We start from the raw sequence: 230,686 nt of genomic DNA, 5'->3' as shown, positions 1-230,686 counted from the left end.
CCAGCTGGTGTTTTAAATATAGTCCATGGAAATGGCGCCAGTTGTGGTCAGGCCATAGTCACACATCCACACATCAAGGCGATCAGTTTTACTGGCGGCACGACTACTGGAGCGCACATCGCAAGAACTGCTGCACCCATGTTTAAGAAACTGTCTCTAGAATTAGGCGGTAAGAATCCCAACCTCATCTTTGCCGACTGTGATTATGATAAAATGTTAGACACTACGGTACGATCTTCCTTTGCTAACCAAGGTCAGATATGTCTTTGTGGTAGCCGTATTTTTGTACAACAAGATATTTACGAGCGATTTAAAACAGATTTTGTCAATCGTATTAAGAAATTAACCGTAGGTCATCCAGAGCAATCTAACACCAAAGTTGGTGCTGTGGTAAGTGCTAGCCATAGAGAAAAGATTGAGGAGTATCTCGCTCTAGCAAAAGCAGAACCTAAAAATTACACCATCTTAACTGGCGGAAATCGTGTAACTGTAGCAAATTTTGAGGGCGGCTATTATCTAGAACCTACCGTTATAGAAGTAAGCTCTAACGACTGCAAATTGAACCAAGAAGAAATCTTTGGACCAGTCGTTACCATAATGCCATTTACTGATGAGGCGCACGCACTGGAACTCGCAAACGGCACTAAATATGGACTAAGCGCTACTCTATGGACTAACGACCTATCGCGAACTATGCGCATGACGCAAGAGATAGATGCAGGAATAGTATGGGTAAACACCTGGTTAAATAGAGATTTACGCACACCTTTTGGCGGTGTAAAAGACAGTGGTGTAGGTCGTGAAGGCGGTTTTGAAGCCTTAGATTTCTTTACAGAGCCTAAGAATGTTTGTATTGAGTATTAACATCGAGAATTGATTTAGACCATACCAACACAAATAGTTGGTATGTCAAATCTTAACAACACCTAAAAAACCAAAACTAATCGTAACCAACATGCCAAGTATTTCTCTTGGCATGTTTGGTGGAAATGCACGATGTATGTAACTTGCTTTTATGTACGATAAAATTGAAGGTGATAGATATTACCATATTTTCAATCAAGCAAACGGCATGATTGACATTTTTAAAGAGTCTCGCAATTACCCTTTCTTTATTAATAAGATGGAATACCATCTAACACCGGTTTGTGAGATTCTTGCTTTTTGTTTACTTAAAGATCAATTCCACATCATTCTTAAATCAAAAGAAGAGGCAGAGTCAAAAATCCTTGACGCATTTAACAACCTTCATTCTGAGTATACACAGTCTTATAACAAGGCATATAACCGATCAGGAGATTTGTTTGAAGATTCTTTTAAAAGAAAATTGATTGAATCAAATGAGTTATTAAAAAACACAATTTTACACACTCATCACCTTCCTATAGCTAGCGGCACAGTTAAGCATATCATGAGCTATCCATGGTCCTCTTATAACGAAATTATGGACAACGACATCACTTTTTTAGAACGTGACTTTGTTCTAGAATTGTTTAATGATTCTGCTAACTTTGCAGCAGCACATGAGGCTTTTAAATCAAACCCTTCTTTCATTCCTACTTTTGAGCAACAATAACTACAGCACCATAATCATAGGCGGCGGCGCAGCTGGATTTTTTACAGCAATTAATCTAGCAGAGCAATCTCAAAATCATAAAATTGCAATTTTAGAACGTGGTAAAGATGTACTTCAAAAAGTGCGTATTTCTGGAGGTGGAAGATGTAATGTCACTCACGCACAGTTTGAACCTAAACCACTATCACGCAATTACCCACGTGGCGAGAAGGAATTACTAGGACCATTTCATAGCTTTATGACCGGCGACACCATCGCCTGGTTTGAAGAGCGTGGCGTGGAATTAAAAATTGAAGAAGATGGCCGTATGTTTCCTATTTCTAACTCTTCACAAACTATTATTGATTGTTTCATCTCGCTTGCGCGAAAACATAAAATCGACATACTCACCAGTCAGAATGTAGCCTCTATAGAGAAAACAGAAAACTGGAAATTAAAAACCAAAACAGACACTTTTACAAGTAATAATCTGGTAGTAGCAGCTGGAAGTAGTCCCAAGGTCTGGCAAATGATGAGTAAACTAGACCACACAATTGTCAATGCCGTGCCTTCTCTTTTTACTTTTAATATAGTAGACAAACAGATAACAGAACTTGCAGGTGTTGCTATAGAAGCTAGTGTCACTATACCTAGTTTAAATTTAGAATCTCAAGGACCTTTATTAATTACACATTGGGGATTTTCTGGACCTGCCATTTTAAAAATGAGCGCTTGGGGTGCAAGAAAACTGCATGAAACCGATTATAAATTTGATCTAGTTATCAATTGGTTAAATTATGTATCACATCAAGAGTGTATAGAATCACTTTTTGAAAGAAGAAAAAACTCTAAAAAACAAGTTGGTAACGAGTGGTTATTTGATCTTCCTAAACGATTATGGAAACATCTAGTAAATAGCATATCACTCACAGAAAAAAACTGGGCAGATTGTTCTAACGTTGATCTTGAAAATCTAACCATACTTTTAACAGCAAGCTCTTTTTCTATTAATGGAAAAAGTACTTTTAAAGATGAGTTTGTTACCGCAGGTGGAGTTGACCTAAAAGAAATCAATTTCAAATCTTTCTCTTCTAAGAAACAAGAAAACCTTTATCTCGCTGGTGAAATCTTAAACATAGATGCCATCACAGGTGGTTTTAATTTTCAAAATGCCTGGACTGGTGGCTGGATGATTGCTAGGGCGATAAGTAAATAGATGAAGTTGAATTTCTAATTATTGAAAATTAACTTAATTATTTTAACGAAACTTATCGTAACAGTTAACCTCTTATGATCAGGAATTATAGCTAAAAGCGTTATCAATATTATTGAAAATGATAAAATTAGCATCACTACTAAAACTGATGGAGAAAGATTTGATAATTGATTCATAATAAAATTGAAGTTATAGAGTAATTAAAAGAAAAAATGTAATAACAGTACCGCCATTTCCACTAAAAAACCATACAGTTAATACTCTTAAATTCAGATACTCACTTCTAATTCAATACTACATATTAATTCCTTAATTAAGTAGTGTCATTAAAATAAGTGAAATGACTTATAATGAGATTAGATATATAATTCTTAAAATACCGCAATCGCTTTCGTAGAAATACAAGCAAACAATCATCAAAATACCATCTAGTATCCTGCGATTTTCTTAACTTAGGTGTTCAAATTTTGACACATTGAATAAGAAAACGATATTGATGATTCTCGACGGTTGGGGAATCACACAAGACCCTAAAGTAAGTGCGATAGCACAAGCTAATACTCCTTTTATAGATAGTTTATATTATAAATATCCGCACGCTACATTGCGTACTGATGGTGAACATGTAGGCCTACCAGAAGGGCAAATGGGAAACAGCGAGGTAGGACACATGAATCTAGGTGCTGGACGTATTGTGTATCAAGATCTAGCCAAAATCAATAAAGCGATCAAAGACGACACTCTTAAAGATGAGAAGGTGTTGGTGGATGCTCTCGCTTTCGCGAAAGCGAATTCTAAAAAAGTACATTTCTTAGGTTTATTATCTGACGGTGGTGTTCATGCACATATAGATCATTTAAAGGCATTACTTGATGTAGCGCAAGACATGGACGTAGAAGATGTTTTTATACATGCATTTACTGACGGTCGCGATGTAGATCCTAAAGCAGGTGCTGGTTATGTAAAAGACATTACTAATTATGTAAGCGGTACAAACGCACAACTAGCAACCATCACAGGACGTTATTTTGCTATGGATAGAGACCAGAGATGGGATCGAGTTAAAAAAACTTATGACGTGATTGTTCATGGAATGGGAACACCTACTCACGATCCTGTTGCTGCTATAGAAGAAAATTATAAAAATGATATTACTGACGAGTTTATAGAACCTATAGTAGTTCTTAATGGTACAGAACCTGCTGGACTAGTAGAAGATGGCGATGTGGTTATTTTCTTTAATTATAGAACTGATCGCGGTCGCGAATTAACACAAATGCTCTCTCAAAAAGATTTCCATGAGCAAAACACGCATGCGCTAGATCTTTACTATGTGACTATGACAAAGTATGATGACAGTTACAAGAATGTAAAAATCATCTTTGAGAAGGATAATCTTAAAAACACTTTAGGCCAGGTATTATCTGAGGATGGTAAAACCCAAATACGTATTGCCGAAACTGAAAAATATCCACATGTTACATTTTTCTTTAACGGTGGTCAGGAAGAACCTTTTCATGGAGAAAGCAGATTGATGTGTAATTCTCCTAAAGTAGCTACATACGACCTGCAACCAGAAATGTCTATAGACTGTGTTTCTAGCAGTATTATTCCAGAAATCAACAATCAAGCAGCAGATTTTATATGCCTTAATTTTGCTAATCCGGATATGGTAGGACACACTGGTTCTATGGAGGCAGCGGTAAAAGCATGTGAAGCTGTGGACGATGCAGCAAATAAAGTCATTACTGCGGCTATTGAAAATAATTACACTGTAATAGTTATTGCAGACCATGGTAACTGTGAGGTAATGCTTAATCCTGACGGATCTGTAAATACGGCTCACACGACAAATCCTGTCCCGATTATTATAGTAGATAAAGATATTAAAGAGGTGAAAGATGGAATACTAGGTGACATCGCACCTACCATCTTAAAGTTAATAGGAACACAACAACCGGTAGAAATGACTCAGAATTCCTTAATTTAGTAATATGAAAAAGATACTTATACTACTTGCTGCGGTAACACTTACTGCCTGTGGAACTCAAAAAACGGCTACTACAGCTTCTACTACTAAAACATCTATGGAAAATAAAGTAGACGAAGTGACTAAGGAACTGCCTACTATGGATGCTACAACTTCTTATCTCAAGGATGCGTCTGGAAATTTATCTGGAGAGGTTCAAAAAGATGCGTTTATGCAAGCTCCTTTTGACAAGTGGTTCAACAGTCGTCTAGCAGCATATCAACCAGATCAAGAAAGCATAGATGGTCTTAAGGTTGCTCTAGTAGATATAGAGATAAGAGCTTATATGGGAACCTGGTGTGGAGACTCTAAAAGAGAAGTACCTCAGTTCTATCATATACTAGAGGCTGCTTATTATGATCTTGATAAGGTAACTATGATTGCCGTAGACAGATCAAAATCAAAACCTACAGACCTAGTCTCTGGATATGATGTAAAACGTGTCCCTACTTTTATTTTCTATAGAGACGGAAAAGAAATAGGCCGTTATGTAGAAAGACCTAGAGAGTCGCTAGAAAAAGACATGTTAAAAATAGTTACTGGACAGGAATACAAACACTCTTACGATAACTAATAAAAACATAACAGTAATATCATAAAACGAGGAATTCATATTCCTCGTTTTTTTTATATCTTGAATTTAAATTAAAACTGTTGAATTTACATTTTTCAAATCGTTATGTCCTTAACGCCACATTAATAATTTGCTGGCTAGCAACAGCATTCTTGGGCTTTAATGGTTTTTTTAAATCTCATCAGTTCTTAACGGTTTCTTTATTAGGCATCAAAATAACTGATGTTTTTACATCCCTAATTGCCGCGTCTGTGTTTTTACTTCCGGTGGTTAGTCTATTTATCAATGTTAGAATTGCAAAATGGCTGCTTTTTATAGCCGTGGTGTTATATGTAGCACTTATTTTGTTAGACCTTCATAGACTAACACCATACATGATTGTTTATTTAGGGATATTCACATCGCTCATTTTACTTAAATACGACTCTAGTATTCTATATACTGCATTGCTAATTATAGCTTCAGGAATTTATATTTTTAGTGGTTTGCATAAGTTAAACCCAGGTTTTGTTACCCATATAGCACCTAGATTATGGTTTCATTCCTTACCTATCCATTACACAGAGACTATAGGATATACGTTTTCCATGGTAGAAATACTAAGTGGTTTATTATTGTTGATTCCGTTTACGCGCAAATTTGCCTGCATCGTAATTATAATTATGCATACCATCGTTATTTGGAAATTAGGCCCGTGGAAGCTGGACTGGAATATTATCGTTCTTCCATGGAATATCATGATGGTGATGGTACTGATATATTTGTTTAGAAAAAGCGCTTTTTCGACCTTCAGAATAGGATCTGCAAAATCGATTGTATCCCTACTAGGTATATTCTTCTGGTTACTGCCCGGACTTTCACAAATTACATGGGTTCCAGAAAATCTAAGTATGAAGCTATATTCTGGCACATCAAAAAGTGGTTACCTCGTTATCAATAAAAAAGTAGAGCAATTTGCCAATTATGATCGCATACCTGATCATGAAAAGATGTTAATCAGTTTACAGCGTTATTCTATGGAAGAACGAGGTATCGCGCTACATCCAGAGCTAGTTATTTATGATCAAATACTAGAGAATATAAAAACTAAAATTCCATATACAGACGACATTTATTACATTCACCCAGATACAATAAAAGAAAAATTATGAGCGCCATTAATCTAAAAGAAAAACTGAGTTTATTTAATGATCAGTGGACTCCTAAAATAATAGGTGAGTTAAATGGACAGCACGTAAAGCTAGCAAAACTGCAAGGTGAGTTTGTCTGGCATGACCATATTAATGAAGACGAGTTATTCTATGTTATCAAAGGTCAGTTGATTATAGAACTAAGAGACAACACCATAACCCTTAATGAAGGCGACCTGTATATTGTACCTCGCGGAGTAGAGCACAAACCTATTGCACATGAAGAAGTACACATCATGTTATTTGAACCAGCAGTTATAAAACATACTGGCGACGTACAACATGAAATAACTAAAGAAAAACTAGACTGGATTTAATACTATCAGGCTATAGATAGAAAACTTATCTAACTTCTTAATACTAACAGACTTTCTCTTAACGCAGAAAAACTAGGGGTTTTATCAGCATATTCTTTGCGCAACAAATCCTTTTCTACATCTGTTGCTCCTATTTGTTCTAGCATATTAACCAGATGCATTTTCATGTGTCCTGCCTGTATACCGGTAGTAACAAGAGAATGAAGAGCTGCAAAGTTTTGAGCCAATCCTGCCACAGCAGTTACTTTCATTAAATGCTCTGCACTTGGGTTTTCTAATATCTGCAACGCAAGTTTAGAGAGTGGATGTAAAGAAGTGAGTCCACCTACAGTTCCTAGCGCTAGAGGGAAATCTGCCTCAAAAATAAAGGTATCGTTCTCAACTCTAGCTTTAGTAAGACTGCGGTACTGACCATCTCTCGCTGCATAAGCATGCACACCAGCCTCTACCGCTCTAAAATCATTTCCTGTAGCAATAACCACAGCATCTATACCGTTCATGATTCCTTTATTATGCGTGACAGCACGATAAGGTTCTACCGTTGCGATATCTACCGCTTGTACAAATTTTCTAGCAAATTCTTTTCCCGTTACTCCATTGATAGTCCCTATCTCATCTATTTTACAAGACACAGAAACATTCACCACACATTCTGGCACATAGTTACTCAATATACTCATGATAACCTCTGGTACATCGCTAGAGAATCCATCAAATTGAGATGCTTTTAATCTAAAAGTAGTTGCTAGTTGCTCTAGCGTGGTGTTTATAAAATTGGCTCCCATTGCATCTTTGGTTTCAAAGGTTGCGTGCAATTGGTAATAACCTTTTAGGTTTTTGGTCTTATCGATTAAATCTAGAGAGACTATACCGCCACCACGTTTTTTCATCGAGGCGTTTATTTGTTCTAGAGATTGTAGTAATTCCGCTTTCGCGAAAGCATAAAAAGCATCCATCTCACTGCTCAAACCATGATACATCAAATGTACCTGCCCTACCTTTTTAGTTCCTTTTATCACGGTTTTAAAACCACCACGATCCATCCAAAATTTAGCGGCTTTACTAGCCGCAGCCACCACACTACTCTCCTCTATCGCCATAGGAATAGTGACCAGCTGGCCATCAATCTTAAAGTTAGGAGCCAGCCCAAATGGGAAGTAATAGTTAGTCACCGTATTCTCACTGAAACCGTCGTGTAGATCTTGTAATTTCTGATCTTCATTCCAGTATTGGGTTAGCGTTTCTCTAGCCGTAGCATTATCATTTAAATGATTAGTAACAAGCCAATCTATTTTTTGTGATTTTGAGAGTTTTGAGAATCCGGTAACAGGTTGCATAAAATATAATTGAATGGCAAAGATACAATCGTTATGCATAATTCCCTTATATAGGATAATTGCCCAAACCGTAGCTTTATTGGTGTATTTTTTGTAAAATTGAGGTCACACGTAATTAAAACTAAGGAATGATCAAAAACTGCATGCTTTTATTGGCTTTTATATTTGTAAGTCAAAGCATTACCGCACAGAAAAACATTAGTGTAGAAGATATTTACAGAGGTGAATTTCGCACACAAGGGCTACAGTCTCTAGCGTCTTTAAACAATGGAACAGAATATTTAGTTCTCAACTATAATAGAGATCGTACTCAAACTATAGATAAGTACAGTTATACAACTGGTGAAAAAACTGGAACTCTAGTAAGTAGCTCTGATATTCAATTACCTATACGTGACTATATTTTAAGTAGTGATGAGAAACAAATGATGATTATTTCTGAAAGTTCTCAAATTTTCAGACGTAGTTCTAATGATAAAGTTCATATTCTTAATTTAGAAACTAAAGAGTTGACCTCTTTAAGTGATGATCTAGTTAGAAGTCCTTCTTTTTCTCCTGACGGTAAAAAGGTAGCATATGTTTTTGAAAACAATATTTACTATAAAAATCTAGAAAGCGGCGCTGTTATACAAGCTACTACAGATGGTGTAACAAATAAACTTATTAATGGTGTTACTGACTGGGTTTATGAAGAAGAGTTTGCTATAGTAAAAGCTTATGAGTGGAGTCCTAATAGTGAGCAAATTGCTTTTATATCTTTTGACGAAAGTGCTGTTCCAGAATTCTCTATGGATGTTTATGGTAACGAATTGTACCAAAAACCATATGTTTTTAAATACCCTAAGGCTGGAGAAAAAAATGCTGTAGTTGCTTTACACCAGTTTACACTATCTACTGGAGCAAGAAAAGAAGTTGCACTAGGTCGTAATGAAGAATTTTACATTGCTAGAATAAACTATTCACCTAACGGTAAACTAGCTGCGCAGGTTTTAAATAGACATCAAAATGTGCTAGACTTTTACTATGTAGATGCAAGTGGTAAAGCGAGTATCGCTTTTACTGAAAAGGACACTGCATACGTAGATGTAACTGACGACCTTACTTTCTTAAAAGATGGAAGTTTCTTATGGACTAGTGAAAAGGATAACTGGAGACACATCTATCTTTATGATGCAAATGGTACGGAGAAAAAACAACTAACTAAAGGTAACTGGGATGTTACCTCTTACTACGGTTATGATGCAAAATCAAAACGCATCTATTTTCAAAGTACTGAAGATGGTTCTATAAATAGAGGTATTTACTCTATCTCTTTAAAAGGTAAGAAAAAGAAAAAACTATCTGCTCAAATAGGAACTAACAGTGCTTCTTTTAGTAAAAACTTTACTTACTTTATCAATACTTTTTCTAGCGCTACTACTCCACCGGTGTATACTTTGAACAATGCAAAGGATGGTAAAAAGGTGCGTGAAATTAAAAACAATAATGATCTTACTACAAAGCTTAGTAATTACCAGGTAGCACAAAAGGAGTTCTCTACCATTAATATTAATGGAAACGACTTGAATATGTGGACTATGAAGCCTAAAGACTTTGACCCTAACAAGACGTATCCATTATTCATGACTCAATACAGTGGTCCTGGATCACAATCTGTAGCAAATAGCTGGTATGGAGCAAATGACTTCTGGTACAGTATGCTTGCAAACGAGGGTTACATCGTTGTTTGTGTAGACCCACGTGGTACAGGTTTTAAAGGAGCAGACTTTAAAAAAGTTACTCAAAAAGAATTAGGTAAATATGAAGTAGAAGATCAAATCGCTGCTGCAAAACAACTAGGTTCTATGGATTATGTAGATGCCAGCCGCGTAGGAATATGGGGATGGTCTTATGGTGGCTTTATGAGTTCTAACTGTTTATTAAAAGGTAATGACACTTTTAGTATGGCGATTGCAGTTGCACCAGTGACTAACTGGAGGTTTTACGATTCTATCTATACAGAACGTTACATGACTACACCACAAGAAAACGCAAGTGGTTATGATGATAACAGTCCTATAAACCATGTAGATAAGTTAAAAGGGAAATATCTTTTAGTACACGGTACTGCAGACGATAATGTGCATGTTCAAAACACCATGAGAATGGTAGAAGCACTTGTGCAGGCTGACAAGCAATTTGACTGGGCTATTTATCCAGATAAAAACCACGGTATTTACGGTGGTAACACTAGAATACACTTGTACAACAAGATGACTAATTTTATCAAAGAGAATTTATAATAACAATCAACTCAACTATAAACATAAACTATACATATGGAATTTAAATTCAACGGTTCTGCCGCAAATCAAAAGACCATTCTAGATCACCCAGCTGGTCTATTTGTTCTGTTTTTCACAGAAATGTGGGAACGTTTCTCCTATTACGGGATGAGAGCTTTATTAGTTCTTTTTCTTACCGCATCCTTATTAAATGAAGGTTGGGGATGGGAAAGAGCAGATGCTTTAACACTGTATGGTTTTTATACAGGACTAGTTTATTTGACACCGATTATAGGTGGGTTTTTAGCTGACAAGTTTTTCGGTTTTAGAAAAGCCGTAGTTATAGGTGCTTTAATCATGACTTTAGGGCATGCAGCAATGGCTATAGAAACGGTAAGCTTTACCTATTTAGGTCTTGCTCTATTGATTTTAGGTAACGGTTTATTTAAGCCGAATATCTCTTCTATAGTAGGTAATCTATACAAATCTCAAGGAAAAGAAAAAGATGCAGGTTATACTATATTTTATATGGGTATTAACGCAGGTGCATTCTTAGGTATTCTTTTATGTGGTTACTTAGGAGAGAAATTTGGATGGAATTACGGTTTTGGTCTTGCAGGAATATTTATGTTCTTAGGAATGTTACAATTCTATTTTGTACAAAAGATATTTGGTAGAATAGGATTATCACCACAAGGAACTCAAGATTTTGATGACGCTGTAGAAGACTCATTAGAAGAAACTGAAGATGCGATAGAAGACGTAGTAGAAGAAGCTAAGAAAAACAAAGTATCACGTGATAGAATTATAGTAATAGGTGTACTTGCCTTTTTTACAATTTTCTTCTGGATGGCATTTGAACAAGCTGGTGGATCCATGACCATTTTTGCAGGTGATTATACAGACCGTGTATTAACCGGTGGTGCTGCAAGTGCGTTTACTATCATAAACACAATTCTAGTAATTGTGCCTTTGATTATCGTTACATGGGTACTGGCTATGTTGTGTAAACAAATTATGAAAGACTATCCTCTTTCTAGCATCATGCTTATCGCTAGTTTTATAACCATATGGGCGATTGCTATTTTTGTTATAAAGAACGATTTTGACACTAAATCTTACCAAGTTTCTTATGTAGATGATAACGGAAATTCTAGAGTTACTAAAATTCTTACCACTCAAGATTTTGAAATAGGTTCTCAAACAGGAATTAGTGTAGGTAGCGGACTAGATCTTTACTTTGCTGACGACAAGAAAAACGAATCAAATATTCAAAACGGTAACTACATAGTAAATGCTAAGAATGATTCTATAGGTATGATAAGAAAAGGTGTTATAACTAAATTTGAAGCACGTTCTAAAAAAGGATTATTCTGGAAAGATGCTGAGTATGCTATAGTAGAATACACAGATGCAAAAGGAGTAAAACAATCTACAGATATTTTCTTAGGTGATACTTACTTAAAAGAAGGAGAGTACAATGAACTTAGTGACGAAGAAAAGAAAGAGAACAAACTTATGAAAGTAGGTAATCCTTACAACCTTCTTCTAGCTCAAGGAGTTGGTTTTTCTGACGAAAGCGCTACTAAAGGAACATTAACTAAAATTAATGAGAACGAAGTAGAAATAGGAGCATCATGGTTTGGTATCCTCAACTCTTTCTTCATTATTGCATTTGCACCAGTATTCTCGAGAATATGGGAATCTAAAATGAATCCTTCTGGACCAGTAAAATTTGCCATCGGTTTGATACTTCTAGGAATAGGTTTTGGAGCTCTTGCTTATGGTTCTATGGACATACCACAAGGTGCAAAAACAGCATCAGTAAGTATTTTATGGCTTATTCTAGCTTACTTATTCCATACACTAGGAGAACTATGCGTCTCTCCAGTAGGACTATCTTATGTAAGTAAACTAGCACCAGTTAAATTGATGAGTTTAATGTTCGGTATATGGTTTGTTGCAAACTTTATTGCTAACACTCTTGCAGGGCTTTCAGGTAGTTTCATTGACTCTATTTCTGAGCAATATGGACTATCAACTTTCTTCATGATTTTTACGTTATTACCTATAGGTGCTGGAATAGTCATGTTATTGATCAAACCTATTTTGATCAAAAAAATGCACGGAATCAGATAATAAATTTGTTCCAACATATTTTTAACACAAAACGCACCATAACGGTGCGTTTTTTGCGTTGATAGATTTTGTAACTTTACCTTATGAAATTATTCCCTATCGTATTTCTATTGTTTTCGGCACTTGGTTTTTCTCAAGTAAACTGGATGACCATGAACGAGGCATTAGAAGCTCAGCAAAAAGAACCTCGCAAGATTTTAATGAAGTCCTACACAGACTGGTGTCCTAATTGTAAATGGATGGATAAGTACGCTTTCGCGAAAGCGGACATAGCCACCTACATCAATGAGAATTATTACCCTGTGAAATTTAATGCTGAAGGAACAGAAGTAATCAATTACAAAGGAGCTACTTATGCAAATCCCTTTAAGAAACGTAATGATAGAGCACAACATCAATTTGCAGAGTTTATAAGAATATTTGAATATCCTACCTTAGTTTTCTTTGACGAGAAAGGGACGATTATTAACCCAGTACCAGGTAAATTAGATTCAAAAAAGCTAGAGATTTACATCACTATGCTGTCTGACGAGACATACAGATCTATCAATACAGGTAAAAAATGGAGTGATTACCAGCGTGACTTTAAGTATAAACTACAAGATTAATTAATCTCTACCGCTCCTACTTCATAAGTATTGAGCAATTCTACCTTGTTCTTATCACAGGTGACTTTCCAAGCATCTACTACATTACGGTAGTTAGAGCCGTCTGCTATAATAAGTTTTGGACTTAAATCTAGAATAAGTCTTTCTAGATTAATTTTAGGAGAGTGCGAGAGCAGTATAGTCGCATTCTTAATGTTGGTATTATACAAGCTGTTTTCATCTACAACTATGAGCTGAGCACCTTTATAGCTCATCAAATTTTTAAGAGAATCTAGCACTAATGTTTTACCACGATTATTCTCGATCGCTTTTAATCTCTCTAGACTATTCACAGCCCGTATAGAGTCCATTACATGTAAATCTGTATAGAGCACAGCGTTATTCTTATTACTAATACTTACAGCGCTTCCTGTTGCTTGATGTAACACCAGGAATTGATTCGCTCCAGAGGAGTAAGATTTATAGCCTTTTAAACCAAATAACAGTATTAAGGAAGCCATACATAGGTGTAACATCCAATTAGGTTTTTTGAGATAGAAACGCTCTCTTTTACTTCTTTTAAAATAAGGCAGTAGAAATAGAATCGCACTAAATAATGCTACATAAGACAAAACCGTTTCCCATAAAGAAACATGCACCTCTTTAATGATGAATGCATCCCAAGAACTTATTCTAGCTACGGTTTCTATTATAAATTCTAAAACTGTATTTAAAGAGGCAGTAAGCCATCCAGTAGGGAAATCTATTAATAATAAAAGTATAAGTAATAAGGACGCACCGATGATAAATGGTAGTAATGGCAGCAACATCATATTACCTAGAATAAACAGACCTGGAAACTGATGGAAATAAAACAAACTTATTCCTGCAACACCTATTTGAGCAGCTAGAGTAACTGTAAAGATATTCCATAAGAAATCCTTGACCTTATTGCGCCATGTCCATAACCCTGCAATGACTGGCTGAATTAACACTATAGAAAAGACCGCCATATAGCTTAACTGAAAACCTACCTGAAACAACAATCTAGGATCATACAACAAAAGCACAAATGCACATAATGTAAGACTGTGATAAACTGATCCATTACGTTTAAGATTCATACCGACAGCTACAAAAGAAAACATAGTTACAGCTCGCATAATAGATGGAGACATACCTGTAAGTAATGCAAATGCCCATAATAGTAAAATTAGAACAGTACTCTGTATCCAGCGGCCATACTTTAATCTTAAAAGTCGTCTAGTCAGAAATCTTAAAATCAATAATATGATACCCACGTGTAGGCCACTCAATGCTAGTATATGGATAACGCCTGCATCTCTAAAACTTTTAGTCACCTCTGGGTCTACGTTTTGTCGCTGTCCTAAAACTAATGCCTCTATCATAGCTTTAGGTCTATCTCTCAGACCAGACTCAGCTAATTCGGTTAAAATAGTTTTACGTAATCGTAATAAGAAACTTAAATCTCCTTCTCCACTAGTATAACTTAAAATTCGAGGTTTATCCACGTACACCTGACCATAAACGTCTATAGATTTTAAATAATTCCTGTAATCAAAGTCGCCAGGGTTACGAGCAAATGCAGGTAAATTCACATCGTCATAAACGGTGAGTCGATCACCTACTTTGTACCCCAGACTATCTGATCTTTTAAATAATACAAGAGTATTACCTGAAACTGCTTCTTGATCTAGTGCAATGACCTGAGCATAAAATCGGTCGTTAAATTTATTGGGTGTTAGACGTTGAGATAGCTTTAATTGTAGGACATGATCCTGACCTTGCGTTTGCTTTTGTATAAAATGATTTGTACTTATTTCATTTTGAAAATATAAATGTGCTCCACCTATAAAAAAGAAAAAACTATAAACGGAAAGAGCAAAAACAACCTTGAAACCAAAAGAAAACTTACCTATCACCAATACTGTAATGGCACAAAATACAGCACCACAAATGGCATAAATAAAAAGCGTAGGATCTATTTCTATGAATCTAGCAAATAAGATTCCAGCAATGAGAAACAATAAAATTCTGTAAAAAGGATAGTCTAGCCAGCGCATGACTAAATATAGTTAAACTATTTTTATTCTATCCTACCTGCTCTAAGAAAGGCATTTAGCCAGTATGCTTCATTAAGTGTAGAGGTCATAACGCCACGAGATGTTGTAGAATGTATAAACTCAATTTCTCCAGGCGTCACCCTTGTTATTAAGGCTACATGATTTACCTGACGTTTATTTCTGCCAGTTGCAAAGAATAAAAAATCTCCTTTTCTCACCTCATCGAGGTCCATTTCTTGGGCAGTAGCATACATAGAGCGGCTGGTACGTGGCACCGTTTTACCTGCCTCTTTAAATGCGGTACATATAAGACCACTGCAGTCCATTCCTTTTCTAGTTGTACCACCATAACGGTACTTCACACCTTTATAATCCATCGCATTATCAATTACCTCATCAATAAATGATGTGCTCTCTTCATAAGGTTTTTGATCTGGCTCTTCTGTAAAAGAAAATTCCTTTTCAGGTGTCTTAACAATCATCGTACGCGCCGGTCTCGCAGTAGCAGGTTTTTCCTTTTTAATTGATGTTCTAGCGGCTTCTCTTTTTGTAGTAACCACTTTAGGTTTAGAGCTACCACATGAGGTTAAACCTAAAAACAAAAGAGTTAATAATGAAAATGAAACTATGTGAATAGAACGATTTTTATTTAGGTCTTGCTTTCGCGAAAGCGGAATACTTACATTCATATTACTTCTTAATATCTTTATAGATCAAACTAGCTGTGTTCTCACTCGCACCTATACCACCTAATTTTTTTTCTAACTCATAGTAATCAGCAAAAATGCGATTGCGTTGCGTAGGGTCTAAAATAGCGTCCAGTTCTTGCTTAAGTTTTCTTTTATTAAATTCTCCCTGAATAAGCTCTGTCACCACTGGCTCATCCATAATTAGGTTAACTAGAGAAATGTAATCTAGTTTCACGATTCTTTTTGCAATCTGGTAACTGATGGAACTACCCTTATAACAAACCACTTGTGGCACTTTAAAAAGAGCTGTTTCTAAAGTTGCGGTACCAGAGGTTACTAACGCTGCATGACACAAACTCATTAAATCATAAGTACGATTCATGACTAGGGTTACTGGATAGTTTTTTAAATAGGTACTATAAAAAGACTCGTCCTGACCAGGTGCACCAGCAATGATGAATTGGTAATCTGGATACTGATCTACCATCTCTAACATAACACTAAGCATTTTTTTAATCTCTTGCTTGCGACTACCTGGCAATAACGCGATAAGCGGCCTGTCATCTAGATTATAAGTGGCAAGAAATTTAATATGATCTACAGGCTCTCTTTGAGAAATGGCATCTATTAAAGGATGACCTACAAAGTGAACTGGAAACTGATGTTTCTGCTCATAGAAATCTTTTTCAAAAGGCAGAATCACGTACATCTCATCTACATCATTTTTTATCGCAGTGATGCGACCTTCTTTCCATGCCCATATTTGTGGAGATATATAATAGTGATTGCGGTAACCTTTAAGTTTTGCCCATTTCATAATCCTGAAATTAAATCCAGGATAATCTATATAGATAATAACATCGGGCTTAAACTCTTCAATATCTCTTTTACAGATACCTATGTTTTTAAGTATAGTCTTGAGATTACTCAACACCTCTACAAAACCCATAAAAGCGAGCTCTTTATAATGCTTAACAAGTTTACCGCCTTGAGCCTCCATCAAATCTCCACCCCAAAATTGAAATTGAGCCTCTGGATCTTTCTTCTTAAGCTCTTGCATAAGTAAAGATCCATGAAGATCTCCACTTGCCTCGCCTGCTATTAAATAGTATTTCATAGAATAAAATTAAACATTAAACCTGCAATACCTGCTAACATAGTAGCCATTACAACACCACGCGCCTCATATTCCTGAATTGGCTTTTTAAACTTTCCTATTTTTCCAGTCAAGAAAAAGAAGAATAAAACTAAATTAAAAATCGCACCTAGTACAATTAATTTACCTAAAAAACCTTCTCTATAACCATCTACTAGAGCTTCTTCAAACTCATAAGGTGTTATGAGAATAATATATAAGTAGGTGCCTATAGCGTTTGCTATAAGACCCATAATAAACCCTTTTAATATTCTACTTGCCAAAATCCCATGTATTAAGTTCTCCTATATAATGATGTGCGGTAAGATCATATTGTGTAGGGACTATAGAAATGTAATTATTATCTAGTGCCCACTCGTCTGTATCTTCTCCTTTGTCGTCATTTACAAATTTACCTGTAAGCCAGTAATAATCTTTACCATAAGGATTTGTACGTTTATCAAACTCTTCTACCCAGTAAGCATTTGCCTGACGGCATATCTTGACTCCTTTGATTTCTTCCTTTGTAGCCTTAGGTATGTTTACATTAAAGATAACACCTCTAGCCATTCCTTTTTCTAGTACTTGCTCAATAATTTGTTTTACATAATCTCTAGATTGAGAGAAGTCTGCATCATGATCATAATCACATAGAGAAAACCCTATGGCCGGAATACCTTCTATACCTGCCTCCATAGCAGCACTCATGGTACCACTATAAATCACGTTAATAGCACTATTGCTACCATGGTTAATACCGCTAATACATAAATCTGGTTTGCGATCTAAAATCTCATGGCTAGCCATTTTTACACAATCTACTGGTGTACCACTAGTTGTATATTCTTTATGATCATAGTCATGCTGTAGGAATTCTTTTACATAAAGTGTGTCGTTTATAGTTATTGCGTGTCCCATAGCACTTTGTGGACTATCTGGTGCAACCACTACTACATCGCCTAGTTCTCTAGCAATACTTATTAACGTCCTGATTCCCTTTGCGGTAATACCATCATCATTAGTAACAAGGATGAGTGGTTTCTTTTTATTTTCCATAAGATTTTTAAGGTGGTTAAAATTAAGTAAATTAGCCGAACCATGTGATATTCTTGCCTTACTTTAACCATCTTAAATTGGCATGGTTTTTACATGTGTAGAAAGAGACAAATGAAGATCCTTATGAATTTCCTTAAAAATAATTTTATACTAGCGATACTCACATTACTTGTGGCAACGGCTAGCTGTAGTTTTACTAATAATACTATAGACCCTGGAGACAAAGAAAAAGAGCAATTATTAGTGAATTTAATTTCACACGTCTTGAAAAGAAATCACTTTTCACCAGCAGATCTTACCGATCAATTCTCAAAAGAAATTTTTGACAATTACATCAATGATTTAGATCCTGCAAGGAGATATTTTTTAGAAAGTGATTACAAAGAATTTCAGGCATATGAGTATTTAATCGATGATCAAATACGTGATAGTAAGGTAGATTTATTTAATCTAACCTACGAGCGTCTTTTAAAACGTCAGGAAGAATCAGAAAAGATTTTTGCAGATTTAATAGAAACGCCATTTGACTTTACAGTTGATGAGCGTATGGATACCGATTATGAAAAGGCTCCCTATGCAAAAAACAAAGCCGAATTAAAAGATAGATGGAGAAAGTTACTAAAACTAACAGCTCTAGGTACGTATTATGATAAAGTTGAAGAGCAAAAGGAAGCTCTAGAAGAAGATCCTACATCTGAGCAAAAGAGTCTTGTTGATCTAGAAAAAGAAACAAGAGCAGAGATCAAAAAATCGATGTTAGAGAATTTTGACAATAATGACGATGTACAACGTCTGGACTATTTCTCTTTATTTGTAAATTCTATAACTGCTCATTTTGATCCACATACTAACTATTTCCCACCTCAAAACAAAGATCGTTTTGATACTTCAATGAGTGGTAAGTTAGAAGGAATAGGTGCACGCCTTCAAAAGAAAATGGATTACATAAGTGTAATTGAGATTATCTCTGGTGGACCAGCATGGAAAAGTGAATTGATCGAGGTAGGTGATAAAATTCTTAAAGTAGCACAAGAAAAAGATACTACTGCTACCTCTATAGTAGGTATGAGAATAAGCGATGCAGTAGAACTTATAAAAGGCCCTAAAGGTAGTAAGGTAATCTTAACTCTTAAAAGAGTGGATGGCTCTATAGAGGACATCACGTTAATAAGAGATGTTGTTCAAATAGAAGAAACGTTTGCAAAATCTGTAATAGGAAAAGATGAAGGCTTTAGATTTGGTTTCATTAATCTACCTAAATTCTATTTTGATTTTGACGATCCTAATGGACGTGCATCAGGAAACGATATCGCACAGGAAATTAAAAGATTAAAAACTGAAGGTATGGACGGTCTTATATTAGACCTACGTAATAACGGTGGCGGTTCTTTAAGAGAAGTAGTAGAAATGGCTGGACTTTTTGTAGATGAAGGTCCTGTAGTGCAAGTAGCTTTAAAAGATAAAAGAACAAGAACTCTTAGAGACAGCGATAGTGGTGAGGTTCTTTGGGAAGGCCCGCTAGTGATTATGGTAAACGAGTTTAGCGCAAGTGCAAGTGAAATACTAGCCGCTGCTTTACAAGATTATGAGCGTGCTGTGATAATAGGTAGTAAGCAAACCTTCGGTAAAGGAACAGTTCAAAATTTTGAAGACCTTAACCAGTGGGTACGTAATAATGAATATGGTGATCTAGGTGCTGTAAAATTAACTACTCAAAAATTCTATAGAATTAATGGTGGTAGCACACAACTAGAAGGTGTAAAAAGTGACGTGGTAACTCCAGGTAGATATAGTTATATTGATGTAGGAGAACGTGATGAAGAATTCCCACTTCCTTATGATGAAATCGCCAAAGCAGATTATAATAAATTTACAGGCTATTCTAATCTTGCAGAATCTATTCAAAAGGCACAAGAAAGAATAAATAACAACCCTACATTTAAGCTGATCGATGACAACGCAAAATGGTTGAGCGAGCAACGTGATAACAATGACATTCCGTTAAATTTCACAGAATATAGCGAGCGCCTAGATAGGCTAGAAAAAGAAACAGAGCAATTTGACTCTTTAGCTGATTATAAAAACAACTTAGAATTTGATATGCTAACTTATGAGAAGACACTAACTTTAAATGATAGTGCTCTTAAAGATAAACGTGAAGCATGGATGAAAAATCTTAAGAAAGATGTCTATGTTTCTGAGGCTGTAAATGTTCTTAAAGATTTACGCATGAACAATATTAAAAATGATAACAAGACTAAATGGAGCGTTAAGAATTAATGTCTCATAAATCAACATCATTAAGCTCTATCGCGCTCCAGAAGTTCAAAAAAAACTTCTGGGGCGTTTTGAGTTTTATAGTTATTCTATTTTATGCCATCATCGCATTATTTGCATATGTACTCGCACCAGACGACACGCAGTATGCAAATCAAATGCATATTTCCATCCATTCACAGCCTCCAGGTTTTACGGTAAACCTTCTACAACTTCCATCTGTACAAACAGAATCTAGTTTTTGGGACTGGTGGAATGGTAAAACATCCACCATTGAAGAAATCCCTTATTCAGATCTTGATTTCAAAGATGGTAATTTCTATTACCGTCCTTATGATGTAGATGGCAACCTATTGCCTTTTATAGAAGTGCCTTTAAAGTTAGGAGATAAAATGGATTTGTCTCGCTTTCGCGAAAGCTATACCTCTAAAAAAACATTTCTTCTAGGTACAGATAAATATGGTCGTGACCTTTTGAGCCGTATGATGATAGGGACTAGAGTCAGTATTTCTATAGGATTTGTAACGGTTTTTATTTCCTTATTTATTGGAATATTTTTAGGAGCCGTCGCAGGTTATTATGGTGGCAAAATAGACGCTGCTATCATGTGGTTAATCAATGTTACTTGGTCCATTCCTACACTTCTTATGGTAATTGCTATAAGTATAGCTTTAGGAAAAGGATTTCTCACTGTCTTTATAGCCGTAGGTCTAACGATGTGGGTAGAAGTGGCACGTGTGGTACGTGGTCAGATAATAGTCGCCAAAGAATATCAATACGTTACTGCTGCCAAAGCTTTAGGATTTAACAATTTTAGAATTATAACAAAACATATTCTACCTAATATTATGGCGCCTGTAATCGTGATTAGTGCAGCAAATTTTGCTGCATCCATCCTCATAGAAAGCGGACTTAGCTTTCTAGGTCTAGGCGCACAACCACCTATGCCTAGTTGGGGCAGTATGATTAAAGATCATTATCAATACATAATCCTAGACAAGGCGTATCTTGCAATCGTTCCAGGGATTGCTATCATGACCTTAGTAATGGCTTTTATGCTTTTAGGAAATGCTTTAAGAGATGCACTGGACGTAAAAACTAGTTAGATGAGAAAATACATTTACCCTATTATAATACTGGCATGTGCTGCTGTTTATTACACCTATCAAAATAAAGAAAACGAAGCATATTCTGAAGATAACCTATCGCAAGATGAATTTCTAAATCGTGATGTAGATGGTGATGGTATTAAATCACTAGCATTAAAAGATTTCTTACCTCGTTCTAATAATCAAATTGTAAACCACCATACTTACAGTCTATCTTATAACGAAGAACATGAGCAGGCAGAGTGGACAGCGCATGTTTTAAGAGCAAGCGACATAACTAATAACAATTACAAAAGACCTTACTTTGAGGTAGATGACAAAGTAAAAACCAAGGCTGCTCATTGGCGCAATTATAAAAAAAGTGGTTATGATAAAGGCCACCTCGTTCCTGCTGGAGATAGAAAATCTACTAAAGCTGCTCATGACGAGACTTTTCTTACTTCTAACATAAGTCCACAAGAACATGCCTTTAATGCCGGTATATGGAACACACTAGAGCAAAAGACTAGGTATTATGCAAAGCGCTATGATGAGGTTTATGTGATCACAGGATCTGTCCTAAAAGACGATTTAAAGTCAATAGGTTCTGAAGATGTATCTGTACCAGAACAGTATTATAAAATCCTATATCGCAATGACTCTAATGGTGGTAAAATGGTTGCTTTTTTAATGCCACATGAAAAGACTAATAAATCTATTTATGAATTTATCACTAGTGTAGATAAAATAGAAGAGTTAACAGGAACTGATTTCTTTTATCAACTACCAGATTATATTGAGGATAAGTTAGAGGCTGGAAAGACTTCTAAAGGATGGTAGAAGGTAAAATTACTTTCCTAGTCCGATAAATTCTATATAGTTTAGTTCAGATTTATAGACCTCAAAAAGTTGTTCTTTTGATAGATTGATGATAGAATCCTTTAAAGCTTCTTCAACTATTTTTTCTATCTTTAAGGCTTTCGGCTATGATTAATTTTAAGATCAATATTTTTAATAAGCATACTCTGGTAAATCAATTCTTGTTCAAAGTTTATTGCCCTTTTAATTTGAGACACATCTATCTTTTCAAGATTCAATTCAAGAGTTACCCAACATGCTGCTTCCTCTAAACTGTAATTCAAACTATTTTTACTCTTAGAGCTTATTTCACATATCGATTTTTCTTTACAAGAAACTATCATTAAAAAAATATGGTAATAAAAAACGTTTTCAATTCAAAATTTATCATCATTAATCATTTACCATTTAACCTACTCAAACCTCATTGCCTTAACCGGACTTATTTTACTCACTATAAAAGTAGGGATAATCAAGGCTAGCAAACACACTACAAAGGTTCCTAGATTTAAGGCTATAACATGCCACCACGATATATAAACAGGCATCTCGGTAACATGATACGATTGTGGATCTAGCGTTAACGGGCTGAAAAAGTACTGAATTCCTATCAAACCTAGACCTATGACATTCCCTATCACAAGACCTTTGAAAACTAAATTCATTGCATTGTAAAGAAATATTTTACGCACCGTCCAGTTAGACGCGCCTAGCGACTTTAAAACACCTATCATATTAGTACGGTCTAGAATCAGTACTAATAATGCGGTTATCATGTTGATTATACCTACAATAAGAATAATACCTATAATTCCAAAAATATTACCATCTAACAAAGCGAGCCATTGAAATATAGCAGGTAGCTCTTGTTCTATAGTTTTGGCATTTAATTCTGACGGTGTATTTAACTGTATGTTTCTACCTATTTCATCTAGCTGATCAAAATCATTAATAAAAACTTCAAACTTCCCTACTTGACTCTCATCCCATTTATTGATACGTTGTATGTGTTTAATATCACCTACTATAAATTTAGAGTCATATTCTTCTAGACCGCTATCATAAATCCCAGAAACAGTAAAAAATCTAGCTATAGGCTCCTGACCATTTGCTTTCATAAAATAAGTACTCGCTTGGTCTCCTACATTAAGTTGTAAACGCGCAGCAATATCATCAGAAATTAATACATCAAAAGAAGTGTCCTCCTTATTTAATTCGGGCAACTCACCTTCTATTAGAAAATCTTGAAGATACTGCCAGTTGTAATCTGTACCAACTCCTTTAAGTATGATTCCTTCAAAGTCAGTTGCTGTTCGTATCATACCTCCTTTAGTTGCGATAGCCTGTATATGTGTTACCGCTGGCACATTTGCAAAGTCAGGATAAAAATCTTGTTCTTTTGAGATAGGTTTTACCGTCGTTACAGAATTATTGCGATCATATAACGAAATACTTACATGTCCATTAAAGGCACTTACCTTCTCTTTTATTTTTTTCTGTAGGCCTACACCAGTGGCAATAGCAATAAGCATCACAATAATACCTATGGCAATTGCTGCTATCGCAATTTTTATTATCGGCGCACTTACGCTATTTTTATAACTTGTACTACTTTGTACCCTTTTAGCAATGAAATACTCTAGATTCACTTTTTCTCCTTCTATATTCAAATATACCATAATCGCTATGGTCATAGGAATAACTTCTTGTAATTCTAAGATCAATGGTAATAATACACCTACATCTCCTATTGAAGAAGAAATCATTCTCCAAGATAATCGCAATGAACAGCTTCTAGTAGACGCAAATAACAACGATCCCATACCTGCGGCTTATTTGTTAGGCGATTGGATAGAAAAACTAAAAGGTAAAAGAGTTGCCATAGTAGGTAATCAAACCAGTGTTGTAAAAACGCAAGACACCATTATTTCTAAAGAATGGAAAACTAAAGAAAAACTACGTTACACACATCTTGTAGACACTCTTTTAGCACATGGCATAGACATTAAAAGAGTATTTGCACCAGAGCATGGCTTTAGAGGCACTGCAGACGCTGGCGCGACGATTAAAGACGGTATCGACTCACAAACTGGGCTGCCTATTATTTCTTTATACGGTAAAAATAAAAAGCCTTATAAAAAACAATTAGAAGACGTAGACGTTGTCCTTTTTGACATACAAGACGTAGGCGCACGTTTTTATACTTACATCTCTACGCTACATTATGTCATGGAGGCCTGCGCACAGTACGACAAAAAATTGATTGTTCTAGACAGACCTAATCCTAACGGTCATTATATAGACGGTCCCATTCTTGAGCAAGAGCATCAGAGCTTTGTAGGTATGCATCCTGTTCCCGTCATTCACGGTATGACTATAGGAGAATACGCCCTCATGATTAACGGAGAAAACTGGCTAGAAAATAATCTAGTAGCAAACCTAGAGATCATTGAATGTAAAAACTACACACACGACTCTTCGTATAGCATACCTATAAAACCATCTCCTAACCTACCTAATGACCAGGCTATAAATCTATATCCTAGTCTTTGCTTCTTTGAAGGTACAGATGTAAGTGTAGGCCGTGGTACAGAGATGCAATTTCAAGTTTACGGTTCTCCATCACTGGTAAAATACACAGACTTTGACTTTACACCTACGCCTAATGTAGGTGCCAAAAGACCTAAATTTAACGGGAAGAAATGCTACGGTGTAGATCTTAGAGATTATAAAAAGCTAGATCATTTAAACTTAGAATTTTTGGTAGACGCTTTCGCGAAAGCGCCATCAAAACAAAACTTCTTCAACTCATTTTTTACTAAGCTAGCAGGAACAAAAACATTGCAAGCACAGATCGAGAAAGGCATGACCGCACAAGAAATAACAGCAACCTGGGAGAAAGGACTAGAAGATTATCAAGAAATTAGAAAGAACTATTTACTGTATAAATAAAAAACATCGCTCATAAATAATCATCGTACGGTGGCAATGAATGAATGAATGAATGAATGAATGAATGATAACTAATTAACTCATCTTAGTTTTATTTAGCACGTTTACAACTGAGCAATGGTGAAATATGCTAAGTAATTTGAGCTATAAAATTTAGTATACCAAAAAGCTAAAAGCCTGAATCTTTAAAAGATTCAGGCTTTTATGATAGTATTTAAATACTATCTAGTTGTCTCTGACCATGTATAATAAAATCTCATCTTCTATTTGTGAGACTATCATAAAATTATCACTTACTTGATGAATTCTATATACAATCTTTTCATCACCAGAATTTGAAGTACCTACTAGGTCGTTATTATCATGATTAATTTTAAACTTTTGAGTAGTACCGAATCCACTTACCCCTAGCTCTACCTCTTCACTAGTTTTAAAATGAAGCGTTATCATTAACCCCACCATTTCAAACATCTCTGCACCTTCAGACTCATTAACAACTCTTACTTCTTCTACCTTCCATTTACCTAGAAGCAACTCTTCGTTTATCGTCTCGTTTTTATAGCTGGTTTCTTTTAAATATGTATAAGTTTTTACCGCTGTAACATCGCCTTTTATCAAATAAAAGCGCATATTCCTTAAAGAATAACGAGCTTCTTTTTCAGATAATATCTCTAGAGAACCTTCTTCTAGTTGTAGCGTATTACCTTCTTTAATGTAAGTAGCCTCTGTCTCTTTTCCCATGAACTTATTTACATAAGTACCGTCTTCTTTAAAAACTAATTTATAAGAAGCAAACATGTTTGAAACGGTGCTAATTCGTTTTTCTAGTTCTTCAGCACTCAAGACACCATCATCAATAGCCTCACGATCCACACGGTTAAAACTCCATGTTCCTAAAAAATCTTGCGCTGTACTTAATGTACAGGTCAATAAGATTACTGTAAGAATAAACTGTTTAATCATTTTTAACTATTTTCAAGATTAGGAAATTGCAATCTACTCGTTCAACATCGCCCATAGACGATCTTTTAACTGTGTTAAATTATGCTGTGAAATAGAAGATATAAACATATAAGGCGCTCCATTAAAAGCTCCTTCATTATCTAGCTCTTCTCTCATTTGCTCCATCAACTCTTCGTCCAGCATGTCGGCTTTTGAGATCACTACAAAACGTTCTTTGTCTAGCATCTCTGGGTTGTACTTTCTCAACTCATTTACTAGAATGTCATACTCTGCACTTATATCGTCAGAGTCTGCAGGAACAAGAAATAGTAAGGTAGAGTTACGCTCAATGTGTCTTAAAAAACGGTGACCTATTCCCTTTCCTTCTGCAGCGCCTTCTATAATACCAGGAATATCTGCTATTACAAAAGTTTTATAATCACGGTATTCTACAATACCTAGATTAGGCTTTAAAGTAGTAAACTCGTAGTTAGCTATTTTAGGTTTTGCTGCTGTAAGAACAGAAAGTAATGTAGATTTACCTGCATTAGGAAATCCAACCAGACCTACGTCTGCAAGAATTTTAAGTTCAAAAGTTACATCTAGAGATGTACCATCCATTCCTGTCTGCGCATAACGAGGTGTCTGTCTGGTAGAGGTTTTAAAATGCCAGTTACCACGACCACCTTTTCCACCTTCACAAAGAATAAAATCGGCACCATCTTCTAGAATCTCATGTACCACAAGACCAGTTTCTGTATCTCTAATAACGGTACCTAATGGCAATTCTATTATAATATCCTCACCATCGTACCCAGTTCTACGTTGCTTTGCACCGTTACCACCTTGAGCAGCCTTAAAGTGGCGTTTGTATTTAAAATGATAAAGTGTCCATAGATTTTTATTTCCTCTAAGTATGATATGACCACCACGACCACCATCACCACCATCAGGGCCACCTTTATCTATATATTTTTCCCTGTGTAAGTGAGTACTTCCTTTACCGCCACGGCCAGATTCTACAGTTACCTTTGTATAATCGACAAAATTTCCTTCAGTCATAGTTCTATGTTCAGTTAAACGGTTTTTAAAAAACCATTTTTTGTTCTCAGTTAATAGTTAACTGAGTATTTATAATATTTGAAACCGTTTCCCTAGACCAGAAGGGGATAGTTTCTACTTGTTACTTTTTAAAGTTTATCAAACTCTACACTTAAACGCTCTGTAATAGCATCCATAGATCCTACTCCATCCACGCCGTAATATTTACCTTGCGCTTCATAAAAATCTTTTAACGGTGCAGTTTGCTTGTAATAAACCGAGATACGATCTCTTATCACACCTTCATTAGCATCATCTGGGCGACCGCTGGCTTTACCTCTTTCTAGAAGACGTTCTACTAGAGCTTCATCATCTACTTCTAGAGCAACCATTCCAGCTATCTCTGTATTTTTTTGAGATAATAATTCGTCTAGCGCCGTTGCTTGTGCATCTGTTCTAGGAAAACCATCAAAAATAAAACCTGCAGCATCTGGTGTTTTTTCCACCTCGGCCTTAAGCATCTTAATAGTTACCTCATCCGGCACTAGGTTTCCTTTATCCATAAACGACTTTGCCAGCGTCCCTAATTCAGTACCGTTTTTAATATTGTATCTAAAAACATCTCCTGTAGAAATATGAATTAAACCATATTTGTCTTTTAGACGAGTTGCTTGAGTTCCTTTTCCTGCTCCTGGAGGGCCGAATAAAACGATATTTTTCATGCGTTGAGTTTGTACGTAAAGTTCGGGCAAATTGCGCCCTAAATTATTATAATCCATGCCGTATCCCACGACAAATTTATTTTCTATTTCCTGCCCTATATAATCGATTTTCAACTCTCGATCATACACTTCTGGTTTAAAAAAGAGCGTTGCTATTTTAATCTCTAGAGGATTGTGTTCGGCTAGCTTTCGCGAAAGCTTCTCTACCGTCAGACCACTATCTACTATATCCTCTACGATAACAACTGTCCTACCTGCTAGATCTACATCTAGCTCGTTACCAAACTCTACGACACCAGTAGAACTAGTACCGTCGTAACTTTTTGCACGCAAGAAACTTATCTCACATTCATGATTAAATTTACGAGTCAAGTCGGCAAGGACCATGTAACTACCATTTAATATTCCTAAAAATACGGGCTTTTTATTTGATAAATCTTTGTTGATTTGAGACGCAAGATTATCTACAGCAGCAGCTATTTCTTGTGCGCTCAAAAAGGATTTAAAATAAAGATCGTGGATCTTAATCACTATAGTTCATTTTTTGCAAAGATACTATTTAGTAAGCAGTTGACAGTATCTGTTAGCGGTGGTTATTAGACTGATAAACTAATCGGTTTAAATATATATAATTCTGTTTCTATTTCAAGTTAGGTTTCAATTTAACCACTTATTTTTGAAACATGAAACAGACACAATTCTCTTCAGGTTTTACATTAGGTATTTTAGGCGGTGGACAACTAGGCAAAATGATGCTTTACACTACTAGAAAATGGGACATCAACACTTATGTGATGGATAAGGACGATACGGCACCGGCTTTTCAAGGCTGTGACGTTTATTTTGAAGGAGATATTATGGATTATGAATCTGTAATGGAATTTGGTGAACAGGTAGATGTTCTTACTGTAGAAATAGAAAACGTAAACGTGCAAGCGCTTCAAGATCTAGAAGATAAAGGAATAGCTGTTTCTCCTAGCGCCAAAGTTCTTAATCTTATAAGGAATAAAGCGCGACAAAAATCTTTTTACCTAGATAAAAGCATCGCGACTGCAGCCTTTGAGGTATACTCTCAACCTAATCTAGAACACCAAAGAAATTATCCTTTTATATGGAAAAGTGCTGAAGGTGGTTATGATGGAAAAGGTGTCAAAGTAATACGACAAGCTAGTGACCTAGAAGACTTACCTCAAGTAGAGTGTATTTATGAAGATATGGTCGATTTTGATCTAGAACTAGCTGTAATCGTTGCTCGTAATGCAAACGGAGAGATGAAAACATACCCAGTAGTAGAGATGGAGTTCCATCCTGAGGCAAATCAGGTGGAATATGTCATATGTCCAGCACGTATTAACATGGATATTTCTGACCGTGCGAGAGAACTTGCTTTAGAAGTTTCTGAAGCTTATGAACATGTAGGCTTACTTGCAGTAGAAATGTTTCTTACTAAGTCTGGCGAGCTACTAGTTAATGAAGTAGCACCAAGACCACATAATTCTGGACACCACACTATAGAAGGATCTATTACAGACCAATTTGAGCAACATGTAAGATCCGTTTGCAATTTACCTCTAGGCGCTACAGACAGTACAGTTGCAAGCGTAATGGTAAATCTAGTAGGAGAAGAAGGTCATACTGGTAATGTAATCTACGATGGTATAGAAGATATTCTTGCCATGCCAGGTGTAACACCTCATATCTATGGTAAAAAAGAAACTAGACCATTTAGAAAAATGGGACATGTGACTATAGTCGCAGATGATATAGTCGCTGCTCGTGAACTTGCTGAAGTCGTAAAAGGAAAAATTAGAGTTATTGCGGAGTAGTGAAAATGGTTTATTGAATTTCCACACTTTATGAGAAATTTGATGATACCTTTTCTTGATTTTCACACGTATAAATTCCCACAAAAATAGAAAACGGCTAAATCGTAAGTTCGTTATATAAATCGGTTGTTAGTGATGAAAACCTTTTAGGTTGCCGTTCTAATATTTCATCTAATTTCTAGCTCTTTTTTTATTGGCGAAACCTTACAGATCAAAGTAGGACATGAAATATAGAATACAAAAGAGATTAAATCAATTATCATCAGAATCACTTTTCTTTTTAAATTGCTTCATTTTCCACCTTCCATAAATAGCAAAACCCAGAATAAAAATCACAATCCCAACGTAAACATGCCAGTAGCCTTCCATCGGTCTACCTGGAAGTCTACTGGTTGTTTTATGAGGTGACAACTGTAACAATAACATGGTCAATTTGACAAAATGCATAATTTATAATTGAGTGTCTAAAATTACGTTCTTCACCATCATTTTTTATCAAGATATTTTCTAATAACAAAGCTGTATAACAATCCAATCTCGACTATGGAGTCGATAAGAAGTGCAACTTTCCACATCTCTGGTTTGACACATTCATTACAACAGCCATTATCAGGAAGGTAATGCCATTGCGTTAGTAAATTCATAAATAACGTGAGTTCGACATAATAATATTAGGCTATTTGCTATCGGGAAAAACCTTATAAGTTAAGGTAGCGCTTTGGTTTCCATTTCCCAAAGATTTGAAATTCAACACCTCCAATTAAATATCAAATTGAAACTGGGTAATAATCGTTCCCGACTGCCGCTCGAACTGACATCTAAAAAATCAAAAATCTGATATCGTTAATCTGCAATCGTTGATCGATATTTCTTTAAGGAGTACTAGAACTAACTTCTAAAACTTTACCATTATAAAATTTATTACCAGTTAAGGCAAAGTTCATGATATAAGATGCCATTTCTGTAGCCGTTAATGGTGCTTTATATCCTGGAAAAGCTTCTTCTAGCATCTCAGTTTGTACGGCTCCTAAAGCAAGTGTATTGAATGATGGTCCGGTTTCTTTATATTCTTCTGCTAAGAGCTCAAAAAGGGTGATTACAGCTGCTTTTGCACTAGAGTATGCTGCTAGTCCAGGGAATTTTGCACTTCCTTGAATACCTCCCATAGAACTTATAGCGATTACATGTGAATCGTTGTTCATAGCCGGCATTAAAGCCTGTGTTAATGCTGCTACTCCAAAAACATTTACCGCATAACATTGCTGAAAGTCTTGAGCTGTTAATTGCTCAAAAGGCTTATTAACCAACATACCTGCGTTATGAATAACCACATCTATGCGATCCCATTTTTTCAGAATTTCATTTGCTGCATGATCTATACTAGACTGGTCACTTAAATCTGTTGCGATAGCGAGAACTGTATTACGCTCAAGAGCTTGAATGGAAGCAATCTTTCGCGAAAGTGCTATCACCTCATGTCCAGCATTAGAAAGTAATTGAGTAAGCTCAAAGCCTATACCGCGACTAGTTCCTGTAATTATTATTCTTTTACTCATTTGTTGCTTGTGTTAATTTCAATTTCTTACCATTAACAACATTAAACACACCTGGCATCACCGCATTTACTAACTGCGCCATGTGGTCTGTATTTACCTTTGTTGTGTCGTCTCCTACTTTGTGATAATGATCAAAATTTGTGAAATCAAATGTACTGAAGGTTTGAGAAGGAACATTAAATGCCTCAAAGAATGGATAGTTGTCTGATCTTTTAAATAGATTAAACTTTGCCGCTTGATCTAGTTTACCTGTAACGACACGATTGATATTTGCCTCGTTAAAAACAGCTGCCATATTAGAGCCATCATGCCCTGTTAAATATGCAATGTATGGACGGTTTACCATAGGTGTTCCTGTCATTTCAAAATTAAGCATCGCGACTACATTCACACCTTCTTCCTTCATACGGTTTGCAAGGTGCTTAGAACCTAGAAGTCCTTTTTCTTCAGCTGAGAACAAAGCAAAAACTACGGTTCTTCTATTAAAATCAAGTTCCTTAAAATTAGTCGCTAGAGCAAGAACAGATGCTGTACCGGTTGCGTTATCGTTTGCACCATTTGCTATACTATCTCCAGCAACGGCTTGCAACATACCTATATGATCGTAATGAGCACCTATTACTACCACTTCATCTTTCAATGCTTTATCAGATCCTGGAATCATGGCTAGTACGTTAAAGGCTTTTTTACCTTTTGCATCAAAGTTATCTAAGTAAGACCCTTTATAGGATGCGATACCTAACTCTTGAAAACGTTCTGAAAGATAAGCTGCCGCTTTTTCAATACCTTCTGACCCTGTATCACGACCTTTTAAATCGTCACTAGCAAGGAAAGCCACATCTTGAGCTATTTGAATAGCGTTTGCTTTTGGAAATTTAAGCTCGTTGATCTTCTCAACATTCTCCATAGCCCTTGAGACAGAGTCTATTTTTTTTGAAGAACTACATGATGCTAGAATCGCTGCGGTAGAGAGTAGAAATATTATTTTTTTCATGACTGTTTTTTAGTTGAAGTAAAGATAGTTATTTAGTTAAAGAGTAGAGAGCAGATCTGGATAGTCCTAAAACAATTAATAAGTGTAATTAAAAAAGCCAAATCTTACGATTTGGCTTTTGAATAATAATTTATGAATCTTATGGATTACATGTACATAACAATTGGGTTCTCGATATAAGACTGGAATGTTTGTAAGAATGCAGCACCTGTTGCTCCATCTACAGTTCTATGATCACAAGCAAGTGTAATCTTCATCACATTACCTACTACTATCTGACCGTCTTTTACAACTGGTTTTTGAACAATAGCACCTACAGACATAATAGCACTGTTAGGCTGGTTAATAATAGAAGTAAACTCTGTAATACCGAACATACCAAGGTTAGAAATAGTAAATGTACTTCCTTCCATTTCTTTAGGTTGTAACTTCTTACTACGTGCTTTACCAGCAAGTTCTCTTACCTTACCACCTATTTGTTGCATACTCATCTGGTCTGCAAATGGTAAAACTGGCACAAGAAGACCGTCATCTACAGCAACTGCTACACCTACATGGATGTGCTTTGCGATAACAGTATTTTTATCTGTCCATTGTGTATTCACTTTAGGATGTAATCTTAACGCCATCGCTGCCGCTTTAATTACCATATCGTTAAAGCTAATTTTAGTATCAGGTAATTGATTAATTGCTTTTCTACTAGCGATAGCATTATCCATATCTAGATCGATAGTAAGATAATAATGAGGCGCTGTAAACTTAGACTGACCTAAGCGTTTTGCAATTGTTTTTCTCATTTGAGAATTAGGAACCTCTTCAAAAGTTTCTGTTCCTACAGATACAAAGGAACTACCAGATGATGCAGCTGCAGCACTAGGTGTAAAACTCTCTATATCACTTTTTACAATACGTCCATTTTCTCCAGATCCAGAAACCTGACTTAAGTCGATTCCTTTTTCTTCGGCCATTTTCTTTGCAAGTGGAGATGCAAAAATACGTCCACCGGTTGCAGCAGCGTTAGAAGACTTGTTAGAAGAAGATGCTACAGGAGCGGCTTCTTTTTTAGCCTCTACTTTCTTAGGCTCTGACTTTGGAGCTTCTTTCTTCGGCTCTTCTTTCTTTTCTTCTTTCTTTTCTTCTTTTTTAGGAGCAGCAGTTTTACTTGCACTTATTCCTGAAACATCAGTTCCTGCAGGGCCTATGATAGCTAATAGCGTATCTACCTTTGCAGTTTCTCCTTCTTGAATACCTATCTTAAGAAGTGTACCACTGTTAAAAGATTCAAATTCCATCGTTGCCTTATCGGTTTCGATTTCTGCAAGGATATCACCTTCTTCAACAGAATCTCCTTCTTGTTTTAACCATGACGCTACAGTACCTTCTTCCATAGTATCACTAAGACGTGGCATGTTAACAATAACAACACCATCAGGAATATCAGAACTCGCACTAGCTTCTTCTTGATCATCTGAAGACGCTTCTTCTTTTGAATCAGCATCTGCAGTAGTTTCATCACTAGTTTCAGAACCTGATCCACCTTCTAGCAAACTAGAAATATCTTCACCTTCTTCTCCTATAATACATAGCAATTGATCAACAGGAGCAGTTTCTCCTTCTTGAACACCTATATGTAGTAACGTACCGTTTTGGAATGATTCAAATTCCATGGTAGCTTTATCAGTTTCAATTTCTGCAAGGATATCTCCTTCTTCCACCTTATCACCTACTTTCTTCAACCACGCAGCTACAACACCTTCTTCCATGGTGTCACTTAAACGTGGCATGTTAACTATCTCTGCCATAACTTATGATTTTGCTGGTAAAAATGGATAATCTTCTTGTTCATATACAGCGTCATACATCACACTTTGTTCTGGGAACGGTGACTCTTCTGCAAACTTCTCACATTCTGCAACACGTTCTTTTACACGTTTTGCAACATCTTTAAAGTGATCTTCAGACATGTTGTGATCGCTCATCAATCTATCCTTCACTTGCGTGATAGGATCAATTTTTTGATATTCAGCCACCTCGTCTTTAGTTCTATATTTTTGAGCATCACTCATAGAGTGACCTCTGTAACGATATGTTTTTAATTCTAAGAAAGTTGGTCCACCACCAGAGCGAGCTCTTTCAATTGCTTCAGACATAGCCTCGGCAACTTTTTCTGGATCCATGGCATCTACTGGTCCACAAGGCATTTCATAACCTAGACCTAGTTTCCATATATCTGTATGGTTTGCAGTACGAGCAACACTTGTACCCATAGCATAACCATTATTTTCTACACAAAATACTACTGGTAAATTCCATAACATAGCAAGGTTAAACGCTTCGTGCAAAGAACCCTGACGTGCAGCACCATCACCAAAAAAGGTAAGTGTAACAGCGTTAACACCGTGAAACTTATCACCGAATGCGATACCAGCACCAAGAGGTATTTGCCCTCCTACGATACCGTGACCACCATAGAAACGGTGTTCTTTAGAAAAAATATGCATAGAACCACCTAGTCCTTGAGAAGTACCAGTTGCTTTACCATAAAGCTCTGCCATTACTCTTTTAGGGTCTACACCCATTCCTATAGGTTGTACGTGATTACGGTATGCGGTAATCATTTTATCCTTTGTAAGATCCATTGCGTGTAGTGCTCCTGCAAGAATTGCTTCTTGACCATTGTATAGGTGCAAAAATCCACGAACTTTTTGTTGGATATAAACCTGAGCTAATTTGTCCTCAAACTTTCTCCAGAAAAGCATTTCCTCGTACCAGTTCAGTAAGACGTCTTTAGTGACTTTTTTCATGTAATTATATGTTAAGTGGTCCGCTTTCGCGAAAGCGGAACAAAGATCAAATATAAAGATCCTTTCCTAACTTTTGCTCAAGCTGCAGAACAAAAATAGACGAAAAAAAGGTAAGGAAAAACCTATTTATGGGTTAAAATTGTACGCAATCGTTATAGATAATTCTTATCGAACACGAGCGGCAATAAATCACTCAAGGAATCTGACTTTAAAACCTTGCCAGCAGCTCCCATAAAATATAGCTCTATATCGTTTTCTTGATTATTCTCATACTCAGCTATAGACTGCCTGCATGCGCCACAAGGCGGCACTGGTTTATGAAAAGAATCGTCTTTGGGACTAGCTGTAATAGCCATTTTTAAAACAGCAACACCAGGGTATTGAGATCCTGCCGCAAATATAGCAACACGCTCTGCACACAATCCTGACGGATAAGCAGCATTCTCCTGATTATTACCTGTTATTATCTCACCGTTTTCTAATAACAATGCACAACCTACTGTGAAATTTGAGTAAGGCGCATATGCACGGTGACGTGCCTCTATAGCCAGATCCATAAGTGAATGATCTGGTGCAGCAAGCTCTTCTATATTATCGTATACCTCGAGGGTAGTGTGTAGTTCTAATTTTTTGATAGTCTAGTATTCTGTGTATTCGTCACCGAAGTTAAAAGTAAGTCCAAATCTTAATGTCCCTTCTAGTGGACTATTTACCCTACTTGTAGAAAATAAATAAGATAAGTCAATGTTGATCTGAGAGAATTCAAAACCTGCCCCTAATGAAAGAAACTGTCTAGCTCCCTTATCATCTGCTTCATTAAAATATCCTGCACGTAGAGCAAAAGCATCATTATAGGTATACTCTGCACCTAAAGCCCAAGTAAATTCTCTAAGCTCTTCACTTATACCACCTGGCGCATCACCAAATGATTGAAAAATACCTGAAATAAAAGTTACATCATCATCTTCACCTTCTATGATCTCACCAGTAGTATCGTCTAAAATCGGTGGCGTAGGGACTAAAAGTTTATTCACCTCGGCAGTTACACCTATCTTACTAAAACCATCGTTAAGGATAAAGTCAAATCCACCACCTAAAGCTAAGTTAGTAGGAATAAAATTTTCTTGCCCACCAGCATCATAAGTAATCTTAGGACCAATGTTAGAGATATTAAATCCGGCTCTCCATCTACCATTGAAATCATTATAAGCTTCTTCTTCTGACTGGTAATATCCAGAAACATCTACGGCAAAACTATTTGCCGCACTAGCGTCGCTATCTACTCCTTGAATACGTAAATCAGACCTTAAAAAACGACCTGTTACCGCCATAGCAAACTGCTCACTCAATTTCAAAGAATAAGTACCATCAAGAACAAACTCATTTGGACTTTCTTCTCTACCTGGGTCTGCAGCATCTTGTCGCAGTGTTATAGATCCCAAAGAAAAATATCTTAAACTACCAGCAAAAGCACTTTGCTCATTGATTCTATTTGAATACACTAATTGAGCAATTGCGATATCATCTACTAAATTACCTAAGTAAGGAGTATAAGCTACACCAAATTTATGCTGCCTCGTACTGAAGGCATATTTTGCAGGATTCCATTGTTGCGACCATGCGTCTGGACTAGTAGCTACACCCATATCTCCCATACCAGCAGCTCTAGGATCTCCAGCAATTCTTAAAAAAGGGAGTGCCGTTGTAATTACTCGAGTATCATTATCCTGAGCATTACTTACACTAGGTATTGCAAATGTTACTACTACGAAAAGTAAAAATATTTTCTTCATCAATAAAATTTATGCGGTGACAAATATATGTTAATCAATCTTATTATAAAATCACGAGCTTTTCTACTTTACTCGCAGATTTATTAGTTAACGTAGATTTTACGGTTATCTTATAAATATAAACTCCTTTCCCTAATCGCTGGCCAAAATCATCTCTTCCATCCCAAGTGATTTCTCTAGATGTGAACCCTGTGGTTGTGATGTTTTGATTTTTACTCCAGACTACTTTACCACTTACAGTCATCACTTGTACCTGGACATCTAACGGCTCAAAAGGCCTGTTATGATTGAACCAAAACTCAGTATATGTACTAAAAGGGTTAGGATAATTTAACACTCTAGTTAACTCTACACCATCAGATTCTGACACTACAAACTGAATCTCATTCATAGAACTATTGTTATACGTATCCCATGCGGTAACTTTTAAAGTATGTAGTCCTGGCTCTATATCCCTAAGAGGAAAATATACCTTCCCTTGAGTAAAATCATCTTCATCTGCCTCATAGTAATCATTTAAGATAAATGGATTTGTTTCATCACCGTCTAGAATACCAGTAATGTCATGCCCTATACCACTAGAAGTATTAATTCCATTATCATCACTTAAAAAAGCAAGTAAAAACGGATCACTATCCGTAACACCACCAGAAACAAAATTAGTGTCATTCATAAACAACTCCACCTCAGGACCTAAATCGTCTGCAGGTGCATTGCGATTAATACCACCTATTTGAATATCTTGAGAATATCCATTTTGATCTTCTGGTACGTTATCTCTTTTTGCATAAAAAGAAACTCGTCCAGCACCTACTGGTATCTGTGTATCTCTAGGCATGATAAAATCAAACTCAAATTCTCCGTTTGTAATAGTAGCCTGACCTCTAAAAAGAGCTTCACCTAATTGATCAAAAGGCAAGACTATAATAGGATCACCAGCCACTGCTGTATCTCTGGTATTGTCGTTTGCCAAAGTTTCTCTGCTTATATTTTTATCAAATACAGTCACATAAAGAGTACCGTTATAATCGTTGATACGATTTCCAGGAATCGTTTGCACCTCTCCACCTAAAGAAACACGATCTAAAGCCTGTAACACATCTGTATTTGTCGCAATAGGATTTCCATTAACAGTATTAAGAACTACACGAGGCTGAGGAAAAGCTAATTTTAATGCCGGATCTCCTATAAAAGTAATAACTCTACGAGTGGAAGTAGATTGAAAACTAGGATCTGTTTTTGCTAGTCGTAACGCTTCAGCCATCGAAACTGGCTCAACATTATCATAACCAAAAATGTACTGATCTAATATATTATTAAAACCAGCACCTACATTAACAAAAATCAAACGGTTAGTTGCCACTGAAGCGATAGCTCCACCTTCTGGATTCAGGTAAGTTAACTCACCACCACTAACACGCAACGGATTATCAAATCGTGTAAATTCACATGTTACCGAAATAAACAACGGTAATGTATTAGGATTACGCAAGTTCTGAACAAGCGATTGAGTTATAATAAACTCTCTTGCGAGCCCATCTTCATTTCCATGACCAAAATAATTTATAACCAAAGAACCCTGTTCAAAAGCATCTCTTATATCATTAACAGCATCTGGATATTTAGGTCCACCAGCCGTACTAAATTGCTCATAACTATCTAACAATATTTTATTTACGTTATAATCAGGTCTGTTTAAAAATATCTCATCACCTAGATCATTCACATTTTCTTGCAATATTCTATCAGAAAGAATATCCACATCATCACCTATCAACGCGATATTATTTCTCCATTTATTAAAAGCAGGCTCTGCAGTATAACTGATCACCTTATCCACCATCTCTCTAGCTTCTTGAATATCACTCACTATCATGCGCCCCACAGCTATATCCATGAGATTATTTGCAGCGACTGTCCCCTCACCATTATCCATGAAAGCAAAAAAATCATCTGTACAAAAAGAAGCCGTTAATGAAGTACTCTCTAAAGAAAGATAAGACGGCACGATATTATCTCTTATCCTTAATCTATCCTTATAGTCATAACTCGCATCACCAAATAAATTTACAAACTGCACCCTATTTGCTGGTGAAGATGCATTATCATAAACATACCTCACAAAATTCCTAATAGCACTTAAATCTTGTCTACCCTCAGAAAACTCGTTATAAATCTCTTGCAAAGTCACCACTTTAGTATTGAGATTACTCTCGGTGATATGGTAATTTGCAAGTCTTTGTGCTTCTGACTGTAAAAACTCTGCCGTAATAATTAAATAATCTATATCTCTAAAATTACCTGATCGGTCATTAAAAATAGTCCCTTTTAAATTCTGATTTACAACAGTACTATTCCTTACACTCACCACATTGTAAAAATCTGAAGAGTCAACCGCTAGATACTCTTTAGTTTGCCCACCATTATCAGTAAAAGAAAAAGTAGCGTCTTGCAAATTGTTAGTAACCTTACGTACATTATTAACATCAGTTATATCCCATACCTCACTTATTTGAGATGCATTAGAGAATTGATATTCTACCACACCACTTTGAGACGCAGCATTAGGTACATCAAATCTAAATTGTTCGTTTTTACCGGTTAAACTCTGAGGTATCTCTAAACTTATATAGTCCAAATAACCAGACGCTCCAGGGTTTCCAGAATTATCATAAGACACATTAACAGAAACCATATCAGAACTAATACTAGCATTAGACACTAGTAGAGTTGCCCTAGCCGCAGCGCGTATGTTTTGCCCTGCCACACCACTTAACGAAGAAGTACCAAGAACTACATCATTTAAACTAAAGCTCATACTTGTGTCATTATCTGACACTGCTCCAGTGGCTATTCTCACTACGGCAGGTAAAGTACTTCGTACATTTTCAAACTCAAATTCAAAAACTTGGTCTGGTTCAAAATCAAAACGCTCACCATACCATACACGACCTATAGAGGCTATATTTACAAGATCCACCTCATGGTGTTGCCTAGCATAATAATAATCATAAGTAATAGCCGGTACAGCACTGGGTTGCACAAATGGTAAAATACGCTTACCAATAGCCCCATCTACCGTTAGATAATAAAAAGACTCATCTGTATAAGGATTAATAAAACTATCGTTTTCACTAACGTAATCTGTATTTGTAGCAATTCCGTAAAACAAGATCTCATCTCCATTATCAAACCTACCATCTTCACCACCTGTAACGGTAATAGCAACCTCAGGAGCATCAAATAATTGATCATCACTATTAACTAAAGGCAACGATGTACCTCCCTGACCATAAACCTTAATTCTAGCAGGGTCGATAGAATTAACATCTATACCTAAATTAGATAAGAAAGACCTGCTTATTCTATTTACACCAGTTCTCTCTACCTTAAATCTGTACCAATTTCCAGATGCTAAAATAGAATTACTAAAGCTTGCGTTTTTAACCTGAAATTGCGCCGGCGCATAAGAATAGCTGTAGTTAAAAGAAACTACCTTCTTATACTGATTTCCATCCTTAAAAATTGGTGTTATTTTTAATTGAGCATAGTTACGCTTTCGCGAAAGCGCATTTCTTAAAGAATATTGAAACCCATTAGAAATTTGTGATGGATTTAACTGTCCAAGATCTGTTACTCTTATCGTCTCTGTCTTCAAATTTGTTATTTCAACAGAGAATTCATCAACTTTTTGATTTATTTGAAAACTTTTAATCCAAAATAAATCTCGTCCATCAAAACTATGGTTTTCTCTAAAATACGGAACTTTAATTTGCTGATCACCGATATCAAAGGATTCCAAATCCTTCCAATCAATTACCTCTCGACCACTTTGAGCAAGCGCGCTAGCATTAAGAAGTAAAATTATTAAGTAGAAAAAATGCTTCATCGATACACTAACGGCTGTTAATATGAATTAGTATTTAAAAATATTCACAAAATTTTAAGATAACGCATAATAATCGCAATTCGTCGTCGTTTAATATGCTTGAACGACAAATGTAACGCGAATTATACGAATTAATGCTTTCGTATTAGATTGAAATAATTATATTGCGACTCATTTTTCAAAACAAATTCTTAAAATGAAGAAGTACTTTGCAGTAAAAGCAGTCTTTACTCTCTTCGCCGGAATGGCGATAGTGAGTTGTGGTGGTGGTGGAAACGACTACACATCCACATCTCGTGGAACCGGTTGGGACGTCACCGGTAAAAACGGATTTGAACTTAACACAAAATATAAAGAACAAGATACAGGACCTGGTCTTGTCTTTGTAGAAGGTGGAACATTCACGATGGGTCGTGTTAAAGATGACCCTATGCATGATTGGAACAACACTCCTAATCAACAGCATGTTCAATCTTTTTACATTGATGAAACTGAAGTTACTAATGGTATGTACCTTGAGATGTTAGAATACATCAAAGCTGTCTTCCCACCAGAAGATGAAGAATACCGTAACATTTATAACGGCGCAGTTCCTGATACATTAGTATGGAGAAATCGCTTAGGTTATAATGAAGAAATGACTAAAAACTACTTACGTCACCCAGCTTACCAAAACTACCCTGTAGTAGGTGTAACATGGATACAGTCTGTAGAATATGCTAACTGGAGAACTGATCGTGTAAACGAATTAATTCTTAATGAGCAAGGCTATACGTCTAAAGACGCTCTAGCAAATCAAGAGGCTGGTGCAACATTTAGTACTGAAACTTATTTGAACGCTCCGACTCTAACTTATGGTGGTGACGAAGAAAAGACAAAAGGTGGAAAAAGATCTGAACAATTAGAAAAGCAAAAAACAGCAAAAGCAGCTAAACAAGGTGATGGTACTGGTGAAGCAAGTGGCTTATATGTGACAAGAAAAGATGGTGTTATTTTACCAGGTTATAGACTACCTACTGAAGCTGAGTGGGAATATGCTGCTCTAGGTTTAGGAAGTGTACGTGAGTATAACGCATACCGTGGTAGAAAGAAATACCCTTGGGATGGACAATACACTAGAAGCGGAAAACGCAAAACTCGTGGTGACCACATGGCTAACTTTAAGCAAGGTGATGGTGATTACGGTGGTATAGCTGGATGGAGTGATGATGGTGCAGATATCACAGCTCCTGTTAAGTTTTATGAGCCTAACGATTTTGGTGTTTATGAAATGGCAGGTAATGTTTCTGAATGGGTTGCTGATGTTTATCGTCCTATGGTAGATGACGAGTTTAACGACTTTAACTATTACCGTGGTAACGTTTACACAAGAAACAAAATAGGTGCAGATGGAATGATTGCAATTGTAAGCGCAGACTCTATTCCTTATGACACACTTAGTAATGGTAAAGTTATAGCTCGTGCATTGCCAGGTGAAATCCAACAAGAAGCTATAGATGATAATGAGACTTATCTAAGAACTAACTTTGATAGAAGTGATAACCGTGACTTCCGTGATGGTGATGCTCAATCAACTAAATACTTTGATAAAAAAGATCGTCTTGATGATGAAAATAACAGAATGTACAATTCTCCTAATCACAGTGTAACTGCAGATTCGTTAGGTAACCTAGATCGTCAATACGACAAGGATGCTAACAGAACTTCACTAATCAATAACGAAGTAAGAGTTATTAAAGGTGGATCATGGAGAGATAGAGCATACTGGTTAGATCCAGCGGCTAGAAGATCATACCCACAAGATATGGCTAAAGATGACTTAGGTTTCCGTTGTGCAATGTCTAGAGTAGGTTCTAAAGCAAAGAAAACTAAAAGACCTCGTAACTAATAAATCGAGACCTTTCATATTTACAAAGAAGCCCTTATTTTTAAGGGCTTTTTTAATACCCTAAATTGAAACTAAATGTTAGAACAACTTCATCAAATCTTCTTAAAATCCAACGGAGTGAATACAGACACTCGTAGCATAGAAAAAGATCAATTATTCTTTGCTCTTACAGGAGATAATTTTGATGGCAATCAATATATAGAACAAGCGTTAAACAATGGCGCCATTCATGCAATAAGCAGCGACACTAAATGGTCGACAAACCCCAAAGTAACCGTTGTGAAAAACACCCTTACAACACTACAGGAACTGGCCACCTTTCATAGAAACCAACTTAACATTCCCATTATTGCTCTCACCGGAAGCAACGGCAAAACCACCACTAAGGAACTTATACTATCAGTATTGGCAAATCAATTCAAAGTAAAAGGAACTAAAGGAAACTTAAACAATCACATTGGCGTTCCACTAACACTCCTCTCCTTTGACTCTAGTCTACAAATAGGAATAGTAGAATTGGGCGCAAATCACCCAAAAGAAATCGCTGCATTATGCGATATAGCTCAACCTAATATAGGACTTATAACAAATTATGGAAAAGCCCATCTAGAAGGGTTTGGTAGTATAGAAGGTGTAAAAAATAGTAAAAGCGAACTATATAACTACCTGAAAGAAACCAACGGAAAAGTTATTGTAAGCAAATGGGATCCTGAACAGATAGTTAGAACCGTAGGAATGAATCAATTTTTCACTCCATCGAACACCAGCATTCATTCAAACACTCCTTATATACAATTTATCGCAGAAGGTAATTTAATCAAAACACAATTAACAGGTGTGTACAATTATCACAACGCGCTGTTTGCTTACACAGTAGGGAAACTAATGGAAATGCAAACAGAACAGATTGTTTCAGGCATAGAAAACTACGCTCCCAAAAACAACAGATCTCAAATCATCATAAAGAATAAAACTAAAATCATATTAGACGCCTATAATGCAAACCCAAGTAGCATGAAGGTTGCATTAGAAAATTTAGCCTCCCAAAACTACACTAATAAAATAGCCATTTTAGGCGACATGTTCGAGTTAGGCGCATATGCCGCAGAAGAACATCAAAACATTGCATCTCTTACGCAGAAACTAAAAATAAATGACGTTTATCTAATAGGGGAAAACTTTTTCAAATCAGAAGTCAAATCAGCCATACAATTTGAAGACCTTACTAATTTTCTAGAAAAAACAGACTTAAACACTGACACAGAACAAGTTATATTAATAAAAGGTTCTAGAGGAATGAGTTTAGAAAAAATACTAGAAAGCAAAACACTTAAAAATTAAAAATAATTTGAAAAAAACCTGAAAAAAACTTTTTTCAAGTAAAAAAAGATGTAAGTTTGCAACCGCTTACGAGCAATGGTACCTTAGCTCAGTTGGTAGAGCAAAGGACTGAAAATCCTTGTGTCCCTGGTTCGATTCCTGGAGGTACCACTTAAAAGCCCGATCTCATGATCGGGCTTTTTTATTTTAGAGCAACACCATTCACCCCAAAAAAAATATCACATTATGATTTTAGTAATAGATATAGGTAACACATCCATTAAAATGGCTGTTATGGATCAGGGGAATATTTACAAAGTTTTACGTACCGATAATAAAAGTTTCGAATCGCTTATACAAAAAACAATTAAGCAATATCCAGCCATAGAAGAAGCAGCTATTTGCAACGTAGGTTCTTTTCCAGAGGAATTAATGGAGCTTTTAAGAACAACATTTAAAACAGTATTTGAGGTTAATAACAGCATTAAACTACCCTTTAACAATCATTATCAAAGCTTAACACTGGGTAACGACCGTATTGCCTTGGTCGCTGGAGCACTATCTACAGCATCTAAAAATAACGCCCTACTAGTGATAGACGCTGGTACCTGCGTGACTTATGACTATGTAGATGAAAAAGAAAATTATTTCGGAGGCGCTATATCACCAGGTTTACGATTACGTTATGAATCCCTTCATAATTTTACGGCAAACCTACCGTTATTACATTCAGAACATGTAACAGACATAATAGGAAACACCACGCAAACCTCGATTCACAGTGGGGTTGTTAACGGTCTTAGCCAAGAAATCAAAGGAGTTATCAAGCAATACAAAAAGTCTAATAAAAATTTAGAAGTATTTATAACCGGTGGAGATAGTGAACTATTGATAAAACAACTAAAAAACCGTTTCTTTGCCACGCCTTTTTTGATGCTACATGGCATCCATTATTTATATTTATTTAATAAAAACCTATGATCAGAAGTTTTTTAATCGCGGTAGTGATTTTATTTAGCATGAATAGCTTTGCACAATCGCGTACTTCATCACCTTATTCATTCTTTGGACTGGGACAGCAAACCTTTAAAGGTACCATTGAAAACCGTAGCATGGGAAGCATGTCCACTTATGTAGATAGTATCCACATAAACTTAAGAAACCCTGCCGCCTATGCAAACCTTAGAGTAACCACCTATTCACTAGGTGCTTTGCACTCAAAAACATCTGCATCTACAGAGACAGAAAGCGACTCTTATGACGCGACTTCTATAGAATATGTAAGTATCGGTATACCTGTTGGAAGTAAAGCAGCCTTCGGTTTTGGATTAGTTCCATTTAACTCGGTAGGATATGAAATAGGTAGCGTTACAGAAACTTTATATGCTAACTACACAGGAGAAGGAAGTATTAACCGCGCTTATTTAGGAGCAGGTTATAAATTAACCCCTTCATTAAGTATAGGCGCCGAGTTTAGATACAACTTTGGTGAAGAAACTAACTCCTCAAGTATAGCAACTAGCACGGTTCAATTAGGAACTAATGAAACTAATGAAACTGATTTTAGTGGTGCATCATACAACTTTGGTTTACACTATCAGAAAATGATAACTGATAAATTAGAAATACAAGCAAGTGCAGTTTACAGTCCAGAAAGTAAATTAAATGCAAAAAATGAACGCAACTTATCTGCATTCATTCTTTCTACCGATTTAATTGAGAGCACAGTAAATGTACGTGATGCCGAATTTGACGAACAGGATTTAAAATTACCATCAGAGTTCACATTAGGAGCTACCATAGGTCAACCACGTAAATGGAATATCGGTGCAGAGTACTCTACAAAAGGCAGCAGCGCTTTAACATCTAGAACATTTGCTCCTGCAGGAACTACATTTACAGACGCTGACTCTTTTAGAGCAGGAGGATTTTACATCCCTAACTACAACAGTATCACCAGTTACTGGGATCGCGTAGTATATCGAGGTGGAATACGCTATGAAGAACTAGGCCTTTCAGTTAGTGGAAACGGAATAGATACAGAAGAGATTAACGAGTTTGGCATATCTTTTGGTTTAGGTTTACCAATCGGACGTAGAAACGGTTTCTCAAACGCTAACATAGGATTTGAAATCGGTCAAAGAGGAACCGAAAATGCTGGACTTATTAAAGAAACGTTTTTTAACCTTTCTGTAGGGCTTTCACTCAACGATGTTTGGTTCATCAAAAGAAAATATAACTAAGAATAACACAAACCATTATTATGATACTTAGAAATAACTTATTAATAGCATTAACTGTTTTCAGTTTCGCTTTCGCGAAAGCGCAAGCACCAGACGACTGTAACGTAATGTTGAGCATATTTGCTGAAAACGCAAAATCAAAAAACTATAGTGAGGCTTATAAACAATTAGGACCTTTAGTAGAAAAATGTCCAGATGCAAGTCTTGCGATTTACCAATATGGTGAGCAAATCTTTGAATACCGTCTTAAGAAAAAAGAAGGTGAGCAAAAAGAAAACGTTGACGGTCTATTAGACATGTTAAACACTCAAGTTACTAAGTATGCTGACAAAGTAGATGTAACTAGAAAGAAAATTGAAATAGCTAGAACTATGCAGAAGTACAAAGTAGGTACTACAGAAGAGCAGTTCAACATGCTTAACAATTTATTTAACTCAGACAGAGAAAACTTTACAGACCCTAACGGTATGATGACTTACTTTAGCCTAGCTGAAAAGCAGTTTAAAGCAAATAAATTAAGTCTTCAAGAGCTTTTTAAAATCTACGATGAGTTAACTAGTAATATTGAATCCTTACAAGATGAGAGATCTAAAGTAGTATCTGATCTTTTATCAAAGCAAGAGACTACTGCTCTTACTGATAAAGAAGAAAAGCAAATAGGTTATCAAGAAAAGAACCTTAAAAATTATGGTATCGTAATGCGTAGTGTAAACGGTACGTTAGGTGAACTTGCAGACTGTGATAAATTAATCCCATTGTACGATGCTGAGTTTGAAGCTAACAAAACAAGTAAAGAATGGTTAAGCAACGTACTAGTTAGATTACAGAAAAAAGACTGTACTGATGACCCACTATACATTAAATCTGTAAAAGCATTACACGCTATTAACCCTAGTGCAAAAACTGCTTACGGTCTAGGTAACATCGCTACAAGTACTGACGAGAAATTCAAGTACTGGGATCAAGCTATTGAATTAGGAATCGATAACGATACTAAAGCATACATCTTTTACAAAAAAGGTAACTTATATAAATCAAAAGGACAATTCGGTAGTGCAAGAAGAGCATATCTAGACGCTACAGAATTAAGACCTTCTTTTGGACAGCCTTATTTAAAAATAGCAGACATGGTTGCAAACAGCACAAGTAGCTGTGGAGCAAACCCTCTAGAAAAAAGAGCTATTTACTGGGTTGCTGCTAGATATGCAAGTAAAGCAGGAAGAGTAGACCCATCATTAAAGAGAACTGCTGCTAAGTATGTAGCTAGTTATAATGGTGCTGCACCGAGTAAAGCTGATATATTTGCAAACAGTGCATACAATTCTGGTGACACAATCACTTTTAACTGTTGGATAGGAGAATCTGTAAGAATCCCATAATGAGATCTTACATTCACATATTAAAAATCACGATCACGGCAATAGCCGTGATCTGTTTTTTTGCGTCATGTGATGATAACCTCAAAGAAATCCAGAAAATGGAAATCGCTTCTAACGAACCTATGGGTGAGATAGAAGAAATGTTGTTAAAACATACCGACAGCGGCAAATTAAAACTTACCGTAAAAGGAAAAAAAATGTTAGATTTTTCAAATGATGACTTTCCTTACACAGAATTTCCAGAAGGGATCAAGGTAGAAGTTTACGATTACAGCAATGACAAAACTGAAGTAACCGTAATTACCGCAAATAGCGGCATCATGTATGATGACACAAAACTAGTTGACCTTAAAGGTGACGTTCATATAATTACCTCTGACGGTACTACTTTTACAGGAGATCAATTATATTGGGATCAAACCGCAAAGTGGATTTTTACCAATGAACCATCAGAGACACTTATTGTTGATGGACAAAATAAAGAGAGCGTAGGAAAAATAACAGGAGCAATCTTAGACGCTAGAGAGGATTTGAAAAAGCATTTTACACGCGACCCAGTCGACAACTTTGTAACACAAAATAATAATGAGTAAACTATACCAATACCTAGAATACGTTTATCTAATTTTTGCCTTACTATTTATTGTTTTAGGAATATTTGAATTAGGTAACACTTTAACTCTCGGCCTTATATTAATTGCCATGGGAGCAGCTGCATTATTTAAGTACTTCTTTCAACGACGTTTTCGTCGTAGATTTGAAGAACGTAATAAACAATAATGCTCGTACAGATACTTATTATCGTATTAATGCTATTGCTGAGTGCTTTTTTCTCAGGAATGGAAATTGCCTATGTATCTTCTAACAAGATACACATAGAACTAGAAAAACGTCAAAACGATTTCATAGGTCGCGTATTACGTAACCTTACCGTACAACCATCTAAGTTCATTATCACCATGCTTATAGGTAATAGCATCTCGCTGGTTATTTACGGCTTTGCCATGGAGACTTTAATGAGTGATATTCTAGTAAATGCATATCCACAATATGCGAGCACGCTCAACAACCTTCTTACCCAGACCGTACTCACTACACTTATTATCCTTCTTACTGCAGAGTTTCTACCTAAAGTATTCTTTCAAATATACTCTAACGAGTTACTCAAGTTTTTTGCCATACCAGCTTATATTTTTTATCTTTTATTCTGGCCTGTTTCATGGTTTTGCATCTTAATATCTGACTTTATTCTCAAAGCATTTTTTAAATCAGATGGTGACGCATTGCAACTTACTTTCTCAAAATTAGAATTAGGTAATTACATCACAGAGCAAATGGAGAGCGTCCAGGTGCAAGAAGATATAGATACAGAGATACAAATATTTCAAAACGCTTTAGACTTTGGTGGTCTTAAGGCTAGAGAAGTAATGGTACCTAGAACAGAAATTGTAGCCCTACATCAAGAGACTGATATTAAAGATTTGAACAAGAAGTTTGTAGCATCTGGTTTATCTAAAATATTAATACACGAGGACACCATAGACGACATTACTGGTTATGTACATAGTTTTGACCTTTTTAAATCGCCAGAAAGCATAAAGGACGTTAAACGCAAAGTTGTAAATGTACCAGAAACTATGCTTGCCAAAGATGTTTTAAATCTACTCATAAAACGCCATAAAAGCATCGCTATCGTACTCGATGAATATGGAGGGACGAGCGGCCTAATAACTGTAGAGGATATAATCGAAGAGTTATTTGGAGAGATAGAAGACGAGCACGATTCTGACCAGTTGATAGACTCACAAATAAGCGATACCGAGTACAAGCTAAGCGCCCGTCTAGAGGTAGATCAAATTAATGAAAACTACAAACTAGACTTGCCTGAGAGTGATCAATACGAAACCTTAGGTGGACTTATCGTTAATGAAACTGCCGGAATTCCAGAAGAAGGTGACATCGTAATTATCAATGGGAATACTTATGAGATCTTAGAAAAATCTGACAATAAAATAGACCTCGTACTTCTTACCTTAGGAGAAAAAGAATAATCGCACCACCTTTATTTATCACCATTTTATTAGAACTAAGATAATGGGATGGAAAATAATTCCGCTTTCGCGAAAGCGGAATCCAAACCATTACTTCTACTCTATTCTAATTTATAGATAAAAAGCTCTTTTTAAAACAACATGATACTTTAATTATTAGGCGGAAAACACTATTTTCGCCCCTATCAAAAAATAAACTAACAACAATGGCGATATTAGGTAAAATTAGAAATCAAGGAGTTATTCTGATTTTAGTAATTGCACTGGCTTTATTTGCATTTATTATTCAAGGTGTTCTTACATCAAATGGACAAAAACAAGCTGATGCGATAGGTTATGTAGGAGATACAGAAATTAACCGTGAGAGTTTTGCGAGAAAAGTAGAAAATGCTTCTCAAAATAGAGGTGCAAACTTCTCTCAAGTACAGGCTGTAAATTCTGTATGGGATGCAGAAGTAAGAAATGCAATTCTAGATCAACAAATCAAAGCAACTGGAATAAGAGTAACAGATAAGAAAGTTGCTGACCAAGTAAAGGATGCTTATAGATCAAACCCACAATTTCTTAATGAAGATGGTAGTTTTTCTGAAGCAGAATTCAAAACTTTTGTAGACGGTATCAAAACTACTAATCCTGCAGCATGGAATGATTATGTAGCCGGTACTGCAACTGGTGCAAAACAAGAATTATTCTTTAACCTTTTAAAGTCTGGTCTTATTGCTACAAATGTAGATGGTGAGATGGAATACAGAATGGAGAACGATAACCGTTCTTTTAGTTTTGTAAACATCCCTTACTCAACTATATCTGACAGTGCGGTAGACGTTTCTAAATCTGAAATCGATTCTTACGTAAGTAAACACAAAGAACAATTTAAAGTAGACGCACAACGCGATATAGAATTTGTTCTTTTTGAAGATAAAGCTTCTCAATCAGACAGAGATGCACTTAAAGCAGACTTAAACAAATTGCTAACTACACAAACGTTACGTAACTTGAGTACTAAAGAAGACTATACGGTACCTGCTTTTACAGATGCAACAGACCTTGAAGCATTTGTATCTCAAAATAGTGAACTACCATATAACGACCGTTATGTAATGACTTCTAACCTGTCTGCTAATGCTAAAGCAATTGCAGGTGTTGAAGAAGGTAAAACTTATGGTCCTTATGAAGACGGAGAATATTTAAAATTATCTCTAGTTGAGGATAAGAAAACTATTAACGATAGTGTACAAAACAGACACATTTTAATAGCATATGCTGGTGCACAAAGAGCTGCTGCTAACATTACTCAAACTAAAGAAGAGGCTAAAGCAACTGCAGATAGTATCTTTAATTTAATAGGTCAAAGCAAAACTAGATTTGATTCTAAATTTGAATACTTTAAAGAAAACAAAGAGGTAGCAAACGGACAAGATATAGGATGGGTAGTATACTCTGGTAACGCAAGAAACTTTGCTCCAGGATTTACTAAATTCTTATATGAGAACGAAAATGGTACTGTAGGTATTGCAGAGTCTTCTTTCGGTTACCACATTATTAGAATAGATGATGTTGCTGCTCCTAAGCCAGCCGTTAAAATAGCTACAGTTGCAAAAAAAGTTCTTGCATCTAAGCAAACTGGAAAAGAATTATTTACTAAAACTGTAAAATTCCAGAAGTCTGCAAAAAGCGGTGACTTTACTGCTCTTGCCAAAGAAAATGCAGTTACTACTACACCAGTTAAAAATCTTAAACCTCTAGATGAGACACTGCCAGTGGTAGGTCAAAATAGAAGTATTGTAAAATGGGCGTTTAATGAAGATCGTTCTGTAGGCGACATAGAGCGTTTTGAAACTTCTCAAGGTTATGTAGTTGTAAAACTTAACAAAATGAGTGAAGCAGGAAACATGTCTAGTGAAGAAGCTAGTGCAAAAGTTTCTCCTATCTTAAGAAAAGAGAAGAAAGCAAAAATGATCATGGATAAAATCAAAGCAACTGATGTAGCTGAGATTGCAAAAAACCAAGGTCAAACTTCTAAAATAGCAGGTGCTGTTAACCGTAAAAACCCAACTATTACAGGTGTAGGTGAAGAGCCTCTAGTGGTAGGGACAGCTTTTGGTCTTGCACAAGGAGCAACGTCTAAGCCTATTGCTGGAGAAAACGGTGTCTTTGTAATCAAACTTACATCTATAGAAACTGCTCCAGATTTACAGAACTACTCTGCAAACGCAAATACGCTTGCAACACAGGCTGCAAATCAATCTACTTCTAAGTTAGTTGAAGCTTTAAAGAAATCAGTAGAAATAGAAGATAACAGATCTGTATTCTACTAAGAATTAGATTTTATATACTATTTAAAACGCCACTCTTAAGAGCGGCGTTTTTGTTTTTAATACGTAATTACTTTTAACTTGTAACCTAAGCTTAAACGTCTGGTTTTTTCTGGCGTACCACCTAAAAACCTCATCGGTTCCCATTTACTATTTTCTTTAAAATGCCAGTTTATATAATCTACTAAATCTCCTTTTCTTTTAGTTGTAACACCTATATGCGGTACATTCTCACGATTGTTAATTGGCTTATACATCTTTCCATTAGGACCTATTCGCTCTTTACCAAATCTGGGAATAGATAGTAAAATTCCTTTATCATCACAAGGACCTAAATTGTGCAATCCTATTAATAAACCAGAATGATCTGCCCATACTTGGTCTTTTTCTAGATCCATTTTAAGTTTGCGATTTTCATCTGAAACGATTAACTCCTTGGGTGGTATAGATAACCTACTAAAAGTAGAATCCTGATTCATGTGATAAAAACTAATACGGTATAGGTATTGAAAATCGTTTTTAAGTGTTCTTACTCTCACATTAGTAGAATCTTTTTTATAATCTTCATTTTCTTTTTTCCAATCTCGTCGTTTAGAAATAAAAGGAATAGTTAGCTCCAATAGCTGCATATCTGCATTATCATGATTATTAGGTATAAAAACACCATACTCCACGCCATGATATTGCCAGTGACTATCAAATACACTATTACTTCTTATCGCTTTTTGTTTAAAGGTTTTCACCTTTTTAGGCTCACCTCTTAACACTACCTCTGGTAAATGATAAGTTAGTGGTTTTAAAGAAACAGTAGTATTTTGAATGATAGCAACCTCAGCCGTATAAGGTTTATACCCTAATGCAGCTATTGTTATTTGTTGCACTTCAAATCCATCAGGAATAGTTACTTCTCCTTGTGCATTTGAATACATGCCATTTTTCTCACCAAATCGCACCGGTATATTTACTAGTGCTTCCTTGGTTTCAGAATTAACGATTTTAAAATGAACTTGGGCAACACACAATTGCGCTGCTAGTAACGTAAAGAGAATTAATAGTTTCATAGGCTGTAGTTTTTAAGACAACCAAGAAACGAAAAATCTAGGAATTTAGTACCACATCATCCCATTCATGAATCGTAGCATATCCTTTATTTATAAAATACTGACGCGCTGCAGCATCACCTGTTGCCATGATAAAGTCACCACCCCAACCGCCTAATGATTTAATAGCGCCATTAAAATCTGAAAACAATTGCTCTTTAACAGGCCTCATACCTATCAGGCTCGCTATAATTTCTTCATGCCTAGTCATTGCTCTATTAAATTTAGAAATGTCGTTAGAAGCCTCTAAAAACAACTCTGGCATATTTGATAATTCAAGTCTAAGATCTTCGGTAAGTAAGTCTACATTAAACTGTGCGATAGAATCGCGACTGTTTTGTTTGCGATTGAGGTAAACAAAGAATATTTGATTCTTTATGGAAGGAGTAAAGTCCACTTCTTGAGCAATAGGTTCTCCATCATTATAATTATATACGACAGCACTATTTGCTTGTGCACAGGCAATATCATAACCGCTGCCGCCAAAACACTTAAACTGCAATTGATAAGGGTCACAGCCCAACCATTGAGATATGAGACATATTAAGGTAGAACTGGTTCCCATGCCCGACTCTCTGTCAAAATCTAATTTCATTACCACATCAAAACCTCTCAAAGAGTTATTTGAAGTAAGATGCAAGGCCGTATTTAAAATCTCACTTAATTTAAAAGTGATAGGATTATCACAATTGACACAGTCAGAATAAAGATCATTTACATTAGTCTTTACATGAAACCACAGCTCTCCATCATTATTATAACTGCTCCACGTAATTTCTTGATCATCGCGATAAGTAATCTCTAGATATTGGTTCAGTTTTAAAGGAATAGCCAGTGCAGGAACGTTATCTAAAACAGCATACTCTCCAGTGATTAAAAACTTACCATGAGCTTTAAATTGCTTTTTAACTTTCAAATTACTTTATTTAAATCCTTATTAATTAGTAAACTTTACTGTACTTTGTCGTTCTCTATTCACATGTAGCTGGGTTACATCTGGACGAGAATAATGTCCTACGGCATCAAAATTTTGACGCTCTTCTAGCACTCTGTTATAATCTAACGTCGCATAGATAATTTCTTCTTTACCTATTTGCGGTTCTATAATCCACTCTCCATCCGGTCCAGCAATAGCGCTACCACCATTAGCCAGTACAGCAGGTGCATTATTAAGTAACTCTTCTAAGTGTGGTGTTCCTTCAGGAAAATCTTCCTTAAACATCATACTAGAAACTGATAAAACATAACAACGTCCCTCTCGAGCGATAAATCTAGTAATATCTTTTGTATTATGATCGCTTCCTGGCCAGCAAGCTACATGTAAATTTGTTCCTTGTGCATACATCGCAGCACGTGGCAACGGCATCCAGTTCTCCCAACAGTTTAAACCACTAACTGTAAAGTCCTTTAATTTATGCGTTACCAGGCCATTTCCATCTCCTGGAGACCAGGTTAATCTCTCATCATAGGTAGGTTGTAATTTTCTATGTACACTTTGAATAATTCCATTTTGATCTATGTAAACCATGCTCGCATACAGACTATGCCCACCTCGATCTTCTGGTCGTTCTATTATACCTATATAGATGGATATGTGTTCCGCTTTCGCGAAAGCGCAAATATCATCTAAATCTCCATTTTCTATACTAACTGCATTGAGAGCGTAATGTCTATGCAACTCTTTTACTGCATCCTTATTCCACGCAGCGCCATCCATAAGAGCAAGCCAAAATGGATAACCAGGCAATAAACCTTCTCCAAAAACAACCAGTTCTGCCTTTTCATTAACCGCTTCTTGCAGCGTAGACATAATCTTTTCTAATGTCGCTTTTTTATCCAACCACACTGGTGATATTTGAGCAAGGGCTACTTTTATTTTTGAATTTTTCATTAGGTAAAAATGGTTTGTAATCGTTGTAAAATTGCCGGTAAATCGATCAATAATATCGAGAATACTCCAGCACCAATTATAATTTTGAGAATAAAATGAATCAACAAGTATTCTCTTTTACGTCTAGAAGACCATATCAATGGTAAACATACCAATAAGGCTCCTACTATCAAGGTAAAATAATATTCCATGTAACCTATTTCATAATAAGCTACTAATATGGTGATAGGTACGATAGTAAGAAATGTAAGTAATGTATAAAACTTCTTACTCATTTTTTCACCTAGAACAACTGGTATCGTTCTATAGTTTTGAGCAAGATCTCCTCTTAAATTTTCTAAATCTTTAATTAATTCTCGCATACCAATAATAAGAAAGAGAAAACCACCATGTACTAATATCACTGGATAAAAGTTCTTGTAATACATAAATAATACAAAAAAAGGAGTCACAGCAAGCAATGCTGCCATTAAATTACCTAAAAAGAGAACACGTTTAAGTTTATGAGAATACAACCACATTGCAAAAATGTACAACGCAAAAAATAAACCTGCACGCCATGAAACGATGCAACCTAGAATAAAGGCAATACCATTTACCGTAAAGTAAACCGACCATAAAGTAGACCTGCTTATTTGGTTTTCTAACAAGGTTTTTTGAGGTCTATTAATTAAGTCTTTCTCGCGGTCATAAAAATTGTTGATAATATAACCACCTGCGATAGCAGCACTACTGGCTAGTACAATAAACCATAACTTATAATCTGACAAAATGGATTTTACAGTCAGATTAGGTGCAATAATAAAAATAGCAGCCAGCAATTGTGCAATAGCCACTATAGTCACATTATAAAGTCGCACACTAGAAAACAGACTCAAAGCCTTAACTATAAGTGTTCTAAAACTCTTATCAGCATTTAATTGATATGTCTGCTCCTTATTCACGTAGCTAATTTAACACATCGATCTTACATACTTAAAGTTTTAAGGAATCGTTATACAATCCTATCATAAATTACATTCTAATATATCAACAATAAAAAAGGTGCAGACATATTGCTGCACCTTTAAATTATAGGGTTTAAACAAATTATTCTTTTATAAATACTCGCTCTCCAGCACTATGCGCTGAGAATTCTGGCGCATACATATTTTCTATAGTGGTTATACCATTAGAAAAATTACCTGCGTTATTTGCTCGCACTTCATACTCAAAAACATAAGTTCCTTTTTTCAAATGATCAAAGAAAAAGTGAGTCGCAACATCTTTTGTACTTTGATAATAACCCAATCCATCTTGCCATTTATATTTTGAAATAACATCTACAGGTTCAAAACCACTGGCACGCATATCTTTTAAATGTATAAAATCCATATCATTTGCAGACTTGATCTCTAATCGCACCGTTATTAAATCACCTATTTCTAGCGCGTCTTGAGAAGTGATTTCTTTAAGTTCTTCTCCAGAATTATTACTCACCTTTTTGTACAATCTCTTTTTTATTGATAACGCTCCTTGATCATCTGTTGTGATTTTATCAAGATCTTCAAAATACTGCCAGTATAAACCACCATAACCAGTGACTTCTCCTTTATTCTTCACCTCTACTGTAGCGTGTTTATTTGTGATCTCTTCCTTATTCAACGAGATTTTAAAATAACCTGTTCCAGCTTCTACATTTGTTTTACTCAACTTATCTTCTGGTAGTGGTTTTCCTGCCCAAGTGATTTTATTATTCACCTCAACATCTGTCCATTTACCATTTTGTAGCAGCAGCGCATAGGTAGCATCGGCAGTGGCTTTTGTGGATTTCCATTGTGTGGTTCTTTTCTTTTTCAATAACCATACTTGCAATTCTTCTACTGTTTTTTTGTCTTGTTCGATCTCAGAAAATGCCTCGATCGCTAGTGCTTGTGTTTCTATATCGCTGCTGTACCAGTACCAGGAGTTGGTATTTTCTTTCCAGTACATACCGTTTTCCTTGTTGACTACCGCCGTTTGTCTTAAACCTTCTAAAATTTTCCCAGCCACTTTCTTTTCTCCATTTCTATGCAAGGTGATTGCCATTAATAATTGCGTGTATAAAGGTTGAGAGGCAAATTCTTTTTCCGCTTTCGCGAAAGCTAACTTCTTACCATCTTCTAATACCTTATTCATCTTTTTATCGAGAACCGACGGCTCAAAACTACGTGCATATTGATAATGCCAGTAACTACTACCGAAGTTATATTTCTTTAAATTCTTACTATACTTAAGATAGTCATTGAATCGTTGCACCCATGCACGATCTGTTGCTGCGATGGCATTTTTATACATGCGGTCTGTTTGTGGTCTATCTGCATCATTAACACCTAATTTATTCAAATGACCTATTCCTGCAGCGATATGTCTAGTGATATACTCATTAGTATTCCCACCGCTGAACCATGGAAAACCACCTGAATCACCTTGTTTCTCTTCTAGTTTTGCCAGAGTTTTCTTTTTCTCACGAGCTGTTTTATCTAGGTCAAAGAGCACCGCAAGACGCTGTTGTTTTTGCTCTTCACTTTGTGCGTCTCGCAACCATGGAGTATGAGCAAGAATCACAGATTTCAACTCTTCATTTTGTTCTAACTTACTTTTACTAGAACCGTTTGCAGCCCAACTATCAAAAACCTCTTTTACCTTAGGACTGCTGTTTAAAATATGTGCTGCCATCGCGTTTGCATAATATCTAGAGAATGTTTGCTCTGCACATTCATGCTCATATTCCATTAAATACGGCAGTGATTTTATCGCATACCAGCTAGGATTAGAGGTGTATTCAAATGTCATTTGATGGTTTTCTAGTGTTGTGGAAGTATTATTTTCTAATTTATCCATTACCACTTCTTCTGTCTGTCCAGCACGTACCCAAAGCGATCTAGACTCGGTAACCAGCATTCTATTAGTAAGTACTGGCAGGGTATTTTCTTCTCCATCAGAGAATTTATCTGACTTTGCAATGACACGATAGGTAACCGCTTGTGTACCTACTGGAATAACAAAAGTCCAGTTAACCGATGCGTTACCACCCTTTTCTGCACTGAAATTTTGCAATGCATTTGTGTTTTTCAACTCTTGATCTATAGGTTGCATGGTCAGCGCATTAAATAATTTTAAGGTCGCGATTCCTTCCATTTTTGCGTCACTTAAATTGGCAATCTTAGTTGAGAATCTAATGGTATCTGTTTCTCTTAAGAATCGCGGAGCGTTAGGTATAAGACTCAGCTCTTTTTGAGTCACGACCAGTTTTTCTAGATAAGCGGTTTCTGCTTTTTTATTATGCGCAAAGAGTCTTAATTTCCATTGGGTTAACATCTCTGGAGAAGTGAATGAAAATTTAAGATTACCTTTTTTATCTGTTTTTAATTCTGGTAAGAAAAAAGCGGTTTCTTTTAAATCCTTTCTTATCTGTACATTATTCAACGACATTTCTTGAAGTACTAGATCGTTTGCACTCACACCAGCTTTGGTCGAGATAATAATAACACCATTTGCTCCACGACTGCCATAAATAGCTGTTGCGTTATCTCCTTTTAAAATGGCTGTTTCTTTAATTTGAGAAACGTCTAGACTTTTAAAGAAATCTTCATCCACCGGCACACCATCTACTATTATTAAAGGCTCTGTATTTCCATTAATGGAACTAATTCCTCTCAATTGAATAAGTGCATTTGCTCCTGGCTGGCCAGTAGCTGTTTGCACCGTTAAACCTGCTACCTGGCCTTCTAGTCTTTGTATTACTTTGCCATTACTAAGAGTATCATATGCAATACCGTTTGCCGTAACAATTGAGATTTTACCATCTGGTCCAATAACCCTTTGATAAGTATCACCTCGATAGGTGTTAAAATCATTAATTCCATCTGCAGACTCAGATGTTATAATGATAGAAGAAACGCTAGACATTGATTTTGTAGTAGTTCTATAAGCTGTTACCACCACCGTATCCAGACTAGCATCCATTAATGGACTTATCACATTTTGATTACCTACTAAAATTTCTACTGTATCATAACCGGAATAGGTAAAAACTAAAGTATCCTCTGGAGATGCTTTAATTGTATATAACCCATCAAAATCAGTTGTAGCATTCTCCGCACTACCTTTAACAGAAACTACAGCTCCCAACAAACCTCCATCTGTATCTGTAACGCGACCAGTGATATAACCAGCAATAGGTTTTACTTTCTCATACTTAACTTCTATTCTAGCTTTGTAATTATTGTATTGATTTATATTTCCTGTAAAGGATAATCCAAAATATTTGAATTGGTCAAAATCCAGTTGCGGCATTTGCACCTGTCTATATGGAAGGTACAATCTAGTACTGCTTGTATTTAAGTAATTAACCTGACTATAAAAGCTAGGCTCATAACCACTCTCATAAGTGTTAAAACTAAACCCATCCCAGTTCTTTACTGTAAATTCATCTAGACTTTTATCATACATACTGGCCAGCACCTCGCCATTCATACCATTACCCTTTTGATCTTTTATGGTAAACGACCACTCTTCTTCCATGCCTGGATAGAGTTTATTTCTAAAGGTATTGGTCTCTATATTAAAAACAGTTGCTGCTTTCTGGCTGCCTTGCGCCATAAAATTATTACTTGTGTACTTATTTTCTTTTTGCACAGAATACCTAAATTTAAGTAGGTTCTTATCTGCATTTTTAAGCTTGTATTTTTTAGTTGTTTTTCCTTTGGGTAAAAATATTACTTCGTCCTTTTTAAGTCCTTTAAAGTCATAAGTTATAAGATTCATGTAAACTCCATCCATAGAGGTAAAGTAGTTTACGGTCGCTACATTATCCTTTATCTGCAGGTCGTGTGATATGATCTCTGGATTTACAGGCAGTTGTTTATTTGCCCAAACCTCTACTTTATTAATTTCTTCTACATAATCTACCTCGTTATCTAGACTTTTACTTTTTCCTGTTTCCACAGCTTTAACATAAACTACATAGTTGCCATTATCCCAGTTTTTTGTAATAGGTAATTCTACTGTAGTTAATGAATCTATTGTCATGCGCTTCTTAAAAATAATGGGCGCCGTTTTATAATCTGCAGGTTTTTCACTCTCACGCAATTCTGCATAAGGGAATTTATCTCTATAGGTTTTGTCATCGCTTTGATAGAATTCTGCAGCAGGTAATCCAGATGGTATAATGACATGATCTGGTGTTTTAAGTTGTCTTATCTGTAATTCTACCTGCGCTTCTACCAGTTCTCCATTTAAGTTTTTAACGGCTACTTTAACCTGGTTATCATCTGTAGATAAGGTAGTAGCATTTAAAAGAGATACCTCTATACTTTGTTTACCGACGCGCACACTAGTGCTAGCCGTTCTAGTCTCGCCATTAATGTCTACCACCTCAGCATCTATTCTATAGGTGTAAATAGGGTGGAGATCTTTTGCTACTAGTGTAGAGTCTGCAATGGCTTTAAATTTTATGGCATACTCTCCTTTATTATTAGTTACAAATTCTTCATCTGTTTCTAGATCATCACTATCAACGATTACTTGATCACCAGAATGATATCCAGAATATCTCCACCATGGCAATCTAGCAGATCTTGTTACTTTATAATGTACGTTGGCATCTGTAATGTTGGATCCTAGTAACGCTTTCGCGAAAGCGGTAACCACAACAGAGTCATTCATAGCATAAGATTCTTTTACCTTTTTAAAATCTACTTTAAAACGAGGTCTTTTATATTCTTCTACTTGAAATTTAGTCTCATTATCATAGTCGTCATTAAAATCATAAACATTATCCCAAAAATCAGAATCCTCGTCGCTATCTATTTCTATATAAAACTGACCGGTTAAGGTTTCTTTGGGCAGTGTGAACTCACCATGAAAACTACCATATTCATTAGTAGTTGCTGTTATCTCTTGGATTTCTTCGTCATTTGCATCATATACGGTCAGAAAAAATTCTTCATTAGGAACTACAAAAGAAGTTTTCCCATCATTTGCTACCAATATACTTTTATAATAAACCGTCTGTCCTGGTCTATAAATGGCACGATCTAGATAGGTATACGATTTTACAGTTACTTCGCTCTCTTCTTCTACCTCTTCTTTTTTATCACTTTTTGTGTAATATCTATTGTAATAAAAATACACCTGATTCACAACAATATCGTCTCCAAGAACAGCTTTTAACGTATACCTACTATTTTTACCGTTAGAGTTTTCTAAAACAGCTTTTCCATCTCTATCTGTAATAGCAGTGGTTGTGTAATTAGAATTGAGCTGAGATAGCTCTAGCTTTACATTCTTAAGAGGTTTTCCTGTTTTTTTATCTAGCACCTGGACAGCAATGGTGTTTCCTACACGTTTATTTAAAATAGACATTTGAGAAACGGTCATTAAACTAGCTGCAATATCCTGACTGTTATCACTTTTAGTTTCTATCACTACTAGATAGGTGGCAGCATCTAACCCATCTACATTATATTGATAACTATGATCATAAGTATCCTGCGCAGACTCTAACTTTATGGTTTTAGAAAGAGCCACACGATTTTCTTTTTGCGCTGTTTTTAAAGTGACGCGATACAATGAATCTCTATTACCTTTTAAGCTTAAAAAATCATGCGCCACTTTAATGTAATGGATGGACGCCTCATTTACATTTTTATATTGAATCACGCCACGATGCAATTCATTAGGCATTACCTGATCCTGATGCTGTATTCTTAAACTAGGTGCGTAAATACTAGAAAGTAGCGAACTACATTTAATAGCTCCATAAGAATCTGGAAACTGCTCGATTGCCTTTTTTGAAATCGCAATTGCTAGATCACGATCTGCCTGGCGAGTACTTTTATCTTTATAATTACTCTGCTCATAATGATATTGAGCCAGGTTATACATAACTATTGTACTTACCGCTTTACCTTTATAGGTCGCTAATAACTGTTCATGAATAGATTTGTATACTGGTAATTCCCTATTGGCGTTTAAAAAGCTTTTTTCATAGTCCAGTCGTTCTAATAAAATAGTCACACAAGCACCGTGGTCATTTTTATTCTTATGCAAGGTTTCTAGCGTTGCATAAAGCTGTAACACATCGTATTTAGAAAAAACAGTATCTCCTTTGGGTCTTTTTATTTCTCTTAAAACATCTGTAGAGCGAAAAGCATTTTTATCTGTGATGACATAAGTTTCTTTAGGTCTAGTGATTCCGTAATAACCTGTTTTATAAAAATCAAGTGCCTCTCTAGCTAGTAGATCTAATAAAGTAGGTCGCAATTCTCTACCTAATGGACGTGCATTTAATACAGCGGCAAATTCTGAAACAGGTAGTTTACCTAATGCTTCTTTATCCTTTAAAGCTAGTTTATGATGTGTAGAAATCACATCATAGAATTTTTTAATATCCCAAGTTTCAAAATCATTTTCATCTACCGTTGCGCCAGCAGTGCGGCGCTGTAACTTCCAGCGATTCTGACTCACATAATCATTTAAAAGCTTTGCATAAATGGTGTGATACACATTTTTTTTAGGGAATTTTGCTCGATCTATAAGCCCAGATAACTCTGCTAAAACTAGTTGTTGCCCTTTCTCTTCTTTGATTAAATTAAATTTTGCTCTGAAGAGAAATGTTTTTACTAACTGGTCATCATCCTTTTTACGTTGTGCGTGTTTATAGATGTCGCGCACTATCTTTCTAGCATCTTCTACCCTATTCTCCACCTCTAGTTTCTCGACATTTTCCCACTTTGCAGTGTAATAGTCTTGTGCATATGACTGAAAGTTGCTTCCTAAAACTAACAGTATAAAGATTAAAAAATGTCTCATGGGCTTAGATTTTGACCTAAAGGTACGTGGATATTCAAATAATAGAAACTAAGATTGAGTAAAAGTATCTTTTCATTGAGGGAAACGGCTTTTGGTTTACTTTTTGATATTTTTACCAAATGAAGAAGACATTTATTGCCCTACTCTTTTTAATGAGCACAGTTGCTTATGGTCAGTCCGCTTTCGCGAAAGCGGAACAATTATTCAAAGCTGAGAAATTTGACAAAGCACAAATTGCATTTACCAAATTATATGAACAAGACCATTCTGACCTAGACGTCATAGAACGATTAGGTGATATTGCTAGCCATCAAAATAATTTTGAAAAAGCTATGGGATATTATAAAAAGTTAATAGACAGCAATTCAAAAAGCGCCCGATATAACTTTAAATATGGCGGTGCAATGGGTTTATATGCCAAGAGCTCTTCAAAATTAAAAGCTCTAGGAATGCTAGACGACATTAAAAAACATTTAAAAAAAGCTGCAGAATTAGACCCTAAACATATAGAATCTAGGCATGCCTTATCTCAACTGTACTGTGAGTTGCCTGGAATAGTGGGTGGATCTATAAGTAAAAGCAGATCCTATGCAGACCAATTGATTAAAATATCGCCAGTAGATGGACATCTAGCACATGGTTATATAGATGAATATGAAGAAGAGTATGATGATGCTGTCGTATCTTATCAAAAAGCAGTAGACACTGGCGGTTCTTTACTCACCTATCGCAAACTAGCATCTATTTATCAACATAAATTAAACGACGATAAAAAAGCACTAGAGACACTGAAAAAAGCATCTCTTAAACATATAGACACACAACTTAAAGCAGATATACTTTCTTTAGAATCTAAGATAGAAATGAATGACTAAGTCATATATTTTACTAGCTTTATAAACTTACCAAATACATAAATTATGCGCGTACATTTTATCGCGATAGGCGGCAGTGCCATGCACAATCTAGCTCTAGCTCTACATCATAAAGGCGACCATGTAACAGGAAGCGACGACACTATTTTTGAACCTAGTAAGTCCAGATTAGAAAAACACCATCTACTTCCAGAAGAATTCGGCTGGTTTCCAGAAAAGATAACTACAGATTTAGATGCAGTTATTTTAGGTATGCATGCCAAAGAAGATAATCCTGAGTTATTAAAAGCTCAAGAACTGGGAATAAAAATCTATTCCTACCCAGAGTATTTGTATGAGCAATCTAAAAACAAAACTCGTGTGGTTATAGGCGGTTCTCATGGTAAAACCACCATTACTTCTATGATATTGCACGTGATGCATTATCATGAAAAAGAAGTCGATTATATGGTAGGTGCGCAACTAGAAGGATTTGAAACCATGGTACATCTAACAGACGAGAATGAATTTATGGTCTTAGAAGGTGATGAATATCTTTCTAGCCCTATAGATAGACGTCCTAAATTCCATTTATACCAACCTAATATCGCCTTGATATCTGGAATAGCTTGGGATCATATAAATGTATTTCCTACATGGGAAAATTACCTCAGTCAGTTTGAGCAGTTTGTAGAACTAATGAAAAATGGTAGTATTCTAGTTTATAATGAAGAGGACACAGCTGTTAAGGATATTGCAGAGGCAGCTACAAAGCCTACTAGAAAACATTCTTATACAGTACCCCAGCATCAAATAATCGATGGCACCACCTATTTAGACACTCCAGAAGGTGACATGCCTATAGAAATCTTTGGAGAACATAACTTGAGCAATCTAGCCGGCGCAAAATGGATATGCCAGCACATGGGAATAGATGAAGATGATTTCTATGAAGCGATTGCGACTTTTAAAGGTGCGTCAAAACGATTAGAAAAAGTAGCAGAGAGTAAAACGGCTGTTATTTATAAGGATTTTGCGCATTCACCTAGTAAGGTAGCCGCTACTACAGCAGCAGTTGCTACACAATATAAAGAACGTAAAACCATAGCCTGTCTAGAGTTGCACACATATTCTAGCCTTGATCCAGAATTTTTAGTTCAATATAAAAATGCACTCAACCCAGCAGATGTAGCTGTGGTGTTTTATAGTCCGCATGCGGTAGAGATTAAAAAACTTGCTCCTGTATCCAAAGAGCAAATCTTAGAGGCTTTTGATCGTGATGACTTGATAGTCATGACAGATTCTGCAGCATTCAAAGAATGGCTGTTTAAACAGAACCTAGACCATAGCGCATTGCTATTAATGAGTAGTGGTAATTATGGTGGACTAGATTTTAAAGAACTAGCTGATTTAGTTTAAGGTTCTTTCTTTAAAAGTAAAAAACAAAAAAAATGCGATCCTTTTCAGGATCGCATTTTTTATTTAAGATTATCTCAGATTATTATTTATTGATAATGATCTTTTCTACAGTTGAAGAAGCACCTTGTTGTACTTGTAATAAGTATAAACCGTTAGTAAGATTCTGAACATCTATCGTTTCATCTAAATTACCACTTAAATTCTTAACATCTCTAGTAAAGACTCTTCTACCATTAAGGTCAGAAATAGTTATTACAGCGTCACCACTATTAGTTGCATTTGCAGTACTTACAGTAAATACACCATTAGATGGATTAGGATATACAGCAAAATCAAGTTCTTCAATAGACTCGTTACTTAGAGTTTGTGGCTCTTCACAAAAAGTGATGCTCCATGCATTCAAAGTACCTAAATCTGCAGGTCCACGATCTGCTACACTAAGAGTCCAATCTCCATTAATAGTTTCACCATTAAAGTCTGACAAATTACCTACTGGTTGAATAACCCCTGTATAACCAGATAAACCTGTAGCAACATCACAAGTAAACGGACCTCCATTATCGTCAAAGGTTACTAACAAATCTTCTAAATCACATCCAGAAGGAAAAGCTAACAATACTGTAGTACCTGCAGGAGATGTCAATGTTATAAGTAGATCACCAGAATACTCATGTGTACTTCTTACAAATACAGAAATCTTACCTATGTTAACATTGTTTACTCTATTAATGCTCAAAACGCTCGTAATTCCTGTGGCGTTATCATCAGGTATACTTATAGGAGTAGGCACTGATGCCGTTATGTCTTCACAATCAAATGTGGTAAATGATCTGGTAACAAAAGTTCCTTGCCCGCAATCATTAATAGGCATTACTCTCCAATAATAAGTTAAAGAAGGAAATAATAAAGAAGGGTCAATTCTTAAGGAGGATTGATCTACTAACACATCTAAAACAGGTCTACCAAATGCAGGGTTTACAGCTATTTGAATTTGATATTGTTGTGCGTTAGGCTCATCATCCCAATCTAAAATTGCTGATGTATCGATAGTAGTAGCCTGATCAGCTGGAAAAACTAGGTTTACAGGACTAAAAGTATCGCTCATTATCCTTAACGTTAAATCTATACTTCTTGTTCTAGTCGGAGTCACAGCGTTAACCGTTAGATCATAAGTTCCAACAGGAGCAGCTCCTAAATTACTTAAGTTTAGAGATAAACTTGCATTATTTGTAAAACTAGAATTACTAAAACTAGCAGTTACACCTGAAGGAAGGTTTACAAGGCTAAGAGTTGCTGTTTCATTAAAACTTTGGTCAGCTAAAAACTCAATTGGAAAGCTAGTTATTTGATCATTACAAACTTCAATACTGGGACTAACAGAACTTAAAGCATATATATTATTTAAGCCTGTAACTACGAGACTAAATTTTTGGCTTCCGCCTACTAAGGAACCTTTATGAGTAACTGTTATTGTATACTCACCTGTAGCGTTAGGAACTTCAACTCTTTCAACATTATCTACAACGTTATCACCGGTTGAATTAGAGCTAGCCCCTATTAATTTCCATGGTTCGAAAACGGTACCACTTTGAGAAATTCTAATATCTAAATCATTTATTAATGCTGGTGTTGCATCGTTTGCACCTCCTTGATTAACATTTCCAGCAACATCAGTCCAAGAAATAGAAGCCATTAATTTTGAAATATCATCAGATTTTATAACAAAAGTAAATGTATCTCCATCTTGTAATTCCTCTTCTATGATATTTGATCTCAATTTATCTCCACTAATCACATTGGCAGCTTCCATAGTATTCATCATTCCCCATCCCGTTATTGGGTCAGGACCAGCGATACCTATATCATCTGCAGTATGAAGAGTAATGCCTTTCAACGTAGCAGCTCTCATAAACTTTCCATTAAGATTTTTATAATGTTGCTGTAACAAAAGCATGGACCCTGTTACATTTGGTGCAGACATTGAAGTACCAGAAATAGAATTGTAAGCACTAATTGATGTGTCAAAAGTAGAAAGTAATTGAGTACCATTACCTGTAATATCTGGCTTAACCCTCAAGTCATCTGTTGGACCCTGACTACTACTAGCATTAATAAAAACAGAATTTAATGAACCATCTGTATTAATTACAGCATCTTGAGCGTTTGCAACAACCATTACATTTTTTGCTACTGAGTTAAACGAAAGTTTATCTAAATTCACATTCCCTTCTATTGGAATTCCATTTGAAGTACTATCACCTCCATCGTTTCCTGCAGAGAAAACAGGTAAATAATAAGGTGCATCAAATGCTATTTGATCTACATCTCTAGAATCAGTAATATACTTCCCGAACAAATCATCTCCAATAGAACCTGCATTAACTCCGTAAGAGTGGTTACTTAATAGGGCTCCATTTGAGGCAGCAATCGCCATTTCTGTAAAATCATTACTCCAATCGTTAGTAATAACATTTGCTTGAGGTGCCATACCTTTTGCAGCTGGATTAACTCCTGATGCTACTATAGTACCAGAAACATGTGTGGCATGAAAACTATTCCCATTACCTACTAGCACATTATCTCCTACCTGAGCGCGTCCTACTGACGAATTATTAAACTCATTATGAGTAGTCAACACAGCACCACCATCCCAAACGTAAGCAGTCATATTTTGACCTTCTACATTTAGACCTAGTGACCCACCATTGTGTAATCTATTAGCTCTAGAGCTATTTGCAGCATCTACGTTATGAATAGTATAATAAACCGGAGAGCCATCTTCAGCGATTCTCATTAATTGTTGAAAAGATCCATCTTTTGGGTTTTCAATAATCATAGGTACATTATTAGCCTTTGAATATTCTAAAGCTTTTTCTAGACCAATAGTGTTTTTTTGATCTAATTCATTTATCAACCTATAAAGGCTTTCCTGATTGTTGTTTTTGATAATTTCAGCTTTTTCTTCCTTAGTTTGTGAGAAACACAAAGATGAGACCAATAGAGATGAAGCTAAAAGCAAGTTAATTTTTTTCATAATTTCGGATATAGGTTGCTAAAATATGGAAACATTATCTCTATTTCTGTGATAAAGAGATTTTTATTCTGTGACATTTAAACTATTTAAATGAAATACACAGAAAAATTCGTTAAAACATCGTAATACACACGTGCAGTCACTTACAAAGTTTTAAACTAACATTTAAATATCTAGGAAAAATCTATAAAAAGTTTAAAAACACTTCAATTAACACGCTCTTTAAATACATAAAACATTCTAAAGAATTACTTTTGCATTTTCCCACAAATAACCACACAACATGAGTCAAATCACTGCAAAAAGCGCCCTTATTTCTGTATTTAATAAAGACGGCTTAGGACCTATCGTTAAAAAAATGAACGACTTAGGCATCACCATTTATTCTACTGGAGGAACTGAAAAATTTATTAAAGATCTCGGTATAGAGGTAGTCCCAGTAGAGGATGTAACTTCTTACCCTTCTATATTAGGTGGTCGTGTAAAGACATTACACCCTAAAGTTTTCGGAGGTATTCTTAACAGACGTGATCATGATGGTGATGTTGCTCAGTTAGCAGAATTTGAAATACCGCAAATCGATATCGTAATCGTAGATTTATATCCATTTGAAAAAACCGTAGCAAGCGGTGCAGCACAACAAGATATTATTGAAAAAATAGACATAGGTGGTATTTCTTTAATACGTGCTGGTGCAAAGAACTTTAAAGACACTCTTTGTGTAGGTACTGTAGATGATTATTCAAAACTACTAGAAGTTCTAGAAGCAGGAAATGGTGTTACTGACATCGAACAACGTAAAGAATTTGCAACAAGTTGTTTTAACGTTTCATCTCACTACGACAGTGCGATCTACAATTACTTTTCTGGTGACTCACCTGAAAAAGCATTAAAATTAAGTGAGCAACACGTTATGCCATTGCGTTATGGCGAAAACCCACACCAGCGTGGATGGTTCTATGGGAACTTTGACGAGATGTTTATTAAACATCACGGTAAAGCACTTTCTTACAACAACTTACTAGATGTAGACGCTGCTGTAAATTTAATTAGTGAGTTTGAGAATGACGCACCTACATTTGGTGTATTTAAACATAACAATGCTTGTGGTGTCGCACAACGTGAGACAGTACTTGAGGCATATGTAGATGCACTTGCTGGAGATCCTGTATCGGCATTCGGTGGTGTTTTAATTTCTAATGTTGAGATTGATGCTGCAACGGCTACAGAAATTCACAAATTATTCTGTGAAGTTGTTATTGCTCCATCATTTGCTAGCGATGCACTAGAAATTTTAAAAGGGAAGAAAAATAGAATCATGTTAGAGCTTGTTGATGGTGCGCTTTCGCGAAAGCGAGATACCAACAAACTTGAAGTACGCGCTTCATTAAACGGTTACCTGGTACAAGATCCTAATCTTAAAACAGATCAAAAAGAAGATTTAAAGACAGCAACTACTCTTGCTCCTACCGATGCTCAAATAGAGGATTTACTATTTGCCTCTAAATTATGTAAACATACTAAGTCTAACACTATCGTACTTGCAAAGAACAAACAACTGTGTGCAAGTGGTACAGGACAAACATCACGAGTAGATGCATTAAACCAGGCTATCCATAAAGCACAGTCTTTTAAATTTGACCTAGAAGGTTCTGTTATGGCTAGTGATGCGTTTTTTCCATTCCCAGACTGTGTAGAAATAGCTGATAATGCAGGGATTAACGCAGTGATACAACCAGGCGGATCAATAAAAGACCAACTTTCTATAGATTATTGCAATAAAAATAACATTGCGATGGTTTTCACTGGGACGAGGCATTTTAAACACTAGATTTGTAGTAGCTTTGCAAAGCCCTAATTATTAACGTTTTTCCACTCATCATTTATGGGATTTTTTGATTTTCTTACAGAGGATATTGCCATCGACTTAGGTACGGCAAATACACTTATTGTTCACAACGGTAAAGTAGTTGTAGACAGTCCATCTATAGTAGCAAGAGACAGAACCACAGGTAAAATTATTGCCGTAGGTAAAGAAGCTGCTATGATGCAAGGGAAAACTCATGAAAACATTAAAACAATTAGACCTCTTAAAGACGGTGTAATTGCAGATTTTGATGCGAGTGAAAAAATGATCTCTATGTTTATAAAAGAGATCCCTGCATTGAAAAAGAAGTGGTTTGCCCCTTCTTTACGTATGGTTATTTGTATCCCTTCTGGTATTACAGAGGTGGAGATGAGAGCTGTAAAAGACAGTGCAGAAAGAGTTAATGGTAAAGAAGTTTACTTAATACACGAGCCTATGGCAGCTGCCATAGGTATAGGTGTAGATATCATGCAACCTAAAGGAAACATGATCGTAGATATAGGTGGTGGTACTACTGAAATCGCGGTTATTGCTCTAGGAGGTATTGTATGTGATAAATCGGTGAAAATTGCAGGTGACGTTTTTACTAACGACATCGTTTACTACATGCGTACTCAACATAACCTTTATGTAGGGGAACGCACAGCAGAAAAAATTAAGATACAAATAGGTGCCGCTACTGAAGATCTTGAGGTACCGCCAGAAGAAATGAGCGTTCAAGGACGTGACCTTTTAACTGGTAAACCTAAAGAAGTAAAAATAGGATATAGAGAAATAGCTAAAGCGCTAGATAAATCTATTTTACGCGTGGAAGATGCGGTTATGGAAACACTATCACAAACTCCTCCAGAACTTGCAGCAGATATTTACAACACCGGTATCTACCTAGCTGGTGGTGGCTCTATGTTACGTGGTCTGGACAAACGTTTATCACAAAAAACGGACCTACCTGTTTACATTGCCGAAGATCCTTTAAGAGCCGTAGTACGTGGTACTGGTCTTACTCTTAAGAATCTAGACAAATACAAAAGTGTACTAGCAAATAAGTACTAAAACCTTATTCTTAATATATTGAAGTAATCGCATGCAACAAATTATCAATTTTCTGATCAAGTACAGAAACTTGTTGTTGTATCTATTTTTAATGGTTATCGCACTCAGTTTCACTATACAGAGTCATGATTACCATCGCAATACAGCAATTCACTCTACAGGATACTTAACAGGTAATGTTTTAAGTACAAAAACTGGTATTTATGACTATTTTGATTTAGATGATCAAAATAAAAAACTGAGCACTGAGAATGCTATGTTGAGAATGAAACTGTTAGAGATAAGCGACACCCTATTAGGTGAAGAATCTACCTTTTTATTTACAGATAATATTCCTTATAAAGTATTTCCTGCACGAGTAATGAAAAATGATTTTTATAAATCTGATAATTTTATTACCATAGATATAGGAAGTGATCAAGGTATTGAATCTGACATGGGTGTTATATGCCCTACAGGTATTGTGGGCGTAGTAGATCGCAGTAGTGATCAATTTTCTAGAGTAATTTCTATTTTGAATTCACAAATTTCCTTAAACGCACAGATTAAAGGAACCGCAACTATAGGCTCCTTAAAATGGGATGGTAATAATCCTTATACGATGAGCTTAGAAGACGTTCCAAGACTTGCCAAAGTAAATAAAGGAGACACTATAATTACAGGAAAACAATCCACCACCTTTCCACCTGATATTTTAATAGGTGTTATAAAAGATGCAGAGTTAACTGAAAATGGCTCTAGGTATAAAATAAATGTAGAGCTATTCAATGATATGACTAATCTAGATTATGTCAATGTTATCAAGAATAGAGACAAAGCAGCTTTACAGGTAATAGATACACTAGGCACTAATGAATAGTACTCTTTTAAATAACGTGCTTCGATTTGTAGGATTACTTATTCTGCAAATATTTCTATTGGATCAAATTAATTTTTTGGGCTATATCAACCCTATGGTTTATATATTGTTCATCATTCTATACCCTGTAGATAACAATAGATGGTCTTTTATGTTCATAGCGTTTGCGCTAGGAATCCTTCTAGACACTTTTCAAAATACAGGAGGCGCACATGCTGCGGCTTGTTTAACTCTAGCCTTTGTTAGACCTGTGTTTTTAAAGCTAGTTTATGGAGAAAGTTATTTAATGAAAAATCTTAAAATAATAAGAACCCCTATAGACAGATTATTACTATTATCAGTACTATCGGTTATCACACATCACTTAATTTTCTTTAGTCTAGTAATTTTTAACACTTCTCAAATACTCTACACATTGAAGCTCACGTTGAGCGTGGGTATTGCTACCATACTTATAGCAAGTCTGTTTTTAATAATTTTCAAACCTAAAGTCAAATCATGAAAAAGTTACTGCTTTTTTCTATTGTCACCCTAGTCGGACTGACCTTTATAGGTAGAATGATTTATTTACAAGTCGTGATATCTGAAGAGTTAAAGCTAGAAGCAGAAAACAACTCTGTAAAAACGGTTTATGATTATCCTGAACGTGGTTTTATATATGATCGCAATGGAGAACTAATGGTCGCAAATCAGGTAGCTTATGATGTAATGGTTATTCCCAAAGAAACTGGAGATTTTGATTTAAATAAACTAGCTGGTTTACTTAAAATGGATGAGTCTCGATTAGAAAAAAAATTAAAAACGGCTAGAATCTGGTCTACAAAGCAAGCGAGCGTTATAATACCTCAACTTACTCAAGAAGAATACGCACCCTTACAGGAACAACTTAGAAAATTTCCTGGTTTTTATATTCAAAGACGCTCTTTACGCAAGTATCAAGTAGATCATAGCGCAAGTGTTTTGGGCTATATTAGAGAAGTGAATCAAGGTAAAATTAATGAAGATGACTACTATGTTCAAGGAGATCTTGCCGGAAAAAGTGGCATAGAACTCCAGTATGAAAAAGAGTTAAGAGGTGAAAAAGGATATAAAAAATACACTAGAGATCATTACGGTAGGGCCATAGAATCTTATAAAAATGGATCTAGCGATCTTGCTCCTATTGCTGGAACTGACCTTACGGTTACACTAGATAAAGAACTCCAAGAATACGCTGAAAAATTAATGATTAACAAGCGCGGTGGTATAGTCGCTATAGAACCTAAAACAGGTGAAATATTATCCTTAATCACAGCACCTAATTACGATCCAAGCTTACTCATGGGTCGTGACCGTTCTAAAAACATCAACGCTATACTACGGGACACCGTTAGATTACCAGATGTTAATCGAGTATTACAAGGCCAGTACGCTCCAGGATCTCCTTTTAAAGTCATCAATGCTTTAATAGGCTTACAAGAAGGAGTCACAACACCACAAGAACGTTTTAGATGCAATCATGGTTATGACTATGGAGGTAGAAAAAAAATGGCATGTCATTCTCATGCTAGTCCATTAGCGATGAGTAAAGGTATAGCCGAAAGTTGTAACGCTTACTTTGCTCAAGTGTACAGAAGAATTATTGAAAAAGGAGAAACCTCTTCTCAAGGTATGGATACTTGGCATGATCATGTGACCAGCTTTGGACTAGGTAATTACCTAGGCTATGACTTACCAGTAGGCCAACCAGGTAGAATTCCTGATGGAGAATATTACACATCTAGATATAAATACAAGTGGTATGCTCCTACCACAATTTCAAATGCTATAGGTCAAGGTGAAGTTGCTGTAACACCTATACAACTAGCAAACATGACAGCAGCTATAGCAAATAGAGGATACTTCTACACTCCACACATCATTAAAAAAATGAATGGTGAACCCATAGATAATCCTAAATACACTACAAAAAACTTCACCACCATAGATGCAAAACATTTTGAACCTGTAATAGAAGGAATGAATGAGGTGTATAATTCTGGAACAGCAAAATATGTGAAAATACCAGAAATAGAGATTTGTGGTAAAACTGGTACAGTAGAAAATTTTGCTAAAGTAAACGGAGTTCGTAAACAGCAAACTGACCATTCTGTTTTTATCGCATTTGCTCCTAAAGACGATCCTAAAATTGCCATCGCGGTTTTTATAGAAAATGGATATTGGGGTTCTAGATATGCTGCAAAAATAGCTAGTCTTCTCATTGAAAAACACATAAAAGGAGAAATCACCAGAACAGACCTAGAAGACTATCTTATGTCACATAGTCTAGAATATGAATATGCAAAAAAACTAGGGAAAGAACCTTATAACATCAATGTAGCAGTAGATCAAGGCCTTATTACCGATGAGAAAGAAAGAAAACTACACCAACTAGTAGACAGTCTTAATCTTAAAATATTAAAATAAGATGGGGATAGGTGATAGACCCAAATATGACATAGCAGCCATATTAATATATACTGCATTAGTTTTTATAGGACTTTTTAGCATCTACAGTGCTGCTCCAGTATTAGAATACACCTCGATTACCGACATTAATCAAGTGTATGGAAAACAATTTTTATTTATAGGGGTTTGCGCCTTACTAATCATCATTATTCTAGCCATAGAAGTTAAGTTCTACGAGCAATTTGCAGGACTTATCTATGTAGTTTCCATGCTATCTCTAGCTGGTTTGTATATTTTCGGTAAAGAAGTAAATGGTGCCGTCTCTTGGTATCCTATAGGTTCATTCACCTTTCAGCCTAGTGAGTTTGCAAAGTTTGCAACCGCACTAGCCGTTGCAAAATTTCTGAGTCAGCTCAACGTTTCTCTAAAAAATGTTAGGGATTTTATGATAGTCGCAGGTATTATAGCACTTCCTGCCCTACTCATTGTGCCGCAACCAGACCCTGGTAGTGCATTAATCTACACTGCCTTTTTCTTTGCATTGCATCGTGAAGGTTTGTCCTTATGGTATCTTAGTTTAGGAATTATCGCTTTAGCTTTATTCTTAGCAGCATTAGTGATCAATATATGGTGGATCATTTTAATAATAGTAGTGGTAGTAGCAATTATATATTTGCTTTCGCGAAAGCGGAAACACAACAAACGTCTTCCTAAACCAAGAATATATCTCTATGTAATTGCTACATTCATATGCATTGCTTACACCCTATCAACCAGTTACATTTTTAACAACATACTAGAAGACAGACACAGAAACCGAATTGATATCGTATTGGGTAGAGTACAAGATGATGCTGGTATAGGATATAACATTAATCAGAGCATGATTGCAATAGGAAATGGCGGCTGGGCAGGAAAACCACTAGAAGAAGCCACACAAACTAGAGGTGGCTATGTACCAGAACAACACACAGATTTCGTTTTTAGCGCTATAGGAGAGGTTTCTGGATTATTAGGTACATCGATCACCATTTTATTATTTATGTTCTTAATCTATCGCATAATTATCATGGCAGAGCGTCAGCGCAACCAGTTTGCACGTATTTATGGTTATGGAGTAGCAGGAATATTTTTCCTTCACTTTTTTGTTAACGTAGGTATGGTAATAGGTTTACTACCTACCGTAGGGATTCCATTACCATTTATGAGTTATGGTGGTAGTGGGCTCATGGGCTTCACTATTTTATTATTTATCTTTATAAAATTAGATGCCCATAGAATGAGCTATGATCATTAACTTAACACAAAAACTATCTTTTGAAATACTTAAAAATCCTATTACACCTATGTATTGTTATCGCTCTTACATTGGTTACCCAAGTAGGTGGTATGATTTGGATAGTAGTTTTCGGATACTTTAAATACAGAAAATCACATTGGAATAAGAGAAAACGACTACTTAGTTTCTCGGTAATCTATTTGTTATGCGTGTTTTTCATAGTACCTATTCTAGCACCACTTAATAACAGAAGAGCACTACCAGTATTTAACGATCATATTGCACCTCATAACTTAGGCTATGTCTTATTGTGTCGCAATTATGTGCACAACGACTTGTACTCTTTTATGGAATTTCATTCTGAGAGTTATTATTTAGGTATATCTGGGCAAAAAATGATTTATTTAGATGCTGGTTTCCCTTTTATAGATGGTTTTCCATTATTACCACATTTAAGTCATAATGACGGCCGTAAAATAGACATCGCATTTGCCTATCAAACTAGTAAAGGTGAATCTACAGCATCTAACCCTTCACTACTCGGTTACGGAGTTTTTACCGAACCTTTAAATAAGACAGTTACACAAGCACAAAAATGCAAAGACGCTGGCTACTGGCAGTATGATTATGCTAAGTATTTAGGTTATAATACAGATGAAGATCTAGAAATAGATGGAGGTTTAACAAAATACATGATTATAGACCTGATGAACATGTTACCACCAGAAAAGATTTTTATAGAACCACACTTAATACCTAGACTAGAACTAGATCAAATTAAGCCATACATGAAACGCATCATAAGATACCACGGCTGCCATGCCGTAAGACATGATGATCATATCCATATTCAAATATCAAAATAGGCTTAATCATTACATTCTTAGTTCGTAATTTTACATTTCTAAATTATACCCATGTTTTTCTTACCCAAAGATCTAGATAACTACATCGTCGCACACTCTGAAGACGAGCCACAAATTCTACAAGATCTTGCTAGAGAAACCTATCAAAAAGTATTGCAACCGATCATGCTTTCTGGACCCTATCAAGGCCGCGTTCTAAGTATGATTTCTCATTTAAAAACACCTCAACGTGTTCTTGAGATAGGCACTTTTACCGGTTACTCTGCACTTTGCATTGCCGAGGGTATGCCTAATAATAGCGAGCTTATCACTATAGATATTAATGAAGAACTAGAAGAACTTGCTGCTGGATACTTTGCACGCTTTCGCGAAAGCGGAACCAACAACATAAACATAAATCAAAAAATAGGCGATGCAATAGAAATAATACCGCAACTAGAAGGGACTTTTGATTTAATTTTCATCGATGCAGATAAACCTAATTATGTAAATTACTTTCACCAGATTATGGAAAAGGTACATTCAGGAACCTTAATCATATCGGACAATGTTTTATGGCACGGGAAAGTCGTAGAAAATGTAAATAGCAAGGACAAATCTACCCCTGTACTATTAGAATATAACAAGTTGCTAAAGGAAGACCCAAGACTACAAACTGTGCTTCTATCGGTTAGAGACGGTCTTACTTTAAGTCGCGTATTGTAATCTACTAGCTATCTTAAAAAAGATAAGAGAACACAACCAGCCTAGCAATATACCGACTAGCATTCCTACGGTAATATCTGCCGGATAATGAACACCTACAAAGATTCTAGAAAGCGCAAAGGTTGTGGGCCAGATGTAAAATAGGAAAATCCATTTACTCATTCCTTTTGATCGCAATGCTAGGACAACAAACGTGGTTACCGCAAAACTTACGGCACTATGACCAGACCAGAAACTAAAGTTACCTGGTTTTAATAATATCTGTATACTGTCCATAAGTACAGGCTCATTATTAGGACGTAATCGTTCTACTCCATTCTTAACAAGATTAGTCAGGCTTAAAGTTATAAAAACTACTAGTGGAACAGCTGTCATGGCAATAAAACTGACAGGTTTTTTAAAACTTTTATAAAGTAAAAAAAAGAAGAAAATGTAGAGTAAAAACCAGTTTTCTATGTGAGTAACAAATAACCAAAAGCTTTTAAATTTACCTATAGCAAGTCCATTGATCCATCTAAAAATGTCCTGATCTACCTCTACAATAGATTCCCACATCTAGAACTTGCGTTTAATAGATCCAGAGTCTTCTATTTGATCTTTTACTTGCTCGATCTGTTTAGTGATCTCTTTTACGTCTTTAGTAAAACCGTGCTCGTCTGCACTTTTTGTAATTTCATTTTTAATGTCGTCAGTAGCGTTGCGTACCGTCTTCATAGCCTTACCTAAGCCGCGAGCAATTTCTGGCAACTTATCAGAACCGAAAACCAATATCACTACTAGGCCTACGATCATAAGCTCTGGTGTACTGATAAATAGTGGAATCATTTTCATAGTGCAAATATACGATAGGACTATTTTGAATTACGTTAAGAATTATAGATAATTAAATATCTCAAATGTTGTTGTACTTACTCCTGATTCTGTTTTTACAACTTCTCGAGAGCTAGGAAACTGATCTTCACGCAACGTATAAATAAAAGAGAAAGAGTTTTCTAAAGTAAAACCACTGGATGCTGCGATAAAATTTTCTCTAGTAATAGGCACATATCTAGTGTAGGGTACAAAATCTGGAAAAATAAGTAACCTTAAGACATCATTCATGTCTCTAAAAGGGTTGTTACTAAACTCGTATGTAAGCTCACTATACGCATCTACAGTAAAGCCATTAGCAGCAAGACTATTAATACGATCTACATTAAAATTTGCATTATAAGAGTACCTTAAATCTTCTGTTTGAGTAGAAATACCAGAAACGTCTGTAACCGTGGTGAGAACCCTATTAATTCTGTTTTGGGTATCGGTAAATAACTGCATCTCTACATCATCTCCATTAGAATCTGTAAAGTTTATAAAAACAAAATCTTCATCATAAGTGAAGTTATAAATTAAGGTAGTTGCATCTACTTTAGTAATAGTCTCTAATCTATTATTAGAAGTATACTCGATATTATAAGTAATATTTGTGGTACCGGTAAACAATATTTGACTAATCAATGCATCGTTATTATAAACGATGTCTATGTTATCTGTCACATTATTAAATGTCCCTTGTGCTATTTGTATAGAACTTAATTCCATAAGGTTTGCAATAGGATCTACTATTTCATCCACATCACCTTGCTGGTCTAGTGATGGATCATCACAAGAAATAATTAATAAAGCACAAATAGTTACTAGCTGGAATAATTTCATACCGTAAAGATATTTGTTATTAAACACAAAAAAACCAGATTCATTGTGAATCTGGTTTTTAAAGTTATTATAAGAAGAAATTCTTATTTCTTCATTTGGTCAAACTTGCTTACTTCAGCAGCAGCTGGCCATGTATTGTTAGATGTATCAACATCTGCAGTTTCTAGTTTAGGATCTATTACTATTTTAACGATTTCCTTAGTACTAGCTTTACTTAAACCTACTTCTTTATCATTAAGTCTCCAGATTTCTGCTGGGTGCGTTACTGTTTCAGAAGTACCGTCTGCATAGGTATACTCAATAATGATAGGCATTACTAGACCACCTGGCTTTACTACTTTAATTTCATAGAAAAACTTAGGAGATTTCATAGCTGCTCTTTCACTAGCTGTAAAGTTATCCATTAAGTAAGATTTTAATTCACCTACTACCTCAGAAGGCTCTTGACCTTTAAGAGATTCATTATAATCTTCACTACCTTCTTTTACCATGTAAACCATTTGTGGAATTCTGCTATCATCAATGTTCCTTTGCTTCTGTAAATCTTTCATAGCTTGGTTTTTCTCACTAGAAACATAATACTTATCTACAGATTCAATACCCATATCGTTAAATTGAGTTGTGTAGAACCATCCTCTCCAGAACCAGTCTAGATCCATTGCACTTGCATCTTCCATAGTACGGAAGAAATCTTCTGGCGTTGGGTGCTTAAACATCCATCTTTGAGAATACGTACGGAAAGAATAATCAAACAACTCACGTCCCATTACTGTTTCTCTCAAAATATTAAGTGCAGTACCTGGCTTACCATATGCGTTAGAACCGAACTGGTATGTATTTAAACCTTTACTCATAATAGGAGCAATGTATCGTTGATCACCAGCCATGTAAGGAACAATTTTTGCTGCTGGTCCACGTCTAGATGGATAAGCGTCTAATCCTTCTATAGAAGCTGGGTAATTCTCTCCCATGTCCTGCTCTGCAACGTACTGTACAAAAGTGTTTAAACCTTCGTCCATCCATGTCCACTGACGCTCATCAGAGTTTACGATCATAGGGAAATAGTTGTGACCTACTTCATGAATAATTACTGATATCATACCGAATTTTACACGGTCAGAATAGTTACCATCTGCATCAGGACGTCCATAATTCCAACAGATCATTGGGTATTCCATACCTTGATTCTTTGCATGTACAGAGATTGCTTTGTGGTAAGGGTAGTCAAAAGTCATTCTAGAATAAGACTTTAAAGTCTGTGCAACAGCCTTAGTAGACCATTGTTCCCATAAAGGATTACCTTCTGGTGGGTAGATAGAAACAGCCATGATATCCTTTCCTCCTACTTTTACTGCCATAGCATCTGCTACATAACGACGAGAAGAAGTCCATCCGAAATCACGAACATAATCTGCTTTAAGTTTCCATGTCTTAGTAGATTTAGAACCTGGCATCATAGCAAGCTTTTCAGCTTCTTGTTGCGTTCTAATAACTACTGGGTTTTCAAAAGATTTTTGTGCTTGTTCATAACGTGCAAGTTCAGTTTTAGAATAAACATCTTTACGGTTAGTTAATTTACCAGTTCCGTCTAGCCAGTGGTCAGCAGGTACTGTAATGTTTACTTCAAAAGTACCGAAAGGTAATGCAAACTCATCACGACCATAGAACTGGCTGTTTTGCCATCCTTCTACGTCATTATAAACTGCCATTCTTGGATAGAACTGAGCAATTACATAAGCTCTATGTCCGTCAGGAAATTGCTCATAACCACTACGGCCACGACCTTCTACGTGATTATTAATATTATAATCCCATTCTATATCAAATTCAAACTCTTTACCAGTTTTTAATTTTGATGGTAATTCAACACGCATCATAGTGTTGTTGATCATATACTTTAATGGGTTACCGCTTTTATCAAGAACCTTTAAAATATTGAATCCACCATCAAATGGCTCAGAAAGATACTCACCTGCAAATCCACTAGGTTGCATGAACGGTTGTACACCACCACCTTCTATTAGAGGAGTTTTAGAATCTTTTGCACGCATGTTTTGATCTAACTGTACCCATAAATAATCCAACACATCTGGAGAATTGTTAGTATACGTGATCGTTTCATAACCATAAATATGGTGATTCTCGTCATCTAATCTTATATCCATCTCGTAGTCAGCACGTTGCTGATAATACTGTGGTCCTGGAGCACCACTTGCACTACGGTATTGATTAGGGGTTGAAAATTCCTGATACAACTGTCGGAATTTGTTGATGTTAGCATGTTCTTCAGCCTTAGGCTCTTCTTTTGCTTCTTTCTCTTGTGCAAAAGAACCATAAGAAACAAGCATCATGCTGATAAACAATAGTTTAATAGCTTTCATGTGTTTGATTTAAATTAAGGTTTGCTAAATTAACAATTAAGAATAATTTAAAAAGGATTTAACTAAAACTTCACAGTATCAGTACCCTTATTTTTATCCATTAAAAGCGTGCGACGTTCTCCATTGATTTTTAAATGAACCAGATTCTTCTGTTCTTCAAACAATTCTAGAAAGGCATTAAACTTCATAGATACCTCTTTAGGCTCTTTTAAAGTAGGTATTTCTATGTAAAGCGCTATTTGATCTCCTTCATACTCGGCTCCTAAAAAGTTAATTTTTGAAACTTGATCGTTGATTTTAACCTCTAGCTTTTTATCTAGATAACTTTTAATTAATGGATATAAATCTTGTATAGTAGCATCGTCACCCAGTACTACCGGTGTTTCTATTCTTGAATTCAACACATCTTCTAAATCATCTATAAAAAATCTAGTAATCATTTGTAGACTTTTTGCGCTCTCGCTATAAGTTACATTGGACACTGAAATATAGTATTTGTGTAGATCGTTGTTGTTCTCGCTTTCGCGAAAGCGAGATATCTCTACTTCTTTTTCACTTGTACTATCTAATGAGAAAGAAGAAAGACTTAAACTCAATACTGATAATAACAATACAATTTTGAAATTTTTCATGCGCTATTTTTTATTGCGATAGAAATCTAACTAGATTCATGCCACAATCAAATGTTCTGGGGATTACTTCAAATGTTTAATTAAGTGGCGTTACTTCACCTAGATAAATACCATGAAAACGATCTCCATTTGCATCTATACCATCTATCTCTAGCGCATAACCTGTACGGAAAGGTGAAACACCTACAAAACCAGAAACTAGCTCTACACCTACATTTGTTCTCATAGATGCATCATAATCTGTAAAATAAGTAATTACAGCATCTGCCACCTCTTCTGTATCACCTATTGCATAAGTTCCTGACTGAAACTCTTGTTCTCTATTACCGTATAAATCTAGAGTAATAAGAAAACCTGTGCCGTCTAGCTGTCCATTATCTACAGTAATATTATCATCAACGATAAAGGTTCTTGTGTTAAAAACACCTGCCGTGGTGGTCTCAAGAACCTCACGATTAAATGCATCAAAAACATCAGTTGAATTTAAAGAGTCTAGTCCGTAACAAAATGTGTTAACGGTAATTGATGGTCCGGTAGGCAGGTCGTCATCACTATCACAAGAAGTAGTGGTTATTAAAAATAGAGCTGCGATACCATAAAAGGCATTTCTTAATAGATTATTTTTCATTGCTTTTTTCTTTTACAGAAGGTGAGAATCCTTCTTTTTTTTCAGGGTAATTTTTCTTTTCTTTAAACAAAGTTACTTGATTTGAAAGGAATTGTAATAGATCTAATTCTCTTTCTGGCTCAAACATAGACTCATTAAGACCTTTATCCTTTGCAAAGTGCATAAATTCGTACAAATCTTTTTGTGGGATTTCTAGATAATTCAACAGATACTCTGTGCTGTATTTATTTTTCAAGACGTAAACATCAAATTCCTTTTCCGTTTTCTCTGGTGCAGAACCTGTGTTTAAATTAAGTCCATCTAGAGTACCTAAGATAGCCATGGATGCCAGTCCTCCTATTATATTTATCATATTAAATCGTGGTTGACTTTGTTTAAAAGCTTCGTTGCGTATAGCGTATTCTTCTGGTTGCTTAATTCGGTCAGAAAAAGTATTTTCTATACGATCTACTGCTCTAGTCTTTTGATTATAATCACTTACTTCATTTATTTTAGGATCTACATAAGGAGTTCTTTTTACATCTATTCTCATTAAACCATCGTCTAACACTACCTCATCTAGCTGGTTTACACCTTCATTTAATGAAATGGTTACTTTTTTATTCTCCATAACCTTTGCAGTAATGATCAAAGAAAAAGACTCAAACTGTACTGCTTTAAAAGATATTTTATCTCCTTTTCTAGCATGTAAGAAAAAACCACCTTCTTTGTTACTTATGGTCCCCTCGAGCGATACCTGATTAAAAACAGCTACACCTTCCAGTGGTTCATTAGTAACGCTATTAATAACACCTTGTATCTGTACACGTTCTTTTTGGGCGGTAGCAACACCACACGCAAGAATTAGAAGAAGTAATATATTTTTCATCTGGTAGGTTTATTATTGACTTAAAATAATGTCAAAAAAGATTAATACTAACAAAGAACGTACAATTAACCCTATCATTGCTAGAGTTTAACGATGTTTAACCTAGCAAACGCAATCTATGAGAAACATGATTATCGCAAGCACATCTACCATACACGGTAGTAGTTATCTTGCTTATTTACTACCAGATATACTCAAAGCCTTCAAAATAAACGATATAAAAAACCTTCTTTTTATACCATATGCCAGACCAGGCGGTATTTCTCACGACTCGTATACAGACAAAGTAAGAGAAGCTTTTAAAGACACCGGTGTTACTGTAAAAGGTATTCATGAATATGAAAACACACAGGATGCTATTAAAAATGCACAAGCTATTTTTACCGGCGGTGGTAATACATTTGTGTTAGTAAAAGCACTGCACGACCTTCATCTTATGGAAACATTACGCAAGCAAATTTATGCAGGCACATTTTACATAGGTACAAGTGCTGGCAGTAATATTTGTGGTTTAAATATGAGAAACACTAACGACATGCCTATAGTGATGCCAGCCAGTTTTAAAACAACAGGTGCCATAGGTTATAATATTAACGCACATTATCTAGATCCTGACACAGACTCTACACACATGGGAGAAACTAGAGAAGAACGTATCAAGGAGTTTCATTTTTACAATAATCTACCAGTTGTAGGACTAAGAGAAGGCAGTTATATAAGAGTAACTGATAAAGAAGAGTTGTTATGTGGTCCACACACCGCAAGAGTATTTACTAAAGACAATGAGGCTATAGAAGTAAACAGTGGTTATGATTTTGCCCAACTTTCAAATTGATTAAATTTTATATTTAAAATAATAATGACAACAATACAACATAACGAAAACGATTCAAGAGGCATTTTTTATCTAAAAGAAGACGACAAAACTATAGGAGAATTAACCTATTCTCTACAAGATAATGTAATGACCATAGACCATACCGAAGTAGAGTCTGCGCATGAAGGCAATGGACTAGGCACAAAATTAATCACAGAGAGTTATGAATTTGCCAAAGAAAAAGGGCGCAAAATAAATCCATTATGTCCGTTTGCTGAAGTTCTATTTGACCAGAATGAGAGCTGGAGCGATGTAAGAATATGATTCTAAAACTAGAAACAGAACGATTATACCTACGTCCTTTTAAAAAGGAAGACGCAACATTTCTTTATGAACTTAACAGTGATGAAGAAGTGATGCGTTACACAGGTGATTTTGCCTTTGAAGATATAGAAGCTGCAAAAAAATTTGCCATGGACTATGTATCAAATCCGCAGGGGCAATTTGCTTTATTTAAAATGGGTAGAATGGCAGTTATAAGAAAAGAAGATAATGCATTTTTAGGTTGGTCTGGATTAAAGAAAAATGAAAAAGAAGGATATGTAGACATAGGCTACCGATTTATGAAAAAATATTGGGGAAAAGGCTATGCTACAGAGTCCGGTCTAGAAGTATTAAGGCATGCTTTTCAAGATCATAAAATAGAATATCTCGTTGCTCACGTGCATGAATTAAATTATGGCTCACAAATAGTAGCTCAAAAATTAGGAATGCAGCTCAATCATCGATTTCTTTGGGACGATAGAGAACCTGCTAGATTTTACAAAATTACTGCTAGCAATTATTTTAAAACTTTCAAGTAATTACAAATGATAGAAATATTACCAGTTACTGCAAGAGAAACCTTTCCTGTCAGACAGCCTGTACTTAGAAAAGGAAGACCCATAGAAGACTGTCACTTTTCTGGTGACGATCTAGGCACTACTTTTCATCTAGGTGCTTTTGAAAAAGATAAGATTATAGGCGTAGCCACCTTCCTCATGAATAAGGATGTACATCTAGAAGATATAAAAGATATCAAGTTACACCATTGCTATCAATTAAGAGGTATGGCAGTTCTAGAAGTCGCACAAGGAAAAGGGATAGGTAAGAAAATATTAAAACATGCAGAGCAAATCCTTAAAGAACGCCACATAGAAGTTTTATGGTTTAACGCTAGAGTAAACGCAACGGCTTTTTATGAAAAGATGAATTATCAAATAGTCAGTGAAATATTTGACATTCCTGGTGTAGGAGAGCATTATAAAATGATAAAAAAATTATGATACGACTATTATGTTGCATCTTATTGTTAGCAACCGCAACTACTTCTCAAATAGACCAAAAAAAATTAACCGGCCAGTCTCCTAATCCTAAAAACCTTCTTGAAAAAGAAACCTTAGCAGCTTTTAATCTCATGAAAGCAGCTGCTGCAAAAGATGGCATTAACCTCACTGTTGTTTCTGGTTATAGAAGTTTTACGAGACAGACACAAATCTGGAATCGCAAGTATAAAAAGTATGCAGCACAAGGTATGGAACCAGACGCTATTTTTGACAAAATCGTAGAATACAGTACTGTTCCAGGCACCTCTAGACATCACTGGGGTACCGACATGGACCTAATAGACGCTAACGCAACATATAGTGGTAGTGTTTTAGTACCGTCTAAATTTCATGGAACCGGTCCTTTTTGCAAACTTAAAGACTGGATGGAAAAACACAGCTCAGAGTATGACTTTGAACTGGTTTACACGATGAATGATAACCGCACAGGTTTTAAATATGAGCCGTGGCATTATAGTTATGTTCCGCTTTCGCGAAAGCGATACAACGACTATCTAACTACCATAGATTTAGTCTCTTTTTTAAGATCAGAGAACATCATGGGAATGGATAAGATAAGTGAAGAACGCATTAATCGTTATCTAGAAGAACACATTAAAGGTGTAAACCCTAAATTAAAAGACTGATTTAAGTAAATTAGTAGCTATTAAATCAACCATAATGAAACGCGGAGGAGGAAAAATCAGACTTTTTATAGGGCTTGCGATAGTGGCATTTGCCGTTATAAAATATTGCGGCAGCGCAGAGACTAATGAACATACCGGAGAAAAACAATACATAGATCTTACCGTAAATGAAGAAATTGCTTTGGGACTGCAAGCGGCACCTAGCATGATACAACAACACGGCGGTCTTTATCAAAATCAAGAATATCAAAATATAGTAGATGCTGTAGGGCAAAAACTAGTACAGAGTAGTATAGGAAAAAGCACCGATTATCGATATGAATTTCACCTACTGGCAGACGAGCGTACGATTAACGCATTTGCTTTACCTGGTGGCCAGTGTTTTATCACCTATGCGCTTTATAGTCAGCTAGAAAACGTAGACCAACTTGCTGGAGTGTTGGGACATGAGATAGGTCATGTAGTTGCAAAACACAGCGCCGCTAGAATGAGCCAGCAAGGCCTAGCTCAAGGTGTGATTACAGGTGTAAGTGTAGGAACTGAAGGCGGTGGCCAGGCGGCAGAAGCTATAGCACAAATGATTACTATGAAATATGGTCGTGATGACGAGTTGCAGAGCGATCAATTAGGAGTACAAATGATGCTAGACGCAGGTTTTGATCCTTATGAAATGATAGGCGTTATGGAAATTCTTAAAGCTGCTGGCGGTCCTAATCGCACACCTGAATTTCAAAGCACACATCCTGATCCTGAAAACAGAATCGAGCGCATTAAAGAGGCTATTGAATATTATAAGAGGAGTTAGGAGTTAGGAGTTAGGAGTTAGGAGTTAGGAGTTAGGAAAATTAGAAATTCTAATAAAATACCGCAATAGAAAAAGCGGAATTTATTCCGCTAAATAAAAAGAACGCCGCGAGGCGACAAAATGAATTCCTAGCGACGGAATTCATTCCGTTTATAGAAATAAACAATCATAAGAATAAAATTCATCTTCAAAGAAGTAGAATTTATTACTCTTTAAATAAATAATACAACATGAAATTCTTCAAAATTGTAAAATGGATAGCAATAATAGGTTTCACTTGTTTTACTTTGTTAGCTGCTTACATTTATATATCTGAAACTACTGTTCTACCTTGGGAAAAAGACGAAGTTATTCAGCTTACTTTAGATTGGGGCGGTTTAGATAAATTACCCAAAGGAACTAAGAATTTAGAAATAGAAAAGCACGGAAGCATCTTTACCAGACAGTTTATAATAGGTTTTGAAATTGATAATCCGTTAGAAATTGAAAAATGGATTCAAAATAGCAAACGTTTGAGAGATAATATTCCTAAAAACCAAGGAGATATTAAGATTTACGAAATTTACCCAGGTGAAAAAAAATCGATTGGAGGAAAAGTCAAGATTAAGAATAACAAAATAGAAATTGATATGAGTTGGAGCTAAGTCTATTTTAAAACAATAAAATTCAATTAAACCACCACCTTATGAATATCATGCTAGAAAGCAACATAAAAATACTTTGGAATAATGCTGGTAAGTGGCAGTTTGAGCCCTATCACTATAATCCAGACCGTTACATTAATCCAGAGGCAAATCTATTTGTACACAATACATTTAGAACTCTAGATTTTATTTATGAAAAAGAGGCTCTAATATTAGAATTTCCTGATGGTCGTGTGGTAGATATACTAGAAGAATTCATTTCTAGTCATGGTAAAAATCTAATAATAAGAGATGGAACTATAAACCAATATGAAGGTACTCGAGACATCATTACTTTTTATGATGAGATGGGATCCATGTTCCGTAAAGATCTTAGAAAATCGTGGCATAAATCTAATGTAGGTCGCAATACAGCTGCCTCTATTCTAGCACATGAGTTTATACATGCTTACCACGAGCAATTTGAATATGAGGCATACCGGGCTAGAAAGAATAAGAAATATCCTTTATGGAAGACTAAATTTCCTCACTTCCCTAATGATGAAGAAGTACTGGTTACTACAAATTTAGGTAATCAGGCAATTAGAAAAATAGGAGATGATGAGCGCACGCATTATAAACGCAATTACTATCCTACAATAAGTCCTATAACACTAGAACCTGCCATTCCAGATGGTGATGTCATTGTTTAAAAACCGTTGTTATTTATGAATGAAGAAATTTATATATCAGACTCCTTTGGAGATTTTAATGTTGTCGTAGAAGGAGATGAGCATAGTTTATGGGCCTACGTTTTTGAAAATGTAAACGAAGAATATCAAATTCTCTGTGACGGTTTTATATGCTCTCGCGGCCTTACTGTTCAAAGTAATGAAGATGTAAAGACCTACATAGAAAAAGGCTCTCAACCACCTTTAATGGAAGAGTACGCATCTACAGTCGCTATTCAAGAAAATCTATCACCTACTGATATTAGTATATCTATAAATATGGTGGAGATAGTTGTAGAAGTTAAAAGTGTTCCTTTCTTAAAAATTGATTTTGAACACTTAAAACCATATTCTAAAGCGGTTTCTAAAGATGGCCCTTATGGATTTGCATGGAGAGAAGAGATTTAATGTAAAACCTTAAAATGCTTTTAAACAAAAAACGCTCAACTTTTCAGTTGAGCGTTTTTTTATATATCGTTATTTCTTAAAAAGAATAAACAACTTCTAATTTATAATCTTCAAGTGTTTTTTCTGCTTTTTCTAAGTCTTCTGTAAATCCTAAGATGTAGCCTCCACCACCAGAACCGCAAAGTTTCAAGTAATAATCACCAGTATCCAGACCTTGTTTCCATAAGTCATGAAATTGTGCAGGAATCATAGGTTTAAAATTATCTAATACTACGTGAGATAGTTTTTTTACATTCCCAAAAAGCCCTTTTACATCACCACTTAAGAAATCTTCAACACACATATCTGTGTATTTAACAAACTTATCTTTTAACATAGAACGGAAACCTTCTTGTTTCATATTCTCCATAAAGATGTTAACCATAGGCGCCGTCTCACCTACTATTCCAGAATCTAAAAGAAAAACAGCACCTTTACCTGTCGCAAGTTGCGATGGTATCCCAGCTGGTTCTATATCTTCTTTAGAATTGATAAGAATAGGTAAACTTAAATAAGAATTTAATGGATCTAGTCCAGAACTCTTTCCATGAAAGAAACTTTCTATCTGACCGAAAACGCCTTTTAAAGTCAATAACTTCTCTCTAGTCAGGTTTTCTAAAACTGTAATCTTATCTATAGCATACTTATCATAAACAGCAGCTACTAGCGCACCACTACTTCCTACTCCATACCCTTGTGGTATGCTAGAATCAAAGTACATTCCTGCATTCACATCATTCATAAAACTAGCGATATCAAACTTAGGAAAGCTTTGATCAGTTTCTTGAAGCGATTCAATATGTGTCGCTAGACGTTCTAGATTCTTATTAGATTGGGCAGCCGTATCGGTTAATGCGTCACTTATTTTTAACGCTCCCTTATAAAAGTTATAAGGAATCGAGAGACCTTTTGAGTCTTTAATAATGCCGTATTCTCCAAAGAGTAAAATCTTAGAATAAAATAAAGGTCCTTTCATATGACTAAGTTAGCACTTTTTTGCTCCTGTGCCTATCTGATCACAAATATAATGAGAGTTTTGGCAATATTTAGTCAATTTGTTGTTAATCAACCCATCGACAGCAGTTTTATGCTCGCTAGGATATAACATATGTACGTTTGCGCCTGCATCTAGAGTAAAACACACTGGTATTTGCGTCTCTTTTCTAAAAGCCCAAATCTCTTCGATAATCGACAACGTATTAGGTTTCATGAGTATAAAATAAGGATGAGAAGTCATCATCATCGCATGTAAAGTAAGCGCTTCACTTTCTGTTATTTTAATAAAAGTATCTAGATCGCCATCTTTTAACGCCTTTTTTAATATCGTTAAATTACTTTGTGCTTGCTCAAATCTTGCACTAGCATAAGCATGATCATTCATCAAATCATGACCTACTGTAGAACTTACCACCTTCTCACCTTTGTCTACTAACAATATAGTGTCCTGAAAATCTTGAAAAACAGGATGTAATAAGTCACTCTTATCAATTCCATAAAGATTAGAACTACCATCAGTATCCACATGCTCACCCCATAAAACAGCAGCTCCTTTCAGGCTGCGACAGGCACTACCAGAACCTAGACGTGATAAAAAAGACATTTTATGATAATCTAAAGATGTACCAGTAAGCTCACTTTCAAAATCCATTACACAAGCACTCAACGCGGCCATACTACTCGCACTACTCGCTATCCCAGAACTGTGCGGGAATGTATTATGTGTGTCTATCTCAAAATGATAACTAGTAATCCATGGACAATAGCTAGAAATACGTTCAAAGTACGCCTTGATTTTAGGAGCAAACTCTGGCTTTTCTACACCATCATAACTTATACTAAAACCGTGTGTTCCCTTACTAGCTTTAACACTAGTAATGGTGCGACATGCATCGAGAGTAAAACTTATAGAAGGGTTTGCCGGTAGTTGTACACCATGTTTTCCCCAGTATTTAACTAGTGCAATATTAGAAGGTGCTTGCCATTTTGTAGTAAGCGACTCCTTTAATTCTACTTGATCTGTAAGTTTAAAATTCTCTTCCAATTGTCGATAGTATTTAAGATGCAAAGATAAGTTACCTAGTGCGTTTAGAAGTTATTTGTGGTTCCGCTTTCGCGAAAGCGGAATTATTCCAACAATTTTGTAACAAATTAGGTTCTTTTTTGTCCAATGAGAAAGCGTATTTTTAACCAGCTTAAAATTTAAAGTCAATCCATGCTCATTTATCTAAGAGTTTTAAAAGAAAGTTTCTTTTTTGCCATGAATGCATTGCGCACCAATTTGCTGCGTACTTTTCTCTCGCTTCTAGGTGTGACTATAGGGATATTTTCTATCATAGGTGTTCTCGCAGCTATAGATTCTCTAGAAAATGAAATCACTGACGGCCTAAGTTCCCTTGATATTTCTACTATTTATGTTTTAAATAGATCCTTCGGCCCTACAGAACTGGAGCGTTATGAATATGAAAAATTTCCTAATGTGTCTTATGATGAGTACCAGATGCTACAACGTAGTATGGATGACATAGACGCGATTACTTACACGGTTTTTGCCTCTCCAGAAAACATTAAATATGAAGACAAAACTGCTACCGGTGTAAACATCACTCCAGGTACGGAGTCTTTTTATGACATAGAAAACCTTAAATTAAAGGAAGGGCGTTTCTTTAATGGAGCCGAATCAAATAGTGGTAGTCCTGTGGCTGTAATAGGCAGTGAGGTCGCCTCTAGCCTATTCGGTGATAGCGACCCTATCGGTAAACGTGTTAGGTTATATGGAAATAAATTTACAATAATAGGTGTATTAGAAAAAGAAGGTCAGGGAATTATGGGACCTTCTAAAGATGGTAGTGCTTTTGTACCGGTTAATTTTGTACGTAAAATTTATGGTGACAATAATAAAAACAGAACTGCTGCTCTTATTTTAAAACCTAAAAAAGGAGTCGACCAAGATGAATTTATCGCAACCTTTGAACAGCAACTACGTTCTTACAGAGGTTTAAAACCAGATGAAATTACTAATTTCTTTATCAACCCTTTAAAAGGCTTTGCAGATTTAATAGACACTATAACCGGTACGTTAAAGTTTGTCGGTGGTATAATCGCAGGGTTTTCAGTACTAGTAGGTGGTTTTGGCATTGCAAACATCATGTTTGTAAGTGTTAAAGAACGTACGAATTTGATAGGTATTCAAAAATCACTGGGTGCCAAAAGACGTTTTATCCTTTCTCAATTCTTATTTGAATCTATTATCCTAGCACTTTTTGGCGGACTATTTGGGCTATTGTTTGTCTGGCTGGGTACGCTACTAGCAAATTCCATGGCAGATGATTTTACCTTTGTACTTTCTGCCTACAATATATTATGGGGAACTAGCATTAGTATGATAATAGGGCTTGTTGCCGGAATAATTCCTGCATTCATTGCTTCGAGACTAGATCCTGTAGAGGCTATAAGAACTGGAATGTAGATTCCAAATCTTTACTATTATACAAAAGAAGAATAGGTTTTTACCACATTCATTACCTATTCATATGCTCGTTAAATCGCATGAGAATCACGTGTTAAAAACGATTGATTTTCATGTTTTTATATACGTTAAATATGGCCATTTAAAGACGTAAGAAATAGTCTATTATAATTTGAATTTCATGTTGATATTCAAATAACTAAAAGTCTATCTTTGCAAAAAATTTTTAATACGATGAGTAGAGGTAACGAAGGATCAAAAAGTAAAGGTAGCGGTCGCCGTGATGGCAAAAGCGCTGGTGCTTCAAAAGGTAATGATAGACGTAATGACAGACCATATAGCGATAAAGGAAAATCTTCCTCTCGCGGTAAAGGATCTAACGACCGTCCTACTACTCGCGGTGGTAAAAATCAGGTAGTAGGAACATCTCGTTCTGGAAAACCTGTTACTAAAAAAGAATACATAGATCGCAAAAAAGCAGAGAGCTTTACTAAAAGAAAGACAGACAAAGCTGGTACAAGACTTAATAAGTACATCGCAAATTCTGGCCTTTGCAGCCGTCGTGATGCAGATATTTATATAAAAGCTGGTAGTGTAAGTGTAAACGGTAAACCTGTAGTAGAAATGGGTTATCAGGTAATGCCTGGTGATGAGGTACGTTTTGATGATAGACCTATACAACCATCTAAAAAGGAATACTTTATTCTTAATAAACCTAAAGGATTTAATTCACCTCGTAAAGGAGAACGCTCTAGTAGAACCGTTCTAGACCTTATGGAGAGTGCGAGTCCTAACAGTCTTCACTTTGTAGGTAGACTAGGTAGAGCATCTTTAGGTATTATGTTATTTACTAACGATCTTGAGTTAGCAAACAAACTGAACAATCCTAAACAAAAACTACGTAAAATTTATCAAGTTGCCCTAGACCGCAGTTTTAAGCATGAAGACTTAATGCAATTACGTAACGGTATTCTTATCGATCGTGAACCGATAGAAATTAAAGAAATCAACTACGTAGAAAACGGTAAAAATAACGAGATAGGAATAGAAATACACAGTGGTAAAGACAACATCGTACAACGTGTATTTGAAGCGGTAGGTTATGAAGTTAAAGTTCTCGATCGCGTTGTTTTAGGTGGGCTTACTAAGAAGGATTTACCGCGAGGTCATTACCGTAAACTTAAAGATCAAGAAGTGATCAATTTGAAGATGATCTAATGATTATTTAACACACCGTTAACTTTTACTAATTTACATTTGATCCCTTTTAAGCTCTAGCTTTTAAGGGGTTATTTTTTAATTTATCTGTTAACGACATTGAACACAAAATACATTGACCTCATCAACCAGACTTACTATTTCCCAACGGAAGAGTTTGAACTGAAAGATGACCAACTTCAGTTTCACGGCATTGATCTAATGGCTCTAGTAGAGCAATATGGTGCGCCGTTAAAATTCACATATCTACCTAAGATATCTGATAATATCAACCGTGCAAAGGGTTGGTTTGATTCCGCTTTCGCGAAAGCGGACTACAAAGCAAAATACCACTACTGTTATTGTACAAAAAGCTCGCATTTTAAACATGTACTGGACGAAGCGTTAAGCAACGACATACACATCGAGACCTCGAGTGCCTTTGACATTAATATAGTCAACAAGCTAAAAGCTGAAGGTAAAATTAAGAATGACACTTTTGTTATTTGCAACGGTTTTAAGCGAGAGCAATACATAGAAAACATTGCCGCATTAATAAATTCTGGTCAGAACTGTGTTCCTATCATAGATAACTATGAAGAGTTAACACTTCTTACTGATGCTACCTCAAAGAGGTTTAATGCTGGCATACGTATCGCGAGTGAAGAAGAACCTAAATTTGAATTCTATACCAGTAGACTAGGTATAGGATATAAGAATATTCTAAATTTTTATAAGACTCAAATAGCTACTAATGATCAAGTAGATCTTAAGATGCTGCACTTTTTTATAAACACTGGAATACGTGATAATGCCTATTACTGGAATGAGTTGCATAAATGTCTTAAGGTCTATATAAGTCTCAAGAAAATATGCCCAACTCTGGACAGTTTAAATATAGGTGGTGGTTTTCCTATCAAGAACTCTTTAGTTTTTGATTTTGATTATGAATACATGATCGACGAGATCGTTTCTCAAATTAAACAAGTTTGTGATGAAGCAAAAGTAGACGTACCTCACATTTTTACAGAATTCGGTTCTTTTACCGTAGGAGAAAGCGGTGGAGCTATTTATAAAGTACTGTATCAAAAACAACAAAACGATCGTGAGAAATGGAACATGATCAACAGTTCTTTTATCACCACTTTACCTGACTCGTGGGCTATCAATAAGCGCTTTATTATGCTGTCTCTCAATAGATGGAAAGAAGAATATGAACGTGTACTTTTAGGAGGGCTTACCTGTGATAGTGATGATTATTATAATAGTGAGCAAAATATAAACGCCATCTATTTACCTAAATATCATAAAGATAAACCTCTTTACATAGGTTTCTTTAATACCGGTGCTTATCAAGAAAGCATAGGTGGCTATGGCGGCATACAACACTGCTTAATACCTGCTCCTAAACATATTTTAATCGATCGTGATGAAAATGGCGCTATTAAAACTAGCGTTTTTAAAGAACAACAAACCAGCGAACACATGCTGGATATTTTGGGATATTAATAACTGAGTTTATTAAAAAAGCTTTATTATAACAGAATACAGCTGTACGCAAACATTGAATTTTAAAACCAATTTTTTTTAAGCTTATAACATGAATAATTTAAACTATGCAGGAATTCCAGATGAACATGCTGGACTAGATAATGCATCTATTGTTTTAATTCCAGTTCCTTATGATGGTACTAGCACATGGCAAAAAGGAGCGGATAAAGGTCCAGAAGCTTTTCTAGACGCCAGTGCAAATATGGAATTATACGATATTGAAACGGATACAGAAGTGTATCATCATGGAGTCTTTCTAGCAGATGCTGTTACAGAAAACAGCTCGCCAGAAGCAATGGTAGATGCCGTTCACGCAACTACTAAAAAGTATATCAAGAAAAATAAGTTTGTGACCCTTTTTGGTGGAGAACACTCTATTTCTATAGGTAGCATACGTGCCTTTAATGAAATGTATGAAAACCTAAGTGTACTGCAGCTAGATGCCCATGCAGATCTAAGAAAAGAATACGATGGAAGTTCTTGTAATCATGCTTGTGCTGTATACGAGGCTAGCCAAAAAGCAAACCTAGTGCAAGTGGGTATACGCTCCATGGACAGCATAGAGCTAGGTGTTAATGATGATGAAAAAACATTCTATGCTCATGAAATGGTCCAAGATGACTACTGGCAAGAAAAAGCGGTAGAGGCTCTTACAGAAAATGTATTTATAACTATTGATCTAGACGCATTTGACCCATCTATATGTCCATCTACTGGAACACCAGAGCCTGGTGGAATGTATTGGTATGAAACACTAGAGTTTTTGAAAACTGTTTTTGAAGAAAAAAACGTAGTAGGATTTGACATCGTAGAGTTATGCCCTAACCCATCAGAGAAGTCGTCTGATTTTCTTGCAGCAAAACTGTATTACAAAATGTTGAGCTATAAGTTTAAAGACATCGCTCTAGAAGGAGAAAATGGCTATACAACAACAAATGATTTTGCAAAAGCAGGATTAAAAAAAATGAAAAACCTAGAAAACTAAATTTATGTTGCAAATAATCACTACCATCTTTTTCTTAATAGCCGTCATAGACCCTATAGGCACCGTTCCTGTATATCTAGAGGCGACTAAAGAATTTGACAATACTCATAAAAAGAAAATTGCCATAAGGGCTAGTGCTATTGCATTCTTGATTTTGTTATTCTTTATAGTTATAGGACAGCTCATTCTAGAAGGAATGGAAGTATCATTAGATGCTTTTCAAATTTCTGGTGGGGTTATTCTTTTTCTTTTTGCACTGACCATGGTTTTCGGTGATGGAAAACCAGAAAGTGAGAAAAATGAAATCACAGACTATAAACACGTTACCATTTTTCCCGTTGCCATCCCATCTATTGCATCACCAGGTGCGATAATGGCTGTTGTACTTATGACTGATAATCATTTGTACACGATACAACATCAACTCATTACTACCGCTTTGGTCTTTGTAGTCATCATATTAACCGCGTTAATATTACTAGCCGCAAATAAAATACAAGATCGCATAGGTAGTTATGGTATCACAGTAATAAGTAAAGTTATGGGACTTATACTAGCGTCATATGCTGTACAAAGCATCTTAACCGGTATAAGTGACTATTACAATTTAGTTTAATTATTAAATAAAAGACAATGAGTAAGCCTATTACAGATTTTATAGAAAACTATTTTTTACATTTTAATAGTGCTGCGCTAGTAGATGCAGCCAAAGGTTATGAAACGCAATTAAATCAAGGTTCTAAAATGCTGGTCTCACTTGCTGGAGCAATGAGTACTGCAGAGATTGGTAAGATATTTGGCGAGATGATACGTCAGGATAAAGTACACATCATTTCTTGTACCGGTGCAAACCTAGAAGAAGATTTGATGAATCTAGTGGCGCACAGCCATTATAAAAGAGTCCCTAATTATCGCGATTTAACACCGCAAGATGAATGGGATTTATTAGAAAAAGGATTAAATCGTGTTACAGATACTTGTATTCCAGAAGAAGAGGCTTTTAGAAGACTTCAAGAACACATCTTTGAGATATGGAAAGATGCAGAGGCAAAAGGCGAGCGTTATTTCCCTCATGAATATATGTACAAACTACTTTTAAGTGGTGTCCTAGAACAGTATTATGAGATTCCTATTGAGAATTCATGGATGTATGCCGCTGCCAAAGCCAATCTTCCAATCGTCGTTCCAGGCTGGGAAGACAGTACGATGGGTAATATTTTTGCCAGTTATGTATTAAAAGGTGAGTTAAAAGCCAGCACTGTAAAAAGTGGTATCGAGTACATGACTTTCCTTGCAGACTGGTATACTGATAATTCACAAAAAGGAATCGGTTTCTTCCAGATAGGTGGTGGAATCGCAGGAGATTTCCCTATTTGTGTAGTGCCTATGTTGTATCAAGATATGGAACGTACCGACACGCCATTCTGGAGTTATTTCTGTCAGATATCTGACTCTACGACTAGTTATGGAAGTTATTCTGGAGCCGTACCTAATGAAAAAATCACTTGGGGAAAACTAGATCAAGACACACCTAAGTTTATAGTAGAAAGTGATGCGACTATCGTGGCGCCACTCATTTTTGCTTATTTATTAGAGATGTAAATTTTTAATTCCGCTTTCGCGAAAGCGGAACAAAAATCAAAACCTGTAAGTTGCTCAACACATAGCGGTTTACAGGTTTTTTATGCTATAAATATTAACGTTTCAATTGTGAAATATTAATGACTTACAATTACATTTAAATACAAGTAACACACTATGAGTGATATAAATATGAGTAAGATAGACAACTTAAATCTGGAGTTTTTACAGCTTAAAGATTATGAAGAGTTGAAACATGCAATGATAGATTCTTATAGCAATCTACCAGATTCTTACTGGCGAGAAGAACAGATCAAAACGCTTATAGATAAATTCCCAGAAGGTCAAGTTGTTCTCAAAGTGAATGAAGAGATCGTAGCCTGTGCGCTTTCTATAGTTGTAAAGTATGACGATTTTAGTGGTCAGTACACTTATGAGCAAGTGACAGGAAATTACAAGTTCACCACGCACGATGATGATGGTGATGTTCTTTATGGAATAGAAGTTTTTATAAAACCACAATATCGTGGTATGCGATTAGGTCGTCGTTTATATGATTACCGCAAAGAGCTGTGTGAGAATTTGAATTTAAGAGGTATAGCCTTCGGTGGTCGTATTCCTAACTATCATAATCACGCGAGTGAAATGACACCTAAGGAATACATCGAAAAAGTGCGCAATAAAGAGATTACAGACTCTGTGTTGAACTTTCAGCTTTCCAATGACTTCCATGTTTCTCGTGTTCTTAAAAACTATCTGGATGGCGATAAAGCCTCTATGGAGTTTGCCGTATTACTAGAATGGGATAATATTTACTATACAAAACCAGTTACAGAAACCACAGCATTAAAAAGCACGGTGCGGTTAGGATTAATCCAGTGGCAAATGCGTCCTTACTCAGGTTTTAATGAGTTGATGCAACAAGTAGAATACTTTGTAGATGCTGTTGCAGCTTATAGGTCTGATTTTGCTTTATTCCCTGAATATTTTAATGCGCCACTTATGGCTGCTTACAATAAGTTGAGTGTTAGTGATTCTATTAGAGAACTAGCAAAATATACCGAGATGATAAGAAACAAGTTTTCTGAATTATCCATTAAGTATAACATCAACATTATTACAGGTTCTATGCCTGAAATCATTGATGGACAATTGTATAATGTAGGGAATTTGTGCCGTCGAGATGGTACGATAGAACGTTATGAAAAAATACACGTTACTCCAGACGAGCAAAAAGTATGGGGATTACAAGGTGGAAGTAAGATCCAGACTTTTGACACCGATTGTGGTAAAATAGGAATCTTGATTTGCTATGACAGTGAATTCCCAGAATTGAGTCGTATTATGGCACAAGAAGGGATGCAAATTCTTTTTGTACCATTCTTGACCGATACACAAAATGCTTATGCTCGTGTACGCCTTTGCTCTCAAGCTAGAGCGGTAGAAAACGAATGTTATGTAGCTATCGCTGGTAGCGTAGGTAATTTACCTGCGGTAGAAAATATGGATATTTCTTATGCACAAAGTGCTGTATTCACTCCTTGTGATTTTGCGTTCCCATCAAATGGAGTAAAGGCAGAGGCCACAGCAAACACAGAAATGATTCTTGTGGCAGATGTAGATCTAGATTTATTAAAAGAACTACACAATTATGGCGCTGTGAAGAATTTAAAAGACCGCAGGACTGATTTGTATGAGGTGAGTAAGAAGTAAATTATTGCAAAATATTAGTTGAAAGGGTTTCTTATAAAAGTACAAGAAACCCTTTTTTTTATTTAATCATAGGTATAATACTGGGATAGGTGATTTGTTTGCCTCTATGATTAAGCATTGCAAAAATGATTGCCGCTATGCCGTTTAAAACACCCAAAGCCAATACAATCTCTAAACCATTTGAAATTAAAAACACTTCTTTATGAAGAATTTTTAATATTACTGCTGACATAAAAAATACAAATCCGAAGGCTTGAAAAACAATTTGAAAATTCAATAATCTTGCTCCTACTTTTTGAAGTCCTTGGACTTTATCTTTTTTAGTCAGCCATAGAATTAAGGGCAAAATGATATTCCCAATAGGTATAAAAATACCAGCGATAACAGACAAATGAAAGAACATTAAAAATTGTCGGTCTTCATATTTTCCGTAATCTAATAACTCTTCAATATTAATTGCTAGCGTTTCACAAATGAGCTGCATGGTTTTACCTCGAGGTTCATTTTCATTGTTCTCGATACGTTGAATGGTTCGTAAACTGACTTGAGATTCTGTCGCAAGCTCCTCTTGAGACATACCCTTTTTGAGACGTATTTCTTTGATTTTAGTACCTATTGGGCTCATCATTTTCATAATTTAAAATTAGTGAAACAAATCTAAGAATGAAGTCATTTAAAGAACAAATTAGATCCTTGACTTGTTTACGTCACTCTTATGACAATCATGTCAAATAACTGATATACAAAGTTTTAATAACCTATTTTAATAAAGCCTCAAAAGTTAGCACATCTATTTTCCCATCTGGGAAAAGATTGTTTTTTGATTCAAAATTGGCCAGAGCTTCCATAGTAGCTTTTGCAAAAACACCATCTAGAGACATATCATAACCTTGTGCTATGAGTTTTTTTTGTATCTCAAAAATCAACACGTTTTTTGCTCCTATACGTTGACTATTTTCCCAATGATTATTATAGAGTTTCTTCATTAAGTTCTTTTGTCCTATAGTTTTGATTTCTTCTGGACTACTGTGATTATTTTCAAAATCGATAATCTGTTGATTGTTCCATCCATTAGATTTATAACTTGCAGATTGCGCTAGTTTTTGTTCTAGATAAGTAACACGTGCTAATTTTTCAGCATACTTTTCTACAGCGAGTGTTGTTTCTAAATCGTCATCTTCTGGTAATCTTACATCTATATCATTTGCTGTCCATTGTAGCTTAATAAAAGAGTTGAGATCTTGAATTGCTGCGTGATAATCCATTACTACTGCAGGATCATGGTAGTCATTATCTATAGTAGCGTCTGTTTGATAATGATATTCAGGTGCGTGAAATCTGTTCCAGTCTTTATAGAAATCATAAGAAATGAACCCTAATATACAGAGCAATAAAAATATAATGATTGGTTTCATGGTTAAAGGTTTTGTGGCACATCAATAGGTCGTGTGTTGTTGAGAGAAACCCTATTGTTGTACAAATCAAAAATAAACATAATTAAGACTAAAACGTACTCTATAGTGAGTAGCAAGCTACTTTCTACAAAGTCTGTATTTGAATAAGCATAATAACTTAGAAATATAGTACAACTCCATACCAGCATAAAACGATACTTTGTAAAGATAGAGAACAGCAGCGGTATGGTTAAATACCATGGATGTACGGTAGTTGAAAACATTAAATAAGTAAAAAAGGAAAACATGATACTAGAAATAAGTATTTCTGGAATTTCATTTTTACGAATAAAACTAATAAGAACAATAATGAAAAAGGTAAACAATGGTAAGATTTTACCTGCTGTCTCTATAATATTGTAACCTGTAATCTTAAACCCAACATACCTTACTAGGTAATAAATACTACCATTGAATTCAAATTTACCGAACCACAACCCCACTGAAGCAGCGTAGTTATCTAATAATTGTTGGGACACAAAAAGACTAAATCCTGCTACTACCACAACTAAAACCAATAAGTAATAAACAACTGCTTTTTTAAACTTTAATCTTCTTAAAAGTAATGGTAGTACCATAACTGGCAGCAACTTTAAAAGAATTCCAGACCCCATGAAAAGCACGCTTTGTACTTTTTGAGATTTCAACAAATGATAAATCGCAGCGAGTAGAAAAAACGCCATCATACCTTCCCAATGCAAATTACCGGTAAGTTCTATAATCGTAAAAGGATTGAGATAATACAAGGTGATAAGCCACTCTGACTTACCCAGTAAACGTAAAAGTTTTATACCATAAATAAATATACCTACATCTGCGAGAATTAAGAATACACGCATCCATATGATACTGGATAAGATACTATCGCCACCCAACCATGCCGCTGCAGCAAAGAATAACTGATTTAAAGGTGGATAATTTGTATACAAACCACTAGAGAGTTCTCCCATAGAAGCATGTAAAAAAGAAGCATTAGGAATATGGGTTGCACCAGAAGCTATAACATCATCTGGTAAGTATAAATAAGGATTAAAACCATTAATTAATTGATGTCCATCCCATATGAATCTGAAAAAATCTTGAGAAAGATGTGGCGTATTATCAATTAATAAAAACCTTAACAACAGTCCGATTAAAAACACTCCACCTAGTAATGGCATTCCGTAAAAACGTTTTCCAATAAAGTCAGGTAAGAGTTTAAGATTGCTTTTAGTCGCTTTATCTAGAACATAAGTTAACGTTCCAAATAGCGTAAAAAGCAATACATAAATAATAAGTAAACTAGAAAACTCCTTGCGCTCTATAGAAAAGAACAATCCATAAAGTACAGCACTAATAATGGTTAAAATACCTAAAGCATTACTTAACCGGCGTTCCATTATTGTTTATCTGTTAAACTACGGAAGAATACAAATCCAAAACCAACAGTAAGCATTAAGTGAAAAGGAAACAGTCCGAAATCTGGCTCGGTCCCCACTACAAACGCAGAGTACATACCAAATGCAAAATACAACATCAAAATCCCTTCTATAATAACATGCGGACTAATTTTTTTACGCAAGTATTTATTTGATTTCCAGTTGCCTCCCATTGCTTTCAGATTAAACTTAGGAGTACGAACAAATTCACTGCGCTTACCTGCGTGACCTTCTAATACTGCTATAGAATTATGAAAAGAAAATCCCATTGCTATAGAAAAGAAAGTAAAGAACATACCTATATATGATATGAAGTTTTTAAGGCCACTACCATAAGTCTTCTTATACATGTACCAATAGCATATAAAAAATATGATCGTACTAATTACAAAGAAACTCATGACTATAAAATACTCTCGTAAATGACCGTACTCGTTCTTTATGTATAACATAGGTATACTAAGAATACCTACTATAAGTACATTAAGAAACATCGTACTATTTAACAAGTGAAGTACGCCATGCATTTTTGATTTAAAAGACATCTCTGAAGAAACCACTCTTTTAAACATTTTTCTAAAATTCTCTGCTCCACCTTTATTCCATCTAAACTGTTGCGATCTAGCCGCACTAATAACGATAGGTAACTCTGCAGGAGTGGTTACATGTTCTAAGTATTTAAATTTCCAGTTTTTTAATTGGGCTCGATAACTTAAATCTAGATCTTCAGTTAAGGTATCACCTTCCCAGTTACCTGCATCATAAATAGTCTCTTTGCGCCATACACCAGCAGTTCCATTAAAGTTAATGAAATGCCCTTTAGAATTACGACCAACTTGCTCTAGAGTAAAGTGAGCATCTAGTGCAAATGCTTGTATTTGAGTAAGAATAGAATAATTACGATTAAGATGTGCCCATCGCGTTTGCACAACACCTATTTCTGGATCTTTGAAATAAGGAATCGTTTTATACAGCCAGTCTGCATCTGGTAAAAAATCTGCATCAAAAATTGCTATTAAATCACCTTTTGCAATGGCTAGACCTTCTTTTAAAGCACCGGCTTTAAATCCGCTGCGATCTGTTCTTGTAATATGAACTATATCTAGACCTGTCGCTGCTAGTCTATTTACATGTGCCGCTGTAGTTTCTACCGTCTCATCTGTAGAGTCGTCTAGCACCTGTATTTCTAATTTTTCTCTAGGGTATTCTATTAACGCTATATTATCTAGCAATCTATCCATTACATATGCCTCATTAAACACTGGCAATTGAATAGTCACATAAGGAACCTCTTCAGGATTCTTAAGATCTAATAAAGGAGAGTTATCTACTATTTTTTGGGCTCTAACGTAGTTAATTAATAAATTAAGCTGTGCAAAAGCATAGAATAAAATCAAAATCAACGATATAGAATAAACTACTATACATATCCACTCTAAAATCATTTTTTAAAACCGTATTTGAAAATCCATGTCAAAATTTTAACGCCTGCAAAGATAGCACCTTTAACCGTACCTGATACCTTTGAAACACCTATTCTATTGCGGTATTTCATAGAAACTTCAGTATAAGTAAAACTTTTCTTTAAAGCCTTGAGTTGCATCTCTACAGTCCATCCATAAGTACGATCTTCCATTTTAAGCTCTAAAAGCTTATCATACTTAATCGCTCTAAAAGGTCCTAGGTCTGTAAAACGAGAGTTAAAGAATAATCGCATTAAACTGGTTGCCAGCCAGTTTCCAAATATTTGAGGACCAGTCATAGAACCTGCCTCTCTTAATTCTTTAACTCGAGAACCTATCACAAAATCTATATCCTTTTCTATTATGGGCGATACCAGTTCTACTAGCTGTTCTGGATAATCACTATAATCTCCATCTAGAAACACGATAATATCTGTAGACTCAGGTAATGAAGCGACATAATCCATTCCTTTTAAACATGCATTTCCATACCCTGGTGTAGATTCTTCTACTACCGTGGCACCAGCATTACGGGCATTTATTACCGTATCATCGTTAGAATTATTACTACATACGATTATCTCAGTAACCATAGAAGGTACCGCTTTAATGACTAGAGGTATGGAATCTGCCTCGTTATAGGCAGGTATAATAACTCTTATAATAGGATTTGTTTTCAGAACAGGGAGTTTAAAAGTGGGGCAATTTAAGGATTATGAATGGGTTAGTCATAAAAACTAATCAATTTACTTCTTTAAATCTTTCATAGAAAAATCAGGATGGTCTGCTCTAAACTTCCAGTAACTGGTCCATTCTCCTAATTTTTCATTAGACTTATACTCCTCTACTTTAGAGAGACTAGATTTTTTATAATAAAGTGCATAACCAGAAACTTTGCCGTGTTCGTACTGTTTTTTAATTGTGCGGTATCCTTTATGATTATGAAACACCCACCAATTTTGCTTAAAATTATTTTTATAAAACCCTTCCTTATCTAACATTCCATTTGTGTACAAATACCAATAACCGTCCTTTTCATTACTTTTAAAATGCCCTTGAGCACTTATCTCACCAGCCTTGTAGAATTTCCAGTAACCATCTTTTTCTCCATTTACTACCCAACCTTCACTAGTTAACACACCGTTTTGATAATCTTTGACATACTCCTTATCGGTACTCAAAAAAAACAAATTACTTAATACTAAAATTAAGGCTCCTATATATTTCATGATGATATCTCTTATTCTTTTCAAAGAACATAGAAACACATCACATTTTGATCACAAAAGGGTATACGACTATTTCAAAAAGGTAAAATCTGACATAAGTTGGGAACTATGTACAAAATAAGGTTGGGCTGGTATGTATTCCGCTTTCGCGAAAGCGGAACACTCATCCAACATTTAAAAACCATTATCTCTATTAGGATCTTTACCACCGAATTTTGAGAACTTATAAGTAAAACTAAGCATAAAGTATTGCTTAAGAACAAGACTACTCGTGTCTGCAACGTAGTCACCTGTAATGGTTCTATTGGTATCTATAATCTGGTTAAGTATATCATAGGCTTTAAGCTTAACCGTCGCTTTATCCTTAGCAAATTTATATCCTAGACTACCGATAAGAACGATAGAGTCGTCATCAAAATCACCAGAAATATTACCGAATTTATTGTACTCACCACGCAATCCTAAAATAACATGTTGCGGCCAGGAAGTAGTAATATCTATAGCGACACGCTGGTTTACAAAATCTTGCTCGCTTATAGAAGCTATATCATATTGCGTTTTATTTGCCGTGATTTGATACTCTAGATCTACATCTATGTAATCTCTTAAACTATATTCAAAAGTAAGACTAGGAGAAAAACTTAAATTATCTGACTGAAAAGCCACACCGTTAGTAAAACCTTTATCTACAGAAATGCTTGCATCTAAACTTAAATCAAAGCCTATTTCTCTAGCATCTTTTTTCCATGTTTTTGAAAAACTAGAATAAAGATAACCGTTATACTCTCCATTTATGTTAGTATATGTAGTGGTTCTTATTAGATCTAAATCTGTAGTTGTAATCGCTGCAACACTATTATCTGTATAAGTAAACCCACCACCAGAATAAAAACCAGAACCTTTTTCCCAATCATAACGACTTAAATTAAAGTACACATTATGTCGTTGACTAGCATCTAGATCTGGGTTACCTATAACTATATTTTGTGGGTTTGTAGTATTTTCTACAGGCTGCAACTGTCGTACACTAGGTATATTTACACTATTGCGGTAATTTAAATATACTCTACCAAACTTGCCAAATTTATAACTAAGGTTTGCTCGCACATATGGGTCTGTAAATTCTTTCTCAAAACTAGTACTCAATAATTGATCTTCACTATCTAGTGTTTGATAAATAACTCCTGCACTTACATCTAGTCTTAAATCATTTTTCTTATACCTTAATCCTACACTAGGTCTTTGCTGTGTATTTTTAACCTCATAATCATTACTTAGCGTCGTATTGAAAACTAAATTACCAGATCCATCTCTATCAAAAATACTTCTCTGATTAGTCTCTTTTCCTGCTTCAAAATTATAATTCAAAACCAGTCCCATAGTTTCTGTAAGCTTCTTATTGAGATATGGAGTTATGGAAAAGCTTTGTGAGTCCGAATCTTCATCTATTAATTGATCTTGAACCTCTGGGGTCTCAGGGTTACCTGATGTATCAAAAGTGGTTGTTGTACTATTAAAATCACTTTGTGAATCACTGTTATTTTTATTTACGTTCCCATAAAAACCGTAGTTAGTACCTTTTTCTTGAGTTCTTCTAGACAGATTCATACTGGCACTATAAGACCTGCTTTTGGAATCTGATATAGAAGATGTATTAACGCTATTGATATTATTGCCATTTTCATCACTAGAAAGCGAACTACTCGTGCTATCACTATAGTTATCTGAAATGTTTATGTTAGGCCTTACACTAATAGTGGTAAGAGTATCTGGTTTAACTTCAACACGGCCACTTATTCTATGACTATTTCCAGATCTATCACCACGGCTAGAACTTTCTGTATTAAATGTTCTATCTGGTAAGAACGTAGTACGACGACTATCAGACGCTGACTTTGTATCATTACCTCCATAAAAGTAGTTTACAGACGCACTTACGGTTTTACCCCAATCGTTAGACATATTAAGTCCAGCGCTATCGCTAGAAGTAATACCACCACTACCACCAAAGTTGACACCATTAACACCAAAACTACCGTTACTACTTCTAGATATAGAATAAGCACTGCTGCCCATGGCGTCATATATCTCATCAAAGGAGAATCCGGGACTATTTATATTGTTACTACTTCCTAGAACACTTAATTTAAAATCTTCATTAAAATAATTAACGATACCACTCATAGAGTACCTATCATCAGTACCGCCACCAGCTGTTAATCTCGAGAACCAACCTTTGTTTTTATCTTCGTCTATGGTTATGTTAATCTCACTAACGTTAGCATCTCCATCTTCTCCATTTGCTTTTTGGGCATCAGTTTTAGACTCTGTCACCTGGATTTTATCAATAATTTCTTTAGGTAAATTTTTGAGAGCAATTTGTGGATCATCGCCGAAGAATTCTTTACCGTTTACTAAAATCTTAGAAACCTCTTTACCATTTACGGTGATTTTACCGTCTTTATCAACCTTCACTCCTGGCAGCTCTTTCATCACATCTTCTAGAGTAGCATCTGCTTTTGTTTTAAACGACTTTGCATTAAATTCTAGAGTATCTTGTTTTACAGTTATAGGTGCTTTACGAGCGGTTACCACGATGCTGTTAAGAGACTCTATATCACTATTAAGGTAAATAGCACCTAGATCTAACTCACGCTCATCGTTAAGGTTTATTGTTTTAGAATAATTTTTATATCCTTGAAAAGAGGCTATAAGCGCTACTTTTTCATAAGCCGTATTACCGGATAAGGTAAAGACACCTTCTATATCGGTAATAGAATAGGTTATTAAAGTAGAGTCTTTAGCGCTCTCGAGGTAGACGGTTGCGCTCAGGAGTTTTTCATTAGTTAAAGAATCGCTTACGATTCCCTTAATAGTAAATTGCTGTGCTTGTGACGAGAAAGAAAAAGCCATTAAAAAAACGGCAACAAAGAGTAATCTCATAGTTGAGTGGTATGGTTAGTTATGGTCTAGAGGGAAACGCAATGTTATTAGTAAAATTTTAACGTCGCGCTATTCTTAACAATTTCTTAAGAAACCACAAGCCCATTATCTAACTCTCCATTAAGAGCATAAAAAAAGCATCCTTTTCAGAATGCTTTTTTAAATGATATAAAATCTCTTTTACTTTTTTCTCATGTATACACTAATCGGCACACCATTGAAATCAAAATGTTTTCTCAATTGATTTTCTAGATATCTTTTATAAGAATCTCTTACATACTGTGGTAAGTTACAGAAAAATGCAAACTGCGGCTGTGGTGTAGGTAATTGAGTAATAAATTTAATTTTAACAAATTTACCCTTTAATGATGGCGGTGGATAATTCTCAATTAATGGAAGTAACACCTCATTAAGTTGACTCGTTTTAATCTTTTTACTACGGTTTTTATAAACCGCTACAGCAGTTTCAATAGCTTTATGAATACGTTGTTTATTCATTACAGAAATAAAGACAATGGGAACATCTGTAAAAGGTTCCATTTCTTTTCTAATCATTGCCTCGTACTCCTTAGCCGTGTTAGTTTCTTTATCAACCAGATCCCATTTGTTCACTAGAACAACGATTCCTTTACGATTGCGCTCTGCTAACCAAAAAATATTTTGCACCTGACCATCAAATCCTCTAGTTGCATCCAGCATAAGTATACAAACATCTGCATGTTCTATAGCTCTTACACTACGCATTACACTATAAAATTCTAGATCTTCACGTACTTTTTTCTTTCTTCTAATACCAGCCGTGTCGACTAGATTAAATTCAAAACCAAAACGATTGTATTTTGTATCTATAGAATCTCTTGTAGTACCAGCGATATCTGTAACGATATATCTTTCTTCACCTATAAGTGCATTGATAAAAGAGCTTTTACCAGCATTAGGCCTTCCTACTACAGCAAATCGCGGTAAATCATCTACCTTTTCTTCTTCTGTATCTGGTAATATTTTCACTACCTCGTCTAATAAATCACCAGTACCACTACCATTCATACTAGAAATAGAATAATACTCACCTAGACCTAGGTTATAGAATTCATAAGCATCTTGCTCACGTTGATTATTATCTACTTTATTAACTACTAGAAATACAGGCTTAGTCACCTTGCGCAATAATGTTGCTACATCTTCATCCATAGGAGTAATGCCTTCTTCAGCATTAACCATAAAAAGAATCGCGTCTGCCTCATCAATAGCTAGCTCAACCTGCTGGTCTATCTCTTCTTCAAAAATATCATCACTACCGACTACATAGCCACCAGTATCAATAAGAGAAAACTCTTTACCATTCCAGTCACTTCTTCCATAATGTCTATCTCTAGTTACTCCACTTACAGAATCAGTGATCGCCTCTCTCCTTTGAATCATACGATTAAAAAGAGTTGACTTACCTACATTAGGTCTTCCTACTATTGCTACTATACTCATGATGGCATTTTTTGCGTCTGCAAAGGTAGTTTTTTATTGAGGATTAGCGTACTAGCTAGGTTAAGATGTTTGATAAAAATTCCGCTTTCGCGAAAGCGGGCTAAACACCAACCAAATTGCGCCATAAAAGCCTGAAGTGTGGATCTTACTTTTTGCGATCTATTACATAATCCACCATCATTCTTAGTGAATTCTTATATTCAGATTCTGGATATGTATTTAAGATAGCAAGTGCCTCTTCCTTATATTCATACATAGCCTTTATCGCATAGTCTAAACCGCCGTTATTCTTAACAAATTCAACAACCTGACGCACTCTTTTCTTATCTCGATTATGCTTTTTAACTGAGTTGATAAGCCATTTTTTATCTTTAGCACTAGCATTATTAAGACAATAAATTAATGGCAATGTCATTTTTTGCTCCTTAATATCTATTCCAGTAGGCTTTCCTATACGCTCATTTCCATAATCAAAAAGATCATCTTTGATCTGAAATGATATCCCTATAAGCTCGCCGAATTTGCGCATCTTCTCCACGTCTTCACTTTCTGGAGAGACAGCGCCAGCACCTAGACTACAACATGCAGCTATTAAAGTGGCCGTTTTTTTACGAATGATGTCATAATAGACATCTTCTGTAATATCTAGGCGTCTAGCCTTTTCTATTTGCAGTAATTCACCTTCACTCATCTCACGTACAGCAACGCTTATGATTTGTAAAAGGTCAAAATCTTTGTTATCAATACTAAGAAGTAGTCCTTTAGAAAGTAAATAATCACCTACTAGAACGGCTATTTTATTTTTCCATAAAGCATTTACAGAGAAGAAACCCCTGCGTTTTAAACTATCGTCCACTACGTCATCATGAACTAGCGTTGCTGTATGAATAAGTTCTATAACAGATGCGCCGCGATAAGTACGCTCATTAACCTGTCCATTACCCACCATTTTTGCTACTAGAAAGACAAACATAGGGCGCATTTGTTTCCCCTTACGGTTTACTATAAAATGCGTTATGCGATTTAATAAAGCAATACGTGAAGCCATAGAAAGATGAAACTTCTTTTCAAAAAGCTCCATTTCATGAGCTATAGGCTCTTTTATTTGCTCTACTATCTTCATAAGGTTGCAAATATAAGACTACCACGTTTATCTATTAAATAGAATGCTATTTTAACAGATTATGTTAGTAGTGATTACTTCATTGAACAAACGCACATGTCAATACGTCTGATTTAACCTACTAGATAACGAAAATATGTTAATTTAATACTAATTAATAATGATTTACTCGTAATAATCTGTTTAATAAACCTTGAAATCTTATATATTTATCGCTTATTCAAAAAATTCCATAACTATGAAAAAAATTACTATTTTATTAATGCTTTTTAGCTTCACGATTAGCTTCGCGCAATTTTCTGAAGACTTTAACGGCACAAATGCAGCGTTTCCACCAGCTGGTTGGGCAGTTTATAACGGTGCAAACGGACTAGGTACGGTTGAACAATGGGTTCAAGCAGGTACTGATCCTGAATTCAGACCACAGTCAGGTTTTGAAGTTGTTACTGCAGGTATGGTTGCTGAAGATTTTATTGTATCGCCACTTATACCAATTAACGCAACTCAAAATCTATTAAGATTTCTTGCAACAGATTTTAATCAAGGAGACTTCGGATCTATCTTATCTATTCAAGTATCAACTACTTCTCAAACAGATCCAAATTCTTTTACGGAAATAGAAACATTCAACGAGGCTCAATTAGGTAATCCAGCACCTAACTCTGCTGTATTCTCTCAATTTGAAGTAAATCTTGGAGCATATGTTGGACAAAGTGTATACATCGCATTTGTACACAGACAAAATGATGGTGACTTTATCACCTTTGACAACGTGGAAGTTGTACAAGGAGCAACGGCAGTACCAAACGATATAACTAGACCTACACCTGCTGACATGGCTTCAGGAGTTGCAATAAGCACTGCAGATGCAAATGCTGACAATGTTCCTGATAATTCAGTCAACTTTGCTTGGCAAGTTTCAGCACTAGGACAAGCTGCTGATCAAATCGAATTTTTCTTAGGTGATTCACCGACTACTCTTCAATCTTTAGGTACTCTAGCAGGGACAGCAACAACGGTTACATTACCTAGATTTTTTGAAGGAACTACATACTACTGGCAAGTGGTACCAGGTAATAGTTTTGGCCCATCAACAACTCAACCAGTATGGAGTTTTACAACAATGACAGGAACAACTATCGCACCTGGAACAGTTTCAAACCCAACTCCTGCAGATACTGCTACGGTACCATTAGAAACTACTGACGTAGATATGGATGGTAGCCCTGATAATGCAATAACTTTCATGTGGACAGAACCTTCTGGAGATCCAGTAGAAATATATACTTTCAGCCTAGGAACTTCTCCAACAGATTTATCTCTATTTACTACAGGTATAGTAGGTCCAGCGTCTAGTTTTAGACTAAGCGGTGTACCTGACAACACTACTTTTTATTGGAAATTAGATGCGGAAAATTTAGGTGGAGAAAACACGTCTAGTCCTGTTTGGGAATTTACAACTGGAATTACTGCCTCTGTAAATGATGAAGAGATTAACTTCATGACATTAAGCCCTAATCCAGCAACTGATTATATCAATTTAAATACTGAGCTAGCAATAGATGACATCGTTTTAACTAATGCTCTAGGTCAATCTATAAGCAACAATTTAAAACTAGAGAATAACAGACTAAATGTTAGCTCTCTTAAAAACGGCTTATATTTCTTATCAGCTACAAGCGAGTTAGGAACACAAACTATCCGTTTCATCAAACAATAGTAAGCTTTCAACAACTAAAAAGCGCCTCAATTGAGGTGCTTTTTTTTTGCTTAAGACTTATTTTTACAACAATCTTAAATCTACAGACAATCAACAAATCGTACCTATACAATCAATGTTATTAGATAAGTTTATTTTTTTAAGTATTCTAATTATTATATTAATTTGAATCTATAGAAACAATAGCTTTGTGATACCTAATCATTAATTTCACGTAAATTAAAATAAAATAGAGATGAGCCCATTTGCATTTAAAAATTTCAGATATTCGAGCTTAATAATTATGTTATTAATTTTAACCTCTTTAATAATATCATGCAACGATGATGAAGCTATCGAAATTATTACCGATCCTGTCCCTACCATTCAAAGCAATATTACAGTATACGATGTAAATAATTTAACGGACGACTATGTCTTTATCTCTCCGTTTAGAGAAAACACTTCATTCCTAATAGATCGTCTAGGTAACATCCTACACAGATGGACAAGTTCAGAATCTGTATTTATGGCATATCTAAGAGAAGACGGCTCAGCAGTACGCGCCATAAACACAGGTGTAGATAATGGAATAAATTTAGGCGGCAATACAGGAGCAATAGAAATTATCGACAAAGAGAACAACCAGATTTGGAAATGGACATTAGATACCCCAACAGATGTTTTACACCATGACATTGCTTTGTTACCTAATGGAAACATCTTAGCCTCTGTATGGACTGTTAAAGATAGAATAGAGGCCATTGAAAACGGCAGAGACCCTAGCACTATTATAGATGATAAATTAGTAATCGACAGGATAATTGAAATACAACCTATAGGAACAAATCAAGCTAATATAGTATGGGAGTGGTCAGTTTGGGATCATTTAGTTCAGGACTTTGACGCATCAAAACTTAATTTTGGGGACGCAAGTAACGGACAACTATTTGACATCAATCAATCTACTGAGGGCATCAATTTTACTCACGGAAATGGACTTGATTATATACCATCATTAGATCAAATTATATTAAACAGCAGAGTCTTAAATGAATTTATAATTATTGATCATAACACCAGTACAACCCAGGCAGCAACTAGCACCGGCGGTAGATATAATCGCGGTGGTGATATATTATACCGATGGGGTAATCCAGCTTCTTATAATTCAGGAACTATTAATGACCAACAACTGCACGACCAACATGACGCAACTTTTGTAGGAAATAATAATTTTTCTAGAGGAACTTTCTTAGTCTTTGACAACCAAGACTCCTCAACTTTTTCAACCATTAAAGAAATTAATATTAATGTCACAGCAGATGGTTTTTACGATAACATCCCTACCTCAGGGAATAATCCTACTGCACCGATTTGGACATACTCAAGCCCTGAAATACTATCTCCAAGAACGTCTGGCGCACAACGACTCGACTCAGGTAACACTCTTATTACAAGTACATCAAGTAACATCATAAGAGAAGTTAACTACAATAACGAAGTTGTTTGGGAACTGGACGCGTCGATAGAGGTTAATGGAGAACTAGAAATTAATTCATCTGGTTTTAAATCTCGCAGTTATAGCAAAATTTATGATGGAGTCATAGCACTAGATATAATGGAGTAAACTTACTGTTGTTTATTAGCCAGTTGACCACAAGCTGCATCGATATCCTTACCTCTGCTCCTTCTAACATTAACAACTATACGGTTGCGTTCTAGTTGTGATCTATACATTTCTATAGCCTTGGGGCTAGCTTGTTCAAATCTAGGATCATCAATAGAGTTATATTCAATAATATTTACCTTACAAGGTATAACCTTACAGAATTTAACCAATTCATGTACATCTTCTTCTGTATCATTAATACCTTTCCACACCACATATTCATAAGTAACCTTTGTACCAGTCTGATCATACCAGTATTTTAAGGCATCTTTTATGTCAGACAATGGGAACTGCTCATTAAAAGGCATAATCTTAGTACGCTTTTCATCTATTGCACTATGTAATGAAAGCGCTAGATTAAACTTAGGGCCGTCATCAGCAAGTTTTTTCATCATCTTAGGAACTCCACTGGTAGAAAGAGTTATACGCTTAGGAGACATTCCTAAACCATCTTCACCTGTAATCTTTTCTATAGATTTAAGAACATTGTTATAATTCATCAACGGCTCACCCATACCCATAAACACAATATTAGATAAAGGAATATTATGGTACAGTCTACTTTGTTGATCTATAGCTATAACCTGATCATAAATCTCATCTGGTTGCAAGTTTCTCATACGTTTTAATCTTGCAGTAGCGCAAAATTCACAATTAAGACTGCAACCTACTTGAGAAGACACACAAGCCGTTGTTCTAGTAGCAGTAGGTATAAGTACAGACTCTACAGTTAGACCGTCATGAAGTTTAACTGCGTTTTTTATTGTACCATCTTCACTCCTCCGCATATCGTCCACCCTAATGTGATTGATAACAAAATGCTCTTCAAGAAACGCTCTCGTATCTTTAGAAACATTAGTCATATCGCCAAATGAATGCGCACCTTTTTTCCATAACCATTCATAAACCTGGTTACCTCTAAAAGCCTTATCTCCATTTTCAGTGAAATAATCTCTAAGTTGATCTTTAGTAAGTGATCTAATATCTTTCTTCTTCTCTTTCAAAATAGTATATAAAAAAACGCATTGCAAAATTACATGATCTTGCAACGCGTTTTGTATGAAATCTTAACTTTATTACTTTTTAACTAAGTCTAATATTTAAGTAATTAGATTTTAGAAATCTTTTCTGTTATAGAGTTATTTCCGTCTTCAACTTTTAAGAAATAAATACCGCTAGATAAATTTTGAATATCTAATTGATTCTCTATTTGGTTAAAAGAACCAGAACGTATCAACTTACCAGAAAGATCATAAACTCCATAACTAGCAGGATTCTCTAACACCACATTAAAAATACCTCTAGATGGATTAGGATACAATTGAATATTCATGATAGTATTTACTTCTTCATTACTTAATACATCATAATAATCTCCATTTACAAACGTAGCACCAGTATTATCAGGATCTAACCAATCTCTCAATCGAGTAGCTGAATTAAAACCGCCTGCCCATGATGTATCCATTCTACCATAATAGTCTGGAGCACCATTATCTGTCGTTCCACTACAAGCTGCACCACCACCGAGCAATTGACCTACTATTTGACCATTTTGATTTACAAGGCAACTACCAGAAGACCCTCCTTCAGTCACTCCGTAATCCCAATCAGATATAGTCCAACAAGCAACACCTGACACTGTTTGAGCAAAAGTAAATTGATCATTACGAGCTAACTTCATTATATCTCCAGATGGGTGATGAAAACTAATTTGTGAAGAAGCTGCAGAGCTCCCGTTATTCCATCCACCATAATAAAGGTTCCATAATGCTGGTGGAGTTTGATTAATTTCAAATAACGCTACATCACTTGCTCCTCTGTTTGCTCTTAAAGTTGCACCTGTTAAAACTCTAGTTGGATTAAGGTTACCTACTGTATCGCTAAAAGTAGCACAATCTGGTGTATTTGTGAACCAATCAAATCCAAAAGACCAATTGCTAGCATTATAAGAAGTTGAAGAACCATCAGCAGTTGACAGACAGTGGTTTGCAGTTAAAAAATAAGGAGTAGAGTCTCCCCTTACGTTATTCACTAATGTCCCGGTACACAAACCATTACCATTAATAATAATTCTAGCAACAGCATGTCTATAGTTATCTCTTATAGTTGTCCAATCTTGACCGTTAAAAGAACCTTGATTAGGATCACACATAATATCTACATTACAAAATCCAGATTCATTTATTTTAAGAAATTCATTTTCTGCCTCTCCAAAACCTCTATAGCCATGAACAACATTTTCAATAGATATACGACCTTGATCTTTAACAGATGCCGGTTCGTAGTACTCCAACCATATGTTATCGCCATATACAATCCAAGATCCTAAAATACCATCTTCTTGATTTTCTTTGTGAGTATACGGACCTATCTTATCGGTATGCTCATTATTATATAAATACAACTCAGCTCCAACAGGAAGCTCATAACGATCAAATAAAAAGTTTATAGTTTTAGCCCCTGTCGACTCGATATTTAACCTCCATATTCTATCACCATTATCTAACTCTAACCACTGACCTGAGTTAAACAAATTAAGATCAACAGGGATTTTCTCTCCAAATCTATATGGCTTAGTCAATTCAAAACTCGCTAAAGCATCTTCTTGCTCTAAAGACGCTTGATCAAACTGAGGCATTGATATTTTTTGAGGCTGACTTTTAAAAGTCAAATCCCAGCCGCGTGGAGTTGCTTCGTTTGTTACTTGTGCTAGAGCTATTTGAGAAACAAATAAAACAGCTATAAAGTATAATTTTTTCATTATAAAATAGTTTTAAGGGAATGATGGCAAGATAATTCAATGTTAGTATTCCACATAATTTCTTAGGTTAAATTGTTAATATAAACATAAACCTTTGATAACATTAATTAACTCTTCTTATAAATGAAAATCAAAAAAAATGCCACAAGTAAAACTTGTGGCATTTTAAAATAATGAGTTTTATTTATTATTAATCAATAATAAGCATCGCATCACCATATGTACTGAATTTATAATCTTCTTTAAGAGCTACGTCATAAGCCTTCTTAAGTAGATCATAACCTGCAAATGCAGCTGCTTGCATCATTAAAGTAGATTTTGCAGGGTGAAAGTTAGTAATCATACTATTTGCAATAGAAAAATCATAAGGAGGGAAAATAAATTTATTAGTCCACTCATCAAATGTATTTAAACGACCATTACTACTCACAGCACTTTCTAAAGTACGCATAGTTGTAGTACCTACAGCACAAACATTCCTTTTATTATCCAGCGCTTCATTAACTGCAGCACAAGTTTCTTCTGTAATAAAAGCTTGCTCACTGTCCATTTTATGTTTAGATAGATCTTCTACTTCTACAGGTGCAAATGTACCTAAACCTATATGCATAGTAACCGTAGCCATCTTAACACCTTTAATCTCTAGACGCTTTAATAAATGCTTAGAAAAGTGTAAACCTGCAACCGGTGCCGCTACAGCCCCTTCTTTCTTAGCAAAAATAGTTTGGAAACGTTCTTCATCTTCTGGCTCTACTTCTCTATTTAACTCTTTAGGAAGCGGTGTTTCTCCTAAATCTTTAAGAGCCTGTCTAAACTCCTCGTAACTACCATCATAAAGAAAACGCAAAGTACGTCCTCTAGATGTAGTGTTATCAATAACCTCAGCGACCAGACTCTCGTCATCACCGAAATATAATTTATTACCTATTCTTATTTTTCTAGCAGGATCTACTAAAACGTCCCACAATTTTGTTTCAGGATTAAGTTCTCTAAGTAAGAAAACCTCGATTCTAGCACCAGTCTTTTCCTTATTACCATATAATCTGGCAGGAAAAACCTTAGTGTCATTCATCACAAAAATGTCATCTTCATTAAAATAGTCTATCACATCCTTAAACATCTTGTGTTCAATTTCTCCAGTTTTCTTGTGCAAGACCATTAACTTAGACTCATCTCTATTTTCTGCTGGATATTGTGCTATGCGATCTTCTGGCAGATCGTAACCAAATTGTGATAACTTCATTAATTCCTTTTTATTATAAGCTGCAAATATACGATTTGCGCATAGGCCTTGTCAAGTAAATAAGCGCTTAAATTTCTGTAATCCTTACATTTACCTTATTAAGGTCATTATAAAAGTTTTTATAACTTTTTGTTACTACCATCGCCTCGTTAATAACGAGCTCTGTTTTCATGCACAACGGCGCAAATGCCATTGCCATTCTATGATCTTGGTAAGTGTCCACAGTTACCTCTGGATTAAAACTAGATGAGGTTTTAAAATGTAATTTTATAGAGTCGTTAGTTGTTGTTATCTCGCTTTCGCGAAAGCGTGCCCCAACAGTTTTCATTGCCTCTATTCGATCTGTCTCTTTAATTTTAAGAGTATGTAAACCTGTTAATTGCGCATCTACACCTAGTCCTAAACAAGTAGCAAATATCGTTTGAGCCTGATCTGGTTCATTAGTTAGGTCCAACATGACCATATCTGGCAGTTGTTGATCTATTTTTACTAGACGAATTCCATTTTCAACAAAAACAGTTTCCACACCTAGTGGTTTATATATTTGAACCAACTCACTATCTCCTTGCAACGAGTTATCTTGGTAAAAAGAAAGACTCATTTCATACCCTACTTCTTGCATCGCTACCCAACTGTACCAGTAGCCGGCACTACTCCAGTCGCTTTCTACTAGCGCGTTAGTAATAGCATTATTATGTAATGGCTTTACCTCAATAAGTTCATTAACCTTTTGGGTACTACTTGCTGATTCTACAACCTTATTACCTGATGAGAAATTAACATTTACACCAAGTTGTTTCAAAATATCTACTGTCATTTCTAGATAAGGTCGCGAGGTTAGGTCTCCATAAATTTCTAGCTGAAGTCCACTCTCAAAACTGGGTGCTATTAACAGTAAGGCTGTAAGAAACTGACTGGACACACTACCGTCTACCGACAGTTTACCACCCTGAATCTTTTTCCCCTTAATTTTTAAGGGTGGAAACCCTTCTTTTTCAAGATATGACACCTCTGCTCCTAAAGAGTTAAGTGCATCTACTAGTATACCTATAGGACGTTGCTTCATGCGATCACTACCAGTCAAAGTAATTTCTCTACCTTCTTGAGAAGCAAAGAAAGCTGTCCCAAATCTCATCGCAGTACCTGCATGTCCTATATCAAGAATGCTTTCTTCACTTTTTAAAACATGACTTAAATGATCACTATCATCACTGTCAGATAAATTATCAATGTCTAAATTTTTATAAAGCGCTTGCAATATCAACCAGCGATTACTTTCACTTTTTGATCCTGAAATAGTTAATGCCACATGCCCTCTAGGCTTTTCTACTTTATGCAATCTTAAATCCATGTATTAAGATTTTAGTTTTTCATTGTTATGGTGTCTATCGTGATCGCGCTCTGTCTTAATCTGTAATTTTTTATTAAAAGATGCCTCTAGATCTGTTCCTGTCTGATTTGCAAGACATAGAACCACAAACATCACATCTGCCAGTTCTTCTCCTAGATCTTTATTCTTATCACTTTCTTTCTCGCTTTGCTCCCCATATCTTCTTGCTATAATACGCGCCACTTCACCTACCTCTTCTGTAAGTTGTGCCATATTAGTAAGTTCATTAAAGTAACGTACTCCATGCTGCTTGATCCACTGATCAACCTGCTCTTGTGATTTCTTAATACTCATATTATATTTTTTTGAGGACTATTTTTTCTGCATCCTTAGCTACTATGGCTTCAAAAAAGCTTTTAAAAGTCTCATAATCTTCTGGCTCTATTAAGTAAGTATCTAATTTTAAATCAACTACCGTACTTATCATAGCATTTATTTCATTGACTTTATAAGTGTATGATCCTAAACCATCTTCATAACTAAGTTTAACACTTTCAGGTATGGACTCCACTACATATCCTTCTGGAATTTTTAAATTCACTATTACCTTAGTAGACAATGGATACCCTAGATCTAATGGGAATTTACGGTGTTTTAACTTAAAAGGATTCTCTCTATTTGCCTCATGTAATAATGGTGTAATAAAAAGTTTCTCCCCAATTTCCTCAATAGCATTACTTACAATTCCATCATAATAAATGGAAAGAGGGACATCTTCCATATCCATATTTTCAGTTGCTATATTCGAAATATCGATACCAGAATCACCAGACTCCAAAAGAGTTTGCATTGCCGACATATTTGAATTTGCATATTTATCACGAATGTTCAAAGCTCTATAATCCGTAAGCCTTTTCTTAACAGAAATATCAACTTCACCATCTTTATTGAATTCTCCGTCAATTAAAATAAATTCTTTTGAATTTTTACTTGGAAACAAATCTATCCATTCCGACTGTCCTTCTTTTTCTATCAATCTCCCTTGCCAGTTCATAACTCTTAGCGGCAACATATTTAAACCAGTATGTTTCTCAGTAGCATCTAATAAATAAGTTTCCCCACCAACTATAACACTAGCAATGACATAGTTAAAACCATCTATAGTAGGATAAAAAGGGATACCATTATTTTTTGTACTCACAAGAACTGGAAATGTATTTAATTTTGCTTCTCTAAGCATAGCTATCAATAATAAATTAATGTCCGCTACATTCCCTGAACCAACCTTAAACGCTTTTTTCACTCCGTTATCTGCATATTTACCATAACCACCATCCCATTTCACTTTTTCTTTTACAAACTGTAAAATAGCTTTAATTTTCTCTTTATCTGTCTTTAGGTCTTTAATTAAAGATTCTAGATCCTTTTTAAAGAAACGCGATGGATCAATCTGATCTCCAAATTTATCATTATTTAAAATATTATTAGAAACGTCTTCCCAAGTAGTAGAATATTGTTTATAATCATAATCTGCTATTTTTTTTCCCGTCAACTCAACAATAACCTTCGATCTATAATTATTCATATTTCCCGCCATAGGTTCGATATTCAATGCTGGAATGTTCGAATCTTTAAGTGATATAATCTTACTATCTAGCTTGTATCTATCTAAGTCAACACTCTTATATGTGCCATTAGAACTGTAAATTGAATTTGGCCTTGAGATCATACTGAAATTTTTCTCACTATCTTCAAAATCAAATATAGGAACGTAAGTAGCCCTAGGATTAAAGTGCATTTTATATTGATAAAGTTCTAACCATACCATTTTCACATCTATATTAAGTATAGGAACACCATATTGAAGAATAACATCATCAATTACAACATATGGTGACACCACCACATAAGTAAATTCAATTACCGAGCCTATTTTTACATCTGGCATTGTAAAAGACTCTATTCTCAATTGATCATTTATAACCTCTTTAAATACGGCAGATTTTTTTAATTTTTTTTTATTTAATTCTCCATCAATTAAGTTGTAAGTTACCGCTTTTAAGGATTTTATTTTTTCTGACACTCTTCCGTCATCCATATATAGCAGTACTTTCCTAGTAGCATATTCTAATCCTGCTTCTGTGTTAATTTTTATTCTTTCATGAATAGTTCTTCTTTGAAGTAAACCAACCTCTTTATTTATATCAAAATCAACATGCTCTTTTTTTAAAATCACTATAGCATCTGGCACCTCTTCGACATCTTTTGCTTTTAAAGTAAAATCTACATTGCCTACTTTTCCATATCTTAAATCTTGTCCATTTAATTGTAATGACATCAATATAATTATGCCAATTGCTAAAATTTTTTTCATTTCTTTATTTTAATAACCCCTTTTGATTGATCTGCTTTTGATATTTTCTTTCTAAAAGAACGATAAGCTTCATAATCAGCAGCAGAAAACTTCCCTTTATTCATCTTTAATTCCCTTTTAACTTGCACAATTCCATCCTTAGTAAGTTCTACTTTTAAGGAATATTTTCCGAACTTATTCTCAATATCTATTATTTTCGGAAGTACATCTATTTGATACTCCATTGGTATTTCAATAATGTAATGATCTTTATCTATATAACCTCTGTCAATTTCAAAACCCAGTTTTCGATCCTGAACTTTTTTAGGGACATTAGTATTACGATTAAAAACAACTGGCTGAAATAGTATTAAATCACCAGCTTTAGAACTATATTTATTAACATTCAATTCCAATTCTTCTGAGTAAACAACAGCATCTTTATTATTTATAAATTTATGATCAATAATTGAAATCCCATTTAGATGATTCCAGTAATTATTGTAATAAGAGATTACTTCTTTATTAGAGTAATTGTCTAATTTATCTTTAAAGAAATATTGATAACCATTAACTTCTTGTTTTATGGTAGCAGTTAAACTACCGTCTGCTTTAAGTTTTACTTGAGCTTTACTTTTTTGTAAATTACCTTTTGTTTCATAAACCGTAGTATGAAGAATCTCTCCACCTGCATCACTTACGACTAAGGCATCTCTATCGTCTGTCCATCCTGCTATATAACCAAAAGGATTTGTTTTACTCGTGCACTCTAACCAGATGTTCTTTTCATCATCAAGTTGTGGTACATATAAAATCATGTGATTTCCCTGTGTAGAAGAAAAGCTTTTATCCACACTACGTATATTACTATCTCCATAAATAATTGCGTGATGAGACTCTATCCCTACTTCATTCAATAAAGCTTTGGTATAATTAGACAGTCCTTTACAATCTCCATAAGCTACATTATGCACGCTCATTGCATCTATAGGTTTCCAGCCACCTATGCCTACTTGTACACTTATATAACGAGACCTTTCTTGCATGAATTCATATACTATTTTTGCTTTTTCTCTTTGACTTTTAGCGTCTTTAGTAAGTGTTTTCACCTCATCAATAACCTCTTTAGGTAATTCTCCAACATCAGACAATAATTCATCATTCATCCATTTACCAAAATCTTTCCAGTCATTATTTACACCTGCTACACCTTTCATATTAAACTCTTTCATCGCAATTTTCACAATTGGCCCATAAGTATCGAACCCTGGACTGTAGGCCTGTGGTACAAGTGCGGTTAAGTTAGTCGCTGTATAATTTAAATTACCGTTCTTAGTTATAGCATAATCATCTAGATGAGATTCTTTGAACTTCACCTCAATCCCTGAATTATTGATCACTTGATAATTTGAAGATTGCGTACTCACATAAAAATATTCTAACGGCACCCAACTAGGTAGAAAAGCCGTAGTACTATATTCTACGGTAGAAGTAAAATGAATCGTAAATGGGTAGTCGCGAGGTGTATAGTCTAAATACTTTACTCGATTATCACTATATAAAGTCCCGTTAGAAACTGCACTTACATCCTTAAAGTCCTTTTCTTTAATTCTAACAACTTTATTACCTACAGCATCATAAATTGTAGCCTCTATCTCATCTACCTTAGTATCTTCATCATAAGATTCTGCCGCATTGATATCTGACAATCCTTTTTTATTTAAAACTGTAACCACTCTATCCGTCGTCACTTCAACATCATCAAAATCTTTAATAACAATGGAAATGTTGTTTTTTCTAATAACAGCATTAGCATTTTTTAAAAGCTCTGCTGGTATATTTTGAGAAGATTGGTATTCTATGTCTTGTGCCTTAAGAGTGTGAGAAATAGACAAGCAAAAAACAAATAGTAGTAATAGTTTTTTCATAACATCTCAAAGAAAATAAATTTATGGGTAACTACCATAATAAAAGAGAGAAGTTAATTAGTAATCTTAAATTACCTGCTCTTACTATCTACAGTAATAGTTACCGGACCGTCGTTAATCAATTGAACTTTCATATCAGCTCCGAATTTTCCTGTGGCTATATTTTTGTTCAGCTTTCGCGAAAGCGAATCTATAAAAGCCTCATATAAAGGTATTGCTACATCTGGTCTTGCAGCCTCTATGTAACTAGGTCGATTGCCTTTTTTTACATTTGCAAATAAGGTGAATTGGGATATCAATAATACATCACCATCGGTATCTTTTACACTATGATTCATCTTACCATCTGCATCTGAGAAGATTCTCATACCAGTTATCTTATTAACTAACCAGTCTATATCTTCTTGCGCATCTCCATCTGTAATTCCTAATAAAACAAGGAGTCCGTCACCTATCTCTCCATGTATTTTATCTTCTATGGTAACGCTTGCACTAGTAACTCTTTGTATTACTACTCTCATGGTTGCGCCTGGTGTTTATCCTGACGGTAATTTTCTTCGTCTCCATTTACTATTTGCACATAGCTCTCATAGCGACTTAATACCATCTCGCCGTTTTCTACTGCTTCTTTTATTGCACATTTAGGCTCTTCTATGTGCATGCAATTATGGAATTTACAGTCTTGTTTTAACTCTTGAATTTCTGGGAAGTAATCTCCTATTTCTTCCTTTTCCATATCTACTACTCCAAAACCTTTTATACCTGGCGTGTCTATAAGACGTGCGCCAAAATCCAAATCAAACATTTGTGCAAATGTGGTGGTATGCTGACCTTGTTTGTGCTGTTCTGAAATTTGTTTTGTTTTTATCTGTAATCCTGGTTGTACAGCATTTGCTAGTGTACTTTTTCCTGCTCCACTATGACCTGCAAACATGCTGGTCTTATCCTTCATCTTTTCCTTTATTATATCTATATTTTTACCGCTAGCGGCACTTATAGCTATACATTCATAACCTATAGATTTATAAAGACTCATTAAATACCGTACTTCATCCAGCTCTGTCATGGTAAGTAATTCTTCTCCAGTTTCTGGATCTATCATTACTTCACCCTGGTCATCATTATAAGTATCTACTTTATTAAAAGCGATAACTACTGGTATGTGATAAGCTTCGGCAGTGACAAGGACACGATCTATAAAAGAAGTAAATGTGGGCGGATTATTTAAGGTAACCAATAAAAAAAGCTGATCTACATTTGAAGCTATAATATGAGTTTGTTTAGAAAGATTTACCGCCTTGCGTACGATATAATTATCTCTCTCTTCTATCACATTAATAATTCCTATTTCTTCATCTCCTTTTTTCTCAATCTCAAACTGTACTTTATCACCTACAGCAACAGGATTAGTACTTTTAATCCCTTTTAAACGGAATTTTCCTTTAATCCTACAAGAGTAAAATGCGTTATCCTCACCTTTTACTTCGTACCAGCTACCTGTTGACCTATAAACAATTCCAGTCATTAATTAAGTTGTATTTTCTGCATATCACAAAATTACGCTTTTTAAAGCTAAAGAGATTTTTCTAAAAATCAAAAAGGACAGAAATTAATCTGCCCTTATGAATGTAGTAATTTAATTATTAATCACCTTTTCTTGATGCACAATAGATTCTTGGTGCACTGCTTTAAAAACACGCAGTATAAACTCTTCACTTAAACCTTGCTCTTCTCCAGCGAGAATCATTTTACCTAAAATCTCATTCCATCTTTTAGATTGTAAAACAGCAACGTTACGCTCTTTTTTAAGTTCCCCTATAGCATCGGCAGTTTTCATTCTTTTACCTAATGTCTCAATAATAGAATTATCTATAATATCGATTTGGGCTCTAAGAACACCTAACTTAGACTGGTAACCTACTTCATCATCTTGCTCTTTTCTTATGCGTAAATCCTTGAATATTTGGATAAGAGAATCTGGCGTTACCTGCTGTGCTGCATCACTCCATGCATTATCTGGATCGTAATGCGTCTCTATCATTAAACCGTCAAAGTTTAAATCTAGTGCCGTTTGCGATACTTCTAGTATCATATCTCTTTTACCAGTAATGTGTGATGGGTCACATATTAAAGGTATATCTGGATAGCGTGTCTGGAAATCGACAGCTATTTGCCATTCTGGATTATTACGGTACTTTGACTTATCATAGGTAGAAAAACCTCTATGGATAACACCTAGGTTTTTAATATTTGCCGTATGAAAGCGCTCTACAGCACCTATCCATAGTGCTAGATCTGGATTTACTGGATTCTTAACCAGTACCACTTTATCCGTTCCCTCAAGAGCATCTGCTATTTCTTGAACTATAAAAGGACTTACAGTAGACCTTGCTCCTATCCATAATAAATCTATATCATGTTCTAGTGCTAGTTCTACGTGAGCACGGTTTGCTACCTCAGTTGCGGTTAAAAGTCCTGTTTCTGCTTTGGCTTTTTGCAACCATTTAAGACCTATCGCACCTACACCTTCAAAGTTACCTGGACGTGTTCTAGGTTTCCATATACCAGCACGCAAGTAAGTCACATCAGTGTCTTTTAACTGGTGTGCAATTTTAAGTACTTGTTCTTCTGTCTCTGCGCTGCATGGCCCAGCGATTACTATCGGATGCTCTAATTTGTGAGCATCTAACCAACTCCTAAATTCTTTTTTATTTTCCATTTTCTATTCCTTTCAGTATCGTTTTTATTCTATTTGTTTGTTCCATATCTTTAAATATGGCGTTATGATCGTTGTTTTTTACGCTTTCGCGAAAGCGAGATAAATTCTCAATATATCCATCTAGACTAGCTAGAACGTGTTCCTTATTTTGTGCAAAGATAGGTGTCCACATGGCCGGAGAACTTTTTGCTAATCGTACTGTGCTTTCAAAACCACTACCTGCAAGATCAAAGATATCACGCTCATTCACCTCTTCTTGTATCACTGTTTTCCCTAACATAAAGCTAGATATATGCGATAAATGAGAGACATAAGCGATATGTTTATCATGTGCCGCCGGCGTCATGTAACGCACTCTCATTTTTAATTTCTCAAAAAGTGCTATTGCGCTTTCTTGCAATTTAAAAGCTGTTTTTTCTACCTCACAAACTATCATTGTTTTGTTCTTAAACAAATCATGAATAGCTGCATCTGGTCCAGAAAACTCAGTACCTGCTATAGGATGTGCGGCTAGAAACTGTCTTCTATTCTTATGCTCTTCTACCGATTTACAAATAGCCTCTTTAGTAGATCCTACATCTATAACTAATGCTTCTTCATTTACTAGGTCGAGTACTTGAGGTAAAACTTTTAGTGCCACATCTACTGGTATAGAAACGATGACTAACTGTGCATCTTTAACATCTTCTATCTGTGCAACGTGATCGATAATTTTATTGCTTTTTGCCTTTAAAGCATGTTCTGGATTTTTATCAATACCATATAATGTCGACTCTGGATAATGGTTGCGCAAGTCTTTAAGGATTGAGCCACCTATTAGTCCTGTCCCTATTAGAAATATATTTTTCATACCTCTACATTATTAGCCACTCTTAATATCATTTCTTCTACTTGCTTTTCTTCTACACAAAGAGAAAAACGCACATAGCCTTTTCCGTTTTTACCAAAAATACTTCCTGGAGCGATGAAGATATCATTATTATGTAATAAATGGTCTACAAATGCTTTATCATCTGACTGCCCATCTGGTAGTTTACACCATAAGAATAAACCGCCATCTTGTTCCTGCGGTTGTAAGCTTAAACTTGTTGCAAGTTTTATAGTTGCAGCTCTACGTTTTTTATAGATTTCATTTTGAGTATTTAACCAGCTATTATCTGTTTGCAAAGCAGCAATTGCTCCTTTTTGCACACCATAAAACATACCGCTATCCATGTTAGTCTTTACTTTAAGAACCTCTTTAAGTAATGCAGCAGCACCAGTAAGCATACCTACTCTCCACCCAGGCATGTTATAAGTTTTACTAATAGAATTTAATTCTAGAGCAACATCCATAGCACCATCTATTTGATGGATACTTATTTTATTATCATAACCTATACAGCTGTATGGATTATCATTAACTATTAGAATGTTATGCTTTCTTGCAAATGCTACTAATTTTTTAAAAACAGTTAACGACCCAGCAGCGCCTGTAGGCATATGAGGGTAGTTAGTCCACATGATCTTTACTCTAGAAAGATCGAGTTTTTCTAACGCTTCAAAATCTGGCATCCAGTTTTGAGATGCTGTTAAATTATAAGTTACAGCAGTCGCCTCACATAATCTAGTCGCACTTGCATAAGTAGGATAACCAGGATCTGGAATTAAAACCTCATCTCCTGGATTTAAAAAAGCCATAGAAATATGCAAAATACCTTCTTTACTTCCCATTAAAGGAACTACTTCTGACTCTGGATTTACTATTACTTGATATTGCTTTTTATAAAAGCCAGCCATGGCATTTCTTAATTCTGGCAATCCTAAATAGCTCTGGTAACCATGTGCTCTAGCATCTTGAACCGCTTCTATAAGAGCCGGCACCACATTAGGTGGCGGTAATAAGTCTGGACTACCTATACCTGCATTTATAACAGGTTTACCTTCATTTATAAAACCTCTTACCTCGCGCAACTTTGTCGCAAAATAATATTCTTGGACGCTATCGAGTCTCTTTGCTGGTTGTATCATAGCGAGTGTGATTTATATATTCCTAAAATAACTAGTGATTCTACTAGAATACCTAGTTCTAATTTTGCTTCTTCAAACTGACCCATTCGTTTAAATTCAAGATCTGCGACAAATGAAAATAAGAACGGCTTTTCTACAATAGGTATGGATTGAATTTTTGAAACATTAATATCTAGTTTACCTAAAGTGATTAAAATTTCTCCCAGACTACCTGGCTGGTGTCCGGTAGTAAAATTAATAGTCGCTTTATTCACTTCTTTTACAAAGCCATTTGATTTCTCTACGACCACAAATCTGGTTGCGTTTTTCTTTACTTCTTGAATATCTCCTGATATAATTTCTAATCCATACAATTGTGCCGCGTGTGCAGACGCTATTGCCGCAATACCACGTTTATTACTTTGCGCAATTCTAAAAGCGGCAGCCGCTGTGTCATCTGTTTCTACCAGTTTAATTTGTTCGTGGTTTCTAAAATATGGCTTGCATTGCAACAAAGCCATAGGATGAGATTGCACCTCTATTATATCTGTAATATCCTGACCTGGCAGCGCCATTAACTGGTGCTCTATATTTAAATAATACTCTCCTGTTATATGTAGTTTTTGTTCTCTAATCAAACTGTAATTGGGTAATATGCTACCGGCAATAGAATTACCTATAGCCATAATTCCTTTATCCACCTGACCGTTTGAAACAGCTATTACTAGTTGGTCAAATGAATCACATTCTAATAAATCCACATCACCACATAGCTCGACAGCCACCTGATGGTGATAAGAACCTTTAATACCTTGAATAGCTACTTTCATTTTTGAGTAAAAAAAAAGCCTTGATTAGATCAAGGCTTTGTTGTTATATAAATTGTTTAATTATTACAATACAGCCTTTCCCTCTATAAAATAGAAGTAAAATCCATACCAGAAATAAATATTTGTCATCATAATAAGCAGCTAATGTAAAATAGATTTTTATAAATCCATTAGTTTTCAAGAACTTTTAAGGAATATTTACTACTCTATCGTTATAGTAGGGTAATTGTAATGTTCTCGCTTTCGCGAAAGCGAGATAAAAAACAATCTTCTAAGCGTTACATTTCTTATCTTTACCTTATGTCTATAGAAGTAAGTAAAGTATCTAAATATTACGGGCAGCAAAAAGCTCTCGATGAAGTTAGTTTTACCATTAATAGTGGTGAAATAGTTGGTTTTTTAGGCCCTAATGGTGCTGGAAAATCTACCATGATGCGCATTCTCACTACCTACCTTAATGCAAATGAAGGAAATGCGATTGTAAACGGACATGATGTTGTAGAAGAACAACGTGAGGTACAGAAATCGATAGGCTATTTACCAGAGAACAATCCTTTATATCCAGATATGTACGTAAAGGAATATCTTTCTTTTAGTGCAGGAGTTTATAACATCACTGATTCTAAAAAAAGAATCAACGAGGTTATTGAAGAAACTGGACTAACGTCTCATGTAGGTAAAAAAATAAACGAACTTTCTAAGGGTTACAAACAACGTGTGGGACTAGCCAATGCGTTACTGCACTGTCCTAAAGTTTTAATTCTAGACGAACCAACAACAGGTCTAGACCCTAATCAATTGGTAGAAATACGTCAATTAATTAAAAAAGTAGGTGAAAACACTACCATTCTTCTCTCCACGCATATCATGCAAGAGGTAGAAGCGATGTGTGATCGCGTGATTATTATTAATAAAGGCAAAATAGTCGCAGACGATTATCTTAAAAATCTTAATAGTGATACTGTTCAAGTTATCGAGGTAGAATTTGATTACCGCGTAGAGCCAGAATTACTCAATCAAATAAATAGAGTACGAGAGGTAAAACAACTACAGGGTTTTAACTACAGCCTTAAATTTGAGACTAAAGAAGACATGCGCAGCACGGTCTTTGATTTTGCTCATGATAATGGATTAAAAATTCTATCCCTTAATAAAAAGAATAAAAATCTAGAAGCGATGTTTACCGAGTTAACTGCAGAGTAATAATATCAATCACATTTACTCAAATAATACTCATACAACTCGTCAATAGTTGCACCTCGATATTTTCTCCAATAGATGGTTAAATAAAACCACTGAAGCTTAATCACGCCTTTTTCATGATAGCGTCTTGCACTAGTTTTTAACCATTTGGGGATTACATAGTATTGATCTATTTCATATAATCTTGTAATAAGATCATAATCTTCATAAATAGGAATATTTGTTTTATAGCCACCTATTTTATCATACAATTCTCGCGTAATGTATTGAGATTGATCTCCACCACGACTTGCTTTCCATGAGAATCTTGTAAACCATCCTATGATGATTAACCAAGGATGTGAGCTTTTAAACTTCATCCTGAAACAACCAGCAGCGTGCTGATTTTTAACCGCATTTATAATTAACAAATCATAATCCTTAGGCGGATAAGAATCTGCATGCAGAAAATAGAGAATTTCTCCTGTGGCTACTTTTGAGCCATTATGTAATTGCTTACCACGTCCTTTTTGCGAATTAATTAATCGTACGGACATATCCTGATGAGCACAAGCAAAATCATTTACTAACTTTACAGTCTCATCATCACTACCACCATCTACAATGATAACTTCTAATAAGCTAGCATTATTTGCATAGCCACAGAGGTAGTCTAATAATTTTATAATTGAAGATTCTTCATTAAGAACCGGAATAATAATACTGATCATATGGTCACATGTACGTAAGCAAGCTAGGTTCGGTTTTTATTTCTGACTATTCAATGACCAGTCATAATCCTTATAAGAATAAGAATCTTTTTCTGCTATCTGTGAGTCAGCATATTGATTAATAAATTGTGCGAGTGTCATACCGTTTTGGGTAAAATCTTCTGGGTAAAAATCAAAAATAGAACTCAATTTAGGATTTTGAGGATCGCTAAGATCATTCTTTTCTGAATTTACAAATTCTTTTGCGCTTTTATCCATAAGTGCGTCCACATTTGCTGCTGTAAACGCAGTATTCTGTAATTTAGGACATGAAAAGCTAGCGCAATTAATAGCAAAATGAATGCGAGCGTCTCCCATTTTTTGAAGCACATTTTTTTCTATTGCTGCGAGAGAATATTCTTTATCTCCAACTTGAGCAAATTTCTTTAACCACACCTGACCCAAAGGTCCATCTATATCTTTAATACTAGCAGGCAGGTCATTCATAAGAATAAGGTCTACTGTATTTGCATTATACAAATTGATGTAATAGGCAAATTGCTCATTAATACTCCATGATTTTTGAGGAACGTTTTCATTTAAGTAACTTAAATATTCTTTTAATTCTGCCTGTTCTTCTTTAAGACCTACATAATCCACAAATCCCTCGCTATTTACATACTCTTTAAGAATAGCATCCCATTTACTATGATCTAACTGTCCATTTTCAGACGGTATTTCTTGACCTTTTTCCAAAGTATCGTAATAAAGATCACCACCACCTACACAAGATGCTGTTAATAGGACTAATAATACTATAGTTATGTACTTCATGATATCAAACTTAGTGTTGCTTCAAGCACAACAATTCTATCTTAATTTTAAAGAACAAAAAAGCGGAAAACAAGATTCCGCTTTTTAATTCATTGTAAAAGTAATAGGATAATATCACATCAATATAACAGTGTACAATTATATAAATTAGATCAATTCAATCAGCCCTTTAAATAAAGCAACCATTTTAGGCTCTGCTGTACCGGCTATTGCGATAATATCTGCAATGTCTACTGGTTCAAGATTATCAGGATCACACTCGTCAGTCAGTACAGATATAGCACTTACTGGCAAGTTTAAATGATTTGCCACAATGATTTCTGGCACCGTACTCATACCTACGGCGTCTGCACCTAATATTTTAAGCATTCTATACTCTGCTCTAGTTTCTAGTTGCGGTCCTACTACACTAGCATAAACACCTTCTTTAAGAGAGATATTTTGAGATGTTGCAAGCGATTTTAATTTATCATTCATCTCCTTATCATAAGGAGCACTCATATCTGTGAATCGCTCACCAAATTCACTTACACCTTTAAACGCAAGCGGACTACCACCTTGTAAATTGATATGGTCATCGATAAGCATTAAATCACCTTTTTTCATATCTAGATTCACCGCACCTGCAGCGTTAGAAACTAATAAGTTTTTAATTCCCAAACCATGCATTACTCTTACTGGGTACGTGATATCAATAAAATCATAACCTTCATACAAATGAAAACGACCTTGCATGACCACCACTTTTTTACCACCTAAATCTCCATAAATCAATTTACCAGAATGAAATTCTACTGTTGCCAGTGGAAAAGAAGGTATTTGATTATAGTGTGCGACTTTTTGATTTTCTATACTATCCACTAGTTTACCTAGACCAGTCCCAAGAACGATTCCTACCTCAGGAGCTTCAAAACCTTGAGATTGTAAATATTCTATAGACTGTGTGAGTTGTTTTTTACTAAGCATCATATGTTTTTTAAAAAAGGTTGAAATGCTGGAATGTCTTTTATATCTTCATAATAATCTACATCATTACGCTCTTCCAGCATAGCATAATTTACGTTTTTTAGATTATTAAGAGTTTTTTCTAATACCGTTTCAGCTCCCCATTCTTTATCTTCAAAAACGCCATCGATTAGTTTTTTAGTAAACCCTAGAAGGTAATAACCTCCATCTTCGGCAGGGCCTATTACAGCATCGTTAGTTTTTAATTGTTTAAAAGCATGATCTAAATCTGCCTGACTCATATCATGCATATCAGACCCAATGATAATAACATGGTCATGATTTTTAAATGCTTCTTGAAAAGCATTTTCCATACGCACGCCTAGATCTTCACCATCCTGCACATATTTATCATACACCTTATTATCCCAAGCATCGTTTTCATGAACACGCTCACTATACCACACCTGTTTAGTAGCGTTAAGGTTTCCTGTAATTTCTCTGGTGTGAGCTAGTAAAAATTTATAGATATCAAATGCAACTTGATCTCCTACGGTAGCGGCAAGACGTCGTTTACCCTTTCCTATTTCAGGATTGCGAGTAAAAATGATAAGGCAATTGGAATTATTTGTATTCAAAAGAAAGGGTTTATAACTACAATATTAAGGTAAAGAGATCACGGTTTTATGACAGCTATCATTAATTTAACGTTGTTTTTTTTGAATCTTACCTATAGTTAGTTAGAAAATAAAGATATAAATGATCGCATATTATTAATTAATCGTATTTTTGCAAACGCTAAGAGAATGAATCTCGCGGCACCGTCAGATAGACTGACATACATAATATTCATTATAAAATAATTTTGGCATGTATTTAGCACCAGAAAAAAAAGCAGAAATTTTCGCAAAGTACGGAAAAGACGCAAACGACACAGGTAACACAGACGCGCAAATCGCGTTATTCACTTACCGTATTAACTATTTAACGGGACACCTTAAGAAAAACCGTCATGACTACAACACAGAGCGTAGTCTAGTAAAACTAGTAGGAAAGCGTCGTTCACTTCTTGATTACAAGATGAGAAAAGACATCGTTGCTTACCGTGAGTTGATTAAAGACTTAGGTATTAGAAAATAATAAATTGGGGACCTTGCGTCCCCTTTTTTGTTTTCTGCGCATCGCATGCGTAGAAATTTCTTACCGCATACATTGCGGTTTTTAAACGTAGAAGTTAGATTCTACTTACGCTTTCGCGAAAGCGTAACAAAAATACAAATCGCAGTTCAAGATGCATGCGATGCGTCTTAACAGTGTAAGGACTGCACTGCAAATCAAAGCTGGTTTCTCACAAAGTAAACGCCTTCTCTACCACACAACTTGAGATTAATGTTTAACTATAATTATGAAACCACAAGTTTTTAAACAAGTGATTAAAATGGCCAACGGGCCTGACATCACTATCGAAACTGGAGCGCTTGCAAAACAAGCACATGGATCTGTTGTGATCACATGTGGAAAAGCAATGCTTCTAGGAACTGTAGTATCCAGCTACAAATCAACTGGACTAGACTTCTTACCACTTACTGTAGATTACCGTGAGAAATTTGCCGCTGCCGGTAAATATCCAGGTGGATTCTTTAAGCGTGAGGCACGTCCTAACGATGGAGAAGTACTTACTATGCGTCTTGTAGACCGTGTATTACGTCCATTATTCCCTAAAGATTACCATGCAGAAGTACAGGTAATGATTCAATTAATGTCTCATGACCCAGAAGTAATGCCAGATGCTATGGCAGGTCTTGCTGCAAGTGCTGCAATACAACTATCTGATTTACCTTTTGAATGTGCTATATCTGAAGTACGTGTTGCGCGTGTAGATGGTGAGTTTGTTATCAACCCAAGTTATGCACAGTTAGAAGCAGCAGATCTTGAGATGATGATAGGTGCTAGTGCTGACTCTGTAATGATGGTTGAAGGTGAGATGAGTGAAATTTCTGAAGAAGAAATGATCGCTGCTATCAAAGCCGCTCATGAAGCTATCAAAGATCAATGTGCTGCGCAAATCGCTCTTGCTGAACAAGTAGGTAAGAAAGATGTACGTGAGTACGAAGGTGAAAAAGAAGATGCTACCATAGAAACAAAAGTAGCAGAACTTGCTTACCAAAAAGTATATGATGTTGCTAAAAAAGGAAGTGCAAAGCACGAACGTAGCGCAGCATTCTCTGAAATCAAAGAAGAGATCAAAGCAACTTTTTCTGAAGAAGATCAAGCTGAAAATGGAGATCTTATCTCTAAGTATTTCAACAAAACACATAAGAAAGCAGTACGTGATGTACTACTTAACGAAGGTGTACGTCTAGATGGTCGTAAGACTACAGATATACGTGATATATGGTGTGAGGTAGATTACCTTCCATCTACACACGGTAGTGCTATCTTCTCTCGTGGAGAAACTCAAGCACTGGCAACAGTAACTCTAGGTACTTCTAGAGATGCAAATGTAATAGACATGGCATCTCAAGAAGGAGAAGAGCGTTTCTACTTACACTATAACTTCCCTCCATTCTCTACAGGAGAGGCTCGCCCATTACGTGGTACGTCTAGACGTGAGATAGGACACGGTAACCTAGCACAACGTGCATTAAAAAGAATGTTACCAGAAGATCTTCCTTACACAGTAAGAGTAGTATCTGAAGTACTTGAATCTAACGGTTCTTCTTCTATGGCAACAGTTTGTGCTGGTACTATGGCTATGATGGATGCAGGTTTACCTATGAAGAAACCAGTTTCTGGTATCGCAATGGGATTAATCACAGATGGTGATAAATACGCAGTTCTTTCCGATATTTTAGGTGATGAAGATCACTTAGGAGATATGGACTTTAAAGTAACTGGTACAGCAGATGGTATCACTGCTTGTCAAATGGATATTAAAGTAAAAGGTCTTTCTTATGAAATTCTTACTAACGCTTTAATGCAGGCTAGAGATGGTCGTATGCACATATTAGGAAAACTTACTGACACTATCGCTGTACCAGCTGCAGACGTGAAGTCACACGCTCCTAAAATGGAATCTTTAGAGATCGAAGGTAAATTCATAGGTGCTGTAATAGGACCTGGTGGAAAAGTTATCCAAGAGATGCAAAAAGAAACTGAGACTGTAATCAACATCAAAGAAGATGGTGATATGGGTGTTATCGAGATAGCTGGTACAGACCGTGCTAAGATCGAGGCTGCTCTAGAAAAAATCAGAAACATCATTTTTGAACCAACTGTCGGTGAGGTTTACAGCGTAAAAGTTGTAAAAATGCTTGACTTTGGTGCAGTAGTAGAATTAAGGCCAGGTAAAGAAACATTACTTCATGTAAGTGAGTTTGATTACAAGCGTATTGAAGACCCATCTACAGTTCTTAAAGTAGGAGATGTTCTTGACGTAAAATACATGGGTGTAGATCCACGTACTAAAAAGCAAAAAGTATCTCGTAAAGAATGTATGCCTAAACCAGAAGGTTGGGTAGAGCGTCCACCACGCCAGCGTGATGACCGTCGTTCTAATGACCGTCGTCCACGTCGTGATGACCGTAAGAAAGACGACAGACCACGTCGTGATGCTAATGATTCTAAGTCTGAGTAATAAATTAAAACTATCACTCTGAATTCATTTCAGAGTCTGATAGTATTATTCTTATAGATTATTATAAATTTAAAATCCCTGTAACTTAATTGTTGCAGGGATTTTATTTTAAGATCATTTTAGACCTTATATTGAGTTAACAAGCTTAGTTTTAAGCAAAAAAAACGACATGAAGTTCATATACCTAATACTTGCTTTACCTATCATCTTTATCTCTTGTAATACTACAGATAAAAAGACAACACCTGTCATCGCTAATTCTCATCAAGTAAACGGAATGAATTACATGAAGAGCAATCAATCATTTGATGACACCTACCAGAGTTTAAAAACTACATTATCCAACAACCCTGCTATAAAAATAATTGCCGAAGTCGACCATAGCGCTAACGCTGGTAATTCCAACATTGAACTGAATCCAGCTAAGTTAATTTTATTTGGAAACCCCAAATTAGGAAGTCCACTGATGTTAGAAAATCAACAAGCTGGTTTAGATTTACCACAACGTATTCTCGTTTTTCAAGACAGTAATAAAGATGTTTACTTGGCCTACAACAACAGCGCCTTTTTGAGTCAACGTCACGGTCTAACTTCTGAAGAAATAACTTTAGACAAAATTTCTAATGCTCTTGCTATGCTCACAAAAAAGGCAAGCAATTCTACTGTCATGGAAAGTGACGACACTCAAACAACACTTAATGAAGGAATTATTACTACAGTAAGTAAACAAGACTTTGACGCTACCTACACAACTCTTAAAAACAAGATTGAAAATAATCCTGCCTTAAGAATATTTACAGAGTTAGATCATCAAGCAAATGCTCAAAATACTGACATAGAACTAAGACCTACGCGAGTGATTATTTTTGGCAATCCTAATCTAGGAAGCCCATTAATGGCTTCGTCTCCAACTACTGCACTCGATTTACCACAAAAAATGCTGGTGTATGAAAATGAATTAGGCGAGGTTAAAATTAGTTACAACAGTACTGACTTTCTAACCAATCGTCACCATTTAAAAGATACAGAAAAGTCAATTGATAAAATATCAAAAGCATTACAAAAGATAGCAAATACGGCAGCTGGATTATAATATAACATCATTTCATAAAACTTAAAAATCCCTCTTGAAATTTCAAGAGGGATTTTTAATCTATAGTTTGTCATTGCTCTAAAAGCGTCTAATACAGCCCTAAAAAGGCTTATAGTAAAGCGACTATAATACATAAAACATCATGTAGCCGCCATAGACTAGGCTACCTAAGATAAACACTCCAGAAATAATCCAAGAGGTTCTACTTTTTACAATCTCGCCATTTTTAACCTTCTTAAAAATCAAGAAACTAAAAACAGCTATTGCAACTAATAAAATAGCCATTTCAATTCTGAAGTCCTCTACATACTTTCTCACAAACATGTAGTACACAAAAAGAAATAAAAATATAAGAATTGGAAGGTTAGTTGTTTTTTTCATAGTTCTAAAATAATAGTTTTTTTTTATGTAGCAACTATTTGCTATCTCGCTTTCGCGAAAGCGGTATAAAAAAAGCCCTATAACTATTAAGTTACAGGGCTTTTTTTGATTACATAAATCGTTATTTATTACTATTGTTTAATCACTTTATCAATAAACAAAACTTCATTATTATCTCCTGTCAGCTGTATAAAGTACATTCCAGCAGTTAATGAACTATTAATTGAAATTTGATTACTAGAATTGATGGTGTCACTTTCATACACCACTTTCCCTAGAAGATCGACTAATTTTATAGAGCTTACTTCATTTACAAAAGTATTTGGTATATCAATAGTAAATTGATTTTTAAATGGATTTGGATAAATACCTATTTGAGCTTCTAAGATGTTATCAGTGTTAGATAATACAACACCACCACAAATAATTTCTAGATCAGATATAGAAACCCATGGACCTGTATATGTTGCTGCTCCTGTAACTGTTAGTTTTACATAACGCACAACAGTAGGGTTAAAAGTATCATTTATAGAAGTACCACCAGTAGTATTTGCCTGACGATCTACTAAGGTTGTAAACCCAGAAGTTGCTGATGTTGAAGAACCTTCAATTATATATTGATAATCGCGTCCTGAAAATGGAATTAGATTCATACCACTTACATTGAGTCCTTCACCTAAATCAATAACCATAGATTGTGGAAATGTCATCGCACTCCATCTATTACTATCGTTGCCATCAATTACATTTATAGCCTCATTACCAACTTGCTCATTTGTAAAACTATCTACACTTGCATTTAACGCAAGGTTAGTTCCTGGCAAACAATCTGGAGCCATTAACGGTGCTGTTACCGTAATCATAGATGTTGTTGTAAAACCACCATCTACCGTAGTGGCTGTGATCGTTGCATTTCCTGCTGCCACACCAGTTACTATACCGCTTGCATCTACAGTTGCCGTCGTGGTATCACTAGAAGACCAATTCACTTGTTGATTTGCAGCAGTTGATGGAGTAACAGTTGCACTCACTTGAATAGTTCCTGATTCTTGAACAGTTGCTGTAGTAGGATTTACACTCAGCCCAGTTACTGAAACAGGTGCACAAGTAACAATAGGAGAACATGTTGAAGTAACAGTAGTTCCTATGGCATTTATATAACAAGATCCTTTACCATTACCTACCTGAGCATCTATTATAGGAGATGGATTTGTAGCCATACCAGTTGCTCCTACTATTTCATGAGCTCCCACATCTTTATTTGTAGACGGTCTTGTAAAACCCTCTATATCTCTAGAGACTTGATTAAAAGTTCCAGACGAAACATCTACTGCTGGACCAGTTGTACTTGGTTTAAAAATCTCGCCACTTGGACTGAAATTAGCATTTGCATTTGTAATTCCAGAATTAGTGATTCCGATGTTGGAACCACCAAAAATATTTCCTTGATAAGTCATTTGACCGCCTATTGCAGCTACAGAACCAGACACAATAGTTCCATTTGTACTGTAAATCAAATTGTTTGCAATAATCCCCTGCGGTGGAGTCGTCGCTCTTTCACTATTATAATAAATAGGATCGTCAGAGTTATAAATAGTATTGAAAGCAATCAACACGTTGGTTACAAATTGATAACTATTACTCGTTCCTCCAGAAACTGAATCACCTCCCATAATAGTTATACCACCATTAAACGTACTGCTAGAATTATTAAGTCCTTGCATGTAATTGTTAATGATAATATGATCCTGATCTATAACTCTAATACCGCCAGAACCAGATTTATTTTCACCTAAAAAATAATTCCCTTCTACCAGAGCTCCAGCACCATGTCTTAGCACTAACGAGCCTCGACAGCTTCTAAAAGTGTTATTGCGATACGTATTTCCTAAACTCTTATTTGATATAATTTCAGACTCGCCATCTACATCTTGAAAATAATTTCCCTCTACCAGCACACCGGCATTAACAAATTGCCTACCACTAGACCCTATACGTATACCTTCAGAATCTCCTGCGTTTGCACGACCATCTTTAGGAGGCACATTATAGAAATAATTATTTCTTATAATATGACCAGCAACACCACTATTTTGATGAGATAATTCTACCAGGATAAAAACACCTGTAGTGTTCTTATTCATCATCGTGCAATTTTCTACTGTATTATTTGTCCCATATAGTACAATCCATCGACTTTTTTCATCTCCTACGGTCGCTAGGTTATTAAACGTACAATTTCTAATAACGCTATTGTTTGCAAAATCACTGCTTGATCCATCGCGTCTAAATTCTACATGATTTCTAGTACCTACTCCACCATTCCAGTAAAAGCCATCTACTATTAAATAATCTCCATAAATATTCATTTCTGAACTACCAATAAAAATAACACCACCAGGTGTTTGAGCCCTTAAAACAATAGGACTACCAAGCGTACCAGAAGCATTAAAGATTATATTTTGATTAGAATAGGTCCCGTCAGTCCAAGTAACGACATCACATGGTTGAAGGTTCAGTGCATTGAACTGACCTACTGAGTTTACAGTATAGTCTGTGGCTAGCGATTGAAAAGAATTTAATAAGGTAAAAACTAAAATCGCTAAAAAAGAATATCGTGAAATCATAGAGGACTTTTTAAAGATATCATAAAAATTGGTTGACCAATTTAATAATTTATAAATGAATAATTATCTCAGAATGATATCTTTTTTATTTTCGCTTTCGCGAAAGCTCATTTACTAAAAAAACCCTCTAACTTTGAAGCTAAAAGGTTTTTAGATAAATCTATATTTTTATTTTATCTTTTTTAAATTTAGATCTTTATTTATTAACAAGCCGTCTACAGGGTAATAAAACAATGTATCTCTATTTAAAAAGGCTCGATCTATGGCAATTAGATTATCTTTTTTATAAACTTTACACGCAAATTGATCGTTTGCATTACCTAGTACATGACAAACAAATTCAGAACAATAGAACTTATCATCATTTAAATCAAATTTTTTATCAAAGCGTATATCACTAGCAACCATATTTTGTAAAACTAAGCGTACTCTACCTACATCAAAATCATCTAATTTAAATATCCTAAATTCAGTTAAGTTTTGTGATTTTTCATCTATAAACTCTTCAAATTTATCAATTCTTAAATGTCCACTACTATCATTATAATCTGGCATTACATGATAAACCAATGAATTACCCTTTGTCATTAACAATAACCCAACATGAGTAAACGACTCGTCGGTTACATTATAATCCGAAGAAATTATTCCGAATTTAGAGTTTGTAGTTCTGTAGATTATATAAACAGAGTTTTCAGAAAACAAGTCATTAGAAGTTTTATTTGATTGGACACAAGAAATTAGTGTTAACAGTATTCCAAAAAAATAAAACCACTTTAAATATTTAATTAAAAAATTTAAAATCAAAATAAATACTAATTTGATTATCAATCACATTGGAATTATTATAACCACTATCAAATAAATCTCCTGAGTAAATTAACCCCAAGGAAAAGTCCATTTTAGTATTTATTGTAGTGTGATAACCTAAACTTACTGCATAAGCTAGATTGTAACCAAAATCTTTATCAATGTTAATTTCTGGAAATGAAGTAATGTCCTCATCAACCTTAAATCTATTAACAACACCGATTTCCGTAACGAATGCTCTTTTTTTCTCAGAATCAAAAACATATCTCTTAAAACCAATGGGTAGTTCTATAAATGAGTTTTGTACATTGACATCTAGTTGGTTACTGTTAACATAATCAAATTGGAAATTATTGATTCCTAATCCTAAATTGATCCGGTTTTGGTCACTTAATTTAATTTCTTTCAAAATGTAAGCTCCATAATTTACAGCAATTGATTTAGAAAGGTTTTCAACTTCATAACTAGAAAACCCTGATCTTAATGAAATATCAAATAAATTAGATTTTTCATCAGATTGTGAAACCCCAACTAATGGCAGCAGAACTAAAATCAGAATTAATAAAAATTTATTTTTAATAGACATCGTGATGATTATTTTGTTAAAGATCCAACAATCCCTCCAACAATCCATCCTACTAAACCACATGGTGGACAAAAGGGAATAGAAAGACCTAAAGCAGAACCAACGGAACTACCTACCCAAAATCCATCATTAAAGAACGGATCTTTAGATTTAGTAATGTAATTCTTAGCGTAGTTGTTAACACCAACTAATATATTTTGTTCTTCATTTGACAAGTTTAGAAATGATTGTTGCTGCTCTAATCCTACAATAAATGTTTCATTATTAACGATATCTTCTAAATAAAATTTCGCTTGTGAACTCATAGCAATGTTGTTTTGAATGTAAATATCATACCCTAAATCTTGAGCTGCAAGCGACTCTCCGATTAGTGAATTTACCTCTTCTAAAGAAATTTCTAAATTTGATACTCCGGCAACATCTAATAAATAATCCAAACTCTCCTGATCGATAAATTGTTGATCATTACCTGACGATTTTAAGGCAGCATTGTTTCTAATTTTATCGATTAATTCATTGTTGTTAGTCAACTCGTTCTGAATGGCTTTCATACTTTTAAAAAGATTGACCTCTTCTAGATTATTTAAAGTGACATTATCATCCGTCTCATCTGCAGTAGAACAACTTTGTATACCAGTGAAAACTGAGCAACAGAGTAATAAAAATAGCGGAAATGTTTTGAAAAATTTTTTCATTATTATAAAAATTAATTTGCGCCTACTCTAAACTGATGCTTTTCGGCTACCTCATCTTCAGGGGGAAGTGATTTTGTTGTAATTACATTTCAAATGTAAAAAAAAAGGGATTACCTCTAAATTTTAAAAAAAAACATTAACTAAACATTAACTTTTGTATGACAAGCATTGGTGTGAATCGTCTAAAAAAACAAGAGAAACTTTAAGAAAAGAAGTGAGAAAATGAAAAAATATTATTACCTCCCGCTTTCGCGAAAGCGGAATCAAAAAACTTAAATTTGCAAAACCTTTAAAACACACAAGATGTCTAAACTTATTGCACCATCAGTACTTGCAGCAGATTTTGCTAACCTACAACGTGATGTAGAAATGATTAACCGCAGTGATGCTGACTGGTTTCATATCGATATTATGGATGGCGTTTTTGTTCCTAATATCTCCTTTGGCATGCCTGTATTGCGAGATATCGTAAAGCATGCGACTAAAACTATCGATTGTCACTTGATGATCATTGATCCAGATCGATATGTAGAGACTTTTGCAAATTTAGGTTGCGACATTCTTACAGTACATTATGAAGCATGTACTCATTTACATAGAACGCTACAGTTAATTAAATCACATGGAATGAAAGCTGGTGTAGCATTAAATCCGCATACCAGTGTTGATTTATTAAAAGATGTTATACAAGATCTAGATATGGTGTGTATTATGAGTGTAAACCCTGGTTTTGGTGGTCAGAGCTTTATTGAGAACACTTATGATAAAGTAAAAGCTCTTAAAAAGATAATTACTGAAAAAGGTGCCGACACTCTTATAGAAATAGATGGTGGCGTTACTGATAAAAATGCAAAACAACTGGTAGACGCAGGAGCAGATGTTCTAGTTGCCGGTAGCTATGTATTTAAGTCTAATGATCAAGAAGCTACCGTTGCTGGCCTTAAAAAACTAGTTAACTAGTAGAATTATAAGTGACGTAGTCGCTTTATAATAACGATAATAAAACTTTAAATAGCCTTATCATCACATCAAATTAATCGATGTAACGATAAGGCTATTAGCATTTAAGCGATTAACTAAGTGTTATTTATGTGTCTAATTATCCTTAATGTTTATTTAACCTATATTGTTAATCATTAAACAGTTTATTAGAATTACTTTTGCACGCTGAAAATACAGATGTTATGGGAAATAATGCATTTATTGAATTTTTTACTGCCTTTGATCTTAAGGAGACTTTTACGGCTGGGATGATACTTTTTGCCGTTATTGACATTATAGGTAGTATTCCTATTATCGTTGATTTAAGACGTAAAGTGGGTCATGTACAAAGTGAAAAAGCATCTATAGTTGCTGGTATTCTTATGATCGTTTTTATGTTTGTAGGAGAGAGCATGTTGGGACTTATAGGTATAGACGTGAACTCATTTGCTGTAGCAGGTGCTTTTATTATCTTCTTTATTGCTCTAGAAATGATTTTAGGTATACAGCTTTATAAAGATGACGCGCCGGAAACTGCTGCGATTATCCCTATCGCTTTCCCTCTTATTGCTGGTGCAGGAACATTAACTTCTGTACTTTCTTTAAGATCTGAATACTCTGCTATTAATATTATACTAGCGATTATATTCAACATCGGTTTTGTGTACATAGTTCTTAAAAACTCTGGTCGCATAGAAAAACTAATAGGTAAACAAGGAATTAACGTGGTTAGAAAAATCTTTGGTGTTATCTTGCTAGCCATAGCTGTGAAATTATTTACAGCAAATATTAAAGAGCTATTCTAGTTATGAAATATGTATTTTATTTTATCCTAATTCTTGCGATCGCCAGTATCGTTTTTAACGCAACAAAATTAGACTTTAACAACTTGCTTCAAGGAGAAAGCCAGATAGGCGCTATAAGCATAGTGGCAGCATTATGTGTAGCTATACTCATGAGTATCATGTTAGTATCCTATAAAATTAAGGACAAATACGAGAAAAGCTAAGCAACCCTTAGTTACTCAATTCCAGCAGCTTTTCAATCATTATATCGTCTTGATTTAATAATTTGATTTTAAGCTCTGTCGTAAAAAGCTGCTCTGCCATAGAAGACTTAATGATCAAAGCTATTTCACTTCTATAGCCTGGCAGTTTCATGCTTGTATTGTATAGTTGTGCATAGACTATAAAATCTTCCATCAGTTTTTCTGAGACTTCGTAGTTGTTTATGAATTCTTCTTGAGACATAGATCTCATAGAAAGCCCATCTTCTTGCAGGTATTTATTAACGAATTGATCTGCAAATCCTGTTCTACCGAAATAATCTAAAGTCTGTAAGATATAACCATCTGGACTAGGCACAAAAACGTCTGGTATAATACCACCACCGCCATAAACTACTTTACCACCAGGTGTCACCTTGCGCAATGAATCGTTTACTTCTATATTAGACTCATCTAATAACTCTCCATTATTATATCTATCTATGTATTCTTTAAAGTAATCTTCATTACCATTTTCATAAGGTCTTTGAATACTCCTACCAGTAGGTGTGTAATATCTTGCAATAGTTAAACGTACAGAGCTGCCATCTCCTAATTTAATTTCTTGTTGCACCAGTCCTTTACCAAAACTCCTGCGACCTATAATAGTACCGGTATCATTATCTTGTAAAGCACCTGCTACTACTTCACTTGCACTAGCACTATTCTCATTTATTAAGATAAATACGTCACTACTTTCATAAGAGCCGTAATCAGTAGCATAACTATCCTTACGTTTTTGATCGCGATCTTTTTGAAAAAGAATCAGCTTATCATCTTCCAGAAACTCGTCGGCTATGTGAACTGCTGCACTTAAAACGCCACCTGGATTATCTCTTAAATCTAGTGCTATTTGAGTAGCACCAGCTTTTTTTAAGTCTTTAATTGCTTGTTCAAACTCGGCATCGGTAGTTTCTGCAAAGCGGTTAATTTTAATATACCCTAGACTTCTCGTGAGCATATAAGCAGCATCTATACTTTTAATAGCTACATTACCTCTAGTAACCGGTATATTAATTACAGTATCATCTCCAGGTCTTAAAACTCCTAAAACAACACGAGAACCTTCTTCTCCTTTTAAAACATTTGTAGAAACGGCGTTCTCACCGAATAGTGGTTTACCGTCTGCATATAATATTTTATCACCACCTTTTATTCCAGCCTTATCACTAGGGCCATCTTCTATAGATCTCAAAACAGATATGGAGTCCTGATTCACAAAAAAGCGTATTCCTATACCTACGAAGTCGCCTCTCATGCTATTCTCTACATCTTCTGTCTGGTCACTAGGTATGTATACCGAATGCGGATCGAGATTTTGCATGATCTCATTTACCGTTACATCCACAATACTATCTGTATCGATTTTATCTACATAACGCTGGTCTATGAGATCTATCAATCTATTAAGCTTGCGTTTTTTTGCAGTGCTAGAAGATGCGATATAATTATCACCTAAATTACTACTGTTAAGAGCACTCCCTAACCATATACCTATGGCAAAGAATATTCCCAAAAACAAAGGATAATACAGGTAACTTTTTTTCATTAATCGACTTCTTCTATTTGTTCTATAATAACTCCTGCTTTTTCTAGAAATTGCAAGCCGCTATCATCTTTATAACCTTCCATGTAGACTACACGTTTTATGCCACTTTGATGTATTAATTTACTACAGTCTTTGCAGGGTGACATGGTTATATAAAGCGTTGCATCGCGACAACTTTGTGTAGAACCAGCTACTTTTAAAATCGCATTAGCCTCAGCATGTAGCACATACCATTTTGTATAACCCTCGTCATCTTCACAAAAATTTTCAAAACCACTAGGTGTACCATTATAACCATCGCTTATAATCATGCGATCACGTACGATAAGCGCACCTACCTGACGGCGCTGACAGTGCGATAATTTACCCCATTCCGTCGCCATTCTCAAATAAGCAACGTCGTATCTATGTTGTTTTTCTTTTTTCACTTTTTTGGTATAATAGTAAATTGCCTTCTAGTTAAAAAGCTTGTTAGGTACTTATAAAATAAGTAAGTATTTGAAATGATTTTTAAAATTCCGCTTTCGCGAAAGCGAGATGAAAACAATTTTTAAAAAATCCATCTTACAATTAACAATGGCAGTATCATTCCTAAAATGATGGAAGAGATAATCTGAACCCATTCTTTTTTATTAAATCGGAATATCCCTGTAAATATAAAGTTTAAGATTAAAATCACTAATATGATAAGCAACTGACCCAACTCCAGTCCTAGAGCAAACTCTAATAACATTAACAAATCACTCTCTGCTCCAGCAGCTAACATTTTAAAACCACTAGAGAAACCAAATCCATGGATAAGACCAAAGAACAATGCAAATATCATGGTGATCCAGTTATGGTTATCGCGATGTCTTTTTCCTGCTGTAAAAATGTTATACAGCGCCGTAATAGCTATAGTGACCACAATTAAAAACTCTATATAAGAACTATTAAATGACACCTTACCATAAATCACTAGCAATAATGAAAGAATATGACCTACTGTAAATGCAAGACTCAGTCCTAAAAGCTTTTTCCAACTATTAAATAAAAATGGCACTGCCATAAGAATAAAGAAAAGTACATGATCATATGCACCGACGTTAAAGTTCATAACGTGATAAAAACCTTCTTTAACATATAAAATAAAATCGTCCATTAGAAATAGTTGTTTAGGGTATGATCAAAAATAAGGTTTAGACAGTGAGAATGAAAATGCTTTGCCCTAAGATATTTACAAGAATCTATAAATGAGTATTTAAAATATTAATTGCGACTGTGGTTTATTCGGCAAACGGTTTTTAATATGAAACATTCACTGATTTCTTTAAGTAAAGAGCCATTTAATTATAAAAACATAATATTTTTACCGTAGATCTTATACTGAATCACTTGACGCATAAAAACGCTCCATACGCACTACTCTTTATTTTATTTACGTTTTGGACTGGCACAACTACTGCACAGAAAGACTCTACTGTGTTAGATGTGAAATTAATGGACTCCTTATTTGAAAAATCCTACAATTTATTTTCTGAAGGGAATTATGTAAAGTCCTTTGAAATCAATTTAAGAACATTAAAACTAGCTTTATTAGTCAAAGATGATCTTTATGCTAGTAGGGCCTATGGTTATTTAGGATACGACTATCTTAACCAAGGAGACACGATAGAAGCTCTTAGAAATTTTAAGCTAGCACACGATATTGCAAAAGAACTCAACGACCCAACCATACTAGCAAATACATATGGCGACCTTTCTAGCATCTATTCCCTAAATCCAAAAACGCAAAACCTAGCCAGAGAATTTACTTTAAAAGCCATAGAAACTTATAAAGCTACTAACGACACATTAGGCCTACAGTATATATATCATAACTATGCAGATGCATTAAATGACAGCGGCAGGTTTACCGAGATGAAACTGGTAATCGATAAACTTAATGGAGCAATGTTTGAGAAATATGACGAACCTCTTTACCGCTCTTCTATCAATAACATGACGGCAAATTATTACTTTCATTCTGGAGATTATAAAAAGACAGATTCCTTATTACTAGCGGCAATTTCTTTAAGCAAAGATCTAGGCTTCAATGACGAATTACAGAGATCATATGAATTATTCTCACTAAGTCTTACCGCACAAGAGAAGTACAAAGAAGCATATGAAACGAGACTTAAATATGAAAATGTATTTAAGTTAAGAGCAAAGGAAAAAGCAGCTATAGAAAACAACAGACTAGCTGCTGCGTATAAAAACGATCAATTTAAAAAAGATCTAGAAAAATCAGAAGCCGAAAGCGAATTACAAGAAAAGCAAATACGCACAAAAACAGCCTTTAATTATGCTTTGATATGTATTACAGTCATAGCCTTTTTAGGCCTTTATTTTACTTTCAAGCTTTCTAAAAAAAGAAAACAACTCAATAAAGCTTTAAAAGATAAAAACACCCAATACCTAAATCAAAAAACCAAAACAGAACAACTAGCTCTTGCAAAAAGTGACTTTTTCAGCACAGTAAGCCATGAATTGCGCACACCTTTATATGGAGTAATAGGCCTTAGCACCATACTGTTAGAAAACAATAAAGAAAAAGATGTTGAGGACGACTTAAAATCTTTAAAATTCTCTGCCGATTATTTATTAGCTCTAGTAAATGATGTATTACAAATTAATAAAATTGATTCTGATAAGATAGATGATGAAGAAGTACAATTTAACCCTCGTGAGTTAATAGAAAAAATAGTCACCACCTTTGAATACATGCGCAGGCAAAATAAAAACAACATCGCTATCCATCTTGCTGATGATTTACCTGCTCTGGTTAAAGGAAATGCGACGAGACTGTCTCAAATATTAATGAACCTAATAGGTAATGCAAGTAAATTTACCGAAAACGGACTCATAGAAATTACCGTAACCACACACTTACTGCCTGACAATAATATAAAGTTAGGATTTTCCATAAAGGATGATGGTGAAGGAATTGCACAAGATAAGAAAGAACACATTTTTGAAGAATTTAAACAAGGGGACTCTCTTAGTTATAATTACCAAGGTACCGGACTGGGACTGCCTATTGTAAAACGCTTACTAAATCTATCAGGGTCTGATATAAATTTAGAGACCGAATTAGGTAAAGGATCAACATTCAGCTTTGATCTGATCTATGAAATCGTAGCCCATGTAAATAAGCAAGAGCATCTGTCTAAAAACTCTTATGTAGTAGACACTGACATCTTAAAGGACAAACATATCCTTATTGCCGAGGACAACCGCATCAATCAAATGGTGACTAAAAAGATTTTAGAAAAAGACGGTGCCATTTGCACCATAGTAGAAAACGGAAAAGAGGCAATAAACTCAGTAGAACACAATACTTACGACCTCATATTAATGGACGTTAACATGCCAGTAATGAACGGACTAGATGCTACTAAAATAATTAAAAAGACCTATAACACACCTATTATTGCATTAACAGCCGTAGAAATAGCAGAAATGCGACAGAGTATTCTAGACTCTGGTATGGATGATATCATTATAAAACCTTATGACGTGAAGGTATTTAAGAACGTAATCATCAACAACATACTTGCTAAACAAATAGAGTCTTTATAGACACTTATCTCCACTCGTCTCCTTTGAGTTGTGTAGCAGCGATGATAACATCCATTCTAGATATTTGACCTATCAACTTACCGTCTTTAGTAACAGGAAAACGTCTGTGACCGGTTTTTAAAAACCTAGATGCTGCATCAAATATATCTGCTTCTTGATCTATAGTTGCCGATTGTGAAGACATAAACTCACTAACTAATCTATTACCTACAGGCATATTGTGATACCTGCTATCACTTATGACATGCATGAGATCTGTATCGCTAATAATTCCTACCAGATTATCACTAGCATCTACCACAGGGCCACCTGTTATTCTTTGTTTAAGTAAAGTATCCATGACAGATGTGATTCCTTGATCTGGAGAAAAAGTAATTAATTTACGTGTCATAAAATCCTTTACTTGAAATTTTTGACGTTCAATAGAAGAAGACTCTTCACGTTTACCCATAAAGTTTTTAATTCCCATAACTATTTGATTTTTAAGATCTTTTAAATTACAGAAAAATTATGAAAATACAAGTAAAACGAACTTTATTATTCCGTAATTCACACTTTATACTGTTAATAATAACCTTATTGCAAGATTGTTAACATTAAAAATAACAATTGACGAGTATTATTAAACCATAATACTAACTAATGAAAAGAATTGCTATTATTGGCTGTGGCCCAAGAGGTTTACATAGTTTAGAGTGTTTAATAAGTTCGCTTTCGCGAAAGCGAGATCAACACCATCAAAAATACAAGACACCGCATCAAATAAAGTGAACCAAAAAAAACCAAAACCACTCTTGTTTAACTTATACTAGATTTTTACTAAATAATAATTCACACTTTATTATAAGTTTTATTCTTACAAACATTTAAATTTGTCCATTCAATTATTTTTTATGGACTCTACTTACACCATTTGTTACATAAGCAAAGCTACTCCAGGACTTACACAACAATCAAGTAAGCGGATTCCTTCTTCATTCTCTAGATAATTTCTTTCAGGTTTTAGAAGGTAAAGAAAGTTATCTAAAAAATCTATTTGAAAAAATTCAAGAAGATACTAGGCATAGTGATATCTACGAAGTATATAACAAGCGCACAGAGCATCCAGTTTTTTTAGATTATAAATCGCAATTTGATATCGTAAAATCTCCAGAAGATTTAAAAACTATCGTTAATTACCTTAATCAAGACATATCAAATTCTACTAATCTTAAATTAAAAAGATTATTAAAACCATTTGCCATGTTAGGAGAGTTTTAATTCCTAAATCTCTTCAAGGAAATAAAATCATAAAAAAAACCTCGCAATCAGACGACTACGAGGTTAAAAGTAGAGAGGAAGGGATTCGAACCCTCGAAACGTTGCCGTTTACACGCTTTCCAGGCGTGCGCCTTCGACCACTCGGCCACCTCTCTAAATGATAAATTCAGTTTGCAATAATAAGGCAATATACCTTTTAAAGCCAATTTTTTATTTTAAAGTCTACTCACTTATTTCGCCTCGTAATGAAGTTTCAAAATAATGTCTAAAATCTTCTATACTATCTGTGTGCTGTAATAAGTACATCATCTTAGCTAGTGCTGCTTCTGTAGTAACATCTTTACCAGAGACTAAACCTATATTTTTGAGCTGTACACTGGTTTCATATTTTCCCATCGACACCGCACCACCCACGCACTGTGTTACATTTACTATTCTAATATTTTTTAATAAAGCCTCGCTAAGAATATCCACAAACCACTTTTGAGTAGGTGCATTACCACTACCATAAGTTTCTAAAATAATACCTTTAAGTCCTGGTATACCGCAAATAGCTTGTACTACTTTTTTTGTAATTCCTGGAAATAACTTTAAAACTACCACATCCTCAACAAGGTCTGGACGGTATCTCATGCGGCTAGAATCTAACAAGAGGGATTTTTCTGTATTCGCTTTCGCGAAAGCGGGATCATCCACCTGCCATTTCCATAACAAACTCTCATCAATATTTAAATGCACACCACTTATAGCCAGTGGCGGATAATTCGGCGAGCTGAAGGCCTCAAAATGCTCGGCATTCATCTTTGCAGTTCTATTTGCTCTATACAACTGGTATTCAAAATAAATACAAACCTCTTTAATGATAGGCTCATTATTATACTGCTCAGTAGCTAGTTGCAGACTGGTTATAAGATTCTCTTTTGCATCAGTACGCAGGTCTCCTATTGGGAGTTGAGAACCTGTAAGGATAATAGGCTTAGTTAAGTTTTCAAACATAAAACTAAGTGTACTACCAGTATAAGACATGGTATCACTACCGTGCAAGACTACAAAACCATCATAATTATCATATCTCTCATGAATGACGTTTCCTAATTTGCGCCATTCTTCTATATTCATGTCAGATGAATCTATAGGATGATCAAAGGAGTAGGTGTCTATTTTACAGTCCAGTTGTTTAATTTCTGGAATATGAACAAGTAATTTTGAGAAGTCAAAAGCTCTTAAGGCTTTAGTCTCTGGATCCTTCATCATACCGATGGTACCACCGGTATAAATTAATAATATATTAGGCTTCATTTGAAACAGCCAGTTTTTCTTTATTAAGAACTGGTCGAGCATACATATTAAGGAAACTCTCTACCGCTTTATGGTCTTCTACATTTACCCTTAACCTTAATCTGCGTTCAAATTGTTGCATATCGTGGTCAGAATAGTGTTCTTTATATTTAGAACTAGAAGTTAATAAGTCATGTGCTACATAATTAGTAGGCCATAACATGTAATTATTCTGTATTTCTTTATCTAGATGTTGTACCACACGTTGCAATACTTGGTTGGTACTCTGATCTTCTAGTGCGTGAATATGAACTGGCTCTCCTGCGTGAATGTGGATATGCTTTTTCTGTCCTAATGCACCCTTAAGTATGCTATTAAAATCTTCGTTTTCTGATTTTATGTACTCTTCATCAGCTTGCTTTGCGAGCAGTTCTGGTACTTTTAAAATATCTGTAGGATCATATTCATAAGAGATAGAAACTGGTACAATGCGCAAATTATTTAAATAACCTTCTATACCGTTTTTACCTGCAGCCAGGCCTATCATTTTAAGAACACCTTGCTCAGTAACATCGTTACCATCTTTAGTACGTCCCTGTCTTTGCGCTATCCATACACTTCTATTTTCTTTGTGCATTAAATAGTCTATATACTCACTTAACTTCTTACTACTTAATAAAATCTCTCTAGGACTAGCACCACGTCTCACGATAAAGTTGCGAGTTAGTTTGCTCAATGCATTTACAAATGGTCTTTGCACTAGATTATCACCTATCGCACTAGCTGTTCTTATCAAGCCTTTTTTAAATAAGGTAAGATTAATAAGAGATGTATCTAAGACGATATCTCTATGATTAGAAATATACAAGTAGGTAATTTCTGGATCTAGATCGTCAAAACCAGACGTGGTTAAACCGGCACTGGACTCTTCTAGCACACGCTCTACGGTGTTGCAAATTACGTCTCGCTGGAAATCGTTAATAGATTTACATGCCAGTACAATTTCTTTTACCTCTTCATAGTTCTTCTTAGGAAAACTGTATTGAAAAAGCTCTTTTATCATAGGGTGACGCACGGCGCTTTTAAGCGCTATTTGCACTTCGGCGTCGTTAAAAAATCTTATGTCGTCGTATCTACTCAAAATATGATGCTATAGGGTGCGCAAATGTAATCAACTCAGGTTTATATACCGAAGACTTCACGCGAATTTAAGGTTGTAATTTCTGCTATCTCTGCGATGTCTTTGTTATAAACTGTCGCTAGTTTTGCTGCAACATTTACCAGATAAGAACTTTCATTACGTTTACCTCGGTACGGCACTGGTGCCAGATAAGGCGCATCTGTTTCTAGAACTATTTCAGAAAGTGGTATTTGATCTAGAAACTGATCTATTTTACCATTTTTAAAAGTCACAACACCACCTATTCCTAGCTTCATTTTAAGATCAACAGCTTTTTTTGCCTGCTCTACATTACCTGTAAAACAATGAAAAATACCGTGTAAAGAGGTGTTTTTATATTCCTCTAAAACCTCAAAAACTTCGTCAAATGCTTCACGACAGTGAATAGCTATAGGCAACTTGTTCTCAACAGACCATTTAATCTGGGTATGAAAAGCATCTTGCTGCTCAGATTTAAATGTCTTATCCCAGTATAAATCCATACCTATTTCACCTACTGCCACATAATTCTCTTTTTCTAGCATTTGCTTTACGTGAGCCAGCTCTTCTAGATAATTTTCCTTAACATGGGTAGGATGCAATCCTGTCATTAAATGAACGTTTTCAGGATAGCGTTTTTTTAAATCTAGCATCGCATTTGTATACGTAGAATCTATAGCAGGAATAAAAAATCGCTCAACTCCAGCATCCATTGCTCGCTGTATCATTTGCTCTTGGTCCTCATCAAAAGCCTCACTATATAAATGTGTATGTGTATCTGTAAAAATCATAAAACAAAAATAGGAATAGTTAGTAGTCCGCTTTCGCGAAAGCGGAATTATATTTACCTCATAAACATATTTCATGGCTTCACTTAAAAAATTACTACTATCACAAGGTTACACCAGCCACAATATTAGAATTGCCACAAAAAGTGGGCATATAGTTACCAAAGCTTCTATAAACGGCCATTCTGGTAGATTTATAATAGATACTGGCGCTAGTGCGACGTGTGTCAACCAGGCCATGTATAAAGAATTTCAATTAGAAACAGAATTTATGGACAGACAAATAGGTACTGCCAGCGGTTCTTTAAGGCCACGCATATCGCACAACAACACCTTAGAATTAGGCGACTGGTCAGACCAAGACACTACCTTATTAAGTATGGACATGAGTTACATAAACACCGCTTTAAAGACTGAAGGAATGCGATCCATTCAAGGCCTATTAGGAGCCGATTTTTTAATAGCTGCCAAGGCCGTAATCGATTACAAAGGAAAGAAGATCTATTTAAAACCATAAAAAAAAGCCCTGACTCTATAAGTCAAGGCTTTGATTTATTTGAAAAATGTAATTCCTAATATACTAGTAAGAAACATTAAAAGTACCGTCTGTAATATCAAAATTATTAGGTGGACCAGTCATAAAGCTGAAAGTTCCAGTAATAGTATTTGCAGTAGCATCTGCCGTTAGCACAACTAGAGATCCAGAAACCGCAGGGTCTAGTGTACCACCATTAATATAATTTGCTGAGTAAGTTGCTCCATCAAAAGCATAAGTTCCTGGCACTACGCTATCAGGAAAACTTAAAACTATAGAACTAGGACCGTTAGATGCATTTACGAGAACTGTACCACCTGCCTCTACAGCTCCTACAGCCGTAGGGTTAAGAGCCGTTCCGTCCACATTTGCTGTTAACGTTGCCGCTGTAGAACCACCAGCACCAGATCCTAACGCAGCACCGAATGGCACCTGATAAATCACTCCTGTTCTCATATAAAGTGAATCTACATTACTTGCTAGATAACTAACAAAGCTAAACTCACCAGTCACGCCAGTTTCTGCATTTACAGACGTGATGCGCACCTCTCCTAGACCGTTACCTAAATTACTAGAAAATTGCTCTGCACCATTAAACGTATACAATGCTTCACTTTGGGATCCAGCACCTAATCTATAAACACCTACCGAATCATCCTGAAGGTTAATTTCTAATGTTTCAAGAAAATTCTGTCCTATTATAGACATCGTACCATCTGCATTAACAGTGGCACTCATACGGTCTGCTTTAAAAAACTCTCCATTACGTACCGCTTGTATAGCAGGTGTATTGTTATCTTCTAGATTATCAGAACAAGAAGAGAATGAAATAATGGCTAGGGCTATCAACAAGTATTTACAAATCAGTTTCATAGAATAGGATAAATGTGTTTAAGCAAATGTAAATAAAATATACACATATGATGAATATTATTAAATATAATGATACTTTTGCAAACTCAAATTAATAATCAGGGTCGGGCACCCATAAACTTTAATAGTTATGCCAGTAAAAATTAGATTACAAAGACACGGTAAAAAAGGAAAACCATTTTATTGGATCGTTGCAGCTGATGCACGTTCAAAAAGAGATGGTAAATATCTTGAAAAATTAGGTACTTATAACCCTAACACTAACCCAGCAACAGTAAACTTAGATGTAGACGGTGCTATCACATGGTTAGAAAATGGTGCACAACCTACTGACACTGCACGTAACTTATTAAGCTACAAAGGTGTTATGATGAAAAAACACCTTAAAGGTGGTGTAAAGAAAGGTGCATTCACAGAAGAGCAAGCAGATGAAAAATTCAACTCTTGGTTAACTGAAAAAGAAGCTAAGATTGCTGGTAAAGCATCTGGACTTCAAGCAGATGCTGATGCAGCAGCTGCAAAAGCTCTTGAAGCAGAAAAAGCAGTGAACGAAGCTCGTATCGCAGCAAATGCTCCAGAAGTAGTTGAAGAACCAGCTGCTGAAGGTGATGACGCAACAGGAGAAGAAGAGTAAATCTATAGGTCATGCGTAAGGAAAAATGTTTTTACGTAGGAACCGTAGTAAATAAATTCAGCTTTAAAGGTGAGTTACTAGTAAAACTAGATACTGACGAGCCTGAGCTTTTTACAGAAATGGAATCAGTTTTTATCGAAATCGGTAAAAACCTGGTTCCATTTTTTATTGAAAGAAGTCAGCTGCACAAATCATTACTTCTAAGAATAAAAATAGAAGACATAGATGACGACGCAGGCGCTGACACATTAATGAAAAGAGATCTTTATCTACCCCTTGATTTTCTACCTAAACTAGAAGGAAATAAATTTTATTTTCATGAGGTGATCAATTACAAAATGATAGACGCTACTCATGGAGACATAGGTACCATAACAGGTATTAATGACACTACCAGTCAGGCTCTATTTGAAATAGATAACAACGGTAGTGAAATTCTGATTCCGCTTAACGATCATTTTATCGATAAAGTAGATCGTGAGAATAAAACTATCACTATCACCACTCCAGAAGGTTTAATAGACCTTTACCTCTCATAAAACATCTTAATTTTTATAAATGAGTCTATTCAAATTCAAAGAATTCACAATAGCTCAGGATAAATGTGCTCAAAAAATAGGAACCGACGGTGTACTATTAGGCGCATGGGCTGCTCCTTATAAAGAACCACACACCATATTAGACATAGGTAGTGGTACTGGAGTCATATCTCTCATGCTAGCACAACGTTATCACCGCGCAAACATAGAGGCGATAGAAATAGATCAAGACGCTTATGAACAAGCTGCTGAGAACTTTGAAAACAGCCCATGGGGCGATCGTCTTTTCTGCTTTCATGCAGAGTTTCAAGAATTCTATGAAGAAGTAGAAGAACGATATGATTTAATAATAAGCAATCCTCCATTTTACGATTCTAGCAGTGTCAAAACAGATTCTCAAATCGAAGAAAAACGCCAGCAAGCACGCTTTGATGACGCTTTACCGTTTGAAGAATTAGTTTACGGCGTCTATCAATTACTAGATATAGACGGTACTTTTGCTTGTATAATACCCAAGGATAGAGAAACGAGATTTCTAGAAATCACTTCTCATTTTCAACTAGAACCTGTACGTACTACTTATGTAAAAGGCACCGTAGACAGTAAAGTTAAAAGATGTTTGATGGAGTTCCGCTTCCGCGAAAGCGTGAAAGAAAACAACTCCAAAAACTTAGTCAGCGAACTAGTTATAGAGAAAGCACGACATGATTATACAGAAGATTACAAAAGCCTGACTAAAGACTTTTATCTCAAAATGTAATTGAGCATCAATAAAAATATCTGACATTTTTTATCAAAAAACCGTCTGTAGATCGCTATTTTTACGACCAATTCAAAAACAGCCGTGAAATTACTCTATCGATGTAGTTTCTAACTTAAAAGATATAGAATGAAACCAGATTTATTTGAAGCACCAGATTATTATAACCTGGACGACCTTTTAACAGAAGAACATAAGATGATACGTGATGCTGCCCGAGCTTGGGTAAAACGTGACGTATCGCCTATTATAGAAGAAGCTGCACAAGAGGCAAAATTCCCTAAGAGCATAATACCTGGCTTGGCTTCTATAGGTGCATTCGGGCCGTATATCCCTGAGGAATATGGTGGCGCTGGACTGGATCAAATTTCTTACGGCCTTATCATGCAAGAAATAGAACGTGGTGACAGCGGTGTGCGATCTACAGCATCTGTTCAATCTTCTCTTGTTATGTATCCTATATGGAAATACGGTAGTGAAGAACATCGTAAAAAATTCTTACCTAAACTAGCTAGTGGCGAGTTTATGGGATCCTTTGGCCTTACTGAGCCTGATCACGGTTCTAATCCTAGCGGTATGATTACTAGCTTTAAAGATGCTGGAGATGGAGAGCATATTATTCTTAACGGTGCAAAACTATGGATTTCCAACAGTCCGTTTTGCGATGTTGCTGTAGTATGGGCAAAAAATGAAGAAGGACGCATTCATGGAGTAATCGTAGAGCGTGGCATGGAAGGTTTTACTACTCCAGAGACTCATAACAAATGGTCACTAAGAGCTAGTGCGACAGGTGAATTAATTTTTCAAGATGTAAAAATTCCTAAGAGTAATATCTTACCAGGTAAATCAGGATTAGGAGCACCACTTGGTTGTTTAGATTCTGCACGTTTCGGTATTGCATGGGGCGCAATAGGCGCTGCAATGGACTGTTATGACACTGCGTTAAGATATGCAAAGGAACGTATCCAATTCGGCAAGCCGATTGCTGCATTCCAACTACAACAAAAGAAGCTCGCTGAGATGATTACCGAAATTACCAAAGCACAATTACTCGCTTGGAGACTAGGTGTATTGCGTGAAGAAGGAAAAGCTACAAGCGCACAAATATCTATGGCAAAACGTAACAACGTGGACATGGCTATTAAAATAGCTCGTGAGGCAAGACAAATACTAGGCGGTATGGGAATTACAGGAGAATACAGCATCATGCGTCATATGATGAACCTAGAAAGCGTAATCACTTATGAAGGTACTCATGATATACATTTATTAATTACTGGATTAGACATTACTGGAGAGAACGCTTTTAAGTAAACCACAGTTAATTAGTACTAAGTTTAAATCCTTTCAATTGAATTGAAAGGATTTTTTTTTGTTTATTTGGTTGAACTAAAAAAACCAATTATGAAAAATTTTAAAATTTTAAGCCTTGCAATCCTGTCTCTATTTATTTTCTCTTGTGAATCTGATGATGATAACGGACCTGCATTAACTAACGCTAGTCTAGCTGGTACTTATAATGTAACTGCATTTTCTGGCAACGCTACAGAGTCTGATACGTCTGGAAACACCCCTGATATTACCGAAGCAGATTTTACCGCTAGCAACTTTAACAATGCGACAGTTACATTTACAGAATCTGGTTTAGTTACTTCAACCGGATCTTATACTCAAACGTCTATTTATACAGAAGACGGAATGACAGAAACCGAAACAAATGTGGAAGATCTAGAAATAAATGGCGCTTTTACCATTTCTGGTAATTCTTTAATCATAACAAATACAGACGGTTTTAGTGTAACTGTTAGAAACTTTTCTAGCAACGGTCTGGAGCTATACCTACAATTTACTGAAATAGATACTGATTACAGCTATGAGGCAGAGGCTACTTATACTTTAGTAAGACAATAAACGATCTACAATCAAAAAAAATCAAAGGCTTAAGGATTAAATTTCTTAGGCCTTTTTTTTATTCTCAATTCGATAAAGTACACAACACTAGTTAATCCTATAATAATTTCTTTTCTGAAGATGGTTAAGATCTCTCCAGCAACTATTTTTGCACTAGAAAACACAGCGATGGAAGCCAATTTAATCTTGAATAAAATTAGTACGGTGCGTGAACAGTTATTGAATCACCAGCTATACAACCATATTAAAAATGATGAAGATTTAAGGGTTTTTATGTCTTCACACATTTATGCTGTTTGGGACTTTATGTCGCTTTTAAAAGCTTTACAAAACTCTCTTACTTGCACCACTACTCCATGGACACCAGTAGGTGATCCTGATCTAAGGTATTTAATCAATGAAATAGTTCTTGCCGAAGAGACAGACATAGACCATCTAGGCAACAGAATGAGTCATTATGAAATGTATTTAAACGCCATGAATGCAGTAGGTATAGATGTAAATATTGCTAGAAAAGAAATAGACGGACTGTCATTATCTAGCCACATTCTTGAAACCATAAATAACTCCTTATTGCCCCAACATGTAAAACAATTTCTGACTACCACATTTACCATTATCAACAGAGGTAAAGACCATGAAATAGCTGCAGCATTTACATATGGAAGAGAAGATTTAATCCCAGAAATGTTTACTGAAATACTGGACGGTATCTCAACATCTTCATTTGATATCGATCTAGAACCCATTAAATACTATTTTGACAGACATATAGAGCTAGATGGAGATGAACACGGACCCATGGCACATAAAATGGCAGCTATGCTTTGCGACGATGATCAATTAAAATGGGAAGAAGCTATACAAGTTGCAAAAGAGGCTCTACAATCAAGAATAGAACTATTTGACGGCATTTTAAAAGAAATAAAAGAGTCTGAACCAGAGCTAGTTTAAACTCAAAAAAGCCGATTCTCACGAATCGGCTTTTTTTCATTTTATTAGGATTACAACTCTACGCTATCTCGTTGTTCTTCTTTTAATTCTTGACCAGAAATATCGGTAACGCTTTCTATCTGTGGAGCATGTTTTTTAACAGTAAGCTCTACACCAGACTTAAGAGTCATTTGATTTACATGACACCCTACACAAGTACCCAATAAGCGTACTTTAACAAACTTATCATCTTCTATAGAAACTAGTTCTATATCGCCATTATCCCTTTGTAAAAAAGGCCTTATCTCCTCTAACCCAGCTTCGACCGCTGTTTTTAATTCTGATCCAGTCATAATTATTTATTTGTGGCGCTACAACCTGCCATGGTAGTAATTTCAATCGCCTTTGTAGGCGGTAAAGCATCATTTCTACGCACCGTTTCAGACACTACTTTTTTAGTAATCTCGATAAATGCATTTTCTATATCTGTGCCTTCTTGCATTGCTGCTGGACGACCTACATCTCCTGCCTCTCTAATAGATTGTATTAAAGGTAATTCTCCCAAAAATGGAATTTTCAAATCCTCAGCTAGGTTTCTCGCACCGTCTTTACCAAAAATATGATATTTATTTTCTGGCATATCTGGCGGTGTGAAATAAGCCATGTTTTCAACAATACCTAGAACAGGTACATTGATACTTTCTTGTTGAAACATTGCGACACCTTTACGAGCATCGGCCAGTGCGACAGTTTGAGGTGTAGAAACTACAACAGAACCTGTTAATGGTAATGATTGCATGATACTTAAATGTATATCTCCTGTACCAGGCGGTAGATCTACTACTAAAAAGTCTAAATCTCCCCATGCTGCATCAAAAATCATTTGATTTAAAGCTTTTGCAGCCATAGGTCCACGCCACACTACAGCCTGATCTGGCTGTGTAAAAAAGCCTATAGAAAGAATTTTAACACCATAACTCTCTACTGGTTTCATTTTTGATTTACCGTCTACCGTTACCGATAGTGGTTTTTCATGAACGATATCGAACATTATAGTCGCACTAGGACCATAAATATCTGCATCTAGAAGACCTACTTTAAAGCCCATTTTTGCAAGAGTCACAGCTAGATTTGCCGTTACAGTAGATTTACCTACTCCACCTTTTCCAGATGCTACAGCAATTATATTATCTATTCCAGGAATCGCTTTACCTTTAATTTCAGGTTTTTTATCTGTCGTTTCTGGAGCTTCTACTTTAAGGTTTACTTTGATTTGCGCTTTTTCATAAACTTCTTTATGAATAGCCTGTAAGATAGAAACTTCTGTTTTTTTCTTAGCTTGTAAACTGTGGTTGTTGATAGTAACATCTACCACAACCTCATCACCAAAAACAAGTACATTTTTAATTGCACCACTTTCTACCATATTTTGTCCTTCACCAGGAACCGATATGGTTTCTAGTGCTTTGAGAACATCTTTCTTTTCTATTTTCATTTTGACGTTTAGAGTGTTACAAAGATAACGATCACAGCCGTTAGTTAAAACCCATTCTAAATAAAAGGGATAGATAAAAATTATTCCGCTTTCGCGAAAGCGTATCACATATCAAAATACACACATTTGATTGCACAAAAACCTTTAACACAAACACTTAAAACAACAGTTTTGTGAACACTATTCATAAATAGCAGTATTCAAAACGTATCAAATTTCATATTTACCAACGCAACATTAAGTATGGTTGTAAAAACAAAATAGGAATGAAAGCTTTTAAAATCTAGAATTAATCCAGCTAGAAATTAAATTTAGTGTCCTAGGGTCTATCGTCTCTTCTAACTGTCCATACTCACCAGCACTACCTGTTTGCGCATTTTGAAACAGATGATTAAGTCCAGCTATTTTCTTGATGGTCACGTCTTTATTTTTAGAAAGTGCCGTTTCAAAACCTGGTAAATTGATTTCTGGAATTACCTGATAATCTAGAGATCCATTAATAGCTAGAACTGGGCATTTTACTTTACTCAAATTAGTAGCCGGATCATAACTTAAAAAAAATCGCATCCAGTCATCAGAAAACTGTTTGCTGAGAGCTGATATAACTTCATCGGTATATTTTGCTTTTGAAACATCAGGAGCCTCAGCAACCTTCTTCTTCATTACAATTACAAGCTCATTTTCTAACACTTGAGAAGATAACTTTTTAGAGTCTATTATTTTTAAGAACATAGCATCCATCAGTTTTTTTTCAAAGTCCAACTGACTTCCTACCACTCCTTGAAACCTGAGACTTTTTTCTATTTGAGGCAGTAAAACATGATAACCATCTACGCCAGGTCCAGCTAGAGACACAAAGAATGCTACATTTCTTCTATTATCTGCGATCACCATAGGCGCAATTAAACCGCCTTCACTATGTCCTATAAGTCCGATTTTTTTAGAATCAACATCTTTACGAGATTTGAGATAAGCAATAGCCGCTTCTACATCTGTAGCAAAATCTTCACTGGTTGCTCCTTTTTGAGTTCCTTGAGATTGGGCGACTCCACGGTCATCATATCTAAGAACAGCAATACCCTTTCTAGTCAAATGATCTGCGAGAACTAAAAACGGTTTATGATCAAAAAGCTCTTCGTTACGATCTTGAGGCCCAGAACCTGAAATAAGAATCGCCACTGCTGGATTGTTAACATTATTAGGTAAGGTTAATGTACCTGCCAGTTTAATATCATTTGCTTTGGGATTAGTAAACACCACATCTTCTATATGGTAAGGAAACGGTGCTTTAGGTTCTTGTGGTCTATTAGGTTTTACTTCTACATATTCTTTTTTCTCTAGAATCATTTTTCCTGAGCCAGCACCTTGAGTAAAAGTCCCTATGATTTTACTATCTATTAATTCTCCTTTATATTTTATTTTATAAACATCTAGCAGCATAGTGATTTGATTACCGTCTACCATGACACTATTCATAGGAATATAAGTTTTAGATTGAGTGGGGCTTTGCATCTTTGCCGCGTACTCACCATTAATGTTTGAAATTTCAAAAACCAACGGCATTCCTTGAATTGCTCCTGTCCAAGAACCATTAAATTCCTGTGCAAAGGTGATTAATGAGAATAATAGGGTTACTACCCATAAAGCAGAATGGACAACAGTTTTCATAAATCTAAGTTTTTAATCTATATTAAAACTAGAGTATGAAGATAGTTATTTGTTACATAAAATGTAAGAAGATTAAATAAACGGTATGATATTGAATAAACTAACTGACAGAATGTTTATGCCTTTTGAATCTGCGCTTTTAATTCATGTAAGGGCTGTACCCCTGCAGCTTTCCATACTTGTTTACCGTTTTTAAAAATCATGAAAGCCGGCACGCCTCTTATAGCAAACTTTGTCGCAAGTGCTTTGTTTTTATCTACATCTATTTTAAGAACACGTACTTGATCACCTAGATCTTCTTTCAATTTATCTAAAACTGGCATCATGGTCTGACATGGACCACACCAGGTTGCAAAAAAATCTATTAACACTGGTGTATCACTATTAGTAAGTTCTTTAAAGCTAGACATAAAATTTTTATTTTAGATTATAAATAAACCTCGATGCATTGTGCATCTTTAGAATCTAGAGTAATTAAATCAATTCCTGCAGGTAATAAAATACACTCTCCTTGTACCAAAGAATAATTCTCTTCTTGACATACTAAGGTAGCACTTCCTTTTACACACATATAAATGGTAAAAGAATTAATATCAGAAAGATCTCTTTCTAGAACACCTTTTATTTTTAAAAAATTAGTTTTAAAGTAAGGCGAATTAATCAGCTTATTAGGTTGATTTTTTTTACGACTGTAATCGGTATGATATTGGGTTTGCAAGTTAAAATCTATCGCATCTAGCGCTAGGTCTGTATGTAGCTCTCTAGTTTGCCCAGTTCTCACATCCTTACGGTCATAATCATAAATACGATAAGTCACGTCAGAGGACTGCTGGATTTCGGCAAGCATCACTCCTGCTCCTATGGCATGTATTCTACCAGTAGGAATGTAAAAAGCATCTCCTGCTTTTACCTTAAACTCATTGAGTACCTCTGTAAGTGTATTGTTTTCTAAATGTTTTTGATAAGAATCTCTATCCACCTCTTCTTTAAAACCTACTGTTATAGTAGCATCTTTATAAGAAGGCATGATGTACCACATTTCATTTTTACCAAATGAACCGTGTCGTTCTCTGGCTATTTCATTATTAGGATGTACTTGTATAGAAAGTGGTTTTTTTGCATCTATAAATTTAATAAGTAATGGAAATTCTCCATTAAATTTATCATACACAGACTTCCCTAAAAACGCATCTTTAAATCGTTCAATTAAATTATTGATGGTTGCCCCAGCATAAACACCGTTTGCAACAACAGTTTCACTATCTGGAACAGCACTTATCTCCCAAGATTCACCTATGGACTCTTGATCATACTCTTGATCATACTCTTTATTAAGGCTAGTCTTCAGCTGGTCACCACCCCAAATACGGTAGTGAAAAACAGGTTTAAATTTTAAGGGATAAAATTCCATTTAGTACTTTAGGGTTACTGTGCGCAATTTAACCAAACCGAATAAATATTCCTTTGTTTTACAGCATAGTTTAGCCTTATTACTAAGAATATGTGGCAAATATTCAGAATACTTATGATTATTGATGATAATTATTCTGCTTTTGCAAAAGTTAGTTCAACATAAACTTCTATTAAAATATATTTAACCCATTAAGCATAATCCCTATCTTTACTGTGCTATGGAAACACCACCTTTAGAGGTTCAGATTAAAACCCTACCCTTATCACCTGGAGTTTACTTGTACTTTGATAAAAAGGACAAGCTACTTTATGTAGGAAAAGCTAAAAAACTTAAAAAAAGAGTCTCCTCCTATTTTAATAAAACGCATGACAGCTATCGCATAAAAACGATGGTTAAAAACATTTACCGCATTGAGCATATCGTGGTAGAGACAGAAACTGATGCTTTATTGTTAGAGAACAGCTTAATTAAAAGTCGCAACCCACGGTATAACATCATGTTGCGAGATGATAAAACTTATCCCTGGCTAGTCATTAAAAAAGAACGTTTCCCACGTGTATTTTTAACGCGCAATTTAATCAAAGATGGTAGTGAGTATTATGGACCATACACTAGTGTAAGAACGGTAAGAACACTACTAGAGCTGGTTAAGACTTTATACCCCATACGCACCTGTAATTACGATTTACAACAGGATAAAATAAATGAAGGTAAATTTAAACTATGCCTAGAATACCACATAGGTAACTGTAAAGGTCCATGTGCTGGACTACAGCATGAAGTACAATACAACAGAAGTATAGAAGCTATAAGAGGTATAGTAAAAGGTGACTTTAAAGAAGCTGTACGTTACTTTACAGATCTAATGCAAGAGCATGCAGCAAATATGGAATTTGAAGAAGCACAGCAACTCAAAGAAAAACTAGAAATACTAACTAGATACCAGGCAAAATCTACCGTGGTTAATCCTAATATCTCTAATGTAGATATTTTCACCATAGTTAGTGATGAAGCTGCCGGCTATGTAAATTACTTGCAAATTAATCATGGTGCGATTACACGTTCTCACACTATGGAACTTAAAAAACAACTAGACGAAGATGATAAGCATTTACTAGAACTAGCCATAGTAGAGCTGCGCCACAGGTTTGACTCTCAATCTACCGAGATCTACACACAATTTGACGTAGATGTAGGTGAGAAAGTAAAAATCACTATACCTAAGTTAGGAGATAAAAAACGTGTCGTTGATTTATCAGAGCGCAATGCAAAGTTTTTTAGGCAAGAACAGTTTAAGACTATTAAAATAGTTGACCCAGACAGACATGTTAATAGATTAATGGCACAAATGAAAGCCGATTTAAGACTGGGTGAAGAGCCTAGACACATGGAATGTTTTGATAATTCTAATATTCAAGGAACTAACCCTGTTGCTGCTTGTGTGGTTTTTAAGAATGGAAAACCTAGTAAAAAAGATTATAGAAACTTCAATATAAAAACGGTAGAAGGACCAGACGACTTTGCTAGTATGGAAGAGGTCGTTTATCGACGTTATAGAAGATTACTAGAAGAAGACCAGCCGTTACCACAACTAGTCATAGTAGACGGTGGAAAAGGGCAGTTATCTAGCGGTGTTACCGCACTAGAACGATTGGGTTTAAGAGGTAAAATACCCATAATAGGTATAGCAAAAAGACTAGAAGAGCTATTTTATCCTAATGATCCTGTACCTTTATATCTAGATAAACGTTCTGAAACCTTAAAGGTTATTCAACAAATGCGTAATGAGGCGCACCGTTTTGGTATCACCCATCACAGAAATAAACGTAGCAAACAGGCTATAGAAACTGAGCTAGATGAAATCGTTGGGATAGGAGAAAAAACAGTTGTTGAATTATTAAAACACTTTAGAAGCGTAAAACGCGTTAAGAATGCTACAAAGAAAGAACTTACAGAAATAGTAGGCGTTTCTAAAGCACAAAAGATAATAGACTTTTATAAAGATGAAGAAGAATAGGCTTTTATTATTTTTTATTGTTCTCGCTTTCGCGAAAGCGGACTTCACACTAGCACAGGAAAAAGAAAACAATTCTCGACCTAAGATAGGACTTGTTTTATCCGGTGGTGGAGCAAAAGGCCTAGCGCATATAGGAACACTTAAAATAATAGACTCTCTAGGAATAAAAATAGACCACATAGCAGGTACGAGCATGGGTGCCATAGTTGGATCTTTATACGCATCTGGTTATACAGGCAAACAATTAGATTCTATTTTTAAAACTATAGATTTTGATAAAATCATATCTGACGACATACCTCGCAAATCAAAAACATTTTACGAGCGTAGAAATACAGAACGATATGCAGTAACCTTGCCGTTTAAAGATTTTAAAGTACAATTACCTTCTTCATTAAGTAAAGGACAAAATATATACGATCTTCTATCCAGGCTGCTTGCCCATGTAAAAGATGTTGAGGACTTTAATCAATTACCTATTCCTTTTTTATGCATCGCTACAGAAATTACAACAGGAGAAGAGATCGTTCTAGACAGTGGTTATTTACCCAAAGCAGTAAATGCAAGTGGTGCGCTGCCGTCCCTCTTTGCTCCTGTTGAAATAGATGGCAGACTACTTATAGATGGTGGTGTAATAGACAACTATCCTATAGAAAAATTAAAGGCAAAAGGTGTCGATATAATTATAGGTGTAGACGTACAAGATGATTTAAAATCGAGAGAAGAACTTAGTGGTGCCCTAGATATATTATCTCAGATCAACAATTTCCGTACGATTAATGCGATGAAATATAAAGCTCCAAAAACCGACGTTTATATCGCTCCAGATATTAATGATTTTACTGTCGTGTCTTTTGACTTAGGAAAAGAAATCATTGAAAAGGGAGAACAAGCTGGTAGAGCAAAAATTGATGAACTCAAAGAACTAGCAACTGATGCTTACATAAAACCTAATTTAAAAAATATAATAGGTGATAGTATATACCTTAACGAGATCAATATAAAAGGAAATCAAAATTACACCAGAGCATTTGTAGTAGGTAGATTTAAAGTAGGTATCCCAGGAATGGTCGCTTATACAGATTTAAATAGTGGGATTCAAAACTTACAAGCGACAGATAATTTTGCCAAAATCAATTATGAAATCATCAATGATGATAACGGAGCTGTTCTAGAAATAGACTTAGTTGAGAATGAAGTACGTAATTATTTAAGATTGGGATTACATTATGATGAATTAACGCGCAGTGCTGCTTTACTTAATCTTTCTAGAAAAAAGGTGCTTTTTGATAACGACATCGTATCAGTAGATTTTATAGTCGGCGATAATTTAAGATATAACTTTGACTATTATATTGATAAAGGTCGTTACTGGTCGATAGGCTTGCACAGTGAATACATGAGATTTCAAAAAGATGCTAATGCTGCATTTATTGAAGACGCAGCTAACTTTGGTTCATTAGGAGTTAATAGTCTTGAGGTAAAATATAGAGACTGGACACAGCAAGTTTTCTTACAAACTAGGCTTAACAGATCTGCAAATTTAATGGTGGGTACTGAGATTAAAACGCTTAATATTTTTACAGAAACTTTAATCACCACAGACCCTAATGATGATGACGTTACTGATTTTACAGACGGTACACGAGGCAGTCTTTATGGAAAAGTACTGGTAGATTCTTATGATAATGCACAATTCCCATCTACTGGCTGGAAAATAGATGGTGATTTCCACCTTTATCTTTTTAACTCTGAATACAAAGAACGCTTTAAAGAATTTTCTGTCGCCCAGCTACAGATAGGTCATGCCCGCAATTTTGGCAAATTCACATTACGTGGTAATGCACACATAGGTATAACCATAGGCGATACTAATGACTCTTCTATGGACTTTTTTCTAGGTGGTTATGGATCGCGTAGGATTAATAATCTAATTCCATTTTATGGATATGATTTTTTAAGTATTAGTGGTGGCACCATGATGAAATTGCTAGTAGAGGCAGATTATGAAGTCTTCAAAAAGAATCACATCATATTCAGCGCAAACATTGCAAACGCACAAGATGATTTATTTGAACAAAACAACTGGTTTAGCGAGGCTAGATACACTGGATATGCCATAGGATATGGATTAGAATCGTTTTTAGGACCTCTAGAAATAAAATATAGTTTCTCTCCACAACAAGATGACGGACAAGTCTTTGTTAACCTAGGATTCAAGTTTTAAATACACTGAAAAGAATTTTTTTTTCGATTAATTAAATTCAAGTCACAAAGCTGACCAACACACACTCAAACTACTAATAATCAGTAAGTAAACTATTTAAAAGTTAAATAATCCGGTTTAGTCATGGAATGGTCTCAGGAATTTACGAAATTTGAGAGATTTAACTTTTAACTATGCCTTTCTACCATAAATTGGGTAAAATACCACCCAAAAGACACACACAATTTAGAAAACCTGATGGTTCTCTATATTCAGAACAGCTTTTTGGAACTATAGGTTTTGATGGTATGTCTACAAATTCTTATCATGAATATAGACCTACCATGGTTAAAGAGATAAGAAATCAATACAGTGTAAAGCCTGAGATTGCATTAGAGAATCATATTAAATCTTACCGTTTAAAAGGGTTTAAAATAGAACCAGAAGCAGACTATCTAGAAAGTCGTAAAACTGTTCTTATCAACAGCGATGTGGCAATTATTCTTGCAGCACCTCAAGACGCTACACAAGACTATTTTTATAAAAATAGTGATGCAGACGAGTTGCTTTTTGTCCATCGTGGTACTGGAACCCTAAGAACTCATTTAGGAAATTTAGAGTTTAAATATGGTGATTACCTTTTGATACCACGAGGTGTTATTTATAAAATTGATTTTGACACGACAGATAACAGGTTATTTATAGTAGAAAGTAGGCGTCCTATTTATACTCCTAAAAGATATAGAAACTGGTTCGGACAACTGTTAGAGCACTCTCCTTTTTGTGAGCGTGACTTACGACGTCCAGAGACACTAGAAACCCATGATGAGAAAGGTGAGTTTTTAATCAAAGTGAAAAAACAGGACGATATTTTTGACATGATTTATGCCTCACATCCATTTGATGTAGTAGGATATGATGGTTACAATTATCCATATGCATTTTCTATTCATGATTTTGAACCTATAACGGGACGTATTCACCAGCCGCCACCAGTTCACCAAACATTTGAAACAGATGCCTTTGTAGTATGTAGTTTTGTCCCTAGACTTTATGACTACCATCCTAATAGTATTCCAGCACCCTATAATCATAGTAATATAGATAGTGATGAAGTCCTTTATTATGTAGACGGTGATTTTATGAGTCGTAATGACATCGAGGCTGGTCATATTAGCTTACACCCTGCAGGTATTCCGCATGGTCCACACCCTGGAACAGTAGAAAAAAGTATTGGAAAGACTAAAACAGAAGAACTAGCTGTTATGGTAGATACTTTTAAACCATTAATGGTAACTAAAGAAGGACTAGAAATTGCTGATGATAGTTATCACAAAAGCTGGTTAGATTAATTAATATTGTAAAAAAAAAAATCAAGTTGGAACTGAACAACCCAAATTACTCTAATCAACCACAGCAGTCCAATAACTTTGGACAGCAGCAGCAGCAGCAGCAGCAATTTCAAAATCAGAATCAAAACCAAGGTAATTATCAATTCCCTTATCAAGGAGAGAAACTATCTGGTGACCCCAGCGCAATTACATTAGGTATTATATCGTTAGTACTTTTCTTTATAGGGTGCTGGTGCTATGGACTCGTTGCTATAATTACATTAATCCTAAGTCTAATAGGGCTCATTATAGCAAACAGAAGTTTAAAAGATTATAAATCTAATCCTAGTAATTATAGTCAAAGCTCTTATAAGAGTGTAAATATTGCTAAAATTATAAATATTGTAGGTGTAGCTCTTTCAGGTCTAGTTTGTTTAGTTTTATTAATAGTTGCCTTATTTTTCGGTAGTCTACTTATGGCGGCAGTAAATGGAGAACTAGATAGTCTAGATGATTTAGATCAATATAATAATGAATCCTATTATGATGACGATTATGAAGACTCTACAGAAGATGAGGACTGGCAATATTATGAAGAAGAAGAATTAGATTCTCTTGAACAGAAAAACGATTCTCTTAAAGAGAATAAAGAGATTATTATTGAGGACGTAATAGAAGAAACAGAAGGGTAATGATTGCAAAAAGAATAGATATAACTCCTCATTTGAGGGCAATGTGGTAATAAAGGTTAGCCCAACACCACCGACATCACAATTTATTTATACTTTTTAAACAACTATTATGGCAGCTGAAATCAAAAACCTAAAAGACTTACAAAACACAGAATATTCACTTAAAAAACTATTCAAAGAAGCAGAAGATTTTCTTCCTCTTCTAGGAACAGATTATGTAGAATTATATGTAGGTAACGCAAAACAAAGCGCACATTTCTACAAAACAGCATTTGGGTTTCAATCTGAAGCATATGCTGGATTAGAAACCGGATTAAAAGATCGTGTTTCTTATGTCTTAAAACAAGGCAAAATAAGACTGGTACTCACCACTCCTCTACAAAAAGATGGGGAACTTAATGAACACATCAACGTCCATGGAGATGGAGTAAAAGTTGTTGCTCTTTGGGTAGAAGATGCTCGTAAAGCATTTGAAGAAACTACTAAAAGAGGTGCAAAACCATATTTAGAACCTACGGTAGAAAAAGATGAACACGGTGAAATCGTAAAATCTGGAATCTATACTTATGGAGAAACAGTCCATATGTTTATAGAACGTAAAAATTATAACGGTATATTTTTACCTGGTTTTCAAAAATGGGAATCTCATTATAATCCAGAACCAGTAGGTCTTAAATTCATAGACCACATGGTAGGAAATGTAGGTTGGGACGAGATGAATACTTGGTGTAAATTCTATGGAGAAGTAATGGGCTTTGCTCAAATTATCTCATTTGCAGATGATGACATCGCTACCGACTACACAGCTCTTATGAGTAAAGTGATGAGCAACGGTAATGGTAGAGTTAAGTTCCCGATTAACGAACCTGCAAAAGGAAAGAAAAAATCACAAATTGAAGAATACCTAGATTTCTATAACGGCCCTGGTGTACAGCACATCGCTGTTGCTACAGACGATATAGTTGCCACAGTAAGCGCAATGAGAGAAAGAGGTGTAGAGTTCTTATACGTTCCAGATGAATATTATGACGATTTAACAGAGCGTGTAGGAGAAATAGACGAAGACGTTGAGGTACTAAAAAAACATGGTATTTTAATAGACAGAGACGAAGAAGGCTACCTATTACAACTGTTTACAAAAACAGTAGTTGATAGACCTACCATGTTTATAGAAGTCATACAACGCAAGGGTGCTCAATCCTTTGGTGTAGGAAACTTTAAAGCATTATTTGAAGCGATAGAAAGAGAGCAAGCTTTACGCGGCACTCTGTAATACATTGATAACAATATAGTTATCAGTTTGGAATAGACTTTGCATTTAAAAGATCGTGAGCATTATTCACAATCAACTTTTATAGATATGAAAAAGATTATTTTTTTAATGATAGCTGTATTTGCAACTACTACAGCCTTTACTCCAGGAGTAGAATCTAACGGTATAGAACAGCAGGCTTTTGAAGATGGTGAATGGTTCAAATTTAGAATACACTACGGCGTCTTCAATGCCAGCTATGCCGAGATGAAAATAGACAAAGCCCGACTTAAAGGTAAACCTGTATATCACATTAAAGGTAAAGGAAAATCTACCGGACTATTACATCTCTTCTTTAAGGTAGACGATAAGTATGAAACTTATATCGATCGTGAAACTGTAAAACCATATCGTTTTATCCGTAAAATAGACGAGGGCGGACACACTAAAGATATTCAAATAGACTTTGATCATGAAGCAGGTACTGCCCTGGTTAACGATAAAAAGCACAACGAAAAAACTACCGTAGACATTAAACCTTCTACACAAGATATGATGAGTGCTTTTTACCACCTAAGAAACATGGTAGATATAGAAACTATAAAAGCCGGTGACGAGTTCACACTACCTATGTTTTTTGACAAAGAAAACTTTGACTTTAAACTCAAATATCTAGGTGAAGAGGTTCTTAAAACTAAATTTGGTAATGTGGCTTCTTTAAAATTTAGACCATACGTGCAGTCTGGACGTGTATTTAAAGAAGAAGAAAGCCTTACTGTATGGATATCAAAAGATCAAAACAAAATGCCTTTAAAAATAAAAGCAAAACTAGCTGTAGGCTCTCTTACCGCAGACTTAGAAGCTTTTAAAGGCCTAAAACACTCCTTTCAGGTTATTGCAGATAAATAAAACCTACTTCATTTTAATCAATTAAGGTGAACTCTATGCCTTGTATAATTGATAGTAACCTATAGGTTGATTACTTTTGCTTGTCATTTTAAATGAATTACATGTCTCAAGAAATCAGCCCAGAAATAGCCCAGCGCATTAAATTATTAGAAGATAAATTTAAACACTCTGGCCAGAACATGCTCTCCTACTTGGACGGCTTACTTTATGACAGGTACACAACCTATTGGGATTACATACGACTAGACACTTTACTTAGCCTACAAGTGCCGTCTACAGATTTTCCTGATGAGATGATTTTTATAGGCTATCATCAAATTACCGAACTTTACTTTAAGCTCATCATACATGAGCAAACGCAAATTATAGAAAGCGAGCAATTAACCGGTAAATTTTTTGAAGAAAAAATACTACGCATCAATAGATACTTTACCGTTTTAATCAATTCTTTTGAAGTAATGATTAAAGGTATGGAGCGCGAGCAATTCTTACAATTTAGAATGTCCTTACTTCCTGCGAGTGGTTTTCAAAGTGCTCAATATAGAATGTTAGAATTTTACAGCAGTGATTTAATAAATCTAGTTCATCCTTCTGTTAGGTCCCGCTTTCGCGAAAGCGAGAACAACAACACCATTGAAGATCTATTTGAAAATATCTATTGGAAAAAAGGTGGCATAGACATGAATACAGGAGAAAAAACACTCACACTAAAACAGTTTGAAAAACGTTACACTCCTAGATTTTTGAGAATAGCAAACGAAGTAGAAAACACAAACCTTAATCAACGTTATCTATCCCTACCAGAAGAAGAAAAAACACCAGAACTTAAAACAGCTTTGCGACTTCTAGATCAAAACGCAAATATCAATTGGCTACTTATGCACATGGGTGCCGCACATAGATATTTGAGAAAAGAAGGAAAAGCAGTAAAAGCAACAGGAGGTACCAACTGGAAAGAGTTTTTACCACCTAGTTTCCAGAAAATATCTTACTTCCCTACTTTATGGACGCAAGAAGAACATGAGAACTGGGGTAAGCAATGGGTGGATCACGTATTAAACACAAAGTAATGATGAAAAAATATTTCATCGCTGGTATATTACTAGCACTGAGCTTTACATCATGTAAAGAAGATGTAGAAACTATCGAAGATGTTCAGGAACCTATACCTGTGGTTATTGAACCTAAGATGAAGTATGGTTATGACCTTAATGATTTTGAACTAGTTGCCGACACAGTAGTTAGCGGTGCAACGTTTAATGATTTAATCTCCAACCATATCGTAGAAGGTCAAAGCGCCTATCAAACCGCAAACAGACTTAATGAAGTCTATGACCTACGTAGAATACAAGCTGGAAAACCTTTTAAAATCTTAAAGAGAAAAGACAGCCTGGGAACTCCAGAGGCATTTATTTATGAGCCTACTAAGCTAGATTACGTTGTTGTTCATTTTAACGACACTCTTGCCGCTTATAAAGATAAACACCCTATTTCTTATAAAAGAAAAACAGCGAGTGGAATTATCAACTCGACACTATCTGAGGCTATGGCCGAAGAAGGTCTAGGATTAAGTGCCATCTATGAATTATCTGATATTTATAAATGGTCTATTGATTTCTTTAAACTTCAAAAAGGAGATCGTTTTAAAATGATCTATCAAGAACGTTACATTAACGATTCTATATATGCAGGAATAGAATCTATAGAAGCAGCCGTTTTTGAGACAGATGAGACACCTTTCTATGCATTTGATTATGTAACAGACTCTATCACAGGAATGAGTGATTATTATGATGATAATGGAAAGACTTTAAGAAGCTTTTTCTTAAAAGCACCTGTTAACTATTCTAGAATATCATCGAGATTTACTAAAAGAAGGTTTCACCCAGTTCAAAAAAGATGGAAAGCACATAAAGGTACTGATTATGCAGCTGCATATGGAACACCTATAGTTGCTACCGCAAATGGTACGGTGACAAAATCTTCTTACACAGGCGGAAATGGTAATTATGTAAAAATAAAACACAACGGCACCTACTCTACTCAATACCTACATATGACTAAACGTAAGGTAAAGGTAGGACAGCGAGTAAAACAAGGACAGGTAATAGGTACCGTAGGTAGTACAGGACTTGCCACTGGACCTCATGTCTGTTATAGATTTTGGGTAAATGGAAAACAAGTAGATCCTTATAAACAGAATTTACCTAGCGCAGACCCACTTCCAGAAGAAACCATGGAAACCTACATGGAATTTATAGCCCCATTAAAGATAGAAATAGACCAACTTCCTTTTAAAGAAATTGATCCAGTACTATAAATAAACCTACAGCTTCATTTTATAAGAATAACTTTTAAAAATTGTAAGATCATGAAAAACATCAACCCTACTTCTACCACTGCATGGCAAGAACTTCTAGATCATTATAAAACAGCAAAAAGTTTAAATCTAAAAGAAGCTTTTCAAAACAATAAAAATCGCGCAGAAGAATTAACACTAACGGACGGTGATTTTCATGTAGACCTCTCTAAGAACCTAATCACCAAAGAAACACAAGGTAAATTAGTTGATCTAGCAAATGAATGTAGATTAAGTGACGCAATCGATTCTTACTTCGGTGGAGAAAAAATAAATGCGACTGAAAATCGTGCGGTACTACATACTGCTTTAAGAACTAACAACACGGATTCACCTGTAGCAGGTAATATAAGTGCCGCAATTGCAAGCAAAGAAAAAATGTTTGCCTTTGTAGACGCTGTAAATAACGGTACCATCACCGCTGCAAATGGTCAGAAATTTAACACTGTAGTTAATATAGGGATAGGTGGTAGCGATTTAGGACCTGTCATGATTTATGAAGCTATGCAAGCTTATAAAAATGACCTCACATTACATTTTGTTTCTAACGTAGAAGGTGATCATGTAGAAGAAGTTTTAAAGAAAATAAATCCTGAAACGACGCTTTTTGTTATCGTTTCAAAATCTTTTGGAACTCAAGAAACACTTACTAACTCTACCACCATAAGAAATTGGTTTAAAGAAAAAGTAAATCCAGAAGCCGTTGCACAACACTTTATTGCCGTAAGCAGTAATATACAACGTGCCGTGGATTTTGGTATTCAAGAAGAAAATATATTTCCAATGTTTGACTGGGTAGGTGGACGCTTTTCTCTTTGGAGCACGGTAGGAATGAGCGTTGCTTTAAGCATAGGGTCAAAGAATTTTCAAGGGTTTCTCGATGGTGCTCAAGAAATGGACACACATTTTAAGAATAGTTCTTTTGATAAAAATATTCCAGTGCAGTTGGCTTTATTGACCATTTGGTATAACAACTTTTATAAAGCACAGAGTGAAGCCGTTATCCCATACACTCAATACTTACATAGATTACCAGCATACTTACAGCAAGCCATTATGGAAAGTAATGGTAAAAGTGTAGACCGCAATGGAGATCGAGTTACTTATGAAACTGGTAATGTAGTTTGGGGAGAACCTGGAACTAATTCACAACATGCCTTTTTTCAATTAATACATCAAGGGACTAAATTAATTCCTGCTCAGTTTATCGCTTTCGCGAAAGCGAAATACAACCAACCGGATCATCACAACAAGCTTATGGCAAATTTCTTTGCACAAACTGAGGCGTTGATGAATGGTAAAACCAAAGAAGAAGCATTAAAAGATCATAAAGACTCAGGGAAAACGGTGTCAGAAATAGAACATCTCGTTCCTTTTCAAGTATTTGAAGGTAATAAACCTACCACCACTATTCTTATAGACGAGCTTACACCACAAAGTTTAGGTAAACTAGTGGCCATGTATGAACATAAAATTTTTACTGAAGGTGTGATATGGAACATCTATAGTTATGATCAATGGGGTGTACAATTAGGTAAGGTACTAGCAGACGCCATTTTAACAGATATAGAAAGTTCTAAATCTGATGGCCATGACAGCAGTACAAACGCACTTTTAAAAAGATTTTATTCCCGTAACAAATAAAAAACTGTTTTTCAGTTAATTAACGTTAACAAGTGTTTCACTTCTTAATGTTAGCTTAATATTGGATTAATGATTTGCGACGTACTTTTGCAAAATCAAACTAAATCTAATTCTGAAATGAACAGAACATTACACTTTTTATTTGCAATCGGGCTTGTCTTAAGTTCTATGGCAGTTGGTGCACAGGTTACTACCTCAAGCATTAATGGTCGTATCATGGAAACTATAGACGCTGCTCAAGAGCCTCTTTTAGGAGCTACCATAGTCGCAGTACATGGTCCTACAGGAACTAATTATGGTACTTCTACCGATATTGAAGGTTATTACCGTATTTCTAACATGCGTGTAGGTGGACCTTACACGATTACTATTTCTTACGTAGGTAAGACAGAAGAAAAACTAGAAAATATTTTTCTACAATTAGGTCAGTCTGAGAAAATTAGTATTTCTATGGCAGACGAGTCTAATTCCTTAGACGCTATTACTATTAATGCTGTTAGAGACGGTGTTTTTGATTCTGGTAAAACAGGAACCGAGACTAACATCTCTCAACGTGACATCAATACTATGCCTTCTGTAACAAGAGGAATAGGTGATTTCTTAAGAAAAACTCCACAGGCTACAGTTTCTGAAGGTGGTGCTATTTCTATCGCAGGTCAGAACAACCGTTACAACTCTATCTTTATAGATGGTGCTGTAAACAATGACGTTTTTGGTCTTGCAGGTTCAGGTACTAACGGTGGCCAGATAGGTGTTAACCCTATCTCTATCGATGCTATCGAGTCTTTTCAAGTAAACGTTGCTCCTTTTGATGTACGTCAGTCAGGTTTTACAGGTGGTGCTATTAACGCAATTACTCGTTCTGGTACTAATGAAGTAAAGGGAAGTGCTTATTTCTACACTCGTAATGAAAAACTTGCAGGTAAAACTCCAGTAGGTATCAGTGAAGATAACCGTGAAAGACTAGATGCATTTACTGCAAATCTTTATGGTGCACGTGTAGGTGGTCCAATTATCAAGGATAAATTATTCTTCTTTGTTAACGCAGAAGTACAAAGAGAAGAAGAGCCTAGACCTTTTGACTCTAGCACTTATAATGGAGATAGCAGTATTGCTGAGATCAACACATTAAGAGACAACTTAATCAATACATTTGGTTATAATCCTGGTGGATATGAAAATACTATCACTGAACTTAACAGTGAGAAATTCACAATTAAGTTAGATTATAACATTAATGATAAGAACACAATTACTGCAAAGCATAATTATGTAAATGGTGAATCTATTTCTCCTAGTCAAAGTAGTAATAGATCTATCAACTTTGCAAATGCAGGTATCTTTTTCCCATCTACTACTAACTTCTCTACATTAGAATGGAATACTACTAACGGTAGAAACCTTTCTAACAACTTAATAATAAGTTATACTAATGTAAGTGATGACCGTGATCCTATTGGAAATCCATTCCCAAGAGTTAGTATTAACGATGGTGATGGTTCTATCACATTCGGTTCTGAAGCGTTTTCTACTGCAAACATTCTTGAGCAGAAAATCTTTACAGTAACTAACAATTTTGAAGTTTCTAAAGGAGCTCACAACATGACTTTCGGTGGTAACTTTGAGCATTATGATATGAGAAACGTATTCGTAAGACAAAATTACGGTCAGTACAGCTTCAATAATCTTGCAGAATTCAATACTTACTTTGATAACGATGCAACTAACGATGTTGCTGCAGATTCTTATTTCCACTCTTATTCTCTATTAGATCCTGCAGGAACTACTGGTGATGATATTCAAGATGCAGCCGCTGCATTTACTTATTCTCAATTAGGTATCTACGCTCAAGATCAGTGGAGTTTAACTGATAACTTCAAGTTAACTTACGGTGTACGTTTTGACGTTCCTTTCTTTGAAGATGGACAGGCTAACGATGACTTTAACACAAGAAGTGTTGCATTACTAGAAGCAGAAGGTAAAGATTTACTAGGCGCTCGTGTAGGTAAAGGTATTAAAAGTCAAATACATGTTTCTCCACGTGCAGGTTTCAACTGGGACGTAAACGGTGATAGAAGAACTCAAATCCGTGGTGGTTTAGGAATCTTTACTTCACGTATTCCTCTAGTATGGCCAGGTGGTGCTTATAACAACAACGGTATCGCTGTTGGTGGTACTGCAGCCTTTGGTAGTCAAAACTTTGTTGCAGATCCTTTCAACCAGCCATTAAACGGTGCTCCTGCCCCAGGTAGTGGTTCAAATGGAGGTCAAATAGACATCTTCTCTCCAGACTTCAAATTACCACAAGTAATGAAGTACAACATAGGTATAGATCAAAAAACAGACATATGGGGATTAATCGTAAGTGCAGATTTCTTGTACAACGATAACATCAACAATGTTTTCTACCAGAACTTAAACTTAAGAGATGCTACTGAATTCTTAAACAATGAAGACGGACGTCCGTTCTATGATCGTGGTGATGAAATAGATGATACTTACACAAGAGTGATCTTAGGTAGTAACACAAATGAAGGTTGGTCTTACAACGGTACATTTAGTATTACTAAGCCATTCCAAAACGGTTTTGGAGGTCAGGTTTCTTATTCTTACGGACAAGGTAAATCTATCTTTGAAGGAACTTCTTCTCAAAACAGTTCTCAATGGAGAAACATAGTTACTGCAGACGGTAAGAACAATGCTGGAATTGGTAACTCTGCATTTGCAGTAGGACACAGAGTGTCTGCAAACGCATCTTATGAGTTAAACTGGACTGAAAACATAAAGACAACATTTGGTATATTTTATAATGGACAACAAGGTGGTGCTTTGAGTTATACGTATCAAGGTAGAGACATCCTTAATGATGACTCTAACGATAATGCTTTATTTTACATACCAAGAAACGCAGGAGAAATTAACTTAGTAGATAATAATGGTGTTACTGCTGCTGACCAGTGGACAGCTCTAGATGCTTATATCGAAAGTAATGATTACTTAAGTGAACGTCGTGGTGAGTATGCTGAGCGTAACGGAGATCGTGGACCATGGAATCACATTGTTGACTTAAAGGTTTTACAAGATTTCAGTCTTGACATCAATGATAAGAAACACACATTCCAGGTGTCTCTAGATATCTTTAACTTCTTCAACTTCCTGAATAAAGATTGGGGTGAGCAAAAATTTGTTACCAATAGCTTCGGAAACGTAGGTATTGTAGAAGTAGAAAGTAATGGTGTTGACCCTGAGTTCTCATTCAACCCTAACTTTGCAGAAGGATTTGAAACTATCGATGACGCAGGTACTCGTTCTTCAAGATGGCAAATGCAAGTAGGTCTTAGATATATCTTTAACTAAGAAATACTTTTTACCATATATTACAAGAACCCTACTCAAAAACGAGTAGGGTTCTTTGTTTTTGAATTATTTTTGAACCAAATTATTAAATTATGTATAGCATTTTAAAATCTGCTCATTCTGGCTGGGCATATCTACTAATCTTAGTATTGGCCATCGCAACTATTAATGCCATAATCGGTTTTGCAGGTAAGAAAGAATTTGGCAATAAAGACTTCAGTCTAGCTCTAGTAGGACTTATTGTTACACACATTCAACTTTTATTAGGACTTGCTCTATGGGCATTCTCTCCATATTCTAGCATGTTATTTAGCGACACCTCTACTGTAATGAGTACTCCAGAGATAAGATTACTAGCTCTAGAACACCCTTTAATGATGATCATCGCTGTTGCCTTGCTAACGGTAGGATACTCTAAACACAAAAAGAAAATCGTTAGTAATGGTAAATTTAAAGTTCTAGCTATATTTTATACCCTAGCATTTTTAGTAGTTCTTTCTAGACTGCCATGGAAACAATGGATGTAAGATTGTTATAGTCTCGCTTTCGCGAAAGCGCAACTAATAAACAAAAACGCCTCGATCAGTAAATTGATCGAGGCATTTTTATGTTAGAATATATCTGAAGTATTCTACTTTTCTGTAAGCTGATTTGTAACCTCGTATAATGAAATAGCGAGGCTGTGTATCACATTCATACTCGAGTTCCTACCAAACATAGGTATCGACACCGTGTAATCTAGTAAGTCCACGTTTTCTATTCCATGACGCTCACTACCCAAAAGCAAAACAATTTTATCATGTTGCTTAAAATCGAACTTTTGAATAGCAACACTTTTATCTGTGATCTCGATACCTATAATCGCGTTGCCTTCTTGTTTTAATCTATTGACTACAGTTGTAAAATCCTTATAGGTGTCATGGTCGATTTGACCTGATGTGTTTCTTGCCGTTTTTTTAACCACTCTGTTTGCTATGGTAGGCGAGTCTTCATGAAAATATATTTTCTCTACCCCAAAACTCTCTGATATACGGAAACACATCCCTATATTCTCTGGTGTTCTAATCGCGTCACAAACTATGGTTATAGGAAATTGCTTCTGCTGATTTTCTATGTCGTAATGGGTAAGTTGTTTCAAATTATATCTCTAATTGTAAAAATTAATACATTGTATCTTTAATTTCATAAGGCAGGATAACTGCAGCCTCGCGGAAACACAGTGCTGCAAATTCCTATCATTTACGCAGAAACAGAAGTCGGCATGATAGTGTTTAATATGTCATAAACCCTATCTACCGTTTTCACGTTCTCTACAGTTAACAACAATCTCAATCCTGCACGAGTTTGTTTTTCCTTCATTCTAAGAATTTTCGGATTGTTTTGTACCGCTTTTAATACTTTCCCAAATGATTCACTTTGATAAAAACCACTTTGCTGGTCAGATACAAAGTAACCTATAAACTTACCTTGTTTCATCACAATTTTTTCTAGCCCTAATCGAGTAGCAATCCATTTAATCCTAACACTCGTTAATAAATTCTCTGCCTCTTCTGGAAGCTCTCCAAAACGATCTATTAGCTCTTTTTTATAAACCTCTAGACCTTTTTCATCTTCTACGTCATTAAGTTTTGCATAAAGCGCTAGACGCTCTGTAATCGAGTTGATATAATCATCTGGAAACAACAACTCAAAATCAGAATCTATAGTTACTTCTGTAACATGTTTCTTCTCTTTATCGTTAGTCTCATAAAGATCGGCAAATTCATTTTCTTTTAACTCAGTAATAGCTTCACTAAGAATTTTTTGATACGTATCAAATCCTATCTCATTTATAAATCCGCTTTGCTCACCACCCAAAATATCACCAGAACCACGTATTTCTAGATCTTTCATAGCGATATTAAAACCACTACCTAGGTCAGAAAACATTTCTAGAGCTTGTATACGTTTTCTAGCATCTTCTGTCATTACATCATATGGTGGTGTGATGAAGTAACAAAACGCCTTTTTATTACTACGTCCTACACGTCCACGCATCTGGTGTAAATCTGACAGACCGAAGTTGTTGGCACTATTGATAAAAATAGTATTTGCATTAGGCACATCTAGACCACTTTCAATAATTGTGGTAGAAACAAGCACATCAAACTCTCCATTGATAAAAGCAAGCATGAGCTCTTCTAGCTTCTTACCGTCCATCTGTCCATGGCCGATACCTATTTTTGCCTCAGGAACAGATCGTTGTATCATTCCTGCTACTTCTTTAATATTTTCAATGCGGTTGTGTACAAAAAACACTTGTCCACCACGAGATATTTCATAACTTACAGCATCACGTATAGTCTCCTCACTAAAACGTACTACTTTAGTCTCTACAGGATGCCTGTTAGGTGGCGGCGTCTTTATCACACTTAAATCTCGTGCCGCCATTAAAGAGAACTGTAAAGTTCTAGGTATAGGTGTAGCTGTTAATGTAAGTGTATCTATATTTTCTTTAAGTGTTTTAAGCTTATCCTTAACCGCAACACCAAATTTTTGCTCTTCGTCTATAATTAATAATCCCAGATCTTTAAATTGAATGGATTTACTAACTAGTTGATGCGTCCCTATAACTATATCAATAGATCCATTTTCTAAACCTTCTAGAACACCTTTACGTTCTTTTGCGGTTCTAAAACGGTTGAGATAATCAACCTTAACCGGTAAATCTGCTAGACGTTCTTTAAAAGTTTTTGCATGTTGAAAAGCAAGAATAGTAGTAGGGACAAGAACCGCAACCTGTTTACCGTTAACTGCCGCCTTAAACGCTGCTCTAATAGCAACCTCTGTTTTACCAAAACCTACATCTCCACAAACTAATCGATCCATAGGTCGATCACTTTCCATATCTCTTTTTACGTCCTCTGTCGCGCTACTTTGATCTGGAGTGTCTTCATAAATAAAACTTGCCTCTAGTTCATTTTGTAAATAGCCATCTGGAGCATACTGGAATCCTTTTTGTGCACGACGCTTTGCATAAAGTTTAATTAAGTCAAATGCTATCTGCTTGACCTTCGTCTTGGTTTTGGCCTTTAATTTTTTCCACGCAGGACTACCTAATTTATATACTTTAGGCGCTTTTCCATCTTTACTGCTATAACGTGTTATTTTGTGCAACGAGTGAATTGATACATAAAGAATATCACGTTCTCCATAAATCAATTTAATAGCCTCTTGCTTTTTACCGTTAACATCTATTTTCTGTAACCCACCAAATTTACCGATACCATGATCGATATGAGTTACATAATCACCTATGACAAGCGTATTCAATTCTTTTAAAGTAATCGCTTGCTTCTTTGCATAACCATTCTTTAAATTAAACTTGTGGTATCTCTCAAATATTTGATGGTCTGTGTAGCAAACTGCTTTTAAATCATGACTTATAAAACCTCGATATAAAGACATAACGACCGTTTCATACTGCACCTGGGCATTCATATCTTCAAATATGTCATGAAAACGTTTTGCTTGCTGCTCGCTACTACAGAATAAATAATTCTTATAGTCTTTTTCTTCATTCTCCTTTAAATTTTCAATAAGTAAATCAAATTGCTTATTAAAAGATGGTTGTGGAGATGTTTTATAAACTAGTACACCTTGGGCTGTGGTAAATTCAAAATGATTAAAAGATTTCAATTGTTCTTTAATCAACTTGCTATCACTAAATATTTCTTTAGGTGTTAACTGTCGTATTTCACCTTGCAATTCATTGTATGCTTGTTCCGCTTTCGCGAAAAGCGAATCAACACGACCATATAATAAATCCATATTCATCGAGAATATAGCCGTGTTATTAGAAATATATTCTAAAAAACTCTCTCGAGTTTCTTCTGACTGTTTATTCTCCACATTAGGAATGATGGAGATTTTTTTAGTTTGATCCTTTGATAATTGTGTCTCTACATCAAAGACTCTTATGGAATCGATCTCATTTCCAAAAAACTCAATACGATAAGGCTCATCATTTGAGAATGAAAAAACATCAAGAATACCACCTCGCAGCGAGAATTCTCCAGGCTCGGTAACAAAATCTACACGTTTAAATTTATATTCAAAAAGGACCTCGTTTGCAAATTCGATGGAAATCTGATCTCCTACCGTAATTTTGAGCGTGTTTTTTTCTAACTCTTTACGAGTAACTACTTTTTCAAAAAGAGCATCTGGATAGGTAACTATCATTGCTGGCTTTTTGCGCGAGTTAATGCGATTGAGCACCTCGGCACGTAATAACACGTTTGCGTTATCTGTTTCTTCTATTTGATAAGGACGTCTATAACTACCTGGATAGAATAGGACTTTATCCTCTCCTATCATCTTTTCTAGATCGTTTAAATAGAAAGCAGCTTCTTCCTTATCGTTACAAATAAGTAAAAAAGGCTTATCTGCATCTTGAAAAGCTGTTTTTAAAACGATGGACAGTGAACTTCCATTAAGACCACTTATAGTAGTTGAACCTTGAGATTGGGCAACGATTTCCTTTAAGCTTTGCGTTTGAGCAGCTTTTGAAAATTGATTAAGAATAGTAGTAAAACTCATAATATAATCACAAAGATACGTCCTGAATAAAGCATATCAAGAATATTGAGAATTCTTTAATACAAGGACATGGATTGCACTCTTATCTTTAAGTCATGAAGAAATTTGATGTTTTTGTTTTTGGGACTGGTACGGCAGGTAAATTAGTAGCTAACACATGTAAAGAAGCTGGAATGAGCGTTGCTATAATAGATAATCGAGAATATGGAGGCACTTGTTCCCAGCGAGGTTGCGATCCTAAAAAACTTATTCTAGCATCTGTAGAAGCATTTAATTTTGCAAAAGACATGACCGGCGATGGTATCGATGGTACCATTAACTTCAACTGGAATGAAGCAATGAATTATGCTCATAGATATACCAAAGACATACCAGATAAAACAGAACATGAACTCAAAGATAAAGGAATTACTTGTTTACATGGAGAAGCTACTTTTATAGATCCTGAAACTGTTATTCTAGATGGAGAGAAAATAAAAGCCGCGCATTTTGTTATTGCCACAGGAATGACTCCTTTAAAACTGGGCATACCTGGAGAAAAATTCATGCTTACCTCAGGAGATTTCTTTAAATTAAAGGAAGTACCTGAAAAAGTAGTTTTTGTAGGTGCAGGATACATAGGCATGGAGTTTGGGCAAATTCTAGCTAGAGCTGGATCTAAAGTAACCATGATACAAAAAGGAGAACAAATCCTTGCTCCATTTGAAGAATTTACTGCCCGACAGGTTGAAAACACTTCTGAGCAATTAGGTATTAAAATAATTAAAAATGCACAAGCATCTAGTGTTGAACAAAGAGAAGGAAGATATATCGTGAACTATTCTATGGAAGATGGCATGCATCAAATCACTACAGATTGTGTTTTCAATACCGCAGGAAGAGTACCTGCAACGTCATCTCTAGATCTAGAAAAGGCTAATATAGTCAGCGATAAAAATGGCGTGGTAGTTAATGAATTTTTACAAAGTACTAGCCAGCCCCATATTTATGCTTGTGGTGATGTATCTAGTAAAAACCTACCATTAACGCCATTAAGTAGCATAGAAGCAACCGTAGTCTCAAAAAATCTTATCGGTGAGAAGGTAAAAATAGAGACACCGGCCATACCTAGCACTGTTTTTACCATACCTCAATGTGCAGGTATAGGTCTTACAGAATTACAAGCTGAAAAAGAAAACAGAAAATACAAGGTACTACAAGAAGATGGAAGCGAGTGGTTTAATAACAAACGTATCAATGCCAAAGCATATGCCTATAAAATAATTTTAGATAAAGAAAACGGACTCATCATAGGTGCTCACATCGTAGGGCCAGAAGCTAGTGAACAAATCAACATGATCGCTATTGCTATGAAAGCACAAATGACCTTTAAAGAGTTAAGAAAAACCATTTTTAATTATCCTAGTTGGGGAAATGACTTTAAAGGAATGTAACTTTTATCGAGAGGCATTCCACTCCTTCATTTTTTTCATAGGATTAGTCTTAGCATTTTTTATAGCATGAAAACTTATCGCTAGCACTAACAGTATGGCGCAACCTAGAGAGAGATAAGCTATCTGATTAGTTGCTAGTTTACTTATTCCATCCATAGGTGTTTTGAATCTCATGAATATCGCAACTAGTGCCCATACTCCTACTAGAGCAAATTCGCGCATATTGCGATAAATAAGCATCCCAAGATTTACCATAAAAGCTATAAAAATCATGACTAGAGTGACATACACTTGTGTAGTAATAGCAATGTCATATGTTCCATTTAACCATGCAGCTATATTTGCAATAGTGGCAACACTTATCCATCCAGAATACAAACACAGCGGCCACCATACAAAGGCTATAACCGGAAATGGAGCATCCCATATTTCCATATCTAACTGTCGCACACACATTAATAGACAGAAAAGAATCCCTAACATCATCACTACAGATGCTGCAATATGCTCATCTAACCATAAAGCCACCCATAGTGTGCAAAAAACATTTGCCGCTAGAAACCACGGACTCGTAGTTTTCACAAAGTCTGCTTTATAATCCTTGTTTATGGATAGATGCTTTGTAGAAAATGACACATAAACGCCATAGACACCAAAGACTAGCAGCATTAAAAATATGATACCCCAAATAGAAAACGCATACGGCGCTGGAGTGAATAAATTATCATACTCTGCACTCAGGTCACCTACACTTTTACCGTTATAGTTACCAGTATTTGCAAACCCATTCCAGGCTATTAAAATGATAATACTTATTAAATTTAATATGGAGGTTAATTTTCTAGACATCTTATAAAGATAAATCTTGCCGTTAGAATACCCTAGTAATTGTAGGAAATTAGAATTATTTTAAGTTTACCGACCTAATTAAGCTCTATTACCTCATCGCCTGCAATAGCAAAAACTCTATTCCCTTTTTTAGGCTTTATAGTGTAGGTGCCCGTAAAATCACCAAAAGCTGGTAAAATCATCCCATAATCTGTACAGAAAAAACAAGACAGCTTTAAACGCTGCCTACCCTTACCTTGTAATTTAACTGATGGATGTATGTGACCAGCAATATTATAATTACCATCTATTTCTTCTGGGTGATGGGTTAAAAGTACTTTTCCCATTTGTAAAGAATCATACGTTTTCATGCCCAAGTTCTCAAATGAATCGCGAGATATAACATCGTGATTCCCCATTACCAGACTTATTTCTATGGTTTGAGAGTTGATCCATTGCTCAAAGAAATGCCATTCTGCATTTTTATAAGAATGGAATAAATCACCTAGAAACCATAATCGAGATGGTTTGAACTCCTCTATTATCGCATTTAACTTATCATATTCTTTATCGTCTGCTTGGATAGGTACAGCCATACCATGTTTTCTAAAATGAGCACTTTTTCCCAAATGAACATCGGCAAGAAGAATAACATCTTGTTCTACCCAATAGCATGCGCCACTGCGGTGCAATTGAAATGTTTGATCTTGGAGTTTTACTTCTAGTGCCAGCTTGCAGGATGATTATTAATTATTAAATGTATTTTGTATATAAATGGTTGGTTAATAATTCCGCTTTCGCGAAAGCGAGACCGTTACAAACAATCATCTAAAAGGCATACCTCAACGCGAGTATAAGATTGCGTCCAGCAGCTGCTATTCCTGAGGAATACGTGCGGTAACGCTGGTCTGTTATGTTCTCTAAAATCGCTGTTGCAGTAAGTCCATTTTTAATTTTATAACTAGAACGCAAGTTTACGGTGTACCAACTAGGTGAATAGGGATTTCCATCACTATCAAGTGCATACAAATAAGGGCGTGATTGCTGGCTAGGCGCGAGGTCGTTAAAATCAAACTGTCCGTTAAACATTACATAACCATCTAGTTGTAATCTATCACTTTCAAAAACCGCATGAATATCCCCAAAACTAGGTGAGACATGTCGTACAGCCACTTTAGAACCGTCTAATTCTTCTTGCTCGCCATCTAGCCAGTTATAATGACCGTACATTCTAAGGTTTTTATTAAACTCATATTGAGCGCCTATTTCTATACCGTAAACAGTAGCTTTTTCGGCATTTTGAATAGCCTGCACCTGACTTAATTCACCTTGATAGGTAATCATATCCTGACCGTCAAGTTGGAAATCTCTAGCTACTAATGCATCTTTTAACAGCGTGTAGTAAGCTGAAACGTCAAAGGTGAATTTATCATTAATACGTTTTCTAGCTGCCAATTCTGTATTATAAGAGTACTCTGACTCTAAGTCTGGATTAGGAACAATAACTGTACCTGGACTAGGATCAAATATTTTACCGATGTCATCTACATTAGGTGCTCTAAATGCCGTGCTGAAGTTTGCTCTAAGCTCCCATGTGTCATCTGGTAAATAGGTAGCTCCTAATGCACCGGTTAATGCACCGGTGTTAAGACTGGCCTCTTCAAAAGGAAAGTTGAAAAATCTATTATCAAATTGTGCGTCTAACCATATGTGATTATATCGCAATCCTGATTGTATAGTGATTTGAGAATCTAGTCTCCACTGGTAGTTTGCATAGGCAGCGAGTGATCTCCATGAAGAACCGTCTGGATATCTACTTGCAGCATCCTGTCGTTCTTGAGTATCTATATTAAGAACACTACCTACTGACCCAACTCGATTATGTAAAAACTCTGCTCCATAAAAAAGAACATTATTCTCGCGATTGCGTCTTTCAAAATCTATGGATGTAGTAAAAACATCTACTTTTTCTTTATTCTGGAAAAAATCTACGTCTTCAAAAGAGCGGTTATTGCGACTTTCTTCAAACTGTTGATATGCTTGCGAAAAGATCATTTTATCATACCACTTTCCATTACCTCTGTGAATAGCTTTGGCATTTAACATTAACCAGGTCTGTGGTCCATAATACCATTCTGACTCACGAGGGTCACCGTTATCATTAAATCTACTCAAAGAATCATATCTAGGAAAATCACCTGTAGCGGTATAAATAATACCTAGATCAAGTTCCCAATTTTGAGATGCTTGATATCTAAATTTTTGCAATAAATTAATCTGGTCGTATCCTGTAGGGACTTGTTCTTTTGGGTTTGGGTTATCAACGATCACATCTACTCCACCTATACGGTCTACATACTGGTTTCTAAGATAGTCATCTGGGCCGTGAGAACCCATCTTAAGATCGCCAAAAGAATTAACACTTATACTCGTAGCAGATGCAAATCTCTTTGTACCATAATTGAAATCTAGATGTGCTGTGTTTTCATTATTTGCTGTAGCATATCTCATTAAAGCATTCCCTGAGAATGAAATGGAATCTTGAGCAAACTTAGGTTTAAGTGTGTAAAAATTCATAACACCACCTATCGCATCACTACCATAAACGACACTACCAGGACCTAAAATAACCTCTGTACGATCAATACTTAAAGGGTCGATAGAAATCACATTTTGAAGATTACCACCTCTAAAAATGGCATTATTCATACGCACGCCATCTACAGTTAACAACAACCTGTTAGTAGAAAAACCTCTTATTAATGGACTACCGCCACCTTGTTGAGATTTTTGCACGTAAACCTGCCCTGATTGTTGTAATAAATCTGCGCTGGTCTGTGGATTATTAGATCGTATCTGAGAACTATTTTGTGAAATGATCTTTTGAGGAATATCTTGTTTGCGCTGTTCAAATTTAGATGCTGATATAACTATAGGATTTATCTTTTCTGATCTAGGCACCATAGCTATAACAGTACCTTGCGGTAGGATATCTACTTTATTAATCACATAGGTTTGAAAAGCCATGCTTTGAAAATAAATGCGATCTGTGTCTGAGAATTTTTCTAAGGAGACTTTTCCATCAAAATCTGTAATACCACTAATACTTTTATCTTTATTATAAACAGCAACAGAGAATAGCTTTTCCTTAGTAATTGCATTAACTACAGTCACGGTTTGCGCTGTAGTATAAAAACCTATAAGAAGACAAAGTATACCGATTAATCTCACTGGTCGAATAGCTGTTTTAGTATTGATAATGAATTAGGTTTTTTAAAGATTTGCAAATGTATCTGAAAATACTCAATGACCAAATTTAATAAGCCATTACGCTCTTCTCTATTCATTTTTACTTCATTAATTTGATCAAATTTCATGCCTAGAAAAGACTTTAACAAGTTACTCTCTATGTCTGTTAAATGATGTGGTTGCAACCCATTATCATCAAAGTTACCATTAAGCATATTAAAATATGGTAAATTGATAGTACTATCATCTGGTTGAAAGCCTAAAAATCCAGTCATGTCTAGCAACACTTTTATAGAAAAATTTGCAACTTGATCTGATTGATCTAAAAATTGAAAAGCTGTAGATAGATAGTCGAATAGTTCTTCGTCTGGTTGTTGCTCTGTTAATAGTTGAGACAGTACTTCAGAAAAGAACATGGTAATACTGCTTTTAATGATATTAGTATGAACATTTTGGTAAGCAAATAAAACCCTTGCCTCTTTAATATATTCTAGCGCACCTTTTCCTTTATGCTGTGTTTCTAATTCTAACTGAGTAAGTGGCTGAAAAAAAGAAATACGCAATTTCCCTTTTCTAGACTTGCGTATTCCTTTTAATATATAAGATTGCGTGCCTAATTCTTTGGTATATAATCTTGTTATAAGATCTGACTCTCCATACTTAAGAGAAGATAAAACAATTGCCTGTGTTTTTATAAGCATTTATCTTACTATCATAAGTTTAGAAACAGCAGTCTCAATATTATCACTGGTAGAAATAAATAGTAAATACACCCCAGATGCTACTTTATTACCAGAAAAACTTCTTGTATCCCATGGTATACTACCACCTTGAGAAACCGCTTCATAAACTAAGTTACCTTCTATATCTGTTATTTTAACTCGTGCTCTATCTGTTAATCCATCTATAGTCACATTTCCATCAAATCCTGGACGCACTGGATTAGGAAAAGCTCTTACACTTTCTAAATCATCTTCGGGCTTACTCGATCTTTCTCCTTGAAATGCTACTATACCATTATTTGTTGCAAAATAAACCTTACCAGTCGCCTCGTCTATAGCGATATCATTAATAGAATTTGTGGGCAACGGAGAATTATCTGTTGTGAACTGAAATATAGTCTCTCGTCCTGAAGGTGAAAACAAGAACGCGCCTGAACTAGCTGTAGCCACCCATTTATTGTTGTTACCATCTACTTCTATATCTAGTACCGCCTCATCCTGTAACAACTCTCGTGCAATACCATTAGTATCTTCTATAATAACAGATCTTGCATCGCTAGGTGTGTCTGTAAACATACTATTAGGATTAAACAGTATACGTAATCCTAGATTAGAACCTATCCACAACTGTCCGTTAAGATCAAGTCTTAATGAGGCTATGTAATTATTAACTAGATTATTATCTTCATCATAATTAATAGTCATTGAATTTGCTGGATCAAAGCCTACTATACCAATATCTAGAGTACCATAAATAATTTTACCATCATCTGTAATCACCATTTTTGTCGTGCTTTGCGCTACTTCAGGTATTTCATCACTTAAATCAAAGGCCGTCCACTGACCAGATGGAGTTCTTCTATGTAATGAATTATCATCAAGACTTTGTGAAACCCAAAGATTACCTTCACTATCAAACTCACTATCTGGTAATCTTTGAAAATTAAAAGGACCATTATTAGTAGGAACTTCCGATAGGATTAAAGAGCTATTTGTATTGTCGAACAAAGTTACCGCAGCCCCATTTACAAACTGTACCAAACCATCATTCATGGAATTAAGAAAAATTTCTGAAGGGTTTGATGGATTAATGGTTACACTTCCTAAACTTCTAACATTAAGAATATCATCAAATGAAAAGTTCTCCCAATTCTCGTCCGTAACTAGGTGACTTATCCCAAATTGCTCTAATGGAAAAGGATTGTAAAACACATCATAATCACCATAACCCACCCACAACTCATCTGGAGATGTAGCTACTGTAAAAGCCGCGTTACGAGATGGACCGTCTGCCACGACAAATTCAAAGTCTGTTAGATTTAAAAGATCGATACGTATCATTCCAGCCTCTTCTGTACCGATAAATAAATCATTACCTACAGTTATTGCTTGGGTATAATTATATGCAATGCCGTCTACCGTTGTTATTCTAAGTATTTCTGTAAAACTTAAATCGTACACAAGAACAGCACTACTAGTGGCAACGGTAAAAAATTGATCTGAAGAATGAAAATCTAGTGCTCTACCTGGAAATTGTAAAGAGGTTATTAAAAAATCTACTGGTCCTTCTTCATATAAAAACCTATTTACCGCCGTAGCAAATAAACGGTTATTAAAACTCTCTAATTCATCCCAAGAATTACCATTTATTTGGTTCCAATTTGCAAAATCAATTAAAAAAGGATCTACAATACTAGCACGTCTTATCCCACCATTTATAGTACCTGCATATAAAAAGTTATTAAATATCTCGATAGTGTTTACCTCTAACTGTTCCCCATTATCTCCAATAAAATAAGTATCGTCAAATTCTAGTCGCTCTAGATTATAAATGGCAATCCCAAAATCTGTAGCAATGTAAATAAGATCACCACTCTCTTTAAACTCATTAATCCTTTTATCATCTGGTGCAATAACTTGTTTATCTTGTATTGCAACCACGCTAGTCACGTTGCCACGCGCATCAACTACCTGTAACAGTCCATTTTCATATCCTATAACTAGAGTGGATTTTGCCTCACTGTAATGAATCTGACTTATCTCATCACCGCTCAACCCATTAATAGTGGTTAAGGTTGTAAAGGTTCTAGAACTAAGGTCGTAAATAAAGACAGCATTTTCACTAGCAGCATAAACGGCATCATCAGACTCGTCTATATCAATAATGTTAGTAAAAGAAAAAAGACCTTCCCAAGAATCAGAAAAATCTTGAGCTGCGCAAAAATTGCCGACGAGTATTAATAAGAGTATTAGCTTTTTCATATATCTACAACGTACCCATCTTTATTATATGATGAATAAGAACAAAAATAAACTTAATTAAGGGCATGAAAAAACCTCTGTAGATTTTACAGAGGTTCTTGTTGATTATAATTTCGCTTTCGCGAAAGCGAAACTTATATAAATAAATAGTTCTTACACAATTCCTTGAGCTAGCATAGCGTCTGCAACTTTTACAAAACCTGCAATGTTTGCACCTTTTACGTAGTCTACAAATCCATCTTCTTCAGTTCCATAAGTAACACAAGCTTCATGGATATCGTTCATGATTGCATGTAGTTTATTATCCACTTCTTCTGAAGTCCAGCTGTAACGCATAGAGTTTTGAGACATTTCTAGACCAGATGTTGCTACTCCACCAGCGTTAGATGCTTTTCCTGGAGCAAATAATATCTTACTATCTACAAAGTGCTCAACTGCATCTGGTGTGCTAGGCATGTTTGCCCCTTCACTTACACAAATACAACCGTTAGATACTAATGTTTTTGCTTCTTCACCGTTTAACTCATTTTGAGTTGCACATGGAAGAGCTATATCACATTTAACAGACCATGGACGCTCACCTGCATGATAAGTAGCGCTAGAATATTGCTCTACGTATTCAGAGATACGACCACGTTTATTATTTTTAAGATCCATTACAAATGCTAGTTTATCTGCATCGATACCATCAGCATCATGTATATAACCACCAGAATCTGACATGGTAACTACTTTACCACCTAGTTGTAATATCTTCTCTGCAGCATATTGCGCCACGTTTCCAGATCCAGAAATAACAACTGTTTTTCCTTTGATCTCTTCACCACGTGTCTTTAACATGTTTTGCGCAAAGTATACGTTTCCATAACCTGTCGCTTCTGGACGAATTAAAGAACCACCGTAAGAACGTCCTTTACCAGTAAGAATACCTGTAAACTCGTTTCTTAATTTTTTATAGTATCCAAAAAGGTAACCTATCTCACGTCCACCTACACCTATATCTCCTGCAGGCACATCAGTATCTGCACCGATAACACGTTGCAACTCTACCATAAATGACTGACAGAAACGCATCACCTCACGGTCTGACTTCCCTTTAGGGTCAAAATCAGCACCACCTTTTCCTCCACCCATAGGCAAAGTAGTAAGACTGTTTTTAAACACTTGTTCAAATGCCAAAAACTTAAGAATACTCAGGTTTACAGAAGGGTGAAATCTTAATCCTCCTTTATAAGGACCGATAGCACTATTCATCTGAATACGGTACCCACGGTTAACTTGTACCTCACCACTATCATCAGTCCATGGCACACGGAACATAGTTACACGCTCTGGTTCTGCCATTCTTTCTAACAGCTTATCAGATTGGTATTGCTTATTCTTTTCGATGAATGGTATAACGGTTTCAGCAACCTCAGTTACTGCCTGTATGAATTCAGGCTCGTTAGAATTCTTCTTTTTTATCAAATCGATAAAATCTTGGATGTTTTTTTCCATTATCTTTAATTTGTTCCTTTAAGAAAACGTTTGCGTTAATTATGCAAATATAATATTATCGCTTAACGTAATTTTTTTTTTACCAATAATTTAAGTTAACTCACGTTGTAATCACCATACAAACCTATAATAATGATGCATTTCATCTATTGTATTAGTTTTAAACATATTTAATACTGTCTGTATGAACTACATTTTGTTATATTTGTCGTCATCACTTAAGTCCTTATATTAATGACGTATCTACAAAAACACATTACAACTCTTATCATTCTTATAGGAATGGTAGCTACAAGTAATGCGCAATTAGGCTTCTCTCACGAATTAGGTTTTATCACTGGACCTGTCGCTTTTCAAAGTGATTATGGTGAGCGATATGACTTTAACACTAACAAAGGTAATGTAGGTATCGGTGTTGGACTCATTCACTATATCAATTTTGCTTATCGTGCCGACTGTGATTGTTATACCGGAGATACCTACTGGAATGATCATTTTAAAATACGTAGTGAGATAGATTACCATGTGACCACCCTTAATCATCTAGGTGATGAAGCGGACAAGAACTCTATAGGTGGTCTTCAATTAAGATCTATGCAAGGAAAAGCAAAAGTCTTTGAGTTGGGTGCACAAATAGAATGGTATCCATTAAGCATTAGAGATTTTCAGAGTGGCACACCTAAAGTGGCACCTTACGTAGGTTTTGGAGCTCATTATGTAAACTATAGACCAGAAGCGACTAGTGTGTTAGGTCCTTTGGATAACCCAATAACGACATTCCCTACATTTATAGATCGTATAGACACCTCACAGGGTAGTGCAATTGCTCTAGTAGGCGATCTAGGTTTTAGATATAAAATAAGTGAACTAAGTGATATTTTAATATCGTCTAAGTGGCATTATTATGTAGACAGTAATTATGTAGATGGATTAAGTCCTAATAACGTTAACAACAGAGCAAATGACTGGATATGGTGGTTTAACGTAGGTTACATCTTCTATCTGTAGAGCATCAACAATTATTATAAAAAAAGCCTTTCTATTGTAATGAATAGAAAGGTTTTTTTTATTCTTGTAATCCAAGTTCTTCTAATGGATCCCAGTAAGTCTCTTTAAAATTTTTAATTTGATCTTCTTCGATAATTTGCCCTTCACTTTCTAGAAGTTGTTGCATTAAGTTAGTGCCGGGAAAATGATGTTTACCAGTTAACACTCCATTGCGGTTTACAACCCTATGTGCAGGCACTTCAGGATCATTATGCGCAGCATTCATAGCATAACCTACAGTTCTACTGCTACGTGGTGTTCCTAAAACTTTTGCTATAGACCCATAGCTAGTTACTCTACCATAAGGTATTTGTTTAACGACCTCATACACTCTTAAATAAAAATCGTTTGTACTCATGAGTATATTCTAAATATGGTAAATACCGCAATAAACAAAGTAAGACCTCCTAATAGGTAATTAATTTTGCGAGCAAATGTATTGCTGTCAAAGGCAAATTTCTTCACATAAGTAATGTAGGCTAATAACATTAAAAATGTTCCACTAGCGGCGCCTATAATAAATAGATGAGCCATGGGATAAGTAAATTCAAATAAACCACGACTGGCTAGAAAAGAACTAAAACCTATATAAAATGGAATAGGAAATATATTTAAAACCGATAATATGATTCCTTGCGCAAAAAGCTTAACAGGTGATCTATTTACCTCTTTTACTACTGGTGTACCAGAATCAAGTAACGCTCTAATAAAAAAGAAAACAGATAATGCTAGAAAAGCAACTACCGCAAACTTTTCTAACATCAATAAGGTATCAGGATTGTTATTCAATAATTTAGAAAAGAAAACCCCTACATATACTTGAGCCACAACTATAAGTGATGCTCCTAATGCAAAAATTACAGCTGCTTTTCTATTTTGTTTCACACTTATTTTGGCCGCTGTAAGATTCAATAATCCGGGCGGTATAACACCCACAAAACCTATAATTAAACCGAATAATAAATGTAAAAGTCCTGCCATTATTTCAATTTAAACTTGATATAAGTTATCGCTTTACCTGTTTCTAGATACTGCTTCTCATAAAAAGTCTGTGTACCGGTAACTTCTTCTGGAGATTCTGTATTTGAATAGACGTCATGATGTGCATATAGAATCTCTTCTCCTCTAGCTTGCAATAGCCCTAAAGTATATCCATGCATGAATTCAGAATCTGTTTTAAGATTCATAATACCATCAGTTTGTAAAATATGTTTATACTTTGCAAGAAAATCAGGATTAGTCATTCTGTGTTTAGTACGCTTGTATTTAATTTGAGGGTCTGGAAATGTGATCCATATCTCTTGTATTTCCGCTTTCGCGAAAGCGTCATCTACCAACTCAATTTGAGTACGTAAAAAAGCTACGTTAGTAAGACCTTCTTCAATAGCTGTTTTTGCACCACGCCAGAAACGCGCTCCCTTAATATCTATACCTATAAAATTACGTTCAGGATACTTGCGAGCTAGAGCAACCGTGTATTCTCCCTTACCACAACCTAACTCTAAGGTAATAGGATTATCGTTACCGAAAAATTCATTCCATTTACCCTGATGTTTAAAACCAGTGGTTACTTCTTCACGAGTAGGCTGAATAACGTTGTCGAATGTTTCGTTTTCGTTAAATCGTTTGAGTTTATTTTTGCTTCCCAATACAATTATTTAAAGGTTAATTAATGGCTACAAATATACCTGATTACAAAGTCATTGTATATTTACTACATGCAAAAATCCAAAAACATTTTGGTTGCCCCTTTAAACTGGGGCTTAGGTCATGCCACTAGATGCATACCTATAATATTAGAAATCATTAATAATGGGGACAACCCTATTATAGCTAGTGATGGACAGGCACTTGCTTTACTTAAAAAAGAATTTAAAGGCCATACTTTTATAGAGCTACCATCTTATGACATTGAATATGCAAAGGAAGGCCGCAATTTAAAATTGAAAATGCTTAAAGACTCTCCTAAGATATGGAAAGCTATACGCAATGAACACAAAATATTAAACCGCTTAATCCTAGAGCACAAAATAACTGGTATCATATCAGATAACAGATTAGGATTATACAGCAATTTAATACCATCGGTAATTATAACACATCAACTACAGGTTTTATCTGGTAGCACGACATGGTTCAGTACACAATTGCACCTGCATTACATAAAAAAATTTGATTATTGCTGGATACCTGACGTCAGTGGAACAAATAACTTAACTGGTAAGTTATCGCATAATACTGATTGCCAACTAGACAAAGTTTACTTAGGTCCACTTTCCAGATTTAAAAATACTGGTCAGTATCAAAAAAAATACGACCTACTTATCTTATTATCTGGACCAGAACCTCAACGAGGTATTTTAGAAAAGAAATTACTTTCTGAAATAAAAAGATATCATGGTAAGGTACTATTTATAGCCGGCAGAATAGAAAAAGAGCAAAAAGTAGAAAAGAAAGGAAACGTAACTTTTTACAATTACCTCTCTACAGAAAGTTTACAAAAAGCTATAGATTTAAGTGAATGCGTGCTAAGCAGAAGCGGTTACACCACTATTATGGATTTAAATGAATTAGGCAAAAAAGCCTTTTTCATCCCTACACCAGGACAGTTTGAACAAGAATACTTAGCACAATCACTAGATGACAAAGGTCTTGTTCCTTACGCTACACAAGAAGATTTTAAAATAGAAATGTTATCTAGAATACCTAATTATAAAGGTTTAGGCGACATTCATTCTACCACTACATCTATATCTTCTATACTAGAAGAAACTTTTTCTAGAGTAAATGAAAATTCAGAACCTATACCTATTTCACTATCAACATAAATACGCTCTCCATGAGCCTCTACAATATGTTTAACTATCGCTAGTCCCAACCCAGAGCCACCTTCTCTGCGCGATCCTGTTCTATCCACTCTAAAAAAGCGCTCAAATAATCTAGGTATAAATTCTTTTTTAATCCCTTCTCCATTATCAGTAACACGCACGATTACCTTATTATTAATAAGGTCTTCAATAGCCACCTCGGTGGTACCATTTTGTTTCCCATACTTAACAGAATTAACGATAAGGTTAGATACTACTTGCTGGATGCGCTCCTTATCTGCATGAACCATAATTTTATTATTATAATTCATATCAAAAACTAGAGAAATATTCTTTCTAGCCGCTTTCATTTCAAATTGATCAAACACCTGTTTCATCAATTTTACTATATCAAAGTCGTCTTTTTCTAGACGCATATCACCTACTTCTAGCCTAGTGATCATATCCATATCTTTTACAATATAGGTAAGACGCTCTACTCCTTTTTGTGCTCTTTCTAGGTATTTCTTACGTATAACCTTGTCTTTATGCGCTCCATCAATTAAGGTATCTATATAACCTTGAACGGTAAATAAAGGCGTTTTAAGCTCGTGAGATATGTTACCTAAAAACTCTTTACGATAATTCTCACGTACTTGCAGTGTTTCTATTTCTGTTTTCTTATTTCTAGCAAATCTCTCTACCTGATCTTTGAGAGTACGCATATCTGTAGCGATCTCTCTGTCATCAAAATTGCTCGATTCTAACAGAGACACGTCTTCATAAATACGTTTGATACGTCGATAAATAAAACGCTGTACCCTAAACTGAATAATCGTAAAGCATATTAAAAAACACGCCAAAGAAAAACAGAAAATAAGGTACAACGGTAACTCTACATCATCAAAAGATGACACACTTAATAAAAGTAAAAAAAGTATAACAGCGATATAAATAGAAGATCTAATCGCAAATCGGTAACTATTTCTTTGCGGCGCTGTATTATTTGACATATTTATAACCTACCCCTTTCACAGTCTTAAAACTGTCATCTCCCAACTTCTCTCTTAGTTTTCTAATATGTACATCTATAGTACGACCACCCACTATCACTTCATTACCCCACACCACATCAAGAATTTCTTCTCTTTTAAACACTTTACCAGGTTTAGTAGTCAGTAAAGAAAGTAATTCAAATTCTTTACGAGGCAATATCATTTCTTCCTTCTTAAAGATAATCTTGTACTGATCTCTATCGATAACTAGATCTCCTAGTTTTAAAATATTTGAAGCCTCTGGAGCAACATTCTCTCTACGTCTTAAAAGAGATTTTACCTTAGAAACAAGAACTCTAGGTTTTACAGGTTTTGTAATATAATCATCTGCACCCACATCAAAACCAGCGATCATTGAATAATCTTCACCTCTTGCAGTTAGAAAAGTTATTACAGTACCGTCTAATTCTGGTGTTTTGCGCATTTTCTCGCAGGCCTCGATCCCATCCATTACCGGCATCATGACATCTAGTATAATAAGGTCTGGCTTTTTCTTCTTTGCAATTTTGAGAGCTTCCTCTCCATTCTCTGCCGTAAATACTTGATAACCTTCATTTTTAAGATTGTATCCTACTATCTCTAAAATATCCGGCTCGTCGTCTACTAATAGAACTCTCGCTTTAGCGTCTTTCATTTCTTCTTTCATATTCTTAATGGGCTAAATTAAAAAGATAGTTACTCAAGCGTTTTAAATCCATGTTAGCTTTAGGTTAACTCAGTGTATTAAAAAAATAAAGTTATGAAAATAATTTGTGATGATCTCGCTTTCGCGAAAGCGGAATTCATAAACTTATCAATACTAGCACAATTAGTTAGCTATCACTAGCATTAGAAGGCATGTTACTTTAACGTTAAATAACTGACTGCCAAAACTTACACCATTATAGAAATTGTATATTCGCAAAAAACTACAACAAGATGAAACAAATTTACTTTAGTGTCGTAATGTTCTTTATTGCGGCTACTTCTTTTGCTCAACAACCTATAATTACCTCTATTGTAGACGGTGATTGTTCTGGTGGAAACCCTAAATTACTAGAGATTTATGCTAGCGGTACAGTTGACTTTACTTTATTCTCATTAGAAAATCAAACTAACGGAAACACAACTTGGGGTAGTGCATTTGATCTTTCTGGATTCGGTACTGTTACAGATGGTTTTATTTATGTAACGACTACAGGTAGTGCAGGAGCATTAGCTACTGAATTTCCTGGTCTAGCAAGTGCAACTGTACTTACTGATAATGTAATTAACCTAAATGGTGATGACCGTATTAGAATTATTGAAACAGCAACTAGTACTGTAATTGATCAATATGGAGTAAGCGGTGTGGACGGAACTGGTCAGACATGGGAATATGCAGATTCTTCTGCAAAAAGAATTAACGGTACTGGACCAGATAATGGTTTTGTAGAAGCTAACTGGGTATTTGGCGGTGCAGGTTCTTTAAACAACCTTGGAGTTTGTCAAGGTGGTACTGATACTTTTGAAACTTTAATAGGTGGAATAGGAACATACACAACTGTTATGTCTACAGTTCCTGCTGTTACTATTACTGCTCCTTCTGATGGATCTACACTTGCTGGTGGTACAACTACAACTGATATCACATGGAACTCTATGAACCTTCCTGCTGGAGCAACATTTAATGTATCAGTAAACGGTACTGATAACTTAGATGTTACTTCTCCTTATTCTATAACTGTAATGGATGGTGTTACTTATAATGTAACTGTCTCAATGGTAAACGGTACTATGTTAATCACTACTGACTCAACTAGTTTTGACGTTGCATTCCCATGTGACCTACAATTAGGTACAATCACTGAAACATGTCAGACTTCTACATCTGGTGTAGATTTATATGATGTAACTATAGATTTTACAGGTGGTAGTACTTCTACTTATGTTATTGACACTGCTGGTAATGGAACTGTAGCTGGAGATGATCCTTCTACTGTTGCAGCTGGACAGATTACAATTACAGGTGTTACTGAAGGTGTAGACTTTACAGTTACAGTTACTGGTGATGCAGCAAATAGCTCATGTACTCTAACTCGCAACATCTCAAGCCCTGCGTGTCTAGGTAATGTAACTTGTGCAAACCCTGGAGATTTAATAATTACAGAAATTATGCAAAACCCTGCTGCGGTAGGTGATAACGTTGGTGAATACTTTGAAGTATACAACACAACAGGAGCTGCAATAGACATGTTAGGTTATGAGATTGTAGATTTAACAAGTGCAAACGAAAACTTTACTGTAATCCTTTCTGTAATTGTTCCTGCAAATGGATATGCTGTATTTGTTGCAAATGCTGATCCTCTTGCAAACGGTGGAATCACTCCTGACTATGTTTATGATGGTACTTCTACATTTTTAGGAAATGGATCTGATGAATTATCTATTCAATGTGGAGGAACTGTTATCGACGAAGTTTCTTGGGATAACGGTGCAACTTTCCCTGATGGAACTGGTGTGAGCATGGAATTATCTTTAAGCAGCTATAACTCTACAGATAATGACTTAGGTACAAACTGGGGTCTTGCCGTAACTGCTTATGGTGATGGTGATTTAGGTACTCCTGGAGCAGTAAATGACTTTACATTATCTAACGATACTTTTGACGCAAATACTTTCAAAATCTATCCTAATCCAGTAAATGGTTCTACAGTAAACATAGTTTCTACAAATGGAGAAGCCGTGGATGTAATAATCTATTCTACTTTAGGTCAGAGAGTATTAACTGCAGCTGGTCTTACAAATGAATTAAATGTAAGCAACCTTGATTCTGGAATGTATATCGTTAAGATTTCTCAAGGAAACGCAACTCAAACACGCAAACTAGTTATCAAGTAATCGATACCTAACCTTTATAATTTACTAAGCGCTGCAGTTTTACTGCGGCGCTTTTTTATTTACTTTTGTTTCAAATTCTTGATGTGATATTTCCTGTTTTTGATATTGATTCTAATAAAGCTTTTGAACAAATGGCTTTAAAAATTTATGCTTATCAAAGGCAGTACAATCCAGTTTATAAACAGTATTGCGATTTGTTAAACGTAAAAGAAGTGGACTCCTTAGAAAAAATCCCTTTTTTACCTATACAATTTTTTAAATCCCATCAAGTAATAAGCAACACTGACCCTACCCAAATAACATTTACCAGCAGTGGCACAACAGGTAGCACAGTCTCAAAACATCTTGTAACAGATTTAAAGGTATATGACCACAGCCTAGACGACAGTTTTAAAGCTACTTATGGAGCTATTGAAGATTATGTGGTTCTAGCTTTACTACCGCATTATTTAGACCGCACAGGCTCTTCATTAGTCTACATGGCACAACGCTGGATTAATAAATCTGGACGCACAGAAAGCGGTTTTTACCTCAACAATTTAGAAGAACTAGCTAGCATACTTAAAAACCTTCAAAAAACCAATCAAAAAGTAATTCTTATCGGTGTTACATTTGCTCTACTACAACTAGCAGAACAATATGCTATGCCACTCGATAATGTCATTATTATAGAAACTGGCGGTATGAAAGGTATGCGCAAAGAGATCGTAAAACCAGAACTACACCAGATTCTAAAAACAGCTTTCCCGCAAGCAAGTATTCAAAGTGAATATGGAATGACCGAACTTTTATCACAAGCCTATGCGAGTGACGGCATCAATTTTACCACACCGCAATGGATGAAGGTAATTACTAGAGACACAAATGATCCTTTATCGCTTATAGATAATGGTAAAACTGGAGGTTTAAATATTATTGATCTAGCCAATTATAATTCTTGTTCTTTTATCGCAACACAAGACTTAGGTAAAAGCTTTAAGGATGGAAGCTTTCAAGTTTTGGGAAGGTTTGATCACTCTGACATTAGAGGTTGTAACTTAATGGCAGTTAATTAATAAATCCATATCTCAAGAAAAGAAAAAGACAACTTGTTTCCAAGTTGTCTTTTATATTATATGGCGTGAAGTAAAATTATTTTAAAACTACTAAAAAGTAATTCTTCTTACCACGTTGTAATAAGATCATATTTCCAGCAATCACGTCTTCTTCGGTAATCACCTTATCTTCAGTAATTTTATTTTTATTAACGCTTAGGCTATTTTCTTTAAGTGCTCTACGCACCTCACCGTTAGAACTAAGGAAACCAGTAGTTTCATTCATAAAAGTAACCACATCCACTCCATTTGCAATTGCGTCTCTTTCTATTTCTACCTGTGGCACACCATCAAAAATCTCTAACAATGTTGCCTGATCCATTTTACCCCATTGCTCTGGAGTTACTTTTTTAGAAAACAATATTCCAGATGCCTCAACCGCTGTTTCAAAAGCTTCTTTACCATGAACTAAAGTAGTTATCTCCTCTGCAAGACGTTTCTGTAACACACGGTAACCAGGATCTTTTTGATGCTCTTCAATTAAAGCCTCACAAGTTTCCTTATCTAAGAAAGTAAAAATCTTAATCCAGTTCACCGCATCATCATCAGTTGCTGTAATCCAGAATTGATAAAATTTATAAACACTTGTTTTATCTGCATCTAGCCAGATATTACCACCTTCTGTTTTACCGAATTTAGTTCCATCCGTCTTAGTAACAAGAGGTGTTGTTAAAGCATATGCTTTACCTCTAGCCACGCGACGTACTAACTCTGTTCCGGTAGTAATATTTCCCCATTGATCAGAACCACCTATTTGTAATTTTACACCTTCATTTTGATACAAGTGCAAGTAATCATACCCTTGAAATAATTGATAAGTAAACTCAGTAAAACTCATTCCATCACCTTCTCCAGACACACGTTTCTTTACAGACTCTTTTGCCATCATGTAATTAACCGTAATGTGCTTACCGATATCACGAGCAAAATCTATAAGACTAAAGTCTTTCATCCAGTCGTAATTATTCACCAATTTAGCTCTCGTTTCTTCTTCACCACCTTCAAAATCAATAAATCTAGAAATAACGCTTTTAACACCAGCGATATTTTTATCTAGGATATCTTGTGTTAGTAAATTACGCTCTGCACTTTTACCACTAGGATCACCTATCATACCTGTTGCACCACCTACTAGCGCTATAGGCCTATGACCAGAACGTTGTAAATGCATTAAAAGAATGATTTGCACCATACTACCTATATGAAGAGAGTCTGCAGTAGGGTCAAAACCTATATAACCAGACACCACTTCATTTTGTAACATTTCTTCTGTATCGGGCATGATATCGTGTATCATACCGCGCCATTTTAACTCTTCTACAAAGTTGTAAGCCATAATTCCATTTTTACAATTGCAAATATATGTGTTTGGCTTTTTTTAAAGGTTTTTTAAGCCTTGTATTGTGTACTTTTACTGCATGATTTTAATCACAGGTGCAACAGGATTAGTAGGTGGACATTTGTTATACCGCTTTCGCGAAAGCGGAAACAACATCATTGCTCTTTATCGAGATTTAAAAACTCTTGATAATACACGTGAGATTTTTGAGTCTTATGAAAAAGGTGCAAGTGTACAAGTCGATAATTTTCAGTGGCTACAAGCCGACATTCTTGAGATTCCAAGTCTTGAAAAAGCAATGGAAAATATCACTACCGTTTATCATTGTGCTGCCGCAATTGATGGTCTAGATTTTGAACATCTTAAAAGCATAAACATGCGCGGCACAGAGAATGTGATTAATGTAGCCATAGCGCGTGGCGTGAGTAAATTGTGCCACGTAAGTAGCATTGCTGCTCTAGGAGAATCTGTAGGCGGCAGGGCTGTAAATGAGGATGACTATTTTAATCTAGACGGACTCAACACAGACTATGCGATCACAAAATTTGGCGCAGAAATGGAGGCATGGCGAGCAACACAAGAAAACCTAGAAGTAGTTATTGTTAATCCTGGTGTAATTCTAGGAGAAGGCAACTGGAACAGTGGCTCTGGTCAATTATTTAGTAAAACGGCCAGCGGTAATAGTTTCTACACAGATGGCAGCAGTGGTTTTGTAGATGTAAGAGATGTAGCAAAGGCCATGCAAGAACTTACCGAGAGTGATTATACTAACGAGCGTGTCATATTAGTATCTGAAAATAAATCTTACAAAGATGTATTAGCCTATATAGCGATCTCTCTAAACAAAAAGAAGCCTAGCATAAAACTATCTAAAAGTTTACTGACAGCTGTTTCTTACTTATTAAAAATACCCAATCTATTAGGGTTAAAAAGAAAACTTAGCACAGCAACTGTTAATTCACTAAGCTCAAATACTAAGTATTCTAATGAAAATGCAAAAACTGTTTTAAGCTTTGATTTCATCTCTGTAGCTGAAAGTATAGAAAGAGTTTGTAAATTTTATAATGAAAGAAAACACTAAAGTTCTTCTTCAATATTTTTTACTTTCTCCTTTTTCTTACCTTTTTCAACAGTGCTTTTAGGGACTAGATTCTCTTGTTCTTTATTAAACCTTTCTTGCCTAGAACTTACAGAGTCTTGAAGAACCTTTAAATTATCTTGTACTTTTTGCATTATCAGAACGTAATCTTCTACCCTATCTGTATAATAATTTAAATTCTCTTGAAAACTTATACTGTCCATAGTATACTTTTCAAAAAGGTAAGAACTAGGCTGTACACCTTTTTCAATATAAGCGGTTCTATTAGAAGATATCGCACCTTCTATTATATATAGATCAGTGATGATAGCTGCCATTTTATCCTGATCAAACAGATTATCTGGTTTTGCAGATGTCTCTACATTAGAACATGAAAGTGTAAAAAGGATTAAGATTATGGCGGTTATTTTTTTCATCGTTTAAAAGAAAGTTCTTGAGCACTTTTATGATCGCTCACTTTAAAGTTTTTATATGCTAGCTCTCCATTAACAAAGGTTTGCATAATGCGGCTTTTAAATGTAACACCTTCAAATGGTGACCACCCACATTTTGCAAGCACGTTCTCCTTAGTCACAGTCCATGGATTGTTAGTATCTACCACAACAAGATCTGCCTTATAACCTTCTCTTATGAAACCACGGTTTTCTATATCAAATAGTAATGCCGGATTATGACACATTTTCTCTACTACCTTTTCTATTGAGATCTTTTCGTCGTGAACAAATTGCAACATTGCAGGTAATGCATGTTGCACTAATGGACCTCCACTAGGACAACTAGTGTATGGATTTGATTTTTCTTCTAGTGTGTGTGGCGCATGGTCTGTTGCGATCACATCTATACGGTCATCTAATAGCGCTTGCCACAACTCTTCTCTATCAGTAGCTGTTTTTACTGCTGGATTCCACTTTATAAACTTACCTTTTGTAGCATAGTCTTCATCACTAAACCATAGGTGGTGTATACATACCTCTGCAGTGATTTTCTTATCTTTAATTGCCTCTTTATTAGAAAACAGTGAGGTCTCCTTCCCTGTAGACAAATGGAACACATGTATTCTAGCACCAGTTTCCTTAGCTAGTTCTACCGCACCACTACTACTTATATAACAAGCATCTTCACTTCTTATTTTAGGATGTTGATCCATAGGAATATCATCTCCATAGGTATCAAAAGCTTCTTTAAAATTTGCTTTAATTGTAGCCTCATCTTCACAATGTAAAGCGATGCGCAATTTTACTTTAGAAAATATTTCACGCAACACTTCTTTATCATCTACAAGCATATTACCTGTAGAAGAACCTAAGAATAATTTTAAAGCAGGTACTCTAGACGTATCTACTTTTAGGATTTCTTCTAGGTTATCATTAGTCCCACCGAACATGAAAGCATAGTTTGCATGACTATCATTTGCAGCCGTTTCCATCTTTTTCTCCCATTCTTTAATGGTAGTAGTCTGTGGATTTGTATTAGGCATTTCCATAAATGTGGTAATCCCACCTGCAACAGCAGCAGCACTTTCTGTAGCTATAGTTGCTTTATGTGTAAGACCTGGCTCTCTAAAATGTACCTGATCATCAATTGCTCCTGGTAATAAGTATTTACCCTCTATATCAATAACAATAGTATCTGCATTTTTTGCGCTTATACTTTCTGCTATTTCTTTGATTGTATCTCCTTCTATATAAACATCACCTTCTCTAGTGACACCGTCAGTAACAATCTTTGCGTTTTTAATTAATGTCTTCTTCATAATTCAAGCTTCCCTATCAAACTTTTAATTTTCATAATAAATACTCCAGTAACCGCTTCATGTATAATACCACCGCTCATCTTAGACTGTCCTCTAGAACGATCTGTAAAAATTACTGGAACTTCCATAATATTAGCTTTTAATAAAAAAGCTTTGAACTTCATTTCTATTTGAAATGCATATCCTACAAATTTAATCTTATCTAAGTTGATTTTACTTAAAAGTGATGCTTTATAGCATTTAAAACCTGCAGTCGTGTCGTGTATCGACATTCTAGTTATGAATCTTACATATTTTGAGGCAAAATAGGAAAGCAAAACTCTAGACATGGGCCAGTTAACAACATTTACACCACGCACATATCTACTGCCTATAGCAAGGTCTGCACCTTCATTTTTACAAGCCTTGTACAATACAGGTATATCATTAGGATTATGAGAGAAGTCTGCATCCATTTCAAAAATGAATTCATAATCTCTATAAAGCGCCCATTTAAATCCATGAATATACGCAGTACCCAAGCCTTGTTTACCCTCGCGCTCTTCTAGAAATAATCTACCGGAATAATTAGCAAGGTTGTTTTTAACAACCTGACCAGTACCATCTGGAGAATTATCATCTACAATAAGCAAGTGCAAATCATCACTTTGACTTAAAACGGCATCGATCATTAACTGTATGTTGTCGATTTCATTATAAGTAGGAATAATAATTACTGTGTTTTTCATAACAAGCGGCAAAAATAGACAATTAATCTAGCAGCATACTAAACGTTTGATAAATCATATTATTTTTGCTGATTCATATGAACTTTGAATTACGTCACATATCTCCCAACGACTGGATCACCATTACATTATTAATATGTATAGTAATTCTAGCTGTAGCAAAATGGTTTTCTTCTATACCGTTAGGTGATTTACTCAGTTCTTACTTTAAAGATAGATTTATAAAAATTTCAAAATCAAATGGTGAGAGCACTTCATTACTCCTTATTTCTAGTCAGGTAGTTTATGGAATAAGTCTTTCTCTATTTGTTTACTTATTCTATCAATCGAGAATAGCAAGTCCTCCACAGTTTATCAATTTTATTCTAGTCTTAACTTTTATAGTCACCTTTTTATTAGGCAAACACTATCTAGGAAAATTGATTGCAAACCTGTGCCATTTTGAAGAAATCGTTGAAGTGATCGATCATCACAGAAATATTAACAGATCTATATTCTCTTTTGGGCTACTTTTAATCAATTGTATAGTCATCTATGCCTTTCATATGGAGCAAATTCCATTCCTAATAGCCTTTATAATTGTAGCATTATTCTTGTTTACTTATAACATAATTTTGATTTATACGTATCGAGCCCTATTAATTTCAGCTCCTTTCTATTTTATTTTGTACCTTTGCGCCCTTGAAATCGCGCCCTATCTACTTTTATATAAGTATATTATGCTGTGAGGACTTGTATTTAATAGAAAAATGAGTTTATGAAAGTGAAAACAATTTTGGTTTCCCAACCTGAACCTAAAATGGAAAATTCACCATATCAGAATTTGGTCGATAGAACAAAGGTGAAAATAGACTTCCGTTCCTTTATTCATGTTGAAGGAGCTGCAGCCAAAGAAGTACGAGAACAAAAGATTGATTTATCTCAGTTCACAGCTATTATTTTAACCAGCCGTAACGCTGTAGATCACTTCTTTAGAGTTGCTGAAGAAATGAGATATAAGATACCTGATTCTTTAAAATACTTCTGTCAGAGTGAAGCTGTTGCTTATTATTTACAAAAATATGTAGTATACCGTAAACGTAAGATTTATGTAGGTAAAAGAACTTTTCCAGAACTTTCTCCGCTTATTAAAAAACATAAAAACGAAACGTTCTTAGTACCTAGCTCTGATAAATTAGGAAACTCTACTCCTGCAGAATTAGATAAACTAGGTGTTAAATGGACTAGTGGTACTTTTTTCCGTACGGTAATTAGTGACCTTTCTGATCTTGCTGATGTCAAGTATGACGTATTAGTATTCTTCAGCCCTAGTGGGATAGAATCTTTATTTAAAAACTTTCCTGAATTCACTCAAGAGAAGACTAGAATTGCAGTTTTTGGAAACACTACCATGAAGGCTGCCGAAGATAAAGGTCTAAGAATAGATATTCAAGCGCCTACACCAGAGTCTCCATCAATGACTATGGCTATCGAGAATTATATTAAAGATAAAGCATAAGATAATTTTTCCGCTTTCGCGAAAGCGGAATTACAACAAACAAAAAAGTCCTGAATAATTTATTCAGGACTTTTTTTATGCAACCATTTTAGAGGTTAAATTTATAATTTTCTAGGTGGACCACCAGCTAGAATTTCTTCTGATGCTTCACTTTCAAATTGTTTAAAGTTATCAATAAAGAACTGTCTTAATTTTTCGGCAGTTTCATAATAACCTTTATCATTATTCCATGATTTACGAGGGCTCAAGACCTCAGTAGGTACATTAGGACATGTTCTAGGTTGCGCAAGTCCAAACATAGAGTGCACGTGGTAATTTCCTTTATTAGCTTCTTCTAATGAACCATCTAGCGCTGCGGTAATCATAGCTCTAGTATATTTTAATTTCATACGAGAACCTACACCATAAGGACCACCAGTCCATCCTGTGTTTACTAACCACACGTTTACACCAGCTTCTTTCATTTTCTTGCTCAACATCTCTGCATACACAGTAGGATGTAGCGGCATAAATGGCGCTCCAAAACATGAAGAAAAACTAGGCACCGGCTCTGTAACACCAGCTTCAGTTCCTGCTACCTTTGCTGTATAACCGCTTATAAAGTGGTATGCAGCCTGACCAGGTGTTAATTTTGAAATAGGAGGCAGTACACCAAAAGCATCTGCAGTAAGGAAGAATATATTCTTAGGATTTTTTCCTTGAGACGGTACTTTTATATTATCGATATGATAAATAGGGTAACTTACTCTTGTATTTTGTGTTATAGAAGTATCAGCAAAATCTACAGTATTATCTTCTTTAAAAATAACATTTTCTAGAATTGCCCCAGGTCGTATAGCATTAAAAATTTCTGGTTCTCCTTCTGGATCCAGATTGATAACCTTTGCATAACAACCACCTTCAAAGTTGAAGACTTCATTATCCTCAGTCCATCCATGCTCATCATCGCCTATCAAAGCACGATTAGGATCTGTAGAGAGTGTCGTTTTACCAGTACCACTAAGGCCAAAGAATATAGCTGTGCTACCATCTTTCCCTACGTTTGCACTACAGTGCATAGGTAACGTGTTTTTGTAAACAGGTAAGATAAAGTTAAGAGCACTAAAAATTCCTTTTTTGATCTCTCCTGTGTAACCAGTACCACCTATTAAGGCGATTTTTCTTGAGAAATTTAAAATAGCAAAATTGTGCTGTCTTGTCCCATCTTGATCTGGAACCGCCATAAATCCTGGCGCATTGATCACTGTCCACTCTGGATCAAAGCCATTAAGCTCTTCTTCTTCAGGTCTGATAAACATGTTATAAGCAAACATATTAGACCATGGATACTCATTGATCACTCTTAATTTGAGACGGTAGTCTTTATGAGCACATGCATATGCATCTCTCACAAAAAGCTCTTTACCATCTAGATAAGATGTTACTTTATCCAGTAATGCGTCAAATTTATCTGACTCAAAAGGAAGGTTAATGTTTCCCCACCAGACTAGTTTTTCAGTAACTTCATCTTTCACAATGAATCTGTCCATAGGAGAGCGACCGGTAAATTCACCTGTATGAACCGCGAGCGTGCCATTATCAGTTTCTTTACCGCCATAGTTCTCTACAGATTTCTCTTGTAAAATTTCAGGCGCGAGTTGGTAATTGATTTTGGAATTTTTGATTCCCCATTCGGTTAACGCAATCGATTGCGTAATAGAGGTGTTTGAATTCATGATAATCCTTTAATTAAGATTTCTGCAAAAATATAACTCTCAAATGGCTCTCACTAATTATTAATAGAATTATGTGAAATGATTTTCCATAAGGCAAAGAACCACCCTGATATCAGGCTTAGGCCACCTAAAGGAGTTATCGGACCAAGAAATTTCAAGCTTATTTTAAGCCATTTTGATACTGAAAGTCCATAAATACTAAATGAAAACAACACAATTCCGATAGCAAACAAATACAACAAAACACCTTTTGAAGAATCTGTTAAAATATTTACTTGAGAAAAAGCAATCAATGCAATGGCATGAAATAATTGATAACGCACACCTGTTTCAAAACTTTTTAACTGTTGTGGCTCTAACACTTTCTCTAGAGCATGAGCACCTAAGGCTCCTAAAATTACCGCGATAACCGCAAAACTACAGCCGACGATTAATAACTTTCTTTCCATTATTTCCTAAATTTTAATTAAGTCACTTAACTTGGCACTAAATTACAACAGCCATGCGTCACATCTTAATTATAGGAGCAGGAAAATCTACAGGAGTATTAGTAGATTATCTTCTTAATAAATCTAACGAGCATAACCTACATCTAATCATCGCTGATAAAAACGTGGAGAGTGCTCAATCGTTAAGTCAGAATCATGAAAATGCAACCGCCATAGAACTAGATATTTTTAATCCAGAAGAGCGTAAAAAACACATTCAAAAAGCAGATATCGTTATATCCATGCTACCTGCTAGATTCCATATAGAAGTAGCCCAAGACTGTGTAACTTATAACAAAAACATGGTGACTGCTAGTTATGTAAGCCCAGAAATGGAATCGCTGGATAAAGAAGTTAAAGAAAAAGGCCTCGTTTTTATGAACGAGATAGGCGTAGATCCTGGAGTAGACCACATGAGTGCTATGCAAGTAATAGATAGCATTAGAAACAAAGGTGGTAAACTTTTATTATTTGAATCCTTTACTGGTGGCCTTGTTGCTCCAGAAGACGATAATAATCTATGGAATTATAAATTTACATGGAACCCACGTAATGTAGTCACGGCAGGACAAGGTGGCGCTGCAAAGTTTATTCAAGAAGGCAAATACAAATACATACCGTACCATCGCCTTTTTAGAAGAACAGAGTTTCTAGATGTAGATGGTTATGGACGTTTTGAAGCTTTAGCAAATAGAAATAGTCTCAAATATAGAGAAGTTTATGGCCTACAAGATGTCTTAACCTTATATAGAGGCACCATGAGACGTGTAGGTTTCAGTAAAGCATGGAACATGTTTGTACAACTAGGCATGACAGACGACACCTATACTATAGAAGACTCTGAGGACATGACCTATCGTGATTTTGTCAATAGCTTTTTACCTTATTCTCCTACAGATAGTGTGGAACTAAAAATGCGTCATGAACTTAAAATAGATCAAGACGACATTATGTGGTTAAAACTAGAAGAGTTAGATATTTTTAATAGTGAAAAGAAAATAGGTCTTAAAGATGCCACACCTGCACAGATGTTGCAAGCCATTCTAGAAGATTCATGGACATTACAACCTGGAGAAAAGGATATGATTGTGATGTATCATAAATTCGGCTATGAATTGAATGGAGAACAATATCAAATAGACAGCACCATGGTCTGTCTAGGCGATGGGAAACTTCAAACTGCTATGGCTAAGACCGTAGGATTACCTGTAGCTATAGCTGCTTTAAAAATATTAAATAAAGAAATTACAGAACCTGGAGTGCAAATTCCTATTAAAGAATCTGTATACAAGCCTATTCTTAAAGAATTAGAAGGATATGGCATTCGCTTTCGCGAAAGCGAGACAGAATATCTAGGTTATAATAAATTACACTTGTAACTATTCTCAAAAATCAGCCAATAAAAAAAAGTCACTTACTAGTTAACTAATAAGTGACTTTTTTTGATAGAGTATTAAGTATTATCTCCTCTTTAAAAAGATAGAAATAAAATACAGTAAGGTAGCAAGTGAGCCTATGGCTGCAACTAAGTAAGTTCTAGCAGCCCATTTTAAAGCATCTTTTGCACCAGCGTGTTCTTCTTGAGTAAGCATTCTTTCATTTTCTAACCACGCAAGTGCGCGATTACTAGCATCATATTCTACTGGCAAGGTTACAAAAGCAAATAATGTTCCCATTCCATACATAATAATACCTGCGAGCAATACCCATTTACCAAAAAAAGTACTTGCCGCGAGAGCAACACCACCCATGATTACCCATTGAGAATATTTAGACGCAATACTCACTATAGGAACTAGACTAGAACGCATTCCTATCCATGAATAAGCCGTAGCATGTTGTATCGCGTGACCTACTTCATGAGCTGCGACTGCCGCTGCAGCTGCATTGCGTTGTGAATAAACCACCTCACTTAAATTAACCGTTCTATTGCTAGGGTTATAATGATCTGTAAGCTGTCCAGCTACCGAAATTACTTTTACATCTGTAATACCGTTATCATCGAGCATTTTTTGAGCGATCTCTGCCCCACTCATTCCGTTTTTGAGAGTCAATTTTGAATAGTACTCAAATTTTGACTTTAGTTTTTTACTTACTAAAGTACTTACCAGCATAACTATACCACCGATAATATAATAACCCATTAAGCCGCCGCCCATCATAATTTATAATTTCAATCAAGTTAAGAATTTAAAGTTACATCTTTAAAATTAAATTTTCATTTATTAATTACATAGATGAAATACAAAGTATAGAGTTGAAAAAACTAACTTGCCCATACCAAAACTACAGCGCTGATGACACCACTAGAAGACTTAAAAAACAGAGATGACATCAATAAACTTGTTACCTGTTTTTACAGTAAAGTAAGAGAAGAGAAAACCCTAGGACCTATTTTTAATAGAGCGATTGAGAACTGGGACACACATTTAGAGCACATAACAGATTTTTGGGAAAGCAGTCTACTAATGGCCAAAAGCTATCAAGGAAACCCTGTTACAGCACATAAAAAACTAGATGTACAGGAAAATCATACTATAGATATGAACCATTTTGGCATATGGATAAACCTATGGAAAGAAACCATAAATGAAATGTACCGCGGCGATATAGCAGACCTCGCATTGCGACGAGCGAGAAACATGGCCAGTATACTATTTATAAAAATGTTTGAGGCTAGACCTTAAACTATAGACCTATCTATCAAATGACCAGTTCATAATATCAGTACGTAAACCTAGATTTAACCACGTCGTGCTTTCTCCACGTACAACACTATTATTTATTATCGGATTTGAACTTCGGTAGATTATCTGTCCAAAAACCTTCAACCTACTTGCTGGATTTATGACATAACCAGCCTCTAAGTGTCCATAGAAAAAGTTAGAAATATTACCTTGAACGGTTACATTACCATTATCAGAAATACGATCATCTTCTGTACCATAAATATTACCTCCATAAAAGGCGTTATCACCATCAGTAAGCACATCATAACCTCGCTCTCCATAAATAGCCTTAGCTATTCCATACCAGCGGTCTTTTGTGTAGCGTCCTATTAATACCGTTTCATAAAAATTTGCACCCCATGGATGCGCTAGCGCCTGATTACTATTACCGTAATTCAACACCACTGTATTATGAGAGTACGTGTAAGGTCTTACTCTATTATATTCTAGTTGCATCATTAAATTAGGTAACTTAAAGGCATTTTGCCATTTTACACCTAATTGATAAGCACTTTTATTTTGATAACTACCATTACCACTCACAACAGATCCTCCAGAAAACTCATCAAGAACTAACTGTCCATATGCAGTTACCTTATCACTGACTTTATATTTAGCTGTTAGACCTAACAAAGCATTTCCACCTCTAGAGCCTGTTTCTAGTTCTACGGTTTGATAAAAAATCACAGGGTTTAAATAATTAAAATCAAAACCTCTCTGGTTATCATCCTGCCATAAAACGCTCTCAAAGAAACCTAGATTTAATCTTTTAGTTGCATTCCAACTTAGATAATGGTGCGTCATGAACTTCGTACGGAAAGAATCGTCTGCGGTTACCTCAGGTCTCACATCTCTTAATGATGTGTACAATACCGTATAATCTAGTTTCCAGAACTTAGCATTGAGCTTAAAATAAGGAAAAGGCTGCGAGTTATCACTTAATACTAATGAGCGGTAACCATCACCTATAAAGTGCTGTCCATGCCCTAATTGTAAATCAAAATATTTACTAGGCTTATAATTAATGTAACCTGTAGCTACTGGATAATCAAATATTCTGTCGCCACCATCTTCGGCGATACCTCTACCTGGCACTATACCAGGATTACCACCATCTGGCGCTCTAGAAATAACATCTCTTTCAAAAAAACCAGGAAATCTAGCTTGAGACTCTTGTATACTAGCACCGAATGTGATTTGATCTCCTATTCCACCACTCACATTAACTAATCTGGTGTTATTATAAGTAGTCACATCATCTCTAGAATCTTTACCTACTTGAAGATCTACACCTGGATCTATAACTACCCAATAATCTTCTCCAGCAAGTTCAAAGAAATGTTCATTATGCCACTTGCGTCCCAACCATGTTTTGCGATCTTCGAGCAGCGACTCACGCTCTGCTTCTAAATCAAAATATTGGTCTACATAGTTAAAAGTATAAGGTTTTACCGCCGTATGAGCATTATTCCCTACACGGTTCATAGCTGCTTCATATCTATGATATCTTTGGTAAGAAAGAGGTATTACTGCATCAGACCTTAATTGATGGTTATCATACTGGTCACTAATTATGGTGTTGTATTCTTCATTCGCTTTCGCGAAAGCGAGACTATCTTCCTTCCTTTTAACCTCATTTTGTTTATCTATTTTAGACTGAGAGTTGCTATACACTTTAAAAGAACCAGACTCTTTCATAGGCACTGGCACATTAAGTATAAATTGCATGAACGTAGCGTCTCCATTAAATGTAGGAGCTTCTATAACTGGTAGTTTTGAAAACGCTTTAATCATCTCTTCTTTTAAAGAAGATTTAAATGCATCTGTTCTAATTAGAACAAATTTACCATCGCGATCCACCTCAAATCTTATGGTAACCGACTGATCTGCAAGCGTATCATTTTTAATAGGATGCTGATAACTATTTTTAAGCTGAGCATAAAGAGCACTATAAAAACAATCTTCTAACTGCTTACTCGTATTCCCTTTACAATCTTCAAAAACCGGAAACCGTTCTATATCAGACTGAGCAAATAATGCACTTGAAAATGTAAGAAAGAGTAAAGTATATAAAAATTTCATAGTCCCTTGATAAGTGACAAATATACTTGTTTTACCTACTGTCCCAAAAATAGAAAAGCCATGAAAATTCATGGCTTTTTAAAAATCGTATAATAGTAAAGTTACTAATCGTTAATCTGGAAACGTATAGGCAGCGCGTAGGTAACATTAACCGCAGCATTATCTATCTTACCTGGTGTCATTTTAGGTAATCTAGAGATCACTTTATACGCCTCTTCTTCTAGTTTTTTATTAGGTGCTTTTACTAGAATATCTTTAGGCAAGCCATCTACACCTATGGTAAATTGCACAGCGATTTTAACCATACCATTTTCATTCAAGTCATTACCCAGACTCGTGTCGAACTTTCTTTGAATAAACCTTCCCATTTTTTTATTGAGACATTCTACTCGCTCCTTACTATCCATTCTAGAACTACATCCTGGAAACAACGGCACTTCATGCAGTGCAGCTATTACTGTAGGTCCAGATGGTTTACTAGCTGGCGCGTCATTGTTACTACTGGCTGCATCTGCATCACTAGTATCAGTATCTACAAGTTTATTTTCAACAGGCTCCTTTGTATCCTCATCTTGTTCTGGAACATCTGGCTGATCGTTTTCAACAACCTTAGGTGGTTTATTTGGATCTACTTTAGGTGTCTCGACTTTTGGCTTATGTGTTTTCTTTACTACTGGTTTAGGAGAATTATCAATAATTGTAAATGAGCCCAGATATGGCTCATCAGTTGTCATATCAACTGATATAGGTGGATAGACAGTAGTTTCAGGAACCTCAGTCGTTAATTCTATAATAAGAAACGCAGCTACTAATGCAGCTATGAGTCCAATTTGAAAATTAACGATGGGATTGACCTTTGTGTTTGCCGCTTTTTTGTCTTCACGGCGAGTGTTTTGAGATGTTGCAGCATCTCTTTTCTCATTTGAAGTGTTCATAATCAATGGTTTTATGTTATTTCAAAGAGAAATCAAGAAGTGTACCAAAAAAAAATCCCAACCTATACAGGTTGGGATTTTATATATAAAATAGTGTCTATTATTAGTCTTGCACTTGGAAAATAATAGGTAGTGCATAAATCACACCTACTGGTTTACCTCTTTGCATTCCTGGAGTCATAGCAGGTAATTTATTAATTACTCTAGCTGCTTCACTCTGTAATTTAGGGTGCTTTGCTTTAGACTGAATACCTACAACATTACCTTTTGAGTCGATTTTAAATTGAACAGAAATTTTCTGTCTTCCTTCTAGACCTAAATCATTTGCAAGTCCAGTATTAAACTGTTTGTTTACAAATTTTGTGATTTTTTCACTCATACATTTCTTACGATCTGCATTGTTCTTTTTACTCTCACAACCAGGATAGATAGGTACATTCTCGATAATCGCAAATGGAACATCAGCAATTACTTCTTCAACACCTACTTCTTCAGCAACCTCTTCGATCTCAACGATCTCTTCTTGCTCATCAGTTTCTGTATCTTCAATGATAACCTCTTCTATTTCCACTTCATTCTCAACTACCTCGATAATTTCTGGAGCTGGTGGTGGTGGCGGTGGTGGCGGTGGAGTATCCAACATTTGAGTAATCGGAATTTCTTCCTCGATGAAGATTTCTTCATGCTCCTCGTACACCTCTTCTATTTCTACGGTTTTAGACTCATATTCAAGTCCTTGCCAAGATAATAACAACATAAACGCCAGCCCTGATAAGGCGTATAGCGTAATGTTCTTACGTAAATCTGCTTTTTCTGATTTTTTTACTTCCATTATGGTTGTATTTATAAGAGGTTAAAAATAACTAATTCTTTGTGCTAACAAAAGATTTATGCAACTTTATGTTTGTTAAATAATTTATCAATTATCATTAAGAATAACATAGCAATAATGATGCCAGCAAAATTTGCTAGTACATCCATTATGTCCATTGTTCTATTTACAGAAATAAACTCCTGTCCTAGTTCTATTAACACCCCTATAATCAAGGACAAAGCACTTGCTCCTATCGCAATAGTTCTAGACCAGTTTTTTAAAATAGTTTTTAGACCAAAACTCAAAAGGCTTTGCTTTCCTAAAAAACGACTGTAAAAGAAAATATACCACAAGATCGCCATTATAAAATAGGCGGTAGCATGGTATATCTTATCTACGTTATCGATATTTACCGGCGGCGCTGGGTTTGCTATCATAGACGCTACTGTAATGAATACAGTAAACAATGGAGCAGCTAGCCAATAAATAACTTTTTTCATTATCCTACTAACTCTTTATAAGCGTCAGCACTTAATAATCCATCTACTTGAGTTGCGTCAGTAAACTTCATTTTTATCATCCATCCGTCTCCGTAAGGGTCAGAATTCACAAGTTCTGGCTCATCTTCTAACTTTTCATTAAAATCAGTAATCTCTCCAGTTAACGGAAGAAAAAGATCTGAAACAGTCTTTACCGCTTCTACCGTACCGAAAACTTCCTCTTGATCCAAAGTCTCATCTACAGTCTCTACTTCTACATAAACAATATCACCTAACTCGCTCTGTGCAAAATCAGTAATACCTATGGTAGCAACGTCTCCTTCTATTTTGATCCACTCGTGATCTTTAGTATACTTTAATTCTGATGGAATATTCATTTTATATGATTTTTTAAAAGCGTAAATTTAAGATAACTCTATCTATTAATTCAAACCTTAAAGTTGAATTATGCATGATACTTGAATTAATTACCAAATGTGTACCTTAAAGTAAATCCACTACGTATGGTAGTTTGTGGAAACGCCGTGGAAATAGCAAACTTTGAGAACGTATGATCGTAATAAAAGATAGCTGTAAATGCCTGGCTCAAGTTATAGTCTGCAGTAAATTTAAGACCATATATGGTCTGACCAGCGGTAGCCTGACTAGCATCTGTGAAAATTCCATTTTGTAAATTTTCTTCGGTTCCTAGATCTAAATATCTAATGATAGTAACATTATCTCTTACAGACCCATCCATTCTTAAATTTAAATCACTCTTGATAATCTTACTTCTACCTCCAAAGTTAGATTTAAATCTAAGGTCTTTAATACGATAACCTAATCCCAAAATAAGCTCATTACCATTAATTTCAGTAAGTAAATTATTATCAAAACTTAAAGATATTGCTCTATCTCTTCTTAATTCAGCCGCAACGGACAACGAGTTTTTCATTTCCATATCTATCTTTATCAAAGGACTAAACTGCTCTGCAAGGTTGATATTAAAGAAAAGTCGCTCTGATTTAAAATCACCATTTTGATTCAGAGCATCTCCTTGATCAGCATAGGCAAATGCACTATCTCCTGCAGTAAAATCTAGATTAGTCTGAAATTGATTGATCGTATAACTAGAGCGATATCCATGATTAATAGAGAACCTACGGAAGTTCTTTTTAAACCACTTTAAATTCATCAACCCAGTATACTTTACCGTCCAGTTAGGTAATGGAATATTTCTAAACGCATTAGAATCTTGCTTCTCTACATCTCTACCTTCATAAGCTGCTAGAAATGCTGGTAATAATACTTGCTGGCTGTTTCTAGAAAAACCTAATGGATACCCATCTGCATCACGTGTAAAATTGTTAGCTCCATAAAAACTTGTTGCGAGCCTGTCTGCTACAGCAAGTCTATTGCTTCTAAAAGTATCAAATGTTGCAGACTCATCTATAGTACTTTTTTGGAAAGCAGTACCTATCATCAGGTTAGTAATATTATAATTACCAAAAGTATTAGGTGTTAAAGGTTGATAAGAAAAAGAACCTGTATTGTCCGTGTTAATAACATAATTTTCTGTCTGCGTCTCTTGATAAGCACGATTACCTAATATATCTATAGACAGGTCTTTTAACAGATCTACTTTAAAATTAAAGTCTAACTGTCGTGTCTCTACTTCACTATATTGTTGGTTAAAATCTTGGTATAAGGTTAACCATCCACGTCTTGCGGCAAGGTCACGCACCTCTGCCTGACTACCGAATACAAAACCTGAAGTAGGTTTTAATGTCCCAATAAAACCAATATCTGGTGTATAACCTGGTAAGAAAATACCATTAGTTTCTTGATAATTTATTTGAGCACGTTTTACAGATGTAACGACACCTATAAGTGTATTGTATGCTTTATTACCAAAATTCTTCTTTGGGGTCTTGTCTTTCTTATCATTTTGAGCAGCCTCGTTAGGTCTAGGTGTTCTGGATCTTGTTCTAGATCTAGCAGCATTTGCTGTCACACCAAATTTCTTTTTCTCAAGACCTACATATCTGTATAATTTATCTAGATCTAGCGTTCCATTAATGCGATGTGTATTTGCATTTTGAATAGAGTTTCCTAAATCCGGAATGCCATCTAGCTGTGCAAATTGTTGCTGGTTACGAGTCCAGTTAAAGTTAGATGTGTATGTGTAGTTCGCTTTCGCGAAAGCGAGAAAAGGAAATTTATCAAATGGCAATTTATAAGTAAGTTGCATTTGTTGAGAGTGCGAGTTAGGAATACCCTCGTCAAAGAAATCGGTCCATACGGTATAATTCTCATCAATAGTATCATCTTCATTTACATAATCACGTATCAATCGATCACTGTTTGCAGATAAATTTACTTGCAATGATTTAGTTAAATCCCAATTGATCGCATATTGATGATTCATTGTGAAATTGCGATTAGTAAGCGGTGCAATGGTTATATTTTGAGCATCTGGTAGCCCATCACCATTTAAATCTACAGGGTTAGTATCTAATTGTAAATCGCGAAACTTCTGTGTATTGTACTGTCGTAAAACATTTAATCCTGCTGAGAAATTATTAGGCAATGGATTAAAGTTTAAATCTTTTATAAACTTCAAGTAAGAGTTATTTAACCATGCCGCATTCTTAAACGGCTCTAACTCTAATTTAGGAAAAGCATAATTATAAGTACCACCTACATTAACCGATTGATCTTGGAATTTCTCTACTTCAAAATTGCGTTGATCTGTCTGATTGTAGGACCCAGAAAAAGTGAAATTCTCAATATCATAAGGCATCGGTTTTGCATCTCCTGTTCTTTCTTTGCGCACACCTATTAAGTTAATACTTTGTCTACGAGTGTAATCTTCTGACTGTTCTTGAATGGCATCACGCTCTGCATCACTAGTTGCGTTATCTAATCTGGTTTCTAGTTCTATATCTTCAAATTGAGGATCGTATTGCGGTGTAATCGTTTCTTCTCCTATGCTATAAGAAAAAGGTAGAGAAACACCCCATTTTTGAGGCAGTAACTTACCCAGGCTCACATTAGTTGTTACATCGTACTGAGTAACGTCTTCACGACTTCTTTCTTGAGGCCCTTGCTCTATAGCTCCAAAACCTACTGTACTTCTTCTACCAGTCGCGCTCACACTTGCAAAGTCTGCAATGTTTGCATCCATATTCATCACTGCGGCATAACCACCTTGATTTTTAAGACCAGCGAGACGCATTTCATTCACCCATATCTCACCACAAATATTATTAGTAGTTGCGTTGCGCACACCTATCATCATAGCACGTATATCACCAAAGTTAGGATTACCTTTAATACCGTATTGATGTTGATTTTCTTCTCCAGCACTAGCCGGATCTAAATCTGCCTGATCAAAGAAGTTTAGATTACTAATATTAAGCGTGTTATCACCTAAAACTTGTGCTTTTATGGACTGAAGCAACGATAGATCTATATCAAAATTATTTGCAACCGGCCATATCTCTTCTCTAACATCTGTACCAAAAGCGGTAGGTTTTAACGGCAGTCGTATCTCGTAATAGTTTTGAGTGAAATCAACTCCTATTCTTACAAATGCCTCTAAATCATCATCATCTACAGAAATCTCATTTACTAAAGACTCTGCATGAACAAACATTTTAAGAGATTCATACTGACGCATATCAATTCTGATGTTCTTAAAAACTCCACGCGCATCGCCAGGTTCTAAATCACAAACACTTAATGCTAGTGATTGCTCATTCTGACGTATGTTTTGATTTTGTGTACGCAATTCTTCTCTTTCTACACCAGGTGGCAATCTATAAGGAATAGGTGTACGAGATTCATTATTCTCAATATTAACTCCTTCTACTTCAAATACAGTAGGATCATCTGATGCGATGGGATCTGTATCATCTAGTGACTCTGTATATCTTCTATAATCACCACGAACTAAATCTAAAGAACCAAATCTTAAAAAAGTGTCTACTTCAAAGTCTGACAGATACATTCTCATAAAACGTATAGCTCTAAAATCTGCAATTCCTCCTACTTCTTCTCTATTAGGGTCATTTAAAGGAACTCTAAATTGAACCCATCTCGTGTCAAGTGTATTACCATTAGGTAAAACAGTTTGTACTGTTTTAGTATCAAATATGTAATCACTAGTGGTTACATCCATACCAGGAAAAATCTCAATATCATATTCATAATAACTATCGATAGTATTCATCGTGTTATCACGGTTAATATCTTCTACATCTGGCAAAGTTGTCGCACCACGATCATCTTGAGTTACGGTAGTAGGTGAGTTTCCTTCAGTACCGTTATAATTCTTATAGCGTGTAAATATATCGCCTGTGGTCGCTAAGAAATATTCATAATTATCTCCAGCAGGATCAAAAGGTCCAAAAGTTGGAAAATCTGTTAATTCCTCATTATCATCATAACCGTCTAAACCTATATCTTGATTATCACGCTCTGCCCCATCTGTGTCAAAAGCATAAACTAAAGATTGATTAACAGGGACCTTACCATAAGCGGTATTTGTAGTGAGCAATGTACCACCATCGTTAGGCAATCCATTTTCAAATTGTTTTCTATTATCCTTTAAAATATCTTCAGAAATACTACCTAAGTTAATAGAAATAGTACCACCATTATTAGTCGCATCATATTGAAACGGATCCATGATCCAGAACTGTACATACTCTACATTAGTCTGTTCAAAATCTGTACTAGAAAAAGAACGCATAATTCCACCCCAATTATCTGCAGGATTAGGCAACACATTGGTCCCTGCAGCTAGCGGATTATAATTGTACTGTCCTCTTTCATTAGGATAATATGATAAATCAAGAGTATTTATAACTTGTTGCTGACCTTGTTGCAAATCTACATTTGGGAATATTTCATCAACAAAAACACGTCTAGTTCTATAGTCAGACACATCATCATCTGTGATACCATCAGGTCTTTGATTTCCATAAAAGATAGGATCAATAGAATACCATGCTAATTTTGCACGACTAAAGTTATACTCTAATGGGGTTGCAGTACTACCATTACCTTCAAAAGCCATAGGTGTACTAGCTAGCGACCATGAAAATGGGGTTAAAATATCTATAGAAGTTTGAGATCCTTCAAAATCATCTACATAAGCAGCAGCTTCTCCTCCAAAATTATCGCCGGCAGGTGATCCAGGAAACAGATAAGCAAATTCACCCCTTAAAGAAAGATTAGACACCACATCGGTATCTACGTTAGGCAACTTATTTGCAAGCCTAGTTAAAAAAGGAACTTCCGTATTGTACAAAAAGTTGGCTCCTATAATAGTATTATTGATAGGCTCAAAGCCATAAGTAGATTTTTGAGTTATAGGTCGTTCTTTTAAATTTAAAAAAGTACCACCTAAAATAAAATCTTCACTAAATTTATGCTCTACATTAATCCCTGTAAAACGTTTGGTCTGTTGATTAAAAACAGAATTGTTTTCTGTAGAAACTTGAATAGGCGTATTAGAGTTAAGCAATGCTTGGTCTAGAATAATCACACGACCTAGTTGATAATCTACGGTATAATCGATACCTTCCTGAAGTGTCCTACCACCAGCAGTTACCGTAACACTTCCTCTAGGCACATTAAAACCACCTATAGGAATCCCTTCCTGACCAGTTGCTTTGTATTCACCTTTTATTAAGTATTTGTTTTTATCGGCACTTTGTAATGCTTGCGCTTTTGTGGTGCGATACATATCGCGATATACGTACTGCTCTTGGTTAGCATTATAGGTACTAGGAACTTCATAATCTTCAGTACCTGAACCAGTATTCAACTTATCAAATAAATGACTACCAAAAGGCTCTACCGTTGTAAAAATAATTCTACCATTTTCCGGATCGATAGTTATACCAGGTAGGTAATCAAAAAAACCATCACCTGCTGGCTGTGGATCTCCTTGCTGATTCAATCTATCCAGATTAAATACTCGTATTAATGTGGTTTGATCAACATCTCCTGGTAATGGAACAGCAGGATTAGTTAAGGTTCCCTCGGCAGCCGTGATGTAATTTAACTCTGGCGGATATTGATAAAAAATATTTAATTTAAAATCTTCTTGAGTTAATTGAAAACCGCCTAAATTATAGACGTTTTTCATCATTAAATCCCAGATAGGTTGACTAACGTTAGTAAGGTTACTTTTAAGAAGTTTAACAACTAGACTTTGATTATTTACAGCTGGTTGATTAGGATTTGCATTTACCACAACATCTGTAGCTACAACACCGTCATTTGCAAATTCACCGACTTGATATACCTGACCACCTACAGTATATTGAAACGCAACTGCAAGAACTTCGTCATTATTTAAACGCTGTCTTAATGAGATATAACCTAGTTGGGTATTTAAAGTATATTCTTGAGCGGTAAGTTTACGTGCATTTTCCAAGGTCACATAATCAAAACCCTCATTAACCGTAGCACTACCAAAACCTGCTTGAACAGTTGCTATTTCCCTTATTTGAGAATTTAAAATCGTTTGCCCACCACCATTAATTCCTTCTGGATTAAAATCGTTATTTTCATTATCAGGAAAGCTATTTGCAGCTACATTAATAAAACCTCCTGGCTGTGTGCCTAGACCTATATTATCAGGATTTGCCTCTCCTATATCTTGTATTGCGACTAGATTACGTACATCTTGAGTACTATTACCTCTATTTGTAATCCATACTTCAGCACGTGTAATCTGGATGTTATTATTAATGAAAGGATAATTCTCCAAAGAAGTATCATAATTATCTCTAAAATAATGAGATAAGAAGTAATGCCTATTCTCATCATAATCTAATGAGAAAAAGTCAAAATCATTAATTGTCGCACCACCAGCGGCCTGTACCGTAGTGGATTCTGACTGCTGTTCTGAAAACACAGCAGTTATTCTAGTTTTACCGAATTGCAACTCTGTCTTAATACCAAAAAGGCTTTGAGCCCCACGTATCAATTGAGAGTTAAGCGGCATAGACACGTTACCTACCTCAATACTTTGTAGTATATCATCTTCTGTAGGTGTATAATCTAACTTAATTTGATTCTGAAAGTTAAACGTACTTTGAGTATCATAATTTGCATTTACCTGTAATCTTGTACCGACTTTACCTACCAGACTTAAATTAATACGTTGATTAAAATCAAAGGTTAAATTCTGCCTATTTCTTGGAGAAAAACTAGGATTATCTGACCTATTGAAAAGCAATCCTAAATCCACTTCTACAGACCCTTGTGGATCCACATCGATTTCTGTACCTCCAAAAATGGACGCAAACAACTCAGAATTTACATAAAAATTAGGTAATAAATCTTTTTGCTTTTCTTTATCTTCTTCTGTTCTACCAGCAATGGCTGCAGCTTTTTCCTTAAAATAATTTGACATTTGTTCTTTAAGAACACGGTCTAGATACTGCTCTCTAGTAAGTATAAATGGAAAATCTATGTTATACCCATTAAAACTACTGGAATACACATAGCGATCTAGATTTGCATCATAAGTGTACAGAGTAACTATACTGGGTGGATTAGGTAAACTTACCCTACCTATTCTTGCACCTGTTCTGACAGAATCTTGCGGAGTAGTTGTTGGTTGTTGCGCTTTCGCGAAAGCGAAAACAAATAAAGACAAAAGAAAGACAAAAGCCCTTAGGTTATTATTACTGTATCTCAAATCCTATAATTGTTTAAGTGCTTGTTTTATAAGCTGTTCTGTACTAGCATCTGGCTGACTCGATAGGATTTTATCAACCACTTTTTGTGCTTGTTTACGCATATATCCCAAGGTTTCTAAAGCAGATAACGCTTCATCCCTTCCAGTATTGCTTGCCACGACTGTTAATTGTGGATTATCGAGGACTTGTAGGATTTTATCTTTTAAATCTAAAATTACTCTTTGAGCACCTTTTGCACCTATTCCCTTAACGCTTTGAATAGTTTTCACATCTCCAGATGCAATAGCCTGTGCAATTTGGTTAGGGTCTAAACTAGACAACATTGTTCTAGCCGTATTTGCCCCAATACCAGAAACAGAGAGCAATAATTTAAAAACCTCTCTCTCTGTTTTTTCTATAAAACCGAACAAACGGTGCGCATCTTCTCTAATTAATTGATAAGTAAACAATTTAATTAGTTCTCCTTCTGGAATTAAAGAATAAGTATGAAGGGATATCTCTACTAGATAACCTACTCCACCACAGTCTATAACCACATCGGTCATATTCTTTTCCACCAGTTTTCCTTGAAGTTGCGCAATCATTAATTAACAGTTTTTAAGAACTCAAATGTAATAAATTATAACCTACTAAATTGGGTGGTTACTCTTTCCTATTAGCGTGTTTTTCTTTTTGCTGTGCATCAATAACTGCAACAGCAGTCATATTTACAATTTCATCTACACTTGCTCCTAACTGAAGTATATGAACTGGTTTTTCCATACCCATCATTATAGGACCTATAGAATCGATGTTATTAAGTTCTTTAAGCATTTTATAAGTACTGTTTGCACTTTCTAGGTTAGGAAAAATAAGCGTATTTACTTTTTTACCAGCTAGTTTAGAAAATGGGAACTTGCTTTGCAACAAATCTGCATTGAGTGCAAAATCTGTTTGCAACTCTCCATCTACCACTAAATCTGGATAGTATTGATGTAAATATTTAACGGCCTCTGTAACTTTAGTCGCATGTGGATGTGAAGAAGATCCAAAGTTAGCATAAGAAGTCATCGCTATTACAGGCGATATACCAAACATATTTGCTGTACGCCCAGTCATTTGAGCAATTTTTGCAAGTTCTAATGCATCTGGACTAATATTTATAGAAGTATCTGACACAAATAATGGACCTCTGGCGGTAATCATTAAGTTAGTCGTTGCTATCTTATCTACACCAGGTGCTTTTCCTATAATTTCCATCATAGGTCTTACCGATATAGGATAAGACTGCGCAACACCTGTTATCAACGCATCTGCATCACCCAATTTCACCATCATTGCAGCAAAGTAATTGCGCTGCCTTACAGTTTTACCAGCATCAAATTCTGTGGTTCCTTTTCTTAGTCTCAGTTTCCAAAACTCTTGAGCATATCGATCTCTACGTGCTTTTTCTTCGTCAGACTTAGGGTCTATAATTAAACAAGGCTGATCAAAGCCTATGTCTTCCATAAGCTCCTCAATCATATCACGACGTCCTAAAAGAATAGGAGTAGCGATACCTTCTTCAAGTACGATTTGTGCAGCTTTAAGAACATCTATATTATCTGCCTCGGCAAATACGACTCTTTTAGGATTAATTCTCGCACGATTAAGTAATAAACGTACCAGCTTATTATCAGACCCCATGCGGCTAAGCAATTGTTCTTCATACTTATCCCAGTCTGTAATAGGTTCTTTTGCTACTCCACTTTCCATAGCTGCTCTAGCAACTGCAGGCGGTATAGTAGCTATCAATCTAGGATCAAATGGTTTAGGAATTATATAATCTCTACCAAAGGCAATTTTCAACTCACCATAAGCGATATTCACTTGTTCTGGAACAGGCTCTTTAGCTAGTTGAGCTATGGCTTTAGTAGCTGCCATTTTCATCTCTTCATTAATTTTAGTAGCTCTAACATCTAGCGCACCTCTAAAAATGAACGGAAAACCTAAAACATTATTTACTTGGTTAGGATGGTCACTCCTACCGGTAGCCATAATGATATCTTCTCGAGATGCCATAGCGAGATCATAATCTATCTCTGGAGTAGGATTTGCCATTGCAAACACAATAGGCGATTCACTCATAGACCTTAACATATCTCCATCTACGATATTACCTACAGAAAGACCTAGAAAAACATCAGCATCTTTAAGAGCCTCTCTTAAATCTACCTTAGGATTATCAGTAGCAAACTGCATTTGCTCTTTTCCTAGATTTGTCCTATCCTTTGTAATAAGGCCATCTACATCAAACATCATGATGTTTTCTTTTCTAGCACCTAGCGTTACATATAAACTAGTACATGAAATAGCTGCACTACCAGCACCAGAAATAACAATTTTTACTTCTTCTATTTTCTTGTCAGCTAGTTCTAATGCATTTAAAAGTGCCGCACTAGAAATTATAGCTGTACCATGCTGGTCATCGTGCATTACAGGAATATCCAGCTCTTCCTTTAATCTTCTTTCTATTTCAAAGGCTTCTGGAGCTTTTATATCTTCCAGATTAATCCCACCAAAAGTAGGTGCGATATTTTTAACCGTTTGAATAAACTCTTCTACATTCTTAGTATCTACCTCTATATCAAAGCAATCAAGATCTGCAAATATTTTAAAAAGCAATCCTTTTCCTTCCATTACTGGCTTAGAAGCCTCTGGACCTATATCTCCTAGACCTAAAACAGCTGTACCGTTAGAAATTACAGCAACTAGATTTCCCTTTGTCGTGTATTTATAAACGTTTGCTTTATCCTTTGCTATCTCTAGACAAGGCTCTGCCACTCCAGGACTATAAGCTAGCGCTAGATCTCTCTGACTGCTATATTTTTTAGTAGGAACTACTTTTATTTTTCCCGGTGTAGGCTTTGCATGATATACTAACGCCTCTCTTCTCTTACTTTCTTCACTCATAAATCCGATAGAATTTTTCGTAAATCAAAGATAGCGCTTATGTTTCATTATGCATTTGAGAAGTAGTAAATATTGAGTCACCCCTATTAGACTTTAACTGTATTGTATAAAGGATGGGTTATTTTCTCGCTTTCGCGAAAGCGAAATCTTATAAAACATCTTTTTAATTTCCTGACCTTTTA

At 35.4% G+C, this 230,686-nt stretch carries 194 protein-coding genes, 2 tRNA genes and 1 pseudogene (2 of these 197 running past the window's edge); 90 read left to right on the top strand and 107 right to left on the bottom strand.

The window, feature by feature from the left end:
* From LY01_RS04895 to LY01_RS04865, 7 genes are all read left to right on the top strand, one after another.
* Positions 1 to 864, top strand: partial view of an aldehyde dehydrogenase gene (locus LY01_RS04895; protein ID WP_104514663.1) — the 3' portion only. It extends 582 nt beyond the left edge of the window; 864 of the gene's 1,446 nt are visible here — the last part of the coding sequence; its start codon lies off the left edge, out of view; the stop codon is at positions 862 to 864.
* Positions 865 to 1,015: 151 nt separating this feature from the next.
* Positions 1,016 to 1,576, top strand: coding sequence for a transposase (locus LY01_RS04890; protein WP_104514662.1), 561 nt, complete (start codon positions 1,016 to 1,018; stop codon positions 1,574 to 1,576).
* Entirely contained in the window at positions 1,563 to 2,771 is a 1,209-nt protein-coding gene (locus LY01_RS04885) for a BaiN/RdsA family NAD(P)/FAD-dependent oxidoreductase (protein WP_245890634.1), read from the top strand. Before LY01_RS04890 ends, LY01_RS04885 begins: the two co-directional genes overlap by 14 nt.
* 475 nt (positions 2,772 to 3,246) lie before the next feature.
* Positions 3,247 to 4,761, top strand: a complete 1,515-nt coding sequence (gpmI, locus tag LY01_RS04880) for a 2,3-bisphosphoglycerate-independent phosphoglycerate mutase (protein WP_104514660.1) — start codon at positions 3,247 to 3,249, stop codon at positions 4,759 to 4,761.
* 4 nt (positions 4,762 to 4,765) lie between these two features.
* A complete protein-coding gene (locus tag LY01_RS04875) occupies positions 4,766 to 5,374 on the top strand; it encodes a thioredoxin family protein (RefSeq protein WP_104514659.1) in 609 nt (202 codons plus the stop codon).
* Positions 5,375 to 5,454: 80 nt separating this feature from the next.
* Positions 5,455 to 6,525, top strand: coding sequence for a MauE/DoxX family redox-associated membrane protein (locus LY01_RS04870; protein ID WP_146080367.1), 1,071 nt, complete (start codon positions 5,455 to 5,457; stop codon positions 6,523 to 6,525).
* On the top strand, positions 6,522 to 6,881 hold the full coding sequence (locus LY01_RS04865) for a cupin domain-containing protein (protein ID WP_104514657.1): 360 nt from the start codon (positions 6,522 to 6,524) through the stop codon (positions 6,879 to 6,881). The genes LY01_RS04870 and LY01_RS04865 overlap by 4 nt, the downstream gene beginning before the upstream one ends.
* Before the next feature lie 29 nt (positions 6,882 to 6,910).
* Here the strand turns inward: LY01_RS04865 and LY01_RS04860 are convergent, their stop codons facing one another.
* A complete protein-coding gene (locus tag LY01_RS04860; protein WP_245890633.1) occupies positions 6,911 to 8,257 on the bottom strand; it encodes a hydroxymethylglutaryl-CoA reductase, degradative in 1,347 nt (448 codons plus the stop codon).
* 89 nt (positions 8,258 to 8,346) lie between these two features.
* Between LY01_RS04860 and LY01_RS04855 the strand changes: the two genes are divergently transcribed.
* The 3 genes from LY01_RS04855 to LY01_RS04845 all read left to right on the top strand — a co-directional run bounded on the left by LY01_RS04855 (position 8,347) and on the right by LY01_RS04845 (position 13,229).
* Positions 8,347 to 10,500 carry a S9 family peptidase gene (locus LY01_RS04855; RefSeq protein ID WP_104514655.1) on the top strand — a complete coding sequence of 718 codons (2,154 nt, stop codon included), beginning with the start codon at positions 8,347 to 8,349 and terminating at the stop codon, positions 10,498 to 10,500.
* Between the two features lie 36 nt (positions 10,501 to 10,536).
* Positions 10,537 to 12,621, top strand: a complete 2,085-nt coding sequence (locus LY01_RS15255; protein ID WP_104514654.1) for a peptide MFS transporter — start codon at positions 10,537 to 10,539, stop codon at positions 12,619 to 12,621.
* A gap of 83 nt (positions 12,622 to 12,704) precedes the next feature.
* Positions 12,705 to 13,229, top strand: a complete 525-nt coding sequence (locus tag LY01_RS04845; RefSeq protein ID WP_104514653.1) for a thioredoxin family protein — start codon at positions 12,705 to 12,707, stop codon at positions 13,227 to 13,229.
* On the opposite strand, the gene LY01_RS04840 is transcribed toward LY01_RS04845, so the two are convergent.
* The 5 genes from LY01_RS04840 to surE are packed head-to-tail and all read right to left on the bottom strand — an operon-like array spanning position 13,226 to position 18,172.
* Entirely contained in the window at positions 13,226 to 15,292 is a 2,067-nt protein-coding gene (locus tag LY01_RS04840) for a ComEC/Rec2 family competence protein (RefSeq protein ID WP_104514652.1), read from the bottom strand. The genes LY01_RS04845 and LY01_RS04840 overlap by 4 nt on opposite strands.
* A 23-nt stretch (positions 15,293 to 15,315) precedes the next feature.
* Positions 15,316 to 15,981, bottom strand: coding sequence for a C40 family peptidase (locus LY01_RS04835; protein ID WP_245890632.1), 666 nt, complete (start codon positions 15,979 to 15,981; stop codon positions 15,316 to 15,318).
* A 1-nt stretch (position 15,982) separates the two neighbouring features.
* Entirely contained in the window at positions 15,983 to 17,098 is a 1,116-nt protein-coding gene (gene lpxB / locus LY01_RS04830; RefSeq protein ID WP_104514651.1) for a lipid-A-disaccharide synthase, read from the bottom strand.
* The gene (locus LY01_RS04825) at positions 17,095 to 17,400 is read right to left on the bottom strand and encodes a hypothetical protein (protein ID WP_245890631.1); all 306 of its coding nucleotides are present in this window, start codon (positions 17,398 to 17,400) and stop codon (positions 17,095 to 17,097) included. The genes lpxB and LY01_RS04825 overlap by 4 nt, the downstream gene beginning before the upstream one ends.
* A complete protein-coding gene (surE, locus tag LY01_RS04820) occupies positions 17,390 to 18,172 on the bottom strand; it encodes a 5'/3'-nucleotidase SurE (RefSeq protein ID WP_104514649.1) in 783 nt (260 codons plus the stop codon). Before surE ends, LY01_RS04825 begins: the two co-directional genes overlap by 11 nt.
* 123 nt (positions 18,173 to 18,295) lie before the next feature.
* Here surE and LY01_RS04815 point away from each other — a divergent pair, with 123 nt between their 5' ends.
* From LY01_RS04815 to LY01_RS04805, 3 genes are read left to right on the top strand one after another with little or no spacing between them, the layout of a single operon-like run.
* Entirely contained in the window at positions 18,296 to 20,452 is a 2,157-nt protein-coding gene (locus LY01_RS04815) for a carboxy terminal-processing peptidase (protein WP_104514752.1), read from the top strand.
* Positions 20,452 to 21,555 carry an ABC transporter permease gene (locus LY01_RS04810; RefSeq protein ID WP_104514648.1) on the top strand — a complete coding sequence of 368 codons (1,104 nt, stop codon included), beginning with the start codon at positions 20,452 to 20,454 and terminating at the stop codon, positions 21,553 to 21,555. The genes LY01_RS04815 and LY01_RS04810 overlap by 1 nt, the downstream gene beginning before the upstream one ends.
* Positions 21,556 to 22,377, top strand: a complete 822-nt coding sequence (locus LY01_RS04805; RefSeq protein ID WP_104514647.1) for a DNA/RNA non-specific endonuclease — start codon at positions 21,556 to 21,558, stop codon at positions 22,375 to 22,377.
* A 431-nt stretch (positions 22,378 to 22,808) separates the two neighbouring features.
* Here LY01_RS04805 and LY01_RS04795 read toward each other — a convergent pair whose 3' ends face one another.
* Positions 22,809 to 24,074 carry an ABC transporter permease gene (locus LY01_RS04795; RefSeq protein ID WP_211289274.1) on the bottom strand — a complete coding sequence of 422 codons (1,266 nt, stop codon included), beginning with the start codon at positions 24,072 to 24,074 and terminating at the stop codon, positions 22,809 to 22,811.
* A 7-nt stretch (positions 24,075 to 24,081) separates the two neighbouring features.
* Between LY01_RS04795 and LY01_RS04790 the strand changes: the two genes are divergently transcribed.
* Positions 24,082 to 25,347 carry an exo-beta-N-acetylmuramidase NamZ family protein gene (locus LY01_RS04790; RefSeq protein ID WP_104514645.1) on the top strand — a complete coding sequence of 422 codons (1,266 nt, stop codon included), beginning with the start codon at positions 24,082 to 24,084 and terminating at the stop codon, positions 25,345 to 25,347.
* A 225-nt stretch (positions 25,348 to 25,572) separates the two neighbouring features.
* Here LY01_RS04790 and LY01_RS04785 read toward each other — a convergent pair whose 3' ends face one another.
* From LY01_RS04785 to LY01_RS04775, 3 genes are all read right to left on the bottom strand, one after another.
* Positions 25,573 to 26,310: a hypothetical protein gene (locus LY01_RS04785; RefSeq protein ID WP_104514644.1), complete on the bottom strand. Its 738-nt coding sequence runs from the start codon at positions 26,308 to 26,310 to the stop codon at positions 25,573 to 25,575.
* Positions 26,311 to 26,343: 33 nt separating this feature from the next.
* The gene (gene obgE, locus LY01_RS04780) at positions 26,344 to 27,351 is read right to left on the bottom strand and encodes a GTPase ObgE (RefSeq protein WP_104514643.1); all 1,008 of its coding nucleotides are present in this window, start codon (positions 27,349 to 27,351) and stop codon (positions 26,344 to 26,346) included.
* Between the two features lie 128 nt (positions 27,352 to 27,479).
* Positions 27,480 to 28,583 carry an adenylate kinase gene (locus LY01_RS04775; RefSeq protein WP_104514642.1) on the bottom strand — a complete coding sequence of 368 codons (1,104 nt, stop codon included), beginning with the start codon at positions 28,581 to 28,583 and terminating at the stop codon, positions 27,480 to 27,482.
* Between the two features lie 152 nt (positions 28,584 to 28,735).
* Here LY01_RS04775 and purK point away from each other — a divergent pair, with 152 nt between their 5' ends.
* Positions 28,736 to 29,878, top strand: coding sequence for a 5-(carboxyamino)imidazole ribonucleotide synthase (purK, locus tag LY01_RS04770; protein ID WP_104514641.1), 1,143 nt, complete (start codon positions 28,736 to 28,738; stop codon positions 29,876 to 29,878).
* A 252-nt stretch (positions 29,879 to 30,130) separates the two neighbouring features.
* Here the strand turns inward: purK and LY01_RS14985 are convergent, their stop codons facing one another.
* The 8 genes from LY01_RS14985 to porU form a co-directional block, all read right to left on the bottom strand.
* Positions 30,131 to 30,325 carry a hypothetical protein gene (locus LY01_RS14985; protein WP_146080366.1) on the bottom strand — a complete coding sequence of 65 codons (195 nt, stop codon included), beginning with the start codon at positions 30,323 to 30,325 and terminating at the stop codon, positions 30,131 to 30,133.
* A gap of 425 nt (positions 30,326 to 30,750) precedes the next feature.
* A complete protein-coding gene (locus tag LY01_RS04765) occupies positions 30,751 to 31,434 on the bottom strand; it encodes an SDR family NAD(P)-dependent oxidoreductase (RefSeq protein WP_104514640.1) in 684 nt (227 codons plus the stop codon).
* Positions 31,427 to 32,428, bottom strand: coding sequence for a M20/M25/M40 family metallo-hydrolase (locus LY01_RS04760; protein ID WP_104514639.1), 1,002 nt, complete (start codon positions 32,426 to 32,428; stop codon positions 31,427 to 31,429). Before LY01_RS04760 ends, LY01_RS04765 begins: the two co-directional genes overlap by 8 nt.
* A 146-nt stretch (positions 32,429 to 32,574) precedes the next feature.
* Positions 32,575 to 34,230: a pyruvate dehydrogenase complex dihydrolipoamide acetyltransferase gene (locus LY01_RS04755; protein WP_104514638.1), complete on the bottom strand. Its 1,656-nt coding sequence runs from the start codon at positions 34,228 to 34,230 to the stop codon at positions 32,575 to 32,577.
* Positions 34,231 to 34,233: 3 nt separating this feature from the next.
* On the bottom strand, positions 34,234 to 35,232 hold the full coding sequence (pdhA, locus tag LY01_RS04750) for a pyruvate dehydrogenase (acetyl-transferring) E1 component subunit alpha (RefSeq protein WP_104514637.1): 999 nt from the start codon (positions 35,230 to 35,232) through the stop codon (positions 34,234 to 34,236).
* Positions 35,233 to 35,384: 152 nt separating this feature from the next.
* Entirely contained in the window at positions 35,385 to 35,867 is a 483-nt protein-coding gene (gene cdd / locus LY01_RS04745) for a cytidine deaminase (protein ID WP_104514636.1), read from the bottom strand.
* Between the two features lie 3 nt (positions 35,868 to 35,870).
* The gene (gene porV / locus LY01_RS04740) at positions 35,871 to 37,025 is read right to left on the bottom strand and encodes a type IX secretion system outer membrane channel protein PorV (RefSeq protein ID WP_104514635.1); all 1,155 of its coding nucleotides are present in this window, start codon (positions 37,023 to 37,025) and stop codon (positions 35,871 to 35,873) included.
* 43 nt (positions 37,026 to 37,068) lie between these two features.
* Positions 37,069 to 40,914: a type IX secretion system sortase PorU gene (gene porU, locus LY01_RS04735; protein ID WP_104514634.1), complete on the bottom strand. Its 3,846-nt coding sequence runs from the start codon at positions 40,912 to 40,914 to the stop codon at positions 37,069 to 37,071.
* A gap of 196 nt (positions 40,915 to 41,110) precedes the next feature.
* Between porU and gldJ the strand changes: the two genes are divergently transcribed.
* The 10 genes from gldJ to LY01_RS04685 all read left to right on the top strand — a co-directional run bounded on the left by gldJ (position 41,111) and on the right by LY01_RS04685 (position 52,113).
* Complete coding sequence (gldJ, locus tag LY01_RS04730) at positions 41,111 to 42,802, top strand: gliding motility lipoprotein GldJ (protein ID WP_104514633.1); 1,692 nt, start codon at positions 41,111 to 41,113, stop codon at positions 42,800 to 42,802.
* A 75-nt stretch (positions 42,803 to 42,877) separates the two neighbouring features.
* Entirely contained in the window at positions 42,878 to 44,143 is a 1,266-nt protein-coding gene (locus LY01_RS04725) for a UDP-N-acetylmuramoyl-tripeptide--D-alanyl-D-alanine ligase (RefSeq protein ID WP_104514632.1), read from the top strand.
* A gap of 77 nt (positions 44,144 to 44,220) precedes the next feature.
* Positions 44,221 to 44,293: transfer RNA gene (locus LY01_RS04720), tRNA-Phe, on the top strand.
* Positions 44,294 to 44,368: 75 nt separating this feature from the next.
* The gene (locus tag LY01_RS04715) at positions 44,369 to 45,103 is read left to right on the top strand and encodes a type III pantothenate kinase (RefSeq protein ID WP_104514631.1); all 735 of its coding nucleotides are present in this window, start codon (positions 44,369 to 44,371) and stop codon (positions 45,101 to 45,103) included.
* Positions 45,100 to 46,365, top strand: a complete 1,266-nt coding sequence (locus LY01_RS04710) for an outer membrane protein transport protein (RefSeq protein ID WP_245890630.1) — start codon at positions 45,100 to 45,102, stop codon at positions 46,363 to 46,365. The genes LY01_RS04715 and LY01_RS04710 overlap by 4 nt, the downstream gene beginning before the upstream one ends.
* 20 nt (positions 46,366 to 46,385) lie before the next feature.
* A complete protein-coding gene (locus LY01_RS04705; protein ID WP_104514630.1) occupies positions 46,386 to 47,744 on the top strand; it encodes a hypothetical protein in 1,359 nt (452 codons plus the stop codon).
* A complete protein-coding gene (gene lptC, locus LY01_RS04700) occupies positions 47,744 to 48,337 on the top strand; it encodes an LPS export ABC transporter periplasmic protein LptC (RefSeq protein ID WP_104514629.1) in 594 nt (197 codons plus the stop codon). The genes LY01_RS04705 and lptC overlap by 1 nt, the downstream gene beginning before the upstream one ends.
* Positions 48,330 to 48,524, top strand: coding sequence for a hypothetical protein (locus LY01_RS04695; RefSeq protein ID WP_104514628.1), 195 nt, complete (start codon positions 48,330 to 48,332; stop codon positions 48,522 to 48,524). The genes lptC and LY01_RS04695 overlap by 8 nt, the downstream gene beginning before the upstream one ends.
* Positions 48,524 to 49,795 carry a hemolysin family protein gene (locus tag LY01_RS04690; protein ID WP_104514627.1) on the top strand — a complete coding sequence of 424 codons (1,272 nt, stop codon included), beginning with the start codon at positions 48,524 to 48,526 and terminating at the stop codon, positions 49,793 to 49,795. The genes LY01_RS04695 and LY01_RS04690 overlap by 1 nt, the downstream gene beginning before the upstream one ends.
* Positions 49,796 to 50,001: 206 nt before the next feature.
* Positions 50,002 to 52,113: a peptidylprolyl isomerase gene (locus tag LY01_RS04685; protein WP_104514626.1), complete on the top strand. Its 2,112-nt coding sequence runs from the start codon at positions 50,002 to 50,004 to the stop codon at positions 52,111 to 52,113.
* Between the two features lie 56 nt (positions 52,114 to 52,169).
* Here LY01_RS04685 and LY01_RS04680 read toward each other — a convergent pair whose 3' ends face one another.
* From LY01_RS04680 to LY01_RS04660, 5 genes are all read right to left on the bottom strand, one after another.
* The gene (locus tag LY01_RS04680; protein ID WP_105023092.1) at positions 52,170 to 53,171 is read right to left on the bottom strand and encodes a hypothetical protein; all 1,002 of its coding nucleotides are present in this window, start codon (positions 53,169 to 53,171) and stop codon (positions 52,170 to 52,172) included.
* Between the two features lie 37 nt (positions 53,172 to 53,208).
* Positions 53,209 to 54,126, bottom strand: a complete 918-nt coding sequence (locus tag LY01_RS04675; RefSeq protein ID WP_104514624.1) for a GYDIA family GHMP kinase — start codon at positions 54,124 to 54,126, stop codon at positions 53,209 to 53,211.
* A gap of 21 nt (positions 54,127 to 54,147) precedes the next feature.
* The gene (locus tag LY01_RS04670; protein ID WP_104514623.1) at positions 54,148 to 55,101 is read right to left on the bottom strand and encodes a carbon-nitrogen hydrolase family protein; all 954 of its coding nucleotides are present in this window, start codon (positions 55,099 to 55,101) and stop codon (positions 54,148 to 54,150) included.
* Positions 55,101 to 56,045 carry a geranylgeranylglycerol-phosphate geranylgeranyltransferase gene (locus LY01_RS04665; RefSeq protein WP_104514622.1) on the bottom strand — a complete coding sequence of 315 codons (945 nt, stop codon included), beginning with the start codon at positions 56,043 to 56,045 and terminating at the stop codon, positions 55,101 to 55,103. The genes LY01_RS04670 and LY01_RS04665 overlap by 1 nt, the downstream gene beginning before the upstream one ends.
* Positions 56,046 to 56,190: 145 nt before the next feature.
* Positions 56,191 to 62,937, bottom strand: a complete 6,747-nt coding sequence (locus tag LY01_RS04660) for an alpha-2-macroglobulin family protein (RefSeq protein WP_104514621.1) — start codon at positions 62,935 to 62,937, stop codon at positions 56,191 to 56,193.
* A gap of 119 nt (positions 62,938 to 63,056) precedes the next feature.
* Here LY01_RS04660 and LY01_RS04655 point away from each other — a divergent pair, with 119 nt between their 5' ends.
* Together LY01_RS04655 and LY01_RS04650 are read left to right on the top strand one after the other, a co-directional pair.
* Complete coding sequence (locus LY01_RS04655; protein WP_104514620.1) at positions 63,057 to 63,812, top strand: tetratricopeptide repeat protein; 756 nt, start codon at positions 63,057 to 63,059, stop codon at positions 63,810 to 63,812.
* Positions 63,813 to 63,857: 45 nt separating this feature from the next.
* Positions 63,858 to 65,210, top strand: coding sequence for a UDP-N-acetylmuramate--L-alanine ligase (locus tag LY01_RS04650; RefSeq protein WP_104514619.1), 1,353 nt, complete (start codon positions 63,858 to 63,860; stop codon positions 65,208 to 65,210).
* A gap of 82 nt (positions 65,211 to 65,292) precedes the next feature.
* Here LY01_RS04650 and LY01_RS04645 read toward each other — a convergent pair whose 3' ends face one another.
* On the bottom strand, positions 65,293 to 68,244 hold the full coding sequence (locus LY01_RS04645) for a S8 family serine peptidase (RefSeq protein WP_104514618.1): 2,952 nt from the start codon (positions 68,242 to 68,244) through the stop codon (positions 65,293 to 65,295).
* Positions 68,245 to 68,527: 283 nt separating this feature from the next.
* Here LY01_RS04645 and purH point away from each other — a divergent pair, with 283 nt between their 5' ends.
* Genes purH through LY01_RS04605 form a run of 8 tightly spaced genes read left to right on the top strand, consistent with a single transcriptional unit; the run spans position 68,528 to position 77,300 of the window.
* The gene (gene purH, locus LY01_RS04640; protein WP_104514617.1) at positions 68,528 to 70,075 is read left to right on the top strand and encodes a bifunctional phosphoribosylaminoimidazolecarboxamide formyltransferase/IMP cyclohydrolase; all 1,548 of its coding nucleotides are present in this window, start codon (positions 68,528 to 68,530) and stop codon (positions 70,073 to 70,075) included.
* Between the two features lie 54 nt (positions 70,076 to 70,129).
* Complete coding sequence (locus LY01_RS04635; RefSeq protein WP_104514616.1) at positions 70,130 to 71,164, top strand: rod shape-determining protein; 1,035 nt, start codon at positions 70,130 to 70,132, stop codon at positions 71,162 to 71,164.
* A 31-nt stretch (positions 71,165 to 71,195) separates the two neighbouring features.
* On the top strand, positions 71,196 to 72,023 hold the full coding sequence (gene mreC, locus LY01_RS04630) for a rod shape-determining protein MreC (protein ID WP_104514615.1): 828 nt from the start codon (positions 71,196 to 71,198) through the stop codon (positions 72,021 to 72,023).
* Positions 72,016 to 72,525, top strand: a complete 510-nt coding sequence (locus LY01_RS04625; RefSeq protein ID WP_245890628.1) for a hypothetical protein — start codon at positions 72,016 to 72,018, stop codon at positions 72,523 to 72,525. The genes mreC and LY01_RS04625 overlap by 8 nt, the downstream gene beginning before the upstream one ends.
* Complete coding sequence (gene mrdA / locus LY01_RS04620) at positions 72,522 to 74,468, top strand: penicillin-binding protein 2 (protein WP_104514614.1); 1,947 nt, start codon at positions 72,522 to 72,524, stop codon at positions 74,466 to 74,468. The genes LY01_RS04625 and mrdA overlap by 4 nt, the downstream gene beginning before the upstream one ends.
* A gap of 1 nt (position 74,469) precedes the next feature.
* Positions 74,470 to 75,747: a rod shape-determining protein RodA gene (gene rodA / locus LY01_RS04615; protein WP_104514613.1), complete on the top strand. Its 1,278-nt coding sequence runs from the start codon at positions 74,470 to 74,472 to the stop codon at positions 75,745 to 75,747.
* 20 nt (positions 75,748 to 75,767) lie between these two features.
* Complete coding sequence (locus tag LY01_RS04610; protein ID WP_170034509.1) at positions 75,768 to 76,595, top strand: hypothetical protein; 828 nt, start codon at positions 75,768 to 75,770, stop codon at positions 76,593 to 76,595.
* 51 nt (positions 76,596 to 76,646) lie between these two features.
* Positions 76,647 to 77,300 carry an O-methyltransferase gene (locus LY01_RS04605; protein WP_104514612.1) on the top strand — a complete coding sequence of 218 codons (654 nt, stop codon included), beginning with the start codon at positions 76,647 to 76,649 and terminating at the stop codon, positions 77,298 to 77,300.
* Here the strand turns inward: LY01_RS04605 and LY01_RS04600 are convergent.
* From LY01_RS04600 to LY01_RS04570, 7 genes are all read right to left on the bottom strand, one after another.
* Positions 77,283 to 77,855, bottom strand: coding sequence for a phosphatase PAP2 family protein (locus tag LY01_RS04600; protein ID WP_104514611.1), 573 nt, complete (start codon positions 77,853 to 77,855; stop codon positions 77,283 to 77,285). The genes LY01_RS04605 and LY01_RS04600 overlap by 18 nt on opposite strands.
* Entirely contained in the window at positions 77,856 to 78,125 is a 270-nt protein-coding gene (locus LY01_RS04595) for a Sec-independent protein translocase subunit TatA/TatB (protein ID WP_104514747.1), read from the bottom strand.
* Between the two features lie 48 nt (positions 78,126 to 78,173).
* Positions 78,174 to 78,992, bottom strand: coding sequence for a hypothetical protein (locus LY01_RS04590; RefSeq protein WP_104514610.1), 819 nt, complete (start codon positions 78,990 to 78,992; stop codon positions 78,174 to 78,176).
* An 83-nt stretch (positions 78,993 to 79,075) separates the two neighbouring features.
* Positions 79,076 to 81,373: a M1 family metallopeptidase gene (locus tag LY01_RS04585; protein WP_104514609.1), complete on the bottom strand. Its 2,298-nt coding sequence runs from the start codon at positions 81,371 to 81,373 to the stop codon at positions 79,076 to 79,078.
* A 62-nt stretch (positions 81,374 to 81,435) separates the two neighbouring features.
* A complete protein-coding gene (locus LY01_RS04580) occupies positions 81,436 to 82,005 on the bottom strand; it encodes a DUF6702 family protein (RefSeq protein WP_105023090.1) in 570 nt (189 codons plus the stop codon).
* Positions 82,006 to 82,081: 76 nt separating this feature from the next.
* The gene (locus tag LY01_RS04575) at positions 82,082 to 82,633 is read right to left on the bottom strand and encodes a hypothetical protein (protein WP_104514607.1); all 552 of its coding nucleotides are present in this window, start codon (positions 82,631 to 82,633) and stop codon (positions 82,082 to 82,084) included.
* Positions 82,623 to 83,501: a carboxypeptidase-like regulatory domain-containing protein gene (locus LY01_RS04570; RefSeq protein WP_104514606.1), complete on the bottom strand. Its 879-nt coding sequence runs from the start codon at positions 83,499 to 83,501 to the stop codon at positions 82,623 to 82,625. The genes LY01_RS04575 and LY01_RS04570 overlap by 11 nt, the downstream gene beginning before the upstream one ends.
* 118 nt (positions 83,502 to 83,619) lie before the next feature.
* On the opposite strand from LY01_RS04570, the gene pepE reads away from it, so the two are divergent.
* The 9 genes from pepE to LY01_RS04525 all read left to right on the top strand — a co-directional run bounded on the left by pepE (position 83,620) and on the right by LY01_RS04525 (position 88,896).
* The gene (gene pepE, locus LY01_RS04565; protein WP_104514605.1) at positions 83,620 to 84,336 is read left to right on the top strand and encodes a dipeptidase PepE; all 717 of its coding nucleotides are present in this window, start codon (positions 83,620 to 83,622) and stop codon (positions 84,334 to 84,336) included.
* 24 nt (positions 84,337 to 84,360) lie between these two features.
* Positions 84,361 to 84,642 carry a GNAT family N-acetyltransferase gene (locus LY01_RS04560; RefSeq protein WP_104514604.1) on the top strand — a complete coding sequence of 94 codons (282 nt, stop codon included), beginning with the start codon at positions 84,361 to 84,363 and terminating at the stop codon, positions 84,640 to 84,642.
* Positions 84,639 to 85,181: a GNAT family N-acetyltransferase gene (locus tag LY01_RS04555; RefSeq protein ID WP_104514603.1), complete on the top strand. Its 543-nt coding sequence runs from the start codon at positions 84,639 to 84,641 to the stop codon at positions 85,179 to 85,181. The genes LY01_RS04560 and LY01_RS04555 overlap by 4 nt, the downstream gene beginning before the upstream one ends.
* A 6-nt stretch (positions 85,182 to 85,187) precedes the next feature.
* A complete protein-coding gene (locus LY01_RS04550) occupies positions 85,188 to 85,643 on the top strand; it encodes a GNAT family N-acetyltransferase (RefSeq protein WP_104514602.1) in 456 nt (151 codons plus the stop codon).
* Entirely contained in the window at positions 85,640 to 86,329 is a 690-nt protein-coding gene (locus tag LY01_RS04545) for a M15 family metallopeptidase (protein WP_104514601.1), read from the top strand. Before LY01_RS04550 ends, LY01_RS04545 begins: the two co-directional genes overlap by 4 nt.
* A 34-nt stretch (positions 86,330 to 86,363) precedes the next feature.
* The gene (locus LY01_RS04540) at positions 86,364 to 87,134 is read left to right on the top strand and encodes a M48 family metalloprotease (protein ID WP_104514600.1); all 771 of its coding nucleotides are present in this window, start codon (positions 86,364 to 86,366) and stop codon (positions 87,132 to 87,134) included.
* A gap of 230 nt (positions 87,135 to 87,364) precedes the next feature.
* The gene (locus LY01_RS04535; protein WP_104514599.1) at positions 87,365 to 87,778 is read left to right on the top strand and encodes a hypothetical protein; all 414 of its coding nucleotides are present in this window, start codon (positions 87,365 to 87,367) and stop codon (positions 87,776 to 87,778) included.
* Positions 87,779 to 87,819: 41 nt separating this feature from the next.
* Positions 87,820 to 88,470, top strand: a complete 651-nt coding sequence (locus LY01_RS04530) for a hypothetical protein (RefSeq protein ID WP_104514598.1) — start codon at positions 87,820 to 87,822, stop codon at positions 88,468 to 88,470.
* A 15-nt stretch (positions 88,471 to 88,485) separates the two neighbouring features.
* Positions 88,486 to 88,896, top strand: a complete 411-nt coding sequence (locus LY01_RS04525) for a hypothetical protein (RefSeq protein WP_104514597.1) — start codon at positions 88,486 to 88,488, stop codon at positions 88,894 to 88,896.
* A 76-nt stretch (positions 88,897 to 88,972) separates the two neighbouring features.
* On the opposite strand, the gene LY01_RS04520 is transcribed toward LY01_RS04525, so the two are convergent.
* Positions 88,973 to 89,911, bottom strand: coding sequence for a mevalonate kinase family protein (locus tag LY01_RS04520; RefSeq protein ID WP_104514596.1), 939 nt, complete (start codon positions 89,909 to 89,911; stop codon positions 88,973 to 88,975).
* Between the two features lie 9 nt (positions 89,912 to 89,920).
* Positions 89,921 to 90,976: a diphosphomevalonate/mevalonate 3,5-bisphosphate decarboxylase family protein gene (locus LY01_RS04515; protein ID WP_104514595.1), complete on the bottom strand. Its 1,056-nt coding sequence runs from the start codon at positions 90,974 to 90,976 to the stop codon at positions 89,921 to 89,923.
* Positions 90,977 to 91,147: 171 nt separating this feature from the next.
* Here LY01_RS04515 and LY01_RS04510 point away from each other — a divergent pair, with 171 nt between their 5' ends.
* The 7 genes from LY01_RS04510 to LY01_RS04480 all read left to right on the top strand — a co-directional run bounded on the left by LY01_RS04510 (position 91,148) and on the right by LY01_RS04480 (position 99,428).
* Positions 91,148 to 92,401 (top strand): ABC transporter permease, encoded by a 1,254-nt coding sequence (locus tag LY01_RS04510; protein WP_104514594.1) that lies wholly within the window; start codon positions 91,148 to 91,150, stop codon positions 92,399 to 92,401.
* 213 nt (positions 92,402 to 92,614) lie between these two features.
* The gene (locus LY01_RS04505) at positions 92,615 to 93,619 is read left to right on the top strand and encodes a pseudouridine synthase (protein ID WP_245890627.1); all 1,005 of its coding nucleotides are present in this window, start codon (positions 92,615 to 92,617) and stop codon (positions 93,617 to 93,619) included.
* Between the two features lie 99 nt (positions 93,620 to 93,718).
* The gene (locus LY01_RS04500; RefSeq protein WP_104514592.1) at positions 93,719 to 95,107 is read left to right on the top strand and encodes an arginine decarboxylase; all 1,389 of its coding nucleotides are present in this window, start codon (positions 93,719 to 93,721) and stop codon (positions 95,105 to 95,107) included.
* Positions 95,108 to 95,198: 91 nt separating this feature from the next.
* Positions 95,199 to 96,134: an agmatinase gene (gene speB, locus LY01_RS04495; RefSeq protein ID WP_104514591.1), complete on the top strand. Its 936-nt coding sequence runs from the start codon at positions 95,199 to 95,201 to the stop codon at positions 96,132 to 96,134.
* 4 nt (positions 96,135 to 96,138) lie between these two features.
* Complete coding sequence (locus LY01_RS04490; RefSeq protein ID WP_104514590.1) at positions 96,139 to 96,750, top strand: MarC family protein; 612 nt, start codon at positions 96,139 to 96,141, stop codon at positions 96,748 to 96,750.
* A 17-nt stretch (positions 96,751 to 96,767) separates the two neighbouring features.
* On the top strand, positions 96,768 to 97,736 hold the full coding sequence (locus LY01_RS04485) for a deoxyhypusine synthase family protein (RefSeq protein ID WP_104514589.1): 969 nt from the start codon (positions 96,768 to 96,770) through the stop codon (positions 97,734 to 97,736).
* Positions 97,737 to 97,892: 156 nt separating this feature from the next.
* Positions 97,893 to 99,428, top strand: a complete 1,536-nt coding sequence (locus LY01_RS04480; RefSeq protein WP_104514588.1) for a bifunctional GNAT family N-acetyltransferase/carbon-nitrogen hydrolase family protein — start codon at positions 97,893 to 97,895, stop codon at positions 99,426 to 99,428.
* 58 nt (positions 99,429 to 99,486) lie between these two features.
* On the opposite strand, the gene LY01_RS04475 is transcribed toward LY01_RS04480, so the two are convergent.
* From LY01_RS04475 to LY01_RS04435, 9 genes are all read right to left on the bottom strand, one after another.
* On the bottom strand, positions 99,487 to 100,056 hold the full coding sequence (locus tag LY01_RS04475) for a helix-turn-helix domain-containing protein (protein WP_245890626.1): 570 nt from the start codon (positions 100,054 to 100,056) through the stop codon (positions 99,487 to 99,489).
* A gap of 130 nt (positions 100,057 to 100,186) precedes the next feature.
* Positions 100,187 to 100,843: a peptidoglycan-binding domain-containing protein gene (locus tag LY01_RS04470; protein WP_104514587.1), complete on the bottom strand. Its 657-nt coding sequence runs from the start codon at positions 100,841 to 100,843 to the stop codon at positions 100,187 to 100,189.
* Positions 100,844 to 100,845: 2 nt separating this feature from the next.
* Positions 100,846 to 102,261, bottom strand: a complete 1,416-nt coding sequence (locus LY01_RS04465) for a hypothetical protein (RefSeq protein WP_104514586.1) — start codon at positions 102,259 to 102,261, stop codon at positions 100,846 to 100,848.
* Positions 102,261 to 103,745: a cellulose synthase family protein gene (locus LY01_RS04460; protein WP_104514585.1), complete on the bottom strand. Its 1,485-nt coding sequence runs from the start codon at positions 103,743 to 103,745 to the stop codon at positions 102,261 to 102,263. The genes LY01_RS04465 and LY01_RS04460 overlap by 1 nt, the downstream gene beginning before the upstream one ends.
* Positions 103,742 to 104,443, bottom strand: a complete 702-nt coding sequence (locus LY01_RS04455; RefSeq protein ID WP_104514584.1) for a glycosyltransferase family 2 protein — start codon at positions 104,441 to 104,443, stop codon at positions 103,742 to 103,744. Before LY01_RS04455 ends, LY01_RS04460 begins: the two co-directional genes overlap by 4 nt.
* 66 nt (positions 104,444 to 104,509) lie before the next feature.
* Complete coding sequence (locus tag LY01_RS04450) at positions 104,510 to 104,992, bottom strand: toxin-antitoxin system YwqK family antitoxin (RefSeq protein WP_170034507.1); 483 nt, start codon at positions 104,990 to 104,992, stop codon at positions 104,510 to 104,512.
* Between the two features lie 174 nt (positions 104,993 to 105,166).
* Positions 105,167 to 107,935 (bottom strand): outer membrane beta-barrel protein, encoded by a 2,769-nt coding sequence (locus tag LY01_RS04445; protein ID WP_104514583.1) that lies wholly within the window; start codon positions 107,933 to 107,935, stop codon positions 105,167 to 105,169.
* Positions 107,936 to 108,115: 180 nt separating this feature from the next.
* The gene (der, locus tag LY01_RS04440; protein ID WP_104514582.1) at positions 108,116 to 109,420 is read right to left on the bottom strand and encodes a ribosome biogenesis GTPase Der; all 1,305 of its coding nucleotides are present in this window, start codon (positions 109,418 to 109,420) and stop codon (positions 108,116 to 108,118) included.
* Between the two features lie 142 nt (positions 109,421 to 109,562).
* Complete coding sequence (locus LY01_RS04435; protein WP_104514581.1) at positions 109,563 to 110,540, bottom strand: polyprenyl synthetase family protein; 978 nt, start codon at positions 110,538 to 110,540, stop codon at positions 109,563 to 109,565.
* A gap of 238 nt (positions 110,541 to 110,778) precedes the next feature.
* On the opposite strand from LY01_RS04435, the gene LY01_RS04430 reads away from it, so the two are divergent.
* Together LY01_RS04430 and LY01_RS04425 are read left to right on the top strand one after the other, a co-directional pair.
* Positions 110,779 to 112,260 (top strand): T9SS-dependent choice-of-anchor J family protein, encoded by a 1,482-nt coding sequence (locus LY01_RS04430; RefSeq protein ID WP_104514580.1) that lies wholly within the window; start codon positions 110,779 to 110,781, stop codon positions 112,258 to 112,260.
* A 283-nt stretch (positions 112,261 to 112,543) separates the two neighbouring features.
* The gene (locus LY01_RS04425) at positions 112,544 to 113,869 is read left to right on the top strand and encodes an aryl-sulfate sulfotransferase (protein WP_170034505.1); all 1,326 of its coding nucleotides are present in this window, start codon (positions 112,544 to 112,546) and stop codon (positions 113,867 to 113,869) included.
* 2 nt (positions 113,870 to 113,871) lie between these two features.
* On the opposite strand, the gene rlmN is transcribed toward LY01_RS04425, so the two are convergent.
* The 13 genes from rlmN to LY01_RS04360 all read right to left on the bottom strand — a co-directional run bounded on the left by rlmN (position 113,872) and on the right by LY01_RS04360 (position 129,067).
* On the bottom strand, positions 113,872 to 114,915 hold the full coding sequence (gene rlmN / locus LY01_RS04420; RefSeq protein WP_104514578.1) for a 23S rRNA (adenine(2503)-C(2))-methyltransferase RlmN: 1,044 nt from the start codon (positions 114,913 to 114,915) through the stop codon (positions 113,872 to 113,874).
* 104 nt (positions 114,916 to 115,019) lie between these two features.
* Positions 115,020 to 116,675, bottom strand: coding sequence for a T9SS type A sorting domain-containing protein (locus LY01_RS04415; protein WP_104514577.1), 1,656 nt, complete (start codon positions 116,673 to 116,675; stop codon positions 115,020 to 115,022).
* 190 nt (positions 116,676 to 116,865) lie between these two features.
* The gene (gene queA / locus LY01_RS04410; RefSeq protein ID WP_104514576.1) at positions 116,866 to 117,918 is read right to left on the bottom strand and encodes a tRNA preQ1(34) S-adenosylmethionine ribosyltransferase-isomerase QueA; all 1,053 of its coding nucleotides are present in this window, start codon (positions 117,916 to 117,918) and stop codon (positions 116,866 to 116,868) included.
* 67 nt (positions 117,919 to 117,985) lie between these two features.
* Entirely contained in the window at positions 117,986 to 119,269 is a 1,284-nt protein-coding gene (locus tag LY01_RS04405; protein WP_104514575.1) for a 3-phosphoshikimate 1-carboxyvinyltransferase, read from the bottom strand.
* A 3-nt stretch (positions 119,270 to 119,272) separates the two neighbouring features.
* Positions 119,273 to 119,602: a nucleotide pyrophosphohydrolase gene (locus LY01_RS04400; protein ID WP_104514574.1), complete on the bottom strand. Its 330-nt coding sequence runs from the start codon at positions 119,600 to 119,602 to the stop codon at positions 119,273 to 119,275.
* A gap of 1 nt (position 119,603) precedes the next feature.
* Positions 119,604 to 121,622, bottom strand: coding sequence for a DUF3857 domain-containing protein (locus LY01_RS04395; protein WP_104514573.1), 2,019 nt, complete (start codon positions 121,620 to 121,622; stop codon positions 119,604 to 119,606).
* Entirely contained in the window at positions 121,619 to 123,529 is a 1,911-nt protein-coding gene (locus LY01_RS04390; RefSeq protein WP_104514572.1) for a DUF3857 domain-containing protein, read from the bottom strand. Before LY01_RS04390 ends, LY01_RS04395 begins: the two co-directional genes overlap by 4 nt.
* A gap of 71 nt (positions 123,530 to 123,600) precedes the next feature.
* Positions 123,601 to 124,050: a D-aminoacyl-tRNA deacylase gene (dtd, locus tag LY01_RS04385; RefSeq protein WP_104514571.1), complete on the bottom strand. Its 450-nt coding sequence runs from the start codon at positions 124,048 to 124,050 to the stop codon at positions 123,601 to 123,603.
* Positions 124,047 to 125,054 (bottom strand): ribosome small subunit-dependent GTPase A, encoded by a 1,008-nt coding sequence (rsgA, locus tag LY01_RS04380; RefSeq protein WP_104514570.1) that lies wholly within the window; start codon positions 125,052 to 125,054, stop codon positions 124,047 to 124,049. Before rsgA ends, dtd begins: the two co-directional genes overlap by 4 nt.
* Before the next feature lie 111 nt (positions 125,055 to 125,165).
* Positions 125,166 to 126,248 carry a bifunctional 3-deoxy-7-phosphoheptulonate synthase/chorismate mutase type II gene (locus tag LY01_RS04375; protein ID WP_104514569.1) on the bottom strand — a complete coding sequence of 361 codons (1,083 nt, stop codon included), beginning with the start codon at positions 126,246 to 126,248 and terminating at the stop codon, positions 125,166 to 125,168.
* Entirely contained in the window at positions 126,238 to 127,098 is an 861-nt protein-coding gene (locus LY01_RS04370) for a prephenate dehydrogenase (protein WP_104514568.1), read from the bottom strand. Before LY01_RS04370 ends, LY01_RS04375 begins: the two co-directional genes overlap by 11 nt.
* Positions 127,095 to 128,258, bottom strand: coding sequence for a pyridoxal phosphate-dependent aminotransferase (locus LY01_RS04365; RefSeq protein ID WP_104514567.1), 1,164 nt, complete (start codon positions 128,256 to 128,258; stop codon positions 127,095 to 127,097). Before LY01_RS04365 ends, LY01_RS04370 begins: the two co-directional genes overlap by 4 nt.
* Positions 128,255 to 129,067 carry a prephenate dehydratase gene (locus LY01_RS04360; RefSeq protein WP_104514566.1) on the bottom strand — a complete coding sequence of 271 codons (813 nt, stop codon included), beginning with the start codon at positions 129,065 to 129,067 and terminating at the stop codon, positions 128,255 to 128,257. The genes LY01_RS04365 and LY01_RS04360 overlap by 4 nt, the downstream gene beginning before the upstream one ends.
* Before the next feature lie 300 nt (positions 129,068 to 129,367).
* Here LY01_RS04360 and gldA point away from each other — a divergent pair, with 300 nt between their 5' ends.
* Positions 129,368 to 130,270 carry a gliding motility-associated ABC transporter ATP-binding subunit GldA gene (gldA, locus tag LY01_RS04355; protein ID WP_104514565.1) on the top strand — a complete coding sequence of 301 codons (903 nt, stop codon included), beginning with the start codon at positions 129,368 to 129,370 and terminating at the stop codon, positions 130,268 to 130,270.
* Positions 130,271 to 130,275: 5 nt separating this feature from the next.
* On the opposite strand, the gene LY01_RS04350 is transcribed toward gldA, so the two are convergent.
* The 4 genes from LY01_RS04350 to LY01_RS04335 form a co-directional block, all read right to left on the bottom strand.
* Complete coding sequence (locus LY01_RS04350) at positions 130,276 to 130,980, bottom strand: TIGR04283 family arsenosugar biosynthesis glycosyltransferase (protein ID WP_104514564.1); 705 nt, start codon at positions 130,978 to 130,980, stop codon at positions 130,276 to 130,278.
* Between the two features lie 36 nt (positions 130,981 to 131,016).
* On the bottom strand, positions 131,017 to 131,793 hold the full coding sequence (locus LY01_RS04345) for a DUF547 domain-containing protein (RefSeq protein ID WP_104514563.1): 777 nt from the start codon (positions 131,791 to 131,793) through the stop codon (positions 131,017 to 131,019).
* 147 nt (positions 131,794 to 131,940) lie between these two features.
* Positions 131,941 to 132,762 carry a purine-nucleoside phosphorylase gene (locus LY01_RS04340; protein WP_104514562.1) on the bottom strand — a complete coding sequence of 274 codons (822 nt, stop codon included), beginning with the start codon at positions 132,760 to 132,762 and terminating at the stop codon, positions 131,941 to 131,943.
* Entirely contained in the window at positions 132,759 to 133,376 is a 618-nt protein-coding gene (locus LY01_RS04335; RefSeq protein ID WP_104514561.1) for a TIGR04282 family arsenosugar biosynthesis glycosyltransferase, read from the bottom strand. The genes LY01_RS04340 and LY01_RS04335 overlap by 4 nt, the downstream gene beginning before the upstream one ends.
* A 232-nt stretch (positions 133,377 to 133,608) precedes the next feature.
* Here LY01_RS04335 and rpsO point away from each other — a divergent pair, with 232 nt between their 5' ends.
* The 3 genes from rpsO (at position 133,609) to LY01_RS04320 (ending at position 137,468) form a co-directional block, all read left to right on the top strand.
* Positions 133,609 to 133,878 (top strand): 30S ribosomal protein S15, encoded by a 270-nt coding sequence (gene rpsO / locus LY01_RS04330; protein WP_104514560.1) that lies wholly within the window; start codon positions 133,609 to 133,611, stop codon positions 133,876 to 133,878.
* A 265-nt stretch (positions 133,879 to 134,143) separates the two neighbouring features.
* Complete coding sequence (locus tag LY01_RS04325) at positions 134,144 to 136,375, top strand: polyribonucleotide nucleotidyltransferase (protein ID WP_104514559.1); 2,232 nt, start codon at positions 134,144 to 134,146, stop codon at positions 136,373 to 136,375.
* A 169-nt stretch (positions 136,376 to 136,544) separates the two neighbouring features.
* On the top strand, positions 136,545 to 137,468 hold the full coding sequence (locus tag LY01_RS04320; protein ID WP_104514558.1) for a DUF302 domain-containing protein: 924 nt from the start codon (positions 136,545 to 136,547) through the stop codon (positions 137,466 to 137,468).
* Positions 137,469 to 137,591: 123 nt separating this feature from the next.
* Here LY01_RS04320 and LY01_RS04315 read toward each other — a convergent pair whose 3' ends face one another.
* From LY01_RS04315 to LY01_RS04295, 5 genes are all read right to left on the bottom strand, one after another.
* Entirely contained in the window at positions 137,592 to 137,849 is a 258-nt protein-coding gene (locus LY01_RS04315; RefSeq protein WP_105023089.1) for a hypothetical protein, read from the bottom strand.
* A 131-nt stretch (positions 137,850 to 137,980) separates the two neighbouring features.
* Positions 137,981 to 140,476, bottom strand: a complete 2,496-nt coding sequence (locus LY01_RS04310) for a chondroitinase-B domain-containing protein (protein WP_104514556.1) — start codon at positions 140,474 to 140,476, stop codon at positions 137,981 to 137,983.
* Between the two features lie 168 nt (positions 140,477 to 140,644).
* The gene (locus LY01_RS04305) at positions 140,645 to 141,181 is read right to left on the bottom strand and encodes a YiiX/YebB-like N1pC/P60 family cysteine hydrolase (RefSeq protein WP_170034503.1); all 537 of its coding nucleotides are present in this window, start codon (positions 141,179 to 141,181) and stop codon (positions 140,645 to 140,647) included.
* 79 nt (positions 141,182 to 141,260) lie between these two features.
* Positions 141,261 to 141,872, bottom strand: coding sequence for a hypothetical protein (locus tag LY01_RS04300; protein ID WP_104514554.1), 612 nt, complete (start codon positions 141,870 to 141,872; stop codon positions 141,261 to 141,263).
* Positions 141,873 to 141,880: 8 nt separating this feature from the next.
* The gene (locus LY01_RS04295) at positions 141,881 to 142,567 is read right to left on the bottom strand and encodes a hypothetical protein (RefSeq protein WP_104514553.1); all 687 of its coding nucleotides are present in this window, start codon (positions 142,565 to 142,567) and stop codon (positions 141,881 to 141,883) included.
* 303 nt (positions 142,568 to 142,870) lie between these two features.
* On the opposite strand from LY01_RS04295, the gene rpe reads away from it, so the two are divergent.
* From rpe to LY01_RS04280, 3 genes are all read left to right on the top strand, one after another.
* Positions 142,871 to 143,527 carry a ribulose-phosphate 3-epimerase gene (gene rpe / locus LY01_RS04290; protein WP_104514552.1) on the top strand — a complete coding sequence of 219 codons (657 nt, stop codon included), beginning with the start codon at positions 142,871 to 142,873 and terminating at the stop codon, positions 143,525 to 143,527.
* Between the two features lie 224 nt (positions 143,528 to 143,751).
* Positions 143,752 to 144,354 carry a MarC family protein gene (locus LY01_RS04285; RefSeq protein ID WP_104514551.1) on the top strand — a complete coding sequence of 201 codons (603 nt, stop codon included), beginning with the start codon at positions 143,752 to 143,754 and terminating at the stop codon, positions 144,352 to 144,354.
* Positions 144,355 to 144,356: 2 nt separating this feature from the next.
* Positions 144,357 to 144,557 carry a hypothetical protein gene (locus LY01_RS04280; RefSeq protein ID WP_104514550.1) on the top strand — a complete coding sequence of 67 codons (201 nt, stop codon included), beginning with the start codon at positions 144,357 to 144,359 and terminating at the stop codon, positions 144,555 to 144,557.
* 7 nt (positions 144,558 to 144,564) lie between these two features.
* Here LY01_RS04280 and LY01_RS04275 read toward each other — a convergent pair whose 3' ends face one another.
* The 3 genes from LY01_RS04275 to LY01_RS04265 form a co-directional block, all read right to left on the bottom strand.
* A complete protein-coding gene (locus LY01_RS04275; protein WP_104514549.1) occupies positions 144,565 to 146,142 on the bottom strand; it encodes a S41 family peptidase in 1,578 nt (525 codons plus the stop codon).
* Positions 146,142 to 146,570: a deoxycytidylate deaminase gene (locus LY01_RS04270; RefSeq protein ID WP_104514548.1), complete on the bottom strand. Its 429-nt coding sequence runs from the start codon at positions 146,568 to 146,570 to the stop codon at positions 146,142 to 146,144. Before LY01_RS04270 ends, LY01_RS04275 begins: the two co-directional genes overlap by 1 nt.
* A gap of 122 nt (positions 146,571 to 146,692) precedes the next feature.
* Positions 146,693 to 147,283, bottom strand: a complete 591-nt coding sequence (locus tag LY01_RS04265) for a HupE/UreJ family protein (protein ID WP_104514547.1) — start codon at positions 147,281 to 147,283, stop codon at positions 146,693 to 146,695.
* A gap of 233 nt (positions 147,284 to 147,516) precedes the next feature.
* Here LY01_RS04265 and LY01_RS04260 point away from each other — a divergent pair, with 233 nt between their 5' ends.
* Entirely contained in the window at positions 147,517 to 149,745 is a 2,229-nt protein-coding gene (locus tag LY01_RS04260; RefSeq protein WP_104514546.1) for a response regulator, read from the top strand.
* A 4-nt stretch (positions 149,746 to 149,749) separates the two neighbouring features.
* Here the strand turns inward: LY01_RS04260 and LY01_RS04255 are convergent, their stop codons facing one another.
* The gene (locus LY01_RS04255; protein ID WP_104514545.1) at positions 149,750 to 150,214 is read right to left on the bottom strand and encodes a CBS domain-containing protein; all 465 of its coding nucleotides are present in this window, start codon (positions 150,212 to 150,214) and stop codon (positions 149,750 to 149,752) included.
* Between the two features lie 539 nt (positions 150,215 to 150,753).
* Between LY01_RS04255 and LY01_RS04250 the strand changes: the two are divergent.
* A pseudogene (locus LY01_RS04250) lies at positions 150,754 to 151,005 on the top strand (BLUF domain-containing protein); the annotation flags it as partial.
* A 70-nt stretch (positions 151,006 to 151,075) separates the two neighbouring features.
* Here LY01_RS04250 and LY01_RS04245 read toward each other — a convergent pair.
* From LY01_RS04245 to LY01_RS04230, 4 genes are all read right to left on the bottom strand, one after another.
* A tRNA-Ser gene (locus tag LY01_RS04245) sits at positions 151,076 to 151,160 on the bottom strand.
* A 67-nt stretch (positions 151,161 to 151,227) separates the two neighbouring features.
* A complete protein-coding gene (locus LY01_RS04240; RefSeq protein ID WP_104514544.1) occupies positions 151,228 to 152,304 on the bottom strand; it encodes an asparaginase in 1,077 nt (358 codons plus the stop codon).
* Positions 152,294 to 153,424: a 1-acyl-sn-glycerol-3-phosphate acyltransferase gene (locus tag LY01_RS04235; protein ID WP_104514543.1), complete on the bottom strand. Its 1,131-nt coding sequence runs from the start codon at positions 153,422 to 153,424 to the stop codon at positions 152,294 to 152,296. Before LY01_RS04235 ends, LY01_RS04240 begins: the two co-directional genes overlap by 11 nt.
* Positions 153,425 to 153,465: 41 nt before the next feature.
* Positions 153,466 to 154,233: a TatD family hydrolase gene (locus tag LY01_RS04230; RefSeq protein WP_104514542.1), complete on the bottom strand. Its 768-nt coding sequence runs from the start codon at positions 154,231 to 154,233 to the stop codon at positions 153,466 to 153,468.
* A gap of 73 nt (positions 154,234 to 154,306) precedes the next feature.
* On the opposite strand from LY01_RS04230, the gene LY01_RS04225 reads away from it, so the two are divergent.
* Entirely contained in the window at positions 154,307 to 154,747 is a 441-nt protein-coding gene (locus tag LY01_RS04225) for a retropepsin-like aspartic protease family protein (RefSeq protein ID WP_104514541.1), read from the top strand.
* Positions 154,748 to 154,810: 63 nt separating this feature from the next.
* Here LY01_RS04225 and LY01_RS04220 read toward each other — a convergent pair whose 3' ends face one another.
* Positions 154,811 to 155,638, bottom strand: a complete 828-nt coding sequence (locus tag LY01_RS04220) for a DUF6252 family protein (RefSeq protein ID WP_104514540.1) — start codon at positions 155,636 to 155,638, stop codon at positions 154,811 to 154,813.
* 130 nt (positions 155,639 to 155,768) lie between these two features.
* Between LY01_RS04220 and LY01_RS04215 the strand changes: the two genes are divergently transcribed.
* The 6 genes from LY01_RS04215 (at position 155,769) to LY01_RS04190 (ending at position 160,436) form a co-directional block, all read left to right on the top strand.
* Positions 155,769 to 156,272: a 30S ribosomal protein S16 gene (locus tag LY01_RS04215; RefSeq protein WP_104514539.1), complete on the top strand. Its 504-nt coding sequence runs from the start codon at positions 155,769 to 155,771 to the stop codon at positions 156,270 to 156,272.
* Positions 156,273 to 156,283: 11 nt separating this feature from the next.
* Positions 156,284 to 156,811: a ribosome maturation factor RimM gene (gene rimM, locus LY01_RS04210; RefSeq protein ID WP_104514538.1), complete on the top strand. Its 528-nt coding sequence runs from the start codon at positions 156,284 to 156,286 to the stop codon at positions 156,809 to 156,811.
* A 19-nt stretch (positions 156,812 to 156,830) separates the two neighbouring features.
* On the top strand, positions 156,831 to 157,571 hold the full coding sequence (locus tag LY01_RS04205) for a tRNA1(Val) (adenine(37)-N6)-methyltransferase (RefSeq protein ID WP_104514537.1): 741 nt from the start codon (positions 156,831 to 156,833) through the stop codon (positions 157,569 to 157,571).
* Positions 157,572 to 157,700: 129 nt separating this feature from the next.
* Positions 157,701 to 158,885, top strand: coding sequence for an acyl-CoA dehydrogenase family protein (locus tag LY01_RS04200; RefSeq protein WP_104514536.1), 1,185 nt, complete (start codon positions 157,701 to 157,703; stop codon positions 158,883 to 158,885).
* A gap of 90 nt (positions 158,886 to 158,975) precedes the next feature.
* On the top strand, positions 158,976 to 159,482 hold the full coding sequence (locus LY01_RS04195) for a hypothetical protein (RefSeq protein WP_104514535.1): 507 nt from the start codon (positions 158,976 to 158,978) through the stop codon (positions 159,480 to 159,482).
* A 168-nt stretch (positions 159,483 to 159,650) separates the two neighbouring features.
* Positions 159,651 to 160,436, top strand: coding sequence for a DUF3050 domain-containing protein (locus LY01_RS04190; RefSeq protein WP_104514744.1), 786 nt, complete (start codon positions 159,651 to 159,653; stop codon positions 160,434 to 160,436).
* A 50-nt stretch (positions 160,437 to 160,486) separates the two neighbouring features.
* Here the strand turns inward: LY01_RS04190 and LY01_RS04185 are convergent, their stop codons facing one another.
* From LY01_RS04185 to LY01_RS04165, 5 genes are all read right to left on the bottom strand, one after another.
* Complete coding sequence (locus LY01_RS04185; RefSeq protein WP_104514534.1) at positions 160,487 to 160,768, bottom strand: NifU family protein; 282 nt, start codon at positions 160,766 to 160,768, stop codon at positions 160,487 to 160,489.
* A 2-nt stretch (positions 160,769 to 160,770) separates the two neighbouring features.
* The gene (locus LY01_RS04180; RefSeq protein WP_104514533.1) at positions 160,771 to 161,910 is read right to left on the bottom strand and encodes an Mrp/NBP35 family ATP-binding protein; all 1,140 of its coding nucleotides are present in this window, start codon (positions 161,908 to 161,910) and stop codon (positions 160,771 to 160,773) included.
* Positions 161,911 to 162,186: 276 nt separating this feature from the next.
* The gene (locus LY01_RS04175; protein ID WP_104514532.1) at positions 162,187 to 163,578 is read right to left on the bottom strand and encodes an alpha/beta hydrolase family protein; all 1,392 of its coding nucleotides are present in this window, start codon (positions 163,576 to 163,578) and stop codon (positions 162,187 to 162,189) included.
* 116 nt (positions 163,579 to 163,694) lie between these two features.
* On the bottom strand, positions 163,695 to 163,988 hold the full coding sequence (trxA, locus tag LY01_RS04170) for a thioredoxin (protein WP_104514531.1): 294 nt from the start codon (positions 163,986 to 163,988) through the stop codon (positions 163,695 to 163,697).
* Positions 163,989 to 164,005: 17 nt separating this feature from the next.
* Positions 164,006 to 164,989 (bottom strand): type I phosphomannose isomerase catalytic subunit, encoded by a 984-nt coding sequence (locus tag LY01_RS04165; protein ID WP_104514530.1) that lies wholly within the window; start codon positions 164,987 to 164,989, stop codon positions 164,006 to 164,008.
* A 220-nt stretch (positions 164,990 to 165,209) separates the two neighbouring features.
* On the opposite strand from LY01_RS04165, the gene uvrC reads away from it, so the two are divergent.
* The 11 genes from uvrC (at position 165,210) to LY01_RS04110 (ending at position 181,286) form a co-directional block, all read left to right on the top strand.
* Positions 165,210 to 167,009: an excinuclease ABC subunit UvrC gene (uvrC, locus tag LY01_RS04160; RefSeq protein WP_104514529.1), complete on the top strand. Its 1,800-nt coding sequence runs from the start codon at positions 165,210 to 165,212 to the stop codon at positions 167,007 to 167,009.
* Positions 166,996 to 169,236, top strand: a complete 2,241-nt coding sequence (locus LY01_RS04155) for a patatin-like phospholipase family protein (RefSeq protein WP_104514528.1) — start codon at positions 166,996 to 166,998, stop codon at positions 169,234 to 169,236. The genes uvrC and LY01_RS04155 overlap by 14 nt, the downstream gene beginning before the upstream one ends.
* Before the next feature lie 173 nt (positions 169,237 to 169,409).
* Entirely contained in the window at positions 169,410 to 170,567 is a 1,158-nt protein-coding gene (locus tag LY01_RS04150) for a homogentisate 1,2-dioxygenase (RefSeq protein ID WP_104514527.1), read from the top strand.
* Positions 170,568 to 170,593: 26 nt separating this feature from the next.
* The gene (locus LY01_RS04145) at positions 170,594 to 171,238 is read left to right on the top strand and encodes a CCC motif membrane protein (protein ID WP_245890625.1); all 645 of its coding nucleotides are present in this window, start codon (positions 170,594 to 170,596) and stop codon (positions 171,236 to 171,238) included.
* A 109-nt stretch (positions 171,239 to 171,347) separates the two neighbouring features.
* The gene (hppD, locus tag LY01_RS04140; RefSeq protein ID WP_104514526.1) at positions 171,348 to 172,511 is read left to right on the top strand and encodes a 4-hydroxyphenylpyruvate dioxygenase; all 1,164 of its coding nucleotides are present in this window, start codon (positions 171,348 to 171,350) and stop codon (positions 172,509 to 172,511) included.
* 87 nt (positions 172,512 to 172,598) lie between these two features.
* Complete coding sequence (locus LY01_RS04135) at positions 172,599 to 173,399, top strand: DUF3108 domain-containing protein (RefSeq protein WP_245890624.1); 801 nt, start codon at positions 172,599 to 172,601, stop codon at positions 173,397 to 173,399.
* A 101-nt stretch (positions 173,400 to 173,500) separates the two neighbouring features.
* A complete protein-coding gene (locus LY01_RS04130; protein WP_104514525.1) occupies positions 173,501 to 174,469 on the top strand; it encodes a tryptophan 2,3-dioxygenase family protein in 969 nt (322 codons plus the stop codon).
* A gap of 2 nt (positions 174,470 to 174,471) precedes the next feature.
* On the top strand, positions 174,472 to 175,719 hold the full coding sequence (locus tag LY01_RS04125; RefSeq protein WP_170034501.1) for a M23 family metallopeptidase: 1,248 nt from the start codon (positions 174,472 to 174,474) through the stop codon (positions 175,717 to 175,719).
* Between the two features lie 51 nt (positions 175,720 to 175,770).
* A complete protein-coding gene (gene pgi / locus LY01_RS04120) occupies positions 175,771 to 177,402 on the top strand; it encodes a glucose-6-phosphate isomerase (RefSeq protein ID WP_104514524.1) in 1,632 nt (543 codons plus the stop codon).
* Between the two features lie 117 nt (positions 177,403 to 177,519).
* On the top strand, positions 177,520 to 180,759 hold the full coding sequence (locus tag LY01_RS04115; RefSeq protein WP_245890623.1) for a TonB-dependent receptor: 3,240 nt from the start codon (positions 177,520 to 177,522) through the stop codon (positions 180,757 to 180,759).
* Between the two features lie 92 nt (positions 180,760 to 180,851).
* Positions 180,852 to 181,286, top strand: coding sequence for a hypothetical protein (locus tag LY01_RS04110; protein WP_104514522.1), 435 nt, complete (start codon positions 180,852 to 180,854; stop codon positions 181,284 to 181,286).
* A gap of 104 nt (positions 181,287 to 181,390) precedes the next feature.
* On the opposite strand, the gene LY01_RS04105 is transcribed toward LY01_RS04110, so the two are convergent.
* Both LY01_RS04105 and mfd read right to left on the bottom strand, forming a co-directional pair.
* The gene (locus LY01_RS04105; RefSeq protein ID WP_104514521.1) at positions 181,391 to 181,897 is read right to left on the bottom strand and encodes a TrmH family RNA methyltransferase; all 507 of its coding nucleotides are present in this window, start codon (positions 181,895 to 181,897) and stop codon (positions 181,391 to 181,393) included.
* A gap of 101 nt (positions 181,898 to 181,998) precedes the next feature.
* Complete coding sequence (mfd, locus tag LY01_RS04100) at positions 181,999 to 185,337, bottom strand: transcription-repair coupling factor (RefSeq protein ID WP_104514520.1); 3,339 nt, start codon at positions 185,335 to 185,337, stop codon at positions 181,999 to 182,001.
* 95 nt (positions 185,338 to 185,432) lie between these two features.
* Here mfd and LY01_RS04095 point away from each other — a divergent pair, with 95 nt between their 5' ends.
* Entirely contained in the window at positions 185,433 to 186,770 is a 1,338-nt protein-coding gene (locus tag LY01_RS04095; RefSeq protein ID WP_104514519.1) for a dihydrolipoyl dehydrogenase family protein, read from the top strand.
* A 3-nt stretch (positions 186,771 to 186,773) separates the two neighbouring features.
* Here the strand turns inward: LY01_RS04095 and LY01_RS04090 are convergent, their stop codons facing one another.
* From LY01_RS04090 to gdhA, 6 genes are all read right to left on the bottom strand, one after another.
* Entirely contained in the window at positions 186,774 to 187,619 is an 846-nt protein-coding gene (locus tag LY01_RS04090; protein WP_104514518.1) for a hypothetical protein, read from the bottom strand.
* Between the two features lie 74 nt (positions 187,620 to 187,693).
* Positions 187,694 to 188,329, bottom strand: a complete 636-nt coding sequence (gene pdeM, locus LY01_RS04085; RefSeq protein ID WP_104514517.1) for a ligase-associated DNA damage response endonuclease PdeM — start codon at positions 188,327 to 188,329, stop codon at positions 187,694 to 187,696.
* Positions 188,330 to 188,426: 97 nt separating this feature from the next.
* Positions 188,427 to 190,829 (bottom strand): TonB-dependent receptor plug domain-containing protein, encoded by a 2,403-nt coding sequence (locus tag LY01_RS04080; RefSeq protein WP_104514516.1) that lies wholly within the window; start codon positions 190,827 to 190,829, stop codon positions 188,427 to 188,429.
* Positions 190,826 to 191,548, bottom strand: coding sequence for a DNA repair protein RecO (recO, locus tag LY01_RS04075; protein WP_104514515.1), 723 nt, complete (start codon positions 191,546 to 191,548; stop codon positions 190,826 to 190,828). Before recO ends, LY01_RS04080 begins: the two co-directional genes overlap by 4 nt.
* On the bottom strand, positions 191,549 to 193,831 hold the full coding sequence (porZ, locus tag LY01_RS04070; protein ID WP_104514514.1) for a type IX secretion system anionic LPS delivery protein PorZ: 2,283 nt from the start codon (positions 193,829 to 193,831) through the stop codon (positions 191,549 to 191,551). It lies immediately after the preceding gene.
* 153 nt (positions 193,832 to 193,984) lie between these two features.
* Complete coding sequence (gene gdhA / locus LY01_RS04065; protein WP_104514513.1) at positions 193,985 to 195,328, bottom strand: NADP-specific glutamate dehydrogenase; 1,344 nt, start codon at positions 195,326 to 195,328, stop codon at positions 193,985 to 193,987.
* A gap of 234 nt (positions 195,329 to 195,562) precedes the next feature.
* On the opposite strand from gdhA, the gene LY01_RS04060 reads away from it, so the two are divergent.
* On the top strand, positions 195,563 to 196,336 hold the full coding sequence (locus LY01_RS04060; RefSeq protein WP_104514512.1) for a THC0290_0291 family protein: 774 nt from the start codon (positions 195,563 to 195,565) through the stop codon (positions 196,334 to 196,336).
* A 58-nt stretch (positions 196,337 to 196,394) separates the two neighbouring features.
* Here the strand turns inward: LY01_RS04060 and LY01_RS04055 are convergent, their stop codons facing one another.
* From LY01_RS04055 to trmB, 3 genes are read right to left on the bottom strand one after another with little or no spacing between them, the layout of a single operon-like run.
* Positions 196,395 to 196,733 (bottom strand): MGMT family protein, encoded by a 339-nt coding sequence (locus LY01_RS04055; RefSeq protein ID WP_104514511.1) that lies wholly within the window; start codon positions 196,731 to 196,733, stop codon positions 196,395 to 196,397.
* A complete protein-coding gene (locus LY01_RS04050; RefSeq protein WP_104514510.1) occupies positions 196,730 to 197,356 on the bottom strand; it encodes a LysE family translocator in 627 nt (208 codons plus the stop codon). The genes LY01_RS04055 and LY01_RS04050 overlap by 4 nt, the downstream gene beginning before the upstream one ends.
* On the bottom strand, positions 197,356 to 198,024 hold the full coding sequence (trmB, locus tag LY01_RS04045; RefSeq protein WP_104514509.1) for a tRNA (guanosine(46)-N7)-methyltransferase TrmB: 669 nt from the start codon (positions 198,022 to 198,024) through the stop codon (positions 197,356 to 197,358). The genes LY01_RS04050 and trmB overlap by 1 nt, the downstream gene beginning before the upstream one ends.
* Positions 198,025 to 198,093: 69 nt before the next feature.
* On the opposite strand from trmB, the gene LY01_RS04040 reads away from it, so the two are divergent.
* Positions 198,094 to 199,203 carry a glycosyltransferase gene (locus LY01_RS04040; RefSeq protein WP_104514508.1) on the top strand — a complete coding sequence of 370 codons (1,110 nt, stop codon included), beginning with the start codon at positions 198,094 to 198,096 and terminating at the stop codon, positions 199,201 to 199,203.
* Here the strand turns inward: LY01_RS04040 and LY01_RS04035 are convergent.
* Together LY01_RS04035 and LY01_RS04030 are read right to left on the bottom strand one after the other, a co-directional pair.
* Positions 199,107 to 200,195 (bottom strand): sensor histidine kinase, encoded by a 1,089-nt coding sequence (locus LY01_RS04035; RefSeq protein ID WP_104514507.1) that lies wholly within the window; start codon positions 200,193 to 200,195, stop codon positions 199,107 to 199,109. The two genes, LY01_RS04040 and LY01_RS04035, sit on opposite strands and share 97 nt — an antisense overlap.
* Positions 200,185 to 200,883 carry a response regulator transcription factor gene (locus tag LY01_RS04030; protein ID WP_211289263.1) on the bottom strand — a complete coding sequence of 233 codons (699 nt, stop codon included), beginning with the start codon at positions 200,881 to 200,883 and terminating at the stop codon, positions 200,185 to 200,187. Before LY01_RS04030 ends, LY01_RS04035 begins: the two co-directional genes overlap by 11 nt.
* Positions 200,884 to 201,155: 272 nt before the next feature.
* Between LY01_RS04030 and LY01_RS04025 the strand changes: the two genes are divergently transcribed.
* On the top strand, positions 201,156 to 203,096 hold the full coding sequence (locus LY01_RS04025) for a T9SS type A sorting domain-containing protein (RefSeq protein ID WP_104514506.1): 1,941 nt from the start codon (positions 201,156 to 201,158) through the stop codon (positions 203,094 to 203,096).
* An 83-nt stretch (positions 203,097 to 203,179) separates the two neighbouring features.
* Positions 203,180 to 204,151: a LuxE/PaaK family acyltransferase gene (locus tag LY01_RS04020; protein WP_104514739.1), complete on the top strand. Its 972-nt coding sequence runs from the start codon at positions 203,180 to 203,182 to the stop codon at positions 204,149 to 204,151.
* Positions 204,152 to 204,227: 76 nt separating this feature from the next.
* Here LY01_RS04020 and tyrS read toward each other — a convergent pair whose 3' ends face one another.
* Positions 204,228 to 205,526: a tyrosine--tRNA ligase gene (gene tyrS, locus LY01_RS04015; RefSeq protein ID WP_104514505.1), complete on the bottom strand. Its 1,299-nt coding sequence runs from the start codon at positions 205,524 to 205,526 to the stop codon at positions 204,228 to 204,230.
* 82 nt (positions 205,527 to 205,608) lie between these two features.
* On the opposite strand from tyrS, the gene LY01_RS04010 reads away from it, so the two are divergent.
* Positions 205,609 to 206,610, top strand: coding sequence for an NAD-dependent epimerase/dehydratase family protein (locus LY01_RS04010; protein ID WP_104514504.1), 1,002 nt, complete (start codon positions 205,609 to 205,611; stop codon positions 206,608 to 206,610).
* Here the strand turns inward: LY01_RS04010 and LY01_RS04005 are convergent.
* From LY01_RS04005 to LY01_RS03995, 3 genes are read right to left on the bottom strand one after another with little or no spacing between them, the layout of a single operon-like run.
* Positions 206,607 to 207,044 (bottom strand): DUF4296 domain-containing protein, encoded by a 438-nt coding sequence (locus LY01_RS04005; RefSeq protein WP_104514503.1) that lies wholly within the window; start codon positions 207,042 to 207,044, stop codon positions 206,607 to 206,609. The two genes, LY01_RS04010 and LY01_RS04005, sit on opposite strands and share 4 nt — an antisense overlap.
* On the bottom strand, positions 207,041 to 208,381 hold the full coding sequence (locus tag LY01_RS04000; protein WP_104514502.1) for a dihydroorotase: 1,341 nt from the start codon (positions 208,379 to 208,381) through the stop codon (positions 207,041 to 207,043). Before LY01_RS04000 ends, LY01_RS04005 begins: the two co-directional genes overlap by 4 nt.
* Complete coding sequence (locus tag LY01_RS03995; RefSeq protein ID WP_104514501.1) at positions 208,378 to 209,109, bottom strand: polyprenol monophosphomannose synthase; 732 nt, start codon at positions 209,107 to 209,109, stop codon at positions 208,378 to 208,380. The genes LY01_RS04000 and LY01_RS03995 overlap by 4 nt, the downstream gene beginning before the upstream one ends.
* A gap of 65 nt (positions 209,110 to 209,174) precedes the next feature.
* On the opposite strand from LY01_RS03995, the gene LY01_RS03990 reads away from it, so the two are divergent.
* Both LY01_RS03990 and LY01_RS03985 read left to right on the top strand, forming a co-directional pair.
* On the top strand, positions 209,175 to 209,837 hold the full coding sequence (locus LY01_RS03990; RefSeq protein ID WP_211289262.1) for a DUF4271 domain-containing protein: 663 nt from the start codon (positions 209,175 to 209,177) through the stop codon (positions 209,835 to 209,837).
* A 29-nt stretch (positions 209,838 to 209,866) separates the two neighbouring features.
* Positions 209,867 to 210,607, top strand: coding sequence for a uroporphyrinogen-III synthase (locus LY01_RS03985; RefSeq protein WP_104514499.1), 741 nt, complete (start codon positions 209,867 to 209,869; stop codon positions 210,605 to 210,607).
* A 101-nt stretch (positions 210,608 to 210,708) separates the two neighbouring features.
* Here LY01_RS03985 and pckA read toward each other — a convergent pair whose 3' ends face one another.
* Positions 210,709 to 212,322, bottom strand: a complete 1,614-nt coding sequence (gene pckA, locus LY01_RS03980) for a phosphoenolpyruvate carboxykinase (ATP) (protein ID WP_104514498.1) — start codon at positions 212,320 to 212,322, stop codon at positions 210,709 to 210,711.
* Between the two features lie 53 nt (positions 212,323 to 212,375).
* Positions 212,376 to 212,771: a DUF423 domain-containing protein gene (locus LY01_RS03975; RefSeq protein WP_104514497.1), complete on the bottom strand. Its 396-nt coding sequence runs from the start codon at positions 212,769 to 212,771 to the stop codon at positions 212,376 to 212,378.
* A 53-nt stretch (positions 212,772 to 212,824) separates the two neighbouring features.
* Here LY01_RS03975 and LY01_RS03970 point away from each other — a divergent pair, with 53 nt between their 5' ends.
* On the top strand, positions 212,825 to 214,189 hold the full coding sequence (locus LY01_RS03970) for a saccharopine dehydrogenase family protein (RefSeq protein ID WP_104514496.1): 1,365 nt from the start codon (positions 212,825 to 212,827) through the stop codon (positions 214,187 to 214,189).
* Between the two features lie 81 nt (positions 214,190 to 214,270).
* On the opposite strand, the gene LY01_RS03965 is transcribed toward LY01_RS03970, so the two are convergent.
* Positions 214,271 to 214,969, bottom strand: a complete 699-nt coding sequence (locus LY01_RS03965; RefSeq protein WP_170034521.1) for a zinc metallopeptidase — start codon at positions 214,967 to 214,969, stop codon at positions 214,271 to 214,273.
* A gap of 138 nt (positions 214,970 to 215,107) precedes the next feature.
* Here LY01_RS03965 and LY01_RS03960 point away from each other — a divergent pair, with 138 nt between their 5' ends.
* Positions 215,108 to 215,497: a group III truncated hemoglobin gene (locus LY01_RS03960; protein ID WP_104514495.1), complete on the top strand. Its 390-nt coding sequence runs from the start codon at positions 215,108 to 215,110 to the stop codon at positions 215,495 to 215,497.
* 9 nt (positions 215,498 to 215,506) lie between these two features.
* Here LY01_RS03960 and LY01_RS03955 read toward each other — a convergent pair whose 3' ends face one another.
* From LY01_RS03955 to LY01_RS03915, 9 genes are all read right to left on the bottom strand, one after another.
* Positions 215,507 to 217,693, bottom strand: a complete 2,187-nt coding sequence (locus tag LY01_RS03955; RefSeq protein WP_245890620.1) for a hypothetical protein — start codon at positions 217,691 to 217,693, stop codon at positions 215,507 to 215,509.
* 32 nt (positions 217,694 to 217,725) lie between these two features.
* Complete coding sequence (locus LY01_RS03950; RefSeq protein WP_104514494.1) at positions 217,726 to 218,556, bottom strand: energy transducer TonB; 831 nt, start codon at positions 218,554 to 218,556, stop codon at positions 217,726 to 217,728.
* 103 nt (positions 218,557 to 218,659) lie between these two features.
* Positions 218,660 to 219,388 carry an energy transducer TonB gene (locus tag LY01_RS03945; RefSeq protein WP_104514493.1) on the bottom strand — a complete coding sequence of 243 codons (729 nt, stop codon included), beginning with the start codon at positions 219,386 to 219,388 and terminating at the stop codon, positions 218,660 to 218,662.
* Between the two features lie 56 nt (positions 219,389 to 219,444).
* The gene (locus LY01_RS03940) at positions 219,445 to 219,870 is read right to left on the bottom strand and encodes a VanZ family protein (RefSeq protein ID WP_104514492.1); all 426 of its coding nucleotides are present in this window, start codon (positions 219,868 to 219,870) and stop codon (positions 219,445 to 219,447) included.
* The gene (gene gcvH, locus LY01_RS03935; protein ID WP_104514491.1) at positions 219,870 to 220,247 is read right to left on the bottom strand and encodes a glycine cleavage system protein GcvH; all 378 of its coding nucleotides are present in this window, start codon (positions 220,245 to 220,247) and stop codon (positions 219,870 to 219,872) included. Before gcvH ends, LY01_RS03940 begins: the two co-directional genes overlap by 1 nt.
* Before the next feature lie 86 nt (positions 220,248 to 220,333).
* Entirely contained in the window at positions 220,334 to 227,572 is a 7,239-nt protein-coding gene (gene sov / locus LY01_RS03930; RefSeq protein ID WP_104514490.1) for a T9SS outer membrane translocon Sov/SprA, read from the bottom strand.
* A gap of 3 nt (positions 227,573 to 227,575) precedes the next feature.
* Positions 227,576 to 228,157, bottom strand: a complete 582-nt coding sequence (gene ruvA / locus LY01_RS03925) for a Holliday junction branch migration protein RuvA (protein ID WP_104514489.1) — start codon at positions 228,155 to 228,157, stop codon at positions 227,576 to 227,578.
* A 58-nt stretch (positions 228,158 to 228,215) separates the two neighbouring features.
* A complete protein-coding gene (locus tag LY01_RS03920) occupies positions 228,216 to 230,504 on the bottom strand; it encodes an NADP-dependent malic enzyme (RefSeq protein ID WP_104514488.1) in 2,289 nt (762 codons plus the stop codon).
* 163 nt (positions 230,505 to 230,667) lie between these two features.
* A protein-coding gene (locus LY01_RS03915; protein ID WP_104514487.1) for a cytochrome P450 crosses the window boundary here: on the bottom strand, positions 230,668 to 230,686 show its final stretch. 1,334 nt of this gene lie beyond the right edge of the window; only the last 19 of its 1,353 coding nucleotides appear in the window; the start codon falls outside the window, past its right edge — the gene reads right to left on this strand; its stop codon occupies positions 230,668 to 230,670.

The sequence above is a fragment of the Nonlabens xylanidelens genome (assembly GCF_002934445.1).
Classification (GTDB): Bacteria; Bacteroidota; Bacteroidia; order Flavobacteriales; family Flavobacteriaceae; genus Nonlabens; species Nonlabens xylanidelens.
This window is presented reverse-complemented; position numbering and strand designations above follow the sequence as displayed.

What these genes read in the sequence shown, in the direction of transcription:
- LY01_RS04890 (WP_104514662.1), top strand. Translation starts at nt 1,016, where the DNA reads ATGTACGATAAAATTGAAGGTGATAGATATTACCATATTTTCAATCAA.
- LY01_RS04875 (WP_104514659.1), top strand. Translation starts at nt 4,766, where the DNA reads ATGAAAAAGATACTTATACTACTTGCTGCGGTAACACTTACTGCCTGT.
- LY01_RS04865 (WP_104514657.1), top strand. Translation starts at nt 6,522, where the DNA reads ATGAGCGCCATTAATCTAAAAGAAAAACTGAGTTTATTTAATGATCAG.
- LY01_RS04860 (WP_245890633.1), bottom strand. Translation starts at nt 8,257, where the DNA reads ATGCATAACGATTGTATCTTTGCCATTCAATTATATTTTATGCAACCT.
- LY01_RS04855 (WP_104514655.1), top strand. Translation starts at nt 8,347, where the DNA reads ATGATCAAAAACTGCATGCTTTTATTGGCTTTTATATTTGTAAGTCAA.
- LY01_RS15255 (WP_104514654.1), top strand. Translation starts at nt 10,537, where the DNA reads ATGGAATTTAAATTCAACGGTTCTGCCGCAAATCAAAAGACCATTCTA.
- LY01_RS04845 (WP_104514653.1), top strand. Translation starts at nt 12,705, where the DNA reads ATGAAATTATTCCCTATCGTATTTCTATTGTTTTCGGCACTTGGTTTT.
- LY01_RS04840 (WP_104514652.1), bottom strand. Translation starts at nt 15,292, where the DNA reads ATGCGCTGGCTAGACTATCCTTTTTACAGAATTTTATTGTTTCTCATT.
- LY01_RS04835 (WP_245890632.1), bottom strand. Translation starts at nt 15,981, where the DNA reads ATGAATGTAAGTATTCCGCTTTCGCGAAAGCAAGACCTAAATAAAAAT.
- lpxB (WP_104514651.1), bottom strand. Translation starts at nt 17,098, where the DNA reads ATGAAATACTATTTAATAGCAGGCGAGGCAAGTGGAGATCTTCATGGA.
- surE (WP_104514649.1), bottom strand. Translation starts at nt 18,172, where the DNA reads ATGGAAAATAAAAAGAAACCACTCATCCTTGTTACTAATGATGATGGT.
- LY01_RS04815 (WP_104514752.1), top strand. Translation starts at nt 18,296, where the DNA reads ATGAATTTCCTTAAAAATAATTTTATACTAGCGATACTCACATTACTT.
- LY01_RS04810 (WP_104514648.1), top strand. Translation starts at nt 20,452, where the DNA reads ATGTCTCATAAATCAACATCATTAAGCTCTATCGCGCTCCAGAAGTTC.
- LY01_RS04805 (WP_104514647.1), top strand. Translation starts at nt 21,556, where the DNA reads ATGAGAAAATACATTTACCCTATTATAATACTGGCATGTGCTGCTGTT.
- LY01_RS04795 (WP_211289274.1), bottom strand. Translation starts at nt 24,074, where the DNA reads ATGGTATATTTGAATATAGAAGGAGAAAAAGTGAATCTAGAGTATTTC.
- LY01_RS04790 (WP_104514645.1), top strand. Translation starts at nt 24,082, where the DNA reads ATGGTCATAGGAATAACTTCTTGTAATTCTAAGATCAATGGTAATAAT.
- LY01_RS04785 (WP_104514644.1), bottom strand. Translation starts at nt 26,310, where the DNA reads ATGATTAAACAGTTTATTCTTACAGTAATCTTATTGACCTGTACATTA.
- obgE (WP_104514643.1), bottom strand. Translation starts at nt 27,351, where the DNA reads ATGACTGAAGGAAATTTTGTCGATTATACAAAGGTAACTGTAGAATCT.
- purK (WP_104514641.1), top strand. Translation starts at nt 28,736, where the DNA reads ATGAAACAGACACAATTCTCTTCAGGTTTTACATTAGGTATTTTAGGC.
- LY01_RS14985 (WP_146080366.1), bottom strand. Translation starts at nt 30,325, where the DNA reads ATGCATTTTGTCAAATTGACCATGTTATTGTTACAGTTGTCACCTCAT.
- LY01_RS04765 (WP_104514640.1), bottom strand. Translation starts at nt 31,434, where the DNA reads ATGAGTAAAAGAATAATAATTACAGGAACTAGTCGCGGTATAGGCTTT.
- LY01_RS04760 (WP_104514639.1), bottom strand. Translation starts at nt 32,428, where the DNA reads ATGAAAAAAATAATATTTCTACTCTCTACCGCAGCGATTCTAGCATCA.
- LY01_RS04755 (WP_104514638.1), bottom strand. Translation starts at nt 34,230, where the DNA reads ATGGCAGAGATAGTTAACATGCCACGTTTAAGTGACACCATGGAAGAA.
- pdhA (WP_104514637.1), bottom strand. Translation starts at nt 35,232, where the DNA reads ATGAAAAAAGTCACTAAAGACGTCTTACTGAACTGGTACGAGGAAATG.
- porV (WP_104514635.1), bottom strand. Translation starts at nt 37,025, where the DNA reads ATGAAGAAAATATTTTTACTTTTCGTAGTAGTAACATTTGCAATACCT.
- porU (WP_104514634.1), bottom strand. Translation starts at nt 40,914, where the DNA reads ATGAAGCATTTTTTCTACTTAATAATTTTACTTCTTAATGCTAGCGCG.
- gldJ (WP_104514633.1), top strand. Translation starts at nt 41,111, where the DNA reads ATGAAGAAGTACTTTGCAGTAAAAGCAGTCTTTACTCTCTTCGCCGGA.
- LY01_RS04725 (WP_104514632.1), top strand. Translation starts at nt 42,878, where the DNA reads ATGTTAGAACAACTTCATCAAATCTTCTTAAAATCCAACGGAGTGAAT.
- LY01_RS04715 (WP_104514631.1), top strand. Translation starts at nt 44,369, where the DNA reads ATGATTTTAGTAATAGATATAGGTAACACATCCATTAAAATGGCTGTT.
- LY01_RS04710 (WP_245890630.1), top strand. Translation starts at nt 45,100, where the DNA reads ATGATCAGAAGTTTTTTAATCGCGGTAGTGATTTTATTTAGCATGAAT.
- LY01_RS04705 (WP_104514630.1), top strand. Translation starts at nt 46,386, where the DNA reads ATGATACTTAGAAATAACTTATTAATAGCATTAACTGTTTTCAGTTTC.
- lptC (WP_104514629.1), top strand. Translation starts at nt 47,744, where the DNA reads ATGAGATCTTACATTCACATATTAAAAATCACGATCACGGCAATAGCC.
- LY01_RS04695 (WP_104514628.1), top strand. Translation starts at nt 48,330, where the DNA reads ATGAGTAAACTATACCAATACCTAGAATACGTTTATCTAATTTTTGCC.
- LY01_RS04690 (WP_104514627.1), top strand. Translation starts at nt 48,524, where the DNA reads ATGCTCGTACAGATACTTATTATCGTATTAATGCTATTGCTGAGTGCT.
- LY01_RS04685 (WP_104514626.1), top strand. Translation starts at nt 50,002, where the DNA reads ATGGCGATATTAGGTAAAATTAGAAATCAAGGAGTTATTCTGATTTTA.
- LY01_RS04680 (WP_105023092.1), bottom strand. Translation starts at nt 53,171, where the DNA reads ATGAAACTATTAATTCTCTTTACGTTACTAGCAGCGCAATTGTGTGTT.
- LY01_RS04670 (WP_104514623.1), bottom strand. Translation starts at nt 55,101, where the DNA reads ATGAAAAATTCAAAAATAAAAGTAGCCCTTGCTCAAATATCACCAGTG.
- LY01_RS04660 (WP_104514621.1), bottom strand. Translation starts at nt 62,937, where the DNA reads ATGAGACATTTTTTAATCTTTATACTGTTAGTTTTAGGAAGCAACTTT.
- LY01_RS04655 (WP_104514620.1), top strand. Translation starts at nt 63,057, where the DNA reads ATGAAGAAGACATTTATTGCCCTACTCTTTTTAATGAGCACAGTTGCT.
- LY01_RS04650 (WP_104514619.1), top strand. Translation starts at nt 63,858, where the DNA reads ATGCGCGTACATTTTATCGCGATAGGCGGCAGTGCCATGCACAATCTA.
- LY01_RS04645 (WP_104514618.1), bottom strand. Translation starts at nt 68,244, where the DNA reads ATGAAAAAAATTAACTTGCTTTTAGCTTCATCTCTATTGGTCTCATCT.
- purH (WP_104514617.1), top strand. Translation starts at nt 68,528, where the DNA reads ATGAGTCAAATCACTGCAAAAAGCGCCCTTATTTCTGTATTTAATAAA.
- LY01_RS04635 (WP_104514616.1), top strand. Translation starts at nt 70,130, where the DNA reads ATGGGATTTTTTGATTTTCTTACAGAGGATATTGCCATCGACTTAGGT.
- mreC (WP_104514615.1), top strand. Translation starts at nt 71,196, where the DNA reads ATGCAACAAATTATCAATTTTCTGATCAAGTACAGAAACTTGTTGTTG.
- LY01_RS04625 (WP_245890628.1), top strand. Translation starts at nt 72,016, where the DNA reads ATGAATAGTACTCTTTTAAATAACGTGCTTCGATTTGTAGGATTACTT.
- mrdA (WP_104514614.1), top strand. Translation starts at nt 72,522, where the DNA reads ATGAAAAAGTTACTGCTTTTTTCTATTGTCACCCTAGTCGGACTGACC.
- rodA (WP_104514613.1), top strand. Translation starts at nt 74,470, where the DNA reads ATGGGGATAGGTGATAGACCCAAATATGACATAGCAGCCATATTAATA.
- LY01_RS04605 (WP_104514612.1), top strand. Translation starts at nt 76,647, where the DNA reads ATGTTTTTCTTACCCAAAGATCTAGATAACTACATCGTCGCACACTCT.
- LY01_RS04600 (WP_104514611.1), bottom strand. Translation starts at nt 77,855, where the DNA reads ATGTGGGAATCTATTGTAGAGGTAGATCAGGACATTTTTAGATGGATC.
- LY01_RS04595 (WP_104514747.1), bottom strand. Translation starts at nt 78,125, where the DNA reads ATGATTCCACTATTTATCAGTACACCAGAGCTTATGATCGTAGGCCTA.
- LY01_RS04590 (WP_104514610.1), bottom strand. Translation starts at nt 78,992, where the DNA reads ATGAAATTATTCCAGCTAGTAACTATTTGTGCTTTATTAATTATTTCT.
- LY01_RS04585 (WP_104514609.1), bottom strand. Translation starts at nt 81,373, where the DNA reads ATGAAAGCTATTAAACTATTGTTTATCAGCATGATGCTTGTTTCTTAT.
- LY01_RS04580 (WP_105023090.1), bottom strand. Translation starts at nt 82,005, where the DNA reads ATGAAAAATTTCAAAATTGTATTGTTATTATCAGTATTGAGTTTAAGT.
- LY01_RS04575 (WP_104514607.1), bottom strand. Translation starts at nt 82,633, where the DNA reads ATGAAAAATAATCTATTAAGAAATGCCTTTTATGGTATCGCAGCTCTA.
- LY01_RS04570 (WP_104514606.1), bottom strand. Translation starts at nt 83,501, where the DNA reads ATGAAAAATATATTACTTCTTCTAATTCTTGCGTGTGGTGTTGCTACC.
- pepE (WP_104514605.1), top strand. Translation starts at nt 83,620, where the DNA reads ATGAGAAACATGATTATCGCAAGCACATCTACCATACACGGTAGTAGT.
- LY01_RS04560 (WP_104514604.1), top strand. Translation starts at nt 84,361, where the DNA reads ATGACAACAATACAACATAACGAAAACGATTCAAGAGGCATTTTTTAT.
- LY01_RS04555 (WP_104514603.1), top strand. Translation starts at nt 84,639, where the DNA reads ATGATTCTAAAACTAGAAACAGAACGATTATACCTACGTCCTTTTAAA.
- LY01_RS04550 (WP_104514602.1), top strand. Translation starts at nt 85,188, where the DNA reads ATGATAGAAATATTACCAGTTACTGCAAGAGAAACCTTTCCTGTCAGA.
- LY01_RS04545 (WP_104514601.1), top strand. Translation starts at nt 85,640, where the DNA reads ATGATACGACTATTATGTTGCATCTTATTGTTAGCAACCGCAACTACT.
- LY01_RS04540 (WP_104514600.1), top strand. Translation starts at nt 86,364, where the DNA reads ATGAAACGCGGAGGAGGAAAAATCAGACTTTTTATAGGGCTTGCGATA.
- LY01_RS04535 (WP_104514599.1), top strand. Translation starts at nt 87,365, where the DNA reads ATGAAATTCTTCAAAATTGTAAAATGGATAGCAATAATAGGTTTCACT.
- LY01_RS04530 (WP_104514598.1), top strand. Translation starts at nt 87,820, where the DNA reads ATGAATATCATGCTAGAAAGCAACATAAAAATACTTTGGAATAATGCT.
- LY01_RS04525 (WP_104514597.1), top strand. Translation starts at nt 88,486, where the DNA reads ATGAATGAAGAAATTTATATATCAGACTCCTTTGGAGATTTTAATGTT.
- LY01_RS04520 (WP_104514596.1), bottom strand. Translation starts at nt 89,911, where the DNA reads ATGAAAGGACCTTTATTTTATTCTAAGATTTTACTCTTTGGAGAATAC.
- LY01_RS04510 (WP_104514594.1), top strand. Translation starts at nt 91,148, where the DNA reads ATGCTCATTTATCTAAGAGTTTTAAAAGAAAGTTTCTTTTTTGCCATG.
- speB (WP_104514591.1), top strand. Translation starts at nt 95,199, where the DNA reads ATGAATAATTTAAACTATGCAGGAATTCCAGATGAACATGCTGGACTA.
- LY01_RS04490 (WP_104514590.1), top strand. Translation starts at nt 96,139, where the DNA reads ATGTTGCAAATAATCACTACCATCTTTTTCTTAATAGCCGTCATAGAC.
- LY01_RS04485 (WP_104514589.1), top strand. Translation starts at nt 96,768, where the DNA reads ATGAGTAAGCCTATTACAGATTTTATAGAAAACTATTTTTTACATTTT.
- LY01_RS04480 (WP_104514588.1), top strand. Translation starts at nt 97,893, where the DNA reads ATGAGTGATATAAATATGAGTAAGATAGACAACTTAAATCTGGAGTTT.
- LY01_RS04475 (WP_245890626.1), bottom strand. Translation starts at nt 100,056, where the DNA reads ATGATGAGCCCAATAGGTACTAAAATCAAAGAAATACGTCTCAAAAAG.
- LY01_RS04470 (WP_104514587.1), bottom strand. Translation starts at nt 100,843, where the DNA reads ATGAAACCAATCATTATATTTTTATTGCTCTGTATATTAGGGTTCATT.
- LY01_RS04465 (WP_104514586.1), bottom strand. Translation starts at nt 102,261, where the DNA reads ATGGAACGCCGGTTAAGTAATGCTTTAGGTATTTTAACCATTATTAGT.
- LY01_RS04460 (WP_104514585.1), bottom strand. Translation starts at nt 103,745, where the DNA reads ATGATTTTAGAGTGGATATGTATAGTAGTTTATTCTATATCGTTGATT.
- LY01_RS04450 (WP_170034507.1), bottom strand. Translation starts at nt 104,992, where the DNA reads ATGAAATATATAGGAGCCTTAATTTTAGTATTAAGTAATTTGTTTTTT.
- LY01_RS04445 (WP_104514583.1), bottom strand. Translation starts at nt 107,935, where the DNA reads ATGAGATTACTCTTTGTTGCCGTTTTTTTAATGGCTTTTTCTTTCTCG.
- LY01_RS04435 (WP_104514581.1), bottom strand. Translation starts at nt 110,540, where the DNA reads ATGAAGATAGTAGAGCAAATAAAAGAGCCTATAGCTCATGAAATGGAG.
- LY01_RS04430 (WP_104514580.1), top strand. Translation starts at nt 110,779, where the DNA reads ATGAAAAAAATTACTATTTTATTAATGCTTTTTAGCTTCACGATTAGC.
- LY01_RS04425 (WP_170034505.1), top strand. Translation starts at nt 112,544, where the DNA reads ATGTTATTAATTTTAACCTCTTTAATAATATCATGCAACGATGATGAA.
- LY01_RS04415 (WP_104514577.1), bottom strand. Translation starts at nt 116,675, where the DNA reads ATGAAAAAATTATACTTTATAGCTGTTTTATTTGTTTCTCAAATAGCT.
- queA (WP_104514576.1), bottom strand. Translation starts at nt 117,918, where the DNA reads ATGAAGTTATCACAATTTGGTTACGATCTGCCAGAAGATCGCATAGCA.
- LY01_RS04405 (WP_104514575.1), bottom strand. Translation starts at nt 119,269, where the DNA reads ATGGATTTAAGATTGCATAAAGTAGAAAAGCCTAGAGGGCATGTGGCA.
- LY01_RS04400 (WP_104514574.1), bottom strand. Translation starts at nt 119,602, where the DNA reads ATGAGTATTAAGAAATCACAAGAGCAGGTTGATCAGTGGATCAAGCAG.
- LY01_RS04395 (WP_104514573.1), bottom strand. Translation starts at nt 121,622, where the DNA reads ATGAAAAAAATTTTAGCAATTGGCATAATTATATTGATGTCATTACAA.
- LY01_RS04390 (WP_104514572.1), bottom strand. Translation starts at nt 123,529, where the DNA reads ATGAAAAAACTATTACTACTATTTGTTTTTTGCTTGTCTATTTCTCAC.
- dtd (WP_104514571.1), bottom strand. Translation starts at nt 124,050, where the DNA reads ATGAGAGTAGTAATACAAAGAGTTACTAGTGCAAGCGTTACCATAGAA.
- rsgA (WP_104514570.1), bottom strand. Translation starts at nt 125,054, where the DNA reads ATGACTGGAATTGTTTATAGGTCAACAGGTAGCTGGTACGAAGTAAAA.
- LY01_RS04375 (WP_104514569.1), bottom strand. Translation starts at nt 126,248, where the DNA reads ATGGAAAATAAAAAAGAATTTAGGAGTTGGTTAGATGCTCACAAATTA.
- LY01_RS04370 (WP_104514568.1), bottom strand. Translation starts at nt 127,098, where the DNA reads ATGAAAAATATATTTCTAATAGGGACAGGACTAATAGGTGGCTCAATC.
- LY01_RS04365 (WP_104514567.1), bottom strand. Translation starts at nt 128,258, where the DNA reads ATGATACAACCAGCAAAGAGACTCGATAGCGTCCAAGAATATTATTTT.
- LY01_RS04360 (WP_104514566.1), bottom strand. Translation starts at nt 129,067, where the DNA reads ATGAAAGTAGCTATTCAAGGTATTAAAGGTTCTTATCACCATCAGGTG.
- gldA (WP_104514565.1), top strand. Translation starts at nt 129,368, where the DNA reads ATGTCTATAGAAGTAAGTAAAGTATCTAAATATTACGGGCAGCAAAAA.
- LY01_RS04350 (WP_104514564.1), bottom strand. Translation starts at nt 130,980, where the DNA reads ATGATCAGTATTATTATTCCGGTTCTTAATGAAGAATCTTCAATTATA.
- LY01_RS04345 (WP_104514563.1), bottom strand. Translation starts at nt 131,793, where the DNA reads ATGAAGTACATAACTATAGTATTATTAGTCCTATTAACAGCATCTTGT.
- LY01_RS04340 (WP_104514562.1), bottom strand. Translation starts at nt 132,762, where the DNA reads ATGATGCTTAGTAAAAAACAACTCACACAGTCTATAGAATATTTACAA.
- rpsO (WP_104514560.1), top strand. Translation starts at nt 133,609, where the DNA reads ATGTATTTAGCACCAGAAAAAAAAGCAGAAATTTTCGCAAAGTACGGA.
- LY01_RS04325 (WP_104514559.1), top strand. Translation starts at nt 134,144, where the DNA reads ATGAAACCACAAGTTTTTAAACAAGTGATTAAAATGGCCAACGGGCCT.
- LY01_RS04320 (WP_104514558.1), top strand. Translation starts at nt 136,545, where the DNA reads ATGAAGTTCATATACCTAATACTTGCTTTACCTATCATCTTTATCTCT.
- LY01_RS04315 (WP_105023089.1), bottom strand. Translation starts at nt 137,849, where the DNA reads ATGAAAAAAACAACTAACCTTCCAATTCTTATATTTTTATTTCTTTTT.
- LY01_RS04310 (WP_104514556.1), bottom strand. Translation starts at nt 140,476, where the DNA reads ATGATTTCACGATATTCTTTTTTAGCGATTTTAGTTTTTACCTTATTA.
- LY01_RS04300 (WP_104514554.1), bottom strand. Translation starts at nt 141,872, where the DNA reads ATGTCTATTAAAAATAAATTTTTATTAATTCTGATTTTAGTTCTGCTG.
- LY01_RS04295 (WP_104514553.1), bottom strand. Translation starts at nt 142,567, where the DNA reads ATGAAAAAATTTTTCAAAACATTTCCGCTATTTTTATTACTCTGTTGC.
- rpe (WP_104514552.1), top strand. Translation starts at nt 142,871, where the DNA reads ATGTCTAAACTTATTGCACCATCAGTACTTGCAGCAGATTTTGCTAAC.
- LY01_RS04285 (WP_104514551.1), top strand. Translation starts at nt 143,752, where the DNA reads ATGGGAAATAATGCATTTATTGAATTTTTTACTGCCTTTGATCTTAAG.
- LY01_RS04280 (WP_104514550.1), top strand. Translation starts at nt 144,357, where the DNA reads ATGAAATATGTATTTTATTTTATCCTAATTCTTGCGATCGCCAGTATC.
- LY01_RS04275 (WP_104514549.1), bottom strand. Translation starts at nt 146,142, where the DNA reads ATGAAAAAAAGTTACCTGTATTATCCTTTGTTTTTGGGAATATTCTTT.
- LY01_RS04265 (WP_104514547.1), bottom strand. Translation starts at nt 147,283, where the DNA reads ATGGACGATTTTATTTTATATGTTAAAGAAGGTTTTTATCACGTTATG.
- LY01_RS04255 (WP_104514545.1), bottom strand. Translation starts at nt 150,214, where the DNA reads ATGGGAATTAAAAACTTTATGGGTAAACGTGAAGAGTCTTCTTCTATT.
- LY01_RS04240 (WP_104514544.1), bottom strand. Translation starts at nt 152,304, where the DNA reads ATGAAGCCTAATATATTATTAATTTATACCGGTGGTACCATCGGTATG.
- LY01_RS04230 (WP_104514542.1), bottom strand. Translation starts at nt 154,233, where the DNA reads ATGATTTTTACAGATACACATACACATTTATATAGTGAGGCTTTTGAT.
- LY01_RS04225 (WP_104514541.1), top strand. Translation starts at nt 154,307, where the DNA reads ATGGCTTCACTTAAAAAATTACTACTATCACAAGGTTACACCAGCCAC.
- LY01_RS04220 (WP_104514540.1), bottom strand. Translation starts at nt 155,638, where the DNA reads ATGAAACTGATTTGTAAATACTTGTTGATAGCCCTAGCCATTATTTCA.
- LY01_RS04215 (WP_104514539.1), top strand. Translation starts at nt 155,769, where the DNA reads ATGCCAGTAAAAATTAGATTACAAAGACACGGTAAAAAAGGAAAACCA.
- rimM (WP_104514538.1), top strand. Translation starts at nt 156,284, where the DNA reads ATGCGTAAGGAAAAATGTTTTTACGTAGGAACCGTAGTAAATAAATTC.
- LY01_RS04205 (WP_104514537.1), top strand. Translation starts at nt 156,831, where the DNA reads ATGAGTCTATTCAAATTCAAAGAATTCACAATAGCTCAGGATAAATGT.
- LY01_RS04200 (WP_104514536.1), top strand. Translation starts at nt 157,701, where the DNA reads ATGAAACCAGATTTATTTGAAGCACCAGATTATTATAACCTGGACGAC.
- LY01_RS04195 (WP_104514535.1), top strand. Translation starts at nt 158,976, where the DNA reads ATGAAAAATTTTAAAATTTTAAGCCTTGCAATCCTGTCTCTATTTATT.
- LY01_RS04190 (WP_104514744.1), top strand. Translation starts at nt 159,651, where the DNA reads ATGGAAGCCAATTTAATCTTGAATAAAATTAGTACGGTGCGTGAACAG.
- LY01_RS04185 (WP_104514534.1), bottom strand. Translation starts at nt 160,768, where the DNA reads ATGACTGGATCAGAATTAAAAACAGCGGTCGAAGCTGGGTTAGAGGAG.
- LY01_RS04180 (WP_104514533.1), bottom strand. Translation starts at nt 161,910, where the DNA reads ATGAAAATAGAAAAGAAAGATGTTCTCAAAGCACTAGAAACCATATCG.
- LY01_RS04175 (WP_104514532.1), bottom strand. Translation starts at nt 163,578, where the DNA reads ATGAAAACTGTTGTCCATTCTGCTTTATGGGTAGTAACCCTATTATTC.
- trxA (WP_104514531.1), bottom strand. Translation starts at nt 163,988, where the DNA reads ATGTCTAGCTTTAAAGAACTTACTAATAGTGATACACCAGTGTTAATA.
- LY01_RS04165 (WP_104514530.1), bottom strand. Translation starts at nt 164,989, where the DNA reads ATGGAATTTTATCCCTTAAAATTTAAACCTGTTTTTCACTACCGTATT.
- uvrC (WP_104514529.1), top strand. Translation starts at nt 165,210, where the DNA reads ATGGAAACACCACCTTTAGAGGTTCAGATTAAAACCCTACCCTTATCA.
- LY01_RS04155 (WP_104514528.1), top strand. Translation starts at nt 166,996, where the DNA reads ATGAAGAAGAATAGGCTTTTATTATTTTTTATTGTTCTCGCTTTCGCG.
- LY01_RS04150 (WP_104514527.1), top strand. Translation starts at nt 169,410, where the DNA reads ATGCCTTTCTACCATAAATTGGGTAAAATACCACCCAAAAGACACACA.
- hppD (WP_104514526.1), top strand. Translation starts at nt 171,348, where the DNA reads ATGGCAGCTGAAATCAAAAACCTAAAAGACTTACAAAACACAGAATAT.
- LY01_RS04135 (WP_245890624.1), top strand. Translation starts at nt 172,599, where the DNA reads ATGAAAAAGATTATTTTTTTAATGATAGCTGTATTTGCAACTACTACA.
- LY01_RS04130 (WP_104514525.1), top strand. Translation starts at nt 173,501, where the DNA reads ATGTCTCAAGAAATCAGCCCAGAAATAGCCCAGCGCATTAAATTATTA.
- LY01_RS04125 (WP_170034501.1), top strand. Translation starts at nt 174,472, where the DNA reads ATGAAAAAATATTTCATCGCTGGTATATTACTAGCACTGAGCTTTACA.
- pgi (WP_104514524.1), top strand. Translation starts at nt 175,771, where the DNA reads ATGAAAAACATCAACCCTACTTCTACCACTGCATGGCAAGAACTTCTA.
- LY01_RS04115 (WP_245890623.1), top strand. Translation starts at nt 177,520, where the DNA reads ATGAACAGAACATTACACTTTTTATTTGCAATCGGGCTTGTCTTAAGT.
- LY01_RS04110 (WP_104514522.1), top strand. Translation starts at nt 180,852, where the DNA reads ATGTATAGCATTTTAAAATCTGCTCATTCTGGCTGGGCATATCTACTA.
- mfd (WP_104514520.1), bottom strand. Translation starts at nt 185,337, where the DNA reads ATGAGTTTTACTACTATTCTTAATCAATTTTCAAAAGCTGCTCAAACG.
- LY01_RS04095 (WP_104514519.1), top strand. Translation starts at nt 185,433, where the DNA reads ATGAAGAAATTTGATGTTTTTGTTTTTGGGACTGGTACGGCAGGTAAA.
- LY01_RS04090 (WP_104514518.1), bottom strand. Translation starts at nt 187,619, where the DNA reads ATGTCTAGAAAATTAACCTCCATATTAAATTTAATAAGTATTATCATT.
- recO (WP_104514515.1), bottom strand. Translation starts at nt 191,548, where the DNA reads ATGCTTATAAAAACACAGGCAATTGTTTTATCTTCTCTTAAGTATGGA.
- porZ (WP_104514514.1), bottom strand. Translation starts at nt 193,831, where the DNA reads ATGAAAAAGCTAATACTCTTATTAATACTCGTCGGCAATTTTTGCGCA.
- gdhA (WP_104514513.1), bottom strand. Translation starts at nt 195,328, where the DNA reads ATGGAAAAAAACATCCAAGATTTTATCGATTTGATAAAAAAGAAGAAT.
- LY01_RS04060 (WP_104514512.1), top strand. Translation starts at nt 195,563, where the DNA reads ATGACGTATCTACAAAAACACATTACAACTCTTATCATTCTTATAGGA.
- LY01_RS04055 (WP_104514511.1), bottom strand. Translation starts at nt 196,733, where the DNA reads ATGAGTACAAACGATTTTTATTTAAGAGTGTATGAGGTCGTTAAACAA.
- LY01_RS04050 (WP_104514510.1), bottom strand. Translation starts at nt 197,356, where the DNA reads ATGGCAGGACTTTTACATTTATTATTCGGTTTAATTATAGGTTTTGTG.
- LY01_RS04040 (WP_104514508.1), top strand. Translation starts at nt 198,094, where the DNA reads ATGCAAAAATCCAAAAACATTTTGGTTGCCCCTTTAAACTGGGGCTTA.
- LY01_RS04035 (WP_104514507.1), bottom strand. Translation starts at nt 200,195, where the DNA reads ATGTCAAATAATACAGCGCCGCAAAGAAATAGTTACCGATTTGCGATT.
- LY01_RS04030 (WP_211289263.1), bottom strand. Translation starts at nt 200,883, where the DNA reads ATGAAAGAAGAAATGAAAGACGCTAAAGCGAGAGTTCTATTAGTAGAC.
- LY01_RS04025 (WP_104514506.1), top strand. Translation starts at nt 201,156, where the DNA reads ATGAAACAAATTTACTTTAGTGTCGTAATGTTCTTTATTGCGGCTACT.
- tyrS (WP_104514505.1), bottom strand. Translation starts at nt 205,526, where the DNA reads ATGGCTTACAACTTTGTAGAAGAGTTAAAATGGCGCGGTATGATACAC.
- LY01_RS04010 (WP_104514504.1), top strand. Translation starts at nt 205,609, where the DNA reads ATGATTTTAATCACAGGTGCAACAGGATTAGTAGGTGGACATTTGTTA.
- LY01_RS04005 (WP_104514503.1), bottom strand. Translation starts at nt 207,044, where the DNA reads ATGAAAAAAATAACCGCCATAATCTTAATCCTTTTTACACTTTCATGT.
- LY01_RS04000 (WP_104514502.1), bottom strand. Translation starts at nt 208,381, where the DNA reads ATGAAGAAGACATTAATTAAAAACGCAAAGATTGTTACTGACGGTGTC.
- LY01_RS03995 (WP_104514501.1), bottom strand. Translation starts at nt 209,109, where the DNA reads ATGAAAAACACAGTAATTATTATTCCTACTTATAATGAAATCGACAAC.
- LY01_RS03985 (WP_104514499.1), top strand. Translation starts at nt 209,867, where the DNA reads ATGAAAGTGAAAACAATTTTGGTTTCCCAACCTGAACCTAAAATGGAA.
- pckA (WP_104514498.1), bottom strand. Translation starts at nt 212,322, where the DNA reads ATGAATTCAAACACCTCTATTACGCAATCGATTGCGTTAACCGAATGG.
- LY01_RS03975 (WP_104514497.1), bottom strand. Translation starts at nt 212,771, where the DNA reads ATGGAAAGAAAGTTATTAATCGTCGGCTGTAGTTTTGCGGTTATCGCG.
- LY01_RS03970 (WP_104514496.1), top strand. Translation starts at nt 212,825, where the DNA reads ATGCGTCACATCTTAATTATAGGAGCAGGAAAATCTACAGGAGTATTA.
- LY01_RS03965 (WP_170034521.1), bottom strand. Translation starts at nt 214,969, where the DNA reads ATGGGCGGCGGCTTAATGGGTTATTATATTATCGGTGGTATAGTTATG.
- LY01_RS03960 (WP_104514495.1), top strand. Translation starts at nt 215,108, where the DNA reads ATGACACCACTAGAAGACTTAAAAAACAGAGATGACATCAATAAACTT.
- LY01_RS03955 (WP_245890620.1), bottom strand. Translation starts at nt 217,693, where the DNA reads ATGAATTTTCATGGCTTTTCTATTTTTGGGACAGTAGGTAAAACAAGT.
- LY01_RS03950 (WP_104514494.1), bottom strand. Translation starts at nt 218,556, where the DNA reads ATGAACACTTCAAATGAGAAAAGAGATGCTGCAACATCTCAAAACACT.
- LY01_RS03945 (WP_104514493.1), bottom strand. Translation starts at nt 219,388, where the DNA reads ATGGAAGTAAAAAAATCAGAAAAAGCAGATTTACGTAAGAACATTACG.
- LY01_RS03940 (WP_104514492.1), bottom strand. Translation starts at nt 219,870, where the DNA reads ATGAAAAAAGTTATTTATTGGCTAGCTGCTCCATTGTTTACTGTATTC.
- gcvH (WP_104514491.1), bottom strand. Translation starts at nt 220,247, where the DNA reads ATGAATATTCCATCAGAATTAAAGTATACTAAAGATCACGAGTGGATC.
- ruvA (WP_104514489.1), bottom strand. Translation starts at nt 228,157, where the DNA reads ATGATTGCGCAACTTCAAGGAAAACTGGTGGAAAAGAATATGACCGAT.
- LY01_RS03920 (WP_104514488.1), bottom strand. Translation starts at nt 230,504, where the DNA reads ATGAGTGAAGAAAGTAAGAGAAGAGAGGCGTTAGTATATCATGCAAAG.